The organism is Niallia sp. RD1, from assembly GCF_024219955.1.
Taxonomy (GTDB): Bacteria; Bacillota; Bacilli; order Bacillales; family Cytobacillaceae; genus Niallia; species Niallia alba.
This window is the reverse complement of record NZ_CP100420.1, coordinates 114,679-345,364: the sequence shown is the minus strand read 5'-3', so window position 1 is coordinate 345,364 and position 230,686 is coordinate 114,679. Positions and strand designations below refer to the sequence as shown.

207 protein-coding genes, 1 tRNA gene, 1 other RNA gene, 4 pseudogenes, 1 riboswitch and 1 other annotated feature (2 of these 215 running past the window's edge) are annotated in these 230,686 nt (G+C 35.2%); of the genes and pseudogenes, 168 read left to right on the top strand and 45 right to left on the bottom strand.

Annotated elements, in window-relative coordinates; genetic code table 11:
* Nucleotides 1-1,171 carry the 3' portion of an FAD-dependent oxidoreductase gene (locus NKG37_RS01765; protein ID WP_169189096.1) on the top strand. It extends 797 nt beyond the left edge of the window, so 1,171 of the gene's 1,968 nt are visible here — the last part of the coding sequence; the start codon falls outside the window, past its left edge; its stop codon occupies nucleotides 1,169-1,171.
* Between the two features lie 200 nt (nucleotides 1,172-1,371).
* Here NKG37_RS01765 and NKG37_RS01760 read toward each other — a convergent pair whose 3' ends face one another.
* Entirely contained in the window at nucleotides 1,372-1,548 is a 177-nt protein-coding gene (locus tag NKG37_RS01760) for a hypothetical protein (protein ID WP_016203420.1), read from the bottom strand.
* 292 nt (nucleotides 1,549-1,840) lie between these two features.
* On the opposite strand from NKG37_RS01760, the gene NKG37_RS01755 reads away from it, so the two are divergent.
* The 10 genes from NKG37_RS01755 to NKG37_RS01710 all read left to right on the top strand — a co-directional run bounded on the left by NKG37_RS01755 (nucleotide 1,841) and on the right by NKG37_RS01710 (nucleotide 6,579).
* On the top strand, nucleotides 1,841-2,191 hold the full coding sequence (locus tag NKG37_RS01755; protein ID WP_016203419.1) for a rhodanese-like domain-containing protein: 351 nt from the start codon (nucleotides 1,841-1,843) through the stop codon (nucleotides 2,189-2,191).
* A 49-nt stretch (nucleotides 2,192-2,240) separates the two neighbouring features.
* The gene (locus NKG37_RS01750; RefSeq protein ID WP_016203418.1) at nucleotides 2,241-2,504 is read left to right on the top strand and encodes a metal-sensitive transcriptional regulator; all 264 of its coding nucleotides are present in this window, start codon (nucleotides 2,241-2,243) and stop codon (nucleotides 2,502-2,504) included.
* An 86-nt stretch (nucleotides 2,505-2,590) separates the two neighbouring features.
* Nucleotides 2,591-2,818, top strand: a complete 228-nt coding sequence (locus tag NKG37_RS01745; RefSeq protein WP_016203417.1) for a sulfurtransferase TusA family protein — start codon at nucleotides 2,591-2,593, stop codon at nucleotides 2,816-2,818.
* A gap of 64 nt (nucleotides 2,819-2,882) precedes the next feature.
* The gene (locus NKG37_RS01740; RefSeq protein WP_016203416.1) at nucleotides 2,883-3,362 is read left to right on the top strand and encodes a DsrE/DsrF/DrsH-like family protein; all 480 of its coding nucleotides are present in this window, start codon (nucleotides 2,883-2,885) and stop codon (nucleotides 3,360-3,362) included.
* Between the two features lie 42 nt (nucleotides 3,363-3,404).
* Complete coding sequence (locus NKG37_RS01735) at nucleotides 3,405-3,770, top strand: rhodanese-like domain-containing protein (RefSeq protein WP_016203415.1); 366 nt, start codon at nucleotides 3,405-3,407, stop codon at nucleotides 3,768-3,770.
* A 12-nt stretch (nucleotides 3,771-3,782) separates the two neighbouring features.
* Nucleotides 3,783-4,079 (top strand): rhodanese-like domain-containing protein, encoded by a 297-nt coding sequence (locus tag NKG37_RS01730; protein ID WP_101729305.1) that lies wholly within the window; start codon nucleotides 3,783-3,785, stop codon nucleotides 4,077-4,079.
* Between the two features lie 53 nt (nucleotides 4,080-4,132).
* Complete coding sequence (locus NKG37_RS01725; RefSeq protein ID WP_016203412.1) at nucleotides 4,133-4,708, top strand: sulfurtransferase TusA family protein; 576 nt, start codon at nucleotides 4,133-4,135, stop codon at nucleotides 4,706-4,708.
* A gap of 110 nt (nucleotides 4,709-4,818) precedes the next feature.
* Nucleotides 4,819-5,196, top strand: coding sequence for a DsrE/DsrF/DrsH-like family protein (locus NKG37_RS01720; protein WP_254415694.1), 378 nt, complete (start codon nucleotides 4,819-4,821; stop codon nucleotides 5,194-5,196).
* Between the two features lies 1 nt (nucleotide 5,197).
* Entirely contained in the window at nucleotides 5,198-6,325 is a 1,128-nt protein-coding gene (locus tag NKG37_RS01715; protein WP_101729303.1) for an MBL fold metallo-hydrolase, read from the top strand.
* 26 nt (nucleotides 6,326-6,351) lie between these two features.
* Nucleotides 6,352-6,579 carry a sulfurtransferase TusA family protein gene (locus NKG37_RS01710; RefSeq protein ID WP_031534664.1) on the top strand — a complete coding sequence of 76 codons (228 nt, stop codon included), beginning with the start codon at nucleotides 6,352-6,354 and terminating at the stop codon, nucleotides 6,577-6,579.
* Between the two features lie 287 nt (nucleotides 6,580-6,866).
* On the opposite strand, the gene NKG37_RS01705 is transcribed toward NKG37_RS01710, so the two are convergent.
* Nucleotides 6,867-8,303 carry a DDE-type integrase/transposase/recombinase gene (locus tag NKG37_RS01705; RefSeq protein WP_031540087.1) on the bottom strand — a complete coding sequence of 479 codons (1,437 nt, stop codon included), beginning with the start codon at nucleotides 8,301-8,303 and terminating at the stop codon, nucleotides 6,867-6,869.
* Nucleotides 8,304-8,469: 166 nt separating this feature from the next.
* On the opposite strand from NKG37_RS01705, the gene NKG37_RS01700 reads away from it, so the two are divergent.
* A complete protein-coding gene (locus NKG37_RS01700; RefSeq protein ID WP_254415693.1) occupies nucleotides 8,470-9,261 on the top strand; it encodes a sulfite exporter TauE/SafE family protein in 792 nt (263 codons plus the stop codon).
* 364 nt (nucleotides 9,262-9,625) lie between these two features.
* On the opposite strand, the gene NKG37_RS01695 is transcribed toward NKG37_RS01700, so the two are convergent.
* Nucleotides 9,626-10,813 (bottom strand): IS4 family transposase, encoded by a 1,188-nt coding sequence (locus tag NKG37_RS01695; protein ID WP_254414795.1) that lies wholly within the window; start codon nucleotides 10,811-10,813, stop codon nucleotides 9,626-9,628.
* Between the two features lie 245 nt (nucleotides 10,814-11,058).
* Between NKG37_RS01695 and NKG37_RS01690 the strand changes: the two are divergent.
* Nucleotides 11,059-12,303 (top strand): annotated as a pseudogene (locus tag NKG37_RS01690) (IS1380 family transposase); the annotation flags it as partial.
* A gap of 605 nt (nucleotides 12,304-12,908) precedes the next feature.
* Here NKG37_RS01690 and NKG37_RS01685 read toward each other — a convergent pair.
* Nucleotides 12,909-14,150, bottom strand: a complete 1,242-nt coding sequence (locus NKG37_RS01685; RefSeq protein ID WP_016205480.1) for an IS110 family RNA-guided transposase — start codon at nucleotides 14,148-14,150, stop codon at nucleotides 12,909-12,911.
* 303 nt (nucleotides 14,151-14,453) lie between these two features.
* On the opposite strand from NKG37_RS01685, the gene NKG37_RS01680 reads away from it, so the two are divergent.
* Both NKG37_RS01680 and NKG37_RS01675 read left to right on the top strand, forming a co-directional pair.
* Nucleotides 14,454-15,971: a flavocytochrome c gene (locus NKG37_RS01680; protein ID WP_016203406.1), complete on the top strand. Its 1,518-nt coding sequence runs from the start codon at nucleotides 14,454-14,456 to the stop codon at nucleotides 15,969-15,971.
* 188 nt (nucleotides 15,972-16,159) lie between these two features.
* Entirely contained in the window at nucleotides 16,160-16,390 is a 231-nt protein-coding gene (locus tag NKG37_RS01675; RefSeq protein ID WP_016203405.1) for a hypothetical protein, read from the top strand.
* Between the two features lie 464 nt (nucleotides 16,391-16,854).
* Here the strand turns inward: NKG37_RS01675 and NKG37_RS01670 are convergent, their stop codons facing one another.
* On the bottom strand, nucleotides 16,855-17,970 hold the full coding sequence (locus tag NKG37_RS01670) for an IS4 family transposase (protein ID WP_169187985.1): 1,116 nt from the start codon (nucleotides 17,968-17,970) through the stop codon (nucleotides 16,855-16,857).
* A 198-nt stretch (nucleotides 17,971-18,168) separates the two neighbouring features.
* Between NKG37_RS01670 and zupT the strand changes: the two genes are divergently transcribed.
* The gene (gene zupT, locus NKG37_RS01665; protein WP_101729300.1) at nucleotides 18,169-18,978 is read left to right on the top strand and encodes a zinc transporter ZupT; all 810 of its coding nucleotides are present in this window, start codon (nucleotides 18,169-18,171) and stop codon (nucleotides 18,976-18,978) included.
* 425 nt (nucleotides 18,979-19,403) lie between these two features.
* Here the strand turns inward: zupT and NKG37_RS01660 are convergent, their stop codons facing one another.
* A complete protein-coding gene (locus NKG37_RS01660; protein ID WP_016203403.1) occupies nucleotides 19,404-19,625 on the bottom strand; it encodes a hypothetical protein in 222 nt (73 codons plus the stop codon).
* A gap of 285 nt (nucleotides 19,626-19,910) precedes the next feature.
* Between NKG37_RS01660 and NKG37_RS01655 the strand changes: the two genes are divergently transcribed.
* The 5 genes from NKG37_RS01655 to NKG37_RS01635 all read left to right on the top strand — a co-directional run bounded on the left by NKG37_RS01655 (nucleotide 19,911) and on the right by NKG37_RS01635 (nucleotide 23,072).
* Complete coding sequence (locus tag NKG37_RS01655) at nucleotides 19,911-20,189, top strand: hypothetical protein (RefSeq protein WP_254415692.1); 279 nt, start codon at nucleotides 19,911-19,913, stop codon at nucleotides 20,187-20,189.
* Between the two features lie 8 nt (nucleotides 20,190-20,197).
* A complete protein-coding gene (locus NKG37_RS01650) occupies nucleotides 20,198-20,506 on the top strand; it encodes a transposase (RefSeq protein ID WP_254415691.1) in 309 nt (102 codons plus the stop codon).
* Between the two features lie 157 nt (nucleotides 20,507-20,663).
* Nucleotides 20,664-20,777, top strand: a complete 114-nt coding sequence (locus NKG37_RS01645) for a DUF1657 domain-containing protein (RefSeq protein WP_254415690.1) — start codon at nucleotides 20,664-20,666, stop codon at nucleotides 20,775-20,777.
* A gap of 92 nt (nucleotides 20,778-20,869) precedes the next feature.
* Nucleotides 20,870-21,556 carry a ribose-5-phosphate isomerase RpiA gene (rpiA, locus tag NKG37_RS01640; protein ID WP_224427650.1) on the top strand — a complete coding sequence of 229 codons (687 nt, stop codon included), beginning with the start codon at nucleotides 20,870-20,872 and terminating at the stop codon, nucleotides 21,554-21,556.
* A gap of 289 nt (nucleotides 21,557-21,845) precedes the next feature.
* Nucleotides 21,846-23,072 (top strand): NADP-dependent malic enzyme, encoded by a 1,227-nt coding sequence (locus NKG37_RS01635; RefSeq protein WP_254415689.1) that lies wholly within the window; start codon nucleotides 21,846-21,848, stop codon nucleotides 23,070-23,072.
* Nucleotides 23,073-23,159: 87 nt separating this feature from the next.
* On the opposite strand, the gene NKG37_RS01630 is transcribed toward NKG37_RS01635, so the two are convergent.
* Nucleotides 23,160-24,497 (bottom strand): nucleobase:cation symporter-2 family protein, encoded by a 1,338-nt coding sequence (locus NKG37_RS01630; protein ID WP_016203397.1) that lies wholly within the window; start codon nucleotides 24,495-24,497, stop codon nucleotides 23,160-23,162.
* Between the two features lie 134 nt (nucleotides 24,498-24,631).
* A complete protein-coding gene (locus tag NKG37_RS01625; RefSeq protein WP_169189091.1) occupies nucleotides 24,632-26,281 on the bottom strand; it encodes a PucR family transcriptional regulator in 1,650 nt (549 codons plus the stop codon).
* 256 nt (nucleotides 26,282-26,537) lie between these two features.
* On the opposite strand from NKG37_RS01625, the gene allC reads away from it, so the two are divergent.
* From allC to proS, 3 genes are all read left to right on the top strand, one after another.
* A complete protein-coding gene (gene allC / locus NKG37_RS01620; protein ID WP_169189090.1) occupies nucleotides 26,538-27,773 on the top strand; it encodes an allantoate deiminase in 1,236 nt (411 codons plus the stop codon).
* Nucleotides 27,774-28,368: 595 nt separating this feature from the next.
* Nucleotides 28,369-29,598 carry a pyridoxal-phosphate-dependent aminotransferase family protein gene (locus tag NKG37_RS01615; RefSeq protein ID WP_169189089.1) on the top strand — a complete coding sequence of 410 codons (1,230 nt, stop codon included), beginning with the start codon at nucleotides 28,369-28,371 and terminating at the stop codon, nucleotides 29,596-29,598.
* Between the two features lie 702 nt (nucleotides 29,599-30,300).
* Nucleotides 30,301-30,517 (top strand) — a binding site (T-box leader).
* A gap of 92 nt (nucleotides 30,518-30,609) precedes the next feature.
* Nucleotides 30,610-32,043, top strand: a complete 1,434-nt coding sequence (gene proS / locus NKG37_RS01610; protein WP_254415688.1) for a proline--tRNA ligase — start codon at nucleotides 30,610-30,612, stop codon at nucleotides 32,041-32,043.
* A 100-nt stretch (nucleotides 32,044-32,143) separates the two neighbouring features.
* Here proS and NKG37_RS01605 read toward each other — a convergent pair whose 3' ends face one another.
* The 5 genes from NKG37_RS01605 to NKG37_RS01585 all read right to left on the bottom strand — a co-directional run bounded on the left by NKG37_RS01605 (nucleotide 32,144) and on the right by NKG37_RS01585 (nucleotide 37,856).
* Complete coding sequence (locus NKG37_RS01605) at nucleotides 32,144-33,025, bottom strand: cation diffusion facilitator family transporter (protein WP_040343498.1); 882 nt, start codon at nucleotides 33,023-33,025, stop codon at nucleotides 32,144-32,146.
* A 203-nt stretch (nucleotides 33,026-33,228) separates the two neighbouring features.
* Nucleotides 33,229-34,080 carry an anti-sigma-V factor RsiV gene (locus tag NKG37_RS01600; RefSeq protein ID WP_169189086.1) on the bottom strand — a complete coding sequence of 284 codons (852 nt, stop codon included), beginning with the start codon at nucleotides 34,078-34,080 and terminating at the stop codon, nucleotides 33,229-33,231.
* Nucleotides 34,081-34,095: 15 nt separating this feature from the next.
* Entirely contained in the window at nucleotides 34,096-34,581 is a 486-nt protein-coding gene (locus NKG37_RS01595) for an RNA polymerase sigma factor SigV (RefSeq protein ID WP_254415687.1), read from the bottom strand.
* Nucleotides 34,582-34,904: 323 nt separating this feature from the next.
* Nucleotides 34,905-37,106 carry an MMPL family transporter gene (locus NKG37_RS01590; protein ID WP_169189084.1) on the bottom strand — a complete coding sequence of 734 codons (2,202 nt, stop codon included), beginning with the start codon at nucleotides 37,104-37,106 and terminating at the stop codon, nucleotides 34,905-34,907.
* 120 nt (nucleotides 37,107-37,226) lie between these two features.
* Entirely contained in the window at nucleotides 37,227-37,856 is a 630-nt protein-coding gene (locus NKG37_RS01585; RefSeq protein ID WP_224427754.1) for a TetR/AcrR family transcriptional regulator, read from the bottom strand.
* A 311-nt stretch (nucleotides 37,857-38,167) separates the two neighbouring features.
* Between NKG37_RS01585 and adhE (NKG37_RS01580) the strand changes: the two genes are divergently transcribed.
* Both adhE (NKG37_RS01580) and adhE (NKG37_RS01575) read left to right on the top strand, forming a co-directional pair.
* On the top strand, nucleotides 38,168-40,780 hold the full coding sequence (adhE, locus tag NKG37_RS01580; RefSeq protein ID WP_016203387.1) for a bifunctional acetaldehyde-CoA/alcohol dehydrogenase: 2,613 nt from the start codon (nucleotides 38,168-38,170) through the stop codon (nucleotides 40,778-40,780).
* Between the two features lie 413 nt (nucleotides 40,781-41,193).
* Entirely contained in the window at nucleotides 41,194-43,797 is a 2,604-nt protein-coding gene (gene adhE / locus NKG37_RS01575) for a bifunctional acetaldehyde-CoA/alcohol dehydrogenase (protein ID WP_254415686.1), read from the top strand.
* A 69-nt stretch (nucleotides 43,798-43,866) separates the two neighbouring features.
* Here the strand turns inward: adhE (NKG37_RS01575) and NKG37_RS01570 are convergent, their stop codons facing one another.
* Nucleotides 43,867-44,892, bottom strand: coding sequence for an HD-GYP domain-containing protein (locus tag NKG37_RS01570; RefSeq protein ID WP_016203386.1), 1,026 nt, complete (start codon nucleotides 44,890-44,892; stop codon nucleotides 43,867-43,869).
* A gap of 259 nt (nucleotides 44,893-45,151) precedes the next feature.
* Here NKG37_RS01570 and NKG37_RS01565 point away from each other — a divergent pair, with 259 nt between their 5' ends.
* The 20 genes from NKG37_RS01565 to NKG37_RS01470 all read left to right on the top strand — a co-directional run bounded on the left by NKG37_RS01565 (nucleotide 45,152) and on the right by NKG37_RS01470 (nucleotide 67,774).
* On the top strand, nucleotides 45,152-45,433 hold the full coding sequence (locus tag NKG37_RS01565) for a hypothetical protein (protein ID WP_016203385.1): 282 nt from the start codon (nucleotides 45,152-45,154) through the stop codon (nucleotides 45,431-45,433).
* Nucleotides 45,434-46,887: 1,454 nt separating this feature from the next.
* A complete protein-coding gene (locus NKG37_RS01560; protein ID WP_101729282.1) occupies nucleotides 46,888-47,751 on the top strand; it encodes an STAS domain-containing protein in 864 nt (287 codons plus the stop codon).
* A 16-nt stretch (nucleotides 47,752-47,767) separates the two neighbouring features.
* The gene (locus NKG37_RS01555; protein WP_016203893.1) at nucleotides 47,768-48,001 is read left to right on the top strand and encodes a CsbA family protein; all 234 of its coding nucleotides are present in this window, start codon (nucleotides 47,768-47,770) and stop codon (nucleotides 47,999-48,001) included.
* Nucleotides 48,002-48,352: 351 nt separating this feature from the next.
* Nucleotides 48,353-50,332 carry an excinuclease ABC subunit UvrB gene (gene uvrB, locus NKG37_RS01550; RefSeq protein ID WP_224427756.1) on the top strand — a complete coding sequence of 660 codons (1,980 nt, stop codon included), beginning with the start codon at nucleotides 48,353-48,355 and terminating at the stop codon, nucleotides 50,330-50,332.
* An 8-nt stretch (nucleotides 50,333-50,340) separates the two neighbouring features.
* Nucleotides 50,341-53,217, top strand: coding sequence for an excinuclease ABC subunit UvrA (uvrA, locus tag NKG37_RS01545; RefSeq protein WP_212117437.1), 2,877 nt, complete (start codon nucleotides 50,341-50,343; stop codon nucleotides 53,215-53,217).
* A 512-nt stretch (nucleotides 53,218-53,729) separates the two neighbouring features.
* The gene (locus NKG37_RS01540) at nucleotides 53,730-54,854 is read left to right on the top strand and encodes a DUF4097 family beta strand repeat-containing protein (RefSeq protein ID WP_254415685.1); all 1,125 of its coding nucleotides are present in this window, start codon (nucleotides 53,730-53,732) and stop codon (nucleotides 54,852-54,854) included.
* Nucleotides 54,855-54,971: 117 nt separating this feature from the next.
* Nucleotides 54,972-55,325, top strand: a complete 354-nt coding sequence (locus NKG37_RS01535) for a phage holin family protein (protein ID WP_169189078.1) — start codon at nucleotides 54,972-54,974, stop codon at nucleotides 55,323-55,325.
* Between the two features lie 339 nt (nucleotides 55,326-55,664).
* Entirely contained in the window at nucleotides 55,665-56,594 is a 930-nt protein-coding gene (gene hprK / locus NKG37_RS01530; protein WP_254415684.1) for an HPr(Ser) kinase/phosphatase, read from the top strand.
* Between the two features lie 91 nt (nucleotides 56,595-56,685).
* Nucleotides 56,686-57,498 (top strand): prolipoprotein diacylglyceryl transferase, encoded by an 813-nt coding sequence (gene lgt, locus NKG37_RS01525; RefSeq protein WP_101729279.1) that lies wholly within the window; start codon nucleotides 56,686-56,688, stop codon nucleotides 57,496-57,498.
* Between the two features lie 20 nt (nucleotides 57,499-57,518).
* Nucleotides 57,519-58,172, top strand: a complete 654-nt coding sequence (gene ppaX, locus NKG37_RS01520) for a pyrophosphatase PpaX (RefSeq protein WP_226752517.1) — start codon at nucleotides 57,519-57,521, stop codon at nucleotides 58,170-58,172.
* Nucleotides 58,169-58,702 (top strand): acyltransferase, encoded by a 534-nt coding sequence (locus NKG37_RS01515; RefSeq protein ID WP_254415683.1) that lies wholly within the window; start codon nucleotides 58,169-58,171, stop codon nucleotides 58,700-58,702. The genes ppaX and NKG37_RS01515 overlap by 4 nt, the downstream gene beginning before the upstream one ends.
* 637 nt (nucleotides 58,703-59,339) lie before the next feature.
* Nucleotides 59,340-60,524: an ATP phosphoribosyltransferase regulatory subunit gene (locus NKG37_RS01510; protein ID WP_224427761.1), complete on the top strand. Its 1,185-nt coding sequence runs from the start codon at nucleotides 59,340-59,342 to the stop codon at nucleotides 60,522-60,524.
* The gene (hisG, locus tag NKG37_RS01505) at nucleotides 60,521-61,165 is read left to right on the top strand and encodes an ATP phosphoribosyltransferase (RefSeq protein ID WP_101729275.1); all 645 of its coding nucleotides are present in this window, start codon (nucleotides 60,521-60,523) and stop codon (nucleotides 61,163-61,165) included. Before NKG37_RS01510 ends, hisG begins: the two co-directional genes overlap by 4 nt.
* Before the next feature lie 18 nt (nucleotides 61,166-61,183).
* Nucleotides 61,184-62,452, top strand: coding sequence for a histidinol dehydrogenase (hisD, locus tag NKG37_RS01500; RefSeq protein WP_224427757.1), 1,269 nt, complete (start codon nucleotides 61,184-61,186; stop codon nucleotides 62,450-62,452).
* A 75-nt stretch (nucleotides 62,453-62,527) separates the two neighbouring features.
* Entirely contained in the window at nucleotides 62,528-63,115 is a 588-nt protein-coding gene (hisB, locus tag NKG37_RS01495) for an imidazoleglycerol-phosphate dehydratase HisB (protein ID WP_224427758.1), read from the top strand.
* On the top strand, nucleotides 63,116-63,739 hold the full coding sequence (hisH, locus tag NKG37_RS01490) for an imidazole glycerol phosphate synthase subunit HisH (RefSeq protein ID WP_224427759.1): 624 nt from the start codon (nucleotides 63,116-63,118) through the stop codon (nucleotides 63,737-63,739).
* 5 nt (nucleotides 63,740-63,744) lie between these two features.
* On the top strand, nucleotides 63,745-64,473 hold the full coding sequence (hisA, locus tag NKG37_RS01485; RefSeq protein WP_224427760.1) for a 1-(5-phosphoribosyl)-5-[(5-phosphoribosylamino)methylideneamino]imidazole-4-carboxamide isomerase: 729 nt from the start codon (nucleotides 63,745-63,747) through the stop codon (nucleotides 64,471-64,473).
* Nucleotides 64,474-64,514: 41 nt separating this feature from the next.
* Nucleotides 64,515-65,273: an imidazole glycerol phosphate synthase subunit HisF gene (gene hisF / locus NKG37_RS01480; RefSeq protein ID WP_101729270.1), complete on the top strand. Its 759-nt coding sequence runs from the start codon at nucleotides 64,515-64,517 to the stop codon at nucleotides 65,271-65,273.
* Complete coding sequence (hisIE, locus tag NKG37_RS01475) at nucleotides 65,270-65,914, top strand: bifunctional phosphoribosyl-AMP cyclohydrolase/phosphoribosyl-ATP diphosphatase HisIE (RefSeq protein ID WP_016203876.1); 645 nt, start codon at nucleotides 65,270-65,272, stop codon at nucleotides 65,912-65,914. Before hisF ends, hisIE begins: the two co-directional genes overlap by 4 nt.
* A 345-nt stretch (nucleotides 65,915-66,259) precedes the next feature.
* Entirely contained in the window at nucleotides 66,260-67,774 is a 1,515-nt protein-coding gene (locus tag NKG37_RS01470; protein WP_169189070.1) for a tetratricopeptide repeat protein, read from the top strand.
* Nucleotides 67,775-67,896: 122 nt separating this feature from the next.
* Here the strand turns inward: NKG37_RS01470 and NKG37_RS01465 are convergent, their stop codons facing one another.
* Nucleotides 67,897-68,145 carry a hypothetical protein gene (locus tag NKG37_RS01465; protein WP_254415682.1) on the bottom strand — a complete coding sequence of 83 codons (249 nt, stop codon included), beginning with the start codon at nucleotides 68,143-68,145 and terminating at the stop codon, nucleotides 67,897-67,899.
* Between the two features lie 146 nt (nucleotides 68,146-68,291).
* Here NKG37_RS01465 and NKG37_RS01460 point away from each other — a divergent pair, with 146 nt between their 5' ends.
* Both NKG37_RS01460 and trxB read left to right on the top strand, forming a co-directional pair.
* Nucleotides 68,292-68,639: a helix-turn-helix domain-containing protein gene (locus NKG37_RS01460; protein WP_169189068.1), complete on the top strand. Its 348-nt coding sequence runs from the start codon at nucleotides 68,292-68,294 to the stop codon at nucleotides 68,637-68,639.
* 273 nt (nucleotides 68,640-68,912) lie between these two features.
* The gene (gene trxB / locus NKG37_RS01455) at nucleotides 68,913-69,863 is read left to right on the top strand and encodes a thioredoxin-disulfide reductase (protein WP_254415681.1); all 951 of its coding nucleotides are present in this window, start codon (nucleotides 68,913-68,915) and stop codon (nucleotides 69,861-69,863) included.
* Nucleotides 69,864-70,299: 436 nt separating this feature from the next.
* Here the strand turns inward: trxB and NKG37_RS01450 are convergent, their stop codons facing one another.
* Together NKG37_RS01450 and NKG37_RS01445 are read right to left on the bottom strand one after the other, a co-directional pair.
* Nucleotides 70,300-71,643: an IS1380 family transposase gene (locus NKG37_RS01450; RefSeq protein ID WP_118977697.1), complete on the bottom strand. Its 1,344-nt coding sequence runs from the start codon at nucleotides 71,641-71,643 to the stop codon at nucleotides 70,300-70,302.
* A gap of 111 nt (nucleotides 71,644-71,754) precedes the next feature.
* Nucleotides 71,755-72,708: a nuclease-related domain-containing protein gene (locus NKG37_RS01445; RefSeq protein WP_169189066.1), complete on the bottom strand. Its 954-nt coding sequence runs from the start codon at nucleotides 72,706-72,708 to the stop codon at nucleotides 71,755-71,757.
* A gap of 169 nt (nucleotides 72,709-72,877) precedes the next feature.
* Here NKG37_RS01445 and NKG37_RS01440 point away from each other — a divergent pair, with 169 nt between their 5' ends.
* The 5 genes from NKG37_RS01440 to NKG37_RS01420 all read left to right on the top strand — a co-directional run bounded on the left by NKG37_RS01440 (nucleotide 72,878) and on the right by NKG37_RS01420 (nucleotide 76,695).
* Nucleotides 72,878-73,336, top strand: coding sequence for an NUDIX hydrolase (locus tag NKG37_RS01440; RefSeq protein WP_016203870.1), 459 nt, complete (start codon nucleotides 72,878-72,880; stop codon nucleotides 73,334-73,336).
* Between the two features lie 22 nt (nucleotides 73,337-73,358).
* Entirely contained in the window at nucleotides 73,359-74,240 is an 882-nt protein-coding gene (gene rapZ, locus NKG37_RS01435) for an RNase adapter RapZ (protein WP_016203869.1), read from the top strand.
* Nucleotides 74,237-75,193 carry a gluconeogenesis factor YvcK family protein gene (gene yvcK / locus NKG37_RS01430; RefSeq protein ID WP_254415680.1) on the top strand — a complete coding sequence of 319 codons (957 nt, stop codon included), beginning with the start codon at nucleotides 74,237-74,239 and terminating at the stop codon, nucleotides 75,191-75,193. The genes rapZ and yvcK overlap by 4 nt, the downstream gene beginning before the upstream one ends.
* Nucleotides 75,194-75,324: 131 nt before the next feature.
* Nucleotides 75,325-76,269, top strand: a complete 945-nt coding sequence (gene whiA, locus NKG37_RS01425; protein WP_169189063.1) for a DNA-binding protein WhiA — start codon at nucleotides 75,325-75,327, stop codon at nucleotides 76,267-76,269.
* A gap of 177 nt (nucleotides 76,270-76,446) precedes the next feature.
* Nucleotides 76,447-76,695 (top strand): HPr family phosphocarrier protein, encoded by a 249-nt coding sequence (locus NKG37_RS01420; protein WP_016205510.1) that lies wholly within the window; start codon nucleotides 76,447-76,449, stop codon nucleotides 76,693-76,695.
* 358 nt (nucleotides 76,696-77,053) lie between these two features.
* On the opposite strand, the gene clpP is transcribed toward NKG37_RS01420, so the two are convergent.
* Nucleotides 77,054-77,659 (bottom strand): ATP-dependent Clp endopeptidase proteolytic subunit ClpP, encoded by a 606-nt coding sequence (clpP, locus tag NKG37_RS01415; RefSeq protein ID WP_016203866.1) that lies wholly within the window; start codon nucleotides 77,657-77,659, stop codon nucleotides 77,054-77,056.
* Between the two features lie 340 nt (nucleotides 77,660-77,999).
* Here clpP and NKG37_RS01410 point away from each other — a divergent pair.
* From NKG37_RS01410 to NKG37_RS01310, 21 genes are all read left to right on the top strand, one after another.
* Nucleotides 78,000-78,071, top strand: a tRNA-Arg gene (locus tag NKG37_RS01410).
* 127 nt (nucleotides 78,072-78,198) lie between these two features.
* A complete protein-coding gene (locus NKG37_RS01405; RefSeq protein WP_367976430.1) occupies nucleotides 78,199-79,155 on the top strand; it encodes a tyrosine-type recombinase/integrase in 957 nt (318 codons plus the stop codon).
* Nucleotides 79,156-79,173: 18 nt separating this feature from the next.
* Nucleotides 79,174-79,284: a DNA-binding anti-repressor SinI gene (sinI, locus tag NKG37_RS01400; protein WP_254415679.1), complete on the top strand. Its 111-nt coding sequence runs from the start codon at nucleotides 79,174-79,176 to the stop codon at nucleotides 79,282-79,284.
* Between the two features lie 2 nt (nucleotides 79,285-79,286).
* Nucleotides 79,287-79,547, top strand: a complete 261-nt coding sequence (locus NKG37_RS01395) for a hypothetical protein (RefSeq protein ID WP_254415678.1) — start codon at nucleotides 79,287-79,289, stop codon at nucleotides 79,545-79,547.
* A 1,841-nt stretch (nucleotides 79,548-81,388) separates the two neighbouring features.
* Nucleotides 81,389-81,604, top strand: a complete 216-nt coding sequence (locus tag NKG37_RS01390; RefSeq protein WP_254415677.1) for a BhlA/UviB family holin-like peptide — start codon at nucleotides 81,389-81,391, stop codon at nucleotides 81,602-81,604.
* Nucleotides 81,604-81,957, top strand: coding sequence for a hypothetical protein (locus NKG37_RS01385; RefSeq protein ID WP_254415676.1), 354 nt, complete (start codon nucleotides 81,604-81,606; stop codon nucleotides 81,955-81,957). Before NKG37_RS01390 ends, NKG37_RS01385 begins: the two co-directional genes overlap by 1 nt.
* Before the next feature lie 13 nt (nucleotides 81,958-81,970).
* On the top strand, nucleotides 81,971-83,236 hold the full coding sequence (locus tag NKG37_RS01380) for a GLUG motif-containing protein (RefSeq protein WP_254415675.1): 1,266 nt from the start codon (nucleotides 81,971-81,973) through the stop codon (nucleotides 83,234-83,236).
* Entirely contained in the window at nucleotides 83,236-83,517 is a 282-nt protein-coding gene (locus NKG37_RS01375; protein WP_254415674.1) for a hypothetical protein, read from the top strand. The genes NKG37_RS01380 and NKG37_RS01375 overlap by 1 nt, the downstream gene beginning before the upstream one ends.
* Before the next feature lie 18 nt (nucleotides 83,518-83,535).
* Nucleotides 83,536-83,964, top strand: coding sequence for a hypothetical protein (locus tag NKG37_RS01370; protein WP_254415673.1), 429 nt, complete (start codon nucleotides 83,536-83,538; stop codon nucleotides 83,962-83,964).
* A 26-nt stretch (nucleotides 83,965-83,990) separates the two neighbouring features.
* Complete coding sequence (locus NKG37_RS01365; protein WP_254415672.1) at nucleotides 83,991-84,860, top strand: SU10 major capsid protein; 870 nt, start codon at nucleotides 83,991-83,993, stop codon at nucleotides 84,858-84,860.
* Between the two features lie 68 nt (nucleotides 84,861-84,928).
* The gene (locus NKG37_RS01360; RefSeq protein WP_254415671.1) at nucleotides 84,929-85,102 is read left to right on the top strand and encodes a helix-turn-helix domain-containing protein; all 174 of its coding nucleotides are present in this window, start codon (nucleotides 84,929-84,931) and stop codon (nucleotides 85,100-85,102) included.
* 257 nt (nucleotides 85,103-85,359) lie between these two features.
* Entirely contained in the window at nucleotides 85,360-86,172 is an 813-nt protein-coding gene (locus NKG37_RS01355; RefSeq protein ID WP_254415670.1) for a hypothetical protein, read from the top strand.
* Nucleotides 86,173-86,244: 72 nt separating this feature from the next.
* Nucleotides 86,245-86,415: a hypothetical protein gene (locus NKG37_RS01350; protein ID WP_171509349.1), complete on the top strand. Its 171-nt coding sequence runs from the start codon at nucleotides 86,245-86,247 to the stop codon at nucleotides 86,413-86,415.
* 64 nt (nucleotides 86,416-86,479) lie between these two features.
* A complete protein-coding gene (locus NKG37_RS01345; RefSeq protein WP_254415669.1) occupies nucleotides 86,480-87,436 on the top strand; it encodes a hypothetical protein in 957 nt (318 codons plus the stop codon).
* A 447-nt stretch (nucleotides 87,437-87,883) separates the two neighbouring features.
* Nucleotides 87,884-88,042: a hypothetical protein gene (locus tag NKG37_RS01340; RefSeq protein WP_254415668.1), complete on the top strand. Its 159-nt coding sequence runs from the start codon at nucleotides 87,884-87,886 to the stop codon at nucleotides 88,040-88,042.
* The gene (locus NKG37_RS01335; RefSeq protein WP_254415667.1) at nucleotides 88,039-88,440 is read left to right on the top strand and encodes a hypothetical protein; all 402 of its coding nucleotides are present in this window, start codon (nucleotides 88,039-88,041) and stop codon (nucleotides 88,438-88,440) included. The genes NKG37_RS01340 and NKG37_RS01335 overlap by 4 nt, the downstream gene beginning before the upstream one ends.
* A gap of 72 nt (nucleotides 88,441-88,512) precedes the next feature.
* A complete protein-coding gene (locus tag NKG37_RS01330) occupies nucleotides 88,513-90,120 on the top strand; it encodes a terminase large subunit domain-containing protein (protein WP_254415666.1) in 1,608 nt (535 codons plus the stop codon).
* A gap of 97 nt (nucleotides 90,121-90,217) precedes the next feature.
* Complete coding sequence (locus NKG37_RS01325) at nucleotides 90,218-91,558, top strand: phage portal protein (protein ID WP_254415665.1); 1,341 nt, start codon at nucleotides 90,218-90,220, stop codon at nucleotides 91,556-91,558.
* A 669-nt stretch (nucleotides 91,559-92,227) separates the two neighbouring features.
* Entirely contained in the window at nucleotides 92,228-92,785 is a 558-nt protein-coding gene (locus NKG37_RS01320; RefSeq protein WP_254415664.1) for a lipoprotein, read from the top strand.
* 64 nt (nucleotides 92,786-92,849) lie between these two features.
* Nucleotides 92,850-93,194: a hypothetical protein gene (locus tag NKG37_RS01315; protein ID WP_254415663.1), complete on the top strand. Its 345-nt coding sequence runs from the start codon at nucleotides 92,850-92,852 to the stop codon at nucleotides 93,192-93,194.
* A gap of 15 nt (nucleotides 93,195-93,209) precedes the next feature.
* Nucleotides 93,210-93,800: a hypothetical protein gene (locus NKG37_RS01310; protein ID WP_254415662.1), complete on the top strand. Its 591-nt coding sequence runs from the start codon at nucleotides 93,210-93,212 to the stop codon at nucleotides 93,798-93,800.
* A gap of 312 nt (nucleotides 93,801-94,112) precedes the next feature.
* Here NKG37_RS01310 and NKG37_RS01305 read toward each other — a convergent pair whose 3' ends face one another.
* Nucleotides 94,113-94,607 carry a cysteine hydrolase family protein gene (locus tag NKG37_RS01305; protein WP_169189062.1) on the bottom strand — a complete coding sequence of 165 codons (495 nt, stop codon included), beginning with the start codon at nucleotides 94,605-94,607 and terminating at the stop codon, nucleotides 94,113-94,115.
* 585 nt (nucleotides 94,608-95,192) lie between these two features.
* Between NKG37_RS01305 and NKG37_RS01300 the strand changes: the two genes are divergently transcribed.
* The 11 genes from NKG37_RS01300 (at nucleotide 95,193) to ssrA (ending at nucleotide 107,224) form a co-directional block, all read left to right on the top strand.
* Entirely contained in the window at nucleotides 95,193-96,209 is a 1,017-nt protein-coding gene (locus NKG37_RS01300) for a sugar-binding transcriptional regulator (protein WP_016203864.1), read from the top strand.
* 54 nt (nucleotides 96,210-96,263) lie between these two features.
* Nucleotides 96,264-97,274 carry a type I glyceraldehyde-3-phosphate dehydrogenase gene (gap, locus tag NKG37_RS01295; protein WP_016203863.1) on the top strand — a complete coding sequence of 337 codons (1,011 nt, stop codon included), beginning with the start codon at nucleotides 96,264-96,266 and terminating at the stop codon, nucleotides 97,272-97,274.
* Between the two features lie 112 nt (nucleotides 97,275-97,386).
* Nucleotides 97,387-98,571 (top strand): phosphoglycerate kinase, encoded by a 1,185-nt coding sequence (pgk, locus tag NKG37_RS01290; RefSeq protein ID WP_016203862.1) that lies wholly within the window; start codon nucleotides 97,387-97,389, stop codon nucleotides 98,569-98,571.
* A gap of 35 nt (nucleotides 98,572-98,606) precedes the next feature.
* Nucleotides 98,607-99,368, top strand: coding sequence for a triose-phosphate isomerase (gene tpiA, locus NKG37_RS01285; RefSeq protein WP_016203861.1), 762 nt, complete (start codon nucleotides 98,607-98,609; stop codon nucleotides 99,366-99,368).
* Nucleotides 99,361-100,896, top strand: coding sequence for a 2,3-bisphosphoglycerate-independent phosphoglycerate mutase (gpmI, locus tag NKG37_RS01280; protein ID WP_016203860.1), 1,536 nt, complete (start codon nucleotides 99,361-99,363; stop codon nucleotides 100,894-100,896). Before tpiA ends, gpmI begins: the two co-directional genes overlap by 8 nt.
* Nucleotides 100,897-100,923: 27 nt before the next feature.
* A complete protein-coding gene (gene eno / locus NKG37_RS01275; protein ID WP_016203859.1) occupies nucleotides 100,924-102,219 on the top strand; it encodes a phosphopyruvate hydratase in 1,296 nt (431 codons plus the stop codon).
* A gap of 333 nt (nucleotides 102,220-102,552) precedes the next feature.
* Entirely contained in the window at nucleotides 102,553-102,786 is a 234-nt protein-coding gene (gene secG, locus NKG37_RS01270; RefSeq protein ID WP_031540682.1) for a preprotein translocase subunit SecG, read from the top strand.
* A 249-nt stretch (nucleotides 102,787-103,035) separates the two neighbouring features.
* Nucleotides 103,036-103,779 carry an alpha/beta hydrolase gene (locus NKG37_RS01265; protein WP_016203857.1) on the top strand — a complete coding sequence of 248 codons (744 nt, stop codon included), beginning with the start codon at nucleotides 103,036-103,038 and terminating at the stop codon, nucleotides 103,777-103,779.
* A gap of 21 nt (nucleotides 103,780-103,800) precedes the next feature.
* Nucleotides 103,801-106,137, top strand: coding sequence for a ribonuclease R (gene rnr / locus NKG37_RS01260; RefSeq protein ID WP_254415661.1), 2,337 nt, complete (start codon nucleotides 103,801-103,803; stop codon nucleotides 106,135-106,137).
* A gap of 116 nt (nucleotides 106,138-106,253) precedes the next feature.
* On the top strand, nucleotides 106,254-106,721 hold the full coding sequence (gene smpB, locus NKG37_RS01255) for an SsrA-binding protein SmpB (RefSeq protein ID WP_016203855.1): 468 nt from the start codon (nucleotides 106,254-106,256) through the stop codon (nucleotides 106,719-106,721).
* Nucleotides 106,722-106,888: 167 nt separating this feature from the next.
* Nucleotides 106,889-107,224, top strand: a transfer-messenger RNA (tmRNA) gene (ssrA, locus tag NKG37_RS01250).
* A gap of 520 nt (nucleotides 107,225-107,744) precedes the next feature.
* Here ssrA and NKG37_RS01245 read toward each other — a convergent pair.
* Nucleotides 107,745-108,040 (bottom strand): annotated as a pseudogene (locus tag NKG37_RS01245) (transposase); the annotation flags it as partial.
* A gap of 339 nt (nucleotides 108,041-108,379) precedes the next feature.
* Between NKG37_RS01245 and NKG37_RS01240 the strand changes: the two are divergent.
* Nucleotides 108,380-108,568 (top strand): hypothetical protein, encoded by a 189-nt coding sequence (locus NKG37_RS01240; protein WP_254415660.1) that lies wholly within the window; start codon nucleotides 108,380-108,382, stop codon nucleotides 108,566-108,568.
* A 25-nt stretch (nucleotides 108,569-108,593) separates the two neighbouring features.
* On the opposite strand, the gene NKG37_RS01235 is transcribed toward NKG37_RS01240, so the two are convergent.
* Nucleotides 108,594-109,841, bottom strand: coding sequence for an ISL3 family transposase (locus NKG37_RS01235; RefSeq protein WP_254415550.1), 1,248 nt, complete (start codon nucleotides 109,839-109,841; stop codon nucleotides 108,594-108,596).
* Between the two features lie 150 nt (nucleotides 109,842-109,991).
* Between NKG37_RS01235 and NKG37_RS01230 the strand changes: the two genes are divergently transcribed.
* From NKG37_RS01230 to NKG37_RS01175, 12 genes are all read left to right on the top strand, one after another.
* On the top strand, nucleotides 109,992-111,311 hold the full coding sequence (locus NKG37_RS01230) for an ABC transporter substrate-binding protein (protein ID WP_254415659.1): 1,320 nt from the start codon (nucleotides 109,992-109,994) through the stop codon (nucleotides 111,309-111,311).
* 204 nt (nucleotides 111,312-111,515) lie between these two features.
* Nucleotides 111,516-114,473 (top strand): extracellular solute-binding protein, encoded by a 2,958-nt coding sequence (locus NKG37_RS01225; RefSeq protein ID WP_254415658.1) that lies wholly within the window; start codon nucleotides 111,516-111,518, stop codon nucleotides 114,471-114,473.
* Nucleotides 114,451-115,413 carry a carbohydrate ABC transporter permease gene (locus tag NKG37_RS01220; RefSeq protein WP_016203852.1) on the top strand — a complete coding sequence of 321 codons (963 nt, stop codon included), beginning with the start codon at nucleotides 114,451-114,453 and terminating at the stop codon, nucleotides 115,411-115,413. Before NKG37_RS01225 ends, NKG37_RS01220 begins: the two co-directional genes overlap by 23 nt.
* The gene (locus tag NKG37_RS01215) at nucleotides 115,397-116,311 is read left to right on the top strand and encodes a carbohydrate ABC transporter permease (RefSeq protein WP_254415657.1); all 915 of its coding nucleotides are present in this window, start codon (nucleotides 115,397-115,399) and stop codon (nucleotides 116,309-116,311) included. The genes NKG37_RS01220 and NKG37_RS01215 overlap by 17 nt, the downstream gene beginning before the upstream one ends.
* A 1-nt stretch (nucleotide 116,312) precedes the next feature.
* Entirely contained in the window at nucleotides 116,313-118,337 is a 2,025-nt protein-coding gene (locus NKG37_RS01210; protein ID WP_169189060.1) for a YIP1 family protein, read from the top strand.
* Nucleotides 118,331-120,601, top strand: coding sequence for a DUF5696 domain-containing protein (locus NKG37_RS01205; protein ID WP_016203848.1), 2,271 nt, complete (start codon nucleotides 118,331-118,333; stop codon nucleotides 120,599-120,601). Before NKG37_RS01210 ends, NKG37_RS01205 begins: the two co-directional genes overlap by 7 nt.
* A gap of 8 nt (nucleotides 120,602-120,609) precedes the next feature.
* Nucleotides 120,610-121,458, top strand: a complete 849-nt coding sequence (locus NKG37_RS01200; RefSeq protein ID WP_254415656.1) for a carbohydrate ABC transporter permease — start codon at nucleotides 120,610-120,612, stop codon at nucleotides 121,456-121,458.
* 5 nt (nucleotides 121,459-121,463) lie between these two features.
* Nucleotides 121,464-122,450: a carbohydrate ABC transporter permease gene (locus tag NKG37_RS01195; RefSeq protein ID WP_016203846.1), complete on the top strand. Its 987-nt coding sequence runs from the start codon at nucleotides 121,464-121,466 to the stop codon at nucleotides 122,448-122,450.
* 188 nt (nucleotides 122,451-122,638) lie between these two features.
* Complete coding sequence (locus tag NKG37_RS01190; RefSeq protein ID WP_016203845.1) at nucleotides 122,639-124,420, top strand: glycoside hydrolase family 66 protein; 1,782 nt, start codon at nucleotides 122,639-122,641, stop codon at nucleotides 124,418-124,420.
* Nucleotides 124,421-124,850: 430 nt separating this feature from the next.
* Nucleotides 124,851-126,638 (top strand): cache domain-containing sensor histidine kinase, encoded by a 1,788-nt coding sequence (locus NKG37_RS01185; RefSeq protein ID WP_169189058.1) that lies wholly within the window; start codon nucleotides 124,851-124,853, stop codon nucleotides 126,636-126,638.
* Nucleotides 126,639-126,642: 4 nt separating this feature from the next.
* Nucleotides 126,643-128,190, top strand: a complete 1,548-nt coding sequence (locus tag NKG37_RS01180; RefSeq protein WP_016203843.1) for a response regulator — start codon at nucleotides 126,643-126,645, stop codon at nucleotides 128,188-128,190.
* Between the two features lie 14 nt (nucleotides 128,191-128,204).
* Nucleotides 128,205-129,464: an extracellular solute-binding protein gene (locus NKG37_RS01175; RefSeq protein ID WP_254415655.1), complete on the top strand. Its 1,260-nt coding sequence runs from the start codon at nucleotides 128,205-128,207 to the stop codon at nucleotides 129,462-129,464.
* Nucleotides 129,465-130,121: 657 nt separating this feature from the next.
* Here the strand turns inward: NKG37_RS01175 and NKG37_RS01170 are convergent.
* A complete protein-coding gene (locus NKG37_RS01170) occupies nucleotides 130,122-131,273 on the bottom strand; it encodes a GntR family transcriptional regulator (RefSeq protein ID WP_101729258.1) in 1,152 nt (383 codons plus the stop codon).
* A gap of 196 nt (nucleotides 131,274-131,469) precedes the next feature.
* Here NKG37_RS01170 and NKG37_RS01165 point away from each other — a divergent pair, with 196 nt between their 5' ends.
* Nucleotides 131,470-132,546, top strand: a complete 1,077-nt coding sequence (locus NKG37_RS01165) for an IS4 family transposase (protein WP_254416347.1) — start codon at nucleotides 131,470-131,472, stop codon at nucleotides 132,544-132,546.
* 234 nt (nucleotides 132,547-132,780) lie between these two features.
* Here NKG37_RS01165 and NKG37_RS01160 read toward each other — a convergent pair whose 3' ends face one another.
* The 5 genes from NKG37_RS01160 to NKG37_RS01140 form a co-directional block, all read right to left on the bottom strand.
* On the bottom strand, nucleotides 132,781-132,999 hold the full coding sequence (locus NKG37_RS01160) for a YozQ family protein (protein ID WP_328823044.1): 219 nt from the start codon (nucleotides 132,997-132,999) through the stop codon (nucleotides 132,781-132,783).
* A gap of 198 nt (nucleotides 133,000-133,197) precedes the next feature.
* On the bottom strand, nucleotides 133,198-133,944 hold the full coding sequence (locus tag NKG37_RS01155) for an amino acid ABC transporter ATP-binding protein (protein ID WP_016203840.1): 747 nt from the start codon (nucleotides 133,942-133,944) through the stop codon (nucleotides 133,198-133,200).
* Between the two features lie 15 nt (nucleotides 133,945-133,959).
* On the bottom strand, nucleotides 133,960-134,619 hold the full coding sequence (locus tag NKG37_RS01150; protein ID WP_254415654.1) for an amino acid ABC transporter permease: 660 nt from the start codon (nucleotides 134,617-134,619) through the stop codon (nucleotides 133,960-133,962).
* A gap of 74 nt (nucleotides 134,620-134,693) precedes the next feature.
* The gene (locus tag NKG37_RS01145; RefSeq protein ID WP_016203838.1) at nucleotides 134,694-135,470 is read right to left on the bottom strand and encodes an amino acid ABC transporter substrate-binding protein; all 777 of its coding nucleotides are present in this window, start codon (nucleotides 135,468-135,470) and stop codon (nucleotides 134,694-134,696) included.
* Nucleotides 135,471-135,889: 419 nt separating this feature from the next.
* Entirely contained in the window at nucleotides 135,890-136,450 is a 561-nt protein-coding gene (locus NKG37_RS01140; protein WP_254415653.1) for an MEDS domain-containing protein, read from the bottom strand.
* A 283-nt stretch (nucleotides 136,451-136,733) separates the two neighbouring features.
* On the opposite strand from NKG37_RS01140, the gene NKG37_RS01135 reads away from it, so the two are divergent.
* The 4 genes from NKG37_RS01135 to NKG37_RS01120 all read left to right on the top strand — a co-directional run bounded on the left by NKG37_RS01135 (nucleotide 136,734) and on the right by NKG37_RS01120 (nucleotide 140,808).
* Complete coding sequence (locus tag NKG37_RS01135) at nucleotides 136,734-137,789, top strand: sulfate ABC transporter substrate-binding protein (protein ID WP_254415652.1); 1,056 nt, start codon at nucleotides 136,734-136,736, stop codon at nucleotides 137,787-137,789.
* Between the two features lie 183 nt (nucleotides 137,790-137,972).
* On the top strand, nucleotides 137,973-138,818 hold the full coding sequence (gene cysT, locus NKG37_RS01130) for a sulfate ABC transporter permease subunit CysT (RefSeq protein WP_169189053.1): 846 nt from the start codon (nucleotides 137,973-137,975) through the stop codon (nucleotides 138,816-138,818).
* Between the two features lie 16 nt (nucleotides 138,819-138,834).
* Nucleotides 138,835-139,710, top strand: coding sequence for a sulfate ABC transporter permease subunit CysW (cysW, locus tag NKG37_RS01125; protein ID WP_016203834.1), 876 nt, complete (start codon nucleotides 138,835-138,837; stop codon nucleotides 139,708-139,710).
* A gap of 24 nt (nucleotides 139,711-139,734) precedes the next feature.
* Nucleotides 139,735-140,808 (top strand): sulfate/molybdate ABC transporter ATP-binding protein, encoded by a 1,074-nt coding sequence (locus NKG37_RS01120; RefSeq protein ID WP_169189052.1) that lies wholly within the window; start codon nucleotides 139,735-139,737, stop codon nucleotides 140,806-140,808.
* Nucleotides 140,809-141,241: 433 nt separating this feature from the next.
* Here the strand turns inward: NKG37_RS01120 and NKG37_RS01115 are convergent, their stop codons facing one another.
* The gene (locus NKG37_RS01115; RefSeq protein ID WP_169189051.1) at nucleotides 141,242-141,877 is read right to left on the bottom strand and encodes a hypothetical protein; all 636 of its coding nucleotides are present in this window, start codon (nucleotides 141,875-141,877) and stop codon (nucleotides 141,242-141,244) included.
* Between the two features lie 131 nt (nucleotides 141,878-142,008).
* Between NKG37_RS01115 and NKG37_RS25970 the strand changes: the two are divergent.
* Nucleotides 142,009-143,732, top strand: a pseudogene (locus NKG37_RS25970) (dipeptide ABC transporter ATP-binding protein).
* A 205-nt stretch (nucleotides 143,733-143,937) separates the two neighbouring features.
* On the top strand, nucleotides 143,938-145,095 hold the full coding sequence (locus tag NKG37_RS26230) for a GNAT family N-acetyltransferase (RefSeq protein ID WP_169189050.1): 1,158 nt from the start codon (nucleotides 143,938-143,940) through the stop codon (nucleotides 145,093-145,095).
* A 132-nt stretch (nucleotides 145,096-145,227) separates the two neighbouring features.
* On the opposite strand, the gene NKG37_RS01090 is transcribed toward NKG37_RS26230, so the two are convergent.
* Nucleotides 145,228-145,554: a hypothetical protein gene (locus NKG37_RS01090; RefSeq protein WP_212117351.1), complete on the bottom strand. Its 327-nt coding sequence runs from the start codon at nucleotides 145,552-145,554 to the stop codon at nucleotides 145,228-145,230.
* Nucleotides 145,555-145,780: 226 nt separating this feature from the next.
* Between NKG37_RS01090 and NKG37_RS01085 the strand changes: the two genes are divergently transcribed.
* From NKG37_RS01085 to NKG37_RS01060, 6 genes and pseudogenes are all read left to right on the top strand, one after another.
* A complete protein-coding gene (locus NKG37_RS01085; protein ID WP_254415651.1) occupies nucleotides 145,781-146,968 on the top strand; it encodes an aminotransferase-like domain-containing protein in 1,188 nt (395 codons plus the stop codon).
* A gap of 146 nt (nucleotides 146,969-147,114) precedes the next feature.
* The gene (locus NKG37_RS01080) at nucleotides 147,115-147,651 is read left to right on the top strand and encodes an NADPH-dependent FMN reductase (protein WP_051993965.1); all 537 of its coding nucleotides are present in this window, start codon (nucleotides 147,115-147,117) and stop codon (nucleotides 147,649-147,651) included.
* Between the two features lie 684 nt (nucleotides 147,652-148,335).
* Nucleotides 148,336-148,931: pseudogene (locus NKG37_RS01075) on the top strand (nitroreductase family protein).
* 284 nt (nucleotides 148,932-149,215) lie between these two features.
* Nucleotides 149,216-149,941 (top strand): DsbA family oxidoreductase, encoded by a 726-nt coding sequence (locus tag NKG37_RS01070; protein ID WP_016203827.1) that lies wholly within the window; start codon nucleotides 149,216-149,218, stop codon nucleotides 149,939-149,941.
* 791 nt (nucleotides 149,942-150,732) lie between these two features.
* Nucleotides 150,733-151,446 carry a GntR family transcriptional regulator gene (locus NKG37_RS01065; protein WP_016203826.1) on the top strand — a complete coding sequence of 238 codons (714 nt, stop codon included), beginning with the start codon at nucleotides 150,733-150,735 and terminating at the stop codon, nucleotides 151,444-151,446.
* Nucleotides 151,447-151,611: 165 nt separating this feature from the next.
* Nucleotides 151,612-152,382 carry a MerR family transcriptional regulator gene (locus NKG37_RS01060; protein ID WP_254415650.1) on the top strand — a complete coding sequence of 257 codons (771 nt, stop codon included), beginning with the start codon at nucleotides 151,612-151,614 and terminating at the stop codon, nucleotides 152,380-152,382.
* A 63-nt stretch (nucleotides 152,383-152,445) separates the two neighbouring features.
* Here NKG37_RS01060 and NKG37_RS01055 read toward each other — a convergent pair whose 3' ends face one another.
* Entirely contained in the window at nucleotides 152,446-153,906 is a 1,461-nt protein-coding gene (locus NKG37_RS01055; RefSeq protein WP_212117343.1) for an MFS transporter, read from the bottom strand.
* A gap of 341 nt (nucleotides 153,907-154,247) precedes the next feature.
* Between NKG37_RS01055 and NKG37_RS01050 the strand changes: the two genes are divergently transcribed.
* Complete coding sequence (locus tag NKG37_RS01050) at nucleotides 154,248-154,691, top strand: MarR family winged helix-turn-helix transcriptional regulator (protein ID WP_254415649.1); 444 nt, start codon at nucleotides 154,248-154,250, stop codon at nucleotides 154,689-154,691.
* Between the two features lie 60 nt (nucleotides 154,692-154,751).
* Here NKG37_RS01050 and NKG37_RS01045 read toward each other — a convergent pair whose 3' ends face one another.
* Nucleotides 154,752-155,399, bottom strand: coding sequence for a GntR family transcriptional regulator (locus NKG37_RS01045; RefSeq protein ID WP_212117339.1), 648 nt, complete (start codon nucleotides 155,397-155,399; stop codon nucleotides 154,752-154,754).
* 155 nt (nucleotides 155,400-155,554) lie between these two features.
* Between NKG37_RS01045 and NKG37_RS01040 the strand changes: the two genes are divergently transcribed.
* The 4 genes from NKG37_RS01040 (at nucleotide 155,555) to NKG37_RS25965 (ending at nucleotide 158,816) form a co-directional block, all read left to right on the top strand.
* Nucleotides 155,555-155,860 carry a metal-sensitive transcriptional regulator gene (locus NKG37_RS01040; protein WP_212117561.1) on the top strand — a complete coding sequence of 102 codons (306 nt, stop codon included), beginning with the start codon at nucleotides 155,555-155,557 and terminating at the stop codon, nucleotides 155,858-155,860.
* 12 nt (nucleotides 155,861-155,872) lie between these two features.
* On the top strand, nucleotides 155,873-156,079 hold the full coding sequence (gene copZ, locus NKG37_RS01035; RefSeq protein WP_016202491.1) for a copper chaperone CopZ: 207 nt from the start codon (nucleotides 155,873-155,875) through the stop codon (nucleotides 156,077-156,079).
* 85 nt (nucleotides 156,080-156,164) lie between these two features.
* Nucleotides 156,165-158,597: a heavy metal translocating P-type ATPase gene (locus tag NKG37_RS01030; RefSeq protein ID WP_254415648.1), complete on the top strand. Its 2,433-nt coding sequence runs from the start codon at nucleotides 156,165-156,167 to the stop codon at nucleotides 158,595-158,597.
* A gap of 93 nt (nucleotides 158,598-158,690) precedes the next feature.
* Nucleotides 158,691-158,816 (top strand): hypothetical protein, encoded by a 126-nt coding sequence (locus NKG37_RS25965; protein ID WP_263479846.1) that lies wholly within the window; start codon nucleotides 158,691-158,693, stop codon nucleotides 158,814-158,816.
* A gap of 59 nt (nucleotides 158,817-158,875) precedes the next feature.
* On the opposite strand, the gene NKG37_RS01025 is transcribed toward NKG37_RS25965, so the two are convergent.
* Nucleotides 158,876-159,745, bottom strand: coding sequence for an aldo/keto reductase (locus tag NKG37_RS01025; RefSeq protein ID WP_254415647.1), 870 nt, complete (start codon nucleotides 159,743-159,745; stop codon nucleotides 158,876-158,878).
* Nucleotides 159,746-160,130: 385 nt separating this feature from the next.
* Nucleotides 160,131-161,585: a catalase KatA gene (gene katA, locus NKG37_RS01020; protein ID WP_016202488.1), complete on the bottom strand. Its 1,455-nt coding sequence runs from the start codon at nucleotides 161,583-161,585 to the stop codon at nucleotides 160,131-160,133.
* Between the two features lie 389 nt (nucleotides 161,586-161,974).
* On the opposite strand from katA, the gene NKG37_RS01015 reads away from it, so the two are divergent.
* From NKG37_RS01015 to NKG37_RS01000, 4 genes are all read left to right on the top strand, one after another.
* Nucleotides 161,975-162,511, top strand: a complete 537-nt coding sequence (locus NKG37_RS01015; RefSeq protein WP_254416346.1) for a shikimate kinase — start codon at nucleotides 161,975-161,977, stop codon at nucleotides 162,509-162,511.
* 18 nt (nucleotides 162,512-162,529) lie between these two features.
* Nucleotides 162,530-163,294: a type I 3-dehydroquinate dehydratase gene (aroD, locus tag NKG37_RS01010; RefSeq protein ID WP_016202486.1), complete on the top strand. Its 765-nt coding sequence runs from the start codon at nucleotides 162,530-162,532 to the stop codon at nucleotides 163,292-163,294.
* A gap of 322 nt (nucleotides 163,295-163,616) precedes the next feature.
* Nucleotides 163,617-164,990, top strand: coding sequence for an aldehyde dehydrogenase (locus tag NKG37_RS01005; protein WP_254415646.1), 1,374 nt, complete (start codon nucleotides 163,617-163,619; stop codon nucleotides 164,988-164,990).
* 19 nt (nucleotides 164,991-165,009) lie between these two features.
* Nucleotides 165,010-166,092 carry a nitric oxide synthase oxygenase gene (locus tag NKG37_RS01000; RefSeq protein WP_016202484.1) on the top strand — a complete coding sequence of 361 codons (1,083 nt, stop codon included), beginning with the start codon at nucleotides 165,010-165,012 and terminating at the stop codon, nucleotides 166,090-166,092.
* Nucleotides 166,093-166,125: 33 nt separating this feature from the next.
* Here the strand turns inward: NKG37_RS01000 and NKG37_RS00995 are convergent, their stop codons facing one another.
* Nucleotides 166,126-166,668 (bottom strand): hypothetical protein, encoded by a 543-nt coding sequence (locus NKG37_RS00995; protein WP_254415645.1) that lies wholly within the window; start codon nucleotides 166,666-166,668, stop codon nucleotides 166,126-166,128.
* A 133-nt stretch (nucleotides 166,669-166,801) separates the two neighbouring features.
* On the opposite strand from NKG37_RS00995, the gene cdaS reads away from it, so the two are divergent.
* Nucleotides 166,802-167,425 carry a sporulation-specific diadenylate cyclase CdaS gene (cdaS, locus tag NKG37_RS00990; RefSeq protein WP_254415644.1) on the top strand — a complete coding sequence of 208 codons (624 nt, stop codon included), beginning with the start codon at nucleotides 166,802-166,804 and terminating at the stop codon, nucleotides 167,423-167,425.
* A gap of 836 nt (nucleotides 167,426-168,261) precedes the next feature.
* Here cdaS and NKG37_RS00985 read toward each other — a convergent pair.
* Nucleotides 168,262-169,029 carry an STAS domain-containing protein gene (locus tag NKG37_RS00985; protein ID WP_254415643.1) on the bottom strand — a complete coding sequence of 256 codons (768 nt, stop codon included), beginning with the start codon at nucleotides 169,027-169,029 and terminating at the stop codon, nucleotides 168,262-168,264.
* Between the two features lie 352 nt (nucleotides 169,030-169,381).
* On the opposite strand from NKG37_RS00985, the gene NKG37_RS00980 reads away from it, so the two are divergent.
* The 11 genes from NKG37_RS00980 (at nucleotide 169,382) to abc-f (ending at nucleotide 183,941) form a co-directional block, all read left to right on the top strand.
* Nucleotides 169,382-170,020 carry a YesL family protein gene (locus tag NKG37_RS00980; protein ID WP_254415642.1) on the top strand — a complete coding sequence of 213 codons (639 nt, stop codon included), beginning with the start codon at nucleotides 169,382-169,384 and terminating at the stop codon, nucleotides 170,018-170,020.
* A 19-nt stretch (nucleotides 170,021-170,039) separates the two neighbouring features.
* Complete coding sequence (locus NKG37_RS00975; protein WP_254415641.1) at nucleotides 170,040-171,791, top strand: cache domain-containing sensor histidine kinase; 1,752 nt, start codon at nucleotides 170,040-170,042, stop codon at nucleotides 171,789-171,791.
* 4 nt (nucleotides 171,792-171,795) lie between these two features.
* Complete coding sequence (locus NKG37_RS00970) at nucleotides 171,796-173,337, top strand: response regulator (RefSeq protein ID WP_254415640.1); 1,542 nt, start codon at nucleotides 171,796-171,798, stop codon at nucleotides 173,335-173,337.
* 177 nt (nucleotides 173,338-173,514) lie between these two features.
* Complete coding sequence (locus NKG37_RS00965) at nucleotides 173,515-174,810, top strand: ABC transporter substrate-binding protein (RefSeq protein ID WP_224428167.1); 1,296 nt, start codon at nucleotides 173,515-173,517, stop codon at nucleotides 174,808-174,810.
* A gap of 201 nt (nucleotides 174,811-175,011) precedes the next feature.
* Nucleotides 175,012-175,911, top strand: a complete 900-nt coding sequence (locus tag NKG37_RS00960) for a carbohydrate ABC transporter permease (RefSeq protein ID WP_212117311.1) — start codon at nucleotides 175,012-175,014, stop codon at nucleotides 175,909-175,911.
* 5 nt (nucleotides 175,912-175,916) lie between these two features.
* Nucleotides 175,917-176,822, top strand: a complete 906-nt coding sequence (locus tag NKG37_RS00955) for a carbohydrate ABC transporter permease (RefSeq protein ID WP_224428169.1) — start codon at nucleotides 175,917-175,919, stop codon at nucleotides 176,820-176,822.
* Between the two features lie 43 nt (nucleotides 176,823-176,865).
* Nucleotides 176,866-177,969, top strand: coding sequence for a beta-galactosidase BglB (locus NKG37_RS00950; protein WP_224428170.1), 1,104 nt, complete (start codon nucleotides 176,866-176,868; stop codon nucleotides 177,967-177,969).
* A 32-nt stretch (nucleotides 177,970-178,001) separates the two neighbouring features.
* The gene (locus NKG37_RS00945) at nucleotides 178,002-179,987 is read left to right on the top strand and encodes a beta-galactosidase (RefSeq protein ID WP_254415639.1); all 1,986 of its coding nucleotides are present in this window, start codon (nucleotides 178,002-178,004) and stop codon (nucleotides 179,985-179,987) included.
* Nucleotides 179,988-180,096: 109 nt separating this feature from the next.
* On the top strand, nucleotides 180,097-181,383 hold the full coding sequence (locus NKG37_RS00940; RefSeq protein WP_224428172.1) for a Gfo/Idh/MocA family oxidoreductase: 1,287 nt from the start codon (nucleotides 180,097-180,099) through the stop codon (nucleotides 181,381-181,383).
* Nucleotides 181,384-181,614: 231 nt separating this feature from the next.
* Nucleotides 181,615-181,752 carry an RAxF-45 family protein gene (locus NKG37_RS00935; protein WP_192840959.1) on the top strand — a complete coding sequence of 46 codons (138 nt, stop codon included), beginning with the start codon at nucleotides 181,615-181,617 and terminating at the stop codon, nucleotides 181,750-181,752.
* 302 nt (nucleotides 181,753-182,054) lie between these two features.
* Nucleotides 182,055-183,941 carry a ribosomal protection-like ABC-F family protein gene (gene abc-f / locus NKG37_RS00930; RefSeq protein WP_254416345.1) on the top strand — a complete coding sequence of 629 codons (1,887 nt, stop codon included), beginning with the start codon at nucleotides 182,055-182,057 and terminating at the stop codon, nucleotides 183,939-183,941.
* Nucleotides 183,942-184,328: 387 nt separating this feature from the next.
* Here the strand turns inward: abc-f and NKG37_RS00925 are convergent, their stop codons facing one another.
* Entirely contained in the window at nucleotides 184,329-185,030 is a 702-nt protein-coding gene (locus NKG37_RS00925; RefSeq protein ID WP_016202477.1) for a YoaK family protein, read from the bottom strand.
* Between the two features lie 510 nt (nucleotides 185,031-185,540).
* Here NKG37_RS00925 and NKG37_RS00920 point away from each other — a divergent pair.
* Both NKG37_RS00920 and NKG37_RS00915 read left to right on the top strand, forming a co-directional pair.
* Nucleotides 185,541-186,122 (top strand): class D sortase, encoded by a 582-nt coding sequence (locus NKG37_RS00920; RefSeq protein WP_254415638.1) that lies wholly within the window; start codon nucleotides 185,541-185,543, stop codon nucleotides 186,120-186,122.
* Between the two features lie 261 nt (nucleotides 186,123-186,383).
* Nucleotides 186,384-187,298: a glycine-rich domain-containing protein gene (locus NKG37_RS00915; protein WP_169189038.1), complete on the top strand. Its 915-nt coding sequence runs from the start codon at nucleotides 186,384-186,386 to the stop codon at nucleotides 187,296-187,298.
* 69 nt (nucleotides 187,299-187,367) lie between these two features.
* On the opposite strand, the gene hxlB is transcribed toward NKG37_RS00915, so the two are convergent.
* Nucleotides 187,368-187,925, bottom strand: a complete 558-nt coding sequence (hxlB, locus tag NKG37_RS00910) for a 6-phospho-3-hexuloisomerase (RefSeq protein WP_101729240.1) — start codon at nucleotides 187,923-187,925, stop codon at nucleotides 187,368-187,370.
* Nucleotides 187,926-187,929: 4 nt separating this feature from the next.
* On the bottom strand, nucleotides 187,930-188,562 hold the full coding sequence (gene hxlA, locus NKG37_RS00905; RefSeq protein WP_101729239.1) for a 3-hexulose-6-phosphate synthase: 633 nt from the start codon (nucleotides 188,560-188,562) through the stop codon (nucleotides 187,930-187,932).
* 174 nt (nucleotides 188,563-188,736) lie between these two features.
* Here hxlA and NKG37_RS00900 point away from each other — a divergent pair, with 174 nt between their 5' ends.
* The 3 genes from NKG37_RS00900 (at nucleotide 188,737) to NKG37_RS00890 (ending at nucleotide 192,420) form a co-directional block, all read left to right on the top strand.
* Nucleotides 188,737-189,096 carry a transcriptional activator HxlR gene (locus tag NKG37_RS00900; protein WP_016202472.1) on the top strand — a complete coding sequence of 120 codons (360 nt, stop codon included), beginning with the start codon at nucleotides 188,737-188,739 and terminating at the stop codon, nucleotides 189,094-189,096.
* Nucleotides 189,097-189,673: 577 nt separating this feature from the next.
* Entirely contained in the window at nucleotides 189,674-190,699 is a 1,026-nt protein-coding gene (locus NKG37_RS00895; protein ID WP_254415637.1) for a LacI family DNA-binding transcriptional regulator, read from the top strand.
* A gap of 56 nt (nucleotides 190,700-190,755) precedes the next feature.
* Complete coding sequence (locus NKG37_RS00890) at nucleotides 190,756-192,420, top strand: glycoside hydrolase family 13 protein (RefSeq protein ID WP_101729237.1); 1,665 nt, start codon at nucleotides 190,756-190,758, stop codon at nucleotides 192,418-192,420.
* A gap of 410 nt (nucleotides 192,421-192,830) precedes the next feature.
* Here NKG37_RS00890 and NKG37_RS00885 read toward each other — a convergent pair whose 3' ends face one another.
* Complete coding sequence (locus NKG37_RS00885) at nucleotides 192,831-193,232, bottom strand: hotdog fold thioesterase (RefSeq protein ID WP_212117288.1); 402 nt, start codon at nucleotides 193,230-193,232, stop codon at nucleotides 192,831-192,833.
* Nucleotides 193,233-193,579: 347 nt separating this feature from the next.
* Between NKG37_RS00885 and NKG37_RS00880 the strand changes: the two genes are divergently transcribed.
* The gene (locus tag NKG37_RS00880; RefSeq protein ID WP_254415636.1) at nucleotides 193,580-193,897 is read left to right on the top strand and encodes a MarR family winged helix-turn-helix transcriptional regulator; all 318 of its coding nucleotides are present in this window, start codon (nucleotides 193,580-193,582) and stop codon (nucleotides 193,895-193,897) included.
* Between the two features lie 17 nt (nucleotides 193,898-193,914).
* Nucleotides 193,915-197,040, top strand: coding sequence for an MMPL family transporter (locus tag NKG37_RS00875; protein WP_254415635.1), 3,126 nt, complete (start codon nucleotides 193,915-193,917; stop codon nucleotides 197,038-197,040).
* Nucleotides 197,041-197,149: 109 nt separating this feature from the next.
* Here NKG37_RS00875 and NKG37_RS00870 read toward each other — a convergent pair whose 3' ends face one another.
* Nucleotides 197,150-198,541: a branched-chain amino acid transporter BcaP gene (locus NKG37_RS00870; protein ID WP_016202465.1), complete on the bottom strand. Its 1,392-nt coding sequence runs from the start codon at nucleotides 198,539-198,541 to the stop codon at nucleotides 197,150-197,152.
* Between the two features lie 338 nt (nucleotides 198,542-198,879).
* On the opposite strand from NKG37_RS00870, the gene NKG37_RS00865 reads away from it, so the two are divergent.
* On the top strand, nucleotides 198,880-199,914 hold the full coding sequence (locus NKG37_RS00865) for an AI-2E family transporter (RefSeq protein WP_169189036.1): 1,035 nt from the start codon (nucleotides 198,880-198,882) through the stop codon (nucleotides 199,912-199,914).
* Nucleotides 199,915-199,977: 63 nt separating this feature from the next.
* Here NKG37_RS00865 and NKG37_RS00860 read toward each other — a convergent pair whose 3' ends face one another.
* The gene (locus NKG37_RS00860; protein ID WP_016202463.1) at nucleotides 199,978-200,814 is read right to left on the bottom strand and encodes an undecaprenyl-diphosphate phosphatase; all 837 of its coding nucleotides are present in this window, start codon (nucleotides 200,812-200,814) and stop codon (nucleotides 199,978-199,980) included.
* Nucleotides 200,815-201,182: 368 nt separating this feature from the next.
* On the opposite strand from NKG37_RS00860, the gene NKG37_RS00855 reads away from it, so the two are divergent.
* The 5 genes from NKG37_RS00855 to NKG37_RS00835 all read left to right on the top strand — a co-directional run bounded on the left by NKG37_RS00855 (nucleotide 201,183) and on the right by NKG37_RS00835 (nucleotide 205,553).
* Nucleotides 201,183-202,118 (top strand): carbohydrate kinase family protein, encoded by a 936-nt coding sequence (locus tag NKG37_RS00855; protein WP_254415634.1) that lies wholly within the window; start codon nucleotides 201,183-201,185, stop codon nucleotides 202,116-202,118.
* A gap of 370 nt (nucleotides 202,119-202,488) precedes the next feature.
* Complete coding sequence (locus NKG37_RS00850) at nucleotides 202,489-203,034, top strand: hypothetical protein (protein WP_016202461.1); 546 nt, start codon at nucleotides 202,489-202,491, stop codon at nucleotides 203,032-203,034.
* A gap of 221 nt (nucleotides 203,035-203,255) precedes the next feature.
* Nucleotides 203,256-204,077 carry an amino acid ABC transporter substrate-binding protein gene (locus tag NKG37_RS00845; RefSeq protein ID WP_254415633.1) on the top strand — a complete coding sequence of 274 codons (822 nt, stop codon included), beginning with the start codon at nucleotides 203,256-203,258 and terminating at the stop codon, nucleotides 204,075-204,077.
* Complete coding sequence (locus tag NKG37_RS00840) at nucleotides 204,064-204,765, top strand: amino acid ABC transporter permease (protein WP_254415632.1); 702 nt, start codon at nucleotides 204,064-204,066, stop codon at nucleotides 204,763-204,765. Before NKG37_RS00845 ends, NKG37_RS00840 begins: the two co-directional genes overlap by 14 nt.
* Nucleotides 204,766-204,818: 53 nt before the next feature.
* Nucleotides 204,819-205,553: an amino acid ABC transporter ATP-binding protein gene (locus NKG37_RS00835; RefSeq protein WP_101729231.1), complete on the top strand. Its 735-nt coding sequence runs from the start codon at nucleotides 204,819-204,821 to the stop codon at nucleotides 205,551-205,553.
* A 327-nt stretch (nucleotides 205,554-205,880) separates the two neighbouring features.
* Here the strand turns inward: NKG37_RS00835 and NKG37_RS00830 are convergent, their stop codons facing one another.
* Nucleotides 205,881-206,072, bottom strand: coding sequence for a hypothetical protein (locus tag NKG37_RS00830; protein ID WP_040343056.1), 192 nt, complete (start codon nucleotides 206,070-206,072; stop codon nucleotides 205,881-205,883).
* A 452-nt stretch (nucleotides 206,073-206,524) separates the two neighbouring features.
* Between NKG37_RS00830 and NKG37_RS00825 the strand changes: the two genes are divergently transcribed.
* The 3 genes from NKG37_RS00825 to NKG37_RS00815 all read left to right on the top strand — a co-directional run bounded on the left by NKG37_RS00825 (nucleotide 206,525) and on the right by NKG37_RS00815 (nucleotide 210,159).
* Nucleotides 206,525-207,817, top strand: coding sequence for a methyl-accepting chemotaxis protein (locus tag NKG37_RS00825; RefSeq protein ID WP_016202456.1), 1,293 nt, complete (start codon nucleotides 206,525-206,527; stop codon nucleotides 207,815-207,817).
* Between the two features lie 737 nt (nucleotides 207,818-208,554).
* A complete protein-coding gene (locus tag NKG37_RS00820; RefSeq protein ID WP_016202455.1) occupies nucleotides 208,555-209,700 on the top strand; it encodes an FtsW/RodA/SpoVE family cell cycle protein in 1,146 nt (381 codons plus the stop codon).
* 210 nt (nucleotides 209,701-209,910) lie between these two features.
* Nucleotides 209,911-210,159, top strand: a complete 249-nt coding sequence (locus NKG37_RS00815; protein ID WP_016202454.1) for a DUF2573 family protein — start codon at nucleotides 209,911-209,913, stop codon at nucleotides 210,157-210,159.
* Between the two features lie 88 nt (nucleotides 210,160-210,247).
* On the opposite strand, the gene NKG37_RS00810 is transcribed toward NKG37_RS00815, so the two are convergent.
* The 3 genes from NKG37_RS00810 to NKG37_RS00800 all read right to left on the bottom strand — a co-directional run bounded on the left by NKG37_RS00810 (nucleotide 210,248) and on the right by NKG37_RS00800 (nucleotide 211,185).
* Nucleotides 210,248-210,583, bottom strand: coding sequence for a spore coat protein (locus NKG37_RS00810; RefSeq protein ID WP_254415631.1), 336 nt, complete (start codon nucleotides 210,581-210,583; stop codon nucleotides 210,248-210,250).
* A gap of 173 nt (nucleotides 210,584-210,756) precedes the next feature.
* A complete protein-coding gene (locus NKG37_RS00805; RefSeq protein ID WP_101729229.1) occupies nucleotides 210,757-211,029 on the bottom strand; it encodes a hypothetical protein in 273 nt (90 codons plus the stop codon).
* A 21-nt stretch (nucleotides 211,030-211,050) separates the two neighbouring features.
* Nucleotides 211,051-211,185 (bottom strand): YuzL family protein, encoded by a 135-nt coding sequence (locus NKG37_RS00800; protein ID WP_016202451.1) that lies wholly within the window; start codon nucleotides 211,183-211,185, stop codon nucleotides 211,051-211,053.
* A gap of 222 nt (nucleotides 211,186-211,407) precedes the next feature.
* On the opposite strand from NKG37_RS00800, the gene NKG37_RS00795 reads away from it, so the two are divergent.
* The 20 genes from NKG37_RS00795 to NKG37_RS00700 form a co-directional block, all read left to right on the top strand.
* Entirely contained in the window at nucleotides 211,408-213,780 is a 2,373-nt protein-coding gene (locus NKG37_RS00795) for a 3-hydroxyacyl-CoA dehydrogenase/enoyl-CoA hydratase family protein (RefSeq protein ID WP_254415630.1), read from the top strand.
* A gap of 53 nt (nucleotides 213,781-213,833) precedes the next feature.
* The gene (locus NKG37_RS00790) at nucleotides 213,834-215,588 is read left to right on the top strand and encodes an acyl-CoA dehydrogenase family protein (RefSeq protein ID WP_254415629.1); all 1,755 of its coding nucleotides are present in this window, start codon (nucleotides 213,834-213,836) and stop codon (nucleotides 215,586-215,588) included.
* Nucleotides 215,589-215,754: 166 nt separating this feature from the next.
* Nucleotides 215,755-215,952, top strand: coding sequence for a hypothetical protein (locus NKG37_RS00785; RefSeq protein WP_254415628.1), 198 nt, complete (start codon nucleotides 215,755-215,757; stop codon nucleotides 215,950-215,952).
* 76 nt (nucleotides 215,953-216,028) lie between these two features.
* Nucleotides 216,029-216,385 (top strand): arsenate reductase family protein, encoded by a 357-nt coding sequence (locus NKG37_RS00780; RefSeq protein ID WP_016202448.1) that lies wholly within the window; start codon nucleotides 216,029-216,031, stop codon nucleotides 216,383-216,385.
* Nucleotides 216,386-216,451: 66 nt separating this feature from the next.
* The gene (gcvH, locus tag NKG37_RS00775; protein WP_016202447.1) at nucleotides 216,452-216,835 is read left to right on the top strand and encodes a glycine cleavage system protein GcvH; all 384 of its coding nucleotides are present in this window, start codon (nucleotides 216,452-216,454) and stop codon (nucleotides 216,833-216,835) included.
* A 205-nt stretch (nucleotides 216,836-217,040) separates the two neighbouring features.
* On the top strand, nucleotides 217,041-217,394 hold the full coding sequence (locus NKG37_RS00770) for a toprim domain-containing protein (RefSeq protein WP_016202446.1): 354 nt from the start codon (nucleotides 217,041-217,043) through the stop codon (nucleotides 217,392-217,394).
* The gene (locus NKG37_RS00765; RefSeq protein ID WP_016202445.1) at nucleotides 217,391-217,702 is read left to right on the top strand and encodes a thioredoxin family protein; all 312 of its coding nucleotides are present in this window, start codon (nucleotides 217,391-217,393) and stop codon (nucleotides 217,700-217,702) included. Before NKG37_RS00770 ends, NKG37_RS00765 begins: the two co-directional genes overlap by 4 nt.
* 540 nt (nucleotides 217,703-218,242) lie before the next feature.
* Nucleotides 218,243-218,578, top strand: a complete 336-nt coding sequence (locus NKG37_RS00760) for an SCP2 sterol-binding domain-containing protein (RefSeq protein WP_145999652.1) — start codon at nucleotides 218,243-218,245, stop codon at nucleotides 218,576-218,578.
* Between the two features lie 282 nt (nucleotides 218,579-218,860).
* Nucleotides 218,861-218,966: riboswitch (SAM riboswitch) on the top strand.
* Between the two features lie 144 nt (nucleotides 218,967-219,110).
* Nucleotides 219,111-220,133, top strand: a complete 1,023-nt coding sequence (locus NKG37_RS00755; RefSeq protein WP_254415627.1) for a methionine ABC transporter ATP-binding protein — start codon at nucleotides 219,111-219,113, stop codon at nucleotides 220,131-220,133.
* Nucleotides 220,130-220,798, top strand: coding sequence for a methionine ABC transporter permease (locus tag NKG37_RS00750; protein WP_169189031.1), 669 nt, complete (start codon nucleotides 220,130-220,132; stop codon nucleotides 220,796-220,798). The genes NKG37_RS00755 and NKG37_RS00750 overlap by 4 nt, the downstream gene beginning before the upstream one ends.
* Nucleotides 220,799-220,810: 12 nt before the next feature.
* On the top strand, nucleotides 220,811-221,659 hold the full coding sequence (locus NKG37_RS00745; protein ID WP_016202441.1) for a MetQ/NlpA family ABC transporter substrate-binding protein: 849 nt from the start codon (nucleotides 220,811-220,813) through the stop codon (nucleotides 221,657-221,659).
* 535 nt (nucleotides 221,660-222,194) lie between these two features.
* Nucleotides 222,195-222,989: a Fe-S cluster assembly ATPase SufC gene (gene sufC / locus NKG37_RS00740; RefSeq protein ID WP_016202440.1), complete on the top strand. Its 795-nt coding sequence runs from the start codon at nucleotides 222,195-222,197 to the stop codon at nucleotides 222,987-222,989.
* A 19-nt stretch (nucleotides 222,990-223,008) separates the two neighbouring features.
* Nucleotides 223,009-224,316 (top strand): Fe-S cluster assembly protein SufD, encoded by a 1,308-nt coding sequence (sufD, locus tag NKG37_RS00735; protein WP_016202439.1) that lies wholly within the window; start codon nucleotides 223,009-223,011, stop codon nucleotides 224,314-224,316.
* On the top strand, nucleotides 224,316-225,545 hold the full coding sequence (locus NKG37_RS00730) for a cysteine desulfurase (RefSeq protein ID WP_016202438.1): 1,230 nt from the start codon (nucleotides 224,316-224,318) through the stop codon (nucleotides 225,543-225,545). The genes sufD and NKG37_RS00730 overlap by 1 nt, the downstream gene beginning before the upstream one ends.
* Nucleotides 225,535-225,972: a Fe-S cluster assembly sulfur transfer protein SufU gene (gene sufU, locus NKG37_RS00725; protein ID WP_016202437.1), complete on the top strand. Its 438-nt coding sequence runs from the start codon at nucleotides 225,535-225,537 to the stop codon at nucleotides 225,970-225,972. Before NKG37_RS00730 ends, sufU begins: the two co-directional genes overlap by 11 nt.
* A gap of 39 nt (nucleotides 225,973-226,011) precedes the next feature.
* Nucleotides 226,012-227,409 (top strand): Fe-S cluster assembly protein SufB, encoded by a 1,398-nt coding sequence (gene sufB, locus NKG37_RS00720; RefSeq protein WP_169189030.1) that lies wholly within the window; start codon nucleotides 226,012-226,014, stop codon nucleotides 227,407-227,409.
* Between the two features lie 335 nt (nucleotides 227,410-227,744).
* Nucleotides 227,745-228,770: an ROK family transcriptional regulator gene (locus tag NKG37_RS00715; RefSeq protein WP_224427989.1), complete on the top strand. Its 1,026-nt coding sequence runs from the start codon at nucleotides 227,745-227,747 to the stop codon at nucleotides 228,768-228,770.
* 44 nt (nucleotides 228,771-228,814) lie between these two features.
* The gene (locus tag NKG37_RS00710; protein WP_169189029.1) at nucleotides 228,815-230,047 is read left to right on the top strand and encodes an MFS transporter; all 1,233 of its coding nucleotides are present in this window, start codon (nucleotides 228,815-228,817) and stop codon (nucleotides 230,045-230,047) included.
* Between the two features lie 22 nt (nucleotides 230,048-230,069).
* Entirely contained in the window at nucleotides 230,070-230,450 is a 381-nt protein-coding gene (locus NKG37_RS00705; RefSeq protein WP_101729224.1) for a VOC family protein, read from the top strand.
* Between the two features lie 34 nt (nucleotides 230,451-230,484).
* Nucleotides 230,485-230,686, top strand: the beginning of a protein-coding gene (locus NKG37_RS00700) for a sugar O-acetyltransferase (protein WP_169189712.1). It continues 359 nt past the right edge of the window; 202 of the gene's 561 nt are visible here — the first part of the coding sequence; its start codon is at nucleotides 230,485-230,487; its stop codon lies beyond the right edge, outside the window.

Sequence of the window (230,686 nt, the reverse complement as noted above, 5' to 3'; positions counted from 1 at the left end):
TGTTGTAAATGAATACCTTCAGACTTCTAATGAAGATATTTATGCTGTCGGGGATGCAGTTGAGGTGGTAGATTATATTAGCGGGAAAAAAGCTATGATTCCACTTGCAGGGCCGGCTAACAGACAAGGCAGAATTGCGGCAAATAACATGATGGGGAAAAAGGAGAAGTATCATGGCACATTGGGAACTTCCATTGCTAAAGTATTTGATTTAACGGTTGCGGCAACTGGCAATAATGAAAAGACGCTGAAACGCTTAGGAGTTTCATATGAAGTTGTTCATATTCATCCAAGTTCTCATGCAGGGTATTACCCAGAAGCAGTACCAATTGCTTTAAAATTAATCTTTGATAAAGAAACTGGAAAAATACTTGGTGCACAAGCTATAGGAGCAGATGGAGTTGATAAACGGATTGACGTAATCGCAACAGCAATAAAAGGTGGATTAAAGGTGAATGATTTGACCAATTTAGAATTATCTTATGCTCCTCCATATTCTTCAGCAAAAGATCCTGTTAATATGGCTGGCTATGTAGCTTCTAACATAATTGAAGGTGAATTAGAAATGGTTCAGTGGCATGAAATCGATGAGATTGTTAAAGATGGAGGGTTATTGATTGATGTGCGCGAGCCAATGGAAAGGGAATTTGGATATATTAAAGGTTCCTTGAATATTCCGTTAGATGAAATAAGGAACAGATTAGATAGTCTTCCAAAAGAGCAAACAATATATGTCAGTTGTCAAGTTGGATTAAGGGGATATCTGGCAAGCAGGATATTAAAGAATAGTGGATACATTGTTAAAAATGTTGATGGAGGTTTTAAAACGTATTCCTCTGTATTTAGAAGCGTTATAAACAAAACGATTGAAACGAAAACAAATCAAATTGGGGAATCAGATACAGAACATATTGATGAAATACAGGTGAATGCTGTTGTTGATGTTACTGGTTTATCTTGCCCAATGCCGATTGTAAAACTAAAAAAGGCGATTGAGCAGTTGGATAGCGGTCAAATATTAGAAATCCATGTGACAGATAAAGGTGCATTAAATGATCTGCCTGCATGGTCAAAAAATGCCGGACATACCCTTTTAAAAACAAAACAAGAGGAAAAAGTGATTAAATTTTGGATTGAAAAAAATGAAGAAAAATTAAAGGGAAGCATTTAACTTCTGTTTAATCAAAAATACTTTTAAAAGCATGCCTCTTGGAGTCATACTTTTTATCTTTCGTAAAATAATCTGTCAAAGTTAACAGTACGGCATTAGGGAATATAATTAATAACTAATGTTTTTGTATACTCATTCTTTGTTGGAGGATATAGTCTTAGTTCCCATAAAATTTATGATTCCTGTCATTTTAATATTTTTTAAGAAACATGATTGCTTTCAACATACGTTTCAAGAGCTGGATGATATTCTTTTTGATAATGATTATCAGGACAAGACTTTTTTACTATTGAATTCATAAAAGCTGTTTTATCCGTTACTAACGTTTTCTTACATTCAGGGCACTTTTCGCTAAATAAAGTTTTAAATAAACTCATAATGGCACCTCCACAATAACCTTAAAATCATATTGTAATACTTGGTATTATAAATGAGTAATTAAAAAAACTCAATGGATTGAAATCCAAAAGTTAAAATAATAGGAGGTAATAACAGCAATTATACTTATTCGAAATTATCAAGGTTTTCAAATGCTTGTGCTCTTGAGTAAGAAGATGTCCAGTGATTAAGTAATAAAAACAAAAAGGAGTGTTGACAAAATACCTATTGGGGTATAATATAGATTTTGTCAGTTATTCCTGCCTCTTTCATTTAGGAGGAAAGATTCATATGACTATTGCTATTTTAAGTTTTATCATTATTGGTTACTTTATCTTTAGAAGGAATATCCCAATAATTGGGGTTCCACAAATAAATAAAAAAGATATTGAATTAAGTATGTTGAATGTTGTAGATATAAGAGATTATAATGTTTCTTATAAAAGCCCTATACAAGGTGCGATTAACATTCCAGTTTCTTATATAAATAGGCATTACACAGATATATCAAAAAGCGATCTGATTGTAGTAGCTTCGAATCGCTTGGAAAAGAATGTAGGAATTCGTTTATTAAGCCAAAAAGGTTTCAAGATAGTTGGATATATCCTTTTTGATGAGTATGAAATGGGAGAACATAGGTAACGATAGGAGACAAGTTAAAAAGTAATTATTTGTTAAGGAGGATAATCATATGGAGTACAATGAGCAAATGAAAAATAGAGTAAAACGTATTGAAGGCCAACTTAGAGGAATTTTAAGGATGATGGAAGAAAACAAAGACTGTAAGGATGTTATAACTCAGCTATCTGCAACACGTGCTGCTATTGATCGGACAATTGGTGTTGTGGTTAGTTCTAATTTAGTAGAGTGTGTGCGCAATGCAGAAGAAAGTGGAGAAAAAAACACAGAAGATTTAGTAAAAGAAGCTGTAAATCTGCTTGTGAAAAGTAGATAAAAATAAAAGGGTTGACACCCACTTTTATTTTTATTACTATTATACCCATAGGGGTAAATGTAAATGATGAAAGGAGAGTTAATAGAATGAATATAGATAAATTGTTAGATACAAAAGGATTAGCATGTCCAATGCCAATTGTAAAAACAAAGAAGGCAATAAACGAATTAACTGCTGGTCAAGTATTAGAAATCCATACTACTGATAAAGGTGCAAAGAACGATCTCACTGCTTGGGCAAAATCGGGTGGACATAAGCTACTAAAATATGAAGAAGCGAATGATGTATTAAAGTTTTGGATTAAAAAAGGTTAAAATTTTTTTGTTTATAAATATACCCATACAGGTAAGGGTGACTGATACATGAGGAGGAACTACAATGACAGAAAAGAAAAAAACAACGATTGTATTATTTAGTGGCGATTATGATAAAGCGATGGCAGCTTATATCATTGCGAACGGGGCAGCAGCGTATGATCATGAAGTAACCATTTTTCACACATTTTGGGGACTAAATGCCTTGCGAAAAGATGCAGATATTCAAGTGAAAAAAGGCTTCATGGAAAAAATATTTGGTAGAATGATGCCAAAAGGTGCAGATAAAATGGGGCTGTCAAAAATGAACTTTGCTGGTTTTGGTCCTAAAATGATTAAAAATGTGATTAAAAAACACAATGCAATGCCACTTCCAGATTTAATCGAAATGGCAAGAGAACAAGATATAAAGCTTGTTGCCTGTACGATGACAATGGATTTATTAGGACTTCAAAAAGAAGAACTGTTGGATAATATTGAATATGCAGGTGTTGCTGCTTATTTGGGTGATGCAGAAGATGGAAATGTAAACCTATTTATCTAAATCAGTAGGGGATTCTTCCCTGCATAAAAGGGAGAGATAATCTTGGAATATCTAAACTATATAATAATTGGGCTACTGTTAATTTTTATTATTAGACGATTCATTCCTACAAAAGGTGTAAGACAGATTACAGCATTAGAGCTACGGGATGAGTTAAAGGATAAAAATAAACAATTTATTGATGTCCGTACTCCTGGGGAATATAGAGTAAACAATATTAAAGGATTTAAAAATCTTCCACTTCAACAAATTATGCAAAAAGCGGAGAAAGAACTCTCAAAAGATAAAGAAGTAATTGTTATTTGCCAAAGTGGAATGAGAAGTCAAAACGCAATTAAAATGTTAAAAAAATTAGGATATACTAAAGTGACCAATGTAAAAGGCGGAATGAGCGGCTGGAGATCATAAGGAGGCAAAAGTATGAAACAATTAACTGCAAAAGAAGTAGAGAAACTTTTAAGAGAAGGTAAAGCGTTAAATATTATTGATGTTCGAGAAGTTGATGAAGTTGCAACTGGTAAGATCCAAGGAGCCATTCATATCCCACTAGGGCTAGTAGAATTCCGTATGCATGAATTAGATAAATCTAAAGAATATATCATGGTTTGCCGTTCTGGTGCAAGAAGTGGTCAAGCAAGTCAATTTCTAGAAGATCATGGATTTAAAGTAATAAATATGACTGGTGGAATGCTTGCATGGGAAGGCGAGACGAAGTAAATATTTTCGGTTAATCAAATACCCAATGGGGTAAAACGGGAGGTTTTAATAAGATGGAATCATTAAAAACAGATTTTTTATTAGATGCAAAAGGGTTAGCTTGCCCCATGCCAATCGTAAGAACAAAAAAAGCAATGAATGATTTACAAGCTGGTCAGGTCTTAGAAGTTCAAGCAACAGATAAGGGCTCAAAAGCTGATATTCAAGCATGGGCTAATAGTGCTGGTCATCATTATCTTGGCACAATTGAAGAAGACAATATATTAAAACATTATTTAAGAAAATCATCTAATGATGCTTCAATTGAAAGAAAACATCCCAATGTAACTAGCAATGAAGCACTTGAAAAGAAGCTAGAAACGAATGAAAACATCGTGGTTCTTGATGTAAGGGAAGAAGCTGAATATGCATTTAATCATATACCTAATGCGGTTTCGATTCCGTTAGGAGAATTAGAATTGCGTTTAAACGAATTAAAAGCAGATGATGAAATCTATGTGGTATGTCGCACAGGTAACCGTAGTGATCTTGCTGCTCAAAAGTTAGCTGAAAAGGGTTTTGATAATGTGATTAATGTGGTTCCAGGCATGAGTGCTTGGACAGGGAAATCGGATTCTTTAATCAAATAGAGAGATTAATATGGACGAAGTAACAGTATATACTAATTCATGTTGTCCATAGTGTGTTCTGTTAAAAACTTTTTTGGCAGAACACACTGTTCCTTTCCTAAAGGTGAAAGTTGAAACAACAAACAGCAGCAACAGATATTGAAGTGGCCATTTTCTTTACTTTTGAAGGGGGGAACTTAATTTATAAAAATGAATACAAACAGCTACCAATGCCTCAATGTAAAGAACATTTCGCGCAAGGGTTTGCTAATGCAAATGTACCAACTATTTTAGAATTAGTTGCAATGGCCCAAGAAATGGGTGTTAAATTCATTGGTTGCCAAATGACAATGAATGTTATGGGATTAGAAAAAGATGCTTTTGTTGATGGAATGGAAGTAGGAGGAGCAGTAACCTCTTTAGAATTTGCTAAAGATGCAGACGCAACACTAACTTTTAAGAGGGTTTATTATTTTTTTAACCGAAAATATACCATAGGGGGTAAATGATATGACTGTTAAAGTTATGCAGACAAAAGAAGTAACTAAAAAAATATTTAACAAAGAAGAATTATTTATTCTAGATGTTCGTAACGAAAGTGATTTTAAGGATTGGAAAATTGAAGGGGAAAACTTTGATTATTTAAATATCCCGTATTTTGAATTACTTGATGGAGTGGAAGAAATTTTAGAAAAACTGCCTGCTACAAAAGAAATATTAGTTGTTTGTGCTAAAGAGGGTTCTTCTGTAATGGTGGCAGAGATGCTTTCAGAACAAGGTTTAACTGTTTCTTATTTGCAAGGTGGTATGAAGGCATGGAGTGAACATTTAGAGCCTGTAAAGATTGGGAATTTAACGGAAGGTGGAGAATTACACCAATTTGTTCGCATCGGAAAAGGTTGTCTATCCTATATGGTGATTTCTAACGGAGAAGCTGCAATTATAGACGCCACTCGTATGACAGATATTTTTCTAGACTTTGCGAATGAAATGGGAGTAAAAATCACACATGTTTTTGATACTCATCTTCATGCAGATCATATTTCAGGAGGAAGAGTCATCGCTGAAAAAACAGGTGCAACATACTGGTTACCTCCAAAAGATGCGACGGAGGTAACTTTTGAATACAACGCTCTAGAAGGCGGCGAAGTAGTGACAATCGGAAAAACAGAAATTGATATTCATGCGCTGTACTCTCCAGGTCACACAATCGGTTCTACATCATTTGTTGTGGATGGGAAATTCCTTCTGTCAGGTGACATCTTATTTATTGATTCAATTGGAAGACCCGATTTAGCAGGAATGGCAGAAGATTGGGTAGCAGATTTACGTGAAAGCCTCTACTCTCGTTACAGAGAACTTTCAGAAGAACTAATTGTACTTCCAGCTCACTTTATGATTATTGATGAACTGAATGAAGACGGTAGTGTATCAGAAAGATTAGGTACATTGTTTGAGAAAAATCATGGTTTAAATATGGAAGACGAAAATGAGTTTAGAAGACTTGTAACAGAGAACCTACCACCACAACCAAACGCTTATCAAGAAATTCGTGAAACAAATATGGGGAAAATTAGTCCAGACTTAGATAAACAACGTGAGATGGAAATAGGGCCAAACCGTTGTGCAGTCCGATAATTTATAAATAGGAGGAAAATATGATAATGGAATCAACTAAAGTATTAGATGCAAAAGGGTTAGCTTGCCCCATGCCGATTGTAAAGACAAAAAAAACAATGGGAGAGATGGAATCAGGTCAGGTATTAGAAGTTCATACAACTGATAAAGGGGCTAAAAATGATTTAACTGCTTGGGCTAAATCAGGAGGGCATGAATTATTACAACACGAAGATGAAAACGGAGTGTTGAAATTTTGGATTAAAAAAGGTTGAACTATAAGGGGACCAATTAAGGTTCCTTTTTTTTCTAAGGTAGTGTCAAAACTTCTATGAAAAAGTAACCTGAAGTCTTTTTCTTCTTTCCTTTTTGAAGTGGAGAGGCTTGCAATCGCTCTTGACAAGCACACCAATGGTTTGAATTCAGGTTATCAAGGGCGAAGGGGACAAAAGAAGGCATGCCAAATAAGCCCTTGATTTTTTCCATTTTAAACCATTGGCAAGTTCGGTTTGTCAAGAGTTCGCTCCGCCGATTGCTGGTTCAGGGCTCAGCTAAACAAAAGCTAGGTTGTTTGTTCTATAATCCAATCTTGAGCTAATCCAATTAGCTTAGTCCATCTTGCTGGCATATTGGGAAGCTGAAGTAACTCTGGATGAATCACAGGTACTTTTCCTTCTAAGGCTGAATGAGGCCGTAGAAAGTTAAAGTATGCGACAAACAAAGTGACGAAAGAAACAGATCCATGATCAGATCCAAACCCATGAGTCGAGCGATAATTTCCTTTAAACGTTCGATTGAGTCGTTCAATAATTTGCTTGAGTGGTCGGTATTCTGTTGATACTGGATCTTCGTTGGTTAATCCAATGACTTGCTTCACATCAAACGAAATATCATGTTGGGCAAAGAAATGTTGGGCTAATAGGTAAATCGGATTGCCATCTACAATAAACGTGAGGTTTTTAGGGATTTCCTTCATCTTTAGAAGAACCTCATCGATAGCCAGAATGGCTGACTGAGTATCTCGATTAGGAGAAACAGGATAAGACAGAATAATCTTTTTTACGGCATCAAAAAAGAAGAATAAATAATGCCAGCGACCTTTCACTCGAATGTAGGTCTCGTCTCCACAGAATTGATCAGAAAGCTCATAAGGATAATGGTCCACATAAGGTTTAAGCATCAGTGCTACGCTATTTTCGTAATTCAAAATGCTTTGGTGGGAGATGGATACACCATGTACATCCTTCATGAGTGCAGCTGTTTTACGGGCTGACAACCCATAGTTCACATGGTAGGTCAAAATCAGTCCCAATGTATGTGGCGACACATATAGTCTTGATAAATCCAACTTTGGTTTCTGAGGTGAACGCTTCGATAAGGGTTGGTAATCGATACGAAACTGACGGAAAATATAACGCATTTTAAATGCCTGTGGATCCTTTTTAAACTGTTTTTTCTCTTTTGAAGATAGTCCATTTTGTTTCTTTTGGTAATAAGAACAGTCGTTGTTTTTACACTTGAATACATCGAAATCTTTTCTCTCTTTGACCTTTTCAAGCGTTTTAGCACAGTGAGGACATTTTAAAATTGCCTCTTTTGAATAATGATTTTTTTGGTTAAACAAACATGCACACACCTTGCATTGATACTGTCCCTTGTCTCCGTTATTTGCATAAAGAAAATCAGATGGAGCACCACACTTTGGACATTTTATGCTGGAAGGAACAGTTGTTTTTGAATTTGAGTGTCTTCGAACAGGTTTAAGGGGTTTCCCATTTTTCTCCTGATACTCATTCAAAAGAAGTTTATAATCAAACTTTTGTAGGGTTTCGATGATTGGGAGGTCGTCTACCTGTAGTTTTCGATAAGGCTTATTTACAGGTTTTTCTACAGGTTTATCAAACATACTTTTCCCAATCAAAAGAGTTAATAATGTTCGAATAACCTGATCTTGGTACTTAATAAAAGTAAGTAAATAGGTTATAATTTGAGGGTACAATTTGTCACTTCCTATTCTAGGTTGTTGGGTGTGTGGTAACCTCAATTATCCTTAGAATTCAGGGGGTGGCAATTTTTTTGCTCAAAAAGCCCCGCTATTATAGGATATAATAGCCTATTTCTATATAAAGTTTTGACAATACGTTTTCTAAAGAGGGGGGATCTATATGGATATTAATTTCATCATCACTATTTTCACAATTGGCTTTATTGGTTCCTTTCTTTCTGGAATGTTAGGAATAGGAGGAGCCATTATAAATTATCCAATGTTATTATATATTCCAGTAATTTTAGGGGTGGGTCATTTTACATCACATGAAGTTTCAGTAATTACAGCCATCCAAGTGTTCTTTGCGACGCTTGGTGGTGTTTGGGCTTATCGTAGTGGCGGATATTTAAATAAAACATTAATTGTTAATATGGGAATTAGCGTTTTAATTGGGAGTTTTATTGGGGGAATGAGTTCCACTCACATGTCGGATAGTGGAATTAATATCGTATATGGCATTTTAGCTATTATTGCTGTTATTTTAATGTTTGTACCTAAAAAAGAAATCGATGCTAACCGTTTAGATCAAGTCAAGTTTAATAAATGGCTAGCTGCTTCATTTGCCTTTATCGTAGGTGTAGGATCAGGTATTGTAGGAGCAGGAGGAGCATTCTTATTAGTTCCTATCATGCTTGTCCTATTAAAAATACCAACAAGAATGACCATTGCATCATCCTTAGCCATTACGCTTATTTCATCAATAGGAACTGTCTCAGGAAAAATCTCAACAGGCCATGTACCTATATTGCCTTCTCTTATTTTGGTTGTTGCCAGTCTGATTGCTTCACCTATAGGAGCTAACGTTGGAAAAAAGGTCAATACAAGGGTCTTACAAGGAATAATGGGAATTTTAATTTTAGCGACAGCAGTGAAGACTTGGATGGAAATATTATACCTGAATTATTCATAGAAAATCATTAATTGGTTACAATCGTTATTCCAATAAGCTTTTTTGTTAAATGTTAATTCACTTGATAAATGAAAAAAGAATCCATTTCTGATAAGGTTAAAACACCAACGAAATAACCACAGAAAGGATTCTTATAATGGCTACTTTACCGCAAATTACCCTTGATTTCAATCGCAAAATTAAATTGTCAAATGATGGAGGGGATCTGTCCCAATGTCATCAAGTTAAGAAACCAGTAATTACCAGTGGTAAACCAAAATTGATGTTTATAATATTCTGATAACTAAAAAAGCCAATAGGATGCCCGGGAAGTGCCTATTTAATTTTTTTGGCATTTCCCTGATTTTCCTATTTGTTCGTTTTGTTAGATAGCTGGTCGTTGTCCAAATCCATGTTTATTCGCATTTAGCCCTCTGGAACGTTTAAATTTCCTTCCAGGTCTAATTGGGACTCTATTTCGCTGAACTTCGTTCAGTAGGTCTTTATACATCTTTTTTCTTCGCCTTTGACTTGGTTCAATGATTAAACAAATGAGCTTATCTTTTAGTGCGCCAATTAAAATATTGGTGTTAGTTTTATATTTGTGCTTTAAGTCTTTATCCTTCTGATCCTCGGCGATGATCACATCTGACTCATGCTTTAGTAGGGAAGCCATGTTGCTTAAAAATAAAGCAGCATAAAACTCTTGTTCAATCGTCTGTTTTGTTTCGCCTGAGAATCTTTCAATCTGTATTTTGTTTTTTAAGACATCGTATTTTGTTTCGATTGACCATCGTTTAAAGTACAACTCTTTAAAAGCCGGAATATCAAAAGACTCATCTAATATATTCGTTATAAGTAATTCATCTTCTCCAGAGCCTAATGGGATACGGACCGCACGCAAACGCATGACGTTGCTTTTATACTTGAGTTCAATGACCTGATCAGGGATCCCTTCTTTTATAGCGGCTCGGTAAAAATTAACTGGCGTTCTAACAACAAAATTCACTTTATTCTTCAAAAGATAGTGAAAGAAATATTGAGATGGATACCCACGGTCAAAAAGAAAAAGGTCGTGGTTAGAACGCAGTTCTAGGAAACTATCAATTAATTCTATCGCTACTGTGCGCTCGCTATCTGTACATTTTGTGATTATCCCCTTTACAAATAAATCATTTCCGATATCATAAATAGTAGATACCATGGCTCTGGCAAGTTCCTTGCCATTGCCCTTTGATGCGCCGAAGGTATCTCTTAGCCTTTGGGAATTGGCTATTTCTATGATAGACGCATCAATCGCATATAACCGGAAGCCCTTATATTTAAAGGAGTTATTTGTCTGATAAAACCACGTCGTAATGGTGTCAAATAACGTCTTGAAGGCTTCTGGTTTTATTTTTTTTCGCGCTTGTGAAAATCCCTGTTTACTTATAATTTCTCCTTCTTTTTTAATCAACTCAAAAAAGTCATTCAACTCAATCTGCAAGCTTCTCGTTACTAGATTTAGCACAAACAAAATTGTTTCTGGGAAAGTCAATTTGCCTCCTTTACGTGTAAAGTAGGTTGATTTCATGCGGGAATCGCACATGAAATGGAAATCGTACAATACCTCCCTACATACTTCAATCGCTTCTAAAAACTTGCTTTTTTTCAACAAAAAAACCCCATTTCGTACGAGATATACCAAGAACTGGTATTCACGCTGATTATGGAGGTGTTTCTGAAAAGTCAAGGGGTTTTTTCAATTTTATACAACAATTTTATGAATCTTTTTTAATATTTACATATTTTTACAATTTAGGTTTATGACATTGGGATCTGTCCTCCGATACTGGTGAATTTCTTTTTAGGGAATTCGATGAGAAAATTGGATTTTCAAAAACACTAGAAAATCATTTGAGGTTAAACGATTCTAGGGCCTATTACCTCCATTCAAACGAGAACTTATTACGTCAAAAGATTTATCAAATGATTGCGGGCTATTCCGAGGATGATGCAGCTGATCATTTAACGAAAGATCCAGTTTTCACCCAAATCATAGGAACGCCAGCGCTCGCTTCACAACCGAGTTTATCTCGTTTTTACACACGTTTTGATAAAGAGTCTATTGATCATTTAAATCAAGCAAACCAAGAATTACTTGATAAAATCCATTCATTTCGGGGGTCCGAAGCTTTATTTATCGATTTGGATTCAACCCATTCTGATACTTATGGAAATCAAGAGGATTCTTCCTACAATACGCATTATGGAACAATGGGTTTTCATCCATTGGTTGCTTTTGATGGTGCTACAGGTGACTTTCTTAAAGCGAAGCTTCGTCCCGGAAATGTATATACTTCAAATGGTATTGTTGAGTTTATTCAGCCATTAATTGAACACTACAACCAAAAGTTCCCTGAAACGAATTTATTCCTTCGTGGAGACAGTGGGTTTGCCGTCCCCGCCTTGTACGAATTGTGTGAAAAGGAATCCGTTTTATATGTGATCCGATTAAAATCTAACCTACAATTACAAAGTCTTGCTAAAGAATACCATCCTTCTTCTGCACCACGAGATGTTTCAGAAACAGAGCGCTATTTTGAAGAAGCCACTTATCAAGCCAAGTCATGGTCGAAACCAAGAAAAGTGATTATCCAATCGGTACGACCAGCTGGTGAATTACTTTTTGCCCATTCCTTTTTTGTTACAAATTTTGAAATAGCTTCTCCAAAAGACATCGTACGAGCTTATCAAAAAAGAGGAACGATGGAGAACTATATCAAGGAATCAAAGAATGGCTTTTATTTGGATCACATGAATAGTCATTCTTTTCAAGTCAACACGGTAAAAATGATGCTAAGCCTGCTTGCTTATAATTTAACGAATTGGTTACGAACCATTTGCTTTCCACAAGGTCAAAAGATGATGCAAATTGATACCATACGTACAAGGCTTATTAAAGTTGCCAGTAAACTAGTGAAATCAGGTAGATCTTATTACTTTAAATTGTCATCAAGTTTTGTCTATCAGAAATTCTTTTGGAACGTATTGGGTCAAATACAAAAACTCCAGATTGAGTAGCTTAACTTGGTTTTACCAACTGAAAAAAATTTAAATTTCAGTTAAGGGGAGAAGTCTGCCTAAAAATAGGACATTTCCAATGGGAAATAAATTAATTAGATTTTAAAGGTTAGAAAATGTTCAATCTTATAAAAAGATAGAAAACTCTCACCTGCATTTTAGAAAAACGTGCATCTTTTAAAGTGCTATGAATATTTCAGGTTATAAATATTTATTGATTAAATAAGTCTCAATCATAGCATTAAGACAGGAGATATTAAATCGTCTAAAATAGTGTGGATAAAATTACTTTAGATAGCAATATGTATTTAATCTAGTTAAAATAACTCAAGCTGTCGATAACCTTTTCAAAAAAGAAAATCGACAGCTTTTTTGATTCCTACCTTTTCTAGAATTAAAAGGAATTTTTAATTTTTTGTGAACTTATGCACAAACTATAATTATGATGCTATACTTTGGTAGAGGAATGCATCAGAGCAATTATCAGATTATGTAATTTTAATGGAGGAAAAAGTCTGAAATAATTATTGAAATCACTATCTCAAAAAGAATGCATGACAAATAAACCATCATTGGATGATTTTTTTAAAATTTATACGACAAAATCAAGATGCTTCTAACACATGATAACCATGGTTTTTAGCTAATAAAATCGCTTGTTCTACCGTGATTTCACGGTTTACTGGAAGAACATCCGATTTTAAATATAATTCAGCGTTATAGGCTTCTTTCTTTTTGAGAATATTGTAGATAGCTGTTAAAAGCATTCGTGCAATCGCAATAATTGCTCGTTTGTGACCACGGCGTTTTCTTAGCCGTAGGTAACGGTTTCGAATTTCGGGATGTTTTTCACTTTTAACCACTGCGGTTGCACATTGCACCAAAAGTGGTTTTATGTAACATCCAGCTCTTGAAATTCTTACTGACTTTTTCTTGCCGGCACTCTCGTTATTTGTGGGTGTAAGTCCTGCCCAGGAGCATAAATGCTTAGCTGTCGGAAACACGTCCATATCAACACCTATTTCGGAAACCACGGCAATGGCGGAAAAAATGTTTTTAAAAGACGGAACAGTTAAGATTAAGTTGATTTCATCATGGTAGGACGCGGCAAGTGAAAGAATAATTTTTTCAAGATCTGCTTTACGGGCTCCAAGGTCTTCATAATGTTGTTTAATAACCTTTAATTTTTCAGCCTGTTCAGATGTAATGTATCCATCAATAGCGAGCTCGAGTTCAGGAAGTTTATGCTTCATGGAGCCATGAATTAAAGGTTCTAAATCAAATGAGGTGTCTAATGGATCCTTTAGTAGCTTCTCAATAATGTTCATGGAGCTTTTGCCGAAGGTATCCGAAACAATATTTCCAAGCTGAATATTAGACACAGTTAAACTGTTTTGAAGACGGTTTTTCTCACTCGACATAAAGTTAGTCAGCTTGAAGCGATAACGCATAAGGTCACGAAGCTGCCTAATCTCAAGTGGAGGCATAAAGCTTCCGGCTACAAGATCATGTTTAAATAAATCAGCAATCCATTTAGCATCTTTTTTATCGGTTTTTTTACCGCGGATTGCCTTGACATACTTAGGATGCGCCAAGGTGATGTTACAGGAATCTTCTAGTACATTGAACACAGGAATCCAGTATTTCCCGGTAGATTCCATACAAACATCCTGACAATCATTTTCACAAAGCCATTGTGACAGCTCAAGCAATCCTTTTGTATAGGTTGAAAAGCGATGGCGTTTGTAAGTGGTTACTCCTTTGGAAGTGGAGGCAATACAAGCCACAACAAAGGATTTGTGGACATCAATTCCACAACAAATGGGATAAACAATTTTTAAAGCCATAGGGAAAACTCCTTTATAAGATTTATAGGGATAGACAACATTGACTGATTGCCCAGCGATAAACGAGTAATGTTTATACAAAGATAAGTCTGCGTGCTCGAAGTCACACTTATTTGTGCTTGGAAAGGCAATCTACACATATAAAAATGCGGTCACTCCACAACTGGAGCAGCCCACTCACCTCCGCGTGATTTGTAGTTGATTGGTATCCCTATGGCTATAGATTTGCCAAAATAACGCTCAGTGCAAACTTGTTTCATTACGTTTTGTGCCTTGAGCGAAGCGAAAGGAATGGATATAAAGATGAAAAAGAAATTAACAGCTGCTTTTATTTTTGCTTTTTCGCTAGTGCTTGTTCTTGCTGGCTGTGGAAATGATAAAGCGAGTAACACGTCAAAACAAGAAAAAGAAGAAAAGGAAGCTGAAGCTGTATCAGGAGCATCTCAAACGAGCTACACACCGTATGAAGAACTTAAAGATAGTTATGATATTATTATTGTTGGAGCTGGTGGAGCTGGAATGACAGCTGCATTGGAGGCAAAGGAAAAAGGATTAAACCCAGTTATTTTTGAAAAAATGCCGGTTGCGGGAGGAAATACAACAAAAGCCTCTTCCGGAATGAATGCTTCTGAAACTAAGTTTCAAAAAGAACAAGGTATAGAGGATAATAATGATAATTTTTATGAAGAGACATTAAAAGGTGGACATGAAACAAATGATAAAGAAATGTTACGTTTCTTTGTTGATAACTCTGCAAGTGCGATTGAATGGTTAGATTCAATTGGTATTCGTTTGAATAATTTAACTATTACAGGTGGAATGAGCGAAAAACGTACCCACCGTCCTGAAGATGGCTCAGCGGTAGGACAGTACATAGTAGATGGGCTATTGAAAAATGTGCAAGAAAAAGGCATTCCCCTATTCGTTAATGCAGAAGTGAAGGAAATAACGGAAAATGATGGAACTGTAAATGGAGTTAACGTTTTATTCAATCAAACCGATGAAAAAACAATTACTGCTAAAGCAGTCGTTGTCACTACTGGTGGATTCGGTTCTAATATGGAAATGATCAAAGAAGTAAGAAGTGATTTAGGAGACTATGTAACAACAAACCAAGCTGGTAGCACTGGTGACGGAATTAAAATGATTGAAAAATTAGGCGGGACAACAGTTGATTTAGATCAAATTCAGGTCCATCCAACTGTGCAACAAGATGAATCTTACTTAATTGGTGAAGCTGTTCGTGGCGAAGGAGCAATAATGGTTTCTGCAGATGGAAAAAGATTTTCCAATGAATTAGATACTCGTGATAAAGTTACTGCAGCAATCAATGAGCTTCCAGAAAAATCTGCATATTTAGTGTTTGATGCTGGTGTGAAATCTCGTGCGAAAGCTATTGAACAATATGAAAAAATGGGCTTTGTATTAGAAGGGGAAACAATCGAAGCTCTTGCTGAAAAGATGAATGTTTCTGCTGAAGAGTTAAAAACAACGCTAGAAACATGGAATAGTGCTGTTAACAGTAAAGACGATAAAGCTTTTGGAAGAACAACAGGAATAGAAAATGATTTATCTACTGCACCTTTCTATGCAATAAAAATTGCTCCAGGCATCCATTATACGATGGGAGGAGTAAAAATTAATACAAATACAGAGGTGCTTAATAAAGAGGGAGAACCAATCCCAGGATTATTTGCCGCAGGAGAAGTAACGGGTGGTCTGCACGGTGAAAATAGAATCGGCGGAAATTCAGTTGCTGAAATTATTATCTTTGGTCGTCAAGCTGGTGTGAAATCCGTTGATTATGTAAATGCACAATAAGTATTATAAATTCAAGTAAAAGTTTAGCTCTGCTGGACTGTACTATAGGGGATGTAAAAGGTTCAAATCGCTTTTGATTTGAACCTTTTATTGTGCAATTATTGATTATGAAGTGAATGTTCGACTGTATGGATCATTTGCGGACATTGGACAATCTCTTTCTTTCATACGCTAAATGCAAAGGGGCGATGGAAGAAATGAATGATAACAGAAAAGAAGTAATTATTGTAATTATAGAACTTTCGCAAATGAAAAGATTTTTTATGATGGATATGGGGATTGGTACCTTGTCATATTATTTAGTTAAAATGATTAATGGGAATATCATTATTGATTTAATTGGAAGTACTATTATTACAGAAGGAGTAAAAAGAGTGTATAAAGGGATGAATAATAAAGAAAAAAAAACAATCAAATAAATTTCAAGATATAGATTTTGAAAATACATAAAAGAGAGGAAAGAAATTTACTTTTTTACGTATAATTTAAATAAGTTATCTTAATGGTTCCATCATTGGGGGGACTTTCATTCCCTACTCATGGTTAGTCGAACTATAGTAGATATCCCATCTATCTTTCTCGATTTTTCATAAGCTTACGGATGAGTCTTACTATCCGTTAAGAGTGGGATAAATACAATTTACACATAATATGTATATATGGATTGACGAATATTTGGATTTTGGTTAAAATTTTTCCTAAGAGAAACATTTTTAAATCAAGATATAATTTTTCACTAGTGTTGCATAAATAGTGTCATAATTTTCAGTTTACTCACCTTCCCTGTTTAGAGGCAAAAAAGTAAATACCCAATCAAAGGTGGCCCCATCCATTTGGAAATTTATTTACAATTAGACTTTTGCAACGACGACAATTTGCATATTTAAGGGATGGCTTTTCCTTCAATCTTTCGAAGCCAAACATTCGCTGGTTTCCACAATGCAGCCCTTAGATAACGGCTAATCTGTAAGGTTTTTCGCTTGCTTCTGGTCTCGATTTGCACGAGAACATGTAGGCAAAAAACAATTAGTGCGATAAATACTTGATTTTGAATCGCCCATTCGCTTTGACCGTAGAACTTTTTGATGCTGAGATGTTGTTTGATCCATTTAAAAAACAGCTCAATTGCCCACCGTGATTTATACATTTCTGAAATTTCTTCGGCGCTTAAATCAAAACGATTTGTAATTAAATGAAGTTCATTTCCTTTTGAGTCCATCACTTTTAGAAGCCGAAAGTAATTTTCAGCACGGTTTTGAGTCGTACCTATCAACACCATTTGGTCTGATAAAACAGCTGTATCCTTGGGTAGCTTAAAATCGTAAACGTTCCGTATGACTGCATTTTTGCGTAGCCGTGAAAGAAAGAAGTAGCCATCATCAGTCATGCGATCAAAGCGCTCGTAGTCTAGATAACCACGGTCAAACACATACATGCATTCCTTGTCATCCACCATGATTTCAAGCTGACCACGGTCATGTTCTTTTGCCGTTGTCATAACGGCCTTTTCAGGATAGGATATACCCTTTTCCATAAACACAAGGCGCAAATGTAACTTTACACCTGCTTTTGTTTTGCGGAATTTAGCCCATTTATGATTGGTCAAATTAAGTGGCAATGTGCTTGAATCAATGATTTTTAACGGCATCACGAGTTTCGTGTAATGCGTTTTGGCATGAATTTGTGACACTAAATCAAGGAAAAGCCTTTGAAATAGATCAGGGTTTATGCCGTTTAACCGCCGTGACAACTGAGAAATACTAATAGAATCAAGGTCTATCCCTTTTTGAAGCTGGTCATCGAAAAGACAATCACCCAGCGCATGCAGACTTTCAATTTCTTGTAGCTGCGCAAAAAGTAGTAATTTTAGAAATGACTCTGTCGTTAATTTTTTCGTATAGTAATCTAATTTCATCGTTTTCACGTTTTCTTCAAATAATTGAAGATTTATAGGTGAAAACCATTGTCCAAATGAAGTTTTTCGTGTAATCTTGTCCATGTGATGGTCCTTTTTTAGTGGATTTGGACGGGTTACCACCTGACTAATCCATTATAAAGGACTTTTTCTTTGCGCAAAATAATAATATTGAACATTTTGAGTATTTTTAATAGTGAATTTAAATTAATGCAACACTAGTGATAATTTTTATATAAATGAAAAAACGTAGAAACTACAGAAAGATTAAGGGGGATTTAAATGCCAGAAAATTTATTGATTGCCTTTGGTTTAACCTTATTAGCAGGTCTTGCTACGGGAATAGGAAGTATGCTTGCTTTTTTTACTTCAACGACGAATACGAAATTTCTTTCATGGATGCTTGGATTTTCTGCCGGAGTCATGATTTATGTATCAATGATTGAGATATTTGTAAAAGCAAAAGATGCGCTAGTCGGATCATTGGGGCAACAAACCGGTAATTGGCTTACCGTTGCAGGATTCTTTGGAGGAATCTTGCTAATTGCTTTAATTGATAAATTTGTACCAGAGCAAGGAAACCCACATGAGTTAAAGAAAGTAGAAGAAATTAATAAATCAAATGTGAAACAGACAGACCATTCTTTATTAAAAATGGGAAGTTTTACAGCACTAGCTATTGCTATTCATAACTTTCCAGAAGGAATTGCAACCTTTACTGCAGCTTTACAAGATCCAGGGCTAGGTGTAGCAATTACAGTCGCAATAGCAATACATAATATTCCAGAAGGAATCGCAGTAGCAGTGCCCGTATATTTTGCCACAGGTGATCGAAAAAAGGCATTTAAGCTTTCCTTTTTATCAGGATTAGCAGAACCAGTTGGCGCATTAGTTGCTTTCCTCATCTTAATGCCATTTCTAAATGATGTTATGTTCGGTCTAATATTTGCAGCAGTTGCAGGAATCATGGTATTTATTTCTTTAGACGAATTATTACCAGCTGCTAAGAAATACGACGAAGGACACCTCTCGATATACGGTCTAATAGCTGGAATGGCAGTCATGGCAGTAAGCTTGTTGTTGTTCATATAACATTGTTGAAATAGGCTGTTTTCTAAAGGCTTGTTGTTTTTCAATAGGGAAAAAGAATTAGTTGGAAAAATGGAGCAGCCGGAATACACGAAGACGCCACGGGGATTAGCGAGACAGTCTGAGAACCCGGGGGCGAAGCTGAGGAGGCTTAAGCTTAGCCCCACGGAAAGCGAAGTGTATTCCGGCTGCGAGTAATCGCAACAAACTTTACGAAAACAGCCTTGAAATAAATGGTGATGAACATTTTAGCTTTCTTCGTATAAAATTAATAAATATGAAGTTATGAGTTGCTTCTAAGTGCGGACACTTGATTCCTGCTGAAAGAAAGTGTCTGTAGTGGAAAACAGCAGGTCTCATTAAATGAACAAACAAATGCTTCCAAGTTTTTACGACTTTGGAAGCTTTTTATTTTACAATAAAAATCATCATTCCCTCTTTTCCAATAAATTATTTTCTTTTTCCATTTTCACCACTTCTAATTTTAATTTATCCGTTTCTATTAAAAAGTTTTCATGTTTTAATCTTTCAAGCTCCAATTGATCCTTTAACATAGCATGGTTAAGTTTTGCCTTTTTTTCCAAATGATCAGTTATGATACCGGCTAGGGGAATGGAGAATACAGCTAAAACAATAATGATAGTAATCATTTTTTTTACTCCCTTATTTTTGTTTTACTAATCATACGACAATAGCCTTCTGATGATAAAATCAAGCTAGCAGAGGCACAGGAAAGACCACTGTTGCTAGCAACAATAAAAACAACCATGAACTTTCGCTCTCAATCCAGGAATGAAAATAGTTTTCCTTCCCCATAATGTAGATACCACAAACAGTGAGCATATAACGTGTCTTTTAATGTGGTTTTACCCTGTAATAAAAACTGTTGGAATAAATTTGGTGTACAACCCATTGTTAGCTCTCTATTTTTAGAGATGAGTTATATAGATCAAGAAGAGGTGGAGAAAAAGATACATGGAAGAATGGCTCATAAAAAGCAATTAATTGCAGATTCATTATTTGGTACATTAAATGACCATCAACTTTTTCTAATCAAACAATCTTGGATGCACATTATTTATCTTGAAGAACTAATATCTGATATTGAGAAAAGAATCGATAAGACCTTACTAAATTATCAGGAAGAAGTTCAGCTTCTAATCACGATGCCAGGTATTAAGAAGATACAGCCGCAATTATTATTGCAGAAATAGGTGTAGACATGGAGCAATTTCCTACTTCTAAACATCTGGCTGCATGGGCAGGGCTGTCACCTGGAAATTATGAAAGTGCAGGAAAAAGGAAAAGCACACGAACATTAAGAGGAAATCCACATATTAAATCTGCATTGTGCGAGGCTGCATGGGCTGTTTCTAGGAGTCGAAATAAAAGATTAGGAATTAAATATTGGTCGTTAGCTGCAAGAAGAGGAAAGAAAAAAGCACTCGTTGCCATCAGACATCGAATGCTTACTATTGTCTATCACATGCTTCAAAACAAAGAACCCTACTACGAGTTAACTTCCAATTAGCATCATAGACAAAAAATAGAAAAGTTATACGAGAAACCGTAAAATATGGTAGCTCTGCTTTCCTATTGCCAAATTTCAATTAATTATAGCTTTAACAAAAATGATCTAGTTTAAACCATTATTTATTTTCACAGAAAAAGTAGAAGCAGATTTAGAAATGTTTTCGTTGCAAACAGATAATCAAGAAGCAAAAGCCATGTATAGAAAAAATGCAGATAAAATGGAGCAGGTGATAAATGAAGTGAAAGTTTATTTAGGAGATAATTTCTAATGAAAAATAGATGAAAGAGTAGGAGTTATCATCTATTATAGAAGGAAGATAACTATTTAGATAAATATAAAATAAGTGTGTAGGTGAATAAGATGGATAGACAGAATGAAAAAGCGTTAGTAGGGGAAGCAGCAGTTATTCAATTTGTAAAGGATGGAATGGCAGTTGGACTAGGTACAGGCTCTACAGCTTATTATGTTATAAAAAAAATGGGAGAAATGATTAAAGCTGGCATGAAACTAAAAGGAGTTGCAACTTCAAAAGCCACAGAAAAATTAGCAATTGAATGCGGAATTCAATTGATTGATATAAATGAGGTAGAAGAATTGGATCTTGCCATCGATGGAGCGGATGAAATTGATGCTAATTTCTATGCCATTAAAGGGGGAGGCGGAGCATTGTTGCGAGAGAAAATAATTGCTAATGCTGCTAAAACCTTTATTGTTGTTGCTGATGGAAGTAAAAAAGTCCAATCATTGGGTAAATTTCCTCTCCCTATTGAAGTGGTTCCCTTTGGCTATAAACAAACCGAGAGAGCAATCCGCAAATTTGGCTGCAAAACAGAGATACGGGAAAAAGATGGGGAGATTTTCGTAACAGATAACGGAAATTATATTGTGGATTGTTCTTTTTCTAGTATCCAAAATCCCACTCAATTACAGCAGGACTTGAATAATATAGTAGGGGTAGTAGAAAATGGCCTCTTTATTGATATGGTAGACGTATTAATTTCTATTAAGAAGCATAAAGAAATTAGCGTAGAATATGTTAAAAATTAACGCTTTGGAAAAGGACGTTAGTGGATTTTAATGAGTATTGGAAAGTACTCCGTTTTTACAGACAGGTGATCCTTGCTATTTCGGAAAGGACAACTGTCCGTAAAAAATAAGTCTATCTAAATTGATTTGAGCAGATTTTAAGATATTCTTTATTTTTTCTTGAAAGCGTTTCTTTTTTTAATTATACGGTATATCATCTTAGATAGGGAGGGGAATCCTTATCAAGAAATGCGGCCAATTGAAGGCAGCAATCATGTAAGAGGAAAATGCGCTAAAAGGGAGAGATAGAATGTCTTTACGAGAAGATGCTTTACATATGCATCAAGTCAAACAAGGGAAATTGGAAATCCAGGCGAAGGTGGAAGTGAAAAATGCCCAAGATTTAAGTTTAGCCTATTCTCCAGGGGTGGCAGAACCGTGTAAAGAAATTTTTGAAAATCCGGAAAAGGTATATGATTTTACGATGAAAGGCAATATGGTTGGTTTAGTAACAAATGGTACATCTGTACTTGGTTTAGGGAATATTGGAGCAGAGGCATCCCTTCCAGTTATGGAGGGGAAAGCAATCTTATTTAAAAGCTTTGCGGGGGTAGATGCTTTTCCGATTGCCTTAAATACAACCGATGTAGATAAAATAGTTGAAACAGTTAAACTGATGGCACCTACATTTGGCGGGATCCATTTAGAGGATATTGCTGCACCACATTGTTTTGAAATAGAAGAACGACTAAACAAAGAACTAACAATTCCTGTATACCATGATGATCAGCACGGTACTGCCATTGTTACATTGGCAGGGTTAGTCAATGCTCTTAAGATTGTTAAGAAAAAAATGAATGATTTGAAAGTTGTTATAAACGGGGCTGGTGCATCGGGAATAGCTATTTCAAGGCTTCTCTATTCTTATGGTGCAACTAATATGATTATATGTGATACTAAGGGTGCGATATATGCTGGAAGGCCAGTTGGCATGAATTCAGCAAAAGAATCTGTAGCGGTATACACAAACGCTAAGGGAGAAAAAGGCTATTTAAGTGATGTAATGAAAGGAGCGGACGTATTCATTGGTGTTTCTGTTGCAGATACCTTAACAATAGAGATGGTGCAGACGATGAAGGAAGATGCGATTATCTTTGCCATGGCTAATCCGGTACCAGAAATAAGTCCCGCAGATGCAAAAGCAGCAGGTGCTATTATAGTAGGAACAGGACGATCTGATTTTCCGAACCAAGTGAATAATGTATTAGCATTCCCAGGTATTTTTCGTGGCGCTCTTGATGTTCGTGCAACTACAATTAATGAAGAAATGAAAAAAGCAGCTGCTGAAGCCATTGCAGCTTTAATTGCGGATTCAGAGTTGACGGCGGATTATGTAATTCCAAGTCCTTTTGATCCCAGAGTAGCTCCAGCTGTAGCAGCTGCTGTTGCAAAAGCAGCCATGGAAACAAATGTAGCTAGAATTCAAGTTGATCCAGAGCAAGTGAGATTGAAAACAATGAAATTGACGGCAATATAGAAGTAAATATAGGTACTAATAAAAGAGGCTAGTTCAATGAACTGCCTCTTTTAGTTAGACTGCGAGTGATAACAACGAAAACAGCCTTTATGAAATGGTATGTGTTTCACTTACCTCTTGTTTGTTAAGAAGGGAGGCACTAGTGCTTTTTTTACTTGCTTTTACATTAAAAAGAAGATTTAAGAAAATCGCTGCTAGACTTCCAGTAATAATTCCATCACTTACAATAATACGAAGTGCAGAGGGAAGTTGATCAAACAGTGTAGGAACCGCTGTTGCACCTAAACCAATGGAAATGGAACAAGCCATTATTAATAGGTTAGCTTGATTCGTGAAATCAACTTTGCTCAGCATTCTAATGCCAGAAGCAACAACCATCCCAAACATAACAACTGTTGCCCCTCCCAAAATTGGTGTAGGAATAATAGTCGCAAAAGCGGCGATTTTAGGAATAAACCCTAAGAAAACGAGGATCCCACCTGCTGCGATAACGACATTTACAGTTTTGACTTTTGAAAGTTGCACAAGACCGACGTTTTGGGCAAAGGTATTATACGGAAATGCATTAAAGAGCCCACCGATAGTAATTGCTAGACCTTCCGCGCGATACCCCCTCGTTAAATCTTTTTCACTTAGTGGCGTATCGGTAATTTTACTTAGTGCAAAAAAAACTCCAGTTGATTCTATGACAATGACTAAACCAACAATTAACATCGTAAGAATCGGGCCAATTTCAAAGCTAGGAGTTCCAAAATAAAATAGTTCAGGGAAATGGAACCACCCAGCCTCTTTTACTGGGGAAAGATTCACTTTTCCAAGAAAGGCAGCAACAACAGAACCTACTATAATTCCGATTAAGACAGATAATGATTGCATAAATCCTTTCGTGAAACGGTTTAGTAAAAGAATGAACAATAAAACACCGAATGAAAGCAGCAGATTTTCAATGGATCCAAAATCGTCACTTGTTGCACCGCCGCCCATATTTTTAATGCCTGATGGAATAAGCGATAATCCAATAATTGTTACAACAGTTCCGATTACAACAGGAGGAAAAAGCTTTGTAATTTTGCTGAAAAAAGGAGCACAAATAATCATGAATAGTCCAGTAATAATAATAGCTCCATAAATTGCTGTTACCCCATAATTTGTACCAATTGAAATCATTGGGGTAACAGCGACAAAGGAACTACCGAGTATAACAGGTAAGCCAATTCCTAAATATTTATTTTTCCAAGCTTGAAGCAATGTAGCAATACCGCATGTTAATAAATCAATTGCAACAAGGTATGCAAGTTGTTCTGTGGTTAAATTTAATGCCCTACCAACTAATAGTGGGACCAGTATAGCACCTGCATACATCGCTAGCACATGCTGTAGTCCTAAAGAAAAAATTTTCAAACCCTTTTCTTCGCTCTGAGCCATTATTTACACTCCTTTTCTCCTTTGTGTTAGAAATGATAACACGTATAGTTATGTTAATTAACATAATAGTTAGCAAGGAGAAAGAAGTCATTGGTTATATTGTACAAAATATTTAGAAAATATAGATTATATATCTAATATATTGGCGTCTGTTTTTTTCTTTCATTTGTTTTTAAAATCGATTTTATCCGGAAAGCAAAGCGAAGATGGAAGGTAGTTTCAGGATCCTTTAGGCTTTTTCCTAATAGTTCTTCGCATTTCTCCAATCGATAGATTACTGTGTTGCGATGGACATAAAGACGTTTTGCAGTTTCGGAAATTTGACAATGGGTCTCTAAGTAAACAGAAAGTGTGTTGAGTAGTATTTGTTCTTCGTCCTGCTGATGATTGCTTGAGAATGCTTGAAAAATATGATCATAAAATTCCAGAAGGTCCTTTGTTGGAATGATTCTTAACATTTCAAAGACATCCTTTGGGCGATGGATCTGAATAAAAGGCGTATTTCCAGAAAGGTTTCCAGTATGTAAAGCACTAAGAGCTTCTCTATAAGCATTAGGTAAATTTAAGAGTTGCTGGTAAACGTTGCTTATACCAAGTGACATATGTCTTTTAAAGGTGTTTGCAATATAACTTTGAATATTTTGCAAATAAGGAAGAATGGAGCTGTCTAGATCATAAGAGGAATGCACGACTTCCATGATAAGAATACAATGATCATCTTTTATAAAAAGCTGGGAAGCGAAAGGTGCTTTCTTTATTTCAGTTTCTAAGAATTCATAAATATAATCGATTTCTACAGAATGTTGGGTAAAGGATTTATATTGCTCGCTGCTATCCATTTTGCCTATGATTGCGATGGAAGCTTGTTCTCTCTTTAAGGAAAATTCTTTAGCTCTACTTTCGATTTCCTCAGCAAAAGTAAACTTTCCTTCCACAAAATGAGTGAAGAAATCATTTCTTGCTCTTCTGGTATATTGTTTAACTGTGTTTTCCCTCATTAGTTCAAAGGAGAGGACGTTAGTTGCTTGTTCAATTGTAAGAAGTAAGCTTTGGTCTTCTAGTGGGATTTCCCCTAGCACAACTAAAAAAGCTGGTTTTTTCATGTGCGTATAAATAGGGAAGATAGTAAAAACCTCTTCTGTATTTCTGCTCGAAAAATAAGAATAGGGCGAGTTTGGTAGTAAAAATTCAAATCCACTTGTATGGAGCGAACTAAAAAAGTTCTCAATGGAATTTCTATTATAAGAAGAAGTATGCAGCTGAAAATGTGCATCAAATAAGACAATACGCTTGTTAATCATATGAGATAAGTCATCAACAAGTCGTTTTATACCTTTCCCTTTTAGTATATGTTGTGTGAATTTACGATGGGTTTCAAATGCTGTAGTTAATTCTGCTGTTCTCTGACTCAACATATAATTTAAAGAGGCATTAACGATTTCACCAAGGGATGTTTCTAAAGGAATTTCTAAAAGTGGAAAGCCTTTATCATTGGCAAATTGTATCGCTTCATTTGGTATATGTCCTAAAAATCTTTTTGATTTAATTCCTAAAGCAGTACAATCTTTTTCCTGCATACTTTTTATTAAAGAAAGCAAGACACCAGGCTTATCTTTTAGGTGGTAGGCAGTAGTGACTAGTAAATCGTTCGGGTTTAAGTAGTCCACGATATCAGGTGCATCCATCATTGTAATATGCTTTATTTCTTTATTTAATCCGGTGTGACCTGCAATTACTTCTACTTTATCAAAGACAGGTTTCTGTAGAATTTCTGCTAATTTCATCGTATTCCTCCTAAAGCAATTTCTTTATTATCAATAAATATAATTTAGTTATGTTACACAAAGTATTTAGATAATTCTAACACTTTATCTAATGTATTGCTAGAAGGTGCTTATTAAAATAATGGTTACATAATAATAGCGCGTAGTTAATGTTTTTATATATCAGAAAAATATTATTGGAAAATAACAAAAAGCTTCCGTAGGTTTTAGGTGTATTTTGAATGAATAGGGTGAATCAGCGAGAGGAGCGATAGAAATGAAGACATCTATTGATATAGATACAAAAGAGGTGGGTGAGTGGATAGACTGGCTGGCTGGATTTGGATACACGAAAAACGGTGGGGTTACACGACTTCTCTATGATGAAAATTGGCGGTTAGCGCAAAATTCCCTTTTTCAAAAAATGAATGAAAGTGGTTTAAAGACACATTTTGATGGTGTCGGCAATCTGTTTGGCAGGCTAGATGGGACGGAAAAAGGCGAGAAAACTATTTTAACAGGTTCCCATATTGATACAGTTATAGATGGTGGTAAATATGATGGTGCATATGGAATAATTGCAAGTCTCATTGCTGTAAATTATTTAAAGCAACGCTATGGATCACCCCAAAAATCGATAGAAGTTGTATCTCTATGTGAGGAAGAAGGGAGTAGATTTCCTTTAGCATTCTGGGGATCTGGATCAATTACGGGTAAGTTTAATAGGGAGGATTGCTCTGGTTTATACGATACGAAGAAGGTTTCATTTTCTCATGCGATGAAATCCATGGGATTGCAAACAGATAAAGAACAAGTAAAACGAGATGATATTGATTGCTTTATAGAAATGCATATAGAACAAGGTGCTGTATTAGAGAAGGAGAAAAAGTCCATTGGCATTGTCTCCCATATCGTTGGACAAAGAAGGTTTACTATTAAAGTAAAGGGCGAGAGTAACCATGCAGGTACAACACCAATGCCTTATCGGAAGGACAGTATGCATATCGCAGCCGAATTAATTACATATGCACTCAAACAAGTTACCGAAATTGACTCTCAGTTAGTTGCGACAGTTGGAAGAATACTTGCAATACCCAACGTTCCCAATGTTATTGCGAAAGAAGTTACCTTTACATTAGATGTTAGGCATCACCAAGAAGAAGTGCTAGATTACTATTGTGAGAAAGTTTTTGCTTGTTTTGAACAGAAATGTAAAGCAGCTGGCATGAATGTGGAGTGGGAGCAATGGCTGGATGTTAAGGCTGTTGCGATGGATGATAAATTAACAGAACTAGCCTATACAATTGTTCAAGAAATGGATATTCCTTATCGAAAAATGATCAGTGGAGCAGGACATGATGCACAAGTCTTTGGAACATACTGTTCGACAGCGTTAGTATTTGTTCCAAGTGTAGGGGGAATCAGTCATTCACCAAAGGAATACACAAAACTGGAAGATTTAACGAGAGGCATTATAGTACTAATTGAATTATTGTATCGATTGGCTTATTAAAATGTTAGCCAGTGAATGAACGCCAAAAAAGCAGAGGAGCAAAGGGAAAAGTGGTGTTCATCAAGCGAATGAACGCCAAAAAGCAGAGGATCAAAGAGAAAAGTGGTTTTCATCAAGTGAATGAAAGCCAAAAAGTAGAGGAGCAAAGAGAAAAGTGGTGTTCATCGGGTGAATGAAAGCCAAAAAGCAGAGGCGCAAAGGGAAAAGTGGTTTTCATCAAGTGAATGAAAGCCAAAAAGCAGAGGAGCAAAGGGAAAAGTGGTGTTCATCAAGCGAATGAACGCCAAAAAGCAGAGGAGCAAAGAGAAAAGTGGTTTTCATCAAGTGAATGAAAGCCAAAAAGCAGAGGCGCAAAGGGAAAAGTGGTTTTCATCAAGTGAATGAAAGCCAAAAAGCAGAGGCGCAAAGGGAAAAGTGGTTTTCATCAAGTGAATGAAAGCCAAAAAGCAGAGGAGCAAAGGGAAAAGTGGTGTTCATCAAGCGAATGAAAGCCAAAAAACAGAGGCATAAGGGGAAAAGCGGCGTTCATCAAAAGTAAAAATAAAACAAATTAATCTAGCGCTTTCAAAATATAGATAAAGAAAGGATGTAAACAATGACTTTTTCAGAATTAAGCACACCCTTAAGAACGATTATGACACCAGGACCAGTTGAAGTGGATCCGAGAGTGTTAAGGGCATTGAGTACACCGATTTTAGGTCAATTTGATCCTGCGTTTACGGCTATTATGAATGATGTGATGGGAATGATACAACAAGTTTTTCAAACAAAGAACCAGTGGGCATTTCCGATAGATGGGACATCAAGATCAGGCCTTGAAGCTGTATTGGCCAGTGTCATCGAGCCAGGAGATAAAGTGTTAATCCCTATTTATGGGAGATTTGGACATTTATTAACAGAGATTTCCGAAAGATATGGTGCAGATATTCATTTGCTTCATTGCGAATGGGGAGAAGTTTTTGATCCAGACGTAATTATTGCGGAAATGAAAAAAGTGAAGCCGAAAATTGTTGCTCTTGTTCATGGAGAAACATCAACTGGGTGCATGCAACCGTTAGAAGAGGTTGGCAGAGCATGTCGTGAACAAGATATTCTCTTTATCGTTGACGCGGTTGCGACAATTGGTGGAGTAGATGTTCAATCAGATAATTGGTATATAGATGCAGTTATAGGTGGAAATCAAAAATGTTTATCTGTGCCATCAGGCAATGCTCCAATCACTTATAATGAACGCATTGAAAAGGTATTAAATGCGCGGAAAAAAGTAGAACGTGGGATAGCAACCGATAGTGAATTAGCAGAGAAAAAAATGCATGCTCCTATTCGTTCCAATTATTTAGACTTAGCACAATTACAGGATTATTGGAGTCCAAGAAGATTGAATCATCATACAGAAGCAACTTCGATGTTGTACGCACTATATGAAGGTTTAAGAATAGTATTAGACGAAGGCTTGGAGACTAGATTTGCGCGTCATCAATACCATGAACAAGCACTAATCGAAGGAATAGAAGGAATGGGTCTTGAATTGTTCGGTGATAGAAGATGGAAACTGCCAACTGTAACATGTATTAAAGTACCAGAAGGAATCGATGCAGAGTCTGTACGGAGTATGATGCTCCAGCAATTCGGTGTAGAAATTGCAAGCTCCTTTGGTCCTTTACACGGGAAAATATGGAGAATCGGAACGATGGGCTATAGCTGCCGAAAAGAAAACGTCCTATTTGTGCTTGCCAGTCTAGAAGCCTGTCTCATCAGACACGGAGTGAAAATCCCAGCTGGTCAGGCACTCCAGGCAACATTAGATTTTTATTCAAGAGATTAGAAGGGATACTATAAAGTGAAACTTCCATCAGTGAGGGGTTTCCGTCCTCCCCCACTGATGGTTAGTTGAACCAATCGGACCTTTACGGACAGTTGATCTCCCACCTTTCTTTCTCGTATTCTCCTATGCTTGAGGGGGAGTCTTACTGTCCGTTAAGAGTGGGATAAAGTGAAACTTCTATCAGTGGGGGGGCCTTCCTCCCCACTGATGGTTAGTTGAACCAATCGGACCTTTACGGACAGTTGATCTCCCACCTATCTTCCTTGTATTCTCCTAAGCTTGAGGTGGGAGTCTTACTGTCCGTTAAGAGTGGGATAAAGTGAAACTTCTATCAGTGGGGGGGGCCTTCCTCCCCACTGATGGTTAGTTGAACCAATCGGACCTTTACGGACAGTTGATCTCCCACCTATCTTCCTTGTATTCTCCTAAGCTTGAGGTGGGAGTCTTACTGTCCGTTAAGAGTGGGATAAAGTGAAACTTCTATCAGTGGGGGGGGCCTTCCTCCCCACTGATGGTTAGTTGAACCAATCGGACCTTTACGGACAGTTGATCTCCCACCTATCTTCCTTGTATTCTCCTAAGCTTGAGGTGGGAGTCTTACTGTCCGTTAAGAGTGGGATAAAATAGTTTCTAAAAAGAATAAAAAAATCCATATTGACAATAATGTTTCTATCCGATATGATTTTTCACAAAGAAATGAATAAAGAAACTATAAAAAGGAATAGTATGCAGCAATGTCTATTAAAGAGAGGGTCTAAATGCTGAAAGGACCTATAGGCTCACCTGTTGAACCTGCCTTTTTCGTTCTGTATCGAATAGACTTTGTTTAAAAAGATTCAGCGGTTCAAGACCGTTAACATGGAAGAGTGTAAAGCTTTGCTTTGAATTAGGGTGGTACCGCCATTATTTGGTCCCTAATGAATGGCAAAGCTTTTTTTTATGGTCTTTTTTCAAAGAAAAGGCCAATCGAAATATTTTTAAAAACGACTAATAAAATAGGAGGCCCCTAAAATGGCAAAGGATTTTGTAAAAAGCATTACCAGTATGGAAGACGATTTTGCCCAGTGGTATACAGATGTTGTAACAAAAGCAGAACTAATTGATTATTCCAGTGTAAGAGGTTCGATGATCATTCGACCATATGGAACGGCAATTTGGGAGAATATTAAAGAAGCATTAGACAAACGTATTAAAGAAACAGGTCATGAAAATGTCTATATGCCATTATTTATTCCTGAAAGCCTTTTACAAAGAGAAAAGGATCATATCGAGGGATTTGCACCAGAAGTAGCATGGGTTACACATGGCGGAGACGAGGAATTAGCAGAAAGACTTTGCGTGCGCCCAACATCAGAAGTCCTATTTGCAGAGCATTATAAAAATATCATTCATTCCTATCGTGATCTTCCAAAGCTATATAATCAATGGGCAAATGTAGTACGATGGGAAAAGACAACTCGTCCATTTTTACGTACATTGGAATTTTTGTGGCAAGAGGGGCATACATGCCATGAAACAGAAGAAGATGCAGATAGAGAAACCATTCAAATGCTTCAAGTCTATGCTGAAATATGCGAAAAATACTTAGCACTTCCAGTTATTAAAGGGCGTAAAACAGAAAAAGAAAAATTCGCAGGTGCAAAATATACGTATACGATTGAAAGTTTGATGCATGATGGAAAAGCATTGCAATCAGGAACCTCTCATAATCTAGGTGATGGCTTTGCTAAATCCTTTGGCATTCAGTTCTCGGATAGAGACGGAAACCTCCAGCATGTACAACAAACATCATGGGGCTTTACTACTAGAATTATTGGTGCAATGATTATGGTTCATGGCGATGACCGTGGTTTAGTAGTACCGCCAATGATTGCTCCAACGCAAGTGATGATTGTACCAATTGCCCAGCATAAGGAAGGTGTATTGGATTTTGCTTATGTTTTACAGAAGAAATTAAGCAGTACAATCCGCATTGGCATTGATGCAAGCGATAAAAAGCCAGGCTGGAAATTTAATGAGTATGAAATGAAAGGAATCCCTTTGCGTTTAGAAGTAGGACCAAAAGATATGGAGAAAAACCAAGTAGTTCTTGTGAGAAGAGATACAGGAGAGAAACAATTTGTCTCGATGGAAGGATTAGAAGAAACAATTGCGCAATTATTAATCGAGATTCAAGACAATTTGTTAAAGAAAGCCACAGATCATAGAGAAGAAAACACTCATACTGCTTTAAATTTTGATGAATTTAAACAATGGACAGTGAAAGAAAAACCAGGGTTTATTAAAGCGATGTGGTGCGAAGATCAAGCTTGTGAAGACAAAATAAAGGAAGAGACAAGTGCAACATCTAGATGCATGCCTTTTGAACAGGAATCAATCGCCGAGACTTGTGTATGCTGTGGTAAAAAAGCAAGTAAATTAGTGTATTGGGCAAAAGCATATTAATTTTTGATGTGATATAAATAGAAAAACGAAGGATACGAATTCCTTCGTTTTTTCATTCTTAATGGGCAGTAAGACTCTCGCTGCTTGCTGGAAGTTTTCTTTACTGTTTTTCTTCGTCTGGCTCAATATGGACATGTACCTCTAACACATTAAATTCATTTATTAAAGCATTCTCTACAGCAGAAGAGATATCATGGGCATCGGTAATATCTAGTTTCTGATTAACAGTAATAACAACATCCACGACTGGACTGTTCCCATAGTTTCTCGCTTTAATTTCTTTTACAGCTTTAACGCCATCCGTATGTAGAATGGTCTTTTTATAGTTGTCAATCAATAGAACATCAAATCCATCTGTTAAATAGTGAGTTGTTTCTCGGAATATTCCCCAGGCTGTTTTACAAATTAACAGGCCGACAATACAGGCTGCTAGCGGATCTAAAAAGCCTAAGTTTAATTGTGCTCCAAAAATACCAACAGCAGTCCCAAAGCTAACCATCGAGTCGGAGAAGTTATCTTTTGCAGCTGCCTTTACAGCTTGGCTATTTATTTTTTTCCCTAATCGTAAATTGATGCGATAGACGAAGAACATAACCGTACCACATGCAATAGCTGTATAAGCTGCCACTAAATCAGGTGCTTGTCTTGAATGAGTAAAGAAAGACGATACTGCTTGGAATAATACTTGCAAACCCACGCTCATCATAATGAAAGAAGCAATTAACGAAGCGACAGTTTCCGCTTTCCAATGACCATAAGGATGATCTTTATCGGCTGGTTTTTGGGATAGTCGCAAGCCGATTAGAACGGCAACTGAAGCAATAATATCGGTGAAATTATTCCAACCGTCTGCTTTCAATGCTTGGGAATCAGAACTGTTCCCAATAAATAATTTCACAGAAGCTAAAATAATATATGTAAAAATACTTAATATAGCAGCTCGTTCGCCGAGTTTTAAGTCTGCATATTTTTTATCCATCACAAACGCCCCCTTAACTAACCCACTAATCATATCAAGTCATTATAGGGTGGGTCTAGAGCAACGTTTTTATACATATCAACAAAAGTGTTAGCAAGAGAAAACAGTTTGACAGAGGAAAACTTTTCATCCATAAAAAAGAAAAAGTCAGAGGGAATGAGATATGTTCGTTCCTCTGACTAAGTCTATTGAACCGATGCTTATGTTTACTTTATATATAAATCACTTACTAAATGATCTTTTATGATTTCTGTCGGAATAGGAAACTCGATCGTACCCATATAACCTGGTGCTACCTCATATTCATCAAAGCAAATCACTAATTGATGGTTTGTGTTTATATAGAAGTTTTGAGAGCTATCGATTTTTTCAAATCCATCTGGATCGTTTTGATTTTTTATGAAGTAATTTCCGGTCTCTGCTTTTATTTGTTGATTCATTTCATTTAAAATATACTCACTGATCGAATTAATATAGGATTCATCCTTAAATAAGCTAGGTAACGTGATTAATAGTTCGTTTTGCTTATCGATTGTAACATAGTGAATAGTTTCTGCAGCCGATGCCTTTATTTCTGTTGTATATCTACCAAGGGAGAATATTAAATCATCATCTGTTTTAACGATATAGCCACTTTCAAGTGAATAGTTTCCAGCTTCATTTGCTGTTTCTTGTTGAAATTTAGCATAAAGCTCTTTTGATTCTTGTACATATTGTTGGTTTAATGCATGTGAAAGAGCTTCATTCTCTAAGCCAGTTACTTTAGGAGTTTTTAAATTTAGCTGACTATTTTCCTTCGTTTCTTTCCATTCTGCTATTGTAACGACTTTAATGACTTTGTTTAAAAATGGAATATCTGCTAAGGTGCTTGCTGCTGCTGGACTTATATTAACTGTCGTAATTAATAAAAGAATGGATGCTGCTAGGAAGATAGCATTATGTGAAATTCTTTTTAAAGTACGATGCCTTTTAATGGACTTAAGTATTCGCTTCTCAAGTTCCTCTGGAATTGCAACACTTAAATATTCATTTTTCATATCCTCAAATTTTTTATCCATTATATTCCTCCATCATTATTTCATTTCTATGTGTAGTATTTTTAGTGCTTTATAAAGCTTCGTTTTGACTGTATTAATATTTTCGCCTAATACAGAAGCAATTTCCTCCAGCTTTAAATCTTCAAAAAAACGAAGGATAACAATTGTTTTGTAAGATGGAGGAAGCTGATTAATAGCTTGTTCTAAATCTAAATTTTTGTAAGTATCGACTGAACTTGAAGCGAGTATTTCCAGATTTTCATCGTCTGTAACATGCCATCGTTTCCTTTTTCGCAAAAAATCAAGAGAGGTAGTAGCGACTATTCGATAAAACCAACTTTTCATCATAGAAATATCCTTTAATTGGTGCTGTTTTTTAAGTGCTTTATGAATAGAATCTTGGACAATATCCAAGGCATCTTCTTGATTTCGTACATAGGAATATGCAAATCGATAGAAGCTTGCTTTATTATCCATAATAAATGCAATTAACTCCGTTTCTTTTTTATTTTTGTTAAACATACAAGAGCTCCTTTATGGAATTAAATACGTAATAACTTAAGTTTTACAAGTGATAGACGGATGGGAAGAGGGTTTTGTTTTAAGAAATTGAAATTTATTTAGAAAAAATGGAGAAGGCTTTTTTAAAACTATGCTTTTTTTATTTAGGATAAGCAAGGGTGAGAGGAATAAGTTTGAAGATAAAAATTCCTCCAAGGCTTCTCTTAAAATAAGCTTGGAGGATTGAATAAAGTGAAACTTCTATCAGTGGGGGTTTTCCTTCCTTCCCCACTGATGGTTAGTTGAACCAATCGGACCTGTACGGACAGTAAGAGTGGGATAAATTATTCGTTTTCTTTTACATGAATTTTCTTGCTTGGCCAAAAGACAGCATTTCCTAATAGGGAAGTAATTCCTGGTACTAAAAAAGGTCTTACAATAAAAGTATCTAAAACAATTCCAATAGCCGTTATCGTTCCAAAGTGGACAAGTACTTGCATAGGTAAAGTAGTCAATACCATAAAGGTAGCAGCTAAAATAACTCCAGCAGAAGTAATAACGCCACCTGATTCTGCAACGCCTTCTTTCACTGCTTGTAAGAGCGGCATCTCTTTGCTTTTCTTCCATATACTTGAAATCATAAAAATATTATAATCTTCTCCTAATGCCACGATAAATACGAAGGAGTACAACGGAATTAACCCTTGAATTGCTTCTACGCCAAAACCATAATGGAGAATAATCCATCCTAGACCTAACGCACTAAAGTAGGAAAGAAGAACAGATGCGATTAAATAGATGGCTGCCGTAATGGAGCGTAGATAAATAAGTAAAAGGATGGCAATCATAACTAAAATAACCGGAATAATTAGTTGGGCATCTTCGTTTGTTACTTCTCTTGTATCATATTGTTCTGCAGTAATTCCAGAAAGCCAAATTTTATCCTTTGGATTTTTAATGCCACTATCTTGAAGTTTCTGTTCCAATGTTTCACGAATAGTTGGTAGTTTATCCATCGCTTCATTCGAATAAGGATTGTTTTGGAGTTCCAAGGAATACTTTACTAATTCAGGGTTGCTTTTACCTATTTCAGCCTCTGATACGGTGGCGATAAAATCCAATTCTTTTAAGGATTCCTCCACTTTTACATCTTTTCCTTCTGTATTAATCATAACAGAGACTGGAGCGAGTTCTCCCGCATTAAAGTGATCTTCAATTAAAGCAAATCCTTCTCTAGAAGGCATATCATCAGGGAAAGAGGACAATAAGTCATACGTATACTCTGTTTTAAGGGAAAATAGAGCAAAAAAACCAAGCAATATTGTCGTTAGAATCGTCACTTTCCATGGATGTTTTGTTACCATAGTACCAATCGCGTTTCCAAGTGATTTTCTTTGATTAGGTAATTTATTTGCACCTTTTTTTAATAATAATTCCTCTGTTTTAGGAACGAATGGATAAAAAGACAATCTTCCGATAATAGATAGAATAGCAGGTACTAGACTCAGACTCGCAATCATCATAATAAGGATAGATAAGCTAAATGGGATAGCAAATCGATGGACAGCGCCATACTGAGCTAATAATAATACAAGGAGGGAAAACACTACTGTTAAGCCACTCATTGCTACTGCTCCGCCGGAACGTTCCAGTGCTTTTTGCATCGCAATTTCTTTTATAGATTCTTTTGTTAATAAAGTTCGATATCTACTAATTATGAATAAACAATAGTCTGTACCAGCTCCAAAAAGTAATACAGTCATTATGGCAATGCTCTGAGAATCGAATTCAATCCATCCTAACTCTCCAAAGAAGCCAAGTAAAGGGCTGATTACTCCATAGGCGATACCAACTCCAATTAAAGGAATTAACGCTAACACTGGAGAACGGTAAATGATGAGCAAGCAAATTAATACAATAATAACAGTGCCTATAAGTAATGATAAGTCACCTTGGCTAAATAGCTCTGTAGCATCAATAGAGATGCCGACAGGACCAGTCGTTCTCGCATGTAATTTCGTATCGTCTTTTAATGTAGTATTAAAAGGATTATCCTCCAATATGTCGTTTGCAACAGTTTCTAGTTCTTTCATACTTACTTTTAGTTCAGTTGTTGCTAAGTTGTTCTCAAATAATATAGGGAGAACTATAGTTGTTCCATCTTCGGAAATTTGTTTTTTTATTGCCTCTAAAGGTAGTTGATGATAAGGAATAATCGTTTCCTGATGAATAAGTGGGTCCTCTGTTAATTGGTTGGTAAGTTTCTGAATTTGTTCTAAATCTTGATCGGATAAGCCGGTTGATCGAAACCATGCAATTAACGCAGGAGTTCCTTGTTCATTAGAAAATTCCTCTTTCATTTTTTCTTCAGCCTGCTGTGATAAAGCGGTAGTTGGAATATTTCCAGCCAAATCATTTTTTTGGGAACTAGCTTGAGGTAGGAGCATGCTTAATATCCCGACAAGGAGAAGCCAAGAGATTAATGTGATCCACTTTCCCGTTTTACTAGTTACCGCGGCAAAATAACGATAAATATAATGTTTCATTTTTCCACTCCTTAAAAGCGTAACGTATCAATCGATAAGCAGGTTCTAAAAAAACTTATCAATTGATAAGTTGAGTATATATTTATTTTTGCAATAAATGAAGTGTTTTTTGAAAGAACATTACCTATTTACTAGTCCAAATAAAAATAGGTGAACGATTAACTTTGCTTTCCGCTTAATTTCCTTTTTTTGTTGTTCAGTGGAAAGTTGTTTCATATAAGCAGGTTGCATGGCTGTTTGAATGTATTGAAGAAACATTAACGCAATTTCCTCGCTATTACTCTCTATGGTTTGAAAGGAAATACTGTCATTGCTCTTTTCTTCTAGATCAAACACTTGAATAATGGGTTTTAAAAATCCCTCTTGCCAGCGAATTCTTAATTGCGTTTGTATATCATTTGGCATTTCATGTTGTAAGTCGTGGAACATTTGCATTAAATCTTCTTGATAATTTTCTAAAAAGTAAATAGCGATTTGATAGATACATTCTTCTAGATTTTGAAATTCTTCCGTAATTTTTAATAGAGCGTGTTCTGTTTGTTGAATAGAGGTATTAATTACTGCTTTATAAATGTCTTGCTTATTCTTAAAATGGTGATATAAGGCTGGCTGTGTTATCCCACAATGTTCTGCAATCATTCTTGTACTAACTTTTCGATATCCTAATTCCATAAACAGCTGATAGGAGACACGGATAATAAATTGATAGGTATCATGATCAGCACTTGTTCTATCTATTTTTTTATTCACACTGTAAACCCTTTCATTGTTGATTTTATCACATTTTATATTATAGAAAAAATAAGGGGATTTTTCAAATTTGTATAAAATGTGAACAACATTGTGAAAAACTGCACAAAATTTTATGAATAGGCTTGAAGGTTTCAGCAAGTCGTTATATGATTAGTTTGTAAAGAAAAACAACAAGAAACTACGAAAAGATGCAACAAGATTGTAGGAAGTTAGTAGGCAAAGTTAACTACTATATTAGTAGTTTTTCTTTAAAGTAATTTGTGAATAATTTAACATTATAATTATTCTCTATATTGGAGGGATCTACGATGTCAGTTGTTGAAAAAGAAGTAAAAGCGAAAAATGAGCAAGTAGATGTGCAAGCAGTTATTGATGAAATGGCGGCGAAAGGGAAAAAAGCTCTAAATGAGTTTATGTCCTTAGATCAAGAGCAAGTAGATGAAGTTGTAAAAGCAATGGCTCTTGCCGGTTTAGATAAACATATGTATCTAGCTAAACTTGCTGTTGAAGAAACGGGAAGAGGCATTTACGAAGATAAAATTACAAAGAATATATTCTCGACTGAATATATCTACCATAATATTAAGTACGATCGTACCGTTGGCGTAATAAATGAAGACCAACAAACAGGAATTGTGGAAATTGCTGACCCAGTCGGTGTAATTGCAGGGGTAACACCTGTTACAAACCCAACATCTACTACTATGTTTAAAGCAATTATTGCTATAAAAACACGTAATCCAATTATTTTTGCTTTCCATCCATCCGCACAAAAATGTAGCAGCGAAGCAGCAAGAATCTTAAGAGATGCAGCTGTGAAAGCAGGGGCACCAGAAAACTGTATTCAATGGGTAGAAAAACCTTCTATTGAAACAACAAAAGCGTTAATGAACCATAATGACATTGCTTTAATTCTTGCAACTGGTGGACCAGGAATGGTTAAATCTGCATATAGTTGTGGAAAACCTGCACTTGGTGTTGGAGCTGGTAACGTACCTTGTTATATCGAAAAAACAGCAAAAGTAAAAAGAGCAGTGAATGATTTAATTCTTTCTAAGACATTTGATAATGGAATGATTTGCGCATCTGAACAAGCTGTAATCATCGATAAAGAAATATATGATGAAGTCAAAAATCTATTGATAAGAAATAGTTGTTACTTCTTAAACAATGAAGAGCTAGCAAAAGTAGAAAAACTAGTAATCAATGAAAATACATGTGCAGTAAATCCGGATATTGTTGGTAAATCTGCTCATTATATCGCTGGTTTAGCAGGAGTAAAAGTTCCAGAAGATACAAAAATTCTTCTTGCAGAATTAGAAGCTGTTGGACCAAATTACCCGCTATCAAGAGAAAAATTGAGTCCAGTACTTGCATGCTATAAAGTAGAATCAACAGAAGAAGGAATCAAACGCGCAGAAGAAATGCTAGAATTCGGTGGATTAGGACACTCAGCTGTTATTCACTCTGAAGATCCAAAAGTAGTTGAAAGCTTTGCGTTAAGAATGAAAGCATGCCGCATCATCAACAATGCACCATCTTCTCAAGGCGCAATTGGTGACATCTACAATGCCTTCATGCCATCTTTAACACTTGGCTGCGGATCTTATGGTAAAAACTCTGTATCTACTAACGTAACAGACATTCATTTATTGAATGTTAAAAAACTAGCTAAAAGGAATGTAAATATGCAATGGTTTAAAGTTCCATCAAAAATTTATTTTGAGAAAAACTCTGTACAATATTTACAAAAAATGAAGGATATCTCTAGAGTATTTATCGTAACAGATCCATACATGGTTAAATTCGGATATGTAGATAAATTACTTTATAACTTAAGAAAACGTTCAAACCTAGTGCAAGTAGAAGTATTTTCAGATGTTGAGCCAGATCCATCTATTGAAACAGTTGTTAGAGGAACAGAAATGATGGCTAAATTCCAACCAGACTGCATTATTGCGCTTGGTGGTGGATCTCCAATGGATGCAGCAAAAGGTATGTGGTTATTCTACGAACATCCAAATGAGGAGTTCTTCGGATTAAAGCAAAAATTCTTAGATATCCGTAAAAGGGTTTATAAATATCCTTCTTTAGGTGGAAAAGCTAAATTTGTTGCAATTCCAACTACTTCTGGTACTGGATCTGAAGTAACATCTTTCGCAGTAATTACAGATAAAGAACAAAATATTAAATATCCATTAGCAGATTATGAATTAACACCAGATGTAGCAATCATCGATCCACAATTTGTTATGACAGTTCCACCAGCAGTTACAGCAGATACTGGTATGGACGTATTAACACATGCGGTGGAAGCATATGTATCTAATATGGCCAATGACTATACAGATGCATTAGCTGTGAAAGCAGTTCAATTGATATTTGAATATTTACCAAGAGCATATCGTAATGGTAATGACGAAGAGGCTCGTGAAAAAGTGCATAATGCATCTACAATAGCTGGTATGGCTTTCGCAAATGCTTTCTTAGGAATTAACCATAGTTTAGCTCATAAATTAGGAGCAGAATTCCATATTGCCCATGGGCGTTCAAATGCTATCTTAATGCCACATGTTATCCGTTACAATGCGGAGAAACCGAAGAAGTTCACAGCGTTCCCTAAATATGAATACTTTAAAGCAGATGAACGCTATGCAGAGCTTGCAAGAATTCTAGGATTGCCAGCTAATACAGTGGAACAAGGTGTAGATAACTTTGTGAAAGCAGTAATCAGACTTGGAAAAGAGTTAAATATCCCAATGAGTATTGCAGCACAAGGAGTAGATGCAAAAGAATTCGAAGCAAAAGTAGATTATTTAGCAGATCGTGCCTTTGAAGATCAATGTACAACAGCAAACCCTAAATTACCGTTAGTAACAGAATTAGCAGATATTTATCGCAAAGCATATAAAGGGGTTTAAAGATAAGAAAGAGAAATTTTCGTGATGGACAAAAAATAAATGTTAGCGAACTGTTCCAAACAGAGGTTCAGACCCTACAAGAACAATACTTGTAAGGTTTGATACCTCAAGGACAGTTCTTTTTTTGGGGAAACAACTTGATAGATTAAGTTATCCTTATTTGACTTTTGTGAATTTTTTGTGAATAAAAATGAAAGCCTTTTCAATAAATTGCGAAAAAATGTTTTTTTATGTTGAAGATTTTGGAAATACCTTTTAAAATGATACATGAAAAGAGCATCCAAAGAAGGACATCAAATTAATGATGAAAAAGGGGATGTGGTCAATTGAATAAATAGTTTCTTTTGGGAGAAGAGAGAAATCGCTAGCATTCTTTATGTGAGCGCTATCAAAAGAGAGGGGTGTAGTTAGAAATGTCGATTACAGAAAATGAGGTAAATAAGAAGAAAGAAAATATCGATTTAATGAATGAGATGGCGACCAAAGGGAAAAAAGCATTAGAAGCATTTTATCAATTAGACCAACAACAAGTTGATCGGATAGTAAAAGAAATGGCAGTAGCAGGCTTGGATAAGCAAATGTATTTAGCCAAGTTAGCTGTAGAGGAAACGGGGAGAGGGGTTTATGAAGATAAAATTATAAAAAATATTTTTTCCACTGAATATATCTATAATAATATTAAATATGATCGTACAGTTGGGATAATTCGTGATGATGATCAAACTGGCATTGTGGAAATTGCAGATCCTATTGGGGTTATTGCAGGTGTAACACCTGTTACGAATCCAACATCTACGACGATGTTTAAGGCGATTATTGCAATTAAAACAAGAAATCCGATTATATTTGCATTTCATCCATCTGCCCAGAAATGTAGTAGCGAAGCAGCTCGAATCTTAAGAGATGCGGCTGTGGAGGCCGGTGCACCAAAAGATTGTATTCAATGGATTGAAAAACCATCGATTGAAATGACACAAGAGCTAATGAATCATCCGGAAATTTCGTTAATTCTCGCTACAGGTGGGCCAGGGATGGTGAAATCCGCTTATAGCAGTGGAAAACCAGCACTAGGAGTTGGCCCAGGAAATGTTCCATGTTATATCGAAAAATCAGCAAAAATTAAGAGGGCAGTCAACGATTTGATTTTATCAAAAACTTTTGATAATGGAATGATTTGTGCTTCTGAGCAGGCAGTAATTATTGACAAAGAAATTTATAATCAAGTTAAAAATGAGTTAATTCATTATAAGTGTTATTTTTTGAATGAAGAAGAAAGAAAAAAAGTAGAAAAGCTTGTTATAAATGAAGCAACCTGCGCTGTAAATCCCAATATTGTAGGGAAATCCGCTTCTTATATAGCTAAATTAGCAGGGGTTGAAGTGCCTAAGGATACGAAGGTATTACTAGCAGAACTGGAAGGTGTTGGAGCAGATTTCCCGTTATCCAGAGAGAAGTTAAGTCCTGTGCTAGCTTGTTATAAAGTTAAATCGACAGAAGAAGGAATAAAGCGAGCGGAAGAAATGCTAGAATTCGGTGGCTTAGGACATACAGCAGTTATTCATTCGGAAGATGATGAGGTAGTAAAAGAATTTTCATTAAGAGTAAAGGCTTGCAGAATTATCAATAATGCTCCGTCTTCACAAGGTGCGATAGGAGACATTTATAATGCTTTTGTTCCATCTTTAACGTTAGGCTGTGGATCTTATGGTAAAAACTCTGTTTCTACAAATGTAACAGATGTTCATTTACTCAATACTAAAAAACTAGCTAAAAGGAATGTAAATATGCAATGGTTTAAAATTCCACCAAAAATTTATTTTGAAAAGAATGCTGTTCAATATTTACAAAAAATGAATGATATTTCTCGGGTATTTATTGTAACAGATGGTTTTATGGTGAAGTTAGGATATGTAGAAAAATTATTGTATCATTTACGAAAAAGATCAAATATGGTGCATGTAGAAGTCTTCTCAGACGTAGAACCAGATCCGTCATTAGATACGGTTCAAAGAGGAACAGAACAAATGGTTAAATTCCAGCCGGATTGTATTATTGCATTAGGCGGGGGATCTGCAATGGATGCCGCCAAAGGAATGTGGTTATTCTATGAGCATCCAGATGAAGAGTTCTTTGGCTTAAAACAAAAATTCTTAGATATTCGTAAAAGAGTGTACACGTATCCAAAATTAGGAGAAAAAGCAAAAATGGTAGCGATCCCAACCACTTCTGGAACTGGTTCAGAGGTTACTTCTTTTGCCGTAATTACAGATAAAAAACAAAATATCAAATACCCATTGGCAGACTATGAATTAACTCCAGATGTTGCTATTATCGACCCACAATTTGTGATGACTGTTCCTCCTGTTATTACAGCAGATACAGGAATGGACGTGTTAACACATGCTGTTGAAGCATATGTTTCCATTATGGCCAATGACTATACTGACGCATTAGCTGTGAAAGCCGTGCAATTAATCTTTGAATATTTACCAAGAGCGTATCGCAATGGCAATGACGAAGAAGCACGTGAAAAAGTGCATAATGCATCTACCATAGCAGGGATGGCATTTGCTAATGCCTTCTTAGGAATTAACCATAGCTTAGCTCATAAATTGGGTGCGGAATTCCATATTGCCCATGGACGTTCAAATGCTATCTTAATGCCGCATGTAATTCGTTATAATGCAGAGAAGCCGAAAAAACTGGCTAGTTTCCCTAAATATGAGCATTTTAAGGCAGATCAGCGTTATGCAGAGCTTGCAAGAATCTTAGGTTTGCCAGCTAATACAGTGGAAGAAGGAGTAGAAAACTTTATTAATGCGGTAATCCGTTTAGGGAAAGAACTGAATATTCCAATGAGTATTGCAGCACAAGGGGTAGATGCAAAAGCATTTGAAGCAAAAGTAGATTATTTAGCAGACCGCGCTTTTGAAGATCAATGTACAACAGCTAACCCTAAATTGCCGTTAGTAACAGAATTAGCAGATATTTATCGCAAAGCATATAAAGGGGTTTAAAAATCTTAATCAGAAAAAATGGCCGAATCATTCGTGATTTGGCCATTTTTATTGGTGGAATAATTATTATTAATTTGCTAATCCAGAAATTTTCAAAGAGGACGCCCTACGTAAGTCTATATAAGCATCCTTTTGACGAACTAATGGTAAATGTGGCTCATTTTGATGGATAAAAATGATTTCTGCTATTTCATTATTGGATAAGGTGACCTTTTTAAAAAGTTGTTTCCGCATAATAAAATTGGTGAAAGGTATAACAATAGCAGGATTTAAAGCATTCCCATATGATTCATTCACTAATTCATAGATGGCTTCAAAGTGAGATTTCTTTTCTTTATAGGTATAAGCAGAGCACATGCTATTAAAGCTGTCTGCTACGGAAACGATTTGAATTAGGAAAGGAATCTCCTTTTCCGTTCGTTGAGATGGATAGCCTTTGCCATTTATTTTTTCATGATGTAATAGAGCAGTTCTTGATATTAAAATATCCAATTGAGCAATTTGAAATAACATACTTTTTCCATATATCGTGTGTTTTTGGATTTCCTTATATTCTTTTTGGGTCAAGCGATTCTGTGCTTCTATAATAGATGAATCGATTTTTAGCATGCCGATGTCGTGAAATAACCCCATTTGACTAAGTAAGTGACATTGTTTTCTAGATAAGCCTAGTATTTTTCCGATAATCGCTGAAATAACACCAACGTTAATACTATGTTGATAAATATAGTCTTTTGGCGAAGTTTCTTGATGAATAATTTCTAAAATATTTAATTCTTGCAGGGAAAAATCTATTATTTTTTCATAAGTATGTAGAAGATTTTCAACCTTGCTATCATCCTGTTCTAGTATATGATGGAAGGTTTGTTTCACTTCATCTAATAAACTAGTAAATGTATCACTTACGGAGACAGGTGAGGTTTCTTCTGTAGAGCTAATTACATCAAATGGATTTACTTGATGCTTCGTGAGCAATTCTACATGTTTCTTTGTAAGAGTTGCACCCTTTTTTAGTAGAAATAAACCTTCAATGGAGTTAGAATAAACATCTTTTTTTATACGATACCCAATAATATCTTCCGTTCCTTTTTCCATATCATTTGTCTCCTTTATATAATGGTCATATTGCTACGTCGCATCCCCTTATTAGTAAATATTACCTTACCTCCATCTTGGATAAAACAGACTTTTTAACTAGTTGGAATAATTCTTTTTGCCTATTTTAGTAGAAGTTACTAGGGAATAAGGCCTTTGACATTGTTTTCCTATTATAATAGCTATATATTGACCAGAAAATATAGAAGGAATTGACCAGATTAGAAGATATAAGACGTTTTTAGAGAGGAGAATACACATGAATAAAAATCTATCGAAATCGTTGCTTATACATAAGGAAAAGAAATATCAATACCATATAAATCTTATTCATAATGAATTAATGAAATATCACACGATAAAAATACCTAATCAAAATATCGAAATTAAAAATCAGGAGTTAGAAGATTGGATTATAGAAAAACTAAGCCCAGAAGAAATTGATGAGATCATCTTTTTATTAGAAAATGCGAAGAAAAGAGCATCATCTGTGAAACCAATCTTTCAAGTGATTGCAACGAGTCTATTAAAAAATGTCTAAGTTGTTCCTTTTCTCTCTTACGAAGAAAAGGCTTCTTGCTTGTTTCACTATGGCGACAACTATATAATAGTATATATTTATCCCACTCTTAACGGACAGTAAGACTCCCCCCTTAAGCTTCTGAGAATACGAGGAAGATAGGAGGGAGATCAACTGTCCGTAAAGGTCCGATTGGTTCAACTAACCATCAGTGGGGGAGGAAGGAAAACCCCCCACTGATAGAAGTTTCACTTTATCCCACTCTTAACGGACAGTAAGACTCCCCCCTTAAGCTTCTGAGAATACGAGGAAGATAGGAGGGAGATCAACTGTCCGTAAAGGTCCGATTGGTTCAACTAACCATCAGTGGGGGAGGAAGGAAAACCCCCCACTGATAGAAGTTTCACTTTATCCCACTCTTAACGGACAGTAAGACTCCCCCCTCAAGCTTCTGAGAATACGAGGAAGATAGGAGGGAGATCAACTGTCCGTAAAGGTCCGATTGGTTCAACTAACCATCAGTGGGGGAGGAAGGAAAACCCCCCACTGATAGAAGTTTCACTTTATCCCACTCTTAACGGACAGTAAGACTCCCCCCTCAAGCTTCTGAGAATACGAGGAAGATAGGAGGGAGATCAACTGTCCGTAAAGGTCCGATTGGTTCAACTAACCATCAGTGGGGGAGGAAGGAAAACCCCCCACTGATAGAAGTTTCACTTTATCCCACTCTTAACGGACAGTAAGACTCCCCCCTTAAGCTTCTGAGAATACGAGGAAGATAGGAGGGAGATCAACTGTCCGTAAAGGTCCGATTGGTTCAACTAACCATCAGTGGGGGAGGAAGGAAAACCCCCCACTGATAGAAGTTTCACTTTATCCCACTCTTAACGGACAGTAAGACTCCCCCCCTTAAGCTTCTGAGAATACGAGGAAGATAGGAGGGAGATCAACTGTAAAGGTCCGATTGGTTCAACTAACCATCAGTGGGGGAGGAAGGAAAACCCCCCACTGATAGAAGTTTCACTTTATCCCACTCTTAACGGACAGTAAGACTCCCCCCTCAAGCTTCTGAGAATACGAGGAAGATAGGAGGGAGATCAACTGTCCGTAAAGGTCCGATTGGTTCAACTAACCATCAGTGGGGGAGGAAGGAAAACCCCCCACTGATAGAAGTTTCACTTTATCCCACTCTTAACGGACAGTAAGACTCCCCCCTCAAGCTTCTGAGAATACGAGGAAGATAGGAGGGAGATCAACTGTCCGTAAAGGTCCGATTGGTTCAACTAACCATCAGTGGGGGAGGAAGGAAACCCCCCCCACTGATGGAAGTTTCACTTTATTTACAAATGCGAAGAATTCAATTCAAAAAAGTAAGAACGACTAAATATAGTGGTGAATATATCGATTTTTTCTATGAGAATTTGATATTATAAAATGCAATGAAGCATTGTTTCTTGAATTAGGAGGAGAAATAGTTGGAACCATGTATGCAAAGCCTATATACCTTTTTAAATGATCATCTTGTAGATATGCGCAAGGAATGGTTAAACAAAATAGAAAATAACCCATCTAACTTTTATTCAATCAATAAATCAGCAGAGAATACAGAAGAACTAATTACAGCCCACCAAATTCTTTTGGAAAATGTGATTAAGGTTTTTATTGAGGATGAAGCTGTATATTCAGCAAATATTTCTAAATGGGCTGTTAAAGTTGCAGAAAAACGTGCGAAAGATTTAGTTCCTATTTTGGAATCGATTGAACAGCTTAACACGGTTAAAGGAATTCTTATATCTTATGTGGAGAAGTTTTCAGAGGAATCTACTGCTCATTTAACAATAACTACCTTGTTTGAATGGATACGTCTCATCCATTATGCTTTTGATTTATTTGTAAATATATTTATTGGCTCTTACGATGAATACAAATTCCAGCAATTAACTGCACAACAAGAAACCATTTATGAATTAAGTAGTCCGGTTATACCGATTACAAAGGGAATTGGTGTGTTGCCATTAATTGGCGATATTGATACAAAGAGAGCGCAATTAATTATGGAAAATACATTGAAAGAATGTAATGAAAAACGATTTAATCATTTATTCATTGATTTATCTGGTGTACCACTAATCGATACAATGGTTGCCCATCAAATATTTCAAGTTATTCATGCTTTGCGATTAATTGGCGTAAAAGGATATCTTTCTGGATTAAGACCTGAAGTCGCACAAACAGCTATTCAATTAGGCGTTGATTTCAGTCATATTCCAATTTTTAATAATTTAGCCAGTGCGCTTGGGAAGTTCGGTCTAACGGTCAATGAAGTGAAATATGTGTAAATAGAGGTGTATGTAGATGGGAAAATATCTAGCTGCCCTATTTTTTCCGTGTTTATTAGTAATCCTATTTTCAAGAGCGACTTATTATCCAATTATCGGCTTAGTTTTAACCGTCGCCTTAATTGCTGCTTCCGTTTATAGAGGATATACTGATACATTTTTGCTCATTGTCGTCGATGCTTTTTCCATGACGGTTGGCTATATGATTAGTAGGAAATGGAAAGATCGGTTAGCAAATAAAGATGCTTGAGTTTAAGTTGAAAAAAAGAAAAAAGAATAGAGAAGGAGAATGACTAAACGAATTTACGTCGATAAAGATGATAGGTATTTTCGTTAGTCATTTTTTTATGGAATTTTGCTTTTTAATACAGATGAAAAGCGTGATAAAATAAATCGAATGTTTGTTCTCTTTTTTGTGGTTTGAAAAGGATGGTTTGTGGTAGAATGGTGATATGTTGATTACATAGCTTAAATGGATAGAGTGGAGACTGTTAAACGAATGTGGTTTTACATTTAAAGGACCATAAATAAATCTTTATCATAGAGTGTCAAAGAAATGTACGAACGGGAATAGAAAGTATACAGATCGGAGGATGGTTTAGTGAGTCATGATTTTGAGTTAGTTTCAAAGTATACTCCTCAAGGTGATCAGCCAGGAGCGATAGAAAAACTAGTATCAGGTATTCGAGCAGGTGACAAAATTCAGACGTTGCTAGGGGCAACTGGTACTGGTAAAACCTTTACAGTAAGCAATGTGATTAAAGAAGTAAAAAAGCCAACGTTAATCATTGCTCACAATAAAACATTAGCTGGTCAATTATATAGTGAGTTTAAGGAATTTTTTCCTAATAATGCAGTAGAGTATTTTGTTAGCTACTATGATTATTACCAACCAGAAGCATATGTCCCACAAACAGATACATTTATCGAAAAGGACGCAAGCATCAATGATGAAATCGATAAACTTCGTCATTCAGCAACATCCTCTTTATTTGAAAGAGATGACGTCATCATTATTGCCAGCGTTTCTTGTATTTATGGATTAGGTTCTCCAGAAGAGTATCGAGAAATGGTTGTATCGTTAAGATCGGGGATGGAATTAGAAAGAAATCAATTGCTGCGTAAATTAGTTGATATCCAATATGATCGAAATGATATTGATTTTAAACGGGGAACATTTCGTGTTCGCGGGGATGTAGTGGAAATTTTCCCGGCATCTCGTGACGAACATTGTATCAGAGTAGAGTTTTTTGGAGATGAAATTGACCGGATTCGCGAAGTAGATGCATTAACAGGAGAGATATTAGGGGAACGAAACCATATTGCTATTTTTCCTGCTTCTCACTTCGTAACAAGAGAAGAAAAAATGAAAATAGCGATTGAGAACATTGAAAAGGAATTAGAGGAACAATTAGAAAAATTAAGAGCAGATAATAAATTAATAGAAGCTCAACGGCTAGAACAACGCTCACGTTATGATTTAGAAATGATGAGAGAGATGGGATTCTGTTCTGGAATAGAAAACTATTCAAGACATTTAACATTAAGACCTCCTGGATCTACTCCTTATACTTTGTTGGATTATTTTCCAAAAGACTTTCTTCTTGTTATCGACGAATCTCATGTTACATTACCGCAGATTAGAGGAATGTATAATGGTGACCAAGCACGGAAAAATGTGTTGGTAGATCATGGTTTTCGCTTACCATCAGCCCTTGATAACCGTCCGTTGACCTTTGGAGAATTCGAGAAGCATATTAATCAAATGATTTGTGTATCTGCAACACCTGGCCCATATGAAATTGAGCATACTCCAGTTATGATTGAACAAATAATTCGTCCGACTGGATTACTTGATCCGACGATTGACGTTCGGCCGATTGAAGGACAAATTGATGATCTAATTGCTGAGATTCATGAAAGAATTAAACGAAATGAACGGGTATTGGTAACAACACTTACGAAAAAAATGTCAGAGGACTTAACTGATTATCTGAAAGATATAGGAATTAAAGTACAGTATTTGCATTCCGAAGTAAAAACGTTAGAACGGATTGAAATTATTCGGGAATTACGTCTTGGAAAATATGATGTACTAGTAGGAATTAACTTATTAAGGGAAGGACTGGACATTCCAGAGGTATCATTAGTCACAATTTTAGATGCTGATAAAGAAGGTTTCCTTCGTTCGGAGAGATCGTTAATTCAAACAATCGGGCGAGCAGCAAGAAATGCTAATGGTCATGTCGTCATGTATGCAGATAAGATGACTCATTCCATGGAAGTTGCCATAAGTGAAACGAAAAGACGTAGAGAAATTCAAGAGAAATATAATGAAGAACATGGAATAATTCCGCAAACGATTCAAAAAGGCATTAGAGATTCAATCCGTGCAACACAGGCAGCAGAAGAGCCAGAAGAATATGCGGCATCTACTAAACTTGATAAATTGACGAAAAAAGAAAAAGAGGCAATGATCGCACAAATGGAGTCAGAAATGAAAGAAGCAGCCAAAGCTTTGAATTTCGAAAGAGCAGCAGAGCTTCGCGATCTATTGCTTGAATTAAAGGCTGAGGGGTGAGAGAAGCAATGGCAAAAGATAAACTTATTGTAAAAGGTGCAAGAGCAAACAATTTAAAAAATATTGATATAACTATCCCAAGAGATCAATTAGTAGTCATAACCGGTTTATCTGGTTCTGGGAAATCTTCCCTCGCTTTTGATACCATATATGCGGAAGGACAACGAAGATATGTAGAATCTTTATCTGCTTATGCTCGTCAGTTTTTAGGGCAAATGGATAAGCCAGATGTTGATTCGATTGAAGGATTATCACCGGCTATTTCCATTGATCAGAAAACAACAAGTCGAAATCCACGTTCTACTGTTGGGACAGTAACGGAAATTTATGATTACTTAAGGTTATTATACGCAAGGGTTGGGAGACCAACTTGCCCAGAGCATGGAATTGAAATTTCCTCACAGACAATTGAGCAGATGGTTGACCGAATCCTAGAATATCCTGAAAGAACGAGACTTCAAGTTTTAGCACCTGTAGTATCAGGGCGCAAAGGGACTCATGGGAAAGTGCTTGAAGATGTGAAAAAGCAAGGATATGTTCGATTACGTATTGATGGAGAAATGCATGAAATTGGCGATGATATTTCTTTAGAGAAAAACAAGAAACATAATATTGAAGTAGTTATTGATCGTCTAGTTGTAAAAGAGGGAATTACAGCTCGTTTAGCAGATTCATTAGAATCAGCATTACAATTCGGAAATGGCAAAGTTATTATTGACGTTATTGGACAGGAGGAATTATTATTTAGCGAGCATCATGCTTGTCCAATTTGCGGTTTCTCGATTGGCGAATTAGAACCTAGACTTTTTTCCTTTAATAGCCCATTTGGAGCGTGTCCAGATTGTGATGGACTTGGAAATAAATTAGTTGTTGATGTGGACTTGATTATTCCTGATTGGAATTTAACTTTAAAAGAAAATGCAATAGCTCCATGGGAATCCATTAGTTCTCAATACTATCCACAGCTTCTTGAAAGTATATGTAATCATTATGGTATTGACATGAATATACCAGTTAAGGATATTCCTAAAAACCTAATGGACAAAATTCTTTATGGATCTGGAAAAGAATATATTCATTTCCGTTACGAAAATGATTTTGGTCAAGTGAGAGAAAATGATATTCAATTTGAGGGCGTTATTCGAAATGTCGAAAGAAGATACAAGGAGACAAGTTCTGACTATATTCGAGAACAAATGCAAAAATATATGGCAGAACAGCCTTGTCGTACATGTAAAGGATATCGTTTAAAAAAAGAAGCCTTAGCTGTATTAATTAATGGACAGCATATTGGGAAAATTACGGAAAAATCAGTTGTGGAATGCTATCAATTTATGGAGCAGGTTGATCTAACAGACAAGGAAAAACAAATTGCTAATTTGATTCTTAGAGAAATAAAAGAGCGAGTTGGATTTTTAATAAATGTTGGGCTGGATTACCTAACATTAAGTAGAGCTGCAGGTACCTTATCCGGTGGTGAAGCACAGAGGATTCGTTTGGCGACACAAATTGGCTCAAGACTCACTGGTGTGCTCTATATTCTAGATGAGCCTTCCATCGGTCTTCATCAAAGAGATAATGATAAATTAATTGATACATTAAGACAAATGCGCGACATAGGAAATACATTGATTGTTGTAGAGCATGATGAAGATACGATGATGGCTGCAGACTACTTAATTGATGTAGGACCTGGTGCTGGTGTCCATGGAGGAGAAATTATTTCAGTCGGAACTCCTGAGGAAGTAATGAATGATTCAGAATCGATAACAGGTCAATATTTATCAGGGAAAAAGTTCATTCCACTTCCGTTAGAAAGAAAGAAAAGTGATGGCAGATTTATTGAAATCACTGGTGCAAAAGAAAATAATTTAAAAAATGTAAGTGTAAAAATCCCACTAGGAATGTTTGTTTCTGTTACAGGTGTTTCTGGTTCAGGGAAAAGTACATTGATTAATGAAATTCTCCATAAAAGCTTAGCCCAAAAGCTTAATCGTGCAAAAGCGAAGCCGGGTGCGCATAAAGAAATTAAGGGGATCGAACAATTGGAAAAAGTCATTGATATTGATCAGTCACCAATTGGACGAACTCCAAGGTCGAATCCTGCCACTTATACTGGAGTGTTTGATGATATTAGAGATGTTTTTGCAACAACTAATGAAGCAAAAGTACGAGGGTATAAAAAAGGTCGTTTTAGTTTTAATGTCAAAGGCGGAAGATGTGAAGCTTGCCGTGGTGATGGAATTATAAAAATTGAAATGCATTTCCTACCAGATGTTTATGTTCCGTGTGAAGTCTGTCATGGAAAGCGATATAATCGCGAAACATTAGAAGTGAAGTATAAAGGAAAAAATATTTCTGACGTATTGGAAATGACAGTGGAAGATGGTGTAGCTTTCTTTGAAAACATACCGAAGATTCATCGTAAACTCCAAACAATTGTAGATGTTGGTTTAGGATATATTAAGCTAGGACAGCCAGCCACTACTTTATCAGGTGGAGAAGCTCAAAGGGTAAAATTAGCTTCAGAATTACATCGACGTTCTACTGGTAAATCTTTTTACATTCTTGATGAGCCGACTACGGGCTTGCATGTTGATGATATTTCAAGATTGCTGACTGTCCTGCAACGATTGGTAGAGAATGGCGATACCGTCCTCGTCATTGAGCATAATCTGGATGTTATAAAGACAACAGATTATATTATCGATTTAGGACCAGAAGGTGGCGATAAAGGTGGTACAATCTTAGGATCCGGAACACCTGAAGACATTGCCAATTTAGAAGGCTCCTATACTGGTAAGTATTTAAAGCCAATTTTAGAAAGAGATCGGCAAAGAATGAAAAAAAGTATCGAAGAAGCAGAGAAGATTGCTACAACTTAATATTGAATAAAGAGATGGGGAGAGCAGATGAGTCGACTTATTAAAGTTGCTCACCTACCAGAGGGCCTCGTCTCTTTTTCATTTCTTATAGAGAAATTCTTCTGAAATAGAAAATAACTACATAAAATAAAAAGGATTCTTAGCAAAGAATATATTCGAAATGAAACTTTTAGAAGGGATGATTCGTATAAAAATACAGAAGCCGATAATATGAAGGTTACTGAATGTTTGAGGCAATTTGTATTAATAGTAAATGCAGCCAATAAATATCATTAAAAGTAGTTGTTTTCAAAAAAATGTTGCTTTTCATTCTTTGTTCTAAATCGGGAGTGAAATGGAGCGATTAAGTTTTTGCGTTTAGCTGTTTTCTAAAAGGTTGTTGTTTTTTTCAATAGAAGAAAATAATCTTATTTTTGATTACATTCATTTTATAATGTGCAGTTTCGTATCTTATCTAATTTAGGTGGAGGTTTTAAAGGAATAAAATCGTTCATTTTTGAGGAGGATTTAAAGTGGCAGATGAGAAAAAGCGAATTTTAGAACTAGTGGAAAGTGGCAAATTGACCGTAGATGAAGCATTAAAGCTAATGGAAAAGGTTGATGAAGTAAATGAGAAGAAGTCACTCAATGAAGACGAAAAGAAAATATTAGAAGATTTTCAAGAAGAAACAAAGTTTCATGAAAAGAAGAAAGAAACAAATTCAAATTATGGATTTAATTTTCAATCTGCGAAAGATAAGCTCTTTGACTTTGTTGATACAACGATAAAAAAGGTGAAGGAAGTAGACCTAGATTTAAACTTTGGTCATTTTGAAGAAGTTTCTCATATTTTTCAATACAATAATATCACACCAAAAAAGTTAGATATTGATATTCCAAATGGAGAAGTGGAGCTTATTCCATGGGATCAAGAAGAAGTTAGTATTGAATGTAAAGCAAAGGTATATCGCGTAAATTCGTTAGAAGAAGCAAAAAATGTGTTTTTAAAGGAAGTAGATGTAATTGTAGATGATGAGAAATTACTAGTAAAAACGAATCATAAATGGATGAAGGTAAAAACGCAAGTTTATATCCCACAAACTTCGTATGAATCAGCCATCGTTCGTTTATTTAATGGACCCATTACTACATTTGATGTTAAAGCGGAAAAATTGTATGCTAAAACGGCTAATGGTAAAATAACGTTACAGGCTGGTGAAAATAAAAAAGTAGAAGCGGATGCGGCAAACGGCAGTATTAAAGTCGAAAAAGGCAATATAGAAAAACTTGACGCTGAAACGATAAATGGATCGATTACAGTTGAAGGTTATTTTAATAAAGTCGATTTACAATCCTTTAACGGCAGTATTTTATGCACAAACCATTCGGAAACATGTGAAGTGTTTGAACTTCAAGGAACAACAGGTAGTATCGAGGTAAGCTTACCAGAAACATTAGCGGTTAGTGGAGAGTTAAAAACGAATTTCGGTGGATTTAATGTAGAGTTAGAGGGGATACAAATAGTAGAAGAGAAAAATGAAGTTCTTCAAAAGACGTTACAATTTAAATCGATACAATCAAGTGAGCATCATACAAAAATTGATGCTAATACAAAAACAGGATCGATTAAAGTGAAGAAGATTGAAAAAAATAATTAATTATAATAGAGGAAACCGATAAGGAAAATAATGTCGGGATGGAAAGACTGTTCGTTTAGATTGTTTTCCCCTATAACCTGTATCGGTTTCTACTATGCTTAATGAGGAGTAATTGGAATGAGATGGATAGTAGGAATACTAATTAATGCTATTTTCTTTGTAGCATTGGCTGGTTTATTTCAGGATCAATTTTATTTATCAGGGATTGGGGCTGCGATTGGAGCAAGCGTTATTTTATCCTTGTTAAATATTATTGTTAAACCAATATTAATTTTATTGACATTACCTGTAACAATTCTTTCGCTAGGACTATTTTTATTTGTCATCAATGCTATTACATTGTCATTAACAGACAGATTGATGGGAGACAGTCTTGAAATTTCAAGTTTTGGTATGTGCTTGCTTTTTAGCATTTTACTTTCACTTTGCAATATAATTGTTCAAAATACAGTCCTTCGAGAAAAAGGGTAAGAGGCTGCCAGATATAGAAGTGGAAACTATTCCATTGCTTTATCTGGCAGTTTTTTTGTCTTTTTATCCTACTGTTAACGGATAGTAAGCTGCGGAAAATCGAAGAAGATATCCGTTAAGTACAACTAATCATTAGGAGGGGATGAGGAAAAAAACTATTGATGAAAGTTTTCTTTATTTTAGAATACCTTTTCCTAATAATTTGACTGAATTCTAGCATATATTTATCTTTTAATGCTAAAATAAGGTGAATATGGAATTATAAATAATGACTAAAATTAAACAGTTTTTTTCTGTTTATAAAAACTTAACAGCAAGGACCTTTAAAGGAGGAGCTTCATGGCGGCAAAAGTACTAATAAAAGATGTGATTGAAGAGTTTGATTTAGAAATTGTAAGTGGAGAAGAAGGTATTAATCGACCAATTACAGTTAGTGATATATCAAGACCAGGTTTAGAAATGGCTGGTTATTTTAACTATTATCCTGCAGAGCGTGTTCAGCTGTTAGGTAAGACTGAACTTTCCTTTGCAGAACGATTAAGTGAGGAAGAAAGAGCAAACCGCTTAACGAAATTATGTAGTGATACTACTCCAGTAATCATTATTACGCGAAATATGGAAGTACCACCGCAATTAATCGAAGCATCAGAGGAATTAGCAGTACCAGTATTACGTTCTAAGCATAAAACATCGCTTTTTTCCAGTCGACTTACTAATTTCTTGGAAAGAAAACTAGCGCCTACTACGGCTGTTCATGGTGTTCTTGTTGATATTTATGGTGTGGGCGTGTTAATCACTGGTAAAAGTGGTGTAGGTAAAAGTGAAACAGCTCTTGAACTTGTTAAACGTGGACACCGATTAGTGGCTGATGATTGTGTGGAAATAAGACAAGAAGATGAAAACTTAATTGTCGGAAGTTCCCCAGAACTAATTGAACATTTATTGGAAATTCGTGGTTTAGGGATTATTAATGTAATGACTTTATTTGGAGCAGGGGCTGTGCGAACGCACAAAAAGATTTCATTAGTTATGTCGCTAGAACTATGGGAACAGAACAAGCAATATGACCGTTTAGGCTTAGATGAAGAAAAAATGAAAATAATTGATACAGAAGTAACGAAGCTTACAATTCCAGTTCGCCCAGGACGAAACTTAGCGGTCATTATTGAAGTAGCGGCAATGAATTTCCGTTTAAAACGCATGGGCGTGAATGCAGCAGAACAATTCACAAATAAACTAAATAATGTTATATCGGACGAAAGAAAGTAAATAGATGGTAGAAAAAGGGAACTAAAAGGCGAGATAAAAGCAAAATATTTATTATGCCTTTAAACATTCCTTGGGAATAGGAGGAAATCAGATGGAAGATATACGACCAATTGATCCAGTTGCATTTTCATTAGGACCAATCGATGTCCGCTGGTATGGACTTATAATCGGTTCAGGATTGATTCTTGCGCTTATTATTGCAATGCGCGAAGGGAATAGGAGAGGACTTGGAAAGGATGACTTTCCCGATTTAATGCTATGGGCTATTCCAATCTCGATAATATGTGCAAGAATTTATTATGTCATTTTTGAGTGGAGCTATTATAAAGACCACCTAGGAGATATCCCGAAAATTTGGAATGGTGGTATTGCCATTCATGGGGCTTTAATCGGAGCTGTCGTTACTACTTATATTTTTACAAAGAAAAAGGGCATATCTTTCTGGAAAATGGCAGATATAGCAGCACCAAGTATTATTCTTGGACAAGCAATTGGCCGCTGGGGAAACTTTATGAACCAAGAGGCCCATGGCGGGGAAGTAACACGTTCGTTTTTAGAAGGATTGCATTTACCAACTTTTATCATTGATCAAATGTATATTAACGGAACATACTATCATCCTACTTTTTTATATGAATCAATATGGAATATTGTTGGATTCGTGATTTTACTAGCTTTACGAAAAGTAAATTTACGCAGAGGAGAAATATTCTTATCCTATGTTATTTGGTATTCGATTGGAAGATTCTTTATAGAAGGAATGAGAACAGACAGTCTAATGATTGGTGAATTACGAATGGCTCAATTAATTTCCTTAGCTTTAATTGTTCTTTCTGCTGTCACAATTGCTTATCGAAGAAAAGCAGGATTGGCACATGAACGTTATTTAGATACAAATGGTTAATAATAGAAAGGATGTTTCGGTTGACTGGAAAGATTAATGCAGCATTATTTGATTTAGATGGGACGCTAATTAATACAAATGAATTAATTATTTCCTCTTACTTACATACATTAAATCATTATTACCCAGGAAAATATGAGCGAAAAGATGTCATTCCTTTCATGGGACCGCCATTATTAGAAACATTTGAATCGATTGATAAATGGAGAGCGCCAGAAATGATGACGATGTATCGTAGTTATAATATTGAAAATCATGATAAAATTGTCACCATTTTTGATGGTGTATATGATGCAATCAAAGAACTGAAGCAAAGAGGCTTTAAGCTAGCGATTGTTTCAACGAAATTATCAGATGTAGTAGAAATGGGTCTTAAATTAACAAAATTAGATGAGTTTTTTGACGTAGTGGTTGCTTTGGATCATGTAACAAAGGCAAAGCCAGATCCAGAGCCAGTCCTTCTTGCACTTGAAAAATTAAAGGCATCCCCGTCAGAAGCGATTATGGTCGGAGATAATAAACATGATATATTGTCAGGAAAAAATGCGGGTACTTTAACAGCAGGTGTAGCTTGGACACTAAAGGGGAAGGAATTCTTACAGGAATACAACCCTGATTATATTTTTGAGAATATGAAAGATATCCTTTCTATTCCTGAAGTCCAATCATCATGAGAAAGACGACAAGATATCCGGTAAGTGGACCAAACTCGCTGTGGCATGTTTATAAAACGGTCCCTTTTTTAAAAGTAATCAAAAATTTTATCGTTATCCAGACAGCAAGATATATGCCTTTTTTAAAAGCGAAGAACTGGATGTACCGCAAGCTTTTGAAAATGAAGGTAGGAGACCAAACTTCTTTTGCTTTAATGGTAATGCTAGATATTATGTTTCCTGAAAAAATCAGGGTAGGCAAGAATAGTGTCATAGGGTACAATACAACCATTCTTGCTCATGAATATTTAATAAAGGAATACAGGCTAGGTGAGATTGAAATTGGCGATGAAGTAATGATCGGTGCCAATTCAACGATTCTTCCTGGTGTGAAAATCGGTGACCGTGCGATTGTCTCTGCAGGTACACTAGTACATAAAGATGTTCCCGCTGGATATTTTGTTGGCGGAAATCCGATGCAAGTCATTTATACTGCAGAACAAATGGAAGAGCGCAGAAAAAGCGAGCCTTCCTATGTAATGGATGAATAAATAAAGTAAACCTATCTTCCGTTATTCCAAGATTTATTATCTTTGAGTAACGAATAGATAGGTCTTTTTAAAAATTTCAGAATTAATAAAAAATATGATAAGCAATTACTTTATCTCACTCATAAAGACTATCTCAAGCTGCGGAAAATCGAAGAAGCTAGGTGGGGAATAAACTGTCCGTAAAGGTTCGATAAGTGCAACTAACCATCAGTGGTGTTGAGGAAAAAACTCAACTGATGGAAGTTTACTTTATATAGTTGGGGTTTTATTAATTAGGCTGTTTTCTAGAGGATTATTATTTTTTCAATAGGAAAAATGAATTAGTAGGAAAAATGGAGCAACCGGAATACACGTAGGCTCCTGTGGGATTAGCGAGACAGTCTGAGACCCCGGAGGCGAAGCTGAGGAGACTTAGCGCGAGCCCCACAGAAAGCGAAGGGTATTCCGGCTGCAGGTAATCACAACAAACTTTACGAAAACAGTCATTAATTAAAATAATAATTTTTAGAAAGATCCAATAAATGAAACTTTTCTCTTGACCTATGATAAGGCGAAGAGTACACTAAAAACAACTCTTTAATTTGGTAGTATATTAGCGAACTAAAGCATTCTGAATTTTAAAACACGAGGTGTAATGATGAGTAGCTTATTTATGTTTGAAAAGCCATTAGGCATGAGAGATACATTACCAGCGATTTACGAAAGAAAATATAAAGTAAAACAAAAGATAGATGTAGAAATAAAAAAATGGGGCTATCAATTTATTGAAACTCCGACATTGGAATACTATGAAACAGTTGGGACAGCGTCTGCTATTTTAGATCAGCAGCTTTTTAAATTACTGGATCAACAAGGACATACACTTGTACTTCGCCCAGATATGACAGCCCCGATAGCGAGAGTAGCGGCATCTAAGCTTTTATCAGAAGAATTGCCATTGCGCCTTGCTTATAATGCGTCTGTTTTTCGCGCGCAGCAACGAGAAGGAGGGAGACCAGCTGAATTTGAGCAAATAGGCGTTGAGTATATTGGCGATAAAACAATTAGTGCAGATGGAGAAGGGATTTCTTTGCTTATTTCCTCTCTCCAACAAGCTGAAGTAGACAATTATCAAGTATCAGTTGGACATATAGGGTTCGTCCAGGCGTTTTTTCAACAAATCCTTGGAACGAAAGAAAGAGCAGATAGTTTAACGAAATATTTATATGAGAAAAACTATGTCGGATATCGCCAGCATGTCGAGCAGCTTGCTTTATCAAGCATTGATAAACAGCGACTAAATGATTTCTTAAAGCTTAGGGGAAGTGAAGAAGTTATAAGTCTTGCTTATCAATTAATAGAAGGAAATCAGGGGGCAAAAGCAATTGATGACTTAAAGCAGCTTTGGGAAATTCTTGTTGATTATGAAGTAGCAGATAGAGTGACATTTGATTTATCCCTTGTTAGTCATATGAGTTACTATACTGGTATTGTCTATGAAGTTTATGCAGAAGGGGTAGGTTTTCCGATTGGGAGCGGCGGACGCTATGATTTACTATTAGAGAAATTCGGGAAAAGAACTGGAGCTACTGGGTTTGCTATTCGGGTTGATCGATTATTAGAGGCACTTGGGAATGGGAAAAAACTAGCAACTGCTCAATGCATATTATTCAGTAATGAGCGTAGAAAAGAAGCGTTCCAATTAGCGCAAGAAAAAAGGCAAGCTGGAATCCATGTCATTACGCAAGATATTAATGGAGTTAAAGATGTGGATGCTTGTACGAAGCAATACAGTGAAATCATCCTATTGGTCGGGAAAAAAGGAGTGGAGGTTGTCAAATGAATGAGATGTTAACTATCGCCATGCCGAAAGGAAGAATATTCGAAGAGGCAGCTGACTTATTAAGAGATGCAGGCTTTCGTTTACCAGCAGAATTTGATGACTCCCGTAAATTAATTATTGATGTCGAAGAAGAAAACTTCCGCTTTATCTTGGCCAAACCAATGGATGTTCCAACATATGTGGAGCACGGGGTTGCAGACTTAGGAATCGCTGGGAAAGATGTTATGTTAGAAGAAGAAAGAGATGTATATGAATTATTAGATTTACATATTAGTGCATGTTATTTAGCAGTAGCAGGTCTTCCTCATACAGAGCTGAATGAAATTGCGCCAAGAATTGCAACGAAATATCCAAATGTTGCAGCAGCTTATTTTCGTGAACAAGGATCTCAAGTAGAAATCATAAAACTTAATGGTTCAATCGAGCTTGCGCCAATCATTGGCTTAACAGATAGAATCGTAGATATAGTTTCGACGGGAAAAACCCTTGTAGAAAATGGTCTTGTTGAGTACGAAAGAATAGTAGATATCACCTCGAGATTAATTGTAAATCCGGCAAGCTATCGATTAAAGGATAAACGAATTAGTGAATTGGTAGAAAGAGTTCAGCAAGTAGTAAAGGCGAATTTAACAGTGAAATAACTAGAAAGGGGTTTCTAGATGAGGATTGTGACAGATATAGAGAATATTTGCTTAAAGCGTTCTGTTGATGCTGGATCAGAAGAACAGCGAAAAGCGGTTATGGAGATAATGGACCAAGTAAAAAGAAAAGGTGATCAAGCGCTTATAGAATATACAAAAAAATGGGATGGCGCAGAGCTGACAAGTCTCCTAGTAAGGGAAGAAGAGATAGCGACTGCTTACGATCATGTTGAAACGGAAATGATTTCAATAATGAAGGAAGCGGCAGCCAACATTAAAGAATACCATCAAAAACAGCTGAAAACTTCGTGGAACTTTACCCAAGAAAACGGATCAGTCCTTGGTCAAAGGATTCTGCCTCTAGATTCAGTTGGAGTATATGTACCTGGTGGAACAGCCGCTTATCCTTCATCCGTGTTAATGAATGTGATTCCAGCGTTAGTAGCAGGAGTGAAACGAATTGTGATGGTATCGCCACCAAATGAGAACGGCAGTCTTCCTAGTGCAGTTTTAGTGGCAGCTGATATAGCGGGAGTAAAAGAAATTTATAAAGTAGGAGGAGCACAAGCTATAGCAGCATTAGCGTATGGCACAGAGTCGATTGAGAAGGTTGATAAGATTGTTGGTCCTGGAAATATTTTTGTTGCCCTTGCAAAGAGAGAAGTATTTGGAGATGTAGCGATAGATATGATTGCTGGTCCGAGTGAAATTGCCATCCTAGCAGATGAAACAGCAGTTGCAAAAGAAATCGCAGCAGATCTATTATCACAGGCTGAGCATGACGAAAGAGCTTCATCGGTTCTTGTCACAACATCTATTTCATTAGCAGAAGAGGTTTTTAATGAAGTGGAGCAACAGTTAAATGATTTACCAAGAAAAGAAATAGCGAAAAAATCAATTGATCAATATGGGTTGATAGTAGTCGTTAAAACACTAAATGAAGCCACCACAGCAATTAATACAATTGCTCCAGAACATTTAGAAATAATAACAGAAAATCCATATGATATCCTCGAAAACATTCGACATGCTGGCTCTATATTTATAGGGAGATATAGCTCAGAACCAGTTGGAGATTATTTTGCTGGAACAAACCACGTACTGCCAACAAACGGAACAGCAAGATTCTCCAATCCATTAAATGTGGACGATTTTCAAAAAAAATCCAGTATCACCCATTACAGTGAAGCAGCCTTTAAAGAAAATGCCTATAAAATAGCCAAATTTGCACGGTTAGAAGGCTTAGAAGCCCATGCAAGAGCAATAGAAGCACGATATGAGGAGTAGTGCTATTTATAAAAAAAATTGGTATTGATTGGGACTTGGAATCGATTAAAATACCTGCATAAAGGAGGAAGGAAAATGGGAAGAACCGCAGCGATTAGTAGAAAAACAGGAGAAACAAACATTCAGTTATCATTAAATGTAGACGGAGAAGGGGTTTCTGAAATCGATACTGGTGTACCGTTTATGAACCACATGCTTGATTTATTTACAAAGCATGGGCAATTTAATTTAACAGTCCAAGCAAATGGAGATATCGAAGTAGATGATCACCATACAACAGAAGATATAGGGATATGCCTCGGAATGGCACTAAAAGATGCTCTAGGAGATAAAAGTGGTATAAAGCGTTATGGAAATAGTTTTGTACCAATGGATGAAACATTAGCACAAGTAGTGATCGATTTAAGTAATAGACCTCACTTAGAATTCCGTGCAGAGTTCCCGAGTGATAAGGTAGGAACATTTGATACAGAACTTGTGCACGAATTTCTTTGGAAATTAGCTTTAGAAGCTAGGATGAATCTTCACGTTATTTTACACTACGGGAAAAATACTCACCATATGATAGAAGCAATCTTTAAAGCATTGGCACGAGCTTTAGATGAAGCAACGACCATCGACCCTAGAATTAAGGGGATACCTTCTACGAAGGGAATGCTGTAAATGATCGGGATTATTGATTATGGGATGGGGAATTTGTTCAGTGTTAGCAAGGCATTAGAACGATTGAATGCGCCTTATTTTATTTCAGAGAACAAAGAAGAATTGCTCCAAGCAGATGCATTAATTCTTCCTGGTGTAGGAGCATTTAAAGATGCGATGGAAAAACTGAAGGAAACGGGCTTATCTGAAATGATTCATACATTTGTCGAGAACGGTAAACCTTTATTAGGAATTTGCCTCGGTATGCAGTTACTGTTTGAATCAAGTGAAGAGAATGGCTTAAGCGAAGGATTAAAGTTATTGCCTGGCAAAGTGATACGCTTTTCAGGTATCTCCAAAGATGGTACGTCATATAAGGTACCTCATATGGGGTGGAATAAGCTTCATTTTAAGAAAGACTCATTAGTAACACTTAACATGGATGATGATTTTGTTTATTTTGTGCACTCTTATTATGCAGATACAAAAGAGGAAGTCATTATTGCAAGTTGTTCGTATGACAAAGAAGTTCCAGCAGTAGTAGGACGAAACAATGTATATGGCATGCAGTTTCATCCAGAGAAGAGTAGTAAATTGGGTATGCATTTATTAAGTAACTTTGCGAATTTAATACAGAAAGGATGACCCACATGACCTTTACTTTATACCCTGCTATTGATATGAGGGACGGAAAGTGTGTCCGTTTACTTCAAGGAGATTATGAAAAGGAAACAATCTACGGTGATTCTCCTTTTGATATGGCCAAAGGTTTTGTAGAACAAGGCGCAAAATGGATACATATGGTTGACCTTGATGGGGCAAAAGATGGCAAAAGAGTAAATGATCAATTTGTCATTGAAGCTGCTAAAAAATTAGGTGTTCATGTGCAAATCGGCGGCGGCATTAGGCAAGAAGCAGACATTGTTCATTATTTAGAGAATGGTGTAACGCGAGTAATCATTGGAAGTATAGCCGTTTCACAACCAGACTTTGCGATGGAAATGATTCGTAAATATGGGGATGGAATTGCAATTGGAATTGATGCGAAAAATGGTTATGTAGCAACGCATGGATGGCTATCTACTTCTGAGGTGAAGGCTGTGGAGCTTGGGAAACGCTTTGCAGATGCCGGAGCAGAAACTTTTATTTTTACAGATATTGCTACAGATGGAATGCTAAGTGGACCAAATGTTGAGGCGATTGAAGAACTGGCGATCGTAACAAAAAAAGAAGTAATCGCTTCAGGTGGTGTAAGTAGTATGGAGGATTTGAACCGACTAAAGGAAATTTACGTTAAAGGTGTCGGTGGTGCGATTATCGGTAAAGCATTATATGAAAAAAAATTCACACTGCAAGAAGCATTGGAACAAGTGTATTAACAAAGAGAAAGAGAGAGCTCATGGTGAGAGGGGGTTTAATAATGTTAACGAAGCGAATCATCCCATGTTTGGATGTAAAAGACGGCCGTGTTGTAAAAGGAATCCAATTTGTTCAATTAAAGGATGCGGGTGACCCAGTTGAATTAGCACGCTATTATGATGAACAAGGTGCAGATGAACTCGTGTTTCTTGATATTTCCGCTTCACATGAAGGAAGAAAAACAATGGTAGAAGTCGTAAAGGAAGTTGCTTCCCAGCTTGCTATTCCTTTTACTGTTGGGGGAGGCATTCATTCATTAGAGGATATGAAGAAAATTCTTCGGGCAGGTGCGGATAAGGTATCTTTAAACACAGCAGCCGTGTTAAATCCCTTGTTAATTGAAGAGGGGGCCAATTTTTTCGGTTCTCAATGTATTGTAGTAGCAATTGATGCTAAATACGATATAGAGCTCAGCACATGGCGTGTTTATACACATGGCGGTAGGAATCCTGTAGATAAAGATGTGATTACTTGGGCAAAAGAAGTAGTCGCTCTTGGAGCAGGGGAGATATTATTGACAAGTATGGATTCAGATGGAGAGAAAAGTGGCTTCAACCTAGCTTTGACAAAAGCGGTAAGTGAGGCGGTTTCTGTTCCCGTAATCGCTTCAGGAGGAGCTGGGAATGCCAAGCATTTTGAAGAAGCATTTAAAGAAGGAATGGCCGATGCTGCACTAGCTGCCTCTATTTTTCACTATAAAGAAACATCCGTGCATGAAGTAAAAGAATACTTGAAGGAAAAAGGAGTGCTTGTTAGATGAAAGTAGAGGAATTGAAATATGATGAAAAAGGATTAATTCCTGCTATTGTGCAAGATGCTGCTACGAAAGAAGTGCTAACACTTGCTTATATGAATAAGGAATCCTTAGAGAAATCTTTGCAAACAGGGGAGACATGGTTTTATAGCCGTTCTCGTCAAGAACTTTGGCATAAAGGTGCAACAAGTGGAAATACACAGCAAATTGTAGAAATTAAATATGATTGTGATCAAGATGCTTTAGTAGTATGTGTTAAGCCTAATGGACCAGCTTGTCATAATGGAACCAACAGCTGTTTCGTAGAGAGTGTCTATCAAAATAAGGAAGCAATCGAATCTAATGTTTCAGACTATCAAATTCTCGCAAATCTAGAGAAAATTATAGAAGAAAGAGATATTAACCGCCCTGAAGATACATATACAACGTATTTATTCGAGAAGGGAGTAGATAAAATATTAAAGAAAGTGGGAGAAGAAGCAGCAGAAGTAATTATTGCTGCAAAAAATCGAGATGTAGAAGAACTCAAATGGGAAGCTTCTGATCTGATTTACCATTTATTTGTCTTATTAAGAGAACAAAAATTGCCATTTTCCGATATTTTAAAGGTGTTGGAAGCACGTCATGAAGAAAAGCAAGGGAAGTAAGGGAGAATATTTATTTAATTTATATCTTGGTAAATTTATTATCTGAGGTCAGTGCTCGCTTTTCAGGAGCGAGCACCGAGCCGCTAGAAATACTTTAATCTCATCAAGAATCCTCAATAAGTGAAAGCAATAGTATTTTGCTTCCATACTCTTCCCTAATAACATCCCGTTTTTCTAACGATAGCTAAATATTCTGTTTAAAACCGTACACTTTTTTCCCAAAAGGGCATTGACTCTTCTCCGAATTGTATATAGTATGGTATACTTGTTTGGTTAACAGGAACAATTTATTTTAGCTTGCATTTAACTCTTGCTTTAAAAGGGAACATATATATTGGAGGATTTATGAATAAAAACTCAAATAGAGTACAACCGGTGGGTAAACTTATTACATTTAATCCTACAGGCGAATTTTATTTTAACAAAGGAATTAAGGCATATCATCAAAGAGATTATTATAAATCCCTTAAATATTTGCAAAGAGCACTGGCTTTAGAACCGGGAGAACCAATGATTGCATGTCAGCTTGCAGTCGTATATGCAGATATTGGAGAATATCAAAAATCTAATGAGCTTCTCCATGTTATTATCGAAGAATTAGATGAGGATATGGTTGAGTGTTATTATTTCCTAGCGAATAATTACGCCCATTTGGGATTTTTTAAAGATGCATATTATCATGCAAAACTATATTTAAGCTTGGATAAAGACGGAGAGTTTGTAGAGGACACAGAAGACCTTATGGAGGTTTTATCTCTGGAATCGGATGAGTTGGAGGAAGAGGAAGCCAACGAGGAAGAAGACCTAATTACGAGACAAGAGCAGGCAAGATCATTGCTTGAGTCTGGCAACTTTGCAAAAGCTGTGGAAGTATTAACGAAGGTCATTCAGGATTATCCAGAATATTGGTCTGCTTATAATAATTTAGCGTTAGCTCATTTCTACCTTGGTCAATCGGAAAAGGCTAGTGAGATTTTAGAGCATGTATTAAGCAACAATGTTGGAAACCTACATGCATTATGTAATAAACTTGTATTTGCATATTACCAAAATAATGAAGCTCACGTCAAAGAAATGGCAGCCATTTTAAAGAAAATCAATCCTATTTCAATAGATCATCAATTTAAACTTGGCACTACTTTTGCTTTAATTGGCGAATATGATACTGCTTATTTCTGGTTGAAGAAAATCTATAAACAGGGATTTCAAGGAGACGGTTCTTTTTATTATTGGTTATCCTATGCAGCTTATTACACAGGGAATAAGCAAACGGCAAAAAAAGCTTGGAAAAAAGTAATAGATGAGCATCCTGAGAAAGAAGGGCAAGAGCCTTGGAACAATTTAGAATATAAGATTAGTGGTTTTGAAGAGCATCTTAGTTCTATTTTGAAAAGGTTTGAAAGCAGTCACGTAGAGGAAAGACTGTTTGCTACTTTCTTAACTTCTGTATCTAGTCAAAAGGATAAAATTCTTTCTTCTTCTGCAATACAGCAAAAGAATGTTCTTACGCAAATAGAGAGAGAGTATTTAGCCTTTGTTAAGACTGGTAACGAGATTGAGGATCCATACTTATATGTTGCGCATCATACTGCTGAACAAATTTATACAAATTACCATCCGATTGGTACAGAAGAGACTAGTTTGTATTTATTATGGTTCTCAGCAATCATGGAAATGCAAAGTGCAGGAATGTTATTAAAAAATTGCATTGCTAGTGCAGCGGCTATTGACTATTTATGGAATCAGGCGAAGACGAAAAAGACACAGCAAGAAATTGCTGACCAATATGGGCTTTCTATAACCACTTTACAGAAATATATAAAGTCATTGAAATCCTTTATGCAACCCATCTATAGTTAAGATTCCATCATCTTTGCTGTCTTATGTATTAAAAATGATGACGTATATATAAGCAGTCTGAGTCGTATAGAGTCTAGACTGCTTTTTTTAATGTCAACTAATTAAATAGATGATAAAAAGAGTTATAATGAATCTAATGATACATCTATTTTACGATATAAATACAACCCATTTATTACTGCAAGGATGTTAATGATATGGAGGGTGATTAATTCCATATGGTTAAATATTAATATGGAAGAACCACAAATGATGATACAGAAAAGAAGCATTCCCAATGCAGACCAAATCGGTATTTCCCTTGCCTTTATTTGCACCATTCCGCTTAATCCCCCATCTAGAGTGGACGATATCACTCCAATTAACAACATATTATATCCTCCATTAAAAGTAACGTTAGGAATTAGGACATTTTTCTAAAAGATTGTTGTTTTTTCAATAGAATAAATTAAGAAACAGCCTAAACTAATTAAATATGATGGGGTAACCCCTATATCAATAAAAGGGAGAGTCGAAAATGAAAATTGGGGAGTTCGCAACGTTATTAAATACAACAAAAGAAACGGTACGGCAGTATGAAGAATTAAATTTATTGCAACCTCATAACAAAAAAGATTATGGCGATAAAGAAATTCTCGATTTTCAAGTGGTAAAAGAGCTACAGGAATATGGTTTTTCCTTAAAAGACATCCAGCTAATCTTTTCTTTAAAAGAAGCAGTAGACTGTGGGGATAAACAACTCATTGGTCAAGTTTATCAAATTTTTACAGGTCAATTAGAGAAACTTTTGCAAGAAGAAAAAGAAATACAAGAACGGAGATTGATTATAGAAAATGAGGCAAAGAAATTAAGGGATTTGCTATAGATAATCCTTTATCCCACTCTTACTGTCCATAAAGATCTGATTGGCTCAACTAACCATCAGTAGGGAAGGAAGGAAAACCCCCACTGATGGAAGTTTCACTTTATGATAACTTTTTCCACTTTGAGCAGATTTTTGGACGGATAGGGGATTAGTTTTATAGGATAGTAATAGATAATCATCCTTATAATAAGAAATGGACATTAATTCTTTTATATGAGCGTTAATTTAGTATAATAAATGCATTGGTTAGTTAATGGAAAGGGAGTTTTTGAAATGACGGAAGAAAAAATTTATGATGTTATCATTATTGGGGCTGGCCCAGCTGGAATGACAGCTGCTGTTTATACATCTCGTGCTAATCTTTCTACTTTAATGATTGAAAGAGGAATACCAGGTGGACAAATGGCGAATACAGAAGATGTAGAGAACTTTCCTGGATTTGAAAGTATTTTAGGTCCAGATTTATCTAATAAAATGTTTAATCATGCAAAAAAATTCGGTGCTGAATACGCATATGGCGATATTAAAGAAATAGTGGATGGAAAAGAATATAAAATAGTAAAAGCTGGTTCAAAAGAATTTAAAGCAAGATCCATTATTATTTCTACGGGTGCGGAATATAAAAAAGTCGGAGTTCCAGGTGAAAAAGAATTAGGTGGACGCGGCGTATCTTATTGTGCTGTTTGTGATGGTGCGTTCTTTAAAAACAAGCGTTTATTCGTAATTGGGGGTGGCGATTCAGCCGTAGAAGAAGGTGTATATTTAACTCGCTTTGCTTCCCAAGTTACCATTGTACATCGCCGTGACGAATTGAGAGCACAAAAAATTCTTCAAAAAAGAGCATTTGATAATGAAAAAGTAGACTTTATTTGGAACCATACCATTAAGTCAATCAATGAAAAAGATGGAAAAGTCGGTAGTGTGACACTTGTTTCTACAGTGGATCAAACAGAGCGGGAATTTGAAGCAGATGGCGTGTTTATCTACATTGGCATGGTTCCACTGTCTAAGCCGTTTGAAAGCTTAGGAATTACAAATGAAAATGGATATATTGAAACGAATGATCAAATGGAAACAAAGGTTCCTGGCATCTTTGCAGCTGGTGACATTCGTGAAAAAACACTCCGTCAAATTGTTACCGCAACAGGTGATGGAAGTATCGCTGCGCAAAGTGCTCAGCACTATGTAGAAGAGTTAGCAGAGTCATTAAAAGAAGCGTATTAAAAGTGTCATTCCGTTTTAATTGGAATGTAACAGTAGTGAAACATATTTGGGGTATCATATAAGTAGAAATTGACCCCCTTTTAAGATATATTTTTTGCATAGGCCCAACATGGAGCCTATGCCTTTTTTTGTGGATGTGACCAGATTTTTGTTTTGGCTGATAAGCATTATTTTTCGCGAATAACTGGTATGTTTTAGCGAATACTTTGTTTTTTTCAAGAATTTTAGAGGGAATTTCGCGAATATAGTGTTAAATGACGTAAATACTTTCCTGAATCCGTGATAAAAAATAATTCTTCCGATAATTTTAGGAATTCCTTATTTTCTTGCCATTCGTACTAATTTAAGTTGGATTGATTGTTTTTTGTGTACACTAAATAAAACCTGCTTACCTATAATTTTTTTCAGGTCTTATTACCTATTCAGTTTCCTAGGCTTATGTTGTAAATGAAAGATACAGTCGTTTAAAAGTAGGAAACCAAGGACTATGATTTCCAAACTTTAAGTAAATTCTTCGGGAATGCTTTACCAATTTTGCAGCTAATGTAATCAAATTCTGGATAACCGTTTTTACTCGGCGACGGAAGACCTTTCTTTTAAGCGGCGCATCCCCTGATTTCAGGCTTTCTTGGCCAATAATCCGAAGGAGATTGTAGGTTAAACATCCAAGATGTAAGATTAATTCATTGGTGGCAAATTTCCCAGAAGGGAAACGTTCTAGGTCTAAATCCGTTTTTAATTCACTGTGGAATTGTTCACAAGTGGCATGTTCGTGATAAAGGCTAATTATTTCCTCTGTTTCATTAGGTAGGGTAGTCCAATAGCTCTCAAACTCAACATCTGGGATTAAGAGGATTTGGCCGTTTTTATCAATCGTTCTTTCTGTTACTTTATAGACTTGGCGAATGGCTTTTTTCATTCCCTTTGGAGTTGTTTCTAAAGCACCATAGAATACACGTTTTCCTTCTCGCTCCTGAACGCATTTACCGAATTGTTCAGCTACCATGAGCCAGTTTTCAGGCTTTTCACGGCGAGGATTTCGTTTAATTATGAAATCGGCCTTTTCATTCACACAAACTTTTAGGTTTTCGACACTATCGTTTCCTGCATCCATACGGACCAATAACGATAGATCAGTAATCATCCGAGAATATATAATACTTTTCTCGAGAAATTTCTCAGTATCCTTTTGAACGTGTGTGCTTCCCTCCCGAAGTTCCACATTTACAACGTAGCCTTCTTGACCCAAATAGGAGAAGTTAGGGGAATACCCGTCACATCCTTTGTATGTGCGACTAACCCCTTCTTTCTTAGTATTTGAGTTATCAAATGGCGATACATCAATATCCAGAGGTACGTATGATTTTTTGTCACTAGTAATTGTTGGAGTGACAGGAGAATCAAATTGCCGTATTAGTTTAGCCGATTCTTCCAGAACAATGGATTTCCATCCAGTCACCTTGGCAATTTGATCGAGTCGTTGCCGTAGTGTGGGACTTGATGGAACCACTTGAATATCCAATGCACGATAAAAGAAGGGATCATCTCGAAATTCTTCGATATGGTCGAAATCATTCTTACCTTGGCACAATAGACCCACATAAGAAGTGGTAACATCCCCATTAAGAATGGCCGGAGACGACTTGATTTCTGGGACCTTTAAGGATGAAAAACGTTTGTAAAATTTTGTTTTTGATAAAAGCAAACCTATTAAACCTAGACCCGAATGGGTCGTTAATGTATCATCGGAATCTTCTAAAATAAACTTAACCAATTTCAACACCTGCCTGGTGAAATAAAATTATCAACATAAATCAGCTGATAACATTATTATATCAGACTTTGTGGGCACATTTATTATTAATTACGTCACGGATTCAGGACTTTTATTTCATTCCAAAAAATCTTTTGTCGGGTAATAAATTCTTCCTCGATTTTCACCTGTATAAGGTAATTTCATCGAAACAAGAAGTCGATTAGCCGTATCTTTGGAAGAAATATGGACAAATTCACGAAATTCCTTACTAGTAATAGAAGGTTTGATTAAAAGGAAATAATCTTCCACTGCTTTTATATGGGCTTTTTTATCAAATGTGGAACAGGATGGACAAAACCAGTTACGCTTTTTTCTAATCATCGCAAATGCTTTGCAGTGAGGGCACTGAACACCTGTTATAATATCCTTTTTGCTTATATTGTATTTTTCCAATACATTAGTATTATCAGGACTATGATGCTTGCGGAGAAATTTGGAGATTTTACGAAGGCTCTTTTCATCTAGAACATTTCCTTTATATTTTCTTTGTAATTGATCCCATTTTTCAAGAAAACTATGGCTGTGGAGAACATGACTTTTTATCGAGGGATTTCCTTTTATGATAGTAGACGGTTTGGAAATAATAACGATGGGTTCAATAGGAGGAATAGTAAAGTGGCTTTTTCGTAAGAAAGATTCTAATTGCCGCTTTAATCTTTTTACTTGAGAGATTGGATCCAAGTAGCCTTCTTCTTGATTATTTCGAATTCGGGTAAATTGGTTTAAGGTTGTATCAAATAGTAATGTGCCTAAATAGTTTTTACAATCAATAATAATAAAAAAGAAATGTGTCAGTAAGAGATAGTCTATTTGAAAATAAGATTTCCCATCATATAAACGAAGATTATGAATAATAAAGCATTCTTTATCTGGGATAAAATCGAGATAATAGGTTAGTTCCTTTTCTCCTTTATAGCCGCGCAAATGAATAGAAACATCTTTTTGGATGGCCGAATATTTATCTCCGCGTTTTAAGAGTGCTTCTAATTTTCTTAACTTCAAACTTTTTTTAACAAGATTAACATACAAGAAAACCCACATCCTTATTCTATAGATTATCTAAATTATTCTCTGTAATGAATAAAGAATCCTCCATAATTGGAAAAGGCAATTTATTGTGAGGGCATGACAATAATAGTATAATAAAAGGAATGGTTAAAAGCAGTGCCTACATATAGAGAAAATTGGGGTGAATAATTTGCAACGTGTGACAAATTGTTTGTTACTTAAAGATAATAAAGTCTTATTGCTACAGAAACCAAGACGTGGTTGGTGGGTAGCACCTGGCGGGAAAATGGAGCCTGGAGAATCTGTGAGAGATTCCTGTATTCGCGAATACAGAGAAGAAACAGGTATTTATTTAAGAAATCCTAACATCAAAGGTATATTTACCTTTATTATAAAAGATGGAGATAAGATTATTTCGGAGTGGATGATGTTCACCTTTTTCTCTACGAATGCAGATGGTGTCAATGTAGATGAATCAGCTGAAGGGAAAATTGTCTGGCACGATTTAGATGATGTGAAAAACTTGCCGATGGCTGAAGGCGATTATCATATTTTAGATTACATGATCCATGGTAATGGAATTATCTATGGAACCTTTACTTATACACCAGATTTCGAATTAATTAGTTACCGATTAGATCCAAGCTAAAGATTTATTAGGGGGAATTAAAATGAGTGCAAGTGAACCACAAGTCGTAATCATCACAGGAATGTCAGGAGCGGGAAAAACAGTCGTTATCCAAAGCTTTGAAGACTTAGGATTTTTTTGTGTAGATAATTTACCGCCTACACTTTTACCTAAGTTTCTTGAACTTATGAAAGAGTCGGAGAATAAGATGAATAAGGTTGCTCTTGGGATGGATTTACGGGGCAGAGAATTTTTTGATGATTTATTCGCTGCACTAGATGATTTAGCAACTTCCTGGGTTGTACCGAAAATCCTTTTTCTAGATGCTGATGACAGCGCCCTAGTTAGAAGATATAAGGAGACTAGAAGAGTTCATCCCCTTGCACCATCTGGACTTCCTTTAGAAGGAATTAAATTGGAACGAGAAATGTTAGAAGAGCTCAAAGGAAGAGCGCAAATTATTTATAATACATCTCAAAGCTCTCCTAGAGAACTTAGAGAAAAGATTTTAAAAGAATTCTCTGTTAATAAACAATCCATCTTTACTGTAAATGTGATGAGTTTTGGATTTAAGCATGGACTTCCTATTGATGCAGATTTAGTATTTGATGTGCGTTTTTTACCAAACCCTCATTACGTTGAGCATATGAGACCAAAAACTGGGTTAGATGTCGAGGTATCCAGTTATGTGTTGAAATGGACAGAGACAGGCCAATTTTTAGAAAAGGTAATTGATTTACTAACATTTATGTTGCCTCAATATAAGAGAGAAGGAAAATCACAGCTTGTTATTGCAATTGGCTGTACTGGGGGACAGCATCGGTCTGTTGCATTAGCTGAATATATCGGCCATCACTTTGAAAAAGAATATAATATTGCTATTGCTCACCGTGATATGGAGAGGAGAAAGGACCAACAGGCATGAGTGAAAAGGAACAGCCAAGAATAGTAATCATCGGAGGAGGAACTGGCCTTTCTGTGCTTCTACGTGGACTAAAAAAATATCCAGTAGACATTACGGCAATAGTAACAGTAGCCGATGATGGAGGAAGCTCTGGAAGACTAAGAGAGGATCTTGATATCCCTGCTCCTGGAGATGTTCGCAATGTGTTAGCGGCATTATCCGATGTAGAGCCCTTAGTGGAGGAAATGTTTCAGCATCGATTTACAAATAGTAAAGACTTAGATGGACATTCATTAGGTAATTTGATCTTAGCTGCCATGACTTCCATTACTGGTAATTTTACCTATGCGATTCAAGAAATGAGCAAAGTACTGAATGTTCGTGGTAAAGTATTACCTGCAACTAGTCATAGTGTTATTTTAAATGCATTAATGGAGGATGGAACGGTTGTGGTAGGAGAATCCAGTATTCCGAAGGTTGGGAAGAGAATAAACAAAGTTTTTCTAACCCCAGAGGACTCTGCACCACTTCCTGAAACCATTCATGCTATCGAGCAAGCAGATTTAATTGTAATTGGACCTGGAAGCTTATATACTAGTATCTTGCCAAATTTGGTAGTCCCAGAAATCAAAGAGGCAGTCCGAGAAGCGAAAGCAAAAAAAGTATATGTATGCAATATTATGACACAGGCAGGAGAAACATCCGATTATACGGCAAGTGATCATGTGAAGGCGTTATATGAGCATGTAGAAAAACCATTTATCGACACTATTATCGTGAACAAAACGAACATACCTGCAAATGTACAACAAAGATATGATGAAGAAAAAGCAAAGCCTGTGGTTTTTGATATAAATCGGCTTGAACGAATGGATCTCGATGTAATAGCAGGTGATATCATCAAGCTTGATCAAGGTGTTATTCGCCATAATACAGTAGAAGTGGCGAAGATTCTTTATTCCATTATTGATTGAAGAAAGAATGGCTTTTTAGACAAAGGATATTTACAGGAAATCAAGTTAATAACTGTCTAAAAGCAACGGATTTCATTTAAAGAAATATATTTAAGAAGAACACCTGCTTTTTTCTATAAGGGGGGAAGGATATGTCTTTTGCTTCAGAAACAAAAAAAGAATTAACAACAATTGAAGCCAAAAATTGCTGTGGAAAAGCAGAATTATCAGCACTGATTCAAATGAACGGGACACTTTCCTTTTCCAACCAGAGGCTAGTTGTGAATATACAGACAGAGAATGCGGCTATTGCAAGAAGAATTTACACCCTAATAAAAAGGTATTTTGATATACCAGTTGAATTATTAGTTCGCAAAAAGATGCGCTTGAAAAAGAACAATGTTTATATAGTGCGTATTTCCAATCATGGTAAAGAAGTGCTGGAGGAGCTAAGTATTCTTAAAGAAGGTTTCGTGTTTACTCATGAAATCTCTCCAGAGTTAATTAAGAAAAAATGTTGTAAACGATCCTATTTAAGAGGGGCCTTTTTAGCTGGTGGCTCTGTAAACAATCCAGAAACATCTTCATACCATTTAGAAATTGCTTCTTTATACAAAGAACATATCAATGCACTTAGTGATTTAATGAATACATTTGGGTTAAAAAGTAAGACGTTAGAAAGAAAAAAAGGGTTTATTGCTTATTTAAAAGAAGCAGAAAAAATAACCGAATTTCTTAATATTATTGGTGCGCATGGAGCGCTTCTACGTTTCGAAGACATTCGAATTGTTAGAGATATGAGAAATTCAGTAAATCGATTAGTTAATTGCGAAACGGCCAATTTAAATAAAACAATTGGAGCAGCATTAAGGCAAGTCGAGAATATCCGTTATATTGATAAAACGGTTGGGTTACAAATTTTACCTGATAAACTTAGAGAAATTGCAGAACTTCGCGTAGCTTATCAAGATGTTACGTTAAAAGAATTAGGTGAAATGGTATCTTCTGGTAATATTAGCAAATCCGGTATAAATCATCGGTTAAGAAAAATTGATGAAATTGCAGATGCTCTTCGTCGTGGAGAAGCAGTAAAATAATTGGAATGGATAATATATCAAGACAAGGGTATATATTATCCATTTTTTATTGCTACCTAAACTTTATTATCAGAAAAATTCATCTAAACTGAATATTCTTCTCTCTGAATACAGCAAAAAACTCATTTTCCTTGTATAATAGATATATTACTATTTTGATGAAGGGGAGGATGTTCAATGGTGGAACAAGAAATTACTGTAGATTTAAAATCAGGTCTACAAGCGCGACCTGCAGCTTTATTTGTACAAGAGGCTAGCAATTATTTATCAGAAGTATTTATTGAAAAGGACGGAAGGAGAGTAAATGCAAAAAGTATAATGGGGATAATGGGATTAGCCATTAATTCTGGGGCAACAATAAAATTAATTGTTGATGGTAGTGATGAAGTGGAAGCGCTTCAGAATTTAAAAGGGTTGCTAAAGTGAATTTTTTATAAAATATAAAAAAGACTGTTCCAAAGAGGAGGATTTTAGAGGTAATATCCATCTATTCTGAGTGGTTCATTACCTATAAAAATCTAAGACCTTTGTTTGAAACAGTCTTTTTTTTTAAGGCTGTTTTCGTAAAGTTTGTTGCGATTACCCGCAGCCGGAATACACTTCGCTTTCCGTGGGGCTCGCGCTGAGCCTCCTCAGCTTCGCCTCCGGGGTCTCAGACTGTCTCGCTAATCCCACAGGAGTCTACGTGTATTCCGGCTGCTCCATTTTTTCAACTAATTGTTTTTTCGATTGAAAAACAACAATTCTTTAGAAAACAGTCTTTTTCTAATGATTAAGTGATGTTTTATTTATTTTTTTTGTCTTCAAGAGAATTGCGGCTGATAACATGGTCAACTAAACCATATTCTTTAGCAACATCAGCAGTCATAAAGTTATCGCGTTCTGTATCTCTTGCAATCACATCAATTGGTTGACCTGTACGCTCAGATAAAATACCGTTTAATTTATCACGTAAGAATAAGATGCGTTTCGCAGCAATCTCAATTTCAGTTGCTTGACCTTGTGCTCCACCAAGTGGTTGGTGAATCATTACTTCACTATTTGGTAAGGCATAACGCTTGCCTTTTGCACCAGCAGCAAGTAAGAATGCACCCATAGAAGCAGCCATACCTATACAGATTGTTTGAACATCTGGCTTAATATATTGCATAGTATCAAAAATGGCCATTCCAGCAGTAATGCTTCCACCTGGGCTGTTGATATAAATAGATACATCTTTTTCAGGATTTTCTGTTTCTAAAAATAAAAGCTGGGATACGATAGAGTTAGCTACATTATCATCGATAGCACTACCAAGCATGATAATACGGTCTTTTAATAAACGAGAGTAGATATCGTAAGCACGTTCTCCTCTATTTGTTTGCTCAATAACTGTAGGAATTAAATTCATTTAAAATCCTCCTTTTTAATAATCTGTTCGAAAAGCATAAGTATTTGTTTCTTCAGTAAGATGAAAAACATCCAAACTGTATGTATTCCTAATGATACACGGATGGTCAATTAAGGTCAAACATTAAAGCTTGAATAACCCAAAATATCATTCGACATCTTTTTTAGAGATGGGAGAGATATAAGGCTATTAATAATAACCATTCTTTTATTTCGTCTACAATCCTTTCTCCATGATACCCATTGCTCCTTTTTTTAAACATCGTCTATTGCATAAAAAGGGAACTTCGCTTATAATATGAAGGCGTAACTTTCATGTTACAGTACTTTATTTTTATTATGCCCTCGTGGTGCAACGGATAGCACGTAAGATTCCGGTTCTTAAAATGGGGGTTCGATTCCCTCCGAGGGCGCTAATAAAAGTCTTGACATTATAGTGTTTCTGCGAATTTTTTAATCGTGGAAGCACTATTTTTTTATGGTTTTTTCACTTTAAAAATACCACGAATAGTACCACGCATTCCAATACCTCCTAACTAAATAGTAAAGGGGGTTTTTCCAATCAAAAGAAGAAAAGATGTCACAAACTCCACTGTAAAACAAACACTAAAAAATATCTCAAATGAAAAAATTACTTCCTCAAATTATCAAAATGCAGTAGATGAATTTTTAAAGCATTGTAAAATTAAAGGTTTATCCATTGATACGGTTAAGTTTTATGACAAAGAATTGAAGCAAACAAGAAGAAGTTTTGTTGATATTGATGTTCCAATAGATGATTTACGTCAAATAAAAACTAAACATATTGAAAACTTCATTGAACATCAACAAAGTTTAAATCGTGCAATCAATACAATTAATTCACGCATAAGAGCAGGGAGAACATTCTTTAACTTTTGCTTAAAAAAAGGTTATATCAACAAAAACCCATATGACGATATTCAACAATTAAGAATACGTCATGAAGTGGGAGCAACTTTTTCTAAGCGTCAATTAAAAAAATTATTAGATGCTCCAGATACGACTACTTTTATAGGGTTACGTGATTTAGCCATTATGCTTACCCTTGCTCATACAGGAATGAGATTGACAGAATTAACCTCATTACGTATACAAGACGTTTCTTTTGATGATAAAGGAGCAATTAATATCCAACGTGCTAAAAATCGCTATGCACGTAGAATACCCCTTACAAGACGTTTAAAGGTGGTATTGAAATCCTATATGTCTGAACGTGGAGTATTAGACAATGATAGCCTATTTATTACCGTTGAAAATCAACCAATGGGAGGTAGAGCAATTCAAGATAGATTACGTCAATATGGATTGCAAACAGGAGTAAGTAAAGAGGTTGCTGTCAGTCCTCATGCATTTAGAAGGACATTTTGCCGATTGAAAGTAGAAGCAGGAACAAACTTGTTTGTATTGCAACGTATGACTGGACACCAATCATTAGAAATATTAAAGCGTTATGTACAGATATATGGAAAAGATTGAGGAAGGTTTTGAGGATATATGAAGCAGTTAGATAATGAATGGATTCTTCTTATTTTTAAAGCCAAACAACTAGGTCTGACAGTTGAGGAAATACAAAAATTCTTAAAACTTAATCAGAAGGAGAAATAATCATGCTAACAGATTCCCTTAAACAATCAATCTATATGATAGATGCTTTCTTAATGCAAAAACAATATGGAACATTGATAGTAGATGATGGACAAGCCTATTTAGATTTACCTGTGGGAGAATTAATTACTCTAAACGATAGTTTTAAAATAGAAGTAATAAATGACGGTGAGTATATATCAATTACTTATGATGAAGCAGTAAACACGATGTCTACTGATGGATGGAGTTTATTTGCAGGATTACAAGCAAGAGTTAAATAAAATGTGAAGTAGTTTAGGGAGTCTTCTGTTAAGAAAGTTTAGAAGTTGGCAATCCCTTGATATATCTAGGTTTCTAGCACATGAAGTTTTTCTGTACCTAATGAAGAGAAATGGGGCTAGATGGTTGCAGCCACCTAACCCTAAGAAATTTGTCAAATAAATCCCATAACTTAATATGGAATTTCCCTGCCTTCATTCTACGAAAAAAAATTGTAGATTGCAAGGTCTAGTTTCCTATTGTCTTTTTTAGGAAATTCCGGTCATGGTCGCCCAATAACATGACTAAAATCAAAACTGGAAAGGTAGTGACTCAGCCAATGCAAAAAATGAGGATAGGACACAATGAACATTCCCTATTTATGTTCGTGTCTGAATGGTGAAAGCCACCATAAAACGCTGATCGAAGGAAGGGTAGTGCGTCAATTTAGACGCAGTAGGACAAGTCATAAGTAACTAGAGGGAATATTCCCCTTAGTGAAACTGTGAGGGCTACTTGTAACAGTAGACTTGTCGGAGCAATCCACAACAAATAGGGTTCATACATACGGATATCTGAGCATGATATGCCATTTGAAGTTGTCTATCTTGTTGCATTGATTATTTTTTTTTTAATCTTTGTAACAAGGTAGTCAACCTTTCGCCAGCCGTTTTCCTGTCAATCAATCCATTTGATAAAAACATAAAAACAAAGTCAAGAAAAATAGTAGAAGTTTAGAGATTTATTTATCAGTATAGGGGGACAAGGGGAAATGGTAGCGAAAATGAAAATGATGTCCTAGTTTAGAAAACCCTTGGGAACACTAGAGTTTAAAGGGTTCATGAAAAAATGAGTCTAAATTTGTAAGAGGAATAGAAGAGAAAAAACGTGTTAAGAAAACGATAAAACGTTGAATCCCTTGGTATGCCTGACTTTATAAGACTATGAGTCTATTTTTGTAAGAGGAATAGAAGAGAATAAGATAAAACCTTTCTTTTAAAAATAATACAAAGAAAATGACGAAATAGAAACTTATTTATCAGTATGGATAACAGAACAAAACATAAGGTAGCGAATGAATATGGTATTTATCAGTATGGATAGATGTCCAAGTTTAGAATGGTATTTATCAGTATGGATACATAATAAAATTTTTCTTTTAAAAAAGCGTTATAAAAATGAAACTAATCAACCCATTGATATACATACTCTTATAAAAATAAATAATAGGAAATGTTGGTGTATTAACCTTTGTTTAGACTTAATGGATAGTCTTTAAAGGAAGAAAGTGTTCGATTCAGAAAAAACCTTGCAACCCTTGATACACAAGGGATTGTAACCTTAACAAAAAAAGTAAGTCCGCTATAAACCTTGATATATCAACATTCTTCATAAAAAATGGATGGTATTTAAGGGAGAAACACTATGTCACGCTGAGTTTGTTTGGAAATGTTGATAAATAAGCAGTAATTATAAACTTTTAGTTATATTGATAGAATCAAAAACGCTGAAACCGTTGATATTACTAGACTTTAAGTACATAATTTATAAAATTGAAGAATCTCCTTTAAAGGAAGGAAAATAAGTGATTATAAATTAGAGAAATGCTTAAGCCCTTGATATATCTATCTTTCTAACACTTTCGGAAATTCTGTACTATTTGAATAGGAATACAACTAAGACATTTCATTGACTACCATTCCAATATGATAATGAATGAAGTATCTTACTTCAAAGTCACTTTTTGACTTTTACCTTCCTTTTTTATTGAGGGGGTGCTTATAAACACATAGGCACTCTCTCCTTTTTTTTACTCATAATTTTAACTATTAATTTTAATATCATATACAGGAGGTGTTGACAAATGGATTTAACATCTATTCCAATTGACCAATTAGTTAGTAATGGGATATTTGCAGTATTGTTTATATGGCTATTAGTAAATCAACAAAAAGACAGCCGCGAAAGAGAAAGCAGATTAACTACACAAATCGAAAAACAAAATGAAGCACAAGATCGAATAGTACAATCGCTAGAACGATTGGAAACTCAAATATCACAATTAAAGGAGGTTAAATGATGGCTGAAATAACAAGTGCAGCATATCAAGATTTACGAGATTATATTCAATCTCAATGGAAATATATCGAATTACAAGACGAAAGTGGAGTAGCGATTATTAGGTTGTCACCTTCTGACAATAGAGTGACATGGAGTCACGCAGTCAATGACCAAACATTAAAATTACAAGTAGTTGTAAAGGGTTCTGATGCAGATATTAATACTCCTACTACATTTGCTAAAAGTGCCATATTTAAAGTGGTTACAGGTGGAAGTGCTTATAGCGTTGAAACTTTTACACCATTTACAATTGAATCAGATCAAGACGAATTAACGGTTATTCATTCTATACAAGTACCGCAAGTAGTTTAGGAGTTGATGCTCAATGTTAGGAGCAGGAACACAAAGTAATCCTTACATCGTATCTACTCCACAGGATTTAAACGCTATTAGAAATAACCTTACAGCCTACTATGAGTTAGCAAATGATATTGATATGTCTAGTTTTGGTAATTTTGCTTCCATTGGCAAAAGTTCTCCATATTTTAGAGGTTATCTTGATGGGAAAGGCTATAAAATTAAAAATCTTACTATCAATGAGACAAATGGTTGTGTAGGATTGTTCGGAAGCATTGCAAATGACTCATCATATATTAGAAATTTAGGGTTAGAAAACTGCAATATATCTGGTGGAACAGTTTCAAACTGGTGTGGCTCGATTGTAGGAGCGCTTAACCATGGGACAATAGAAAATTGCTATGCATCTGGTACATTGCAAGGTAAGTATATGGTCGGTGGCTTAGTAGGACAATTCCCATATGGCACTATTAAAAACTCCTATGCAAATGTAAATGTTACAGGGTTTGCAAGGGTAGGGGGATTAGTAGGCTATTCTACAAGTGTAAACAGTATTGTTGAAAATTGTTATTCAACTGGAATAGCAACACATACAGAAATAGGAACAGCATACCCAGCAGGCGGATTAATTGGAAATGCAATTGCAATTACTGTTATTAATTCGTATTGGGATATACAATCTAGTGGTTTAACCTATTCGCAAGGTGGAACGGGTAAAACAACAGCAGAAATGAAAACTCAATCTACATATGTTGGATGGGATTTTACATCTGTTTGGGGATTTAATAATGATTATCCATATTTACAAGTGTTTGGATTACCTGTAGCACCACCTAAGGTCGTAAGTATTTCTCTTACTAGCAATATTCTACCTATCATTTCTACTACCAACATCAATAAGAAGGTTTCTAAGTCCACAGAATCAATTCTAAGCCGAATAAACGCCTATTTGAATAAGGAAAAACGAACTGAAAGGAATGTATCGACTTATTCCTTATCGTTGTATACAAGTGTCTTAAAATCTAACAGAACAGTTAGAAATAGCACTCAAAATGTAAATACGTATATTTTACCAATTAATTCTAACGTATACAGAACAAGCAAAAAGATAGAAGAATTACTATCCTATATTAAGCCTATACAAGCCCGTACAGACGTTTTATATCCACTTAATACAAATATATATAACGCTTATTTAAACGTCCTAGAGAACCATTCTATGGCTTCTTATACACTTAATATGACAAATGTAAATGCAATAGAGAATCCATCTATTGTGGAGGTGATAGAATAATGGCATTTGTAGGGGATACAGTTAGATTAAGAGTTCAGTTTAAAACTTTTACAGGACAAGTAGTTAATCCCAATGATATTAAATTAACGATTTATGATAAGCAAAACAATCAAATAGAAGAAATACCAATCACAGACAGCGATAAAGAAAATATCGGTGTCTATTTTTATGACTACATTATACCCGATGATATTCTCGACTATTTTATTTTCGAGTTTGGAGGGCTACATAATGATAAGCCTATCCTTGCAAGAGGAAAGGTTAATGTCAAATTTAATTAATTTTAAGGAGGTGAAAGCATGGCTGAAGAAATTACATATACACAAGAGCAATTAAACGAAGCATTAGAAACAGCAAAAAATGATTGGAAAGAACAAGAATTAAATCCAATTGTTGCTGAAAGAGATGATTTGCTTCAATACAAGCCAAAAGAAGTATCCGAAGCAGAAAAATTAATGGCTGCTAAACAGGAAGAATTGTGGAATAAAGAAGTTTCTCTTTCACTAAAAGAAAATGGGTTAGAAAGTTTTGCTTCCATTGTGAAAGTTAGCAATGAAGAAGAATTAACAGGAGTTATTGAAACTCTAAACACATTTGTAAATGAATTAAAAGTGTCAATGGGTTATGTGCCTAATGACCATAACAAACAATCAGAATATAGTGCATTTGAATCCAAAAAGGATACAAAAGGCATGATTGCTTCAAAATTTAGCAAACTATTTAACTAAAACAATTATAAGGAGAATGATTATTAATGTTTAAATCATCTAATTTTACTAACTTGGAACAAATTTCACTTGCTAAGGAAATCGCATTAATTGGAGTACAAGCAACTCCTTTCACATCTATGTTAATGGCAAAAGGAAACGTTGAGAAAGCCCTATCTACTGTATATACATGGAGAGCAAAAACACTTGATAATGCAGAAGATTTATCTGCGGTTGAAGGTTCAGAGGAAATTGTATTTTATGAAACTGCTAGAGCAGAATTAAGCAACATTTTAGAAATCTTTAAAAAAGGTGCAAGTATTTCTGGAACAGCAGTTGCTATGAAATCTACTCAATTTGCAGAAGAAGTAAATGACCGTTTACTAGAATTAAAAATTAACATGGAGAAAAAATTCATCAATGGATTAAAAGCAGATGGTTCTGTAACACCATTTAAACGTCAATTAAGCGGATTAATTGAATTTGCAGACGCTACTAATGCTGTATCTGCGACTGGTGCTGTAACAGAAGATACAGTAAAAGAAGTTATGCGTAACCTTTGGAATCAAGATTTAGCAGAAGGAACAGTATATGCTTTCGTTAATGCTGATATTAAAGAGCAAATTGATGCTATCTACAAAGACCGTTATGGATACTCTCACGTAACAACTAACTTTGGTCTATTAGTGGACAGCATTAACACAAACTATGGAACAGTACATTTTGTACTATCTAAACATGTTCCTGCTGACAAAATGGTAGTATTCAATGATTCTTACGTTGATCTAGCATACCTACGTGAGCCACACTTTGAGCCATTAGCAAAAACTGGTGACAATGTAAAAGGTCAAGTTATTGCTGAAGCAACTCTTAAAGTAGGTTCACCAAAAGGTGTAGCAGTTGTAACAGTAGCATAATCATACATAGTGAAGGGGTAGGCAAATTGTCTACTCCTTTTTTATTTAATCTAAAAGGGAGAAAAAGTATGAATATTAAGGATGTGTATTTTTTAAAACGTAGGCAAAAGAAAATATCCATGCAAAAGATAGCCAAATACATAGGATGTTCCCAATCACTCATAAGTAGATATGAGACAGGAGATTGTGGAATGTCAAAACCAAAAATAGAACTATACAGAAAATATATAGATAGAAATTAATCACACAAAAAATCAAAGGAAAGTAGAGGTGAAAAAGTGAGAGTTATAGTAATTCGTTATGACTACTCCTTCTTTTAGTTTCAGTATATTAATTATAAACAATTAATTAATAAAATTTTTACTGAGGATTAAAAGGAGGAATCTAACGAGCGTAATTTTACGTTGGTTAGAGTCATAGACGACATACCACAATATTGTTGTCAGAGGGTTTTGCCATGAGAAGGTAGTAGGAGAGTTTAAACTTTCGCTATTACAAAATGAAAGCAATATTAAAGGATAAATTCCCACAGTGGTGTTCTGATATGGAACGTAATCAAAATACATTAATGTTAACAGATGATTTTGACTCTTTATTAGGTTGTGCAATAGAAAAGTATGTTAAAGGGAATGAAATTAATTATTTCTACAATTTTAACAAAATATTTGTTGCAGATAGAGAGGATAAAAGAAAGGCGATAGGAATTGACCTTGCTTTACATAAGGGGAAATCATGGTGTAATCATGTAGTTAGAATTAATGAAAATGATTATGTTAATCCACAAACAGCCAATATAAATGCCTTGTTAAAGGTTCATAGTGGGAATTATACAAAGAAATATGCAATGAGTACCGCCTTAACGATGTGGAGTTTTTATGGTTTACCATTACCAAAAACTAAGGAAGGGAAAATGCTATTACTTTGCGTAGATAGTTCATTCTTAGGGCATTACAATGACTCATTTAAAAGTATCCACAATCAATATTTGCAATTGTTGGGCTTTGATGAATTAGTAGACCTACTAAACCAAACGACTAAGAGTGAATATTTTAATCTACAACGAAAATTTAATACAAAAGCAAAAATACAATTGAATAGAGAAGGATACCTTCAAACAGAGTTACCCCTTGCAGAGTTGCAGGGGTTTTTTGATTTTCCCATTGAGTTACCTGCTCAACAGTTTACTTTGAGAAACACATTTAAAGAAGCAAAAGGATATACACAAACTACTAGATCAAAGGATGAATTGAACAATCTAGTTAGTTTTGCCTTAACAGGTAAAAGAGAATTCAAATATACATTTTTAGGCTAACAAACATATATAGGAAGTATAGGGAGCATGTCCATCATGCTCCTATTTTATTTAATCTAGGAGGAAAATATTATGAAAAAATCATTCTTTTTTTGCTACAACAAAAATGTATCGGAGTTTTTATCAAGTAAGTATATTCCATTTATCACAGTTGCAAGAGATGTAAAAACAGGAAAAATTTTCAGTTTGTATCAAATTGACGAACGCTTACAAACAGCATTAGACGAATACAAAAATAGATAATCTGAGAATCCAAAATTGTATTCTCAACGAACTAATCTTATATAAAATCGGAGGAAACTATTCTATGAAATACGAAGAATTAGAGAAATATTTACAATATGATGAAAATGAAAGCAAAGTGTTTATGCCAAATGAAATATTTGAGGATTTACAAAACAATATGAAAAATGGTACGCATATTGCATTTGCCTATTCTTTTTATTACTTAATCTCATGGTTATACAGATATACAAAGTATCTATACACAGTTGAAAACATAAAAGATATTAAGAGTATTCTTGGATACAATCCTAATGCTAAAACAGTAGATTATATAATTAAAAAGAATGGAATATTAGATATAATGGGATATACTTCCACTGAAAGAGATTTTCCGATTATATGGCATTTTAAAGATGATATATACGATTATGAAGCATTATCATTTACTATGTTCAGCGAAGATAGAGAACTATTACCAACGGATTTTTTAAATAAAGTAACCAATAGATTTGTTATCAAAGAACCTATTAAAGCATTTTATCGAACAAAAAAAGATTATGAGGAAGGAAATGAAAATGGAACTTTCTTTGAAGTAGACAATACTCATTTAATCCCATTTGAAGTGTTCTTGTATTGTATGACAAATAAAAATATAGGTTGCACTGGGTTCTATCTGTACAGTTATATCAAAATGCAGAATCAACGATATAAAGGTAAATATGATTGTCCTATGCTGACGTTAGCAGAAAATACAGGACTGGCAAATAGAACAATGAAGGATTATTTATCACAATTGAGACAATATAAACTTGTGGAAGGAATACATAATCAGGAATTTTTCTGTACAGCATTGGATAAAGGTAAACGGAAAGCAAATTCATACATAGCAAATGATTGGATAAAATTTTCTGGTAAACCTATTCCATATGAAAAAATAAAGGTTATGGAAGCAAAAGAATATTTTCAGATGTTGGAGGATAAACGGAAGGAAGAAGAAGGGGAAACAGAATCATTCCCACTTGATATACTACCCTTCTAGTTGCTAAATCCAAAAGGTGCGTTTTTCGCCCTACATATAATATAGGTGAGCAACCTTGTCAGATTATGTTATATGTGATTATTTAAAAGGTTACTTATTTGCCCTACATATTATATATATAAATATACTAATAGTTAAATATGAAAAGTAAAAATTATAACTATATTAAGTATAGGGCGAATATCGTACCTTTTGAAAATGTTAATTAAATTTTAAAATTAATAGTAAATTATTAGTATATTAAATGAGGAATCAAAAGTTTACAACTTATATTAAGTATAGGGCAAAAAAGCAACCTTTTGACATTTCAATTGTGGGGGAGGGTATCGCAAAATATGTGATGCTCTTTTTGTCGTGTCTAAATTTAGTGTTCCAAAATATGGGGGATGGGAAACTGTCCTCCTTTTTTATATTCAAAATTAACTTAATCGAAGGAGAAATGTACAAATGGAAAATAGAACTTTTAGCCAAATTGTTGAGGAAATTCAAGAAGATTTTAATGTATGTCAAAGCAACATTAGAAAAATGATTAAAAATAGTGAGCGTATGACTGAAATACTTCAAGAGATGTCAAAGTTTCTCGAAGAAAAGAATGGTGATGAATGATGAATATTTATGATGCATTAGATCAGTTACCAAACGAAAAGAAACTATATTTTAGTTGGAAGCATGATATTCGATTTAGACGAGATATTCCGAAAAAATCGGAAGAGGATTTTTGTCGTGAAGTAAACAGAAAGACATTAGATGGCTTTGTTAAATGGGAAAAAACAACCGAATACAAGCAATTGTTAATGTTGTTATTGGACAGTAAGATTGCCAATGACTTTGAAGAAATATATCAAATTGTAACGAATAAAGCAAAGGAAGGAGACGAGAAATCTATTCGTCTCTTTTTAACTTTACATAAGGAAATACAATCAAATGCTAAACTTGCAGCCAAAACATTTGAACCTGTACATGATGAAGAAGAACAGGAAGAAGATGGCTTATTGTTGGATTAATAAGGTAGTCGAAAACACGACAGAGGGGGTACTTTTCGGTACGCTCTCTTTTTTATGTTCGGAGGTGAGTAAGTGGTAATCAAAAAAACTAAACATAGTAAAGCAATACAAAAAGTATTAGGTGATTTTCGCCTATTTGCTAAGAATTTTATCAAGATTATTGACAACAATGGTGATAGTGTACCTTTTATACTAAATGCTGAACAGGAACAATTCTCAAATGAAATGACTAAGTATAATATCATCCTAAAAGGTCGTCAGATTGGCTTTACAACGTGGTCATTGGCTTATATGTTGTATTCTGCTATGACTAAATCAGATACTTCATATATCATCATGACACATCATAACAAGGTAACACAGTCCTTATTGCGTAAATTGAAAAAGATGTATAATTCCCTTCCTCATGAGAAATATCCTAACCTATTTCCTACCCTTGAAATTTCCAATAGAGATGAAATGTATATGAGTAATGGTAGTCGAATTGTTGTAGGAACTGCTGGTGGAGAGGACAGTATATCAGGTAATACATTTGAATTAATCCATTTATCAGAGATGGCAAAGTATCCTAATGAAGCACAAGAGGAAATCATAGCAACAAGTATTCCTGCTTTGGCTAAAAACCCTAACAGTAAGATTATCATTGAATCAACTGCAATGGGCTACAATACATATCAAGAAATGTTCATGAAGGCATTTAGAGGTAAAGAATCTGTATGGAAAGCACACTTTTATTCATGGCTTGCAAAGGCTTATAGTAGCCAATTTAAGCATAGTTTTGATGAAGCCGAAGAATGGTTCAAGGTACATAATAAAGGGGCTAGAATGGCTTCTAAGGACTTAGAACATGATGAAATAGAGTTGAAGGAAAAGTATGGTGCTTCTTTTAGACAGTTAATGTTTAGAAGATATTACATAGAAACAAATAGTATTGATAAGTTTCATAGGGAGTTTCCTACTACACCAGATGAGGCATTTGCAGAAAGCAATATGTCAGTATTTGATACTAAATTGATTATTGAGCGATTGCAGAATGTAATGAGTCCGTTGTCCATGAAAGAGACCACGAATGATTTACCAGACACCTTAAAGCCATATCTCAATAAAAGTTTATTCCTATATCATCTACCGAAAAAGGGAATAAAACATTATGGTGGGGTAGACGTTGCGTCTGGTACTGGTGGCGATAATGATAACTCTACAATAAGTATATACAATGCAGAAGGGCAACAAATGGCTTCCTTTTATGCAAATGATGTACCTGTTTATCAATTCGCTAAAATAGTGAACAGTTTAGGCAGGTTTTTTAATTATGCCTATATTTGTGTTGAACGAAATAGTTATGGATTGCCATTGTTGGAGAAGTTGCGTAAAGAATATGGATATATGAACCTATTGAAACAAAAAATATTCGATCAAAAAGGTAAGAAGAAACTGCAACTAGGATTTATGACTACAACCACTTCTAAGCCTATTTTAATCAATGATTTTAAGGAAAACTTTGAACTAGGCATGATTAACATAGAATGTGTACAGACATTGGAAGAGATGAAAATATTCCAAGAAATTAAAGGGAAAATGGGCAATAAAAAGGGTGCTAATTTACATGATGACTTGGTGATTGCTAATGCAATGGCTTGTCAGGCAATGAAACAAAGTAAATATTATGTAGACATTTAACTCTGACATTATGTCTGAGATAAAAATATCTGTGGTAAACAATCCTTGCATGAGATAAACAATCCTTCAATTGTGAAGGAGAGAAAGGGGAAAGAGTATGGATAAATTAGAAAAGTATATCCAAGAAAAGTATGATAATGATACTAACTGGTTCGTTGAAGAAGTAGAGTCCATAGACAATCAACAACGTGTAAATGATATATTAGAAAAGAAATATTATCTTAATGGTAATCATAAAATATTACATAGAAAATCGTATAAGTACAATGGGAAAGAGTTTACTCCACGTAAAATTGTACTGCAATATGCTAAAACGTTATTAAATTTCCAAAAGGCATATCTTCTACAGAATCCTTTAACGTTGACTGGTAATGAAAATATTGTGAAAGAGTATCAAAAAGTCAATAAAAAGGCGAAATATGACCGTTTAAACATGAAAATATTAGATAAAGTGCTTAAATATGGTCAAGTTGCAGAATATGTGTATATAGAAAATGGAGTTATTAAAAGTAAACTCATTGATGCAGGAGAAGGCTATCCAGTATATGATGAAGAAAATAATCTTATTGCCTTTATCGAAGCCTATATAAATGATGGTATTAGTTACTATACAGTGTTCAAAAAAGATATTGTAGAAAAGTATAATAACAAGGGTGGAGAGTCTATTCAGTTGACTGATAGGTACGTCAATCTTAGTGGATTGCCAATTGTATATCATAATGAGAATGAATTGAGTGATACAGAAGGCAGAAGCGAATTAGATGATTGGATAAGTATCCTTGATTCTATGGAGGATTTAATCAGTAAATATACAGATAGTTTCTATAAGTTTATGAATCCTATTCCAGTAGCCATTGGACAACAATTAAAAGGTGAGGGGCTTCCTAGTGATGTAATAGGGGGAGGAATAAGCCTAGACGATGGTTCAGAGTTTAAAATGGTAGGTAATCAATTAGACTATCATTCTTTTGAAACTATCTATAAGACATTGCTACAGTCATTACTAGATGTATCACAGACACCTGCTGTTAGTTTAAATAAGACAGACATTAGTAATCTTAGTGAGGTTAGTATTAAGTTGCTATTCCAATTGGCTAACATTAAAGCAGGAATGAATGAACAGTTTATGAGAGACAGTATAGAGCAACGCTTTGAAAAGATCAGAGTATTGCTAGGTTATATCGGTAAACAGTACAGTGAGGAAGAATATGAGACATTAGATATAGTATTCCAATATGCTACACCTTCGAATGATAAAGAGATTATTGAGAATCTTAAAGTATTAAGAGAGATGGGAGCAATTAGTTTAGAAGGAATACTAGAGGACAGTCCATATACTACTGACGTTCAATTCGAGTTGAATCGAATAATGAAAGAAGGAAATAATGTGGGAAATAGTGAACAGGATAAGGAAGAGAAAGAAGAAGTAACAATATAATAGGAATGTAGTAGTGTCAAGGGATTATACTTTATGATAATATTACGATTTCCGCTTACAGGTTATGGCGTAGGGGCGATATTTAAAAAAATAGTGTAAAATGTGCCGACAATTTTTTAATTTTTTTATAATTGTAAAGTAAAAAAACTTGACGCTTTCTATTCTTAATAATCATTCTATATTATTTATGCAATATTTTATACATTTTTATGTATGTGCAAAGGGAAATAATATGAAAATAAATCCTGTTCAATGGAAGAGATTATACAGTCATAAATGGCTACAAATAAGCGTTTTTGGTGTAAATTGTATAAAATTTCCTAAAGTACAACGGAATGGTTATTCTATCGTACTTAAAAGGGTGCTTAAAAACGTTGATTTATCAATATTGATTATTTTGATTGCTGTGTATAATAGGACATTACGTAAACTAGATTACCATTAATTTACAATTAATATGTATTTGATTAGTATAAATATACAAATGTATTCCGTGGATTATTGCTTAAATGATAGTGTAATTGATAATACGATACCCCTAATTGAGAAAATGAAGTCGCTAACTATCCATTTTACACACCCATGAAAAAATTCTACAAATTTTAACAAAAAAAATAAAGGGTTTTTGTTCTTTATAACGAATGTATTTTGTATTAAGGAGGGGGTATTATGAGAAAAATATTGTTATTGATTATTAGTGTTGTATTATTAACTGGATGTTCCTTATCAAGTAATGTAGACTCTGAAAAAGAAACAACAAGGAAAAAAGAAGTTACATATGAAGAAGAAGTTAAAGGAATTATTGAAATCATTAATTCTGATATTAATGAAATTAAAAATTACACAAAGCCACTTCTACTCTTAGATTCAACAGAAGAAATGTCAGTAATAATGGATAAACAAGAAGAACAAACATCTAATGCTAATGAGGTATTAACAAAATTAGAAGATGTGAGTGTTCCAGCAAAATATGAAACTATACATGAAAATTTAACTAATTCTATGAGAGATTATAGAGATAATTTACAAAATAAATTAGGTTTCTATAAAGAAAATCAATATGATATTACTTCATCAAACAGTTTGGCGAAAGAAGGAAATTGGGTTTCCATGGGAGATGTAACAGATTTTCAACAAGAAAGTGAAAAGTTGGATTCTAATTTAGAAATGGCTGTACAGAACATGGAACAGAGATTAGCGAATATAGAAGAAAAATTCAACCAGTAAACTATTCTGCCCTTCATATTTGAGGGGCTTTTTTATGTATAAAATTAACAAAGGAGGTCACAGAATGAACAACCTACAACGTTTACAATTAGAAACAAAAGGTATTAACCTATCCCAAGAGGAATTAATCATCTACCTACAAGAGAATAACTTGCAGCCATTCGATGAATATTCCCCACAATCAGCCACAAGCAAGAAAAATATTTATTCTTCTGCATTATCTATACTTGAATCCATTGCTAATAATCCTAGTGGAATGAAGTCATATAAATTGGATGATATGACGGTATCGGACTTCCATGACAACCTATTAGCACGTATAGACCAATTGGAACGGAAAGTTAGATTACTTAAAACAGATGAACAGTTACAAAATGAATCAAGTTTCTTTATGCTATTTGATAACTAGAAAGGGGGTAACGTTTTGTTTAGTCCTAATATAAAAGATTTAGAGTTTCTTTTTGAATCAGCAGGACAAAGTATTTATATTAATAATGTAGCCACACAAGCCATTATCACGAATACTACACTTGCTGAACATGAAAAGAAGCATATACATACAATCAGCCCTATTAAAATGGGGGATTTAGTTACTATTGATGATGAAAATTATTTGATTACAAGTGATACAGCCATAAAACGATATGGGAAATATAAAGCGATTATGGAACATTGCAATTTTATGATTACTATTAAAGTAATCACTAGGGTTTTAATGAGAGATGAAAACGGTAATGTCGTTTATAATGCGGGAGGTGATCCCGTATGGATTGAGATTGAAGGAGAACCTATTTTAGTTCCTTCTATTATAGATCAGCAATCATTTACTATTGAAGGTAATCAATTGAGAGTAGCAAATAATCAAATATTGGCTATCGTACAAGATAATGAGACAAATAGAGATAAACTAAAAGTGAATAATACTTTTACATTTGTTGGGGATTATAAGGTGTTAAATATGGATTATACCAATAAAGGGTTATTAATTTTAACTGCTGAAAAGACTACTTCATAATCATTTCCAATAATTTAGTTGACAATCCATTTACCTTTTATTACTATTATATTAAAGTTAAGGTGCGTATTTGAATGTAGTATTATTCAGTAGAAATACTGTAATGTCGTCTAACCCTTGGTAATTCAACCTTTATAGAACAATCACTAAAAAGTGGTGCAACGGATAGCACGTAAGATTCCGGTTCTTAAAATGGGGGTTCGATTCCCTCCGAGGGCGCTAATAATGTTTAAAAAAGGTTTTTTGAGTTTTTCGTTTTCCAGGCGATCTCTTAAAAAACCTTTTTTTTGTTGTGTTAATTTCTATGATGTATTATAAAAAAGTTAAAAATCGATTATTCCATAGTTTCTCATGATGCTCAATAATTGTCTTTGCTCCTAGTAAATCATTATTTAGTGTAGTGGTTAGTCCTTTTTTCATATACAAAGAATATCCTAAGCCATGGGCCATTCTAATTGTTGTATCAACACAATATTCCGTTTGTGCTCCACAGATTTCAAGTGTATTTATTTTTAATTCCAATAATTTTGCATTTAAATCAGTATTGTAAAAGGAATTGGCGTGTGTTTTGTTAATGTAAATATCTGTATCCCTTGCGTCTAATTCAGAAAATAAATTCCATTGTTTGGTGTTGAGAATCAATTCTTGGTCATTATGTTGAATAAAAATAATGGGATAATTCAACTCTCTGAAAACTTGAATTCTTTCATTAACGCCCTTAATAACATTATCAAGATTATAGAGGGGGGTATTAGAAGGCTGTACGCCTACTTGTAAGTCAATAACGATTAAAGCTTTATTTTCCATCTCCTATTCTCCTATCCTATAATTTCTTTTCTTCGAAAGGTCTGTTCTGTAGATTTAATTTGAATGAGTGAAGAGATACTTCAAAAATAAGTATGACATAACAGGCACAGCATTGTTATCCCCTAATAAGTTCATCTTATTATTTTTGCTAATCTAGAAAAAAGATGAAGAGAAATGAAACTTATAGGTTGATGAATAAGATGAAGGATTTCAAAATTAATAGAAGAATATCATTTATATTTCTTCCTTATTATTCTGAAATAAAGTATCAGATTTATATAAAAATGTTTCATATACTTTAATTACTTCTATTTCTACTTCTACGGAGAAACCAATAAAACTATTTCAGAAAAAACGAGAAAAATTGATGGATAATAATTAATTTTTTCCAAATAGTAAGAAAAGAAAGAACGACACTTTTTCGTCAAATTTTACAAAAAATAGACACATATCAGTTGAATTCATACTATACTGGTGTTAGAATTGTTCTTGTAGCAGGGAAGTTATTTTTTTTGTAGTATCCGGGACGTAAAATGTCTATGCGGGACTTCTGACGACCACTGTAAGTGAAGGAGCGCAACAAGCATGGTTTCATTTATTGAGATTCAAAAAAGATTATTACCTGATTTACTTACAGTTATGCAAAAAAGGTACTATATTCTTCAATATATTAAGAATATGCAGCCTGTCGGAAGAAGAAGTCTGGCAGTGAGCCTAGGACTGACCGAAAGAGTCTTGAGAAGTGAAGTCGAGTTTTTAAAAGATCAACAGCTTATACATATTTCAAACATCGGCATGACAGTCACTTCAATAGGGGAAGAAGTGTTGGAAAGTCTTTCTAGTGTAATGAGAGAAGTAACGGGTATTAACGAAATGGAGCAGCTATTGCAAAAAAAACTTGGCATTAGCCGGGTTATTATCGTGGCTGGAGACAGTGATCATTCTCCATGGGTAAAAAAAGAATTAGGACTTGCGACAGCAAATTGTATGAAATCTCTTCTAAAAGGAAATAATATCATCGCAGTTACTGGTGGGACTACTATGTCTTCCGTTGCTGAAGCGCTAACGCCTAGTATTGCTGATGGCGAATTATTATTTGTTCCTGCTCGTGGCGGAATAGGAGAAGATGTCAAAAATCAGGCGAATACAATTTGTTCGATGATGGCAGACCATACATCATCAAAACATCGAGTTTTATATGCTCCAGATGAGGTCAGTGAAGAGGTGTACAAAAGCATTTCTACAGATCCTCGTATAAGTGAAGTATTAAAACTTATTCGTTCAGCAAATCTTCTAGTTCATGGGATTGGCGAGGCGCTTACAATGGCAAATCGCAGAAATACTAGCAAACATGATCTAGAAAAAATTAAAAATGCAGAAGCTGTTGGTGAAGCATTTGGGTACTACTTTAATGAAGAGGGAGAGGTTGTCCATAAGGTTCAAACAATTGGCCTGCGACTGGAAGACTTATCTTCTGTACCTAGTATTATTGCTGTAGCTGGTGGAGCATCAAAATCAAAGGCTATACGGGCTTATTTTAAAGAAGCACCGCCTTCAACTATTTTAATAACAGATGAAGGAGCCGCTAAAAAGTTGATATAATGGGTAATCCCTTTATATATTTAATACTCTTAAAATTAGAGGAGGAAATTTACAATGACAGTAAAAGTAGGTATTAACGGTTTTGGACGTATCGGACGTTTAGCATTCAGAAAAATCATGGAAAACCCAGAATTAGAAGTGGTTGCAATCAATGATTTAACTGATACTAAAATGCTAGCACATCTTTTAAAATATGATTCATCTCAAGGAACTTTCCAAGGTGAGATTGAAGTTCACGAAGGTTACTTCTTAGTAAACGGTCAAAAAGTTGTTACAACTGCTGAAAGAAACCCAGCTGACCTTAAATGGGGAGAACTTGGTGTAGATACAGTTATCGAATCTACTGGTTTCTTCACAACTAAAGAAAAAGCAGAAGCTCACATTCAAGCAGGTGCTAAAAATGTAGTAATCTCTGCTCCAGCTACTGGCGAAATGAAAACAGTTGTTTATAATGTAAACCATGAAATTCTTGATGGAACTGAAACAGTTATCTCTGGTGCTTCTTGTACTACTAACTGTCTTGCTCCAATGGCACAAGTTCTTCAAAGCAAATACGGAATCGTATCTGGTTTAATGACTACAATTCATGCTTACACTGGCGACCAAAACACTTTAGATGCTCCACATCCAAAAGGTGACTTCCGTCGTGCTCGTGCAGCTGCTGAAAATATTATTCCAAACTCAACTGGTGCTGCTAAAGCAATCGGTTTAGTATTACCTGAACTTCAAGGTAAATTAGACGGTGCTGCTCAACGTGTTCCAGTAAAAACTGGTTCATTAACAGAGCTTGTTACTGTTCTTGATAAAAAAGTTACAGTTGAAGAAGTTAATGCTGCAATGAAAGAAGCTGCTAACGAATCTTTCGGTTACACAGAAGAAGAGCTTGTTTCTTCTGATATTATTGGAAGTAGCTATGGTTCATTATTTGATGCAACTCAAACAAAAGTTATCACTGTTGGTGATCAACAACTTGTTAAAACTGTTGCTTGGTATGACAACGAAATGTCTTACACTAACCAATTAGTAAGAACTGTTAAGCACTTTGCACAGCTTGCAACAAAATAATTTCCCTTTTCAAATGGAATTTTGTGCGAGTTAATAAGCACCCCCTTTAATCAAACAGCGGAAACAATTTTGTTTCCGCTCTTTTAAAAATATGCAGTGGAGGGTACCTATAATGAACAAGAAAACAATTCGTGATATCGATTTAAAAGGGAAAAAAGCTTTTGTACGTGTTGACTTTAACGTACCAATGAAAGATCAACAAATCACTGACGAAACAAGAATTCAAGCTGCACTTCCAACTATTAAAGAATTAGTTGAGAGTGGTGCAATTGTCATTCTTGCAAGTCACTTAGGACGTCCAAAAGGCGAAGTAGTAGAAGAGTTACGATTAACTCCTGTAGCAAAACGTCTTTCTGAACTACTAGGTAAAGAAGTTGCTAAAGCAGATGAATCTTATGGTGAAGCTGTTAAAGCACAAATTAGCAAGTTATCTGAAGGTGATGTAATCCTTCTTGAAAACGTACGTTTCAATGCTGGTGAAGAAAAAAATGATGCAGAATTAGCAAAACAATATGCAGAGCTTGCAGATGTATTTGTAAATGATGCATTTGGTGCTGCACACCGTGCGCATGCTTCTACAGAAGGAATTGCTCATCATATCCCAGCTGTATCTGGATTATTAATGCAAAAAGAACTAGATGTTCTTGGCAAAGCTTTATCAAATCCTGATCGCCCATTTACTGCTATTATTGGTGGGGCAAAAGTTAAGGATAAAATTGGTGTAATTGAAAACCTTCTTGATAAAGTTGATAACTTAATCATTGGCGGAGGCTTAGCTTATACTTTCGTTAAAGCACTTGGTCATGAAGTTGGTCAATCATTATTAGAAGAAGATAAAATTGAACTTGCTAAATCTTATATGGATAAAGCAAAAGAAAAAGGCGTTAAATTCTATATGCCTGTTGATGTAACAGTTGCAGATGATTTCTCCAACGATGCTAACATCAAAACCGTTTCTATCGAAGAAATTCCATCTGATTGGGAAGCATTAGATATCGGACCTAAAACACGTGAAATCTATGCAGATGTTATTAAAAGTTCTAAATTAGTAATTTGGAACGGGCCGATGGGTGTTTTCGAATTAGATGCATTCGCTACAGGTACAAAAGCAGTAGCTGAAGCACTTGCTGAATCTCAAGATACATATTCCGTAATCGGTGGTGGAGATTCTGCAGCAGCAGTTGAAAAATTTGATTTAGCGGATAAAATGAGTCACATTTCTACTGGTGGCGGTGCTTCATTAGAATTCATGGAAGGTAAAGAACTTCCAGGTGTAGTGGCATTAAACGACAAATAATATCTTTATAGATATGCATGAAAGGATGTATAACCATGCGCAAACCAATTATTGCAGGTAACTGGAAAATGAACAAAACGCTTCCTGAAGCGGTTGAGTTTGTTCAAGAAGTAAAAGCTTCTGTTCCATCAAGTGAAAAAGTGGATACAGTTGTTTGTGCTCCTGCGTTATTTTTAGGACAATTAGTAGAATTAACAGATGGCACAGATGTAAAAATCGGTGCACAAAATATGCATTTCGAAAAAAATGGTGCATTTACTGGTGAAATCAGCCCAGTAGCATTAGAAAATATCGGTGCAAAATATGTAGTACTTGGTCATTCGGAGCGTCGTGAGTTCTTTAACGAAACAGATGAGTCTGTTAACAAGAAGACAATCGCTGCATTTGAAAATGGTTTAACTCCAATTGTTTGTTGTGGTGAAACACTAGAACAAAGAGAGAACGGCGAAACAAATGACTTTGTTGCAACTCAAGTAACAAAAGCGCTTAACGGCTTAACTCCAGAACAAGCAAAAGCAACAGTTGTTGCATATGAGCCAATCTGGGCAATTGGAACTGGTAAATCTTCTACTTCTGCAGATGCAAACGAAGTATGTGCACATATCCGTAAAGTAGTAAGTGAGCAATTCTCTCCAGAAGTTGCTGAACACATCCGTATTCAATACGGCGGTAGCGTTAAGCCTGAGAACATTAAAGAATATATGGCACAGCCAGATATTGACGGAGCATTAGTAGGTGGAGCTAGCCTAGAGGCTCAAAGCTTTTTAGCTTTATTGGAGGCAGGTAAGAATGAGTAAATCTCCAGTAGCTTTAATCATTTTAGATGGTTTTGCTTTAAGAAGCGAACGCATGGGAAATGCAGTAGCACAAGCAAATAAGCCTAATTTCGATAAATATTGGAACGCTTATCCTCATGCTACTTTAGTAGCTAGTGGGGAAGCTGTTGGTCTTCCAGAAGGACAAATGGGTAACTCTGAAGTTGGACATTTGAATATCGGTGCCGGCCGGATCGTATATCAAAGTTTGACTAGAGTAAATGTTTCTATCAGAGAAGGCGAATTTTACAAAAACGAAACTTTCGTTAATGCAATGAAGCATGTAAAAGAAAAAGGCAAAAATCTACACCTATTTGGATTATTATCTGATGGTGGAGTTCATAGCCATATTGAACATATGTATGCACTTCTTCGTCTAGCAAAAGAAGAAGGAATCGAAAATGTATATATTCATGGAATCTTAGATGGCCGAGACGTCGGTCAAAAGACTGCTGAAAAATACATTAAAGCTACACAAGAAAAAATCGCTGAATACGGTGTAGGTGAATTTGCTACGATTTCTGGACGCTACTATTCAATGGATAGAGATAAACGTTGGGATCGTGTAGAAAAATCATATCGTGCAATGGTATATGGAGAAGGACCAGTATATTCTGATCCATTACAAGTAGTAGAAGATAACTACAATAACGGAATCTTTGATGAGTTCGTACTTCCATCCGTAATCACAAAAGAAAACGGTGAGCCTGTTGCGACAATTAAAGATGAAGATGCGGTTATTTTCTATAACTTCCGTCCAGACCGTGCGATCCAAATTTCTAATACTTTCACAAATGAAGACTTCCGTTCATTCGATCGTGGAGAAAAACATCCAAAAAATCTTTACTTTGTATGTTTAACTCATTTTAGTGAAACAGTAAATGGGTATGTTGCATTCAAGCCAACAAACTTGGATAACACATTAGGTGAAGTCCTTTCACAAAATGGGTTGACTCAACTTCGTATCGCTGAAACAGAAAAGTATCCACATGTTACTTTCTTTATGAGCGGTGGACGTGAAGCAGAGTTCCCTGGTGAAAAACGTATCTTAATCAATTCACCAAAAGTGGCAACTTATGATTTAAAACCTGAAATGAGTGCGTATGAAGTAACAGATGCACTATTGAAGGAAATTGAAGCAGATAATTTTGATGCAATCATTCTAAACTTCGCTAATCCTGATATGGTTGGGCACTCCGGAATGCTTGAGCCAACAATCAAAGCGATTGAAACAGTTGATGAATGTTTAGGAAAAATTATCACTTTAATTGAACAAAAAGGTGGTAAAGCAATTATCACAGCTGACCATGGTAATTCAGATGAAGTGGTAACACTTGATGGAACACCGATGACAGCACATACAACAAATCCAGTTCCTGTAATCGTAACAGATAAAAATGCTGAATTACGTACAGATGGTATATTAGGAGATCTTGCTCCTACTATGTTAGATTTATTAGGACTTGATAAACCAGCAGAAATGACTGGAACATCTATTATTAAAAAATAAGTAATAAAATTAAAGGAGAGAATAAATATGCCTTATATTCAACAAGTTTATGCTCGTGAAGTATTAGATTCACGTGGTAACCCAACAGTAGAAGTAGAAGTATTAACTGAATCAGGATTCTTTGGTCGCGCACTAGTTCCATCTGGTGCTTCAACTGGTGAATACGAAGCAGTTGAATTACGTGATGGTGACAAATCTCGTTACCTTGGTAAAGGTGTTCTTAAAGCAGTAGAAAACGTAAACGAAGTAATTGCTGAAGCAATTATCGGTATGGACGTTACTGATCAAGTTGGAATCGACAGAACAATGATCGAGCTTGATGGAACAGAAAACAAAGGTAAATTAGGTGCTAACGCAATCCTAGGTGTATCTATGGCTGTTGCACATGCTGCTGCTGAAGTAGTAGGTCTTCCATTATACCGTTACCTTGGTGGATTCAATGCTAAACAATTACCAACTCCAATGATGAACATCATCAACGGTGGTTCACACGCTGATAACAACGTAGATTTCCAAGAATTCATGATCTTACCAGTAGGAGCTCCAACTTTCAAAGAAGCTCTACGTACTGGTGCTGAAGTATTCCACGCATTAAAAGCAGTTCTTTCTGCTAAAGGCTTAAACACTGCTGTTGGTGACGAAGGTGGATTCGCTCCAAACCTTGGTTCTAACCGTGAAGCATTAGAAGTAATCATTGAAGCAATCAAAAAAGCTGGATACGAGCCAGGTAAAGACGTATTCTTAGGTATGGACGTTGCTTCTTCTGAGTTCTATAACAAAGAAACTGGTAAATACGATCTTGCAGGAGAAGGCCGTACTGGTTTAACTTCTGAAGAATTAGTAAGCTTCTATGAAGAATTAGTTAGCGAATTCCCAATCATCTCTATTGAAGATGGTTTAGATGAAAACGACTGGGAAGGTCACAAATTATTAACAGACCGTATCGGTTCAAAAGTTCAATTAGTAGGTGACGATTTATTCGTTACAAACACTAAAAAATTAGCTGAAGGTATCGAAAAAGGAATTGCAAACTCAATCCTTATCAAAGTTAACCAAATTGGTACTTTAACTGAAACTTTCGAAGCTATCGAAATGGCTAAACGTGCTGGTTACACAGCAGTAGTTTCTCACCGTTCTGGTGAAACAGAAGATGCTACAATCGCTGACATCGCTGTTGCTACTAACGCTGGCCAAATCAAAACTGGTTCATTATCTCGTACAGACCGTATTGCTAAATACAACCAACTTCTTCGCATCGAAGACGAGCTTGGCGAGTTAGCAGTATACGATGGTCTTAAATCTTTCTACAACCTAAAAAAATAATTGAAGTTAAGGATTCCTTAACTTGATTGCACTCTAGCTTTAGGAGATTTCCTATAAGCTAGAGTGTTTTTTTATTAATAGTGAAGGAAGAGGGGAAAGAAGAGCATCATCATTCCTCTGTGACCGAGAGCAAGAGAAACAGCAGGAAAAGGTAACAGAGAACAAACTAGCAAAGATCATCCCTTAATCAAGAGAGTTCTCTCTATTACCTACCATCAAAAAATACATTCTACTAATTATTATGATAAAGACGCGACATACTATTGTGACAAAACATAAAATATGATACATTTAAACTAATGTAGGTTGGTTTTAATGGAGGTGTTTGAGATGATACACACAGTTTTGATTACTTTATTGATTATCGTTGCAATTGCATTAATCGTAGTAGTACTTCTTCAAAATGGTAAGAGTGCTGGACTATCTGGAGCAATTTCTGGTGGTGCAGAGCAGTTATTTGGTAAACAAAAAGCACGTGGTTTAGAATTAATCCTTCACAATGCAACAATCGTTTTAGCGATTCTATTCTTTGTTTTAACGATTGCAGTTAGTTATTTTGATCTATAATAACGAAATTCGGTATAGATAAAAAAACCTGGCCATGAAAGGTCAGGTTTTTTTTCGGAAAACAAGTTGGTTCATACATAAGTGCTGATTAAAAAGACGGAACGACTATTAATGAAGTAATCAAATTACTGGATTCTTCTATTTCTTTTTTACTACAATAGAAGGATAGTTCTTTTTCTAACAAACATAGTAATTTAATTATATATAAGGACGAAGGAGAAGATAATAAGACAAAGGAGCGTTTATCTAATGAAAATAGTAGAACAGAAACCATTAACCTTTAAAGGAGATAATAAACGTGCAGTGCTTTTATTGCACGGCTTTACGGGAAATACATCAGATGTACGCTTACTTGGCAGATATTTAAATACAAAGGGCTACACTTGCTATGTACCTTTATATAAAGGTCATGGGGTACCGCCAGAGGAATTAGTGGAATACGGTCCAAAGGATTGGTGGAAGGATGTAACGGAAGCCTACCAGCATTTAAAAGAGATGGGGTTTGAAGAAATTGCCGTCGGAGGTCTTTCTTTAGGAGGGGTATTTTCCCTTAAATTAGGTTACACTGTACCTGTAAAGGGTATCGTAACTATGTGTGCTCCAATGTACATTAAAAGTGAAGATGTTATGTATGAAGGCGTACTTGAATATGCTCGTAATTATAAGCAGCGAGAGAAGAAATCAGAAGAAGTTATTGAGCAGGAAATGGCTCAATTTAAGCCAATGAATACATTAAAGGAATTACAAAATTTAATCAAAGAAGTAAGAGAATCGGTTGATCTTATTTATTCACCAGTTTTTGTTATTCAGGCACGACATGATCAAATGATTGATACAAATAGTGCGAATATCATATATGAAGAAGTGGAATCGATTCAAAAAGATATTAAATGGTATGAAAACTCTGGACATGTTATTACACATGATAAAGAAAAAGAAAAAGTTTTTGAGGATTTCTATCAGTTTTTAGAAAAACTAGATTGGAATGAATAAGATGTAAAGGAGGTTTTTTGTTTGGAAGATATAATTAAGGAAAATGTCGAGAAGCTATTAACTTATATGAAAGATGAAGCATATAAACCACTAACCGTGCAAGAGCTAGAAGAAGCTTTCGGAATAGAGGATTCTTCTCACTTTAAAGATTTTGTCAAGGTACTTGTACAGATGGAAGAGAAGGGGCTAGTTGTTCGGACAAGAAGCAATCGCTATGGACTTCCAGAGAAGATGAACCTTATTCGGGGGAAATTAGCTGGTCATGCAAAAGGATTTGCTTTTGTTATTCCTGAAGAACAAGGCATGGATGACATTTTTATCCCGCCAAATGAAGTTAAAACTGCGTTAAATGGTGATATTGTATTAGCACGTGTCACTTCTGAAAGCTCTGGACAAAGAAGAGAAGGAACGATTGTACGAATTATTGAAAGAGGCGTACAGCAAATTGTTGGTACATATTCAGAGAGCAAGCATTTTGGCTTTGTAATACCAGATGATAAAAAAATCGCGACTGATATTTTTATCCCAAAAGGAAGTACAAAAGGTGCTATTGAAGGCCATAAAGTAGTGGTTAAATTAACTTCTTATCCAGAAGGCAGAAAAAATGCAGAAGGGGAAGTTGTTAAAATACTAGGACATAAAAATGATCCAGGTGTTGATATATTATCGGTAATACATAAGCATGGATTACCACTTGCTTTTCCTGATAATGTATTAGAGCAAGCAAACAGCGCGCCAGATACCATTGATGAAAAAGAAATTGCTAATAGACGTGATTTACGCAATGAAACGATTGTTACCATTGATGGTGCAGATGCTAAAGATTTGGATGATGCTGTTACCGTTACTCTTTTAGAAAATGGTAATTATAAACTAGGGGTTCATATCGCTGATGTTTCCTACTATGTAACAGAAAATTCCCCTATTGATGTAGAAGCAGAGGAAAGAGGTACGAGTGTTTATTTAGTAGATCGTGTAATTCCCATGATTCCTCATCGTTTATCTAATGGGATTTGCTCTTTAAATCCAAAAGTGGATCGTTTAACGCTGTCTTGTGAAATGGAAATTGCGCCAGATGGTGAAGTTGTGAATCACGAAATTTTTCAAAGTGTTATTAAAACAACAGAACGCATGACTTATGCAGATGTAAATTCGATTTTACATGATAAGGATGAAGCATTGAGAGAGAAGTATGAACCCCTTGTACCAATGTTTGAGCGCATGGAAGGGCTAGCAGCAATCCTTCGTAAAAAACGTATGACTCGTGGTGCAATTGATTTTGACTTTAAGGAATCAAAAGTAATTGTCGATGAAGATGGGAAGCCTCAGGATGTTATTTTAAGAGAACGTTCTGTTGCTGAAAAATTAATTGAAGAGTTTATGCTTGTAGCTAATGAAACAGTTGCTGAACATTTCCACTGGATGCAGGTTCCTTTTATTTACCGTATTCACGAAGATCCAAAAGAAGAAAAGCTAAGAAGATTTTTCGAGTTTATTACAAACTTTGGTTATATCGTGAAAGGTACAGCGAATTCTGTTCATCCAAGAGCGTTACAAGAAATAATTGAAGCAGTACAGGGAACACCTGAAGAGATGGTTATTTCAACTGTCATGCTGCGTTCCATGCAACAGGCGAAATACTATCCTGAAAGTCTAGGCCACTTTGGTTTATCAACCGAATTTTATACGCACTTTACTTCACCTATCAGACGGTACCCAGATTTAATCGTACATCGTCTAATACGTACGTATTTAATTGAGGGAGATGTTAGTTCGGCGATACAAGAAAAATGGAATAGCCGCTTAACCGAAATTGCAGAGCACTCTTCTAATATGGAAAGAAGATCAGTAGAAGCAGAGCGTGAAACAGATGAATTGAAGAAATCAGAGTACATGCTTGATAAAATTGGCGAAGAATACGATGGTATTATTAGCTCTGTTACGAATTTTGGAATGTTCGTAGAACTTACCAATACGATTGAAGGACTAGTCCATGTAAGCTATATGACAGATGACTACTATCGTTATGATGAACGTCATTTTGCCATGATTGGTGAGAGAACAGGGAAGGTCTTCCGCATAGGAGACGAAATTACTGTTCGAGTCGTAAATGTAAATAAAGATGAACGTGCCATCGACTTTGAAATTGTCGGCATGAAAGGAACACGCCGCAGAGATCCGAAGAAAGATGGCAAGGTATTCTCCACGGGCAGTGTCTCTCGTGCACCACGTAAAGGTAAATCAGACAAAGATGCTGATCGAAAAGGTAAATCAGGAGAATCCAGACGAAAAGGAAAGAATGATAGAAAACACTTTGAGAATGCACCAAAAGCAAAGAGAAAGAAAAAGAAACGTTAATAAAATAGATACATGATTGTATGGGGATTCTTTAGAATAAGGAAACCCCATGCAGGGGATGTTTGAACATTAGCGGTTCTTTTGTTAAAATTATTGGCAGAGTAGGGGGAAGAGATATGCCAAAAGGTGAAGGGAAATTAGTTGCTCAAAATAAAAAAGCAAATCATGATTATTTTATTGAAGAGACTTATGAGGCAGGGATTGTTCTACAAGGAACAGAAATTAAAGCAATTCGTGCTGGAAGAGTAAACTTAAAAGAATCGTATGCGCGTATTATTAATGGAGAAGTCTTCTTGCTTGGTATGCATATTAGTCCATATGAACAAGGAAATCGCTATAATCATGATCCATTAAGAACAAGAAAGCTTTTATTACATCGCAAACAAATTAATAAGTTAATCGGGGATACAAAAGAAGCGGGCTATGCTTTAGTTCCACTGAAACTGTATTTTAAAAATGGCTATGCAAAGGTTTTGATTGGTCTAGGTAAGGGTAAAAAGAACTATGACAAGCGTGAAACTTTAAAACGTAAAGAAGCAAATCGCAGTATTGAACGTGCTTTACGTGAAAGGCAAAAAATGTAATCCAAAACTTTACAATTGAAATACGCTCCAGTTATGTTATAATAATTTATGTCGATAAGACAACATAACTTTAAGCTCCTATTTCAGAGCTTCCGAAACGTTAAGCTTAAATGCTAAGAATCTTGTAATGTAACAATTACTTGATTTTATCCTTATAATGGGGACGCTACGGATTCGACAGGGATAGTTCGAGCTTAGGTTGCGAGTCGAGGGGATCGGCCTCGTTAAAACGTCAAAGCCTATAACTGGCAAACAACAAAACAACTTCGCTTTAGCTGCTTAATAGCGCTTAGCGGTTCCTCCCTCCATCGCCCATGTGGTAGGGTCAGGGACTCACTTTAAGTGGGCTACGCCGGATTCCACCGTCTGAGGAAGAAGGAAGAGAACAACCAGACTAGCTTATCGGACGCCTGTCAACAGGCAGAAGAATAAGCGAAATACGAATATGTTGACTACACTCGTAGAAGCTTAAGTGCCGATGTTTCTGGACGTGGGTTCGATTAATATTAGTCGCCTTGTGTGGTAACATGCAAGTGAAAATTTGGCTTTATCGGTGAAACCTAAGTCACATAGATTGTGATAAGGCAATGCCGAGCGGTATGTGAAGTAATTCAACAGCCGTGTATCGACTTATAGGCTGCCAAGGAACTTGGTAGTACTAGGATACGAAATGCTACTTTTAAGTAAATTTATATTTCGTATAAGACGCCAAAGGACCTAACTAAATATTACAGGTTCAAGATATAGTCAGTGCCATGACGAAAGCATGGAATTGCACGTCCCACCGTCTCCACCAAATACATATTTGGTGGTTTTTATTTTGTGTTTTTTGAACCAAAAGTTTGCCACTTTGGCAAGGTTAGGATTCAAAAAACTTTAGGCAAATAATTGCTTCAAAAAGCGAAGTTTTTTCTAGGAACTGTAGATTATACTATAGTTCACAGTTTGTAAACAAAAGGGAATCAGAATGTTTTCATTCTGATTCCCTTTTGTTATTCTAGTTTTTTCGTTACTTTATTGTATTTAGCATATTTCTGGACTGTACCAAGTCCAGTTTGCCATTTTCTTTAGGTTCATGGTGTATCGCCAGCATAGACAATTTTTTAAGTCCCCTTAAAGTTGTCCATCGCATGCCTTGCTCTTCTTTTGCAGCTGGGAAAACACGTTTAATTGTTTCTTTCGCTTGGCGTAAATCTCTTTATATCTTGTCTATGACGAAGATGATCTGCTTCCTCCACATACTTTTCCCATACATGTCTTTGTATGAGTTTTTGGTGGTTTTGACTTTATGCACATTGAGATAAGAAAGGACATATTTCTTGTGTTATGTGGATATTAAAGGAAATATCTCGTTGAAAAGGTGTCTTATATCTCTATTCAACAGTTTATATTAAGTAAACGTTTTCTTTTATAAAAAAAAATAAAAAATGAAGATAAATAATCCACTATTTCTAAAAATGTTAACGGTTTCAAAAAGATTAGTTATATAAGAAAATGGTTTTGTAACAGATAGAATAGATAAAAGGGGGAAAAGAAAGAAGTTATTTATCGCTACGCAGCAAGTTTACGTAAACGTTTACCTCGTGATGAATGACCATTTTTTCTGATTTTTTACTGTTACAAAAGAATCATTAAACTCATTATTGTGGAGGGTCACTATGAAAAAAAGATTGTGTTTATTCTTATCATTATTAATTGTATTTTCACTTCTATTATCTGCATGCTCTAATGATACAAAAACAGATGAATCTGAAAAAGAGAAAAATGATTACGCTGGTATTGTTGGAATTGATGAAGATGAAAACGGAGTTCCAGATTGGCAAGAAAAAGAAATTGAATTAGTTTAGGCTCTTTATCAAAACATGTTCTTGACTAAGAGCCGTAGCCGTATTGAATCCATTCTTCATTGCACTCCAATAAAATGTGTTGCTTATAGCACTCCGGATTGCGAGTGAAATAGTGACGACGCTGCAGAGCCTTGATTTTATTATTTTTTCCTTCAACCGATGCATTCGTAAAACGCAATTGATGATAATTACAGATTTCTTCTTGCCAATTGTGCATCGTTTTTAAACAGATTTCTACAATCGGATGGTCAATTGCTTTTCCTTGCGCCAGCCATCTTTCGTAACCTTTTTTGGCAAGGCTATACGATGGACTGCAGTCATACCAAGCAATGAAGGCTTCTTTCCATTCATACACTTGGCGAAGTAATTTCGCATAACCAAGCAGTCGTTTTAAAATCACCATTTCGTCTCTTGTGATCTGGTCATGACGTTTACCAAGAATATGGAAGTGTTGTTTTAAATCGGCTTTCGCACAGGGAGAAAGGCTCTTTTGAACCTGTTTTCGCATAGTTTGTAAGGTATCCGTTACGTAACGATTGACGTGAAAACGATCGGCAATTCGAATGGCATTTGGATACATTTCTTTTACGAATGTATGATAGCCTTGCGCTAAATCCATGACGACAGCGACGGGATTAAGCGTCTGCCAAATCGGCTGCGCTTGATAATAATCCTGTAATTCTGCAATCGTACGACCTGGGATGACATCTAAAAACGTGCCACCACGTAAATCGTGTAAGCCGGTGTTATATCGATGTCCTTTACGAATCGCAAAGTCATCGATACCCAGTACAAGACCCGTACTCACTTTAGCCTGTTGTGCGCATCGTCTTTGAACGCGAACCGACTCCACTGCCATCCATTGACGTACAACACGGTGAACCGTTGTTGGTGGTGTTTCAGAGAGGCGCGCCGCATGGGCAATCGTCGCTCCTATCGCTTGTTTCGGTAACGTGGCTTCAAATGCCTTTGTATAGCGCTTTTTTGGCGCAACACAGTCGTAATGCCACACAAAATGGGCATGACAATCTTTGCATGTTAAACGGATAGCGGGCAGCAGTAAATACACCCGTTTCCCAAACGCAGGGAGGTGACGTACTTTTCGTTGATAAGCCGTGCCACGACGAATCGTTTGCGTTGATGCACATACTGGACAAGGCTGTGTGGCATCAATCGGTGTCACTTCAATGAGCACTTGATCTTTTACTTTTTGAATAGCACATACATTTAACTCTGGTAAATCGAGTAAAACCTTGATAGAATGGGAATGCATCTGTATACCTCGTTCTGTTGTTTGGTCGTACTTTCAACATTAACGGATACAGATGTTTTTTTGTACTCTTTTTTAAGCAAGAACAGATTTTGGCGTAGAGCCTTAGTTTATGCAAATAATTTTTATGGGGAAAATGATGAAACAAATCCAATGGTTCTTAATATCAAAAAGTTCATGGAAAAATATCCTAACATAACGGTAACAAGAGATCGTCAATTTACAGGAGAGATGGATGATTTCGAAAAAATGGAAGTATTAACAGCTAGAGCATCTGAAGGTACACTTCCAGATGTATTCTATTCCCCGTTAGCTGCAGAAGCCTATGATAGAGAGTTAACATTAGATTTAACTCCTTATATTGAAAGTGATGAAGAGGCAGATTCTATTTCCGATAATGCCAGAAGCTTTATGATGAGTTATGACGGAGAGGAAATATACGGTGTTCCTTGGATGTCTGTTTCTCAATTTCCAGCAATCAATTTAAAGCTATTAAAAGAGAATAATATTTCGATTCCTTCTTATGATTGGACTTATGAGGAGTATGAAAATCTTCGTAGTGAAGTGGCTCAATTAACACCATCTAAACCAATTTTTCCAGGTATTATTGACTTTTCAGAGCTTGGACCACACTATTTCGATAGCATTCCAAATGGGTGGAAAGGATATAATAGCGAAACAGAAAGATGGGATTTTTCTGGTAGTCCGAAATTTGGAGAATGGTTTGAGTTAGTTGCTAAAGAAGGCAAGCAAGGATTGCATTTCTATGATTTAACAGAAGAAGAACGTGTAAGTAAAGTTGGAAACTTAGGTTGGCCATGGGGAGACGGTTTAGAAGCGATTGGAAATGTATGGATGTATGCATTGAGTTCAGATGTTAATGAGCTAGTGAAAAATCGTGAAATGGATATAGATATTTATCCAATGCCACAAGCTCCTGAAGGTGGAAGCACAAGTTTACATGGGTATTATGATACATTAAGCATTTCTAGTTCTTTATCAGATGACCTAGTGAAAGCAGAAGCAGCTTTTCAATTAGTAAAATGGTTATCATTTGGGGAAGAAGGACTTCTGTCTAAATGGAGTTTAATTGACGAATATTCTGGTTTAGAAGAAGATGCTCCGTTACGTGCAGAAGATAGTTTAATGGACTTTATCCAAGGATGGCCAGTTACAACTGATAAGGATGTTTTAGCACAACACCCATTTGTTAAAGGATTCGCTGCAGATAGCCCGTTAGCAATATTCAATTTTGAAGCATTTAAAAGCGAAGAATTTCAACAACAGCTAAGTAATCCAATTCCATTCCCAAGAAATATGCCTGCTGTTGCAAACGCATTCAATAATTTAGATACTTGGACTTTAAAAAATAAAATTAAAGATGAGGGAGTTAGATTTGGCGATATTGCAGCTGAATGGGATGAAACAATGAATGCTTATTTAGATGACTACTTACGCCAATATAATAAATAACAATAGAGTAAAAAGAGAATGTCTGATAAAAACAGTAGCGACAATCTTTTATAAAAATGATCGAGTTGACTACGGATGAAAACGTTTTTAAAAGATGTTCTCTTTTAAAGGAAAATTTGATTGTTAGGTTGGGATCAAATGACATTAAAAAAGAAAATAATACTATTGATCTGCACGCTCCTAATCATAGCTATTTCAGTCGTTATGATAATAGGAAAAGGGAATTTAAAAAAAAGCACGGATGATGAATTAACAAAAATAGAACAAGAAAAAAGCATGGAAGCTATAGAAGCTTATATTAGTGGATTTAAGAGTGAAAGCAATTATTATACGGTGGAGAAGCAATGGCAAACGAAGAAAATTGCCACTCCCAGCAAGAAGTATGAATTAACACCAGAGGAAATGCAAGGTGGAAAACGATTTGATCCATCCCAAAGTGAAGGATATGGAAAAGATGTTATTCGTTTAGAGCCAAAGGATGAACTAACTTTTGATGTTGAAATAGATCAAGAAGGTTTATATGAGTTTTGGTTGGATTATTATATTTTACCAGAAACAAATCTATTAGCAGAAGTATCTATGAAGATTAATGATGAAGTACTATTTAATGAAATGAATAGTTTCAATCTTTCACTAGATTGGCAAACAGAGACACTTGATAAAGGGAGCAAATATGATCGATATGGGGATGAGCTAAGTCCTAAATCGAATATGGTTTTAGAATGGAAGAAAGAAGGGGTACTAGACCCTAATCATTTTGCATATGAACCACTTAAATTTAAATTAAATAAAGGAAAAAATACGATTAAGCTATCTGTAACAGAAGGGTATCTTTTAGTAGGAAATATAGAGATTGCAAATACTACATCTGATACGCCAACTTATGCTGAATATTATTCGGAAAATAAACAGGATAAAACAGATACTAATAAGTTGATTACGATTGAAGCAGAAAATATTTCGAAAAAGAACAAACAAAGCATCCGTCCAAAGTATGTGAGAGATCCACAAATAACGCCATATGATTATAAAAATAGAATATTGAACGTGTTAGATGGTTATTCATTTGGAGATTCTGGAGACCGTGTTCAATATAATTTTGAAGTTGAAGAAAGTGGATATTACAATATTACCTTAAAATACGCTCAAGATACAAATAATGGAATGCCGACCTTTAGAAGAATTGAATTCGATGGAAAAGTACCATTTAAAGAACTAGAACTATATATGTTTTCCTATTCTAGTAGCTGGAAAAATGAATTATTAAAAGATAATGAAGGAACACCTTTCTCCGTTTATTTAGAAAAGGGAGCTCATACGCTGACACTTTCCATTAATCATTCCAATGTAAAAGACATTTATCATGAATTATTGACTACCTTAGAAGCAATTGATTCTGTTTCTAAAGATGTGAAGAAATTAACAGGTGGAATTGTAGATAAAAAAAGAGAGTGGAGAATTGAACGATATATTCCAGAAATTAAAGAGTATTTAATTGGTATATCAGAAAGAATCGAAACTCAAAAGAAAGCACTTCAGGAACGTTATGGAATGGATGATCTTCCAATTATAAGTGAGCTAGAAATTGCTCAGAAAGTGATAAAAGAATTTATTAAGAATCCAGAAGACCTTCCGCATTATATGAATAAATTTATCGAAGATGAAACCTCCGCTTATTCTAGAATAAAAATGATCTTACCAATGCTAGTGTATAATCCAATGCATTTAGATAAGATCTATGTTCATACAGAAGGAGAAAAGATTCCAAAAGCAAATGCAAGGTTATTTACAAGCATCGTAGAGAGTACGAAAGCATTTACTTATTCCTTTTTTAATCCTAGATATAATCAAGAGGATGTAGTTGATGATGAAACCATTGAAGTATGGGTAAATCAATCGAGATTATACGTAGAACTTATGCAGCGAATGATAGATGAGGAATTCACACCAAATACAGGAATTAAAGTGAATCTATCTTTATTACCAGATGAAAATAAAATTATTCTTTCAAATTCCGCAAATAGTACGCCAGATATTGCATTAGGGGTAAGTCATGCGAGACCGTTTGAGCTTGCGTTACGTGGAATTATTGAGGATTTAAGTAAGTATGATGGATTTTACGAGTTAACAGAACAATTTAATCCAAATACGTTTGTCCCTTTTATTTATGATGAAGGGGTATATGCAATTCCGGAAACGCAAGATGTAAAACTGTTATTCTATCGAAAAGATATTTTATCGTTTCTAGGTGAAACACCACCACAAACGTGGGAGGATGTTGTTGGATTAGTGCCGATGCTTCAAAGGTATAATATGAATTTTTATACCCCACTTGGATCCAATAATTCATTCAAAGGATTTGATACAACTACGCCATTTATTTATCAGTTCGGCGGTAGATTATTTAATGAATTTGGAAATCAATCTGTGATCAATAAGGATGGGGCTTATGAAGCTTTTGATTTTATGACTAGTTTATTTACTGTCTACAATATTCCTATCACTACTTCTGAATTTTTCCAAAACTTTAGAAATGGAAAATCACCAGTTGGAATTGGAGACGCCAATACGTATATCCAATTAAAGTATGCTGCACCTGAATTGGCTGGACAATGGGGTGTTATGCCTATACCTGGTGTCGAAGATTCAAAAGGTGTTATCGAGCGATGGGATCCAACTTATGGAAGTACAGGGATCATTTTCAGCGATAGTAAAAAGAAAGAAGAGTCATGGGAATTATTAAAATGGTGGGCGAATGCTGATACGCAAAGTAACTTCTCTTATAATATTCAGTCCATATTAGGAAATCAATTTTTATATTTAACAGCAAATATCGATGGATTTAAGAAAAGTGCTTGGCCATCTGATTCCAAAGGCGAAATATTAGAGCAGTGGAATTGGATTCAAACAACTGGAAAGGTTCCAGGTGATTACATGGTAGAGCGTGAGATTAGTAATGCTTGGAATAAAGTAGTGTTTGATAAGGAAAATCCTCGAATCGCTATTGATCAGGCAGTGAAAATAATTGATAGGGAATTGGAACGTAAATTAACAGAGTTTGGTTATATGGAAAATGGAAAATTAATCAAACCGTATAAGGTTCCAACCATTGAAAATGTAGAAGAGTGGGTGAGAAGGAATGAAAAAGTACAGCAAGAATAAGCTGCCAAACGATGTTAGCGATACAGGAAAAAAGCGTAAAAGGATACATGGCATTTTTAGAAAAATAAAGGACTCTTCCTACTTTTTTATTTTTCCTTATGTCACTTTATTTACACTCCTTATCGTACTACCAGTGGTTGTGGCAGCTGTTTTATCCCTTACGTACTTTAACACAGTACAATCGCCTGAGTTTATCGGTTTCAAAAACTACATTGATTTATTTACAGGAGATACGGTATTCCTACAGAATGCAATCTCCAATATGTTAATTTATTCGATTATTGTTGGACCGCTTGGTTATATATTTGCCTTTTTTCTTGCGTGGCTATTGTCACAGGTTCCTCATCGAATAAGAACCATCTATACAGTTATCATTTATTCCCCATCCATTACAGGCCCTATTATGATGGGGGTTGTATGGAGGGTGCTATTTAGTGGGGACCAGGTAGGTTATATTAACTATTGGTTATTAGAATGGGGACTAATTAAGGAACCACTACAGTTCTTACAGGAACCAAGCTTATTGATGCCTATCATGATCTTTATTGGATTGTGGGGAAGTATGGGAGTTGGTTTTCTTGCGATGCTTGCAGGATTGCTAAATATTGACCGCTCCTTATATGAAGCGGCACATATCGATGGTATTCGTAATCGATGGCAAGAAGTATTCTATATTACGATTCCTTCCATGAAACCACAAATGCTATTTGGAGCAGTAATGGCGATTATCGGAACCTTTAATGCTTCTGGATTAGCAGCGACATTAAGTGGGGGAACCCCTCCACCACAATATGCTGGTTGGTTAGTTGTAGACCATGCAAATGATTTTGGTTTTACACGATACGAGATGGGGTATGCTTCAGCCATTACGGTTGTTCTTTTAATTATCGTCGTATTGTTCAATAAGATAAGCTATAAATTATTTGCAGAAAAAGATTGAAAGTAATTTCTTAAGTGAGGTGAGTGCTTTGGCAAGCTCCATAAAGTTTAATCCAAAGAAATTTCATAAGGATCAGTGGAAGTTCCATCTAACGTTAACTATATTATCCATATTTATGGGACTCCCTATTCTTTTTATTATAAACCATGCTTTTAAACCATTTACCGAACTATTTGCGTATCCACCTCGGTTTTTTGTAAGACAACCGACGTTTGAAAACTTTAAGCTATTGTTTAATTTTTCAGCAGAGTCTGGTATTCCGTTGTCAAGATATGTATTTAATAGTTTATTTACAACTATTTTAGTTATCCTTTTTACTTTACTAATTAGCTCTTTGGCAGCATTTGCTTTGTCGAAAATGGAGTTTAAAGGGAAAAAGGCATTGGATAAAATAAACACACTAGCTTTAATGTTTGTACCAGTGGCTGTAGCTATTCCAAGGTTCTTTATTATTGTAAATATCGGTATCTTTAATACGTATTGGGCACATATTATTCCATTGCTTGCGATGCCAATAGGAATCTTTTTATTGAAACAATTTATGGATCAAGTACCGAATGAATTGTTAGAAGCGGCAAAAATGGACGGGGCAAGTAATCTACGAATCTACTGGAGCGTCCTTCTTCCTTTAGTAAAACCAGCACTTGTAACGGTTGCAATCTTAACATTCCAAGCAAGCTGGGGGAATTCGGAAGGCTCTTCTCTATTTATGGATAAGGAGTCCATTAGAACGCTTCCATTCTATTTAGACACATTAGTAGCGCAATCTGGAAATATTGTTGCTGGCGCTGGATTATCTGCTGTAGCAGGGTTAATTATGTTTTTACCAAATTTACTGTTATTTATCTTTTTACAAAATAAAGTCATGAACTCCATGGCTCATACGGGGATTAAGTAATATGAGAAGGATATGGAAACTTACAATCATCATGCTTAGTAGTGTGTTTATCTTATTTTCCAGCAATACATCCGTATTTGCCCAATCCCCTTATTACACCTATACGAGTGACCATAATGGGAAGTTAATTGATACACAGACTGCTTATAATCCTGTGCAGCAGCTTGGCGTTATTAATGGCGAGCGATTAATAACGGCAGAACATGCCTTTGTTGATGAAGAAGATTATATCTATATAACAGATAGTACACTAAATAAAGTATTTATATTAGATAAAGAATTACAATTTGTTAGAGAACTAACAAGTGAAAAGTTCTCTGCTATAAAAAGTACTTTTGTTACAGAAAATGAAATATATGTTGTGGACAGCTTTGAGAGCAAAATTTATGTGTTCGATAAAGTCACACATGAGTTAGTGAAAGAAATAGGGGAGCCTGATTCTCCTATATTTAAAGAAGGCTATAAATTTAGTCCAACGCATATTGCTGTAGATATTCGAGGTAATATGTACGTAAGAAATAATGAATCGGTTAACGGATTACTGATGTTAAATAGAGAAGGGGAGTTTATCACCTTTTTCGGGGCAAATCCTTTAAAGGTCCCATTATTGGATCAAATTCGTTCATTCTTTTTGACGAAAAAACAAGAAAAGAAATTAGAAAAGGTTTTTCCTGATGTTCCAAGTAATATTGCCATAGATGCAAAAGGGTTCCTTTATACAGTAACCTCTTCTGTTGAAAAGAATCCAATTAAGAAGTTTAATGTTTCTGGAACAAACTATTTCCCAGATAAAATGATTGGTACATTTGGAATGGAAAGTATCTTTGTTAGTAAGAACAATAATGTGTATGCAGTAAGTTCGGATGGGTGGATTTTTGAGTACAATTCAGAAGGAGATCTTTTGTTCTTATTTGGAGGAAAGGATTTTAGTTCTAGTAGATTCGGATTGTTAAATCGTCCAGTTAGTATTGCAGCAACTTCTACGGATGAATTGATTGTAATCGACCAAGGACAAAATCTTATTCAAACATACGCACCAACAAAGTTTGCAGATTCTGTTCATGAAGCAATGAATGCATACCAGGATGGAGAATACACAAACAGTAAAGATTTATGGGCCTATACATTAAAGTATAATTCTATCTTTGATAATGCTCATATTGGTTTAGGCGATGCATATCTTCGTGAAGGAGAATACCAAAAGGCTTATGAGGAATACAATGATGCCAATGATACAACAGGCATATCAGAAGCATTTTGGGAAATAAGACAAGAATGGTTTCAACAGCATTTACAAACTATTTTCCAACTGCTACTTGTAACCTTATTAGTTTGGCTCACAAATAAGTACTTGAATAAAAAATACCGCTATTTAGAGAAATTTGCTCAAAAATGGAACAGTCTCAAAAGATTCAAAATGGTGGATGATTTTCTATACATCTTCTCTTTTCTAAAAAGACCATTGGATGGTTTCTATGAAATTCATCGGGAGAAAAGAGTGGCTAAACGATCATCAACGCTTCTATTTATTCTTTGTGTAGGAGTATACCTTTTATACTATAAATATACTAATTTACTTTTTGTACCAGTAAATGAATATATTCTTTATGAATTAATGATTGTTGTATTTCTGTTCATCCTATGGCTAGTATCAAGCTATTTAGTAGCTACCATTAGTGATGGAGAAGGAAGTTTTTCTAGTGTATATAATGGTACCGCATACGTCCTAAGTCCGCTTATTCTTGTAGTTCCGATTGTAGTACTAGTAAGCAATGGACTGACTTTAGAACAAATTGTATTCTTTAAGCTTCCACTACAGGCTATGTTTGTTTGGATAGCTTTTATGCTCTTCTTTATGATAAAGGATATTCATAACTATCATGTGGGAGAAACATTTAGCGTGATTGTTAAAAGTGTATTCACTATGCTGATCATTGGATTGTTCTTATTTGTTCTATATTCAGTAGGTAATCAATTAATCAGCTTCTTGTTTGATGTGGTTACGGAGGTAAGTAAACGATGGTAAAAAAAAGAGGCATTTATGTTGTAAGCACTCTATTGCTTGTAGCAGTAGTTATTGGTCTAATCTATTGGGTGAACTCAAAAGATGTTGCTTATGGAATAGAAGTGGAAAAAGATCATTTTGAACAAATTACAGTAAATGATGAATTTATATCCTCCAAGTTTCAGTATGAGGAAACAACGATTCCATCTTCCTTTAAAAAGGTAGCAGAGAATGAACAATTAGAGCTTTATTTAGAAGAAGAAACGATTGCTATTGCAGTGAAACAAAAAAGTAATGGCTACGTTTGGTATTCTTATGATCTACAAGAAAATGTAGGAGAAAAAGAAGATAGCCAAGAAATTAAAAACTATATTCAATCAGGTATCTCCTTGATTACGTATGATAAATTTACACCTAATAGAAAAACGGCATTAGATAATAATGTAGAGAAATCGTATGAAATACTTGAAAACGGTTTTAAGAGTACTATTGACTTTACCACATTAAAAATAAAATTTGATTTATTTGTTACCGTTCAAGGTGGGGATTTGTTAGTACATGTACCAAGAGAAAGTATTGATGAATACAATCCAAATTTATGGAAGGCTGGAAACAATGATATTTCTTTAAGCGAAATGATTGTTTATCCGTTTTTTGGAAGTGTTCGTGAGAAAGAAGATGGCTATATAGTTGTTCCAGATGGATCTGGTGCCATTATTCGTTTAGATGAAAAGCCTAAATATAAGGGAGCATATTCTGCACCGGTTTTTGGTAAAGACACGGGGTATGAAAACATTGGAAAGTTAAGTGAAAAAAAACTATCTGTTAAGCAGTTGGAAAAAGTAAGCTTACCAGTATATGGAGTTGTACATGAAGTCGATAAGACGGGAGTTCTAGTTATAGCAGAGAGTGGAGATAGCTATGCTACTTATAACTATGAATCAAAGGATTCCACGACTCCGTTTTATCAATCTTATTTTTCCTATAATTATCGAACAACTTATGCTCAATTCCAAAGTCGGGTAAATGAAGAGCAGCATGTACTAGGATTTCAAAAAGACCCAAATTCTTTTGATTTAGTCCAACGATATGTATTTGTTGATGACTCTCAAGCCAATTATGTTGGAATTGCGAAAAAATATAGACAATTTTTAGAGAAAAAAGATGGGTTAAGTAAAAGTGTTTCTACCTCGTTTGAGAAGATCCCTATGAAAATTGATTTTATTACAAACGAAATGAGATTAGGAACATTAGGTTTAGAGACGATTCCAACAACGACGTATAAACAATCAGAAGAGATTACGAAAGACTTAATCGATAAAGGAATGGATAATTTATCGATTACGTATAAAAGCTATTTAGATAAATATAATAGCTATCGCTTTGATGTATTAGGGAAGCTTGGAGGAAAAAGAGATTTTCAATCTGCAATAGAATTCTTTAAAGAAAATAAAATTTCATTTCAATACTATTTGGATTATGCACAATCTTATTATGAAAAAACAAAGTTTACAGCTAGTAAAATGAACAGGCAGGATTTTTCAGTCTATAACACAAGTAAAAATCTATTAAACTTTATGAACAATCCTAAATATTATCAGAGTTTTGCTGAAAACGACTTAAAACAATTCAATAAATATGATATTCAATCTGTTGCTTTAGATGGGATGGGTGGAAATATATTTACTCATTATGACAAAGGAAAGATTGGAAGTAGTACAGAGGGATTGGAGTACTCGAAGCAGCTTCTTACTTATTTGCAAGAAAATAATGTGCAAACAAGTGTGTATGCTCCAGATGCCTACCTTTACAAATATATCGATAAATATTATGATGCACCAATTTATTCCTCTGAATTAATGGTAACTGACTCGACGATTCCATTTGTTTCGTTAGTATTGAGCGGGTATAAAGAGATGTATTCACCATATTTAAATTTTTCATCTAATGATCGAGATGAAGCGTTAAAATTAATCGAATTTGGTATTTATCCGTCCTATGTACTGACTGGAGAATCTACCTATTACTTAAAGGAAACCGCTTCAAGCAATATTTATGTTTCGCAAATGGAGCATATTGGTGAACGTATGAACGAATCGTATGATTTAATTAACAAAGCTTTAAAAGAAACGATTGGCAGTGAAATGATTAATCATATGATCATTGATAAAGGAATTGTCAAAGCTACGTACAGCAATAGTGTAGAGATTATCATCAATTATAATACAATCGATTATCAGCTTGACGGAGTGGAAATTAAAGCTAAAGGGTTCGTGATTCTATGAAACTAAGTATGAAACAAAAAAAAGCATTTACAGGTGTGATATTTATTAGTCCATGGATAATAGGATTTTTGGCATTTGTTGCATATCCATTATATAGAACGATTTATATGAGCTTTTTTAATGTGATGTTTGGAAATAAAACTGGATGGAGCTACAAATGGGTAGGGTTGGAGAATTATAAAAGGATTTTATTTGAAGAAATTGATTTTGTAGTTGCTGCCCAAAACTTCTTTATTAGTACATTAATATATGTTCCGATTATTATTGCACTATCAGTTATTATTGCCATGCTACTGAATCAAAACATTAAAGGAAAATCTTTTTTCCGCCTGCTCTTCTTCTTACCAATTATTATATTGAGTGGGGAAATGATGGAGAATATGAGCACGTATGGAGGTATGTCCTTTTCGTCAAATCCATTGATTTTAGATGCTATCTCTATCGTCATTCCATCGGCAAGTTTAGTAAAGCTCATCGTCTCGACCTTTGAGTTAATTGTCCAATTATTATGGTACAGTGCAGTTCCAGTCCTTATCTTTCTAGCTTCCTTGCAGAAAATTAGCAAAGATATGTATGAAGCTGCGTCTATTGATGGGGCATCTAAATGGGTAGCCTTTTGGAAGATTACCTTGCCGACCATCTACCCTTTAGTTAGTTTATGTGTGGTTTTCTTAGTAGTTTTCCTAGCTAATTTTGATACAAATCCTATTAATGGAATTATATTAGAATCGAAATATGATGGTTCAAGAAGAGATGGATATGCATCCGCACTTTCCATTCTTTATACCTTTGTTCAAATAGCTCTAATCGGGATTCTATATTTTGGCACACGGAGTAAAAAGAAAGAGGCGAGGTGAGTAAAGTGGGGAGTAGCATACTAGAAACGTATAATCAGTGGCAGGAAAAAATGAAAAAGATAATTCCACCAGTAAAGAAAAAACTATTCGGGATGAATATGAGTGATGGGATTCTATATAAAGTAGCAACTTACTTAGTATTGATTATTTTTGGGTTTGTGTTTCTTTATCCAATAATTTATATGTTTTCTGTAAGTTTAATGTCCAATTTAGATTTAGTGGATAATAGTATTGAATGGATTCCAAGTAGCTTTTATACCTTTAACTATGAGATGACATGGAAAGCGTTAAAACTACCAGGTTCTTATTTAACAACTATTTTGTTAGCAGGAACATCGACACTATGTGTGATTATCTCATCTGCGATTATTGGTTATGGATTAGCAAGATTCGATTTTAGAGGAAAGAATTTAGTGTTTATTTTAATGATATTTACGTATATCGTACCAAAAACACTCTTTTTCATTCCAAGATTTCAAATATTTACGGAATTAGGTCTAAAAGGGAATATTGGGGCATTAGCAGTCCCTGCTTTAACAGGGCAAGGGGAACAAGCAGCACTGTTCATTCTGATATTTTTTCAGTTTTTTAGAATGATGCCGAGTGCTTTAGAAGAGGCAGCATACTTAGATGGAGCAGGCCCGATTCGAACATTTTTGACGATTGCCCTTCCAATGGTGGGTCCAGCATTTATCATTGTTGGAGTGTATGCCTTTGCACTATATTGGAATGAGACATTTTTAACATCTTTCTATTTAGATGGAAAGATGCAAACGGTACCGATTTTATTAGGAGATATTCAGGAAAGCTTTGGTCAAGTAGCTCAATCGAGTGGTGGTGGGGATTTCGACAAAAATCCAAATATGAACTTTACAGAGGCTAAGGCGTTTGCTGGTACATTAATTTCTATCCTTCCTTTAGCACTTATGTACCTTGTTGTGCAAAGATGGTTTGTAGAAAGTATTGATAAATCGGGTATTACTGGAGAATAAGCTTGCTTTATTGGAAAAGTAAGAGTGAATGAAAGAAATCAGGTGGAGAGTCTCCACCTGATTAAAATATCTCCTCATTATTATTTTGGAGAGAGATAAAAAATGGGATTCGACATCATCAAAGATCGTTAGCTGTATTGGTATTTGTGTATGAAAAAAATAATTTCGAAAGATTGGAGTCGATAGATATGGCAAGTAAAAAGACGAAGTGGACGGTTCTTATTACTTTACTATTAGCAGTGCCTACACTTATCTCTTGTAAATCAAACGCTTCTGATTCATCACTTCCTAATGTGGAGAATCCTGGTCAATGGATAACAGGGGTACATACAGATAAGGCAGTGTATACTCCAGGTGAGAAGATAACCTTTCAGCTTACCTTTCAAAAGGAAGTGGAAAAAGGCGATTTAATTATTAAATATAAGCATCTTGCAGAAGATGTGGAGGAGCAGAAGATACAATTAACGAATGCAAGCACGTATTCCTGGGAATGGGATCCAGGTAAGGATGACTATAAAGGATATATGGTTGAAGTGTTCTTGAAGGATGGAAAGAAGACGTTAGACCATCAGAATATTGCTGTAGATGTATCCACTGATTGGAGTAAATTTCCTAGATATGGATATCTTGCGGATTTTCCTTCCATGAGTGAAGAAGGACAGCAAAAGGTGATTGATAATTTAAATAGATATCATATTAATGGGCTCCAGTTCTATGATTGGCTTTATCGACATGATCAGCCTGCTAAGATAGAAAATGGAGTACTTGCAGAGGAATGGAATGATATTGCTAATCGTGTAGTTTCTAAGCAAACAATTGAAAATTATATTAAATTAGCACATGACAAAAATATGAAGGCGATGAATTATAATCTCCTTTTTGGTGCATTTGAGGGATATGAAGAAAATGGGGTAGAAAGAGAATGGGGAATCTTTAAAGATGCAGAAGGCAAGGTTCAGGATTCTCATGATCTTCCAGACTCGTGGGCTAGTGATATTTATTTAATGGATCCTTCTAATCCAGAATGGCAGGAGTATATTATAAACACCCAAAAGGATGTATTTCAACATTTAGACTTTGATGGTTGGCATGTCGATCAATTAGGGGATAGAGGAAGACTTTGGAATGGAAAAGGAGAAGAAATAGATCTTAGTAAAACCTATACGCCTCTTCTTGAAAAAGCAAAGCAAGAGCTACAAAAAGATATCGTAATGAATGCAGTTGATCAATATGCCCAAAAAGAGATTGCAGAAGCACCTATTAATTTTATGTACTCTGAAATATGGAGTGCGCCAACGTATGAATCTGTAAAAAAAGTAATTGATCAAAATGATTATTATAGTAAAGGGGAGTTAAATTCTGTCCTTGCAGCTTATATGAATTATGAGCTTTCTGATTTTCAAGGAATGTTCAATACGCCAGGGATTTTAATGACGAATGCCGTTATATTTGCTGCTGGTGGATCTCATTTAGAATTAGGGGAGAATATGTTATCAAAGGAATATTTTCCGCACAAAAATTTAACAATATCCACAGAGCTGAAGGAGCAGTTAGTTCATTATTATGATTTTCTAGTAGCCTATCAAAATCTTCTTCGTGATGATGTGAAGGAAATTACAAAAATGGTGAAAAGTGAAGAGAAAGAAATAAAGAACTATCCTGCAGTAGGGTCTATTTGGAATTTCACAAAAGCAAAAGATAAGAAAGAAATATATCATTTGATTAACTTTACAGATGCAACAACACTAGAATGGAAAGATAATCAAGGAATACAGGCAGAGCCGCAAGAAATCAAGGATATTCCATTAACCATAGATGTGAAAGAAGAAATTGATAAAATATGGGTGGCATCTCCTGATATCAATCATGGCTCTGCACAAGAAATTAAATTTAAGCAAAAGGATGGAAAAGCGACAATTACCCTTCTATCATTAAAATATTGGGATATGGTTGTTGTAGAGTATAAATAAACGCCATTTCATAAGCAAAGATAGTAATGTATGACATAAAAGGTAGTTCAAAAGGGTCTAACCTCAAAAGTGATCTCCATTTGTAGTGAATTTAACTACTTCAGTTACTACAATTGAATGGGATAATTACTTTGTGTGTTTTGACCCTTTGTTTAAGGATATGGAAGTTTTCTGAGATCTGAAGGATGTCTAGATCAACCGCCTATCAAACTTCAGGATCCACTCTTTTGCGTAAGCCAATATTGAATTGACTACGCTCTTCATGTTTGTCGATGCCCCTCCAGTTTGTACGGCGATGAGCAAGGCGCTTACGTTTTTCTTATAGGAAACCCAACTCTAACGAAAACGTTTACGAAAATAAAAGAAAACAATAAAATGTATGCGTTTTTATGATAGGATTATAGTGAAGAAAGGACGAGAGAGGGATTGTATGCTAATATACAACTGGTTAAAAGATCATTTCACCGTAAAAGTAGTTTTCACCATTTTAATCGTTGGTTTAATCCCTGCTATTTTTATTAGTTCTTTAATTTACCTATTTTCCAAAAATATGATTAAAGATAGAGTAAGAGAATCATCACAACTTATTACACAACAAGCTGCTGCTGCGCTTTCACATATTTTTACCAGTGGAACAGATCAGTTGGATCAAATATATAGCAATATTTCACTACAAGAAATGGTTATACAAGATACTGATCCAACCATTTCTTCTTTTGAAAAGACGAAAAACAATGAATATATAACATCAGTATTAAATGCTAGTATATATTCTAGTTCCTTCGTACGTGCAATCTATGTATTGAAAGAAGATGGTACAAATTGGGGGAGTGGCTCCTATTCTCCCTATAAAAGAGAACGAATAAACTTGTTAGAACAGGAGTGGGTGAAAGAGGCTACCGAAAAAGACGGAGAATCGGTTTGGAGTGGATTAACCTATGATTATTTAAGTGGTGCAGGCCAATCGAATGAGTTGTTTTTACCAGTTAGTAGGGTGATGAAAAATTTTGATACATTACAAAACATAGGATATATTCAAGTACTTATTGATGGAAGGGGTATATTGGATATACTAAATAAGTTAAAACTAGGAAATTCAGGTGTTTTTTTTGTAGTGGATGAGAAAGCAGAAAATATTACAGTAGACCCAACATTAAATCATTTGAATCAAGGTGTAACGAAGCAAGCATTATTGAAGCAAATTCAAAATGGCAATAGAGAATTTGAATTTGTGGATCATGGAGTTAAATATTATGGAATAAAAGAAAAAATAAATAATGGCTGGTTTCTTATTGGGGTTGTACCTGTACATGAGTTAACAGGTGAATTACAAAAGATTCGTGAGATTGCTTTATGGAGTAGCTTATTAATTGGTATTGTAGCCATTATTATAGGAAGTATATTGGCGAGAAAATTTGTCCAGCCGATTAGTCAGTTGACTATTCAAATGAAAAGTGCTGGGAATGGAAATTTCAACGTAAGAACAAAGGTAACTTCCAATGATGAAATAGGAATACTAAGTAAGCAATTTAATAAAATGATACAGGAAATAGAGCATTTATTACAACAAATTAAGAAAGAACAAAATCAAAAAAAAGAAGCAGAATTACGTGCGATTAAACATAGAATTCATCCTCATTTCCTATTTAATACACTAGGTACGATTCGATGGTTAATTAAATTTAACCAAAATGAAAAAGCAGATATGGCGTTATCCTCATTATTAACATTATTAGAAGTAAGCATGGGGAAAAAAGGGACCTTTATTTCTGTGAAAGAGGAATTGGAAATCGTAAAAAAATTTATGATTATTTTACAAATCCGTTACGAGCAAGAATTTCGTCTTGTTTTAGATATAGATAAGGCTACAGAAGAATTTATGATTCCAAGTATGCTGCTACAGCCTATTGTTGAAAATGCAATCTTTCATGGCATTGTCCCAACGGAGAAAGAAGGACTTGTAAGAATAACTGGGAGAGCAATAGATAATGGGGTGGAAATTATCATCTCTGATAATGGAAAGGGTTTTGATACGAAACTATTAAATGATATGGAGAATCTCTCCGAATCTAATAATAAAATACTGGGAATAGGATTTCAACATATATATGATTCTGTCAGACTTTATTTTCATCTTACTTCAAAGATTGATGTACAAAGTGGTCAAGAAGGAACAACAGTGAAATTGTTATTGCTACTACCTAGAAGGGAGGAGTAAGTAGATGCATCAAGTCGTAATCGTAGATGATGAACCGATTATTCGTTTTGGGCTAAAATCTTCTATAAAATGGGAAGAGGAAGGATTACATTTAATAGGGGATTTTTCTAATGGAAAACAAGCATTAGATGCCATTCAAAAGCACCATCAAGTAGATATACTTATTACAGATATAAAGATGCCAGTAATGGATGGGATTCATTTAATGAAACAAGCATTAGCATTATTTCCAAAATTAAAAGTAATTTTAGTTAGCAGCTATAATGATTTTGAATATATAAGAGAAGGGCTACAGTATGGAGCGATTGATTATGTACTAAAGGCAAGTCTAGAACCAGATGCTTTCTTACAAATAATAAAAAAATGTACAAAAAAGCTAAAAAAAGAAAAAGAAGAAGAGGAGGCATTAAGAATTGCCAATCAAACAAACTTGTTGCTAGAGAAAAAGAAAATGGCACAGGAAGTTAGAAAAGTATTGCTTGGGGAAACAGAAGTGAAAAAATTAACACAATTTTTCCCAGATGATAGCTCCTTTATAACTATTTATATCAAAATGAAAGATATTCAAAAGGTAGAGGAAGAGAAAGGCATCTTATATAAAAGTTTACTATTAGAAGAAATACAAGCTTTGTATTATGAAGAACATGGGAAAGGGATTCTCTTTCCAATAAGTGATGTGGAAATGTTTTATCTATGCCCAATAGAAAAAGATCCTATAGAGGTCATTCATTATTTACAAAAATTGATTACTAAAATTACAACTATTTCTTTTTATTATGGATATAGGACGATTGAGCATTTGTATGATCTCCCAATTGGTTATCAAAGAAGTTATATAGCTTGTAGCAAACATTTTTTTGAGCCTAATCAACTACAATTTTGTTATGATGACGAAATAGATGGAAAGATAAAAACAGAGAGTGTAAATTATGAAAAATTAAAGGCACTTTTATTTCCATACGAAGAAACAAAAGCAAGAAGTATTCTGGAAGAAATATTTATACACTGGAGACAACAGAAATATACACCAGATACTGTTCGAAAAGAGGCTTGTGAGATTGTTAGCATTTTATTTATGAATAAAATAGAGGTTACACAATGGATGGAACATATGGAACGGGTAAAGACCGCAGAATCCGTTCATTCCGTCATTCAAATACTATCGTCTTTTTTTGATTTATATGAAGAAATTAGTCATAGTACATGGAAAAAAACATATACGGAAAATGAATTGGTGGAAAAGGCTCTTGAATATATTCATGCGAATTTCACAAAGGAATTAACGTTGCAAATTGTTGCTTCCCATATTCATATAAGCAGAAATTATTTTAGCATTTTATTTAAACGATTAGTTCATCAAAATTTTATTGACTATGTAATTGAATTGCGTATTAAAAAGGCGAAGGGGTTGTTAAAAAATTCCACAAAAAAAATCTATGAAGTGGCAGAAGAATCTGGGTTTAATGATGTAAAATATTTTAGTAAGTTATTTAAAAAAGTAACAGGAATGTCGCCAGGAGAATATCGGATTTACAAGCAGAATGGAGGATAAAGAGGGTGCTGACAATGTTCAAAATTCGATCAGTTTTATTGTTTTTTGGAATATGTGCTTCTCTAGTAGGTTGTGATAATACATCTATTATTAATAAAAATGACGAGGTGAAACAAGGAGATAGCGGAAAAGTTCAACTTGTTGTTTGGCATACCTATAATGAAAATGAAACAAAGATTTTTGAAAATGAAATTATTCCGATATTCGAACAGAAATATCCATCTATTGAAATAAAGCCTGTAAGTCAGTCCTATAATTCCCAATTGATGTCTGCTCTTATTTCCAAGGCTTCTGCTAATAAGCCGCCAGATATTATTAGAATGGATATCACTTGGGTATCTAAGTTTGCCGATTTGCATTTGCTCTATCCAGTTAATCAATTCGGGGACTTTGAACGTGTTAAAGACAACTTATATCCAGTCCCGTTACAAACTAGCTTATACCAGGGACAATACTATGGGTTACCAGTGAATACAAATACGAAAATTGCTATTTATAATAAGGAGCTATTAAAGAAATATCATATTGAAAAACTGCCAGAGACAATGGACGAATTAATGAAAATTATTGAAAAAAATCCAGTGCTTTTAGGCATGGCTGGAATGAATGCATGGCAGAGTTTACCATATTTTTATGGACTTGGTGGGAATTTATTAAATGATAGGAATACAAAGGCAACAGGTTATTTTAATAGTGAAGAAAGTATACAAGCAGTTGAAAAAATGTTAGCGCTTTATCAACAAAAAAAGCTTAACGAAAATACAATTAGTAGAAACTACGATTTGTGGGATGGGCTTTTATCAGAGAAGTACATCATGATTGACGAAGGTCCTTGGTTCTATAATGTGAATGCAAAGGAACAGATAGATTATATTATCAGTCATACGGTAGCTGCACCTTTTCCTGGAAGCAAAGATAGAAGATCTGTTTTAGGTGGAGAGGTACTTAGTATAACGAAAGGGACAGAGCATGTAGAGGAGGCGTGGGAATTTGTGAAGTGGATGACCACAGAGGAACCTCAAAAAAGGTTTTTAATGGAAGGATTACTTCCAACAAACAAAACCGTATTGAAGGATGAGATGGTGGAGGAATATCCTTATTATAAAGCGTATGTACAGAGCATCGATCAATCCTTTTTACGACCACAAATTGCAGAGTGGAGGAAAATAGAAAGCATCTATACGGAATGCTTAAAGCAAATATTTTCTGGACAAACGAATATAGAAGAGGAATTAACCAAAGCAGCAAGGAAAATGGATTTGGTATTACAGTAAATAAGTTGGAGCATGGGGAGAGATTCTTTACTACATTATTCGTTAATGCGATGAAGAATCTGTCTCCATGACCAAGTGTCTGTTTATTGAATCATTTTGGAAATATTCTTTGCTGTACTGCATTAATTTTCTACTAATCGCTTTATCCTCTCTAATAAAATATATTAATGGTCATGGCGATGCACTTGCCGGTTTTATTCCGGTGTTTAAGAATATGTATCCGTTTTTTTTTAGAGGCACACCAATTGTTAGTTGCTGCGAATATTAACAATGGTGAATTATCTATAAATGGAAAATATTCCTAAATTAAAATTGTATGTTTTCTGAACTTCGTATTGCGCTCTATTGTTAATACAGGTTGGGGGTAGGATGACTTATTAAGGGAGTAGTGGGACAGGTGAGAATTCAAAGAAGCTCACCTCCCAATCCGTGGAAAAGTAGGAGCAATCTATAAAATAAAAAGCTTTATCCCTTTTTATTAGTGTAAGACTAAGTGATGTAAGCAATGTAAATAGCTTTGGCAGGCTGTCGATAAACGCAAGCTTCTCCAAAGGCTTCATGCATTGAAAGATAACCGTTCTAGATCATCCTGAAAATTTGTGTTCTTTTAGTTTAACTCCACTCAATGTAAATAACTTTGTAACTTTGCCGCAAGAGTTAATTCCTTTTTTTTGAAATAAAGGTGGTGGAAATCCCCAATTTTAAGCGTCCATTTAGAACTTTTTTTATTATTTTTTCAGGAGATTGAATTTGTTGTAAAACTTGTTTAACGGCTGCTTCCCCCATCTCATATTGTTGCTGTTCAATATGAGTAAATGCAACATCTTCTTTACTAAATAGATTTGCTGGATAGTCAAAGCAACAAATAGAAAGTTCATTAGGGATGTTCTTATCTATCTGCTGACAAGCCTGTTTTATTAGCTGTGCAATATTATATTCTGCTGCTACAATTGCCGTCATTTGAGGCTGACTTTGAATAAAATTCATTATTTTCTTTTGATCAGATTTTATTGATTCGTAATAATTTGGAATAACAGATTGGATGAAACTTTGTTGTAAAGCCTGATCCATTTTGACTTGATTAGCCGCATGTGCCTGAATATATCCTTGAATCCTCTCCTTTACACTAGAGACAAGATTCGTAGATGTTAGAATACCAATATTTTTATGCCCAAGTTCCATAAGATAAGAAGTTAATTTCTCTGCTGCTTCGATATTATTAGAAGTAATGCACGAAATAGGTAAGTTATTTAGTGTTCGATCAATCACAATTATAGGGAATTTTTTTGCTGCTAAGTCTAAAATAGTTGGAGCAAGAAATTGGGATGATGATGGCAATAAAATAATGCCATCAATGTCAGATTGAATGAATTCTCGGATTATTTCATCTTCTTTTTTTTCATTACCCATTGTTTTTTTTAAGATAATATTTACTCCAGGAGGGCAATGATCAAGTATGCCATTAAGTATGTTTGTTCCAAATGTATCATCTAAGTTCGTCACAATTAAACCGATTGTGAATTTATGTAATTCTAATTTTTGTGTGTTTGTTATTTTTCCTTTATTGGAAATAACAATAGTCCCCTCTTTCGGCTTTCTAGAAAGGTATCCTTGATTTTTTAATTCATTTAATGCACGTTTGATCGTTATACTACTAACGTTAAATTGAGACGCTAATTCTGATTCAGATGGAAGTTTTTCATTTAGTTTCCATTCCTTTTTTATAATTTGCTTTTCAAGTTTTTCATAAACTATTTGATAAAGAGGCTTTTTCATAATTTCACCTGTTTCTTCATAAATGTTATACATACCGATAAATACCCACTAGCGTCGCATTAAAATAACTTTTTAATAAACAATAGATTGTTTTTTCTGTCAATTCATTTCTCCATAAAAAAATCCTTTATAATGGTTTGGTGGTAGTAACCTATCCAAATCCAAAAATAAAGGAAATCGCATGGATAAGTTTACACGAAAAACATCATTTGAACAATGACTTTCACCCATTTCCAATAATCTTTTTGAGGAACAAGTGAAAACCTATCAATTAAATTACTATACTAAGAAGCTTCATATGACTTCCTTTTTGAAATTACTACTGTACGCACAACTCCATGAAACAGAGAGCTTGCGTGCTTTAAGTGATTGTGTATTTTCGGAAGAATTACAGAACACAACCCAACTTGATTCCATTAGTTTTTCTCAACTGGGTAGACGATTAAATCGGGTTCCAACTAAGTTTTTTCAAACCATTTTTCTTGATTTAGTCACGCAAATTCACGAAAAGACTGATTTTCAAGCGAGAAGAAAAACGACAACTCCACTCAAAATCATTGATTCAAGTACATTGCCATTGAATTTGAACAATCATAAGTGGGCAAAATTCCGGAAAACAAAATCTGGTGTGAAGCTCCACCTTCGCCTTGTGTTTATGGAAAAAGGATGTTCTTATCCAGACCAATCTGTGCTTACGAATGCAAACGAACATGACCGTGGTCAGCTTGAAGTACTTGTCGATGACAAAGAATGCATGTATGTGTTTGACCGTGGATACTTGGATTATGAACGATTCGATCGCATGACAGATGAAGGCTATTTCTTCGTTTCCCGTTTGAGAAAAAATGCTGTTGTACGTAAACTTGAAACATTTTCGTTACCAGAAGATTCTTCAGTTTTATCAGATGAAATGGTCGTCATTGGAACGACACAAAATCGTTCTGAAAATGAATTTCGTTTGATCAAAGTACTAGATTCAAAAGGTAATCAGCTACATTTATTAACGAATCGCTTTGATTTAAGTGCAGATGAAATCGCTGAACTTTACAAATCACGCTGGGCCATTGAATTGTTTTTCAAATGGATGAAACAACATTTGAATATCAAAAAATTCTATGGCCAGAGTGAACAGGCTGTACATAACCAAGTGTATATTGCCATGATCGTGTACTGTTTGAATGTACTGGCTCAGCTGAACACGGGAAGTAAGCGAACGTACTTACAAATTAGTCGCTATTTAAAAGCAGCTTTATGGAAGTCGGCTCGCGTTTGGTTGCGAAAAATAGAAGGCAATACAGTCCCATAAGGATCTCAAAGCCTCTGTCACACTTGTCAATGGTTATAGTAAAAAAATGGATGTTTGCTACCTCTACTTGAGCATCTTTCTTTTTACTCAAAATTGGACAAAATGAAAAACTGAAAATTCATTCAATATTTATGCGACTCTTGTGGTTTAATCTGCTTATTTAAAATCAAAATAAATAACATACAAGGGACTATTTTCATTGCAATGAAAATAGTCTCTTGTATGTTTTAGAACTTATTTATTTTTTCTTTTTTTACCTATTTCAATATCTTCCCCATCGGCATCATCAATTACTGCACCAATTTCTCCTTCTGTATATGTATCGCTAGCTTGCTCATGCGTCGTTGCTAATCCAGAAGAAAGTTGGTCGTTTTTTTCATAATCACTAGGATTAAATACACGACCGGCTACATCGGTGTTTTGATCAGAATTCTTTTTTTTCAACGGAAACACTCCTTTTTCGTAATAAGATCTTCAGATGTATTTTTTTCTAAATGATAACAAATTACTCATGAAATTTTAGTTTTGCTGAAAATTAAATAAGCAATGATTTAATCTTGCTATTAAAAAGGATACTTTTTTAAAATTTATTTTCCTTTAATTTTAAGCAAAAAAAGAGCTTGTGAATAGCACAGTTCTTGTAATAGATACTTATTTTAAATTCCGACTCAGAAAAGCTTTCGTACGTGCAGATTGAGGATTTGTAAAGAAGCTGCTTGGAGGACCGGACTCCTCAATTACCCCGTTGTCCATAAAAATGACTTTGTTTGCTACTTCCTTGGCAAATCCCATTTCGTGGGTGACGACAATCATGGTCATTTTTTCTTTTGCTAAATCTTTCATCACTGCTAAGACTTCCCCTGTTAGTTCGGGATCTAATGCGGATGTAGGTTCATCAAAGAGTAAAATTTCCGGTTCCATCATTAATGCACGGGCAATAGCGACACGTTGTTTTTGCCCCCCTGACAGTTTTGCTGGATAGACATTTGCAAAATTAGAAAGACCGATTTTTTCAAGTGTTTTTATGCTTCTTTCTTGAATGGTAGCAGCTGATTCCTTCTTGACCAATTTTGGGGCCAGCTCTATATTTTCTTTTACAGTAAGATGTGGAAAGAGATTGAAATGCTGAAAAACCATCCCCATCTTTGTTGTAATTTGCTTGATTTTTTGGGCTTGTGAGTAGTGACCGTCTTTAACTAAGTCTTCTCCACAAACACGAATGCTCCCCCCATCTATCTTTTCTAAATCGACAAGACAACGGAGCATTGTGCTTTTTCCAGAACCAGATGGTCCAATGACAGCAATGACATCATTGGTATTGACATCAAAGGTAATCTGCTTTAATACTTCAATCGTGTCAAATGACTTCTTGATATTCTCTATTTCAATGATTGCCATGAGTATCCGTCCTTCTTATTCATATTTAAATCTGCGCTCTAGCCATTTAAATAGCGCTGTTAATAGCAGGGTCATGATTAAATAAATAATGCCCGCAACGAAAAATGGCACAATTGTAAAATCGCGGTTTACAGCAGTTTGTGCAAAGTGCAATAATTCTGGTACAGCAACAGCATAGAGTAGGGCAGTATCCTTTACTAATGTAACAGATTCATTTGCCACAGCAGGTAGTGCAATGCGAAACATTTGTGGCAGTACAACACGTGTTGTTGTTTGCCATTTATTTAAGCCAAGAACTTGAGAGGCTTCATATTGACCTTTATCGATAGCCAATAATCCTCCACGGAAAATTTCTGCGAAATAAGCTGCATAATTTAAAATAAAACCTAAAGATGCAGCGACAAAGCGATCTAATACTAAATATTCCCCAATTCCCGGAATCATCGGTAAACCAAAGCAGATAAATAATAATTGTAGCAAAAGCGGTGTCCCGCGCATTACATAAACGTAACAGCTTGCCAGCCACGTAATTGGCTTAATACTGCTTCTAATAGCGAGAGTTAATAGGAAACCTAATGGAATAGATACTACAATCGCAATCAGAAATAAGAGAACGGTTGCTTGTGCACCTTCCAACATTGGTTTCAGTATGGATAATATATAATCTAACGACATTTTTATTCCTCCAACAAAACAAAACAGGCTTTCGGAAAGAAATCCTGTTTTGTTTACGATTCATTTGCTAAATCTTACTGTAATACTTTATTTTCACCAAACCATTTTTCTGAGATGTCAGCGGCTGTACCATCTTCATTCATTTTATCAAGTGCTCTTTGAAGCTTCTCCAATAAAGCTTCATTGCCCTTTTTGACACCAATTCCATATTCTTCTGGAGCAAGTGATTCATTAAGTACTTTAAAGGAATCTTGTTCTTTCGTCATATAATAATCAATAACAATTTCATCAATAACAACAGCATCTAAACGACCGGATTTTAAATCATTTAATGCTAATACATTATCAGAGAACTCCGTAACTTCTTTAATTTTAGATTTGATTGAACTGTTATCTAATGCATCTGATGCAGAGGAAAGCGATTGAAGACCTACAACCTTTCCTTCTAAATCATCTAATTTCGTAATCGGTGAATTAGCTAATGTAACAACAACTTGTGCGTTTTTTAAATAAGGCTTTGTGAAAAGGACCTTTTCTTTACGCTCATCTGTAATCGTATAACCATTCCAAATTAAGTCAATTCGACCACTGCTTAGTTCAGATTCTTTTGTTTTCCAATCGATTGGCTGAAATTGAACAGACATATTCATTTTTTCAGCTGCCGCTTTCGCATAATCAATATCAAAACCGACAATCTCATTATTGTCATCCCTAAATCCCATTGGAGCAAATTTATCATCAATACCAATGATTAATGTATCTTCTTTTTTGTCTTTAGAATTGTTGGAACAAGCTGCAAAAACGAAAAATACTGATGCTAAAATAACTAAATTAATTGCTAAACGTTTCATGTTGAAAAGCCACCTTTATGAATTGTTAGTTATATTTCCAGAAGATAAATCTATTAAAATAACGGAAAAATCCTTTAGTTCGATAATATGTTAGAGTGATAAACCAATGAATAGAATTTACCATATTAAAAAAGGAATTGTCAATAAAATATTTTAGTATATTAGTATGATAAAGGATTTTGGCAGAAAAATAAGCTAATAACAGAGGGAATTTTCGGAATGAGTACTTTTTAAAGGGAAAGGATGTTTATTATACTTAATTTATGTGATTCCTGCGGGAAGTGAGGGAAAAGGGAGGTCAATAGGCGAAGCCGAGGAGGTTTAGTGATTAATGCTAAAAAACAATAAAGCATTAAACACTTAGCCACCGTAAAAAGAACTTTCTATAATGCATAAGGTTTTATTCTTGCAGTAAATGGTTATTCTGGTATGTATTTTTGTGAAAAAACAAGTTTTTCTTTTTTCAAAATATAAGGATGAGTTTCTAATAAAATAGTTTCCAAAGTACTTGGCATTTTCCGTTCTCCATATGCGCATATCAACGGAAAGGAAATTTCGTTGACAGCGTTATCTACTACTCTTTCGAAATCTCCAATTAAATGGAAGGGTTCATCCATTGTTGCCCATTCTACATGTGCCCATGATCGAAAGGTGATATTTTGATTAATATAAGGTTGAACGGTTTTATTAAAGTAATCTGTAATTGCTGGTGGATGATAGCTCCCACTGGAAAAATAAAAATCTAAACTATTTACGTAATGTAATTGCTTCAATTGGATGGGGGTCAATCGAGCTTTTAATTGTTCTGAAATCTTTTTGAAGTTTCTGTCATTATCAATAAGGACTACGTACTCCCCTGCTTCTATTCCAGCATAGATAAAGCCGAGAACTTCCTCTATATAGCTTTGCATGCCGGTGTAGAAGAATAAAACATGTAATTTCTCTTTCCCCTCAAAAAATAGCTGCTTCTTATTTTCCAAATATGCACCTCTTCTTTTAATAATAATTTCATTATAGAGGATTTTTTAAGAGAAGATAACTAATAAAATATGAAATAAAAGGAGGAAATAATTTGTTATATGAAAAAACTTTCTAATTCCTAGTTGACTTATAAGATAAATGAGTATAAATTAATAATAAAAAATTTATTAAAAATACTTAATATTCCGAGTTGGAAGAAAGCTGATCAGAAAAACTGAAGGCTACTACCGTATTATAATGACGGTAGTAGCCTTTTTTTATAAAAAGAGGGGGAATCATACAATGAAAAAAGAAGTAAAATCGTTATTTAAAATTTCTACTATTCTACTAACAGTATCATTAATACTTTCTGGATGCAGTGATTCCAAAAGCAGTGGTGCTAATTCGGATGCTTCATCGATAGAACTTTTGAATGTTTCATATGATCCTACGAGAGAACTTTATCAAGAATATAATGAGGCATTCGCGAAATATTGGAAAGAAAAAAAGGGACAGGATGTGACGGTTCAACAGTCACATGGAGGATCTGGAAAACAAGCGCGGGCGGTCATTGATGGAATCGAAGCAGATGTTGTTACACTAGCTTTGGCAGGAGATATTGATGCGATTGTAAAAGAAAGAGAAGGCATCATTCCAGAAGATTGGCAAACAAAATTTGAGAATAATTCTACCCCTTATACGTCAACTATTGTATTCCTTGTAAGAAAGGGTAATCCCAAAAATATTAAGGATTGGAATGACCTTATTAAAGAAGACATCTCAGTTGTCACTCCTAATCCTAAAACCTCTGGTGGTGCAAGATGGAACTATCTAGCCGCATGGGCTTATGCTGCTAAACAGTATAATGGCGATGAGGAGAAAATCAAAGAATTTATTAAAGGACTATTTCAAAATGTGGAAGTTCTCGATTCGGGTGCACGCGACTCCACTAATACATTTGTTCAGAGAGGGATAGGAGATGTATTAATAGCTTGGGAAAATGAAGCTTATTTAGCAATTGATGAATTAGGAAAAGATAACTTTGAAATAGTTAGTCCCTCATTAAGTATATTGGCGGAACCACCAGTAGCTGTAGTAGAAGGGATTACAGAGAAAAAAGGCACTACAGAAGTGGCTAAAGAATATCTTCAATATTTGTATAGTGAGGTAGGGCAGGAAATTGCAGCGGAAAATTACTATCGACCAAGAGATCCAGAAGTATTAAAAAAATATGCAGATCAATTTGAAGATATTGAATTAGTTACGATTGACGATGACTTCGGTGGCTGGACAGAAGCGCAAGAAAAACATTTTAGTGACGGGGGAACATTTGACCAAATCTATATTCCTTCTAATTAATTTGTAAAGAAAAGTAGTATTAAAACATTGCTGATTATTTCTATTAGGTAAAAAACATATTTTTCAAATCATCATTCCCATTTAACTATACTTAAGCGGGAATGATGATTTGCTGTTAAACAACATAAAAAGCAGTCTATCAATATTAACTATGGCTGTTTTCAAGCTTACAGAGGTGATGAGATGAGTAATGGAAGGAAACAAAAACGAGGTTTTAAAAAAAATAATGTTCTTCCTGGTTTTGGACTGTCCTTAGGATATACGATGCTATACCTAAGTATCTTGGTAATATTGCCATTAACCATGATCTTTTTTAATACGTCAAAAATGGGATGGACAAGATTTTGGGATACGGTTTTAGACCCAAGAGTAGTTGCCTCCTATAAATTAAGTTTTGGAGCGTCTTTCACTGCTGCCTTAATAAATGTAGTGTTCGGTGTATTACTTGCATGGGTATTAGTTCGCTATTCCTTTCCAGGTAAAAGGATTGTTGATGGGTTAGTTGATTTACCTTTTGCTCTTCCAACAGCAGTTGCAGGAATTGCATTAACAACTCTCTATGCGCCAAACGGATGGATAGGTAGTCTCCTTGGATTTAAGGTAGCCTTTACTCCTATTGGAGTAACCATTGCCTTAACTTTTATCGGCTTGCCCTTTGTTGTCCGGATGGTTCAACCCGTTCTGCAAAATCTGGAAAAAGAGATAGAAGAAGCGTCAGCAAGTCTTGGGGCAACTAGACTTCAAACATTTATTAAAGTAATTATTCCAGAGTTACTACCAGCAATTCTTGCAGGTTTTACACTGGCATTTGCTCGATCGTTAGGAGAGTATGGTTCTGTTGTTTTTATTGCCGGAAACATGCCGATGAAAACAGAAATTACGCCATTATTAATTATTACGAAACTCGAACAGTATGACTACGCAGGTGCTACTGCAATTGCATCTGTCATGTTATTTATCTCTTTTGTCTTACTTTTCTGTATAAATCTATTACAGTGGTGGACAAATCGAAATATGACTACGAACTAAGAAAGGAGGAGTTATTATGGCGGGAAACGTACCATTACAGCAAATCTCAGCACCTATTCAAACTAATTCAAGTACTTCGGAGCCAAAATGGCTACGCTTTGTTTTAATAAGCATTGCGCTTATATTCTTAGGTATATTTCTATTACTACCTTTAATCACCATTTTTATACAAGCATTTGACCAAGGCGTAAAGGTCTATCTTGCAGCTATAACAGAACCTGATGCTTTAGCTGCAATAAAGCTTACTTTATTGGTAGCAGTGATTGCTGTGCCGTTAAATGCGATTTTTGGAGTTGCTGCAGCATGGGCTGTATCAAAGTTCCAATTTAAAGGAAAGAATCTATTAATTACATTAATTGATCTACCTTTTGCCGTTTCGCCAGTTATAGCTGGATTAGTATTTGTGTTGCTTTTTAGTACACACGGTTTATTCGGAGAATGGCTTTTTGCTCATAATATAAAAATTATCTTTGCAGTTCCAGGGATTGTATTAGCTACAGTTTTTGTTACCCTGCCATTTGTTGCGAGAGAATTAATTCCTTTAATGCAAGCACAAGGAACATCGGAAGAGGAGGCATCTCTTACACTTGGTGCAGGAGGATGGAAAACATTTTGGTATGTGACACTACCGAATATAAAGTGGGGTCTTTTATATGGGGTCATTTTATGTAATGCAAGAGCAATCGGAGAATTTGGAGCTGTCTCCGTCGTGTCAGGCCATATTCGTGGATTGACAAATACGATGCCTCTGCACATTGAGATCTTATATGGCGAGTACCGTTTTGCAGCTGCATTCGCAGTCGCCACACTTATGTCTATATTAGCAATTATTACCTTAATTATTAAAAGCTTACTAGAGTGGAAGACCAAAAAACAGCTTATGAATAACTAGTCATATGAGAGGAGGAAATAGAAGATGAGTATTTTAATAAAAGATGTTTCCAAAACATTTGGTTCTTTCCAAGCATTAAAGGATATAAATTTAGAAATTAATACAGGGGAATTAGTTGCATTACTAGGTCCTTCAGGGTCCGGAAAAACCTCTCTATTAAGAATTATTGCTGGATTGGAGACCGCAGATCAAGGAGTCATTTACTTTGGAGAAAATAATATGACTGAAATAAGCACAAAAGAACGAAATGTTGGGTTTGTGTTTCAGCATTATGCTCTTTTTCGTCATATGACAGTCTTTGAAAATATTGCATATGGGTTAAAGGTAAGACCAAGAAAAACTCGCCCTTCTAAGCAAGATATAGAATCAAAGGTAAATGAATTATTACGTTTAGTCAAACTAGAGGAACTGAAAAATCGCTTTCCTTCTCAGCTATCTGGAGGCCAAAAACAACGTGTTGCATTAGCAAGAGCATTAGCAGTAGAACCTAAAGTTCTCTTGTTGGATGAACCATTTGGGGCATTGGATGCGAAAGTTAGAAAGGATTTAAGACGATGGTTAAGACGACTACATGATGAATTTCATATTACGAGTGTATTTGTAACACATGACCAAGAAGAGGCACTGGATGTTGCCGATCGAATAGTCGTCATGAATGAAGGGAAAATTGAACAAATTGGTTCACCAGAAGAGGTATATGAACACCCAAACAGTCCATTCGTATATGACTTTCTCGGTAATGTAAATTTGTTTTATGGAAGGCTTGAAAACGGAAAGCTTCATCAAGGAGAAAGTATTTTTTCTGTTCCAGAATGGAAGCATGAAAAGAACAAGCAAGCAGTAGGATATGTTCGTCCCCATGATATTCATATTAGTAAAGAAGCACTAGGGGAAGATTCAATTTTAGCAACCATAAATCATATTCATATTGTAGGTCCGATTGTCCATTTAGAATTAAAGAGACAGGATTCTGATGAATATTTAGAAGCGGAAATTACAAAAGAAAACTTTCGTATTCTATCATTAAAGCAAAAAGAACAGGTTTATATAAAGCCAAACCAATTGAAGATATTTATTCCAGAAGATTATTCTATTTGAATAAAAATACGCTTTTTACTATGCTGTTATGCAGCATAGTTTTTTTCTGAGAATTAAAATTAATATGGTTTTGGAGAATGGCAATAATGATAGGAGAGGAAGGACTAGTTAGTTTTAGAGCCTTCCTCAATAGGAGTGTCTTTTGGAAAGGGCGTTTTCTAAAGGATTGTTGTTTTTTCAATCGAAAAAAATAATTAGTTGGAAAAATGGAGCAGCCGGAATACACGAAGACGCCACGGGGATTAGCGAGACAGTCTGAGACACCGGAGGAGAAGCTGAGGAGGCTCATCAGCGCGAGCCCCACGGAAAGCGAAGTGTATTCCGGCTGCGGGTAATCGCAACAAACTTTACGAAAAAAGCCTTTGGAAAATATAAAATCATGAAGATTGAAGATATTTGTAGAAGAAAAAAAGAAAGATGGATGAGAATGAGATTATCGACAGTTTTTCCATTTTAAAAAATATAGAATCGTGAAAACAAGAAATGTTACGCCAAAGATAACAAATATACTCATAAGTAATCTTTCCATAATAAATTTTAAATAAGGATTAGAACAAATCCATAAAAAGATATACATAAGAATGCCTGGAAGGATAGTATATAGAATTAACCTTGGATTAGATATTAAAGAAAGAAAAGTGTCCTTATAAGTTATTTTCCTTTTTTTATACGTAATCAGTTCATCGTTAGCTTTGTCATCAACATCTTTTTGGAACTGTTCTTCTGCCCACTGTTTGGCTAGTTTATTTATTTCAGCAGGTGTGTAATCTTGGTTAAAAAACGCTGCTTTTCTTTCTATCTGCTTTTTATATTTGCTATGTAGTCTTTCCATATGTCCTTCATCCAACAGTTTATTCTTTATTTGGATGGAAAAAGACTGATAAGGATCTTTCCTTTTTTTATATAAATAAACAAAACCAGCAACAAAACTAATTGGTAACCCCAAAATAATGATCGCTAAAAGATATAGTGGGCGTTTTTGAAGCTTGAAAAACGTTCGCTGAATATGGTCGCTAAATTCAATGAACATAGATTCTCTATTTCTATGAATGGGTGTTTCAGTATTCAAATATTTTTTTCCTCCTTTCTTTAAATTACATTATTCCGACCTGTATAGTATATTTTATTTGTAGAATACTAAAAAATCAATATATTTTGAAAGAAAAAAGTAAATTAGTAAATACATAGAAGGTGAAATAGGTGAACAGTATATTAAAGGTTGATAATTTAAAAGTTTCTTTTCTTACTCAGAATCAGGAATTTGAGGCAGTTAAAGGAGTAAGCTTTGAAGTGAAAAAGGGGGAAACGTTAGGAATAGTTGGTGAGTCAGGTAGTGGGAAAAGTGTCACAGCCCGTTCTATCATGAGACTCCTTCCTTCGCCACCTTCTTTGATGAAGGACGGCGTCATTACCTTTTTGGGAGAAAATCTTGCTGAGAAATCGGAAAAAGAAATGGAGCATATTCGTGGGAAAGAGATTGGCATGATCTTTCAAGATCCGATGACCTCCTTAAATCCGACAATTAGAATTGGTAAACAAATAGCAGAAGGTCTATCCAAACATCAAAAATTATCAAAAACAGAAGCGAAAAAACAAGCATTAGAATTGTTACGTTTAGTAGGAATCCGAGATGAGAAGGAACGCTATAATCAATATCCACATGAATTCTCGGGAGGAATGAGACAAAGGGTAATGATTGCGATTGCCCTTGCATGTCGTCCCACTTTATTAATTGCCGATGAGCCAACGACCGCATTAGATGTAACGATTCAAGCTCAAATCCTGGCTTTAATGAAGAATATGCAGAAACGGTTTGGTACATCCATTATTTTAATCACCCATGATTTAGGGGTTGTTGCAGGTATGTGTGATAATGTCGTAGTGATGAAAGATGGTGAAGTAGTCGAATCTGGAACAACAGAAGAAATATTTGAAAAGCCTAAACATCCCTATACAAAAAAACTTTTACATGCTCTGCCAAGGCTTGACGAAAAGAAAAAAATAAAGCCAGCTCCTATTCATCTGCCAATCGAACAGGATCATCCAATTCTTGAGGTGAACTCATTAAACAAACACTTTACTATTGGTAAAGGGGGAACTTTAAAAGCAGTAGATGATATTAGTTTCCATATCCGAGCAGGAGAAACATTAGGCTTGGTTGGGGAGTCAGGTTCAGGAAAATCCACAACAGGGCGATCCATTTTACGATTACATGAACCGACGAGTGGTGAAATATTATATCAAGGAATTCCCGTTCATCGATTAAATAAAACTGAATTGAAAATGCTCCGTCGTCACATGCAAATTATCTTTCAAGATCCATATGCCAGTCTTAATCCAAGGTTCAAGATAGTAGATATCATTGGGCAAGCACTAGATATCCATCAATTATATAAAAATCCTACAGAACGTTTAAAAAGAGTAGAAGAATTATTGGAAATGGTCGGATTGGATCCTTCTCATGCCTTTAGATACCCCCATGAATTTTCAGGTGGGCAACGGCAGAGAATTGGCATCGCAAGAGCGAACCGTCTTTTATCGTTTGTGATGAACCCTTATCAGCGTTAGATGTTTCTATTCAAGCACAAATTGTAAAGCTTTTAGAGGATTTGCAGCATAAACTGGGCTTGACGTATTTTTTTATTGCCCATGATTTATCGATGGTAAAACATATTAGTGATCGAGTAGCTGTTATGTATGCTGGGAAGATAGTTGAAATTGCAGAAAGTGAAGAATTGTACGCGAATCCACAGCATGCTTATACGAAAGAATTATTAGCAGCAATTCCTATTCCAGATCCTAAAGTGGAAAAGAATAAAAACAGGAATATTACGGAAGGTAATCTTGGTGAAGATAAATATCAAGTAAACAATACAAGGCTTGTAGAAGTATCAAAAGATCATTGGGTAGCAATGCCTATTTAGAAATTATTAGGGGATAGGTAAATATTTAACTCGGCAATATCCAATCCCTAATATAAAAATGCAAGATGTATTTTTGTACTTTCCATTCCCTTAGTATTGTTGGAAATTTAGTAATTAGTTATAATAAGCGAGAAGATAAGGAAGATTTCTATTGTTAAAAAACTGATTATTTTGATTTTTTAAACAAACGGGGAGGGAGAAGGGAATGAGTATATATCAAATAGTACTATTTGACTTAGATGGTACGCTTTCAGATCCTAAAGAAGGAATTACGAAGTCGGTTCAGTATGCATTGCAAAAATTAGGGCAAGAAGAATCGGATTTAGCCAAGTTAGAAAGGTTTATTGGACCACCACTCCAAGAATCATTTTCTACATATTATGGTTTTAATCAAGATATCACGAATCAAGCAATAGCCTTATACAGAGAGAGATTTAAGCAATTAGGAATGTTTGAAAATAAATTATACTCAAATATAACCACCTTGCTTGACTCCTTGAGAGAAAAAGGCTGCATTTTAATTGTAGCAACTTCTAAACCAACTGTTTTTGCAGAAGAAATTCTGAAATATTTTCAAATAGAAAGGTATTTTGCTCATATTATTGGCAGTAATCTGGATGGTACTAGATCATCCAAAACAGAAATTATTCAATACATATTAGCGTTGTATCCAGCATATCAACATCGTGATTTTGTGATGATAGGGGACCGAGAGCATGATATTATTGGGGCAAATAATACAGGAATTGATTCTATAGGTGTTACATATGGATACGGCACATACGAAGAGTTAAATCACGTAAATGCAACATTCATAGTAGAAAGTATTAATCAATTAAAAGAAATTTTAATAGATAGAAAGAGAAAGGAGCGAATAAGCCTTGTGACAGAGGAAGAGGCTCCGATTGTACATAAATTAATGCTAGAAGCATTTGAAGATTATCGTTATATTGAGGTACCTTCCAGTGCATTGACAGAACCAGTCGACAAATTAATAAATGCTCTTAAAAGTGGAACGGAGCAAGCTATTATCTATTGGTTAGATGATATCCCCTACGGTTCCTCCCGTTTGCAGCTAAAAGATGATTCTCTTTATTTTTCCAGACTTTCGGTAATTCCTTCAGCAAGAGGGAAAGGGATAGCAAAAGCGATGCTAGCTTGGATGGAGGAATATGCATTGTTAAACAGAAAGCAGAAAGTAGAATGTAAAGTAAGAGCAAATATTCCGAAAAATATTGAATTATATGAAAAATTAGGTTTTGTTATTACAAAAGAAGAAACAGCTGCTAATCCAAATGGAATGGCAGTGAAAGCAGTCTATATGGAGAAACTTGTAGAAAGGGTAATCTCTATGAGAATTTGAGTAAAGTTCTTCAATTGATAGGGAGTTACATCAACAATTGTGAAAACGGTCTGATAGTGACATTCAGACCGTTTTCCTTTTTTATATCACTAAGCTAGGGTCATGAAAATAAACGATTTTTGTCTATTTGTATTAACCGATCCAGTATATAGCTAATCCTGCTGTAATTATGGTAACCAGTACCAGTAGTAGAAAAGGAATATTTGGGAACAAACTTACGATGGATAAAATAATAACTATAACTATTAACGTCACTATCAATGAAAAGAGCAAACCTTTCCATACTGGGTCTATTTCTATATAGGCAGATATATAAGCAATTAAAAAGAGAATTATAGCATAAGCAAAATTTGTTAATAGATATTGTTCGGGAAGAAGAAAAAATAATCCAAATAATATAAGGATAAATAAATTTTGTTGACCTTTTTTTCTTCTAAGATTTTCTAGCCACATTTTCATAAGATACCTCTTTTTATCTTCTATTTTATTTTTTTATTGAAATACCCTCTTTTTATTCAGCTGCATCAAAAGGCATATTCTTATCTATTTATTATAATAAATACAAAAAAAATCTGAAGTAACTATAATCTTAAATGTCAAAAATATATTCAAAAGTAAAATGTTAAACTATAATGAATATACTGAATATTCTAGTCTGAATAAATAGATAGAAGGGGGAAGAAGTATGAATTACAAATATGCCAACCGAATAGAAAGAGTAAAACCATCAGCTATTAGAGAACTATTAAAGTTAGGGGCAGATCCATCTATTATTTCATTTGGTGGGGGATATCCAGACCCTGAAATTTTTCCAATAGAAAAATTACGAAAAGTGTATGATCAGGTTTTACAGGAAGAGGGAAGATTAGCACTTCAATATACTGGTACAGAAGGATTAATGGCGTTAAGAGAGAAGTTAGTGAATCGGGTAAAGCAGATTGGTATCAGCTGTTGTGTCGATAACCTTTTTATAATTCAAGGAGGTCAACAAGGGTTAGACCTTGCAGCGAAAGCTTTTATCGACAAAGGAGATATCATTATAACGGAAAATCCAACTTTTTTAGGTGCACTTGCTGCATTTAATCCATATGAGCCAGAATATGTAGGTGTATCTATGGATGAAGATGGTATGCGAATGGACGAGCTGGAAGCAGCTTTACAGAAGCATCCAAATGTGAAACTCATTTATACAGTTCCTGAATTTCAGAATCCAACTGGAGTGACAATGAGCTTGGAGCGAAGAAAGACATTAGTGGAATTAGCGAATAAGCATAATGCTGTCATTGTCGAAGACAGTCCGTATCGTGAAATACGTTATGAAGGGGAAGATTTACCATCTATTAAAAGTTTCGACACGGAAGGAAGGGTCATTCATATTGGTAGTTTTTCTAAAATCCTTAGCCCAGGATTACGTCTTGGCTGGTTAATTGCTGATCGTGCTTTAGCGGAGAAACTAAGTTTATTAAAAATGGCTGCCGATACGCAAAATTCAACCTTAAATATGTATGCAGTGAACCGATTTATGGATATGTATGATTTAGATGAACATATCGTACATATCCGTGAAACATATAAACATAAAAAAGAGTTGATGTTTCAAACTTTACACGAAGCTTTTCCAAAGAGTGTAACCTATACAAATCCTCAAGGTGGATTGTTTACATGGCTTACCTTTCCACAGCATATTGATACCAAAATCTTCATGCAGGAACGTAGTTTGCCTATTGCGAAAGTGGGCTATGTTCCAGGAGAAAGCTTCTTCCCTAATATTCAAGAGAAAAATCATTGTCGAATTAATTATTCCTATATGTCAGAAGAGAATATTATTAGAGGTATTACAAATTTAGGAAAGTTAGTGCAAGAAATATGTTAGGTGTACTTTTTTGATTTACAAAAAATAAAAGTAAGTTACTTTTAATAACTTTTTAAATAAAAGTAAGTCGTATTATTTGCAATTGAATAATCTCAGTATTAGGATAAAAATGTAGTAAAAATTTTTAAAAAAATACGGAGGTTAAAATGATGAAAATTGGAATTATCTTAGGTAGTACTCGTCAAGGAAGAGTAAGTCCACAAGTTGGAGCATGGGTGAAAGAAATAGCTGACAAGCGTGGGGATGCTGAATATGAAATCGTTGATATTGCAGAGTTCAACTTACCATTTTTAGGAGCAGCAGAAGGGCAAGAAAATGTGGCAGCTTGGAATGAAAAATTAGCAAGTCTTGACGGATTTGTTTTTGTAGTAGCTGAGTATAATCATAGTATTACTGGTGCATTGAAAAATGCTTTAGATTCTGCAAGAGAAACTTGGAATAATAAAGCAGCAGGAATTGTGAGTTATGGTTCAACTGGTGGAGCACGTGCAGCAGAACATTTAAGAGGAATTCTAGGAGAACTGCAAGTCGCAGACGTTCGTGTTCATCCAACCCTTTCTTTATTTACTGATTTTGAGAACTTCACAACATTTAAGCCATCTTCTCTTCATCTAGAAAATATCAATGCAATGCTTGATCAAGTAGTAGCTTGGAGCACAGCATTAAAAACAATTCGTGGATAATGGTTATACATGGGGCTGGGACAAAACTAGATAGCCAATCTGTAAAGACGAACAATCTCTAATTTATCTCTTAAATAAAGGTTTCTTTTATACAATGGTTATTTATGTTTTTAAATATAGTCAAGTGTAAAAACTAATTCGTTCCATTGCGCTACAGAAACTCGCTTTCCGCGGGGAGCAACCTAAGCCTCCTCGGCTAAAGCCTGTGGGGTCTTAGGTTTTGCTCTACTTCCCGCAGGAGTCGAGTGTCTTCCGCTCCATTCCACTCTGTTTTTAAAGGCAATTTCCCTAAAAAATATTGTTTTTTTAGAAAAAATGAATTAGTAGGAAATATGGAGCAGCCTGAATACACGTAGACTCCTATGGGAGCTGCGAGAAAGTCCGAGACCCTGCAGGCCAGAGGCCGAAGCGGCTCGGCGCTCGCCCCATGGAAAGCGAAGTGTATTCAGGCTGCGGATATTAACACTAACTGTACTGAAACAGCCTTTTATAAAACTAATAAAACCCGAACAATCATTTAGGATTATTTGATAGTTGTTCGGGTTTATCTATGACTGGAATACTTATGTCCCAGCCTCTTTGGAAATAAAATGATATCCAGTCGAGAAACTTTTGGAAAGTCATTTTAAGAATACGACAAATGGGTATTATATATATGAAAAAATTTTCGATTGGAGGAGAAAAATGAGTGCATTTTTAGAGGCGATTAAAAACCGACGCTCATACTATGGTCTTAGCAAAGAACAGGTAGTGTCTGATGAAAAAATCCAAGAAGTTGTGAATGAAGCGGTACTTCATACACCATCATCCTTCAATTCTCAAAGTACAAGAGTAGTGATTTATTAAAGGAACAGCATGATAGACTTTGGGATATAACAGCAGATGAATTGCAAAAAATTGTTCCAGCTGAAAATTTTGCTACCACTAAAGAGAAAATTAGTTCCTTTAAGGCTGGCTATGGAACAATATTATTTTTTGAAGATCAAGAAGTAGTAGAAGGGTTACAAAAGCAGTTTGCGCTCTATGCTGAGAACTTTCCTGTTTGGGCAAATCAAACAAATGCAATGCATCAATTAGTCATCTGGACTGCATTGGAAGAAGTCGGATTTGGCGCTTCCTTACAGCACTATAACCCTCTAATTGATGAGGCTGTACAGGTGGAATGGGATATACCATCTTCTTGGAAGCTCGTTGCACAAATGCCATTTGGTAAGCCAACAATAGAACCCGGAGAAAAAGAATTTAATCCGCTAGAAAATCGCGTGAAAATTTTTAAATAGAGCTTGTTTTAGAAGGACTCCTGAAAAAGGAGTTTTTCTATTGCACAAAGTAAGGCCTTTCCTTTAAAGAAGGTAGAGTTCAAAAAGAATTATTGAGTAGTCTGAATACAGGCAGACTTATGCAAGGTTTAGCGAGACAGTTGAGACAAGGAAAAATCTTGCCCATGGAAAGCTATGTGTATTCAGACTGCTCATATATTGCATGAAAACAGTCAAAGCAAAATAAAAGTAATATTCCTACTACTGTGATAGGATGATAACATCACTATAAAGAAGGTGGAAACATGAAAATTGAAGTATGGTCAGACTATGTGTGCCCATTTTGCTATATTGGAAAACGCCGTTTAGAGATGGCTTTAGAACAATTTCCTTACAAAGATCAAGTTGAAGTAGAATTTAAGAGCTTTGAATTAGATCCTAATGCTGAAATGTATGCTGGTAAAAGTATTCATGAAGTTCTTGCTGGTAAATATAGAATGAGTGTAGAAGAAGCGAAAAATGCGAATAGTAATGTTGGAAGTCAAGCAGCAAGTACAGGCTTGAAATATGATTTTGATAACATGAAACCAACAAATACATTTGATGCACACCGTTTAACAAAGTATGCACAAACAGTCGGAAAAGAAAAAGAGCTAACCGAGAAATTATTGTATTCTTACTTTACAGAAGGAAAATTAATAAGTGATCATAATACGTTAGTAGGAATAGGAAAATCAGTAGGACTTGAAGAAGAGGATCAACGAAAAGTATTAGCAGATTCAACAAGTTTTGCAAATGACGTCAGAATTGACGAGGCACTAGCAAGTCAAATTGGCGTAACAGGTGTTCCATTCTTTGTTATTAATCAAAAATACTCTATCTCAGGCGCTCAACCTTTAGAGACATTCAAGCGGGTTCTTGAGCAAGTATGGCAGGAAGATCATCCAACCCCTAAATTTCAAGATCTTTCAGGTGCAGGTACAGAAGGTGCGGTATGTACAGATGAAGGCTGTGAAATTCCGAAAAAATAATCACTTTTATATCATAAAATGAAAGGCTGGGACACAAAGTATCCCAACTAAATATAAATCCGAACAATTATACGTAAATGCTGATTGAAAAGTTCGTATAATTGTTTGGGGTTTTATTCATTTTAAGAAGGAAGGTTTGTGGTGATCACCCGCAGCCAGCATACACTTCGCTTTCCATGGGGCGAGCCCTCGTTCCTGCAGGGTCTTGGACTTTCTCGCAGCTCCATAGGAGTCTACGTGTATTCAGTCTGCTTCGTATTTCCTACTCATTATATTTTCTTTTTAAAAAAAGGATGAAACGAGTTGGTTTCGCTACTAAATGAGAGATTGTTCGTCTTTACCCATTAGATATTTTGTTTTGTCACATCCTCTTTCTGCATTTCCCCCTTTTTCATCAACAGTTACTTTTCCTAAATCTCCTATTACCGATATGGTTTTCTGATTTTTTTGAAAGCGTTTTTAAAAAGGTATACGATTTATAAGGAAATGTATTATACTATAAATAGAGATTTCAAGGGTGCATTTTTAAAGTATAGACTTTTGTAATTAAATGCTTATAATTAAAAAGACATTTTGTTTTCGTTGAAAAAAGCAAGATTATATTTTATCCCACACTTAACGGGCAGTAAGACTCCCCCCTCAAGCTTATGAGAATACGAGGAAGATAGGTGGGAGATCAACTGTCCGTGAAGGTCCGATTGGTTCAACTAACCATCAGTGGAAGATGAGGAAAACCTCACTGATAGAGTCTTCGTTATAGATTATTTTTTATTAATTAAGGTGGTTCGTTTATGAACAAGTATGAAGCAATAGCAGTTGAAGTGAAACGTCGTATTAAAGAAAACTTTTATCCATTAGATCATCCAATTCCAGATGAAATATCTTTGTCTAAAGAGTTTTCATGTAGCAGAATGACCATGAAAAGGGCATTAGACAAACTAGTAATGGAAGGACTTCTGTATCGAAAAAGAGGGCATGGAACTTTTATTGTTCAATCGGCACTACATGATAGTAGGGTAAATGTGCTAACGAATGAAATATTAGGATTGTCTAAGCTGTTAGATGGAGAAAAGATAGAGAGTAAAATCATTAAATTTGAAGTTCATTTTCCTTCTGAAGAGGTTGCAGCACACTTAGCAATTGATGTGAAAACACCTGTTTACTATTTAATTAGATTACGCTCTGTAAAAAACGAACCATATGTTTTAGAAATTACGTATATGCCAACAACAGTAATTACTGGTTTAAATGATGAGGTGTTATATGGATCAGTTTATGAGCATATTACAAAAACTTTAGGGTTAACAATAGCTGGATCTCATCGGAAAATAAGAGCATGTAAATCGACTGAATTAGATCATGAACATCTTGAATGTGAATTGAATGATCCAATTCTAGAAGTAGAGCATGTGGGTTATTTAAATAATGGTGTTCCATTTGAATATTCTTTTTCCCGTCATCGTTACGATAAATTTGAGGTAACAACCGTAAATTTAAAGCGGTAAATAGATATGGAAAAGCTATGTTTATAAAAGTAGGAAAAAGACTTAATAAAAAAGCAGTTATCATTTTCTTTGTGATAACTGCTTTTTTGCAAAAAAAATGATGAAAAAACTATTTACATTTACGTTACGTCAACGTTTACGATTAAATTGTCAGGAGGTGAAAAAATGGAGTATACCATAAATGCATTAGGAAAGTTAGCAGGAATAAGTACAAGAACATTACGCTATTATGATGAAATTGGCCTTCTTAAGCCGGCGAGAATCAATTCATCAGGATATCGGATTTATGGACAAAAAGAGGTAGATTTATTACAGCAAATTCTTTTTTATCGTGAACTAGATGTTCCATTAGAAACAATTAAGAAAATGATGGCTTCTCCTTCTTTTGACGTCAAAGAAGCTTTAAAGCAACATCATGAAAAACTCCTGGCAAAAAATCAACAGCTTCAGCAATTAATTACAAATGTTGAAAAAACGATGAAAACATTAGAAGGGAGAACGACCATGTCTGATAAGGAAAAATTTGAAGGGTTCAAAAAGAAATTAGTAGATGATAATGAAGCAAAGTATGGAAAAGAAATTAGAGAAAAGTATGGAGAAGACACAATTAATCAATCTAATGCAAAACTAATGAATATGTCTGAAAGTGCGTATCGTAACATGGTAGAAGTAGAGACAGAGCTTTTTTCAACATTAAAAAAAGCAGTAAAAGAAGGTAATCCAGCAGGAGAAGCAGCCCAAAAAGCTGCAGATTTGCATAAACAATGGCTTTCTTTTACATGGCCGGAGTATAAAAAAGAGGCCCATGCAGGATTGGCAGAAATGTATGTTACCGATGAACGTTTTACCTCTTATTATGATAAAGAGCAAGTTGGAACAACTGCCTTTTTACGAGATGCAATTTTAATTTATACAGGAGTGACTTCTGATAGCTAGGTAATAATAAAAAAGTTCCTTGATTCTCTTTTGAATCAAGGAACTTTTTAAGTAACGGTCAACTTAAGAAGCATTTCGAACTTTTTTCTCTGCTACTTTACGAGATACAGCATATCTCCACCCCGTCAGAATCAAACCAATAAAGCATAAACTGCTAGATACGAGAAATACGACATGCATACCACTAAGAAAAATATCAGGTCTTTCTGGAATAAGGGCAGTCACTCGGTAGCCTGCTTTCATGCTCATAACAGAGAATAAGATGCTTGTCGCAAGAGAAATACCAACAACCATACCTAAATTACGAACCAGTGAATTAATGCTGCCTGCAATCCCCAGTTGTTTTCGTTCCACTGTTGACATAATTAACGAATTATTAGGGGATTGGAAGAGACCAGAACTCGCTCCAAGCATAATGATCCATAAAGCAAGACTTGTAATAGAACTTCCTTCATGAAGGAACGTTAACCCGATTTGTGCGACAATCATTACTAATAATCCAGCAAAGGTAATAGCTTGACCACTTATTTTATCCGATAATGTCCCGCTTATAGGAGCAACAATTGCCATCGTAATCGGAAAGAGCATAAGAATGTATCCTGAATGTAATGCAGACATCCCTAAAATATCCTGCGTGTAAAAAGGAGACAGGATATTAAAACAAAAATTCGCAATAAAAACGATAAATGCACAAAAGATACTAATAGAGAAAAGTGGATTTTTGAAGATAGAAAGTTCCAGCATTGGATTTTCTTTTCGATATTCCACGATGATAAAACTGATAAAGGAAATAGCACCAATAAAGATAGAAGAGATAATCCCCCAATTAGCATAGCCATATTGCTGACCAAGTAATAAACCACCGATTAGAAGAATAATGGCAAAGCTAAATAATAAGCTGCCTGCTATATCTATCTTTGTTTTCGTTAATGTAACATCCTTAGGCAATATTTTCCACGCAAGAGAAATAGCTATAACGCCAATGGGAATGTTAATCCAGAATATATACTCCCATCCTAAGCTGGAAATAATAATTCCACCTAAGCTTGGTCCAGTAATACTCCCTAAAGAGACAAAAGTTCCAATTAGTCCTAATGCTTTTCCTCTTTCTTTTGCTGGGAATATTTCTGTTACAATTCCTTGGCTATTTGCCATTGTCATCGCTGCGCCAATTGCTTGGATAATGCGAGAAATGACTAAAAAGGAGAGTGAGTTACTGAATCCACAGAGGAAAGAACCAATGATAAATAGAACAGATCCCCATTTAAATACTTTTATTTTTCCAAACATATCCCCTAGTTTTCCAAAGAAAAGGATAACGGTACAGATGGTTAGTAAGTAACTAATGACAATCCACTGGGAATTTGCAAAGGCAAGACCTAATTGCTTAGATATAGTTGGGAGAGCAATATTAACAATACTAGCATCAAGAGTAGACATAAATGTAAATATATTTAAAACAGTAAAGATGAGCCATCGTCGTCGATAAACTTCATCATTGTGCTCAGGTACAGAAGCTTGCAAATAATCACCTCATTTATTTAGTTGCATAAGCAACTATTCTTGCTCCATTTTAAAATAAGTTAGTTGCGTACGCAACTATTTTTTTGTATGCTAACAAAGTAGCAGTTTTCTGAAGTACAATCTGTGTCTGGCGTACGAAGCCTAGCACCTATTAATCTTCAGGTCTTCTCTTTTGTAAGTCGACATCGATTCACTACTAACGTTCATCGAGTTTCCTATATCTCAGTCACGCAGTTTTAGTTTGTATGGCGATGAGCAAGGCATATGCGCTTTCTAGTATGTTACAATCAGTGAAATTAGTGTTAGCTTTCCAAAGGGAAACTATCCGAGGGGGTATCATAATGAATGAGATGCCGATTGGAAGGATTGTCTCGATGATTCACAGACAGAATCAGAAATTCCTTTCAAAGGAATTGAAACCCTATGAATTAGGGAATGGTGGGCAGCAAGCTTTTTTGAAAACAATTATTGCCAAACCGGGGATAAACCAAGACGAACTTTCCTCTCTTTTAAAATTTGATAAAGCAACAACAGCTAGAGCGGTAAAGCATTTAGAAGCTGTTGGATATATCGATAGACATACAGATACTAATGACCGACGATCTAATAATCTATACCCAACAACTAAAGCCAAGAACGTTTTTCCAGAAATACAAAAAGTGTTAGCAAGATTAAATAATGATATTACGAGAAATTTATCAGAGGATGAAGAAAAACAATTGGTTCAATTATTAAAAAAGATTTATCCAGAATTAATGCACAATACGGGGGAGAAGGATAAATAAGAAAGAGATAAAAAGAGGGGAATGAGAAAATCCCCTCTTTTTAATGAATAGCTGATCGAATTATTTTTCTGCTAAATATGTAGCCAAGCTTAACCAATTGTTTTCAATTAAGGTAGGAAGTTGGGTTTTATCTCCTTTTGATAGACACTCAATAATTTCTTGATGCTGTTCAATCGACTTTTGCCCATCGAAAGAATTAAATTTTAGTAACTCCAGTCGGCGAATTTTAGGAAGAAGGCGACCTAGAGCTATAACTATTTCTGGATTTTGAGATGCCTCTAAAATAACTGCATGAAATTGATCATCCTTTTGAATTGCTTGAAATTTATCCGCTGCTTTTAGAGCTTTAGCAAATTCGTTATTAATTGCTGTCATTTGTTCAACATGTGCGGAAGATAAAGTAGTTAAAGCCAATTTAGCCGCTAATGCATGAAGGGAGGCTACTACTGTAAAGGCATGCATCGCTTGATCTACTTCAATTAAACTAACAATTGTTTCAGAACCTGGAGAAGTTACAATTAATCCTTCATCCTCCAATTTTTTGAGTGCTTCTCGTACTGGAGTTCTACTTACACCGAATTGTTCAGCCAATGTTTTATCATTAATTCTTTCACCAGGCTTTAATTCAAGATGAATGATTGCTGATTTTAGTCGTTCATATATTTGTTCTCTTAATGATAGACGAGGAATTTGCGTAATATTTTTCATAGCAATAATATATCATATTTTGGTTATATTAGTGGAAAAGAGCTTCATTCATAAATTTGTCATTATTTATATTTTACTTTTATACCATACTAGGGTATGATATATGTATACAAAATAAGCAAGGGGGAGCTTTATTGGAAAATAACGAACAAGAAATGGAAAGTTGTCATGTCACTAGTGACAGAAGAAGTCACCATTCAGATAAAGTAAAGCAAAACTTAGTTACTAGATTAAATCGAATTGAAGGACAAATTCGAGGGATAAAAGGTTTGATCGAAAAAGATACGTATTGTGATGATGTTATTACGCAAATTTCAGCGACTCAATCTGCTTTAAATAGTGTAGCAAAGATTTTATTAGAAGGTCATTTAAAAAACTGTGTGGTTGAGCGTATCCAAGAGGGCGATATGGAAGTAGTGGACGAGGTTCTAACCACGATTCAAAAACTAATGAAAAAATAAGGAGTGTTCTAAATGGAAAACGTAACATTAAAAGTGGAAGGTATGTCTTGTAATCATTGTGTAAAAGCAGTTGAAGGAAGTGTAGGCGAGCTTGCTGGTGTATCTGATGTTAAAGTTAATTTAAAAGAAGGCTTAGTTGATGTTTCATTCAATGCTAATGAAGTAGCACTAGAAACAATCAAAGAAACTATCGATGAGCAAGGTTATGATGTGAAGTAATTTAATTAGGAAAATGTGCTGTTATGACTGCACATTTTTATTTTCGATAAAATATACCCTATATAGGTATAAGGAGTTTTGTGATATGGCGGAACAAAGTGTCGTGAAAAGTAAGGAGAAAATAAAGGAACAAACCTTTGAAATTACGGGAATGACTTGCGCTGCTTGTGCCACTCGTATTGAAAAAGGACTAAATAAGATGCAAGGCGTTGAAAATGCAACGGTTAATTTGGCACTGGAAAAAGCAACCGTTAAATATAGAGATGGTGAACTTTTCCCAATGGAAATAAAAGAAAAGGTGGAAGGGTTAGGGTATGGCATAGTAACGGAAAAACTTGAATTAGATATTTCAGGAATGACTTGTGCTGCCTGTGCAACAAGAATCGAAAAAGGTCTTAATAAAATGACTGGTGTAAACAAGGCAACGGTTAATCTTGCCTTAGAAAATGCTACCATTGAGTACAATCCAGCAAGTATTGTTCCAGATGAATTGATTGGTAAAATAAGTAAACTCGGCTATGAAGCAACGAGGAAGGAATCAAAACAAGTCACCGTAAATCAAAAAGAAGCGGAATTTGAGAGACAAAAACGAAAATTTATATTCTCCATGATTTTATCTCTGCCACTTTTATGGGCAATGGTTGGTCACTTTTCCTTTACATCTTTTATATATGTTCCAGATCTATTTATGAATCCATGGGTACAAATGGCGCTATCCACCCCTGTTCAATTTCTTGTCGGGAAACAGTTTTATATAGGTGCATATAAAGCTTTGAAAAATAAGAGTGCCAATATGGATGTTCTTGTGGCGTTAGGAACTTCTGCAGCTTATTTTTATAGTGTTTATTTATCTTTCGAGTCATTAGGTCATTTTGGCCATCCTGTAGGACTTTATTTTGAAACAAGTGCCATTTTGATTACCTTAATTATTTTAGGAAAATTATTCGAAACGAAAGCAAAAGGAAAATCTTCGGAAGCGATAAAAAAATTAATGGGGCTGCAAGCGAAAACGGCAGTTGTTATTCGCGATGGAGAACAGATGGAAATACCTTTGGAAGAAGTTTTAACAGGAGAAGTACTTCTTGTAAAACCTGGTGAAAAAATTCCTGTTGATGGGGAAATTATCGAAGGACAGTCAGCCGTTGATGAATCGATGTTAACTGGCGAAAGTATTCCGGTTGATAAACAAGCAGGCGACACGGTAATTGGAGCAACAATAAATAAAAATGGCTTTTTAAAATTGAAGGCAACCAAGGTTGGCAAAGAGACAGCACTAGCCCAAATTATTAAAGTGGTCGAAGAAGCACAAGGTTCTAAGGCGCCAATTCAGCGTTTGGCTGATCATATTTCTGGTATTTTTGTTCCCATTGTAGTAGGTCTTGCCCTTCTTACATTCTTTGTCTGGTATTTTGCTATCACACCTGGCGATTTTGCAGAAAGTCTAGAGAAGTTAATTGCAGTATTGGTTATCGCATGTCCATGCGCGCTTGGGCTCGCTACGCCAACTTCCATTATGGCAGGTTCGGGTAGAGCAGCAGAATACGGTATTTTATTTAAAGGTGGAGAACACCTAGAAATGACTCATAAGATTGATACCATTTTATTAGATAAAACGGGAACAGTAACAAATGGAAAACCTGTTTTAACAGATATAGTAACAGAATGGGAAGAAGAAGAATTACTATCCTTAGTTGGAGCAGCAGAAAGTAAATCAGAGCATCCTCTTGCAGAGGCAATTGTCAAAGGAATAACCGATCGTGGGATTGTTCTTCCGGAAACAGCTGACTTTGAAGCAATTCCAGGTTATGGAATTCGAGCGAATGTGGATGGTAATGACTTATTAGTCGGAACACGGCGATTGATGGATCGTTATCGGATAAATGTTGGAAAAATTCTTCCTAGGATGAAAGAGCTAGAAGCTCAAGGGAAAACTGCAATGCTTATAAGTGTAAATGGCAAATATGCTGGACTCCTGGCAGTAGCGGATACCATTAAACAAACTTCAAAAGCGGCAATTAAACGATTGAAGCAGATGAATTTAGATGTCATTATGATTACGGGAGATAACCAGCAAACAGCAGAGGCAATCGGAAGACAAGCAGGAATTGATCACATCATTGCAGAGGTTCTGCCAGATGGAAAAGCAGATGCTGTGAAAAAGCTGCAACAACAAGGAAAAAAGGTAGCAATGGTTGGGGATGGAATCAATGATGCGCCTGCCTTAGCACTAGCAGATATTGGGATGGCTATTGGAACAGGAACTGATATTGCCATGGAAGCAGCAGATATTACACTTATTCGTGGAGATCTACAAGCCATTGCAGATAGTATTTTAATAAGTAGAAAAACAATTACAAACATTAAGCAAAATTTATTTTGGGCTTTTGGTTACAATACACTTGGAATACCAATTGCGGCAATTGGGTTGCTTGCCCCATGGTTAGCTGGTGCCGCAATGGCATTTAGTTCTGTGTCTGTTGTATTAAATGCCCTTCGCTTGCAACGTTTAAAACTGTAAAGGGGAAAACAATTTTCTGTTTGTTTCATAATCTAACCCACTTTATCTCATACTAGAATTGTACGTAATAACTACTAGCAGGAGGTAACGAACATGGCGAAGCAGAAAAAGTCTGAAGTAAACAACCAATGGGCAACTGCTAATACAGAAGTTACAAGTAAAAAGCAGCATAAGACAGCAACAGATAACCAATGGGCTTCTACTAATAAGAAACAGTAATGATTTTTGCTGAAAATAAAAGCATACCAATAACAAAATTGGTATGCTTTTTAGATTGTTTAGCTGTTACTTTTTGCAGCTTCCTGCATGGCTTTAAAGCGTTCAATATCATCTGGATTACCAAAGCTTCGTTGATTTGTGTCGAGAGAAGTAATGGTCTTAATATCGTCTGCATCAAGTGCAAAGTCAAATAAATCAGCATTTTCGATAATACGATGCTCATGAACAGATTTAGGAATAATTATCGTATCGCGATCTAAATGCCATCTTAAAATAACTTGAGCAACTGTTTTATTATGTTTTTTGGCAATCTCAGCTAGAGCAGGTGAATCAAATAATCCATTCTTTCCTTGCCCAAGTGGAGCCCAAGCTTCATGTGCAATATCATGCTGTGCCAAATAATTTCTTAATTCCACCTGCTGAAATAACGGATGTGTTTCTACTTGATTTAACATTGGCGTTATTTTTGCAGTTTCAGCTAATTTCTCAAAATGATGAATTTGGAAATTACATACACCAATAGCACGGACTAATCCTTCTTCATAAAGATCTTCAAGTGCTCTCCATGTTTCTTCAAAACCAGGTGCTGCCCAGTGAATAAGGTAAAGATCTAAATAATCTAATTGTAGCTTTCTTAATGATTCATGAAATGCCTTTTTTGTTTCTTCATAGCCGAAATCCGTAACCCAAACCTTTGTCGTAATAAATAATTCTTCACGTGGTACGCCAGCTGCTTTAATAGCATTGCCTACAAACTCTTCATTTTCATATCTTGTTGCGGTATCAATAGAGCGGTATCCATTTTTAATGGCAGCAAGTACACTTTGTTCACATTCTTTTGGATCATTCACTAAAAAAACCCCAAAGCCCAAATAAGGAATTTTTACGCCATTGCTTAATTTCTTTGTCGCATTGATTGATAAATCCATCCTGTCACCCCGTTAGAATAATTTTTTCTATCCTAAGAGTAGCGGTTTCTTAGGGGATTTTCAAATAATTGAGATGGGGAACGGGGGAAAGTAAGAGTTGGAAAGTTGCAAGTAAGAGTTGGAAAGTCGCAAGTAAGAGTTGGGAAGTCGCAAGTAAGAGTTGGAAAGTCGCAAGTAAGAGTTGGAAAGTCGCAAGTAACCCTCAAAGAACTGCAAGCAAACAGCCAATATTTACGAATTAGATACATCCTTAAGTTTGCTATTTACTTGTAATCGTCATAAAAATAGTTTCAAGTCATCTCCAATAGGGAAAAGTCCTAACAACCTCGTCTACATACAAAGAAAAACCCTCCACAAAATAGAGGGTTTTTCTACCAAGACGCTATTATTTTACTGTTTCAGGAACACTTAAGCCTAAACCTTCAGCAACTTTTGTGCCATACTCAGGATCTGCTTTGTAGAAGTGACCGATTTGACGAAGTTTGATTTCTTCTAATGCTACAGGTTTCATTGCGCCAACAATGTTTGCCACTAATCTTTCTCGTTCTTCTGTAGACATTAAACGATATAAATCTCCTGCTTGTGTGTAATGATCATTGTGATCGAATGCAACACTTTCTGCAACTCCAGATACAGCAAATGGAGTTGTTTTGTTTTCAGGAGTTTCTTTTGGACCACTAAAGCTATTTGGCTCGTAGTATACTGAACCACCGCCATTGCCATCAAAGCGCATTTGACCATCACGTTGATAGTTATTTACTTCGTTGCGAGGACGGTTAATTGGAAGTGAATTATGGTTTGCACCTACACGGTAACGATGTGCATCACTGTACGCAAATAAACGGCCTTGTAGCATTTTGTCTGGTGAAACCTCTACACCAGGTACTAATGTTCCAGGGGAGAAAGTAGCTTGCTCCACTTCTGCAAAGTAATTCTCTGGATTACGATCAAGTACCATACGACCAACTTCGATTAATGGATAGTCTTTTTGTGACCATACCTTTGTTACATCGAATGGATCAAAACGATACGTATCTGCATCCTCTAAAGGCATAATTTGAACATAAAGTGTCCAAGCAGGAAAATCTCCTTTTTCAATAGCGTTAAATAAATCTTCTGTATGATAATCAGGATTATCCCCAGCAAGTTTAGCTGCTAGATTCACATCAAGGTTTTTAACCCCTTGTTCTGTTTTAAAATGATATTTAACCCAAACGCCTTCTCCATCTTTGTTCACCCATTTAAAGGTATGGCTTCCGAATCCGTGCATATGACGAAGTGTTGCTGGAATACCACGATCTGACATAAGAATGGTTACTTGGTGCAAAGATTCAGGTGAATGAGACCAAAAATCCCATACAGCTGTTGGATTTTTTAAATGTGTTTTTGGATCTCTTTTTTGAGTATGGATAAAGTCAGGAAATTTAATCGCATCACGAATAAAGAATACAGGTGTATTATTGCCAACAATATCATAATTTCCATCTTCTGTATAAAACTTCACAGCAAATCCACGCGGATCACGAACGGTATCAGCAGAGCCTAGTTCCCCAGCAACTGTTGAAAAACGAATAAACATGGATGTTCTTTTTCCAACTTCAGATAAGAAGTTAGCTTTTGTGTATTTTGTTAAGTCATTGGTTACTTCGAAGTAACCATGAGCTCCTGCCCCTTTAGCGTGCACAACGCGCTCAGGTACACGTTCTCTATTAAAATGAGCTAATTTCTCAAGTAAATGTACATCTTGAATTAAAGTAGGACCACGATGTCCGGCAGTTATGGAATTTTGGTTGTCTCCAACTGGTGCTCCCCAGCTAGTCGTTAATCGATTGTTTGACATATAAAAAATCACCTCATAATTTAGTTCTTTAGCATATATATATTATAATATCATCTCTAAATAAAAATCAATATAATTTTATAATAATTATAAATAAGTTTTTTCGAGAAAATAGTTTGAAAGGTAATTATAAGCTAATAAACGCTTGGAATATGACGGTAATAAGAGAACGTAAGGAAAAACTAATAGAGAACAGATATACATGAATGAGAATAAGAGAAGGAGGAAAGAAGCTAATCTATTTATGGAGAGGAGTATTATATTATTCGCTACATTTTATGAGAGTAGTAACCGATTTATTCCTAATAATCTGCTAGGATATAGGCTGTGTTTCCCTTATAATAAAAGAAAGATTTTTGTCGGACATAGATCATAGGGGGCATTATTTGATGTTGCGGAAGGAATTAGCGAAAGAGAAAAGCATTTTATTAATTGGGTTTATGGGAGTTGGGAAAACGACGCTTGGGAAAGCGCTAGCGGATAAACTCCAACGGGAATTTGTAGATGTTGATCATCAATTAGAAATTATATATAACATGAAGATTACGGAAATATTTAGCCATTATGGAGAAGCATTTTTTCGAGAAAAGGAGAAAGAGATAATCAAAGTGCTCACAGAACAGAAAGGAAAAGTTATTTCTTTAGGAGGTGGGGCTTTTCTGCAAGAAGACGTTCGTAACGTCTGTCTAGAGAATGGGATTGTCTTATATTTAGATATGTCCTTTGAAGCATGGAAGGAGAGAATTCCCTTTATAATCGATAGCAGACCAGTCCTGCATGGAAAGTCGGAGGAAGAAATAAAGGAATTATTTAATGTGCGAAAAGAAATATATGCTAATCATCATTTGAAAGTCACCATGGATGGGAAAGAGCTAGAGGAAATAATAGACTCTATTGTACATTCATTGAGTCTCATAAAAAAGTAAGTTGTTGGAGGGAAAAAGGTGAGCAAAAGCATAAAGGTAAGAGAAGTCATCATTGGGGACGGAATGCCAAAAATTTGTGTTTCTCTTATTGGAAGAACAGAACAAGAATTAAGGGAAGAAGCAGTCTTACTTAAAGAACGGGAAATCGATATAATCGAATGGCGTGCCGATTATTTTTCAGAAGTAGATAATATTAATAGAGTGACACAAGTACTTCCCCACTTAAGAAAAACGATTGGGAATATTCCTTTACTATTCACTTTTCGTACCTTGAAAGAGGGAGGAGAGAGACAGATAGACGAGGAAGACTATTTCTCTTTAAATAAAAGTGTATTAGAGACGGGAATGATTGATTTACTCGATATTGAATTATTTATGGAAGAAGTGACAATTAAACAGGTAATAGATATGGCACATTCTCATCAAATTGCTGTCATTTTATCTAATCACGATTTTGAAAAAACTCCGTCGAAGGAAGAAATTATTTTTCGGTTGCAAAAGGCACAGCAACTAGGTGCAGATATACCAAAAATTGCGGTAATGCCTCAATCTGTAAAGGATGTTTTAACATTATTAGATGCGACGGCTACGATGAAGGAAAAGGCACCAGATCAACCGATTGTAACGATGTCCATGGGAGGAAGAGGAGCTGTGAGCAGAATGGCAGGAGAAATATTTGGCTCAGCTATTACATTTGCTGCAGCAAAGAAGGCATCTGCTCCAGGGCAAATTCCTATAGAAGAGTTGAGAAATATATTAACTGTAGTACATAAAAGTTTATGATAAGGAATTCGCATAAGAAACGTATGTTACACCGTTCTTATGCGAATTTCTTTTTATTTTTTGGCTGTTTTCTAAAGGATTGTTGTTTTTCAATAGGAAAAAAGAATTAGTTGAAAAATGGAGCCGCCGGAATACACGAAGACTCCTGTGGGATTAGCGCGAGCCCCGCGGAAAGCGAAGTGTATTCCAGCTGCGGGTAATCGCAACAAATTTTACAAAAAAAGCCTGTTTTTTTGAACAGTGCCTTCATAATACTTGCTTACTTTAAGAAAAAGTTGATACACTCATGATTAAATAATACCCATTAAGGGAGCGTAAAAAAATGGAAGTAAATGAAAGATTAGCACAAACAAAATCATTCTTTTCAACACAAGCAACATTGCCACTTGCTTTTCGAATAGAACAATTAGAAAAATTGAGAAATGCTATTGTAGAAAAGGAGCAAATCCTTTTAAAAGCATTGCAGAAAGATTTAGGAAAGCATCCTTTTGAGTCGTATGCCTCGGAAATTGGATTTGTGCTTCAGAGCATTCGTCATACAATAAAACATCTAAAAAAATGGATGAAACCAAAAAAAGTAAGAAGTACGTGGAGTCTATTTCCTTCTAAGGGAGAAATTTTAAATGAGCCATATGGAACGGTCCTTATTATAGGTCCTTTTAATTATCCTTTTCAATTATTGATTGAACCTTTAATTGGCGCAATTGCTGCGGGCAACTGTGCAATTTTAAAGCCTTCAGAACTTGTGCCAACTGTTTCAGCCGTTGTAACGGAAATGATTAATACTACCTTTGAGCCAGCTTATATCAGTTCGGTTGAAGGAGGAGTGGAGACAAATCAAGCATTGATCCATGCTAATTTTGATTATATTTTCTTTACAGGCAGTACGAAGGTAGGGAAGATTGTGATGGAAGCCGCGGCTCAGCATTTAACTCCTGTAACACTGGAGCTAGGGGGGAAAAGTCCTGTCATTATCGATGAAACGGCTAACTTAACGATAGCGGCTAAGCGTATAATATGGAGTAAGACTTTAAACGCAGGCCAAACATGTGTGGCGCCAGATTATATTATGGTTCATGAATCAGTTAAAGAATCCTTCATCGTAGAAATGAAAAAAACGCTAGTAAACTATTTTGGAGAAACGATTGAAGATAAAGAGGATTTTGGCAGAATTGTGAGTGAACGACATTTTCTTCGCTTAAGAGAAATGCTAGAAGTAGATCGGAAAGCTATACTGTTTGGAGGGAAAAGTAATCGAGATACACGTTTTATTGAACCAACGATTTTGGACGCTACATGGGATTCAGCAACGATGCAAGAAGAAATCTTTGGGCCGATATTGCCTATTCTAACTTATAAAGAACTAGAGAAAGCAATCGAATCGATTAGAAAGCTAGATAAACCGTTAGCCCTCTATCTTTTCACGAACAATAAGGAGACGGAAACGAAAGTGCTTCGTGCCATTTCCTCAGGTGGAGTTTGTATTAATGATGTGTTAACCCATATTGTTCCTCCTAATTTACCCTTTGGTGGAGTAGGTGCATCTGGAATGGGAGCTTATCACGGTGAATACAGTTTCACCACTTTCTCTCATCAAAAAAGTATACTCAGAAAGAGTACAAGAGTTGATATTCCAATTCTTTATCCACCATATACAGAAAAGAAAGAGAAAATGATTCGTAAAGTGCTTAAATAATTATGGGAGGGCTATTTTGTTGGCAAATACACTTTTTGAAGAAGCAAAATTGTTTATTGATACAGCCTATAAGGAACTGAATAAATCAGAAGCAGCAATCGAAAATCGTCTAATACAAATAGAAAAAGAGATCAATGAAAATGGGGATTATGAGCATACGAAAGAAGAATTAATATATGGTGCAAAAATGGCATGGCGTAATAGTAATCGCTGTATCGGTCGATTGTTTTGGGAAAATCTCCATGTAATAGATAAGCGGCATGTTAAAACAGAAGAAGAAGTAAAAGATGCGCTGTTTCATCATATTTCCTATGCGACAAATGGCGGGAAAATTAAGCCAACCATTACTATTTTTCAGCAAAAAAAGAGGAATTCTTCTTTCCGAATATGGAATCATCAACTTATCCGTTATGCAGGGTATGAAACAGAAGAAGGAATAATCGGGGATCCTGATTCAATCGCTTTTACATATGAGTGTTTAAAGCTTGGCTGGACGGGGGAGAAAACAAATTTTGATATTCTTCCACTTGTTATTCAAATAAATGAGCAAAAGCCGAAGCTTTATGAAATTCCTAAAGAGCTTATATTAGAAGTGCCTATTCAACATCCGGAATATCCATGGTTTGAGGAGCTCGCTTTGAAATGGTACTCTGTACCGATTATTTCGAGCATGCGCCTTGAAATTGGCGGTATTTCTTATACAGCAGCACCTTTTAACGGCTGGTATATGGGTACGGAGATTGGCGCAAGAAATTTAGCAGACGAAAATCGCTATAATATGCTGCCAAGAATTGGCGAATGGCTTGGTTTGAACATGAAAAAAAATGTGACCCTTTGGAAGGATAAAGCTCTAGTGGAATTAAATGTTGCTGTACTGGATTCATTTCAAAAAGTAGGGGTAACAATTGTCGATCACCATACAGCAGCACAGCAATTTAAGACGTTTGAGAATAAAGAAAAAGAAAAAGGGAGAGATATTACGGGGAATTGGGCATGGTTGATACCACCGCTATCTCCTGCAACTACCCATATATTTCATAAACGATACAATAACGATGTGAAAAAACCAAATTATTTTAATCAAAAAAACCCATTTGCCTAAATGGTAGAATAAGAGTGGAACTTTTTGTATAGATTAGTTCCCTCTAAATTCCGTAATTCCAAATGTTTGATCATAGTTATAACCATTAAAATAAATATCTAAATCATGAAAATATCGATGCAGATTTCGCATAGCAACTCGATCATCCTTCTCTGCCACTACTTTCGCATTTGTTGCAATATCATTTATGTCTTCTGCAATTTGTTCATCGACAACTTTAATGTCCTTTAGCCCATCCAGAATAGATATTGCCGCTTCTTTTTGCTTTTCGTAGCTTGTTGTTTCAAGTCTTCCCCATCCTAGTGATTCGTTATAAAAATCATGCCAATTAGAAATAAATGTATGTCCACTAGTGCCATTTGTTAAAACAACAACTTCTTCATCAACAGGCGTATTAACTTGCTTTGTATCAAAGTTTTCTTCTGTTTCAGTGGAAGCTTGTTTTACTACAGAGCGCTCATTTTCTGTCTGTAAGGGAGATTTCTTGTCAAAAAGTGCTTGCATAACAAAAAAGGAAGAAACACTAATTGCTGTAACGGATAGTAAAATAATCATAGTCCAAGTCCAAAATTTCATATGTGAAATATTACCTCCTTTTGAAATGTTCAACTATTAGTCTATCATTTGTCAAATATGAATTCAATCAAGCAAAACTAGTTGAATAAATTCAATCAAGCTGGACAACGTAACAAAAAAGGGGAGTGTTAGGATGGACGGAGAAAAACATTTACCTAAGGAATTTAATTATCGCATGCACCACTTATTGGATCATTTACAAGATAAAATTGAAAATCTAAAGCAGACGATGGTCGAAAAAGATTGCTGTATCTTGAATGACTTTGAAGAAGTAAATAAGTTATTTAAAAGTATCCATCACAATGCAGCTACATTTTATTTGCAACTATATTTAGAGCCTTATACGAAGCATCTAGAAATTCTTACTGTATGTGCACAAGCTCTATCCGAAAAACGCCATGGTGCATTAATTGCCATTAAGCGAAAAGATGCTATTGATACACTTGTTCATTCTGGAGTTCCGTTGCATGCAAAATTGTCGGCATCTTTATTAGAAGCAATTTTCTATCCAGGCAATCCATTGCACGATGGGGGAGTGTTAATCGAGGAAGATACGATTATATCTGCGGGGAATATTTTTCCTTCTGCAGTCCACTTTAAAGGTAAGGAAAAAGTAGGGACAAGACACCGTGCAGCTATTGGTTTAAGTGAGATATCTGATGAGTTAGTGATGGTTGTATCAGAAGAAACAGGAAGAATATCATTTGCCTTAAGCGGCGCATTGTATCCAATCCAGCCTGGAGGTATAAGCTTGTAGCATGTCTTTATAAAAAGAGATAGCAAAGGGATAACCTTATAATTAATGAAACAATGAAAAAAAGACCATTTTTGGTCTTTTCAGTTTGTCGACAAAAAGATTTTTAGAAACTTACATTGAATTTTCATGCGTTGCTTGGAGTGGAAGGGGGGAGACTCCTGTGGGATTAGCGAGACAGCTTAGACTCTGTAGGCTGTAAACAGACAGCGGCTAAGCGCGAGCCCCACGGAAAGCGAACCCCTGGAGCGGAAAGCAACAGCGCTGTTCAAAGGGACTAATAAAGAAGAGGCTGGGACAAAACTAGATAGCCAATCTGTAAAGACGAACAATCTCTAATTTATCTCTTAAATAAAGGTTTCTTTTATACAATGGTTATTTATGTTTTTAAATATAGTCAAGTGTAAAAACTAATTCGTTCCATTGCGCTACAGAAACTCGCTTTCCGCGGGGAGCAACCTAAGCCTCCTCGGCTAAAGCCTGTGGGGTCTTAGGTTTTGCTCTACTTCCCGCAGGAGTCGAGTGTCTTCCGCTCCATTCCACTCTGTTTTTAAAGGCAATTCCCTAAAAAATATTGTTTTTTTAGAAAAAATGAATTAGTAGGAAATATGGAGCAGCCTGAATACACGTAGACTCCTATGGGAGCTGCGAGAAAGTCCGAGACCCTGCAGGCCATAGGCCGAAGCGGCTCGGCGCTCGCCCCATGGAAAGCGAAGTGTATTCAGGCTGCGGATATTAACACTAACTGTACTGAAACAGCCTTTTATAAAACTAATAAAACCCGAACAATCATTTAGGATTATTTGATAGTTGTTCGGGTTTATCTATGACTGGAATACTTATGTCCCAGCCTCTTCTTGAAGTGTTCCTCTTGTTTCAGCATTTTTTTCAAAACTGATGCCGGCGTGAACCATTTTTTTTACCAACTCAGGTCTTAGTCCAGTAATAATTGCACTGCACCCCATCATCGAAATGCCTGCCAGAACTTTTTCGAAATAATCAATTACATCCATTTCCATTATTGCGGTACCAGAAAGATCTATTACTAATGTCTGGATTCTGGATTCTGCTATATCATTTAGTACTTTTTCCTCAATTATTTTAATTCGGTACGAATCGATCGAGCCGATTAATGGTAAAACCGAAACAGAGTGCTTTATAGGAATGATTGGGACGGATAAATGTTCAACCATTTCTCTTTGTTTATGTATCATTTCATCTTTATAGTGGGAATAGCTAAGGAAAAAATTATTTAAAAACTGGTCTATCTTTTCATTAAATAATTTTTCCATACTGTAATAATCTTCACGATTATGCAGTATATTCTTTTCTTCATCAATGATGCTAATAAAATGCCATAAAGTCCTCCTAATTGCTTGAACCCATTCAAGCTTCAACTCTAGAGTTAAAGAGTGCTTTGCCCATGCAATTCCTTCTACTTTCGCAAAAGTAACGAGATCTTCCTCTTGTTGATCTACTGTGTAAAAAATTAATTTTTTCGCATTTTTTAATAAATCAATATTACCTTTAGTTAATATGTCTGTAATTTTGGTGGAAACGTTTGTTGCTTCCGTAAGTAATTTTTGGTTAAATATTTTTTCATTCATTAATGAAATGCTTTAATTCTTCCTTTATGTACATTATCGTATTCATTTCCGTTGCTCCCATAGATAAAATTAAGGTAGAAAAACACTAATTTACACAAATCATAGATTTTGATAATAGCTATTTACCCTATTAATAACATGATTAAACCTAAAAAGATTGAATTTTGGATCTTATCTCCCATATGAGTATGAAATTTTGTAACTAAGAGAGAGGATTCTAAATGTTGGAGTAAAATTTCCTCTGTATCTATAGATACATATTCCTTTTTTTTACATAACGATAATTATTTTATGTAAAGGCTTTCAACTATAGTGTACAATAAATAAAAAAAGGAATAAGGGAGATGGGAGATTGGTACACATTTTATCAAATGGCGTCTATAAGTTTTGCGAATGGGTAACACGACTGGCTTATGTAAATATACTATGGCTCTGCTTTACTGTTTTAGGCTTAGGTTTATTCGGATGGATGCCAGCAAGTATGGCAATGTTCGCTGTGACAAAAAAATGGGTGAATGGGGAAACCGATATCCGTATTTTTCCTGTCTTTTGGAATAGCTATAAGCAAGATTGGTGGAAAGGCAATATTCTTGGGATAATTATTGCCATTACCTTCTTTTTATTTTATCTGGATTTTCGGATTATCGGAACTTTTGAAGGAAATACAACACTTTTGCTTTTCGTTATGCTTGGCTTGTTTCTGTCTGTTAGTACTACTTTTTTTTATCTTCTACCTGTCTTCACTTATTACGATCTTAGGTTATTAGAGTATATAAAATATGCATTTATTATCGGGTTTTTACGTCCGTTTCATACGGTAGGAATCTTCATAGCTGTTTTAGGTGTAACTTTAATTGCTTCACTTCATATTACGCTCCTTCTATTCTTTAGTATTAGTTCTCTTGCATTTGTCATCACATGGATTGCCAATAAAGCTTTTGCCAGTATTGATCATCGCCTGCGTAAGGTAAATCAGCAAAGGCTTGTTTAATTCAAAGAGGAGCTTTCATATGAAAAACTGGATTTCTTCTGCAATGAATAAGTATCGGCAGTTAAAAATAAAAAATAAGCTCATTCTAACTATTTTATTAATCATGATTGCTTCTCTGTCATTTTTATTAATCGGATTCCAATATGCCTTTCATGTTTATGATCAGTTATATTATCAAAAAACAACCGAAGTTTTACATATGTCTACCAATCAATTAGAAAAAGAATTAAAAAATATCGAAGAAATCTCTTATTCATTAATGACAGATAATAAAATTCAGAAAAATTTAGTCGAAGTGAAGGAGAACGCCAATCCCTATCAACGATATCAGTTGGAAAATGAACTTTGGGATTTACTAACGGAGTATGTAGGATCTTCTAAATATATTCATTCCATTCATTTATTCGATGTAAATGGAGATGAATATCGGGCTGGTGGGTATACATCTCCTATTATTTCCGAGCAGAAGAATGAATGGATCGCGATTGGCGAAAGGAGTAATGGGGCGAATCAATGGATAACAGAGACCGATAGTAATAAAATCTTTGCAATTCGAAAAATAAGAAGACATCAAAATTTAAGCTTGGAAACATTAGGGACACTGCTTATTCAAGTTAATTTAGATAAAATAGTGGAAGATAGCGCATCAACAAATAATAAAATGACTAGTAATATGATGATTAGCAGTGGAAACAATCCATTTTTTTATAATGGGTTATTTCATGAGATAGAAAAAATTCCATATCTTCCGAATACGAAGGTTGGCTATCAAATACAGACATTGGATGGAGAGAAATACTTTATAACCCATACAACTTCCTCATATGTTGATTGGGTTTATTGGAACATCGTTTCCTTTGATGCGATTATTTCGAAAGTGAAAACAACAAAATATGTTATGATAGCAATCTTCCTTTTACTAAACCTAGTTGTGCTATTGATGGCAATTCTTTTCTCTAGTAAATTAACAAAGCCAATTGAGCAGCTTGTGTTTGCGATGAAAAATGTGCAGAAAGGAGATTTATCGATCAATAATACGTTACAACCTGTTGAATCAAAGGATGAAGTCGGCATTCTCACGGATCATTTTATTCTGATGATTGACCGAATTAATACATTAATTAAAGAAAATTACGAAAAACAGTTATTAATCAAGGATACTGAGTTTAAGGCTTTGCAGGCACAGATTAACCCTCATTTTTTGTACAATACGTTAGAATCGATTAACTGGCAGGCAAAAATGAATCAGCAAACAGAAATATCAAGCATGGTTGAATCTTTGGGCTATTTATTGCGAAATGCTATTAGTGTTAAAAATGACGTAGTATTGCTCGAAGAAGAGCTTTTTATCGTTTCCCATTATATAAGAATCCAAAAATATCGATATGGCGATCGCTTGATTTTCCGCGAAATTATCTCGCCTGAGACAAAGAAATGCTATATTCCTAAATTGATGATTCAGCCTCTCGTCGAAAATGCGATCCATTATGCGCTTGAAATGATGATAGAGCCATGTGAAATAAAGGTTTCTGGCTATCTTCAAGAAAGTAATTTACATATTACCGTTGAAGATGATGGACCTGGGATGGAGGAAGAACTATTAGCAAAGGTTAGAAAACAAGAGGTAAAAACAAGAGGGACTGGAATCGGGCTTTATAATATTGATTCACGGATTAAGCTTTTATATGGTGAGGAATTTGGTTTAACAATCAAAAGTAAATCTGGAATGGGAACCCAAGTTCATTTAATCATTCCAAATAAATGGCGGTGATAACATGTATAAGGTTCTTCTAGTGGATGATGAAAGAATCATTTTAGAGGGTATTTCAAAGATTATTGAATGGGAAAAGCTGCATACCATGTTAGTAGGGAAGGCAACCAATGGCATAGAAGCATATCAATTAATTGTCGATTTACAGCCTGATATTGTTATTAGTGATATAAAAATGCCTGGTATGAATGGAATGGAGTTAGTTTCGAAAATAAAAGAAGAATATCCCCATATCCATTTTATTCTTTTATCTGGATTCGCTGAATTTCATTATGCCCAAAAAGGAATGGAATATGGAGTTAAACACTATTTATTAAAGCCTTGTAATGAAAACCAAATTATCGAAGCAATTCAACAGACAAGTAGCGAAATTCGTATGAAAGAGAAAAAAGAACATTATTTGATACAGATGAAAAAGAAAATGGAAACTGTGCAGCCCTTTGTGAAAAAGCAATTATTGACAGAGCTAGTTACTAGCAAAAAATCAGAAAAGAAGGTTTTGGCCTACTATGAACGGATCTTTCATACCAAATTGGAAGATAAGCAGATTTGTGTTGTCTTGTTTCATTTAGAGGGAGACTTTAACTATGAACACTTATTTATGTTGGAGAATGTAGGAAATGATATCTTTGAATCTCCTATTCTTTCTTCTAACATTGGAGAACATATTTTGTTTATTGTCGATGCAAAGAGCGGTCAAGATGAACTGCAAGAAAGAATGAAGCAAATTCGAAAAAACTTTTCTTTAGTATATGAGATGGATATGACGGTCGCAGTAAGCAGGATAGGATCTATAACCCTCACAAGAAAGCTTTACCAAGAAGCGCTTGAATGTCTAAGTCATCGTTTCTATTTAGGAGAGGGAAGCATTATTACCAAGAAGGATATACAGCAAGAGCAGGAGATAGATAGTCTAGACTTTGGAGATTTACCATTATTTTTAGAAATCAAGTCAGGTAATTGGGCCAAAGCGGAGGGAGAAATGAACGAAATATTCGAACAGATTTCAGCTAAACGAGATCCTATTCACTTAACAAGAACTCACATCATTCAACTTTTTCTTTCAATCATCCAAGTATGCTGTGCCAAAAGCCTTTCTGACTATATGGGGAAAATATCCTTTTTATTAGAAGCGAAGAGCATTCAGGCGATGAAAGAGTTTCTGCTTTATCATACAAAAGAAATTACCTTTACATACTATGATAAGCACAAATCTTCGCAGTCGCATGTAATCGAGCAAATAAAAGAATTAATTAATAAGGAATTAAGTAATCCGGCGCTTTCCTTAAAATGGGTTGCTACACAAGTTTATATGAATGCAGATTATCTAGGGAAATTATTTAAGCAAGAAACAGGTGAAAAGTTTTCGACTTATGTAACGAGAATGAGAGTGAATAAAGCATTGGAAGAGATTGAGAAGACGGATGAAATCAAAATATTCACCCTTGCGGAAATGAGTGGATTTGGCGATAATCCTCAATACTTTAGCCAAGTATTTAAAAAGCATACGGGTTATACTCCTTCCGAATACAAAAATGCACGCTAGATTAAAAAGTCCTAATTACTCTGGGAAAGAAGTGATTAGGACTTTTTAGCGATGTTTTAAAAAGAATACCTCTGTTTTTTAAACAGGATATCTCTATTTTTTAGATTCCATCAAGTGGGAATAACACGTAAAATTTAAATGAAAGCACTTACAATAAAGAAGGGAGAGGGGGATTGGATGAGGAAGCTTCTCATTTTAGCCTTGAGTCTGTTTGTGGTAACGGCATTTAGTGGTTGTAGTGCATCTAGTAGTAATGAATCAGGCGGAGAAAATGGCAGTGAAAAGATTACGATTCGATTTGCATGGTGGGGTGGGCAGCCTCGTCATGATTACACGACAAAAGTTATTGAGATGTATGAAAAAGAAAATCCTAATGTAAACATCGAGCCCGAATTTGCTAACTGGGACGACTATTGGAAAAAGCTAGCTCCACAAGCTGCAGCAAACCAATTACCAGATGTGATTCAAATGGATATGGCCTATATATCACAATATGGAGAAAAGGGTCAATTGGAAGATTTAACACCTTATCTGGATAATGGAACGATTGATACTAGCTCTATCCCAGAAAATAATATTTCAGGTGGAAAAATAAAAGATAGTCTTTATGGATTGCCAGCTGGTGTGAATGTATTGTCGGTTATTTCTAATGATCGATTAGTAAAAGAAGCTGGGATTGAGATGGATAGTCAAACATGGACATGGGACGACTATGAAAAAATTGCATTGCAGCTACAAGAAAAACTAGGGGTTTACGGATCAAATGGGATGCATCCCCCAGATGTATTTTTCCCGTACTATTTAAGAACACAAGGTGAGCGTTTTTATAATCAAGATGGTACAGGACTAGCTTATACAGATGATCAATTTTTTATCGATTACTTCGAGAGACAATTGCGATTAATTGATGCAGATGCATCCCCAACTCCAGATGAACAAGCACAAATAAAAGGAATGGAAGATGATTTCATTGTAAAAGGTGCTACAGGGTTTACTTGGAATTATTCCAATCAATACTTAGCGTTTTCGCAACTAACAGATGATTCTCTTACAATTAACTTTCCACCAGAACAAGAAACGGAAAGTGCCTTATTCTTAAAGCCGAGTATGTTATTCTCTATTCCAAAAAGTTCAAAGGTGAAAGAAGAGGCAGCTAAGTTTATTGACTACTTTGTAAATAATATCGAAGCCAATAAGATTATTAAGGGAGAAAGAGGAGTTCCAGTTTCTACAGAAGTATCTGATGCAATTAAACCAGAATTAAGCGAATCAGAAACAAAAATTGTGGAGTACGTAGAGTCTGCCACACAGCATGCAAGTCAAGCTGATCCACCAGATCCGATTGGGAGTGCAGAAGTAATGAAAGCACTAAAAGACGTTTCCGATCAAATCTTATTTAAGCAAATTAAGCCAGAAGAAGGCGCGAAGAAATTTAGAGAACAAGCAAATGAAATTTTAGGAAGAAATAAATAGGGAGTTACGCAATGTTTTCTTAGCGATAGTTGGCTTTACTAAGCAAGTTAAGAGAGACGACCGCTCGTTTAAAAAAACAGTTTTCCTTCCGTTCTATATAATTTTAGAACCTATGAAAAATTCACAAAAATAAATGCACGAAAAGTTCAACTTTGAATGATTCGTGCTCTATTTCTGATAGAGAAAGGAGTTGTTTTAGAAATGAAGTCACGTGCTTTAAAAGATAATTTATCCGGCTATGCCTTTATATCGCCATTCATTATCGGCTTTACTGCATTCACCGTTGTGCCGATGCTTATTTCCTTGTATTTATCTTTCACTAATTATGATTTATTTACAACACCAACATGGATAGGGCTTGCCAATTATAAAGAAATGCTCTTTGGAGATGAAAAGTTTTGGAAGTCGTTAAGTGTGACGTTTTATTATGTGCTTGCAGGTGTGCCTCTTCGCTTAATGTTTGCGTTATTTGTGGCAATGCTTTTAAACCAAAATAGGAAAGGAATTGGGATTTATCGAGTTCTTTTTTACTTGCCGTCGATTATCGGAGGTAGTGTAGCAGTTGCTATTATGTGGCGTAATATTTTTGGCAACGAAGGAGTAATCAATGCATTATTGTTCTTTATGGGAATTGATAAGAAAATCCTTTGGTATCAAGATCCGACAAGCGCGTTATGGACATTGATATTGCTTGCTGTATGGCAGTTCGGTTCTTCCATGCTTATATTTCTTGCAGGATTAAAAAATATTCCGCCAACCTATTATGAAGCTGCAAGTGTAGATGGAGCAAGTGCTGTACATAAATTTTTCAAAATTACGCTCCCATTATTAAGCCCAATTATTTTCTTTAATTTAGTCATGCAAACAATATCTGCATTTATGACTTTTACACCAGCCTATATTATTTCCAAAGGGGAAGGTGGTCCTCTTGATGGAACGTTACTGTACCCACTTTATTTATTCCAAAAAGCATTTAATTTTTTTCAAATGGGATATGCATCTGCTATGGCGTGGGTCATGTTAATTATTGTTGGACTTACAACACTGATCTTATTTAAGACATCATCCTTATGGGTTTATTACGAGTCGAAGGAGGATTGATAGACATGGAGACATATAAACAACCGACAAATAATGTTATCGAGCCAAACATCAAGCCAACGATAGAAAAGAAACGCACAAAAATAAATCCCAAAAAAATACTTTTTCATGTAATTACTAGTATTATCGCCATAATAATGCTCTATCCTGTTATATGGTTAATCATGAGTTCTTTTAAAGAAAGTTCATCTATCTTTGTGACTGCTCATTCCCTTATTCCTGATAAATTTATTTGGACCAACTATGCAGATGGATGGAAGGGAATTGCCGGGCAATCCTTTGGAACGTTTATTAAAAATTCATTGACTATTGTAGGGCTATCTACTATTGGGGCAGTAGTGTCCTCGGCTCTAATTGCTTATGGATTTGCGAGAATTCAATTTAAGGGAAAAAGCTTTTGGTTTGCTTGTATGATGGTGACCATGATGCTTCCACATGAAGTATTAATGATTCCTCAATATATCATTTTTGCTAAAATCGGCTGGATTAATAGTTTTAAGCCAATCATTGTCCCTCAATTTTTTGGGCATGCCTTTTTCATCTTTTTAATCGTCCAGTTTATTCGAACGATACCAGTAGAATTAGATGAAGCAGCTAGAATAGATGGTTGTGGCCGTTTTAGTATCTTCTTTCGTATCATTTTACCTTTAATAACACCAGCACTAGCTACTTCTGCTATCTTCTCTTTTTATTGGAAATGGGAAGATTTAATCAATCCAGTTTTATATTTAAATAAGGCTGAATTATATCCAGTTTCCCTAGCTTTAAAATTATTTCTAGATACAGAATCCGCATCAAATTGGGGAGCGATGTTTGCGATGTCTGTTGTTTCGTTAGTACCTGTTATTCTGATCTTCTTTCTATTTCAAAAATATATTGTGGAAGGGATCAGTACAAGTGGTTTGAAATAGTTGAAGTTCTTCGTCCAAATATTTTCTTTATGGAGGGAAAGAGATGGTTGATACTAAGCAAATTTTGGATAAACAACATGTCATTGTTTCGATTGAAAGACTAATGGAGAATCTCGCAAGTATTAAGGACCAAACAGGAGAATACTTGCTCCATTTTGACGGAGTTGTTGTCGATGATAAAAGCTGGGAAGTATGGAATTGGCCCCAAGGTGTAGGCTTATATGGAATCTATAACTATTGGAAAATATCGAATGATCAAAAGGCAAAGGAAATAATGACAGAATGGTATAAGCGCAGATTAACAGAAGGGGTTCCCCCTAAAAATGTAAACACGATGGCGCCCCTGCTTACATTAGCTTACTTGTATGAAGATACGAAAGATCAAACGTATTTGCCTTATTTAGAGGCTTGGGCTGACTGGGTATTATACGAAATGCCAAGGACAAAAGAAGATGGGTTGCAGCACATGACCTATGGGCCAGAAAATAAGAATCAACTATGGGATGACACGTTAATGATGACGGTCTTGCCTCTAGCGAAAATTGGAAAACTTCTTAATAATCAAGCGTATATCGAAGAAGCGAAAAAGCAGTTCCTTATCCATATAAAATATCTTTCTGACCGGAAAACAGGCTTATGGTTCCACGGCTGGACATTTGAAGGGGATCATCATTTTGCCGAAGCATTATGGGCGAGGGGGAATTGCTGGATTACCATTGCTATTCCTGAAATAATCGACATGCTTGAGCTGCCACAGGGAGATTTCTTTCGTGCGTATTTATTGGAAACACTTGCTAGACAGATAGAGTCATTGAAAGAATATCAACATGAGACGGGTATGTGGCATACATTAATAAACGATCGTACTTCTTATTTAGAAGCATCAGCAACAGCTGGCTTTGCATATGGGATATTAAAGTCCATTCACAAAAGGTATATTGGAGCAGAATATAAAGAGGTTGCTCTTAAAGCAGTAAACGCAATTATAAAGGAAATAAATGAACAAGGTGCATTACAAAAAGTATCTGTTGGGACAGGAATGGGGGATTCCTTAGATTTTTATCGCCAAATTCCGAAGACTATCATGCCTTACGGACAATCATTAGCGATTTTATGTCTATCTGAATTTTTATATAGTTATTGCTAGAATCGATAAGCTGTAAAAAGGAGGGGACAGACTTGAGGAAGTTATATCACGGGGCTGCTTTTTATCCAGAATTATGGGAGAAAGATGTAGTCGAGAAGGACATTGTGCATATGCAAGAAATTGGAATTAATGTTGTTCGAATAGGAGAATTTATTTGGTCTTTTATAGAACCAGAAGAAGGAAAAATAGACGTTTCCTACTTAATCGATGTAATTAAGCGATTAAATGATCATGGAATCGATACTGTTTTGTGTACCCCGACAGCAACTCCACCTATCTGGTTGTCGTATCAACATCCTGAACGAATGCATGTAAATAAAAATGGGACTATTATGAGCCATGGAGCGAGACAGCACGTTTGCACAAATAATGCCTATTTTCGTGAGAAAGCTGCTATTATTACAGAGGCTCTTGCCAAAAGCTTAGGGAAACTATCAGGTGTAATTGCTTGGCAGCTAGATAATGAATTTAAATGCCATGTTGGAGAGTGCTATTGTGATACCTGTAAATCCGAATGGCATGGTTGGTTAAAGCGCAAGTATAAAACAATTGAACAGTTAAATACAGCATGGGGTACCCAGATATGGAGCCAATATTATCAATCATTTGAGCAAATCCCGCAGCCTAGTACAACGCCATTTTTGCACAATGCCTCCTTGCAAACAATGTATAAATTATTCACACATGAGAAAATAGCGGAGTTTGCTAAAGAACAAGCCGCTATTATTCGTTCCTACTCAGATGTACCCATTACACATAATGCCACAGTCTTTTTTGATTTGGATCAAGCATTACTATTTGAAAATCTTGATTTTGCATCGTTTGATACATATGCAGTAAAGGAAAATGCCAGCTCCTATTTTATGCTATGTGATTTGTATAGAAATATAAAGAAAGATACTCCTTTTTGGCTGATGGAAACAAGTACTTCCTTTAGTGCTTCCCTTGAAAGATATGCAGCACCACATCCAGATGGATATTTACAAGCTGAAGCAGTGTATGCCTATGCAGCTGGAGCAGAAGGCTTTTGTTACTGGCTTTGGAGACAGCAGCGTACAGGCTGTGAGATTACCCATGGATCTGTTATTAGCGCATGGGGAAAACCGACGATTGGGTATCAAAATGTATTAGAAGTAGAAAGAGTACGGAAGGAATTAGAACCTTTGCTTCTTTCTTCAAAGCCGATGCAAGCAGAGGTGGCCATTTGTTATTCGGACCGGGCAAAAGCTTATTTTCAAACAGAACCATTTAATGGGATTCAGTATAAACAAATTTTAACTGGTTTTTATGAACGATTTATTTCATTAGGAATTTACCGAGACATAATCATGGAACAAGCAGAATTAGATGGGTATAAGTTATTGTTTACGCCATTTATCCCTTATCTTTCCGATGAATATATACAGAAGGCGAAAGCATTTGTAGAGAATGGAGGGATTTGGATAGCAGGTCCGCTAACTGGAGGACGCAGCGGTGAACATGCTATTCATACAGATTGCGCACTTGGAGAGCTAGAAAAACTTGCAGAGGTAGATACATTATTTACGAATCCGTTAGATGGAACTAATACTTTTGGTGAAGCATTTGGTATAACAGCCGAATTAGGCTTATGGAGTACTATTTTTGATACCAAAAAAGGAGAGAATATAGGAGTAATCAAGGAAGGACTAGGTGCGGGCTATTCTTTTATAAAAGAGACGAAAAGAGGTAGAGGCAAGATTGTCATGCTTGGTAGTTTGCCACTTGGTGAACAGGGAGAGAAAATGATAGAAGCGTTAATCCTTCATTATGCAAAAGAAGCTGCTATTAACAGAGAAATGGAAACTACATCGGGTACTGTTCTTATTCCGAGAATCGGAGAAGATGCTACTTATTGGGTTGCAGTAAATATGAATGGGAAAGCAGGCGAAATTACCGTTCCCGAAAATAGGATGGAATGGAGAAGTAATAAAAAACTAGTAAGTGGGACATATGAAATTCCGCCGTTTGATTATAGAGTAATAAAGTACGATTTTTAACTTTCGAGCCTATTTATTATAGGGGTGTTAAAAAAATATTGCGGGGATGCTGGCAACAATCTTTGTGAAAATACTATTACTATAAAAGGTTAAATGGAGGAGGATACGCATGACGAAGAAAACATATGTCCTAGTAGGAACTGGAGGACGTGCGGAGTTTTTCTATGGAGCTATTGCACGCGATTTTAGAGATACTGCAGATTTAGTAGGCTTTTGTGATATCAATCAAACAAGGATGAATTATGCTAATCATTTATTAGAAACAAAGTACTCCTATCAATCAGTTCCTACTTATAAAGCGGATCAGTTTGAACAAATGCTCAAAGAGCTGAAACCAGATTACTGTATTGTTACGACAATGGATCGGACCCATCATACATATATAATAAAGGCAATGGAATTAGGGTGTGACGTCATTACAGAAAAGCCATTGACTATAGATGAAGAAAGAGCGCAATCGATTTTAGAGGCAGTTGAACGGACGAATCGAAAGCTGCGGGTTACCTTTAACTATCGCTATGCCCCGCACAATACAAAAATCAGAGAATTAATTGAAGATGGGGTTATTGGAGATGTGCATGCGGTTCATTTTGAATGGTTGCTTAATACAGAACATGGAGCGGACTATTTTAGAAGATGGCATCGAGACAAACGCAACAGCGGTGGTTTACTTGTTCATAAATCAACCCATCATTTTGATCTTGTGAATTTCTGGCTGCAATCCTATCCAGACACTGTTTTGGCTATGGGAGACTTAATGTTTTATGGCAGAGAAAACGCAGAGAAAAGAGGAGAAACTAAGTTTTATCAAAGAGCTTATGGAAATGATTACGCAAAGTCGGATCATTTTGCCTTACAGTTAGAGGAAAACGAACATTTAAGCAAAATGTATCTTTATGCAGAGAAAGAAGATGGCTATCAACGCGACCAAAGCGTTTTTGGTGATGGGATAAGCACGGAAGATACGTTAGGGCTAATTGCTAAGTTTAAAAATAAAGCTATTCTAACTTATTCCCTACATGCTTATGCACCATGGGAAGGTTTTAATGTTGCTTTTAATGGAACAAAAGGGAGAATCGAAGTCAAAGTGGTGGAAAAGTCGTATGTTAATTCTGGTGGCACTAAAGAGGAAGAAGGTGCACTTTCCTCAATGAGTCTTACTGTTCATCCAATAGTAGGTAAGCCTTATGAGGTAGATATAGAAGAAGGAGAAGGTGGACACGGTGGAGGCGATCCAGTGCTGCTTCGGGATATATTTGGAGAGCCAATCGAGGATCGATTTAATCGGGCAGCTACCCATATTGATGGAGTAAAGTCCATTTTAACGGGAATCGCAGGGAATATTTCTATTAAGACAGGAAGACCTGTGAAGTTAGATTCGTTAGTGGAATTTTAGTAACGGGAATGTATAAATGATGAGTGGATTTGCAAATAGTCTTTAAATTTGAAAGGTCTTGTATTTGGAATAGTCGGACCTACTTTCTCAGTACGATGAGCTGACATATGTATAGTTATGTGAAAAGTCGATAGATTCGAATAGTAATGACTTTTCTTGTTATTATTCTTGTGTGAAAAGATTAAAGACGATATAATAAAAGTATCTTACAAAGAAAAGAGGTGGGGAAGGATGTTAAGTTCAACTGTTTTAGTGCAAGGTTATATGATGGAAAGCCTTTATATTAACCGTGCAAAATTTGCGATGGTAGTTGTTAACGGGATAAGTATGCCCTTTTTTAAACAACTAAATAGCAAACTAAAACAGTGAAAACATCTCTTACCCACATCTATATGGACGGTTAAAGGAGTGCATTTTCATGCGCTCCTTTTTAAATGGCTTAAATGAAGGGAATAGTCATTTTTTATAGAAGGAAGTCGCGTATGCTTATGCAAACGCATCTTTCTAATTGTACATTTAGAGGTATTTATATTTGATGAAAAGGTGAATGAACTTTTTCTAAAAAATAATGTGCCATGGAGAACTTGTTTTCCATGGCTTTTTTGTGTAGACAAAACTGTCCATTACAGACGGAGGGGAAAAGAGATAATCATAATAAAAGGAGCGGTAATATGATTATTTGCAGTGTAAATAATATAGGGAAAATGTATGGAGGAAGTTCCATCTTTGAAGATATTTCGTTTGAGATTAAAGAAAAGGAGAAAATTGGATTGGTTGGTAGAAATGGAAGTGGTAAAACAACATTATTTCGCCTTATAGCAGGAAGGGAAGCTCCTGATTTAGGACAAATTCATTGGAAAAAAGGACTGAAAATTGGATATCTGGAGCAAATACCTGACTTTGAGCAATCATTAAAGGTTAAGGAAGTTTTAAAAAGGGCCTTTTCAAGTCTCGTTACTTTAGAGGAAAAGATGAAGCAGATCGAACAAGAAATGGCAAGAGACAATACCCCAGAGCAATTACAGCTATTAATAGATGAGTATGGTAAATTGCAGGAATTTTTTACGAATGCTGGAGGATATGAAATAGATGCAAAGATTGAAAAGATTGTTAACGGCTTAACTATCCAGCATTTAGTTACAAAAAAGTATGGAGCATTGAGTGGCGGAGAAAAAACAAAGATTGGTCTAGCGATGATTCTTCTTAAGGAACCTGATTTTCTTTTACTGGATGAGCCAACAAATCATTTGGATTTAATGGCAGTAGAGTGGCTTGGGAAATATCTTAAGGAATATGATGGTACAATTTTAGTCGTTTCCCATGATCGCTATTTTTTAGATGAAGTTATCGGGAAAGTCATTGATTTAGAAGATGGGGAAGTAACTACCTATTATTCTAATTTCACCAATTATACGAAGGAAAAGGAAGAAAGACTCTTAAAAGAATTTCAGGCATATGAGGAACAGCAAAAGAAAATCAAAAAAATGAGGGAAGCAATTAAACGCCTTCGCGAGTGGGCAAATCGGGCAAACCCACCTAATGAAGGACTTCATAAACGTGCGAGAAATATGGAGCGTGCGATAGAGAGAATGGAGAAGTTATCTCGTCCTATTCTTAATAGGAAAAAAATGAATTTTGAAATGGAAGCAAGTGAGCGAAGCGGAAAGGATGTTATTCAGCTTCGCAATGTATCCAAAAGCTTCGGAGAACAACTCTTATTTAATGATGTGCATATGCGGATTAGCTATAGAGATAGAGCTGCAATCATTGGAGAAAATGGTACTGGAAAATCAACCTTATTAAAGATGATTCTTCAACAGCTGGAAGCAGATGAAGGAGAGATTAGGATAGGAAGTAATGTGAAAATTGGTTATCTTTCTCAGCATGTATTGGCAGAAATGGAAGGAGAAACAGTGATTGAAGCATTTCGCAATGAAGTGCAGGTGACAGAGGGAGCGGCGAGGCATATCTTGGCACAATTTCTATTTTACGGACATTCCGTTTTCAAAAAAGTCTCCAATTTAAGTGGTGGAGAGAGAATGAGGCTTCGTTTGGCACAGCTTATGCATCAAGAGATAAATCTGTTGATCCTCGATGAGCCAACGAATCATTTAGATATTGATTCTCGTGAAGTATTAGAAGAGGCACTAGAGGATTTTGATGGTACAATACTTGCTGTTTCCCATGACCGTTATTTTCTAAATAAGCTTTTTCAAAAGATTTATTGGATTGAATCCCAAGGCCTACACTATTTTGAAGGGAATTATACGTATGCCCGAGAAAAGTCTAAGGAAAGGCAACGGATAAAGGGGAAAGTAATCACTACTGCAAAATCAAAAAAGGAAATGCCGGTGGTTTCGAAAGACCAAAAGAGAGAAGTAACATTTAAGCAAACCTATTGGGAAAAAGAGTTAGATGTATTAGAAAAACAGATAACAGAATTAGAAACAAGAATGAAAAAGGAGTCAGAATGGGGTAAATTGGAGCAGTTATTTTCTGAGAAGGAAGAGCTCGAGAGAAAGTGGGAGGAACTATATGGACGAATAAATGAAAAGTAAAAAGAAGTTGGGACATAACTAAATAGATATGCTGTAAAGACGAACAATCTCTAATTTAGCTAGTAAATGTGGCTGCTTTTGCACACTTTTTACAAGAGGAAATATGATTAGTTGGTTAAACGGAGCAGCCGGAATACACGAAGACTCCTGTGGGATTAGCGAGACAGTCTGAGACCCCGGAGGCGAAGCTGAGGAGGCTTAAGCTTAGCCCCATGGAAAGCGAAGTGTATTCCGGCTGCGGGTAATCGCACTAAACTTCATGGGAACATCCTTTAAAAAAACAAATAAAAAACCAAACAATTATACGGAACTTTCATTAGTAGCTTCGTATAATTGTTCGGATTTATCCTTGGCTGGAATACTTATGTCCCAGCCCCTTTTATTTCATTATGATACACAACGTTTGCGTATATAACCTTTGTCTTTATGATAGAGGGCTAGTGCGATAATTAAGATGAAGGCAGATACCCATATGGCTTTATTGCCAAATTGTGTTGTAGTAAATGTGCCTAATAGTGCTCCAAATAAAAAAGAGCCGATAATAATGGAAAACTCTTTAAATTGAATCTTTGCTTCTTGACTTTGCTTTGTAAATGCAGCATAAGCAGCTTGAGTAGCAGTCCGTAAATTTCCAGTAGTCATGGTCGAATTATACGCCCATTTATCAAGCTTATTAAAGGTAGATATTTGTAATGATGACACAAAAGATATGCTAGTTGTAACAATAATATTCGGTACAGATGTTGGCAAGAAGCCGACAATAATTAAGACAATACACTCTAGAATAAGGATGGAACGTCGGTAGCTATGCAAGATTTCCCTAATGGAAGGAATTTTTACAATTTCTGAAACTAAAACTCCTAATATAAAAGCAATGAGTGGAGGAATAAAGATAAGCGATTCCTTCCATTCACCAGTTGCCGCATTGACCGCGAATAACACGATATTCCCTGTTTGTGCATTAGCGAATACCCCGTCTCTGCTTATAAATGTATATGCATCTAAAAAACCGCCAACCATCCCTAATAAAGCTGCTAAGAATACGGAGTTGGAAGATAAAGAAGGGATCGGTTTAATTTTATCAATCATATATATTACTCTCCTTGCAGGATAATTCTTTCCTGAATAAGTGCTAGGAAAACATAACTATCTTAACATAAATAACTTCATGATAATTTGAACAAAAACCGAATTTTTAAATTAGCTGTTAGAATAGCTTTTCCTCTTTTTTCTACTAATAGTGAATTTTCCTTAAGTAAACTTCTTTTCAGAATAACGAAATATCTCCTTTCCGTTAATAAATTTACAAAAAGATAGTGTGGATTTTACATTAGTCAGTTATTTTTATATAGTACCCTGCTTCTATTAAAGTGGTAATAAAGCAGAAGAAACAAAAAGGAATACAGAAACTCCTGATAAAAAAATAGAAGCATCTTTGCCTGACAACAAAGATACGGTAAAACAGTCAGAGCTTGGAAAAGGAAATCTATTGTCAAATACTGTGGCAATGACTTACAATTTAATTATAGTAGGATTGTTATTGTTCAATATAGGAATTATGGCTTTTATACAAATAATAGAAGAAAGGCATAAGATAATATGAAGTGGACTAAATGGTTATCTCTTCTACTTATAGTAGGAGGAGTGCTTTTTATTGGTTATGGTGTTTGGAATATCATGGACACGAAAGCGCAAACGGAAAATTCTTTATCAGAAGCTAAGGCGGCCATAAACAACAAGGAAAAGGAAAAATGGGTGGATAAAGAAAGTGAACGATTTGTACCACCCATTGGTGATGCGGTAGGACTATTAGAAATTGAGAAGATCGATGGAGTGTTACCAATTGTAGAAGGTACCGACCCAGACGATCTTGAAAAAGGAGTCGGCCATTATAAAGGCAGTTTCTATCCCGATGAAAATGGACAAATTGTCTTATCCGGTCATCGAGATACGGTCTTTAGGAGAGCAGGAGAATTAGAAATCGGGGACGAGCTGAAAATTATTTTACCTTATGGTGAATTCTCTTATCAAATTACTTCGACTAAAATAGTAGAAGCAGATGACCGATCGATAATTACATTAGATGATTCAAAAGAAGAACTTATACTAACGACATGTTATCCTTTCCGATTTGTAGGAAATGCTCCACAGCGTTATATTATTTATGCAAAAAGAATGTAAAGAGCTAAAAATAAAGATCGATTATTGTAAAAATCAACTGAAATGTCACAAATAGTATTTATTGGTGCATCACTCATTATTAGTGATGTACCTTTTTTTATATCGCGAACTATCTTTGTAACCTTTCGAATAATAATCAGTGTTGCTAAATATTAAAAAAATGTAAAGATGGAAATTTATATAATGAAAATCGTAATAGTAATAACCAAGGTAAATAACTTTATTTAATTTTTTGTTTTTAATAGGAAGGGGAGAAGTTGGATGGCATGGTTACTTTTACTTGCGGTTATTATTATTTGGTTTATTCTATTTTTACGCAAAAAACTCATCTTTAAATTTAGTGTATCTCCTAAAGTATTAGAGATAAAGCCACTTAAAGGATTAAAAAAATTAAATGATAATCTAGAACGCTCCCTTACAAGAAGTTACATGGAAAATGTAGAAGAGAGAGTAAGGAGAGAGAATAGATTAAAAGAAAATGAATATGAATGGCGTTTGCTTGATTTAAAACGTTATTTTGTTTTAACATCCGTTCTAAAAGAGTCACCAATGTTTAGTAAGAAAGTCGATGAATTATGGCATCAAATGCTCATGTTCACTCGTGAATACGATGATTTTTCCAGGAAATATCTTGGCACTACCCTACATCACAGCCCTAATGTCAAGGTAGAGTCTAATTCCGATTTGCGAGGATTCTTTGATTGGGTTTATGCAGAGCTTTTTCTTATACGAAGAGAGAATATCTATTTGTATAATGGTTTTTTCCGGCATCCTGTCCATCCAATTATTATTGAGGACTTTAAAAATTTATCAGAAGATGAACTGATTAACCTATATTTTAAAAGTGATACGAAATATCCAAATACGGTACTTGCACTTATCGCATCCATGAAAAAAACAGTAAAAAAGGTAAGAGATTATCAAAAAAGCGTTATCTATGACAGAATGAAAAAAAGCAAAAGCGAACAAAAATTCAACTCCATGCTAGTTCCTTTTTTGTCCGTTTCTTATTTTCATTATGAGGAATTTTCAAGTTATATGAGCAGGAGCAATGGTAATTCGTCAAGCTGCACAAGCTGTGGATCTGGATCAGTTTCCTCTTGTAATTCTTGTTCGTCCGATAACTCTTGCGCATCAGGTAGCTCCTGTTCTAGCTGTGGTGGGGGTTCTGATTAAAAAGGTAAAAGGGATAGAGAAAGCATATAGAAAATGCTTTTATCTATCCTTTTATTATATGAAAAAATATTATTCTAAATTAGCGTGCTTTCCATACATCTTATTGGAATCTAGTTCTTTTATGTCCATATATTTTAAGATCACACTATCCAAGACAATTAGGAGTAACTGCTCGAATAAGGAACCCATTGGTTGAATGCTTTTTGCTTCTTCCTTTCCTCTATCTTTTGGAGAACCAGGCAATTTAATAACTTGATCAGCTAATTTTCCAACAGTAGAATCAGGAGAAATAGTAAGAGCTGTAATCCTCCCACCGATGTTTTTTGCTTTTTCCACTATGGTAAGAATACTTCGTGTTTCTCCAGAACCTGTTCCTACGATAAGAAGATCGCCCTTTTCATAGGTTGCAGTAACCGTTTCTCCTACCACATAAGCGTCAATTCCCATATGCATCATTCGCATCGCAAATGCTTTAAGCATAAATCCAGAACGTCCAGCTCCATAGACGAAAACTTTTTTTGAATGAAGAATATGCTCAACTAGCATTTCTAAATCCTCATTTGCAATAAGTGATCCAGCTTGAGATATTTCGAGAATAACTTGGTCCAGATAATTGCTTGTTTTCATAGTCTTATCCTTGAGCAATTAGTTCTTTAAATTTAGAAGCAGCTTCACTTAGATTTTTTTGGCTAGTAATTCCTCCACCAACAATAACTAAATCAGGTTGTGCAGCAATAACTTCAGCTAATGTTTCTAATTTAATTCCACCAGCTACAGCAGTTTTTGCATTTTTTACAACGCTTTTAATTGCTTTTAAATCTTCAAAAGAGTTTTTGCCAACAGCTTGTAAATCATAGCCAGTATGAACGCAAATGTAATCAACACCGAATTCATCAAGTTGTTGCGCACGTGCTTTAATATCTTTAACAGCGATCATATCTACAAGAATTTCTTTGCCAAGTTTCTTTGCCTCTGCAACAGCGCCTTTAATGGATTCATCTTCTGCAGCAGCTAAAATTGTGACAATATCTGCACCAGCATTAACAGCTTGGCTTACTTCGTATCCAGCTGCATCCATAATTTTCAAGTCCGCTAAAATAGACACGTTAGGAAACGCTTCTTTTACTTGCTTTACAGCATGAAGTCCTTCGTTTATTACAACAGGAGTTCCAATTTCAACGATATCAACGTATTGTTCAACCTGTGAAACAACCTCAATTGCTTGTGGGATATTAACTAAATCTAATGCTAATTGTAATTTCATTTTGATTTGCTCCTTTTCTTTTTAAGTTTTGTATGGCACTTAGATGTTTTTGAAATATGGTTAATTTCTGTACAATCGTCATTATACGTTTTATAATCCTTTTAAGTAAGTACGCACTTTATTTTTATATAGTGTTAAAAAGTATACTTAGTATCTTTTGAAGGGGGTTTTTTGTTGGAACGAATGGCAGGCAAGGAATTTAATTGTGAGAAAGAACTGACCTTAAGCATAATAGGCGGAAAATGGAAAATGCTTATTCTCTGGCATTTGGGAAAGGAAGGAACAAAGCGATTTGGAGAATTGAAAGCTTTGATACCTGGGATAACACAACGTATGCTTGTGAATCAATTGCGCGAATTAGAAAATGATTATATTGTAAAAAGAGTTGTCTACCCTGTTGTCCCACCAAAAGTGGAATACTCCTTAACAAAGGAAGGGGAATCTCTCATGCCTATATTAGATGCTATGTATAGCTGGGGAAAAAACTATATGGATACAGTACTAGAGAATCCTCCTGTGATAAAGGAACTGTAATCATGGAAGAAACGATGAGGATGGGACATAACTAAATAGATACTCTGTAAAGACGAACAATTTCTAATATAGCTAGTAAATAGCGGCTGCTTTCGCATACTTTTTACAAGAGGAAATATAATTAGTTGGAAAAACAGAGCAGCCGGAATACACGAAGACTCCTATGGGATTAGCGAGACAGTCTGAGACCCTGCAGGCCACAGGCCGAAGCGGCTCAGCGCGAGCCCCATGGAAAGCGAAGTGTATTCCGGCTGCGGGGAATCGCACCAAACTTCATGGAAACATCCTTTGAAAAACAAATAAAAGCCCGAACAATTATACGGAACATTCATTAGCATCTTCGTATAATTGTTCGGAATTATCCTTGGCTGGAATACTTATGTCCCAGCCTCAATATTTAACCTTAGATTTCTTGTTCCTCAAGTTTAATTTATTATTGATATTAACTTTTTCCTATGGTATATTCTACATATGTTAGTGCAATCGTTTGCATGAAAAGGTGTATAAATATATAATTTTTTTGATAGTAAATGATAGCGTTTACCATAATAGTGCTAAAAATGATGGAGGTGCAAATATGGTAGTAACCATTAAAGATGTTGGTAAATTAGCAAATGTTTCTCCCTCCACAGTTTCAAGAGTACTTGCAAATCATCCTAAAATTAGTGATGAAACAAAGCGCAAAGTTCGAGAAGCAATGGAGGAACTAGGATATCATCCGAACCTACAAGCAAGAAGTTTAGTTGTAAAGAGCACGAAAACCATTGGTATTGTTATGCCACATTCAATGGAAAGAGTGTTAGAAAACCCGTTCTTTCCAGAAGTACTAAGAGGAATTAGTCTAGAGGCAAGAAAAAGCAAGTTTGGGATTTATTTGACAACTGGGGCATCTGAAGAGGAAATACTGCAAGAAGTAGTCGAGATGGTACAGGGAAAAAGAGTAGATGGAATTATTCTTTTATATAGTAAAACCAATGATCAGATTATGGATTATCTGTTACACAATAAATTTCCGTTTACGGTCATAGGTAGACCGTATCAAAATGCTGAAAGAATTACATTTGTTGACAATGATAATGTGTTTATTACAAAACAAATTACCGAGCATTTAATCCAATTAGGCCACAAAGAAATTGCTTTTATTGGCGCAAATATGGAAATGGTTTTTACAATTGACCGTTTGAAAGGTTTTAAACAAGCATTGAAGGAAAATGGAATTGCCTATCAAAAGGAACTGATTATTTATGACAAGGAGCTAGCTGGCCGAACAAAAGAAAAGCTTACTGAGATATTGAATTTAGAGAATCGGCCGACAGCACTTGTTGTCTCTGACGATTTTATAGCTATAAAGTTAATTAGCTATGCCGAGGAACTATCTATATCTATTCCAGAAAATTTGTCCATAGTAGCGTTTAATAATATTTCAACAGGGAAGTATATGAAGCCATCGTTGACAAGTGTTGATATTAATATTTTTCAGCTTGGTGTCGAAGCTACAAAATGCTTACTAGATGATATAAAGTATCCAAATTCGGTAACGAAGCGAATTACAGTGCCGGCGAAAATGGTGGAAAGAAACTCTTGTTGTAAAGCGGCGGAGTAATACAAGCCTTAAAGTGGTAATAAAACAGAAACTAGATATAGAAAGGGAGAAAAGTTTTGACACAAAAGTGGTGGAAAGAAGCAGTAGCATATCAGATTTATCCTAGAAGTTTCATGGATTCAAATGGAGATGGAATTGGGGATTTAAAAGGGATTATTACAAAATTAGATTATTTAAAAGAACTAGGTATTGATTGTATTTGGATTTGTCCAATGTATAAATCGCCAAATGATGATAATGGCTATGATATTAGTGACTATCAAGATATTATGGATGAGTTTGGAACGATGGAAGATTTTGATTTGCTTCTTTATGAAGTGCATCAACGAGGAATGAAATTAATTATCGATTTGGTTATTAATCATACAAGTGATGAACATAAGTGGTTTTTAGAATCACGTTCTTCCCTTAATAATCCAAAAAGAGATTGGTATATTTGGAGCGATGGTGTCGATGGAAAAGAGCCTAATAACTGGGAGAGCATATTTGGAGGCTCTGCATGGAAATTAGACGAGACAACGGGACAGTATTTTATGCATATTTTTTCTACGAGACAACCTGATTTAAATTGGGAAAATGAAGAAGTAAGAAAAGCGTTATACGACATGATTAATTGGTGGTTAGACAAAGGGATTGACGGATTCCGAATTGATGCTATTAGTCATATTAAAAAAGAAGCAGGATTTAAGGATATGGATAATCCTTTAGGGTTAGACTACGTTCCTTCCTTTGATAAACATATGAATGTAGAGGGAATTCAACCATTTTTAGAAGAATTAAAGAATGAAACATTTGCGAAGTACGACATTATGACAGTTGGAGAAGCAAATGGAGTAAAGGTTGAAGAAGCAGAGCTATGGGTTGGAGAAACTAAAGGGAAATTTAATATGGTTTTCCAATTTGAGCATTTGGATTTATGGGATAATGAAAAAAATTATGGCGTAGACGTCATGGAGCTAAAACAAGTTTTAAATAAATGGCAGAAAGGTTTAGAAAACAAAGGATGGAATGCTTTGTTTATCGAAAACCATGATAAAGCTAGATCTGTCTCCACATGGGGAAATGACAAGGAATATTGGAAAGAAAGTGCCAAGGCTTTAGGAATGATGTATTTCTTTATGCAGGGAACTCCATTCATTTATCAAGGACAAGAAATTGGCATGACGAATGTTCAATTTCCAACGATCGAGGAATATGATGATGTAGCAACGAAAAATCTTTATAAACTGAAACGTGAAGAAGGCGTCAGCCATAAAGATATAATGGAAATAATTTGGTCCACTAGCCGTGATAATTCCAGAACACCGATGCAATGGTCGAGTGAGGAATATGCCGGATTCTCTAAACACACACCTTGGATGGGAATCAATCCAAATTATTTAGATATAAATGTAGAAAGCCAAAAGAAAGATACGGATTCTATCTATCATTTTTATAAGAAAATGATTGAGTTGAAAAAATCAGGTCCAATTTTGACATATGGAACATTTGATTTAGTTGATGAAGATAATAAACAGGTTTTTGCTTATACTCGTACCTTGGATGATAAAAAGATGGTGATCATTACTAACCTATCAGCAGAAGAGGCAGTATTTGAAAATCGTGTCGTTGAGTTAGAACATGAAAATTTACTGTTAGCAAACTATCCAGTAGAAGAACATGAGCCAACTACATCGATTTCCTTAAAACCATACGAAGCAAGATTATATATTTGCAAGTAAAATATTTAGTTTAATGGCAAAAGTGCATCTAAAAGTCAGATTAACTGGCATTTTAGATGCACTTTTTTGTGTGTTAAGTGAAATTAATCAGTAAATTAAGTGGGATTAAAGCATAATAGTGAAGATATCAGCCAAAAAGGAAATAAATCAGCCAACGCGAGCAAGATATCAGCCAAAAAGGAAATAAATCAGCCAACACGAGCGAGATATCAGCCAAAAACCAAATAAATCAGCCAACGCGAGCGAGATATCAGCCAAAAACCAAATAAATCAGCCAACGCGAGCAAGATATCAGCCAAAAAAGAAATAAATCAGCCAACGCGAGCGAGATATCAGCCAAAAAGGAAATAAATCAGCCAACGTGAACAGGAAATCAGCCAAAAACCAAATAAATCAGCCAAACTAACAAATCACTTTTCTAAACAAATTACCGCCATCGTACAACGTGAGACGCAAATTAGTTCCTCTTTCTCATTCACTATTTTTATCTCGTAAACCATGCTAGATTTTCCTTGATGTATAACTGTAGCAGTTGCGGTTACAATCCCCTCTTTTACCGACCGAATATGGTTTGCGTTTATTTCTTGCCCAAAGACTGCTTGTTTTTGCCCATCAATGAGGCTTGCTGCTCCAACACTAGCAGCTGTTTCTGCTAAAGCTACTGAAGCTCCGCCATGTAGGTAGCCAAAGGGCTGTTTTGTTTTTTCATCAACTGGCATGGACGCAATACACACCCCATTTTTTTGAACTTCCACTATTTTGATTCCTAGGCTTTCCATAAGCGTATTTTTCATTGAAATGTTTGGAAACATAAACTTATTCTCCGTTCATTTTTTTCCTTATTATAGCATAGTAAATCTTTAAAGATAGGCGCTATTGCTACAACGATTTCCTTCGCTAAGAGATAAAGGAAAATGCTATCCATTCTTATCTTTTTGGAATGAAATTTTTTTGTTGACATAAAAATAGCAATAAAGTTAAAATGTTTAATAGTTAAACTCTTTAACTAAAAAGACAAGAGGTGACCGTTATTAATCGAACAGATATAGATCTAATCATCGACCGATATGTCAGTATAAATTTTTCGGTTAATCGTAAATTTGATCAGTTAATTAGGAAGGAAATAGGAGATGTTCTTACAACAGAACAGCATTTTACAATGCGTCATATAAACAATGTGGAAGTATGCACATCTTCAGAACTTTCGATCGTCTTCGGTGTGAAGAAAAGCGCCATTACCCCCATTATCAACCGCCTAGTTGAAAAGGGATGGGTAGAAAGAACAAGGGATGAAAAAGATAGACGTGTAATTTATTTAACGTTAACATCAGCAGGAAAAATAATTTTTGGCGAAATGGAGAAAAAAATCCAAAGTGTGATTGAATCTGTCATCTCAAAATTTGAGCATGTTGAAATCCAAAATTTCTTAGATACTTTTGCTAAATTAGATAGACTCATAGAAGAAAATAAGGAATAGAAGTTGGAGGGAATAAAGTGAATGCTATTTTAAAAGGAAAATGGTTTATTCTTGGAGCATGGATTATAGCGATAGTCGGTTTATTTATCATAGCTCCAAATATGGGAGATCTAGTTAAGGAAAAAGGGCAGATTACGATACCTGATGAATATTCCTCTTCCGAAGCTGGAAAAATTCTAGATGAAATCCAGAACCAGAAAAATGTAGGAGAACAGTCAACGGTAGCACTAGTCTTTCATAATGAGAAGAAGTTGACTGATAAAGATATAGCGGAAGCGAAAAAAGCGGTTGAGGCATTAGAAGCTAATAAGGAAGAGTTAGGGATTACCGATATTCTTTCGTCATTTAAAGATGAAGATTTAAAAGATCAATTAGTTTCAGATGATGGAAAAACGATTCTAACTTCATTAACCATCAGTTGGAATGACCGAGAAGCAGATGAGGTAAGTGACGTATTATATAAAACGATTGAGAAATATGACGTAGATCACTATTATACGAGCAATTGGATGATCGATCAGGATTTAGTAAATAGTTCACAAGAAGGATTAAAGAAAACAGAAGGGATAACAGTTGTCTTTATTCTTGCAGTATTGTTAATTGTTTTTAGATCGGTAATTGCCCCATTCATTCCATTAATTACAGTAGGGCTTACGTACTTAGCATCCCAATCTATTGTGTCTATTCTAGTGGATCAATTCAATTTTCCGATTTCCACTTATACACAAATATTCTTAGTTGCTGTTCTCTTTGGGATAGGGACGGACTATTGTATTCTTCTATTAAGCAGATTTAAAGAGGAAATGATGCATAGAGAAAGTATTTGGGAGTCGGTAGTAGAAACGTATAAAAACGCAGGAAGAACAGTCTTTTTCAGTGGTGTTGCTGTAATGATTGGCTTTGCTGCTATTGGATTTTCGAAATTTGTGCTTTACCAATCTGCTTCTGCAGTAGCGGTTGGGGTAGCTATTTTATTAATTGCTTTATTTACAGTAGTGCCAATTTTCATGCTGCTATTAGGCAATAAATTATTCTGGCCATCAAAAGGGTCAGCAGAACACGGGGATAGCAAGATCTGGGAAATGGCAGGTAATTTCTCGTTAAAAAGACCGTTGTTATCCTTATTAGTTGTTGCGTGTATCTGTGTACCATTCCTAGTGACATATGACGGGGACCTTTCATTTAATTCTTTAGAAGAAATTAGTGATGATTATCCGTCTATTAAAGCATTTAATGCGATTGCTGACAGTTTTGGTCCAGGGGAATCGATGGCAACAACTGTGATCATTAAAAATGATGATGAATTAGACACAATCGAATATTTAGCGTTAGCAGACTCGATTACAAATGAACTAGCTAAAGTAGATTTAGTCGATAAAGTTCGTTCTGTAACAAGACCAATGGGAGAATCGATTGAAGATCTTTATATTTCTAACCAAGCTAAGACATTGGAAGAAGGTTTGGGGCAAGGAAAAGAAGGAATTGATCAAATAAGCGATGGTCTTCACAGTGCAGGAGATGAGCTGCAAAAGTCAGAACCACAGTTAAATGAAGCGGCTGATGGAATTAATGGACTCATTAAAGGAACAAATGATGTGAAATCTGGGTTGGGAGAAATTCAAACCAATCTGGAGAAAATTGAACAAGGTATCCGCCAAGGCTCTGCGGGTTCTGATCAAATAAAAGCGGGATTACAAGAAGCAAAATCAGGGGCAGAAGCATTATTAGCTGCACATAAAGATTTGCAGAATGGTTATAATCAGATGGAAACTAATCTTTCAACTATTCTAGGGGGATATGAGGAAATTAGTTTAGGTATAAAGAATTTTTCAGAAAAACTAAATCTAATTCAAAACAGTACCTTTGACATTTTAGAAAGTAATCATGCTGGATTAGCTAAGGATCCCGTATATAATGGAATAAAAGAAGGATACCTAGGAGCACAGCAGCAATTACCTGTAATTAGTGAAGGGATAGATAAATTGAATAAAGGATTAGCCGAATTACAAACTGGAATGAGTAAAGCAAATGCCGGCTATGCAGAAATCCTAAAAAATCAAAGCAATATTTCGACTGGATTACAGCAATTAATTGATGGTATCGACCAACAGCAAAAAGGGTTAGACCAATTAGCAGATGGTCAAGGTCAAATTGTTAGCAATATGCCTAAATTAACGAACGGATTAAGCAGTATTAATGATGGGCAAAAACAATTATTAGATGGATTTAGTGATATTGGCGGACAGCTTGGTCAATTAACAGATGGACTTACACAAAGTGCAGATGGATTAGATCAAGTTTCCGATGGGCTCGGTTCAGCAACTGATTATTTATCAGGTTTATCAAAGAATGAAACAAATAGTTTCTATATTCCAGAAGAAGTATTAACAAGTGATGAATTTAAAGGAGCATTAGATACGTATCTATCTCCAAATCGCAAAATCATGACGTTTGATGTGATATTTGCTGAAAATCCTTATTCAAATGAAGCAATCGATCAAATTGATACGATAAAGGATAGCGTCGATCGAGTGACAAAAGGAACGAAGTTAGAAAACGCAGCGATTGCTATTTCGGGAATTACAAGTACGAATGCCGATCTTCAGGCGATGTCAAATGCTGATTACACCAATACCGTTATTTGGATGATGATCGGAATTTCGATTGTACTAATCTTTTTATTCCGCTCCATCATTATGCCAGCTTATATTATTGGATCATTGATTTTAACTTTCTACACAGCGCTTGGAATAAATGAAGCTATTTATGTCAATATGCTTGGTTATACAGGAATCAGCTGGGCAGTCCCATTTTTTGGCTTTGTTATTCTAGTAGCTTTAGGGGTAGATTATAGCATTTTCCTTATGGATCGCTTTAATGAATATAAGGACTTAACGATAAAAGATGCAATGTTAGAAGCAATGAGGAAGATGGGAACTGTTATTATATCAGCAGCGATCATTTTAGGTGGAACATTCGCGGCGATGATGCCTTCGGGAATGCTCTCATTATTGCAAATAGCTAGTATTGTATTGGTTGGATTATTCTTATATGCATTTATCATTTTGCCATTGCTTATTCCTGTACTTGTAAAGAACTTCGGAGAAGCAAATTGGTGGCCATTTAAACGAGTAAAAGATTAATTAAGAAAGAGGAAGACCACTAGGTTATGAACCTTATGGTCTTCCTCTTTCTATTTGACTGTTTTCTAAAATGTTTTTTTAAAATGGAAAATAGCCTTTTATTGAAGCGTTAATGAATTGATTTTTCGCTGGAGTCATTTAATTTACTATGCTTATAACCATATGCAATATAAATAATTAAGCCGATAGCTAGCCAAATGACGAATCCTTTCCAAGTAAAGCTGCTTAATTGAAGCATTAAATAAACGCAGAAAATAACAGCTAGTGCCGGGATAAATGGTACGAAAGGTGTTTTAAATCCGCGTTGCAGGTCTGGTTGTGTATAACGTAATACAACGACACCGAGTGAAACCATTGTAAACGCAAATAATGTACCGATATTGGTTAGCTCTGCTAATCGATCAAGTGGCACAAAACCTGCAAATATCGCTACTAAAGCAGAGGTTATCCATGTGCTAACAATCGGAACTTGCGTTTTCTTACTAACCTTTTGCATAGATTTTGGAAGTAAACCGTCTCTACTAATAGCGTAGAAAAGGCGAGTTTGTCCAAACATCATTACCATTAGGACAGTCGTTATCCCGATAATGGCACCAAGAGAAACAAATCCGGCTACCCAATTTTGATTAATAAAGCTGAGCGCAAAGGCAACTGGATCCTTTACATTTAATTGATCATAAGGAACAATTCCCGTTAATATAAGGGAAACGATAATATAAAGTACCGTACATATCGTTAAAGCAGAAATAATCCCGATAGGAAGATTTCTTTGTGGATTTTTTACTTCTTCTGCGGCAGTGGAAACAGCATCAAAGCCGAAATAAGCGAAAACGACAACAGCAGCCCCTGTTGTAACACCAGAGAAACCATATGGTGTAAAAGGTACCCAGTTATCAGGCTTAACATACCAAACGCCAACAAATATAAATAGTAATACCACTGCAAGTTTAATAAATACCATAATGATATTCCATTTAGAGGATTCTTGAATTCCTCTCGATAATAAAAGAGTAATGATAAAGACGATAATAATGGCTGGGACATCGACAAATGTTCCGTTAGCTGGGTTAAAAGCGCTTGTCATAAAGGTAGGTAAGTGAATACCAAACCCTGATAATAGGCTTTGAAAATAACCGGACCAGCCACTTGCAACAGCTGCAGAAGCAAGTCCATATTCTAATACTAAATCCCATCCCAAAATCCAGGCGATGACTTCTCCAAATGCTACATAGCTATAGGTATAGGCACTACCGGACTGTGGAATCATTGAAGCAAACTCAGAATAGCATAAAGCAGCAAAAGTACAGGCAAGACCTGCTATTATAAATGAAAGAATAAGAGCAGGTCCCGCATATTTAGCGGCAGCAACACCTGTCAATACGAAGATACCAGTACCAACAATTGCACCGACCCCTAACATTGTTAAATCAAATGCTCCAAGAACACGATTTAGCGACGTGTTAGTGTTTGCAGTTACTGTCTTTTTTCTAAAGATATTCATGTAAACCTCCTGTTGAAAAAATATTGCGAAAGTTCCCTAAAAATGTCGACTGAATGAAAACGACTTTCCTATATTACTAATTATCGACTAAACTGTAAAGAAAGATTTTTCAAAAAAATAAAAAGTTCTATCATAAAACAGTATATTTTTGTTACAATTTCGTGAAAATGAAAGGATAATGTACAATGTTCCTAAAACACGCAAAGAGAAAGAAAGTAATAAAAAATTCAGTCGTTTTTTCTTGTTATTTTTCATTATTGGATTGATAATAAGTTATAAAGGAAAAAAAGAAAAATTTCCTCTTAGGTAGGTATTTTAAATCGTCAGGGGTCTTTAGCATGGAAACGGTGCTTCAATTTTTTCAGAAAAAAGGGATTAAAAGAATTTTTATTTTGTTTTTAATTGGTTTGTGCCTTTACTTTGTTCGGAGTATGATAAATCTGATTTTATTTACTTTTATTTTTTCTTACTTAATGGATAGACTTGTTCAGTTTTTTACAAGCAAGTTTGCCATAAAACGGACTATTGCTGTTATCTTGCTTTATTTTTCTGTTTTATCATTGCTTATATATGGGATTTCCACTTATCTGCCTGTTATCATTCAACAGATTTCGGTGTTAGTCATCCAAATGACAGATTTTTATATGCAGCCACATGAAAATGCTGTATTAAATTTTATCGTAAACACCTTAAATAATTTTAGCGTTACGACTTATTTGCATCAGGGCTTTACTTTTATTTTCAAGTATTTTACAAATATTTGGGGGAATTTACTTCAAGTATTTATGGCAATTGTATTAAGTCTTTTCTTTCTGTTGGAAAAAGAAAGACTACGGTTATTTGCTAAACGTTTCCATAGCAGTAAAATAGCATCGATATACTTTGAATGTAAGTATTTCAGCAAGAAATTTGTGGCTACTTTTGGAAAAGTAATAGAAGCACAATTTATTATCGCCATCATTAATTGTGTTTTAACAACAACTTCTTTATATTTTCTAGGCTTTCCTCAATTGTTTGGCTTAGGTATTATGATTTTCTTACTGGGGCTTATACCAGTGGCAGGCGTAATTATTTCTTTTATCCCGTTATGTATTATCGGATATACGGTCGGGGGAATAACACACGTCATTTCAGTGATTATTTTAATTATGGTTATCCATGCGATAGAAGCATATATACTAAACCCAAAATTAATGTCTTCCAAAACGGATTTGCCAGTATTTTTCACCTTTATTGTGCTAATTTTTTCTGAGCACTTTTTCGGCGTATGGGGCTTAATTGTAGGAATCCCTATTTTCATATTCTTGCTTGATCTATTAGAAGTAAAAAGTGATAAAACGCGATTAAAAAAGGGAGAAAGTATTTTACCCTAATCAAAAAGTCATCTCAAGTTTGAGATGACTTTTTGATTTAGGATTACATTATTAGTAAGGTTTTTAAAAGAACACGACCATGATAATAATAGCGATAATAATACGATAAATCGCAAATGGTGTTAATTTAATTCGATCAATTAGTTTTAAGAAGAATCGAATGGATATTAGCGCAAAAATAAACGCACTGATAAATCCAACAATAAAGAACGGAAGAGCCGCTGATGTGATATATTCCCAATTGTTTAATAAAGAAATAAAGCTAGCACCAGCCATGATCGGAACAGCCATGATAAAGGTAAAGTCTGCTGCAACACGGTGGCTTAGTCCCATCAAAACCCCACCTGATATAGTGGAGCCAGATCTTGAAAACCCTGGCCATAAGGCAATACATTGAAATAATCCAATGAAAAATGCTTGTTTATTTGTAATTTGATCCAAAGAAGTAGTTGTCGGTTTTTTCTTCTTTTGCGTATAGTCTGCGAGAATCATCAAAATCGCTCCAACAATTAAAGCATACGCAACTGTTTCAAAATTAAATAAATGTTCATCAATGTAATCATCAAACAGTAGTCCTAATACACCTGCTGGGATTAACCCGATAAGAATTTGTACTAAGCTTAATTTATGTCCCGTTACTTTTTCACCATTAATCGTTTTTTTCAAACCAAGAATATTTAGGAAACGATCTTTGAAGATAATAACCACAGCTAAAATTGAACCTAGTTGGATAACAACCTTAAAGGTATTCGCTACTTCAGGTGAAAATATCTCTCCTGATTTCAACCACAAATCATCAACAAGTATCATGTGACCGGTCGACGATACCGGTGCAAATTCAGTCAAACCTTCTACTATGCCTAAAATAAAGGCAACTATTAATTCCCATAACTTATCCAAACTTTGTTCACTCCTATTTATCCATTAATTTAAAAATTATCTTCTTTTTAAAAGGCTGTTTTCGTAAAGTTTATTGCGATTACCCGCAGCTCCATTTTTCCAACTAATTGTTTTTTCCTATTGAAAAAACAACACTCCTTTAGAATACAGCTTTTTAAAACATACGCTTATCTATCATATCAAATATTTAGCAAAAGCTGAACGCTAAATATTTGATTTTCCAGTTTGAAAAAATACATAAAGTATAACGCATAAATAGATAAGTAAGTTTCACCATTTTAATGAAACTATTTTTATTGTCTAAACTCTGCTGGTGGAATAAAGGAGATATACTATAAAGGTAGAACTGATAGAGAGGAAGATAACATATGGCTCGAAAAGGAGTTTTATCTCTTGGCGATGCATTTATCGATTATGTTTCACGATCGAGTGATAATAATCGTTTTGAAAGAAAATTAGGTGGAGCTTCTGTAAATGTTGCTGTACATATAAGTAGATTTGCAATTCCGAGTTTTTATATGACGAAGCTAGGGGAGAGAGAAGATAGTCAATTTGTAGAAGCAGAGATGATAAAAGAAAAAATATATTTGGATGATAGTGTTCGTACACCAACAAAGCAAATATCGAAAGTATATGTTCATCTAGATACTTCAGGGGAGAGATATTTTCATAAATATGAAAATGAAACCCCTGATGAAGTTGTATTCGAAACAGATATTAAAGAATCAGCTTTTGAAAACAAAGCCATTTTTTATTTTGGGTCAGGTACACTTTTTCATCCAAGAGCGAGGGCTGCGACAAAAAAGGCAATAGGCATTGCAAAGGAAAAAGGATTAATCATTGCTTTTGATGCAAATATTCACATCAAAAGGTGGAATAGTGAAGAAGAATGCAGACAAGTGATTATGGAATTTTCGTCTTTAGTTGATGTCCTAAAATTATCAAAAGAAGAACTCTGCTTTCTTTTAGAGGTGAGTTCAGTGAAGGAAGGATTGGCAAATTTGGAGAGAATCCAGATACCATTCAAACTAATCACCTTAGGCGAAAAGGGTGCCGTTGGCCAATTGTATGAGCAAAAAGTATATATACCTGGTGAGGTGGTAAGTACGATAGATACTAATGGTTCCGGCGATGCGTTTATGGCAACAATTTTAGCTTGTATTTATGAAAAGGGCTTTCCTACTTCTGAAGAAGAGCTGAAGAATTATATAGTTCGTGCAAACAAGCTGGGAGCAATGGTAGCAACTAAAGCTGGTTCATTGCCTAAACTTCCTGATTATCAAACTATTACTAAGAAGAGTTGATTAAGGGCCAGACTATAGATATTAACTGCAGTTCAAGGATTTAGATATCCTTTTGTGAAGCAAAACGAGCAAGGTAATCCTGAACACTTGTTAACAAGTGGTGGATTCGAAACAGAATTATTTAAAAGCTAATTGACAAATGGAAATATATAACCAAAAGCATACTTTCTTAGAAGGAAGAATCATCTGAATGGCAGAATTCTAAGGGAAGTATGCTTTTTTGTAACCTTTTTAAGTCTAAAGACGTAGATAAAAATAATCCAAGAGTTTGTTACAAGTTTTGGCTAATCTTTATATGATAGAAAAGAGGAAAGTAAGAAGAACACAAGTGAGTGATTAGTAATTTTAAATGAAAGAAGGGAATGTTTGTGTGACTAGTAAAAAAGTATATATCATATTAACGGATACGGGCACTTTATTCACTCGCTGCATTAAATTATTCACAAGAAAGCCCCATAATCATGCATCTATTTCCTTTGATCCGCAATTAAATGAGGTCTATAGTTTTGGAAGAAGGAAGCCCAGCAATCCTTTCATCGGTGGATTTGTGAAAGAAAACGTACAGCATGATTTTTTTCGAAATAGCCGTTGTATTATTTATTCCATTTCCGTGACAGAAGCTCAATATGAAAAAATGAAGAATAAAATTGAACAGATGGAGATAGAACAAAGAAATTATCGTTATAATTTACTGGGACTTTTATTTATTTTGTTTAAAATCCAGTATAATCGAAAGAATGCTTATTTTTGTTCTCAGTTTGTTGCATCAATTTTGCATGATAGTGGGGTATTACTTTTTAATAAACCACCGTGTTTGATTACTCCGTATGATTTATTAGACGAATACAAAATGGAAAGAGTTTACGAAGGAAAATTACATCTCTATCCACTTGTGTTTAGAAAAACAGCAGCGTAAAGCAATTATTATCATTTTTTTTTTTTTTGATTCTTATAAAATTGGAAAAAAGTGACCGTTTAAAAGGTCGCTTTTTTTGGTATGAAATGGATATATCAATCATGGTTAATTTCAGAACTTTTGGTGAAAATAAAAAGGAGAATGAATGCTTTGACAAAAGGTATTCCCATATAATATGATAGCAATTGCTGACAAGTCTTATCGGAATTAGGAGGAATAATATGAAAAAATTAAGTATAATATTTAGTTTATTATTGAGTCTTACCATTGTTTTAGCAGCTTGTGGTAGTAAATCAGATAATCAATCAAATGATTCTGCAGATAAAAATGCTGATAATAACACAGATTTATTAGCACAAATTAAAGAAAATGGAAAATTAGTAGTTGGTACGGAAGGTACATATCCTCCCTTCACTTTTCATGATAATTCAGGAACGTTGACTGGTTTTGATGTGGAAATTGCACAAGAGGTTGCGAAACGTTTAGGTGTCGAAGCTGAATTTAAAGAAACGCAATGGGATGCAATGTTTGCTGGTCTTGATGCAAAGCGATTCGATATGATTGCAAACCAAGTAGGGATAAATGATGAAAGAAAAGCGAAATATGCTTTCTCTGATCCATATATTTCTTCTGCTGCTGTTCTTATTACGAGAGAAGATTCAGATGTGAAAAGCTTTAAAGATATTAAAGGATTGAAGTCAGCACAGTCATTAACAAGTAATTACGCAGAAATAGCAAAAACTAACGGGGCAGAGTTAGTTGGGGTTGATGGTTTCAATCAAGCGATTGAACTTCTGAATGCTAAGCGAGTAGATGTTACAATTAATGACAAATTGTCTTTCTTAGATTTTAAAAAGCAAAAGCCTGATGTAAAAGTTGTGATTGCTGATACTGCTGATGATGTAGCCCAAAGTGGATTAATGTTTAGACAAGGAAATGATACGTTAGTAGAAGCGGTAAATAAAGCATTACAAGAAATGATTGACGATGGTACGTATAAATCAATATCTGAGAAATGGTTCGGAGAAGATGTACTTAAATAATATCTTCACAGACCCAGAAGCATTTCAGCGATATTATGATATTGCAGTTAGTTCCCTTCTCCCTTTGGTGAAGGGGGCTATTTTATATACGATACCACTATCGATTATTTCCTTTATTATTGGGCTAATTTTAGCTATTTTAACCGCTTTAGCTAGATTATCAAGTATTAAAATTTTGCAAATTATTGCTGGCATTTATGTTTCCATCATTCGTGGAACACCTTTACTTGTTCAGTTATTCATTATTTTTTATGGGCTGCCGAATGTTGGTATTACCCTTGAACCGTTTGTAGCAGCAATTATAGGTTTTTCCTTAAGTGTAGGAGCGTATGGATCAGAAATAGTGAGAGGCTCCATTTTAAGCATTCCTAATGGTCAATGGGAGGCTGGTTATTCCATCGGAATGAGCTATGTTCAAAATTTAAAGCGAATTATTTTGCCACAGGCCGCTCGCGTTTCGATTCCTCCATTGTCGAATACATTTATAAGTTTAATCAAAGATTCGTCTTTAGCAGCCTTAATTCTGGTGACAGAAATGTTTCGAAAAGCACAAGAAATTGCAAGCACTAATTATGAATTTCTACTGTTATATTCAGAGGTTGCCTTCTTGTATTGGCTCATTTGTTTCCCTCTTTCTATTATTCAGCAGGGACTGGAAAATCGATTCGGACGTCATTTAAGTAAGTAAAAGGGAACTTCCATTGTCCAGAAAGATAAAAGACATAGAAAGGAGTGTACAGTATGATTTCGATCAAGGGGTTGTCTAAACATTTTGGTGATTTACAAGTACTAAAGGACATTAATCTTGAAGTGGAAAAAGGGAAAGTAATCGTTGTTATCGGACCGTCTGGTTCGGGAAAAACGACGATGCTTCGTTGCTTAAACATTTTGGAAACGCCAACGACTGGTCATATTACGATTGAAAATAAACAATTGGATTTTTCGAAAAAAGTAACGAAGAAAGCTGTCACAGATTTTCGGAAATTAACCGGTATGGTTTTTCAAAGCTATAATCTTTTTCCCCATAAAACAGCAATTGAAAATGTGATGGAAGGTCCAATCACAGTGAAAAAGCAATCAAAGGAAAAGGCGAGAAGTATCGCGGCTGACTTATTGAATAAAGTGGGACTCGGTGACAAAATCGATTACTATCCATTTCAATTATCAGGTGGCCAGCAACAGCGTGTTGGTATTGCGAGAGCACTTGCGATGGAACCAGAAGTAATGTTGTTTGATGAACCAACTTCTGCTCTGGACCCAGAGCTTGTTGGCGAAGTATTAAAAGTAATAAAACAACTTGCTAATGAGGGCATGACAATGATTATCGTTACACATGAGATGAAATTTGCACGAGAAGTTGCAGATGAAGTAATTTTTATGGATGGTGGATATATTGTGGAAAAAGGAAATCCACAGGCTATCTTTTCTGCACCCAAAGAAGCAAGAACGCAGCAATTTCTGCAATTAATTCAATAAAAAAAGAGTTGTTAAGGAATCTCGGTAAGGAGATTTGTTTCCGTAACAACTCTAAAACAAAAGGGGGAATTACACTTTGTAGTATCATTGTGGACCCCTTTTTCTTTTTTTATACATAAGTTGATCATTTTTTTGAAGGCTGTTTTAAAGAATTGTTGTTTTTTCAATAAGAAAAAGAATTAGTTGGAAAAATGGAGCAGCCGGAATACACGAAGACGCCACGGGAATTAGCGAGACAGCTTGAGACCCCCACGGAAAGCGAAGTGTATTCTGACTGCCGGTAATCACGACAAACTTTACGAAAACAGCCTTTTTGAAAAAAGTAAATTATTGTTCATCGTGAATTTTCTTATGTATGACCTCCTCTTCTAATAAACTGAAGAAAGCTACGATTACTCCTGAAATCAAGGAAGCAATGGTGTAAACCGACAAACCAGTCATGGCATAGAAAAGAAACGTTGTGAAGATGGTCAATAGACAGCAATAGATGATGGAGTTTACATATAAGGTATTTTTCATTTTGAACCTTCTTTCCGCTATTCATATATTTTAGTATATGTAGAGAATAGGAAATATACTACCGCGAAAGGATGATTGCCCTTTTTTATAGATAAAGGGGGATAAGCCCTCACTGTTTTTGCAAAAAAGCATATCTAATAAGTATAAAGAATAGCTTGTATCACCTTCTTAGAAGCTGAATACACAGTTATATTCTTTATACCGTAACCCCATAACCTCCTCTCACTTTGGGTATAGCCGTTCGTTTGGCTATACCTCTTTTTTTATTTACGTTTAAAATTGCTTAAAACAATTATCTTTTGTAAAATAGGTATAAACCACTATTTTTGTGAAAAGTTATTTGGATTTATGAATCTTTTATCACGATATAAATATTTATAAATAAAAAAGTGGGATGGTAATAAGAATGATAGGGTATAAAGAACTATAAAAGGTCAGGAAGGAATATTTTTATGAAGAAATATAGAATTTTTCGTAGTTTAAGAACAAAAATGATTGTCATCATATTTTTTGCTACATTATTTAGCACAATGATCTCCTTTAAGCTTCATGAAATGATAAGAGAATTTGGGATGATTCCTCCAGAATTCAGTATTTTTGTAAATACTATCATTAATCTAGTGTTTGTAACTGTTATTGTTGCATTATTTACGCGACGAATTATCATCTCTCCACTAAAAAAATTATTGCATTCTACAAAGAAGATTACAGAAGGCGAACTGGATATTGAAATCAGCAAGACTTCCAATGATGAAATTGGTCAATTAACAGATGAATTTATTTTGATGAAAGAATTTATTAGAAACTTAGTTCAGAAAGTAAATGAAACATCGGAACACATAAATACTTCTGCTGAAAAGCTAACTGCCAATACAGTGGAAACAAGCTATGTATCGGAGCAAATTTCTTCCGCTATCCAAAGTGTTGCAGCAGGTTCTGAAGAGCAAACAAAAGGAATGGAATTTATAGTTGATGCAGTAGCAGTTGTTAATGACGAAATTAAAGATATTACGAAGAATACAGAAGAAATGGTAAAAAGCACGAATAATACTGTTTTGAAAGCAAAAGAAGGACAAGCAGTTGTGGATAACACTGTAACTCAAATGAGCTTAATCCAAAATTCAGTGAAAGAATCCAATAACTCCATCGTATTATTACAGGAGCGTTCCCAAGAGATTGGTCAGTTCTTAAATGTTATAACGGAAATTGCTGATCAGACAAATTTATTGGCATTAAATGCGGCCATTGAGGCAGCAAGAGCTGGTGAGGCGGGCAAAGGTTTTGCGGTAGTAGCAGAAGAAGTAAGGAAGTTGGCTGAGCAATCCAATGAGTCTGCTAAGCAAATTGCTGTATTAGTAAATGAAATTCAAAAAGATACTCTTTCTTCCGTTAAAACGATGAAAAGAGTAACAGAAGAAGTAAAAGATGGGATTAATATCACCAATGATACAAAAGAAAAGTTTACGATTATTTCTGAATCTATGTTAACAATGAGTGACCAAATGAAAAATATTCTAGAGGCTGCCAATAAGATTTCGACAAATATAGTCGAGGTCGCAGGATCTGTAGATCAAGTTACTGGTATTGCGAAGGAAAACAGTCAAAATTCCATGAACGTATCAGAAGCTTCCCAAGAACAATTAGCTGCGATTGAAGAAATAACTTCCTCCACGAAATCTTTAGCTAAAATTGCTGATGATTTAGTGGAATTAACAAAAACAATTCATGTAAATGAAAGTGCCTAGAAAAGAAAAAGTTTACATAAAAGGCTGTTTTCTAAAAGATTGTTATTTTTCAATCGAAAAAAAGAACTAGTTGGAATAATGGATCAGCCGGAATACACGTAGACGCCACGGGGATTAGCGAGACAGTCTGAGACACCCCGGAGGCAAAGCTGAGGAGGCTTAAGCTTAGCCCTACGGAAAGCGAAGTGCATTCCGGCTGCGGGGAATCGCAACAAACTTTACGAAAACAGCCAAATAAAAAAGAATGATTAAAAGAGACAGTTAATATCTCCCAGAAACATTTTCTGGAGATAAACTCTTTTGATCATTCTCTTTTTTTGGGGGAGAATAAAAATGAATCGTTTTATTCCCGTATTAATGGACAGTAAGACTCAACCATGAGATTATGAGAATTCGAGGAAGATAGGTAGGAGGTCCACTGTAAGTAAAGGTCCGAATGGTTCAACTAACCATCAGTAGGGGATGAAGGAAAAGCCCCACTGATGGAAGTTTCAATTTATGACAATTTAAACAGTTTTCATTCAATTTGGTTAAAGTTAGGAATCAAAATAATTAATTTTGCGAAAATGATTGTCGAAAGTTGTTATTTTATGCAAATACAAATATAATGAAGAATTGTAAATATGTGAATTATGCTATTCATTTAGTGTAAATACAAATGAAAAAAATTGGTATTTTTAGAGTGAAAAATAATAGCCTACTGTTAAAAGTTTTACTGAACAAGGAGCAATGACAATATGTCCCCAAAAAATTCATCGAAAATAGATTATACACTTGTTCTAATATTAATGCTTTTATGTTTAACAAGCCTTATTGCTATATATGGAGCAAATTCATCTTATGTGTTAAAGCAAGTTTTGTTTTATGGAGTTGGTATAGGAATTATCATTGGAGTGATTCGTTTAGATTCCGATCAGCTAAAAAAACTGACTTGGTATTTATATGCATTTGGTCTTGTCTTATTAATATTACTTATTCTGGCACCAGAAAGTATTGCCCGAGAAATTAATGGTGCAAAAAGCTGGTTTACACTACCTGGTTTTTCCCTGCAGCCATCTGAATTTGTTAAAGTGTTTTTAGTACTAGCGCTCTCCCGATTAATTGTGGATCATCAAGAAAAATATATCGTAAAGACGATAGAAAGTGACTTTTTTCTTTTATTCAAAATTGGATGTGTAACAGCACTTCCGTTATTTCTAGTAATGCTACAACCTGACTTAGGAACATCCTTAGTATTTCTCGCTATTATGCTAGGAATGGTTTTTATCTCTGGTATCTCTTGGAAGATATTAATGCCTATTTTCTCAAGCTTTGCTGTTATTGCAACAGCAGTTCTTTATCTTGTCATTTGGCATCCTGATTGGATTACAGCGTACTTTGGCGTAAAGGAATATCAAATGGGAAGAATCTATTCTTGGTTGGATCCATATACGTATCAAAGCACAACAGGCTATCATTTAACACAATCCTTACTGGCAATCGGATCTGGACAAACGACAGGGAAGGGAATTGGTACTAGTGAAGTAGTGCTTCCAGAGAATCATACGGACTTTATTTTCAGCGTAGTTGGAGAAGAGTTTGGGTTTATAGGTGCTAGCATTATTATCAGTTTGTTTTTTCTGCTTATTTACCATATTACAAAAGTAGCATTAGAAACAAAAAATTCATTTTATACTTGTATGAGTGTTGGAATCATTAGTATGCTTTGCTTTCATGTTTTCCAAAATATTGGGATGACAGTAGGTATTCTGCCGATTACAGGAATTCCACTCCCTTTCATCAGCTACGGTGGTAGTTCTTTAATGGGGAATATGCTATCAATGGGATTGATTTTTTCGATTAGATATCATTATAAAAAGTATATGTTTTCAAGCGATGAATAATCGTTTTAACTTTTACGACAAAAAGAGGCTGACAGGGAGCAGCCTCTTTTCGTTTATTCTTTCTCGATTCTTAAAATGAGGGGGTAAGAAAAGGAAAGAATATCAATATGGGAAGTTAATGATATTGATAATCATTATCATTAGGTGTAATCTTATAATAAAACAATTTATTATCGTTGTCAACGCAAATAGTAAGGAGGAAAATAAAAAATGAATGAAAAATTTATGGCGGAATTTGATTCCTTGTTAAGTAATTATACGGAATTACTACTTGGAGAGGAGGATGACGAGTTAAAAGAAAAAGTGCAAGTATGGATGCTCTATACTTTTATGTCGAAAAATATGCCAGGCTTAGTGAAGCATTGGAATGCTAAATTCCCAGATGGCAAACAAACGATTATTCAAATTATTACTGAAATAAAAAAAATGAACGAGATGAGCAAACAAAATCGAGAGTGAAAACATATGCTATAAGGAGAACTGGACAAAGCGTAAAAAAATCATACCACCTGTACGATGCCGTTTGGGTGGTATGATGGAAAAAGGGTTACTGGATATTCGTATTTCCGTATGGGAATTGGTTGCTATATCCTTTAAATTGCTGATAAGACTGCTGAAGCTTTTGTTGCTCAGCAGCTTCAAGCTTATACCAACCTTTTTGAAACATTAAATCATACAATTCTCTTTGCATATTTTGTGTTTCTGTAAAAATCGCTAATAAATCTTGATATAGTGGTTCATTACTAGCTTCATTTAAGGCTGTTGAATAAGAGTCAGTCATATATTTTTCTGTTGAAAGCAGATCATTAGTATAATCGCGGTCATTCATTTGTGGCGTTTTTGGAACTTGTGCCTTAGGATTTTGAATTGGTTGTTGGTTCATTTTATTTGTCCTCCCTCACAAGGTTATTATTTAAAAAGTCTATTGCTAATTCATATCCTTCCACTATGTAGAAGGTGCCCATTCTGCAAAAGGCAATGTCAACAAAGAGGTTTGGCATTCTCTTTAGCAGAATGAGCATGATAAATTAACAATCACAAATTTTTTGTAAATACTTATTGTGGTTGTTGTGACACTGGCTGACTGTTAGCATTTAGGTGATTAAGTATTCTTTCATAATGGTGCTGATGCATTTGTCCACATTTTTCAAGCTGTGCTTTTATTGCCGGGTCTTGGGCATTTTGGGCAAAAAAATGTGCCTTTTTCATTGCTAGTAAATTCCAAGAAAGCATATCTGTTAAGTAAAGGGAATCTTTGACTGTTACCATAATAGGTGGTTTCATCATCATTCCATTTGGTTGAGTCATATTATTTGGTTGTTGTTGCATTAAGTTCGACCTCCTAAAAATCTATTGCTTTTTATATTGATTATTTTGACTATTAACTTTTCCACCACCATCATTTTCAACGGTTGGACCAGCATTTCCTTTAACACTTGCTGCACTAACTCCTGCTTTAGAAGGGTTCTTTTTAAGACGAGCCATCTTTCTATTCACCTCCCTTTTCTTATTCCATACTAGCATTTCCTATTTTTCTTATTTAATGAGTGCTCAGCTTGGAGAAATAAATGAATATATTGTTTGTTATAGCTGTTTATGTACAGACTTGTTAAAAGTCATATGTACGTATGAAAAATCAATGAGTCAATAAATAGTCATTTAAACTTAGAAAATTCCATTTAATCTAATTTTCAAGGAGGATGTAAGGTGAAAGAGATAAAATCTGCTGCGGTTATTGGTTCTGGAGTAATGGGTGCAGCGATTGCAGCACAGTTTCTTAATGCTGGGATAGCGACGATTCTTTTGGATATTGTGCCAAATCAGCTAACAGAAGAAGAAAAAGAAAAGGGGTTAACAATAGAGGATAAGGTGGTAAGAAATCGATTTGTTCAGCGGGCCGTCGAAAGAATGAAAACAGATTTGCCAAGTCCACTCACCTCCGTCCATAATTTATCAAAATTAACGATAGGAAATTTAGAAGATGATTTCGCTTTATTACAGGATGTGGATTGGATAGCGGAAGCAATTATTGAAGATATTAACATAAAAAAAGAGCTCTTTAAAAAGATAGATCAACTTAGAAAAAAAGGCTCTATCGTAAGTAGTAATACTTCCGGTATATCAATAAATAAAATGAAAGAAAATCTTTCTCCTGATTTCCAAGCACATTTTTTAGGTACACACTTTTTTAATCCGCCTCGGTATATTACATTACTTGAAATAATTCCTACAAAAGAAACAGCCCCGATTGTTGTCAAAACCATAAGTGAATTTGCGGAAGAAACGTTAGGAAAAGTGGTAGTAAAAGCAAGTGATACCCCTAATTTTATTGCTAATCGTATTGGTTCCTATGCTTTTTTAAATATTGTTAACGAAATGATAAAAGCTGACTTAACGATTGAGGAAGTAGATCAATTAACTGGTCCACTTATTGGCCGGCCTAAAAGTGCTACTTTCCATACTTTAGATATGGTAGGGCTAGACACATTTTATCAGGTAATCCAAAACATGAAAGGAAAAATGAAGAATCCAGAAGAAATAGAGACATTTAAACCCCCAGCATTGTTAGATGAAATGATTAAGAAGAAAATGCTCGGTAGAAAGACGAAAAAGGGATTTTATCAAAAAACGAAAGAAGGACTAAAAGTATTAGATTACCATACAATGACATACAAAGAGCTAACTCGAATGAAAGAGAAAGCAGAAGGTAAATCACTGACTTTGTTTTTGCAAGAACCAAATAAAAAAGGACAATTTCTTTGGAAAGGAATTGCACCATTTTTACTTTATTCTGCAAAAATGGTCGGAGAAATCACCGACTCTATTTTTGAAATAGATCAAGCTGTTCAGTCTGGATTCAATTGGAAAAATGGACCGTTTCGCTTATGGGATGAATTATCTTTAAAAGATACAGTGAAACGGATGGAAGAAGAGTCAATGGATATTCCTAAATGGATTAAAGAAATGATGAATGCTGGTTTTGAGCAATTTTATAAAGAAGTGAATGGTGTCATTCATTATTATCACCAAGGAGAATATTTGCCTCTTCCTAAAAGTGTAGACCAAATAGATATTCAAGAAAGCAAAAAGCAAAGAGGCATACTTCTTTCCAATGATGGAGCAAGTTTAATCGATATAGGGGATGGCGTATTATTGCTTGAATTACACAGTTCGAATATGAGCATTGGTATGGACATTCTTTCGATGATTGAAAAGTCGATAGAAAAAGTAGAGTCAGAAGCATATAAAGGGCTTATTATCGGCAGCGAAAAAAAGAACTTTAGTCTTGGAGCTAATTTAGCTTTAATGCTATTAGAAGCCCAAAATGGAGACATTATAGAACTACAAATAGCCGTCCGCCGTTTTCAACAAGCAATGAAGCGCATAAAATATTGCCAAAAGCCAATTGTAGCTGTCCCATATCAAAGAACTTTGGGGGGAGGAGCAGAAATTTGTCTAGCGGCAAGCAAAGTGCAAGCATCGCTAGAAACTTATATTGGTCTTGTAGAAACAGCGGTAGGACTTATCCCAGGTGGGGGAGGTACTACTGAATTATATTGTAATAAGATTAAGCAATACCAAAACCCGTCACAAGAAGAAATATTACAGCATACCGCAGAGATCTTTCAGACGGTATTAACTGCGAAGGTTGCTACCTCTGCTGCTCATGCAAAGGAACTGGGATTCTTAACTAATAAAGATGGGATAACAAATAATGTCCGATTTTTATTAAGAGATGCTAAAAAGGCGGTTTTGCAATTAGCTAATGAGCAGTATCAACCACAGCAAAAAGAAAAGATAGTAGTTGCAGGAACAGTTGGTTATGAATTTTTAATGAAAGAAATTAAAAAGCTAGGAAAACTTGGTTTTATCTCCGAATATGATGCATTTATTGCGAGTAATCTTGCAACCGTCCTTACAGGAGGCAAGGTAGAATGTGGCACATTGGTGGAGGAGGACTATTTATTAGATTTAGAAAGAGAAGCGTTTATTCGATTAATTCAGGAACAGGAGACACAAAAAAGAATGCTACATCTATTGCAGACAGGGAGGCCATTATTGGCTAGAAAAAAGATTTAACCATTTCTTTAAATGAAGATTAAGTGGATATAGAAAGGAAGGAAAAAAATAATATGCAAAAGGGTGGAAGTTTTTTAACAGAACAAGTCACCGAAGAAGCTATTTTCACACCAGAAGATTTTACGGAAGAGCATCAGATGATTGCAGAAATGACGAGTGAGTTTGTTCAGAAAAGAGTATTACCACATTTGGCCGAAATGGAAAATCATCAATTTACTATTACGAAACAATTGATGGAAGAGGCAGGAGAACTAGGATTATTAAGTTCAGATATTCCAGAAATATATGGTGGTTTGGGCTTAGATAAAATCAGTACTGCTGTTATCTCTGAGATGATGTCTGTTGCAGGTGGCTTCTCTGTCACTCATGGAGCTCATATAGGAATTGGTTCATTATCGATTGTTTTATTCGGAAATAAAGCACAAAAGGAAAAGTATTTACCAGATTTAGCTACAGGTAAAAAAATAGCATCCTACGCACTAACAGAACCTACTGTTGGATCAGATGCACTTAGTGTAAAAACAACAGCAGTTTTAAATAAAGAGGGTACACATTATTTATTGACTGGTGAAAAGCAGTGGATTACGAATTCAGGAATTGCGGATATCTTTGTCGTATATGCAAAAGTAAATCAACACCATTTTACTGCCTTTATCGTTGAAAAAGCCTTTTCTGGGGTTTCAGTAGGAAAAGAAGAAAATAAATTAGGAATTAAGAGTTCGTCAACTTGCGCTGTCCGTTTTGATCAAGTAGAAGTACCTGTGGAAAATGTGTTAGGAGAAGTAGGAAGAGGTCATTTAATTGCATTAAATATTTTAAATATTGGACGCTATAAGCTTGGCCTTGGAGCAATTGGTGCAAGTAAGGAAGCATTAAAAAAGACGATAGCCTATACAGATAAACGAATCCAATTCGCGACCCCGATATCTCGCTTTCCGCTTACTATGGAGAAATATGCAACGATGGCATCCTATATATATGCTGCCGAAAGTACTGTTTACCGAACAGCAGGATTGCTCTCAGAAGCAATGGGTGGATTGCCAGATGAAGTAGATATGAAAGAGATGGCAAAAATAATGAATGAATACGTTATTGAGTGTAGTCTAAATAAAATTTTTGCATCTGAAGTGTTAGATATGGTCGTAGATGAAGGTGTTCAACTCCATGGCGGTAATGGCTTTATGGAAGACTACGATATTGCTAGAATGTATCGCGATTCCAGAATTAATCGTATTTTTGAAGGAACAAATGAAATAAACCGATTACTAATACCTCCTACCTTGGCAAAGAAGAGCTTGAAAGGGGAAATCCCATTATTGTCACTCGCTGCAAAAATGGAAAAGGAAATGATCTCTTTTCTTCCAGAAGACCCAGATGGGAAGCCCTTATCCCAAGAAAGAATGCTTCTATCAAATTCTAGAAAAATAAGTTACATCTTATTTGGAATGATGCTTAAAAAATATAAAGAGCAGTTAGAACAACAACAAGAGATTATGGTGAATCTAGCCAATATTATCAATGCTATCTTTTCGATGGACTCTTGTATAGTAAGAACACAAAAAGCAATGGCAAAGAGTGGGCAAGAGGAGAAGCAAAGATTACTTTATACAGAAATATATTGCCAAGAAGCATTTCAACAAGTGATTGGAGAAGCAACAGATACGTTAGCATATATGCTTAGTGGCGATGAATTAAAATTAGCCCTTTCCGTATTGAAAAAATATACTAGACATACGCCAAAGTCGCTGATTACAAGTAAAAGAGAGGCTGCAAAGAGTCTATTAAGGGCTGGAGAATACCAGGTATAAAGTTACTTATCCCACTCTTAACAGACAGTAAGACTCCCATCTCAAGGTTATGAGAATACGAGGAAGATAGGTGGGAGATCAACAGTCCGTAAAGGTCCGATTGGTTCAGCTAACCATCTGCGGGGGAGGAAGGAAAACCCCTCACTGATGGAAATTTCACTTTATAATGAAAAAGGTTCCTTTGTCACTAGTTGAAAAGAATGAAGAACCTTTTTCTTTTAACATGACGATAGAGAATTTTAAGATAGTACAGTCAAAACAAGAGAATCCAGTAATTTCGAATAGTATATACTCTTCTTGGATGAGGAGAAAAGAACGGAGAAATCCAGAAAAGGAAATAACTGACCGAAAAAGTGGACAGTAATCGAAGTTTTACTTTATACAAAATTGTGATAATATTTAGTTGAATGTTTCAAAATACATAGATTATGGGTGATGGAATGAAAGTTACTTTTTATTGGTATCCAAAATGCTCAACCTGTCGAAAGGCGAAAAAGTGGCTCGATGAAAATCATGTGTCATATGAAGAAGTACATATTGTAGATAATCCTCCTTCCCGTGCATTATTAGAGGATTTGTATAAAAACAGCGGTCTTGAATTAAAGAAGTTTTTCAATACCTCTGGCCAGAAATACAGAGATCTAGGATTAAAGGACAAAATAAACGAAGCTTCAGAAGGTGAATTGCTAGATTTGCTTGCTTCTGATGGCATGCTAATTAAACGCCCTTTAACAACAGATGGAAATAAAGTAACATTAGGGTTTAAAGAAGAAGTGTTTGAAGAAAGTTGGGGATAAGAATCCTGCTTTTTTTAATAGTGACTCTGTTTAACAGAGTAATATGATAAATACGGAGGGGTTATAATGGCAGTACCAAAGGATTTACGATATTCAAAAGAGCATGAATGGGTTAAAGTTGAGGGAGAAAACGCACGTGTAGGAATTACATATTTTGCGCAATCTGAATTAGGCGATATCGTATTTGTTGAACTACCAGAAGTAGGCGATGAAGTAACGGCAAATGAGCCTTTCGGAAGTGTAGAATCTGTTAAAACAGTTTCTGAATTATATGCTCCTATCAGTGGAAAAGTAGTAGAAGTGAACGAAGAACTTAGCGACAATCCAGAGTATGTTAACGAATCTCCTTATGAAAAAGCATGGATGGTTGTTATCGAACCAAGCGATAAAGCGGACATTGAGGCACTTATGTCATCAGAACAATACGAAGAAATGACGAACGAAGGTTAATTGACTATTAAAGACATCGGTAATTTGCCGATGTCTTTTTCTTGAGAGAATTTCTAGTTAAAGGGTAAAAATAGTGGACTTAATGAGGTTTTACAATGGCCAATTATATCGTTCTTTTTCAAACCTCATACCATAAAATCTACTTCTTTCTTTTCTTGTTTGAAATATGTTAAAGTAAATGAAATAACTCCTTTAGGTGATCAAAATGAAAAAAGTAATCATTGTTGAAGGCAAATCAGATAAAAGAAAAGTAGAAAAGATTGTGCGTGAACCAGTTGATATCATTTGCACTAATGGAACAATAGGTGTATCGAAACTGGATGAATTGCTAGAAGAGTTAATGGATAAAGATGTGTATATTTTAGTGGATGCAGACAAGTCTGGAGATAAGTTAAGGAAGCAGTTTAAAAGAGAACTTCCAGAAGCAGAATTTCTTTATATAGATCGAAAATATAAAGAAGTGGCCGCCTCACCAGAACATCATTTAGCAACACTCTTATTGCAGGCAAATATCGAAATTGAAGCCAAATATTTAGATATAAGGATGAATGGTTTATGATAGAATGGAAGCCCGATCAGTGGGAGAAACAAATAAAAGATGCATCAACTGCCTTTTTTTATTTATATACTCCTCTTTGCGGAACATGTATGGTTGCTTCTAAGATGCTAACGGTATTACATACAATGAAGCCAGATTTAAACTTAGGAAAAATGGATTTGAATTATGCTCCAGATTTAGCAACAAAGTTTGAAGTTGAAAGTGTTCCTTGTCTATTGATTATCGAAAATGGGGAGTTAAAGGAAAAAGTATATCGCTTTGAATCGGTTCCTCATTTACTGGAAGTGATTAATAAATACACGAGGTAGAAAGACCCTTTTCCGTGGATGAAAGGGTCTTTCTTTTATTTGCGATTATAATACAAAGTATTTTAATCAGTGAAAGCCAATTTGCCTTGAATGGGAGAGAAGAAGGGAACAGAGAAGCCTGATCAGAGCCCGTTTACTCACAAGAGAAGGGAAGAAGGGAACAGAGAAGCCCGATCAGAGCCCGTTTACTCACAAGAGAAGAGAAGAAGGGAATAGAGAAGCCCGATCAAAGCCCGTTTACTCACAAGAGAAGAGAAGAAGGGAACAGAGAAGCCCGATCAGAGCCCGTTTACTCACAAGAGAAGGGAAGAAGGGAACAGAGAAGCCCGATCAAAGCCCTTTTGCTCACAAGAGGAGCAATAAGGTAATAGATCGGCTCTTCTCAAAATGCTACCCTTTGAAATCCCCGACTACCAATATTGATTCCAAAACAGATTTTCCAAAAGATTGTCCTTAACAAAAAAGGTTTTTTCTATTCTTGCAAGAATAAGTAATATAAGATTGTTCGGCAGAAAGTAGGAGATGCTTTTGCAGGAGTGGATGAAAAGTTTTGTAGATAAGTTGAATCGTAAAGAGTCTTTAAAACCATTATTTCGAAACACTTCGCTTTCATTAGCGATATCATGCCAAAATGATGTCTATATAATGGAGTTAAGGGACAATCGTTTTTCATGGAGAAGGATGACAGATGAAAATCCAGATGTATGGTTAACGGGAGAAAGAGATAGTATAATGAAGGTTTCGACGGGTGAGATTCTTCTTAGAAAAGCGAAAAAAAGTGAATTGATTCAACTAGAAGGTTCTTTAAGAAAAATTCTTTTACTGGAATCTTTGTTTTTCTTAAGTAATTCACAGCCTGTAAATCGAACCGGTTAAAGATGGAAATCTAAACTGAAAATAAGAGTTGATGCTCACCTGGAAGCTCATTTTCGCACAGAAAATGAAGTATATTTCAGGTTGTTTTTTTAGGGGAATCTTTATCAGCTTCATCACTAAATCCAACTGTGCTTCCCTGATTAATTATGTTAGAAAACCTTACGTAATAAATTGAAAATTCAGAAAAAATATTATATTAAAAAATGTATTGACACTAATATCGGGAAATGGTAAATTACATCTATCATATTAACGAATTTAAAATTTCATATAGATAAAGAACTCTTATCAAGAGAGGTGGAGGGATGTGCCCTATGAAACCCGGCAACCGTCAGTATACTGAAACGGTGCCAATTCACACAAAGCGTTTAGCTTTGATAGATGAGAGAAAGGGATATTATTAATAAAAAAACCTTTCTGCTCATCTTGCAGAAAGGTTTTTTTATTATTTGGAATGATATGATGTGCTTTGTTAAAACTATTTTAATATAGTGATCGATAGAGTAATTTTAAATAGAAGTAGGTGAACACATTGATTAATGTCAACTCAGTAAAAAAAATATACTCCTCTAGAAGTGGGAAGGTCACTGCAGTTGATCATGTGGATTTAAATATCCATTCAGGAGAGATATTTGGAATAATAGGATATAGTGGTGCAGGTAAAAGTACATTAATCAGAATGCTGAACGGATTGGAGATTCCTACTGAAGGAAGTGTTTCGGTTGCAGGTCACGAAGTTTCCAAAATAAAGGGAAGCGAGCTTCGTAAGGCGAGACAAGAAATCAGTATGATTTTTCAACATTTTAATCTGTTATGGTCAAGAACGGTAAAAGAAAATATAGCTTTTCCTTTAGAAATAGCAGGAGTAAAAAAAACAGCAAGAGACAAGAAAGTATTGGAGTTAATCAAGTTAGTTGGATTGGAAGGACGAGAGGACGCTTATCCTTCTCAATTAAGCGGTGGGCAAAAGCAGCGAGTTGGTATCGCAAGAGCACTTGCTAGTGATCCGAAAGTACTTCTTTGTGATGAAGCAACATCTGCATTGGATCCACAAACAACAGATGCAATCTTAGATTTGTTAGTAGACATTAATAAACGTCTTGGTCTTACTATCGTTCTTATCACTCATGAAATGCATGTTATTCGAAAGATTTGTCATCGAGTAGCCGTGATGGAAGATGGGAAAGTAGTAGAAACGGGGCCAGTGATTGATGTCTTTAAACAGCCGAAGAAAGAAATCACGAAACGTTTTGTTCAACAAGTAATTGAACCAGAAGATGCGAAGGATACAATCGAACATTTAATAGTACAATATAAAACAGGAAGCATCGTCATGTTAGGATTTGTTGGCGAAAGTGCTGAACAGCCTGTTATTACTAATCTTATTCGCGCTTTTTCGGTTTCTGTGAATATCATTCAAGGTAAAATTTCTCCGACTCAAAATGGCTCATATGGAACATTATATATCCATCTGGATGGAGAGCAAGAGGAAATAGATAAAGCAATTCAATACCTGCATGCACAAGAAATTAGTGTGGAGGTGATTGAAGGATGATGGAAAGCTTATTACCAAATGTAAATTGGGAAATCATGTGGAATGCCACTAAAGAGACCCTATTTATGACTGGATTCTCGATTATTTTTACCTTTATACTCGGAATTATTCTCGGAATTACGTTGTTTTTAACGGATAAAGGAAATATGTGGAATAATGTCTTTTTTAATAGAATCATCAGTGCAATCGTAAATATTTTCCGGTCTATTCCTTTTATTATTTTATTAGTTTTATTAATTCCATTAACGACCTTGCTAATTGGGACAATGATTGGACCAAAAGCTGCTTTACCTTCTCTAATAATTGGAGCTGCTCCATTTTATGCAAGGCTTGTGGAAATAGGACTTCGAGAAGTGGATAAAGGTGTTATTGAAGCAGCAAAGTCAATGGGTGCAAAACCAATTACTGTTATCTTTAAAGTTTTATTACCAGAATCCATGCCTGCTCTTGTGTCTGGGATTACTGTTACGACAATTGCATTAGTAGGATCTACTGCAATGGCTGGAATTATTGGTGCAGGAGGGCTTGGGAATCTAGCCTACTTACAAGGATTCCAAAGAGGTAATGGTGATGTGACACTTGTTTCAACTGTTATTATATTAATCATTGTTTTTATCATCCAATTTATTGGTGATTTTATAACAAACAAAATAGATAAAAGATAAGGAGAATAACACATGAAAAAATTATGGTCTTTACTTATTGCGTTAACATTTGTATTTGTTCTTGCTGCATGCGGAAGCTCTAACGATGATAGCAAGGAAAGTGGTGCTTCTAACACAGACAAAGAAACAACTAAATTAGTAGTAGGTGCTTCCAATGTACCACATGCAGAAATTTTAGAAAAAGCGAAGCCGATTCTTGAAGAAAAAGGAATTGATTTAGAAATCGTTCCTTTCCAAGATTATGTATTACCAAATAAAGCTTTAGAATCAAAAGAAATCGATGCAAACTATTTTCAACATATTCCATATTTGAACCAACAAATTAAAGAGAATGGTTATGAGTTTGTAAATGCTGGTGGAATTCATATTGAGCCAATGGCTGTTTTCTCTAAGGAATATAAAAGTTTAGATGAGCTTCCAGATGGAGCAACTATTATTCTAAGTAACTCTGTTGCCGAGCATGGTCGTGTGCTTTCTCTTTTAGAAAAAGGTGGATTAATTAAACTTAAAGATGGAATCGACAAAGTAAATGCAACAATAGAAGACATTGTTGAAAATCCAAAAAATGTTCAATTAAAAGCAGATTATGAGCCAGCTTTACTTCCACAAATTTTTAATAATAATGAAGGGGACGCTGTTGTTATCAATGCAAACTATGCATTAGATGCAGGTCTAAACCCTGTGGAAGATTCCATTGAAATTGAAGGAAGCGAATCTCCATATGCGAATATTATTACGGTTCGTAAGGGAGACGAAAATAGAGAAGATATCAAAACTTTAGTAGAAGTATTACATTCAAAAGAAATTCAAGATTTCATTAATACGGAATATAAAGGTGCAGTTGTACCAGTTAATGAATAATGATTAAAAAGATGTTCCTATAAAAGACCAAAACACAAAGTGTATATCCAATTGAGAATTAAGTCAGTTCTATCAATAATGGATATAGCATGTGTGCAGGTCTTTATAGGGGCATTTTTTTTATTTTGAAAAAGATTATTGGGAACATATGTTTCTTTACATAGGAATGAGTTTTCAGGATTACTTTTCCGATAAGTACTAGGGCTAAATTTAAAGGGTGTATAAATACTAAAACGAAGCTGTTGATAGAAAGAATTTAACGGAGTTTATTAAATAAATCTAAGGCAAATCATTTATGCAAGTATATTGTTTTATTTATAATAAGGGAAGAAGTTGTTTCATTTTTAAAGAATACATATTTTTTTGAAAGTGAATCAGGGGATTTATTTGTTTTAGGTGAATTTTCCTTATGTAACAGGAATCAATAGGTTGCTATCAGATTTTATTTGTTATAAGATTAGAATGATAATAAATTGATAATGAAGTTTCGACAATTTTGTGAACAAAACTTCTTTTTACTATGGAGGTATATAATATGAGTCAACCTAAATTAGTCATTAATGATTTACATGTTTCAATCGAAGAAAAAGAAATTATTAAAGGTCTTAACTTAGAAATAAAGGGTGGAGAAATTCACGCAATCATGGGACCAAACGGAACTGGTAAATCTACTTTATCTTCTGCAATCATGGGTCACCCAAAATATGAAGTAACTAGCGGTGATGTAAGTCTTGATGATGAAGATGTATTAGAAATGGAAGTAGATGAGCGCGCTCGTGCAGGTTTATTTTTAGCAATGCAATATCCAAGTGAAATTAGCGGTGTAACAAATGCTGACTTTTTACGTTCAGCTTTAAACAGCCGTTTAGGTGAAGGTAATGAAATTTCATTAATGAAGTTTATCCGTAAAATGGATGAAAACATGGAATACTTAGAAATGGATCCTGATATGGCTCAACGTTATTTAAACGAAGGTTTCTCTGGTGGGGAGAAAAAACGTAATGAAATCCTTCAATTAATGATGTTAAATCCAAAAATTGCTATTTTAGATGAAATCGATTCTGGTTTGGACATCGATGCATTGAAAGTTGTTTCAAAAGGAATCAACAAAATGCGTGAAGAGCGTAAAGAAGATTTCGGTTGCTTAATTATTACTCACTACCAACGTTTATTAAATTACATCACTCCTGACTACGTTCACGTAATGATGCAAGGTCGTGTTGTTAAATCTGGCGGTCCAGAACTTGCTCAACGCTTAGAAGCAGAAGGATATGATTGGATTAAAAAAGAGCTAGGTATTGAAGACGAAACTGTTGAACAAGAAGCGTAATCGTTAGGAGGATTGACCAATGACAACGGATATTAAATTACCATTTGACCAAGAGTATCTTTCCTCTTTTTCGAAAGATATGAGTGAACCTTCTTGGCTAACGGAGCTGCGTGTAAATGCTTTACAACAAGCAGATGCCCTCCCAATGCCAAGACCGGACAAAACAAATATTAAAAACTGGAACTTTACACAATTTGAAAAACACATTGTAAGCAGTGAGGATTTTTCTGATGTAAATGATTTGCCAGAACAAGTGAAAGCACTTATTGATTTAGAAAAAAATAAAACACTTTATATTCAAAGAAACAATCGTCCAACTTTCTTAGCTGTTTCTAATGAGTTAAAAGAAAATGGCGTAATTTTTACTGATATATTTACAGCTGCAAGAGAATATAGTGACTTATTGCAAAAATACTTTATGAAAGATGCTGTTAAGGTAGATGAGCATAAATTAACTGCATTACATGCAGCGCTTCTAAATGGCGGAGTATTCTTGTATGTTCCTAAAAATGTAGTAGTGGAAGAACCAATTCAATCTATTTTCTTACATGATGATAAAGAAGCGAACCTTTTTAATCACGTTATTGTAGTGGCAGAAGATAATAGCTCTGTTGTTTATGTAGAAAACTATATATCTACTGTTGATCCTGAAGAAGCAGTGTTCAATATTGTAACGGAAGTAATTGCAAATGCAAATGCAAAAGTTCAATATGGTGCTGTAGATAATTTAGCGCATGGCGTTACAACTTATGTAAATCGTCGAGGTATTGCAGGTCGTGATGCAAAAATTGAATGGGCATTAGGCTTCATGAATGATGGTAATACGATTTCTGATAATACAACTTACTTGATGGGCGATGGATCTTTTGGTGATACAAAATCAGTAGTAGTTGGTCGCGGTGATCAAAAGCAAAATTTCACAACTAAAGTTGTACATTATGGTAAAAGTTCTGAAGGCTATATCTTAAAACACGGTGTAATGAAAGATAAAGCTTCTTCTATCTTTAATGGTATTGGAAAAATTGAACATGGTGCAACGAAAGCTAATGCTGAACAAGAATCTCGTGTTCTTATGTTAAGTGAAAAAGCTAGAGGCGATGCCAACCCAATTCTTTTAATTGACGAAGATGATGTAACTGCAGGTCATGCTGCATCTGTTGGTAGAGTAGATCCTTTACAATTGTATTACTTAATGAGCCGTGGTATTCCACAACATGAAGCAGAAAGATTAGTTATTCACGGATTCTTAGCGCCAGTTGTAGAACAATTGCCAATTGAAGGCGTGAAAAAGCAATTAGTTGAGGTAATTGAAAGGAAAGTAAGATAATGGATAGCAAACATATTCGCTCTTATTTTCCAATTTTAAACCAAGAAGTCAACGGACATCCATTGGTTTATCTTGATAGTGCAGCTACCTCTCAAAAGCCTGTTCAGGTAATTGAAACGATAGAGAAATACTATCGAGAATATAATTCCAATGTTCATCGTGGCGTTCACACCTTAGGAACTAGAGCAACAGATGCATACGAAGGAGCAAGGGAGAAGGTAAGAAAGTTTATCTCTGCTTCTTCTATAGAGGAAATTATCTTCACTCGTGGAACTACAACTGCGCTGAATACAGTTGCTCAAAGTTATGCGATGGAAAATGTGAAAGAGGGAGATGAAATAGTCATCACCCCGATGGAACATCATAGTAATATTATTCCTTGGCAGCAAGTTGCCAAAAAAACGGGAGCAACACTTAAGTATTTGCCCCTTCAAGCAGATGGCACAATTGCCATTGCAGATGTAGAAAAAACAATCACACCAGCTACTAAGGTAGTATCCATTGCTTATGTTTCCAATGTACTCGGAGTTATCAATCCAATAAAGGAAATTGCAGCTATCGCTCATAAGAATGGAGCTGTACTCGTCGTAGATGCAGCACAAGGAGCTCCACATGTGAAAATAGATGTGCAAGATTTGGATTGTGATTTCCTCGGATTCTCAGCCCATAAAATGTGTGGGCCAACCGGAATTGGGGTACTTTATGGAAAGAAACATCTTTTAGAAAATATGGAGCCAATTGAATTTGGCGGTGAAATGATTGATTTTGTTGGTTTATATGAATCTACTTGGAAAGAACTTCCTTGGAAATTTGAAGCTGGTACACCGATCATTGCAGGAGCAATTGGTTTAGGTGCAGCAATCGATTTTCTAGAAGAGATTGGGTTAGAGAATATAACAGAACATGAGCATAAATTAGCAGCCTATGCGATCGAGAAAATGTCTTCTATAAACGGTTTAACTATTTATGGTCCACAAAGTGCAAATAATCGGGCTGGAGTTATCACGTTTAATATTGAAGATGTTCATCCGCATGATGTTGCAACAGTGTTGGATGCAGAAGGAATTGCTGTACGTGCAGGACACCACTGTGCACAACCATTAATGAAATGGCTAAATGTTTCTGCAACCGCTAGAGCAAGTTTTTATCTATATAATTCGGAAGAAGATATTGATAAGCTTGTGGAAGGGATTGGCAAAACAAAGGAGTATTTTAGCGATGTCTTTTAATAACTTAGATTCACTTTATAGAAGTGTTATCATGGATCATTATAAAAATCCTCGGAACAAAGGTGTTCTTGAAGGTAGCTTGACCGTCAATATGAATAATCCAACATGTGGGGACCGCATTCTTCTTACGATGAAAGTAGAAGATGGGATTGTCACGGATACAAAATTCGATGGAGAAGGATGCTCCATTAGCATGTCTTCTGCATCGATGATGACGCAAGCAATTAAAGGAAAAACAGTCGAGCAAGCGTTAAAAATGTCTGAAACATTCTCTGAAATGATTCAAGGGAAAGACTACGCTGAGGATATTGACTTAGGGGATATTGAAGCACTTCAAGGTGTTAGTAAATTCCCTGCAAGAATTAAATGTGCAACATTAGCTTGGAAGGCTATGGAAAAAGGGGTAAACGAAGGATTGAATTCGTAACTTACCACCAAGGTTGCATGTAGAATGGAGGAAAATGAAATGGCAAAAAAGATGCCCGATATTGGGGATTATAAATATGGATTTTCAGATAAAGACGTTTCTATCTTTCGTTCTAAACGTGGATTAACGAAAGAAATCGTTGAAGAGATTTCAAAAATGAAGGCTGAACCACAATGGATGTTAGACTTCCGCTTGAAATCATTAGAGCATTTTTACAAAATGCCAATGCCACAATGGGGTGGAGACCTGTCCGCTTTAAACTTTGATGAAATTACGTATTATGTAAAGCCGTCAGAGAAAACAGAGCGTTCTTGGGATGAGGTACCAGATGAAATTAAACAAACATTTGATAAACTTGGTATTCCAGAGGCTGAACAAAAATACTTAGCAGGTGTATCTGCTCAGTATGAATCCGAAGTTGTTTACCATAATATGCAGGAAGATCTAGAGAAAATGGGAATTGTTTTCAAAGATACGGATTCTGCATTAAGAGAGAATGAAGATATTTTCCGTGAGCATTGGGCAACAGTTATCCCGCCTACGGATAATAAGTTTGCTGCATTAAACTCAGCTGTATGGTCTGGTGGATCTTTCATCTATGTTCCAAAAGGAATTAAAGTAGATACGCCATTACAGGCATATTTCCGCATTAACTCAGAAAATATGGGGCAATTTGAAAGAACGTTAATCATCGTGGATGAGGGTGCAAGTGTTCATTATGTAGAAGGATGTACTGCACCAGTATATACAACGAACTCTCTTCATAGTGCGGTTGTAGAAATCATCATCAAAAAGGACGCATATTGCCGTTATACTACGATTCAAAACTGGGCAAACAACGTATACAACCTAGTTACAAAGCGCGCTGTTTGTGATGCGAATGCTACAATGGAATGGATCGATGGAAATATTGGTTCTAAATTAACGATGAAATATCCTGCTGTAATCTTAAGAGGTGAAGGCGCAAGAGGGATGACTTTATCGATCGCACTTGCTGGTAAAGGACAACACCAAGATGCGGGAGCAAAAATGCTTCATTTAGCTCCAAACACATCTTCTACGATTGTTTCTAAGTCTATTTCGAAACAAGGCGGAAAAGTAACATACCGTGGTATTGTTCATTTTGGACGTAAAGCAGATGGTGCTCGTTCCAATATCGAATGTGACACATTAATTATGGATAACAAGTCTACATCTGATACAATCCCATACAATGAAATTTTAAATGACAATATTTCATTAGAGCACGAAGCAAAAGTTTCGAAAGTATCAGAAGAGCAGTTATTCTACTTAATGAGTAGAGGTATTTCGGAAGAAGAAGCAACAGAAATGATCGTAATGGGCTTTATCGAGCCATTTACAAAAGAATTACCAATGGAATATGCAGTAGAAATGAACCGTTTGATTAAGTTCGAAATGGAAGGTTCTATTGGTTAATATTTTTAGTGAAGAAGGCGGACTTTTGAAGTTCGCCTTCTTCTTTTTTATAAAAGGATACTTCCTAAATTATTGATGTGATAGTTGTGACTTATCTAAAAGTTTTTAATGTTGATAGAAGCATTTCGAAGTCTTCTGTCATGAAGAATAATATGGTTACATTTTTGTAAAAGTAAAGTTTCATTTCAATCTTTAGCATAGAAAAATTTCAAATAAAATGTAATTGCTTTCAGTAATTTTGTGTGCTATATTAGCCTCAGTACTTATTAAAGATATTTAATAAGTTTTATTTTAGACACTTATTAAATATCTTTAATAAGTTGAATAGAAAGGGTGTGAATGATGTGGATACAACTCCAAAGTCGATGAAATTTATCATTCCGCAAAATATCCGACAATTCCTTTTATCTAATGGAAGTGCTACGAAAGTGGAGCTCAGTAGTAAATTAGGAATTAGTTTCCCAACGATTAGTAAATTTATATCGCAGATGGAAAAGGATGGAGAACTGCTATCAGCTGGTCTAGACGATTCAAGTGGCGGTAGAAGGGCGAAGCGATATACATATAACCAAGAGTATATGTTAGGGCTAGCTATTTTTTTAGAAAGAACAGTGACGAATTATATTGTGTTTAACTGTCTAGGGGAAATCAAAGATGCTGGAAAAACTTCTAGTGCGTTAAAGGATGACAATGTAAAGTTGCTGACCGAGTATGTGGAAGCGTTAAAAAATAAACATCCAAGAATACGGTCTATTTCGATTGGTGTACCTGGTTCAGTCGATAATGGACGAATTATCTATATACCTGAATATGAACATCTCCAGAATTTCGACTTGAAGGGATACTTAGAAAATCACCTTTCTATTCCTGTTGTATTAGAAAATGATATGAATGCAGCGGTGTTAGGATATCACGCTCGTAAGGAGAATAAGAAAAATAAATCGCTTATCTATCTATATTCAGGTCAAAATGGACCAGGGGCTGGGATTCTTATCAATGGAGATGTAGTGAGAGGCAGCTCTTATTTTTCAGGGGAGGTTTCATTTGTCCCTCAATATGATGATCGGAATTTTGGAGAGGCTATTGAAAATGAAATTGGAAAAAAGAAAATCTTTACGAAAGAAGCTGAAATAGATGCAATAAGCAGACTTGTAGCTTCATTTGTAGCAATTATTAATCCACATACGATTATCTTCTGTGATGATGAAGTCAACCAAATAACAATAAATCAAATAAAAAAACAAAGCTCTAATTATATTCCAGCAGAACATCTCCCCGAATTTATAATGAGTGATTGGGAACAAGATTATCTGTACGGATTACAAAGTCTTGGGCTCGATTTAATGATTGCTGAAATATAGTAAGACAAAATAATATCTTTAGAAAAGTAAGGCGGGGGTTATCTATGGCAACATTCTTTTTAGTAATCATTTATTTGGCTTTTATCAGTTTAGGTTTACCGGATTCATTATTGGGTGTGTCATGGTCTTTGATGCAATTAGATTTTAAGGCGCCACTTGAAACTGCAGGAGTGCTGTTTATGACAATTGCTGGTGGAACGATTATTTCCAGTTTTATCAGTGGAGCAGTACTTAAAAAATTTGGAACTGGCATGGTTACGTTTATCAGCTGTTTAATGACAGCTGGAGCACTTTTTGGGTTTTATATGGCACCTTCTATCATATGGTTGTTTCTATTTGCTATCCCCCTTGGATTGGGAGCTGGAGCAGTTGATACGGGATTAAATAATTATGTTGCCACACACTATAAAGCACATCATATGAGTTGGCTTCATTGCTTTTGGGGTGTTGGCGCCACTATGGGTCCGATAATTATGGCCCAATTTATTTCAACGCAGAATTCCTGGAGAAGTGGTTATCTTGCTATTGCTGGTATGCAATTTGCGTTAGTGGTTATTTTATTTTTCGCATTGCCTCTATGGAGAAAGGTTGGAGAGAACAGCAAGATTAATGAAAAGAATGAGCAAGAAAATCCCGAAAATTCATTGGATGAGACAGAATTTGATAATAAAAAGGCATGGGAAATTAGCGGAATTAAGCTAGCTTTGCTATCTTTCTTATTTTATTGTGGGGCAGAAGCAACAGTGGGGCTCTGGGGAAGCAGTTACCTGGTTAATATAAAAAATATATCTATCGACGTAGCGGCAAAATGGGTTTCTATGTATTACGCTGGAATTACAATCGGTAGATTTATCACTGGCTTTATTACTTTGAAAATGAGTAATCGCAAGCTTATACGATTGGGACAAATAATTGCGTTAGTTGGGGCCGTACTTCTGTTACTGCCATTTCCATCTAGTTGGTCATTGGTAGGGTTTATTATGGTCGGCTTAGGATTAGCGCCGATATTTCCATGCATGTTGCATGAAACACCTGCAAGATTTGGGAAGAAACATTCTCAAACAATAATGGGATACCAGATGGCTGTTGCTTATACTGGTAGTACATTTTTACCCCCTCTCCTTGGTTTTATTGCTGCCCACTCGACAATAGGAATTTTTCCATTTATGATTGCAGGCTTTATTACCATGATGTTATGGGGCACTGAAAAATTAAATGCTGTATTAAATAAAAAGGATTATAAAAAGGCGAAAAAAGGTAACTCTACAGCCGTTTAACCATTTAAAGGAGCGAGAAGAGATGAAAATAGAACATATAGCCATTTGGGTCCATGATTTAGAGGAAATGAAAAAATTTTATACGACATACTTTGATGGGATTGCAAACGCAAAATATCACAATACAGAAAAGAAATTTGAGTCATATTTTATTTCATACATAGGGGGAGCTCGCATAGAACTTATGCGCAAATCAGGTATAGATAAGCCGGATGTTAATGGTAGGGTTGGCTTGGCTCATATTGCTTTTTCTGTAGGAAGTAAGGAAGCTGTAAATCAGCTGACTGAACGCTTACAAAAGGATGGGTATCTCCTAGTTAATGGTCCAAGAATTACAGGGGATGGCTACTATGAAAGCGTAATAGAAGATCCAGAAGGAAATCTTTTAGAATTGACTGTGTAAAGAAGGTAAATTAAAGAAAAAGGGGATGAAACGAATGAAATCTGAAAAAGAAAAGATGGTAAATGGAGACCTTTATAACCCTGCAGATCCAGAACTAGTACAGGGAAGAATGAATGCTAGAAAACAAACGAGAATATTTAATGAATCACTCGAAACGGATGAAGGCAAAAGGACAGTATTATTAAAACAATTATTTGGTTCTACTGGAAATAATTTATTCATAGAACCTACTTTTC

Excerpts from the sequence above, each read along its gene's own strand:
- tpiA (WP_016203861.1), top strand. The coding sequence starts at position 98,607 with ATGCGCAAACCAATTATTGCAGGTAACTGGAAAATGAACAAAACGCTT.
- NKG37_RS01005 (WP_254415646.1), top strand. The coding sequence starts at position 163,617 with ATGGAAGTAAATGAAAGATTAGCACAAACAAAATCATTCTTTTCAACA.
- NKG37_RS01695 (WP_254414795.1), bottom strand. The coding sequence starts at position 10,813 with ATGAAATCAACCTACTTTACACGTAAAGGAGGCAAATTGACTTTCCCA.
- NKG37_RS00950 (WP_224428170.1), top strand. The coding sequence starts at position 176,866 with ATGGTTGATACTAAGCAAATTTTGGATAAACAACATGTCATTGTTTCG.
- NKG37_RS01345 (WP_254415669.1), top strand. The coding sequence starts at position 86,480 with ATGAAATACGAAGAATTAGAGAAATATTTACAATATGATGAAAATGAA.
- NKG37_RS01555 (WP_016203893.1), top strand. The coding sequence starts at position 47,768 with ATGGGAAAATATCTAGCTGCCCTATTTTTTCCGTGTTTATTAGTAATC.
- NKG37_RS00705 (WP_101729224.1), top strand. The coding sequence starts at position 230,070 with ATGAAAATAGAACATATAGCCATTTGGGTCCATGATTTAGAGGAAATG.
- NKG37_RS01050 (WP_254415649.1), top strand. The coding sequence starts at position 154,248 with ATGAATGAGATGCCGATTGGAAGGATTGTCTCGATGATTCACAGACAG.
- NKG37_RS00895 (WP_254415637.1), top strand. The coding sequence starts at position 189,674 with ATGGTAGTAACCATTAAAGATGTTGGTAAATTAGCAAATGTTTCTCCC.
- hisB (WP_224427758.1), top strand. The coding sequence starts at position 62,528 with ATGGGAAGAACCGCAGCGATTAGTAGAAAAACAGGAGAAACAAACATT.
- hxlB (WP_101729240.1), bottom strand. The coding sequence starts at position 187,925 with ATGAAAACAAGCAATTATCTGGACCAAGTTATTCTCGAAATATCTCAA.
- trxB (WP_254415681.1), top strand. The coding sequence starts at position 68,913 with ATGACGGAAGAAAAAATTTATGATGTTATCATTATTGGGGCTGGCCCA.
- rapZ (WP_016203869.1), top strand. The coding sequence starts at position 73,359 with ATGAGTGCAAGTGAACCACAAGTCGTAATCATCACAGGAATGTCAGGA.
- yvcK (WP_254415680.1), top strand. The coding sequence starts at position 74,237 with ATGAGTGAAAAGGAACAGCCAAGAATAGTAATCATCGGAGGAGGAACT.
- NKG37_RS00960 (WP_212117311.1), top strand. The coding sequence starts at position 175,012 with ATGAAGTCACGTGCTTTAAAAGATAATTTATCCGGCTATGCCTTTATA.
- NKG37_RS01635 (WP_254415689.1), top strand. The coding sequence starts at position 21,846 with ATGTCTTTACGAGAAGATGCTTTACATATGCATCAAGTCAAACAAGGG.
- NKG37_RS00810 (WP_254415631.1), bottom strand. The coding sequence starts at position 210,583 with ATGAACCAACAACCAATTCAAAATCCTAAGGCACAAGTTCCAAAAACG.
- cysT (WP_169189053.1), top strand. The coding sequence starts at position 137,973 with ATGAGTAATGGAAGGAAACAAAAACGAGGTTTTAAAAAAAATAATGTT.
- proS (WP_254415688.1), top strand. The coding sequence starts at position 30,610 with ATGGCAAAGGATTTTGTAAAAAGCATTACCAGTATGGAAGACGATTTT.
- NKG37_RS00760 (WP_145999652.1), top strand. The coding sequence starts at position 218,243 with ATGAAAAGTTTTGTAGATAAGTTGAATCGTAAAGAGTCTTTAAAACCA.
- NKG37_RS00805 (WP_101729229.1), bottom strand. The coding sequence starts at position 211,029 with ATGCAACAACAACCAAATAATATGACTCAACCAAATGGAATGATGATG.
- pgk (WP_016203862.1), top strand. The coding sequence starts at position 97,387 with ATGAACAAGAAAACAATTCGTGATATCGATTTAAAAGGGAAAAAAGCT.
- NKG37_RS26230 (WP_169189050.1), top strand. The coding sequence starts at position 143,938 with ATGAGTATATATCAAATAGTACTATTTGACTTAGATGGTACGCTTTCA.
- hisF (WP_101729270.1), top strand. The coding sequence starts at position 64,515 with ATGTTAACGAAGCGAATCATCCCATGTTTGGATGTAAAAGACGGCCGT.
- NKG37_RS01030 (WP_254415648.1), top strand. The coding sequence starts at position 156,165 with ATGGCGGAACAAAGTGTCGTGAAAAGTAAGGAGAAAATAAAGGAACAA.
- gap (WP_016203863.1), top strand. The coding sequence starts at position 96,264 with ATGACAGTAAAAGTAGGTATTAACGGTTTTGGACGTATCGGACGTTTA.
- NKG37_RS00855 (WP_254415634.1), top strand. The coding sequence starts at position 201,183 with ATGGCTCGAAAAGGAGTTTTATCTCTTGGCGATGCATTTATCGATTAT.
- NKG37_RS01060 (WP_254415650.1), top strand. The coding sequence starts at position 151,612 with ATGGAGTATACCATAAATGCATTAGGAAAGTTAGCAGGAATAAGTACA.
- NKG37_RS01370 (WP_254415673.1), top strand. The coding sequence starts at position 83,536 with ATGGCTGAAGAAATTACATATACACAAGAGCAATTAAACGAAGCATTA.
- NKG37_RS01155 (WP_016203840.1), bottom strand. The coding sequence starts at position 133,944 with ATGGCAATCATTGAAATAGAGAATATCAAGAAGTCATTTGACACGATT.
- NKG37_RS00840 (WP_254415632.1), top strand. The coding sequence starts at position 204,064 with ATGTACTTAAATAATATCTTCACAGACCCAGAAGCATTTCAGCGATAT.
- NKG37_RS01175 (WP_254415655.1), top strand. The coding sequence starts at position 128,205 with ATGTTCAAAATTCGATCAGTTTTATTGTTTTTTGGAATATGTGCTTCT.
- NKG37_RS00885 (WP_212117288.1), bottom strand. The coding sequence starts at position 193,232 with ATGTTTCCAAACATTTCAATGAAAAATACGCTTATGGAAAGCCTAGGA.
- NKG37_RS01725 (WP_016203412.1), top strand. The coding sequence starts at position 4,133 with ATGGAATCATTAAAAACAGATTTTTTATTAGATGCAAAAGGGTTAGCT.
- rpiA (WP_224427650.1), top strand. The coding sequence starts at position 20,870 with ATGGATAGACAGAATGAAAAAGCGTTAGTAGGGGAAGCAGCAGTTATT.
- sufC (WP_016202440.1), top strand. The coding sequence starts at position 222,195 with ATGAGTCAACCTAAATTAGTCATTAATGATTTACATGTTTCAATCGAA.
- NKG37_RS01205 (WP_016203848.1), top strand. The coding sequence starts at position 118,331 with ATGGTAAAAAAAAGAGGCATTTATGTTGTAAGCACTCTATTGCTTGTA.
- NKG37_RS01085 (WP_254415651.1), top strand. The coding sequence starts at position 145,781 with ATGAATTACAAATATGCCAACCGAATAGAAAGAGTAAAACCATCAGCT.
- NKG37_RS01320 (WP_254415664.1), top strand. The coding sequence starts at position 92,228 with ATGAGAAAAATATTGTTATTGATTATTAGTGTTGTATTATTAACTGGA.
- smpB (WP_016203855.1), top strand. The coding sequence starts at position 106,254 with ATGCCAAAAGGTGAAGGGAAATTAGTTGCTCAAAATAAAAAAGCAAAT.
- NKG37_RS01040 (WP_212117561.1), top strand. The coding sequence starts at position 155,555 with ATGGAAAGTTGTCATGTCACTAGTGACAGAAGAAGTCACCATTCAGAT.
- NKG37_RS00955 (WP_224428169.1), top strand. The coding sequence starts at position 175,917 with ATGGAGACATATAAACAACCGACAAATAATGTTATCGAGCCAAACATC.
- whiA (WP_169189063.1), top strand. The coding sequence starts at position 75,325 with ATGTCTTTTGCTTCAGAAACAAAAAAAGAATTAACAACAATTGAAGCC.
- NKG37_RS01740 (WP_016203416.1), top strand. The coding sequence starts at position 2,883 with ATGACAGAAAAGAAAAAAACAACGATTGTATTATTTAGTGGCGATTAT.
- NKG37_RS01380 (WP_254415675.1), top strand. The coding sequence starts at position 81,971 with ATGTTAGGAGCAGGAACACAAAGTAATCCTTACATCGTATCTACTCCA.
- NKG37_RS00915 (WP_169189038.1), top strand. The coding sequence starts at position 186,384 with ATGGCATGGTTACTTTTACTTGCGGTTATTATTATTTGGTTTATTCTA.
- NKG37_RS01135 (WP_254415652.1), top strand. The coding sequence starts at position 136,734 with ATGAAAAAAGAAGTAAAATCGTTATTTAAAATTTCTACTATTCTACTA.
- NKG37_RS00845 (WP_254415633.1), top strand. The coding sequence starts at position 203,256 with ATGAAAAAATTAAGTATAATATTTAGTTTATTATTGAGTCTTACCATT.
- hxlA (WP_101729239.1), bottom strand. The coding sequence starts at position 188,562 with ATGAAATTACAATTAGCATTAGATTTAGTTAATATCCCACAAGCAATT.
- clpP (WP_016203866.1), bottom strand. The coding sequence starts at position 77,659 with ATGAATTTAATTCCTACAGTTATTGAGCAAACAAATAGAGGAGAACGT.
- NKG37_RS01630 (WP_016203397.1), bottom strand. The coding sequence starts at position 24,497 with ATGGCTCAGAGCGAAGAAAAGGGTTTGAAAATTTTTTCTTTAGGACTA.
- NKG37_RS01335 (WP_254415667.1), top strand. The coding sequence starts at position 88,039 with ATGATGAATATTTATGATGCATTAGATCAGTTACCAAACGAAAAGAAA.
- NKG37_RS01685 (WP_016205480.1), bottom strand. The coding sequence starts at position 14,150 with ATGGCTTTAAAAATTGTTTATCCCATTTGTTGTGGAATTGATGTCCAC.
- NKG37_RS00820 (WP_016202455.1), top strand. The coding sequence starts at position 208,555 with ATGTCCCCAAAAAATTCATCGAAAATAGATTATACACTTGTTCTAATA.
- NKG37_RS01200 (WP_254415656.1), top strand. The coding sequence starts at position 120,610 with ATGAAACAAAAAAAAGCATTTACAGGTGTGATATTTATTAGTCCATGG.
- gcvH (WP_016202447.1), top strand. The coding sequence starts at position 216,452 with ATGGCAGTACCAAAGGATTTACGATATTCAAAAGAGCATGAATGGGTT.
- NKG37_RS01465 (WP_254415682.1), bottom strand. The coding sequence starts at position 68,145 with ATGTTGTTAATTGGAGTGATATCGTCCACTCTAGATGGGGGATTAAGC.
- NKG37_RS01305 (WP_169189062.1), bottom strand. The coding sequence starts at position 94,607 with ATGGAAAATAAAGCTTTAATCGTTATTGACTTACAAGTAGGCGTACAG.
- NKG37_RS01645 (WP_254415690.1), top strand. The coding sequence starts at position 20,664 with ATGTTTTCGTTGCAAACAGATAATCAAGAAGCAAAAGCCATGTATAGA.
- NKG37_RS01350 (WP_171509349.1), top strand. The coding sequence starts at position 86,245 with ATGAAAAAATCATTCTTTTTTTGCTACAACAAAAATGTATCGGAGTTT.
- cysW (WP_016203834.1), top strand. The coding sequence starts at position 138,835 with ATGGCGGGAAACGTACCATTACAGCAAATCTCAGCACCTATTCAAACT.
- sufB (WP_169189030.1), top strand. The coding sequence starts at position 226,012 with ATGGCAAAAAAGATGCCCGATATTGGGGATTATAAATATGGATTTTCA.
- NKG37_RS01745 (WP_016203417.1), top strand. The coding sequence starts at position 2,591 with ATGAATATAGATAAATTGTTAGATACAAAAGGATTAGCATGTCCAATG.
- NKG37_RS01460 (WP_169189068.1), top strand. The coding sequence starts at position 68,292 with ATGAAAATTGGGGAGTTCGCAACGTTATTAAATACAACAAAAGAAACG.
- NKG37_RS01655 (WP_254415692.1), top strand. The coding sequence starts at position 19,911 with ATGAGTTATATAGATCAAGAAGAGGTGGAGAAAAAGATACATGGAAGA.
- NKG37_RS00965 (WP_224428167.1), top strand. The coding sequence starts at position 173,515 with ATGAGGAAGCTTCTCATTTTAGCCTTGAGTCTGTTTGTGGTAACGGCA.
- NKG37_RS01535 (WP_169189078.1), top strand. The coding sequence starts at position 54,972 with ATGAGATGGATAGTAGGAATACTAATTAATGCTATTTTCTTTGTAGCA.
- NKG37_RS00730 (WP_016202438.1), top strand. The coding sequence starts at position 224,316 with ATGGATAGCAAACATATTCGCTCTTATTTTCCAATTTTAAACCAAGAA.
- NKG37_RS01565 (WP_016203385.1), top strand. The coding sequence starts at position 45,152 with ATGAATAAAAATCTATCGAAATCGTTGCTTATACATAAGGAAAAGAAA.
- NKG37_RS01240 (WP_254415660.1), top strand. The coding sequence starts at position 108,380 with ATGAAAAAAAGATTGTGTTTATTCTTATCATTATTAATTGTATTTTCA.
- NKG37_RS01510 (WP_224427761.1), top strand. The coding sequence starts at position 59,340 with ATGAGTAGCTTATTTATGTTTGAAAAGCCATTAGGCATGAGAGATACA.
- hisA (WP_224427760.1), top strand. The coding sequence starts at position 63,745 with ATGACCTTTACTTTATACCCTGCTATTGATATGAGGGACGGAAAGTGT.
- NKG37_RS01365 (WP_254415672.1), top strand. The coding sequence starts at position 83,991 with ATGTTTAAATCATCTAATTTTACTAACTTGGAACAAATTTCACTTGCT.
- NKG37_RS01570 (WP_016203386.1), bottom strand. The coding sequence starts at position 44,892 with ATGGAAAAAGGAACGGAAGATATTATTGGGTATCGTATAAAAAAAGAT.
- NKG37_RS01045 (WP_212117339.1), bottom strand. The coding sequence starts at position 155,399 with ATGAAAAATATTACGCAAATTCCTCGTCTATCATTAAGAGAACAAATA.
- NKG37_RS01080 (WP_051993965.1), top strand. The coding sequence starts at position 147,115 with ATGATGAAAATTGGAATTATCTTAGGTAGTACTCGTCAAGGAAGAGTA.
- NKG37_RS00710 (WP_169189029.1), top strand. The coding sequence starts at position 228,815 with ATGGCAACATTCTTTTTAGTAATCATTTATTTGGCTTTTATCAGTTTA.
- NKG37_RS00870 (WP_016202465.1), bottom strand. The coding sequence starts at position 198,541 with ATGAATATCTTTAGAAAAAAGACAGTAACTGCAAACACTAACACGTCG.
- NKG37_RS01670 (WP_169187985.1), bottom strand. The coding sequence starts at position 17,970 with ATGGACAAGATTACACGAAAAACTTCATTTGGACAATGGTTTTCACCT.
- NKG37_RS01220 (WP_016203852.1), top strand. The coding sequence starts at position 114,451 with ATGAAAAAGTACAGCAAGAATAAGCTGCCAAACGATGTTAGCGATACA.
- NKG37_RS01755 (WP_016203419.1), top strand. The coding sequence starts at position 1,841 with ATGACTATTGCTATTTTAAGTTTTATCATTATTGGTTACTTTATCTTT.
- hisIE (WP_016203876.1), top strand. The coding sequence starts at position 65,270 with ATGAAAGTAGAGGAATTGAAATATGATGAAAAAGGATTAATTCCTGCT.
- NKG37_RS01420 (WP_016205510.1), top strand. The coding sequence starts at position 76,447 with ATGGTGGAACAAGAAATTACTGTAGATTTAAAATCAGGTCTACAAGCG.
- zupT (WP_101729300.1), top strand. The coding sequence starts at position 18,169 with ATGCCAGAAAATTTATTGATTGCCTTTGGTTTAACCTTATTAGCAGGT.
- NKG37_RS00935 (WP_192840959.1), top strand. The coding sequence starts at position 181,615 with ATGTTAAGTTCAACTGTTTTAGTGCAAGGTTATATGATGGAAAGCCTT.
- NKG37_RS01750 (WP_016203418.1), top strand. The coding sequence starts at position 2,241 with ATGGAGTACAATGAGCAAATGAAAAATAGAGTAAAACGTATTGAAGGC.
- NKG37_RS01470 (WP_169189070.1), top strand. The coding sequence starts at position 66,260 with ATGAATAAAAACTCAAATAGAGTACAACCGGTGGGTAAACTTATTACA.
- NKG37_RS01615 (WP_169189089.1), top strand. The coding sequence starts at position 28,369 with ATGACTTTTTCAGAATTAAGCACACCCTTAAGAACGATTATGACACCA.
- NKG37_RS01070 (WP_016203827.1), top strand. The coding sequence starts at position 149,216 with ATGAAAATTGAAGTATGGTCAGACTATGTGTGCCCATTTTGCTATATT.
- NKG37_RS01235 (WP_254415550.1), bottom strand. The coding sequence starts at position 109,841 with ATGCATTCCCATTCTATCAAGGTTTTACTCGATTTACCAGAGTTAAAT.
- NKG37_RS00765 (WP_016202445.1), top strand. The coding sequence starts at position 217,391 with ATGATAGAATGGAAGCCCGATCAGTGGGAGAAACAAATAAAAGATGCA.
- NKG37_RS01515 (WP_254415683.1), top strand. The coding sequence starts at position 58,169 with ATGAGAAAGACGACAAGATATCCGGTAAGTGGACCAAACTCGCTGTGG.
- NKG37_RS00830 (WP_040343056.1), bottom strand. The coding sequence starts at position 206,072 with ATGAAAAATACCTTATATGTAAACTCCATCATCTATTGCTGTCTATTG.
- allC (WP_169189090.1), top strand. The coding sequence starts at position 26,538 with ATGAAGACATCTATTGATATAGATACAAAAGAGGTGGGTGAGTGGATA.
- NKG37_RS01385 (WP_254415676.1), top strand. The coding sequence starts at position 81,604 with ATGGCTGAAATAACAAGTGCAGCATATCAAGATTTACGAGATTATATT.
- sufU (WP_016202437.1), top strand. The coding sequence starts at position 225,535 with ATGTCTTTTAATAACTTAGATTCACTTTATAGAAGTGTTATCATGGAT.
- NKG37_RS00815 (WP_016202454.1), top strand. The coding sequence starts at position 209,911 with ATGAATGAAAAATTTATGGCGGAATTTGATTCCTTGTTAAGTAATTAT.
- NKG37_RS00985 (WP_254415643.1), bottom strand. The coding sequence starts at position 169,029 with ATGAATGAAAAAATATTTAACCAAAAATTACTTACGGAAGCAACAAAC.
- NKG37_RS01015 (WP_254416346.1), top strand. The coding sequence starts at position 161,975 with ATGTTGCGGAAGGAATTAGCGAAAGAGAAAAGCATTTTATTAATTGGG.
- NKG37_RS01170 (WP_101729258.1), bottom strand. The coding sequence starts at position 131,273 with ATGTATAACATTTATGAAGAAACAGGTGAAATTATGAAAAAGCCTCTT.
- NKG37_RS01600 (WP_169189086.1), bottom strand. The coding sequence starts at position 34,080 with ATGGATAAAAAATTTGAGGATATGAAAAATGAATATTTAAGTGTTGCA.
- cdaS (WP_254415644.1), top strand. The coding sequence starts at position 166,802 with ATGGACGGAGAAAAACATTTACCTAAGGAATTTAATTATCGCATGCAC.
- NKG37_RS01180 (WP_016203843.1), top strand. The coding sequence starts at position 126,643 with ATGCATCAAGTCGTAATCGTAGATGATGAACCGATTATTCGTTTTGGG.
- NKG37_RS01730 (WP_101729305.1), top strand. The coding sequence starts at position 3,783 with ATGAAACAATTAACTGCAAAAGAAGTAGAGAAACTTTTAAGAGAAGGT.
- katA (WP_016202488.1), bottom strand. The coding sequence starts at position 161,585 with ATGTCAAACAATCGATTAACGACTAGCTGGGGAGCACCAGTTGGAGAC.
- NKG37_RS01300 (WP_016203864.1), top strand. The coding sequence starts at position 95,193 with ATGGTTTCATTTATTGAGATTCAAAAAAGATTATTACCTGATTTACTT.
- NKG37_RS01375 (WP_254415674.1), top strand. The coding sequence starts at position 83,236 with ATGGCATTTGTAGGGGATACAGTTAGATTAAGAGTTCAGTTTAAAACT.
- NKG37_RS01395 (WP_254415678.1), top strand. The coding sequence starts at position 79,287 with ATGCTAACAGATTCCCTTAAACAATCAATCTATATGATAGATGCTTTC.
- NKG37_RS01710 (WP_031534664.1), top strand. The coding sequence starts at position 6,352 with ATGGAATCAACTAAAGTATTAGATGCAAAAGGGTTAGCTTGCCCCATG.
- NKG37_RS01590 (WP_169189084.1), bottom strand. The coding sequence starts at position 37,106 with ATGAAACATTATATTTATCGTTATTTTGCCGCGGTAACTAGTAAAACG.
- hisH (WP_224427759.1), top strand. The coding sequence starts at position 63,116 with ATGATCGGGATTATTGATTATGGGATGGGGAATTTGTTCAGTGTTAGC.
- NKG37_RS00880 (WP_254415636.1), top strand. The coding sequence starts at position 193,580 with ATGCGTCATATAAACAATGTGGAAGTATGCACATCTTCAGAACTTTCG.
- NKG37_RS01210 (WP_169189060.1), top strand. The coding sequence starts at position 116,313 with ATGAGAAGGATATGGAAACTTACAATCATCATGCTTAGTAGTGTGTTT.
- NKG37_RS01360 (WP_254415671.1), top strand. The coding sequence starts at position 84,929 with ATGAATATTAAGGATGTGTATTTTTTAAAACGTAGGCAAAAGAAAATA.
- NKG37_RS00995 (WP_254415645.1), bottom strand. The coding sequence starts at position 166,668 with ATGAAATTTTGGACTTGGACTATGATTATTTTACTATCCGTTACAGCA.
- NKG37_RS00835 (WP_101729231.1), top strand. The coding sequence starts at position 204,819 with ATGATTTCGATCAAGGGGTTGTCTAAACATTTTGGTGATTTACAAGTA.
- gpmI (WP_016203860.1), top strand. The coding sequence starts at position 99,361 with ATGAGTAAATCTCCAGTAGCTTTAATCATTTTAGATGGTTTTGCTTTA.
- NKG37_RS01325 (WP_254415665.1), top strand. The coding sequence starts at position 90,218 with ATGGATAAATTAGAAAAGTATATCCAAGAAAAGTATGATAATGATACT.
- NKG37_RS01715 (WP_101729303.1), top strand. The coding sequence starts at position 5,198 with ATGACTGTTAAAGTTATGCAGACAAAAGAAGTAACTAAAAAAATATTT.
- hisG (WP_101729275.1), top strand. The coding sequence starts at position 60,521 with ATGAATGAGATGTTAACTATCGCCATGCCGAAAGGAAGAATATTCGAA.
- NKG37_RS00975 (WP_254415641.1), top strand. The coding sequence starts at position 170,040 with ATGAAAAACTGGATTTCTTCTGCAATGAATAAGTATCGGCAGTTAAAA.
- eno (WP_016203859.1), top strand. The coding sequence starts at position 100,924 with ATGCCTTATATTCAACAAGTTTATGCTCGTGAAGTATTAGATTCACGT.
- hisD (WP_224427757.1), top strand. The coding sequence starts at position 61,184 with ATGAGGATTGTGACAGATATAGAGAATATTTGCTTAAAGCGTTCTGTT.
- NKG37_RS01145 (WP_016203838.1), bottom strand. The coding sequence starts at position 135,470 with ATGAAACGTTTAGCAATTAATTTAGTTATTTTAGCATCAGTATTTTTC.
- NKG37_RS01760 (WP_016203420.1), bottom strand. The coding sequence starts at position 1,548 with ATGAGTTTATTTAAAACTTTATTTAGCGAAAAGTGCCCTGAATGTAAG.
- NKG37_RS01595 (WP_254415687.1), bottom strand. The coding sequence starts at position 34,581 with ATGTTTAACAAAAATAAAAAAGAAACGGAGTTAATTGCATTTATTATG.
- NKG37_RS00865 (WP_169189036.1), top strand. The coding sequence starts at position 198,880 with ATGGAAACGGTGCTTCAATTTTTTCAGAAAAAAGGGATTAAAAGAATT.
- NKG37_RS00770 (WP_016202446.1), top strand. The coding sequence starts at position 217,041 with ATGAAAAAAGTAATCATTGTTGAAGGCAAATCAGATAAAAGAAAAGTA.
- NKG37_RS01190 (WP_016203845.1), top strand. The coding sequence starts at position 122,639 with ATGGCAAGTAAAAAGACGAAGTGGACGGTTCTTATTACTTTACTATTA.
- NKG37_RS01120 (WP_169189052.1), top strand. The coding sequence starts at position 139,735 with ATGAGTATTTTAATAAAAGATGTTTCCAAAACATTTGGTTCTTTCCAA.
- NKG37_RS01625 (WP_169189091.1), bottom strand. The coding sequence starts at position 26,281 with ATGAAATTAGCAGAAATTCTACAGAAACCTGTCTTTGATAAAGTAGAA.
- NKG37_RS00825 (WP_016202456.1), top strand. The coding sequence starts at position 206,525 with ATGAAGAAATATAGAATTTTTCGTAGTTTAAGAACAAAAATGATTGTC.
- NKG37_RS01150 (WP_254415654.1), bottom strand. The coding sequence starts at position 134,619 with ATGTCGTTAGATTATATATTATCCATACTGAAACCAATGTTGGAAGGT.
- NKG37_RS01660 (WP_016203403.1), bottom strand. The coding sequence starts at position 19,625 with ATGATTACTATCATTATTGTTTTAGCTGTATTCTCCATTCCCCTAGCC.
- uvrA (WP_212117437.1), top strand. The coding sequence starts at position 50,341 with ATGGCAAAAGATAAACTTATTGTAAAAGGTGCAAGAGCAAACAATTTA.
- NKG37_RS00920 (WP_254415638.1), top strand. The coding sequence starts at position 185,541 with ATGAAGTGGACTAAATGGTTATCTCTTCTACTTATAGTAGGAGGAGTG.
- NKG37_RS25965 (WP_263479846.1), top strand. The coding sequence starts at position 158,691 with ATGGCGAAGCAGAAAAAGTCTGAAGTAAACAACCAATGGGCAACTGCT.
- NKG37_RS01065 (WP_016203826.1), top strand. The coding sequence starts at position 150,733 with ATGAACAAGTATGAAGCAATAGCAGTTGAAGTGAAACGTCGTATTAAA.
- NKG37_RS01650 (WP_254415691.1), top strand. The coding sequence starts at position 20,198 with ATGGAGCAATTTCCTACTTCTAAACATCTGGCTGCATGGGCAGGGCTG.
- NKG37_RS01090 (WP_212117351.1), bottom strand. The coding sequence starts at position 145,554 with ATGAAAATGTGGCTAGAAAATCTTAGAAGAAAAAAAGGTCAACAAAAT.
- adhE (WP_016203387.1), top strand. The coding sequence starts at position 38,168 with ATGTCAGTTGTTGAAAAAGAAGTAAAAGCGAAAAATGAGCAAGTAGAT.
- NKG37_RS01265 (WP_016203857.1), top strand. The coding sequence starts at position 103,036 with ATGAAAATAGTAGAACAGAAACCATTAACCTTTAAAGGAGATAATAAA.
- NKG37_RS01025 (WP_254415647.1), bottom strand. The coding sequence starts at position 159,745 with ATGGATTTATCAATCAATGCGACAAAGAAATTAAGCAATGGCGTAAAA.
- NKG37_RS00750 (WP_169189031.1), top strand. The coding sequence starts at position 220,130 with ATGATGGAAAGCTTATTACCAAATGTAAATTGGGAAATCATGTGGAAT.
- NKG37_RS00745 (WP_016202441.1), top strand. The coding sequence starts at position 220,811 with ATGAAAAAATTATGGTCTTTACTTATTGCGTTAACATTTGTATTTGTT.
- NKG37_RS01225 (WP_254415658.1), top strand. The coding sequence starts at position 111,516 with ATGATAATAGGAAAAGGGAATTTAAAAAAAAGCACGGATGATGAATTA.
- NKG37_RS00780 (WP_016202448.1), top strand. The coding sequence starts at position 216,029 with ATGAAAGTTACTTTTTATTGGTATCCAAAATGCTCAACCTGTCGAAAG.
- NKG37_RS00785 (WP_254415628.1), top strand. The coding sequence starts at position 215,755 with ATGAAAAAGGTTCCTTTGTCACTAGTTGAAAAGAATGAAGAACCTTTT.
- NKG37_RS01680 (WP_016203406.1), top strand. The coding sequence starts at position 14,454 with ATGAAAAAGAAATTAACAGCTGCTTTTATTTTTGCTTTTTCGCTAGTG.
- NKG37_RS00970 (WP_254415640.1), top strand. The coding sequence starts at position 171,796 with ATGTATAAGGTTCTTCTAGTGGATGATGAAAGAATCATTTTAGAGGGT.
- NKG37_RS01675 (WP_016203405.1), top strand. The coding sequence starts at position 16,160 with ATGGAAGAAATGAATGATAACAGAAAAGAAGTAATTATTGTAATTATA.
- NKG37_RS01315 (WP_254415663.1), top strand. The coding sequence starts at position 92,850 with ATGAACAACCTACAACGTTTACAATTAGAAACAAAAGGTATTAACCTA.
- NKG37_RS01355 (WP_254415670.1), top strand. The coding sequence starts at position 85,360 with ATGAAAGCAATATTAAAGGATAAATTCCCACAGTGGTGTTCTGATATG.
- abc-f (WP_254416345.1), top strand. The coding sequence starts at position 182,055 with ATGATTATTTGCAGTGTAAATAATATAGGGAAAATGTATGGAGGAAGT.
- NKG37_RS00790 (WP_254415629.1), top strand. The coding sequence starts at position 213,834 with ATGCAAAAGGGTGGAAGTTTTTTAACAGAACAAGTCACCGAAGAAGCT.
- adhE (WP_254415686.1), top strand. The coding sequence starts at position 41,194 with ATGTCGATTACAGAAAATGAGGTAAATAAGAAGAAAGAAAATATCGAT.
- hprK (WP_254415684.1), top strand. The coding sequence starts at position 55,665 with ATGGCGGCAAAAGTACTAATAAAAGATGTGATTGAAGAGTTTGATTTA.
- NKG37_RS01230 (WP_254415659.1), top strand. The coding sequence starts at position 109,992 with ATGGTTCTTAATATCAAAAAGTTCATGGAAAAATATCCTAACATAACG.
- NKG37_RS00940 (WP_224428172.1), top strand. The coding sequence starts at position 180,097 with ATGACGAAGAAAACATATGTCCTAGTAGGAACTGGAGGACGTGCGGAG.
- sufD (WP_016202439.1), top strand. The coding sequence starts at position 223,009 with ATGACAACGGATATTAAATTACCATTTGACCAAGAGTATCTTTCCTCT.
- NKG37_RS01185 (WP_169189058.1), top strand. The coding sequence starts at position 124,851 with ATGCTAATATACAACTGGTTAAAAGATCATTTCACCGTAAAAGTAGTT.
- sinI (WP_254415679.1), top strand. The coding sequence starts at position 79,174 with ATGAAGCAGTTAGATAATGAATGGATTCTTCTTATTTTTAAAGCCAAA.
- lgt (WP_101729279.1), top strand. The coding sequence starts at position 56,686 with ATGGAAGATATACGACCAATTGATCCAGTTGCATTTTCATTAGGACCA.
- NKG37_RS00925 (WP_016202477.1), bottom strand. The coding sequence starts at position 185,030 with ATGATTGATAAAATTAAACCGATCCCTTCTTTATCTTCCAACTCCGTA.
- NKG37_RS00800 (WP_016202451.1), bottom strand. The coding sequence starts at position 211,185 with ATGGCTCGTCTTAAAAAGAACCCTTCTAAAGCAGGAGTTAGTGCAGCA.
- NKG37_RS01390 (WP_254415677.1), top strand. The coding sequence starts at position 81,389 with ATGGATTTAACATCTATTCCAATTGACCAATTAGTTAGTAATGGGATA.
- NKG37_RS01700 (WP_254415693.1), top strand. The coding sequence starts at position 8,470 with ATGGATATTAATTTCATCATCACTATTTTCACAATTGGCTTTATTGGT.
- copZ (WP_016202491.1), top strand. The coding sequence starts at position 155,873 with ATGGAAAACGTAACATTAAAAGTGGAAGGTATGTCTTGTAATCATTGT.
- NKG37_RS01340 (WP_254415668.1), top strand. The coding sequence starts at position 87,884 with ATGGAAAATAGAACTTTTAGCCAAATTGTTGAGGAAATTCAAGAAGAT.